Annotated in this window: 186 protein-coding genes, 5 tRNA genes and 2 pseudogenes (1 of these 193 only partly in view); 85 read left to right on the top strand and 108 right to left on the bottom strand. The window is 60.2% G+C overall.

The features are described from left to right. Positions 1-752: the 5' portion of a cytochrome ubiquinol oxidase subunit I gene (locus E8L03_RS11665; protein WP_171267449.1), read on the bottom strand. Its footprint begins 634 nt before the window's first position; only the first 752 of its 1,386 coding nucleotides appear in the window; the start codon lies at positions 750-752; its stop codon lies beyond the left edge, outside the window. 334 nt (positions 753-1,086) lie between these two features. On the opposite strand from E8L03_RS11665, the gene E8L03_RS11660 reads away from it, so the two are divergent. The 6 genes from E8L03_RS11660 to nuoH are packed head-to-tail and all read left to right on the top strand — an operon-like array spanning position 1,087 to position 9,355. Continuing rightward, positions 1,087-1,500, top strand: coding sequence for an NADH-quinone oxidoreductase subunit A (locus E8L03_RS11660; RefSeq protein WP_144305419.1), 414 nt, complete (start codon positions 1,087-1,089; stop codon positions 1,498-1,500). Beyond that, complete coding sequence (locus E8L03_RS11655; protein ID WP_216367898.1) at positions 1,476-3,923, top strand: NADH-quinone oxidoreductase subunit B/C/D; 2,448 nt, start codon at positions 1,476-1,478, stop codon at positions 3,921-3,923. The genes E8L03_RS11660 and E8L03_RS11655 overlap by 25 nt, the downstream gene beginning before the upstream one ends. A gap of 10 nt (positions 3,924-3,933) precedes the next feature. Then, the gene (gene nuoE, locus E8L03_RS11650) at positions 3,934-4,437 is read left to right on the top strand and encodes an NADH-quinone oxidoreductase subunit NuoE (RefSeq protein ID WP_144305418.1); all 504 of its coding nucleotides are present in this window, start codon (positions 3,934-3,936) and stop codon (positions 4,435-4,437) included. Between the two features lie 4 nt (positions 4,438-4,441). Continuing rightward, the gene (locus E8L03_RS11645; protein ID WP_144305417.1) at positions 4,442-5,761 is read left to right on the top strand and encodes a complex I 51 kDa subunit family protein; all 1,320 of its coding nucleotides are present in this window, start codon (positions 4,442-4,444) and stop codon (positions 5,759-5,761) included. Between the two features lie 49 nt (positions 5,762-5,810). Then, a complete protein-coding gene (gene nuoG / locus E8L03_RS11640; RefSeq protein WP_171267448.1) occupies positions 5,811-8,360 on the top strand; it encodes an NADH-quinone oxidoreductase subunit NuoG in 2,550 nt (849 codons plus the stop codon). Further along, complete coding sequence (gene nuoH, locus E8L03_RS11635) at positions 8,357-9,355, top strand: NADH-quinone oxidoreductase subunit NuoH (protein WP_328592848.1); 999 nt, start codon at positions 8,357-8,359, stop codon at positions 9,353-9,355. Before nuoG ends, nuoH begins: the two co-directional genes overlap by 4 nt. A 173-nt stretch (positions 9,356-9,528) precedes the next feature. Here the strand turns inward: nuoH and rsgA are convergent, their stop codons facing one another. Beyond that, positions 9,529-10,650 (bottom strand): ribosome small subunit-dependent GTPase A, encoded by a 1,122-nt coding sequence (gene rsgA / locus E8L03_RS11630; protein ID WP_171267447.1) that lies wholly within the window; start codon positions 10,648-10,650, stop codon positions 9,529-9,531. Between the two features lie 1,643 nt (positions 10,651-12,293). Here rsgA and E8L03_RS11625 point away from each other — a divergent pair. The 5 genes from E8L03_RS11625 to E8L03_RS11605 all read left to right on the top strand — a co-directional run bounded on the left by E8L03_RS11625 (position 12,294) and on the right by E8L03_RS11605 (position 20,188). Beyond that, positions 12,294-14,672, top strand: a complete 2,379-nt coding sequence (locus E8L03_RS11625; protein ID WP_171267446.1) for a fused MFS/spermidine synthase — start codon at positions 12,294-12,296, stop codon at positions 14,670-14,672. A gap of 101 nt (positions 14,673-14,773) precedes the next feature. Continuing rightward, complete coding sequence (locus tag E8L03_RS11620; RefSeq protein WP_171267445.1) at positions 14,774-17,185, top strand: HAMP domain-containing methyl-accepting chemotaxis protein; 2,412 nt, start codon at positions 14,774-14,776, stop codon at positions 17,183-17,185. A gap of 18 nt (positions 17,186-17,203) precedes the next feature. Beyond that, complete coding sequence (locus E8L03_RS11615; protein ID WP_171267444.1) at positions 17,204-17,716, top strand: chemotaxis protein CheW; 513 nt, start codon at positions 17,204-17,206, stop codon at positions 17,714-17,716. Between the two features lie 31 nt (positions 17,717-17,747). Further along, positions 17,748-18,023 (top strand): STAS domain-containing protein, encoded by a 276-nt coding sequence (locus tag E8L03_RS11610; RefSeq protein WP_144305411.1) that lies wholly within the window; start codon positions 17,748-17,750, stop codon positions 18,021-18,023. 71 nt (positions 18,024-18,094) lie between these two features. After that, the gene (locus E8L03_RS11605) at positions 18,095-20,188 is read left to right on the top strand and encodes a chemotaxis protein CheA (RefSeq protein WP_171267443.1); all 2,094 of its coding nucleotides are present in this window, start codon (positions 18,095-18,097) and stop codon (positions 20,186-20,188) included. 43 nt (positions 20,189-20,231) lie between these two features. Here E8L03_RS11605 and E8L03_RS11600 read toward each other — a convergent pair whose 3' ends face one another. The 20 genes and pseudogenes from E8L03_RS11600 to E8L03_RS11505 all read right to left on the bottom strand — a co-directional run bounded on the left by E8L03_RS11600 (position 20,232) and on the right by E8L03_RS11505 (position 42,502). Continuing rightward, positions 20,232-21,338 carry a DUF6765 family protein gene (locus E8L03_RS11600; RefSeq protein WP_171267442.1) on the bottom strand — a complete coding sequence of 369 codons (1,107 nt, stop codon included), beginning with the start codon at positions 21,336-21,338 and terminating at the stop codon, positions 20,232-20,234. A 70-nt stretch (positions 21,339-21,408) separates the two neighbouring features. Then, entirely contained in the window at positions 21,409-22,446 is a 1,038-nt protein-coding gene (locus E8L03_RS11595; RefSeq protein WP_171267441.1) for an amidohydrolase family protein, read from the bottom strand. 23 nt (positions 22,447-22,469) lie between these two features. Further along, entirely contained in the window at positions 22,470-23,894 is a 1,425-nt protein-coding gene (locus tag E8L03_RS11590; protein WP_171267440.1) for an amidohydrolase family protein, read from the bottom strand. A gap of 346 nt (positions 23,895-24,240) precedes the next feature. After that, positions 24,241-24,417, bottom strand: a pseudogene (locus E8L03_RS11585) (dihydropyrimidine dehydrogenase); the annotation flags it as partial. 161 nt (positions 24,418-24,578) lie between these two features. Then, complete coding sequence (locus tag E8L03_RS11580) at positions 24,579-26,054, bottom strand: aldehyde dehydrogenase family protein (protein ID WP_171267439.1); 1,476 nt, start codon at positions 26,052-26,054, stop codon at positions 24,579-24,581. Positions 26,055-26,786: 732 nt separating this feature from the next. Continuing rightward, positions 26,787-27,170 carry a winged helix-turn-helix domain-containing protein gene (locus E8L03_RS11575; protein WP_144305405.1) on the bottom strand — a complete coding sequence of 128 codons (384 nt, stop codon included), beginning with the start codon at positions 27,168-27,170 and terminating at the stop codon, positions 26,787-26,789. A 330-nt stretch (positions 27,171-27,500) separates the two neighbouring features. Continuing rightward, on the bottom strand, positions 27,501-27,980 hold the full coding sequence (locus tag E8L03_RS11570; RefSeq protein ID WP_171267438.1) for a pyridoxamine 5'-phosphate oxidase family protein: 480 nt from the start codon (positions 27,978-27,980) through the stop codon (positions 27,501-27,503). Continuing rightward, positions 27,980-28,681, bottom strand: coding sequence for a type 1 glutamine amidotransferase (locus E8L03_RS11565; RefSeq protein ID WP_171267437.1), 702 nt, complete (start codon positions 28,679-28,681; stop codon positions 27,980-27,982). Before E8L03_RS11565 ends, E8L03_RS11570 begins: the two co-directional genes overlap by 1 nt. 21 nt (positions 28,682-28,702) lie before the next feature. Then, positions 28,703-30,346 carry a sigma-54-dependent Fis family transcriptional regulator gene (locus E8L03_RS11560; RefSeq protein ID WP_144305402.1) on the bottom strand — a complete coding sequence of 548 codons (1,644 nt, stop codon included), beginning with the start codon at positions 30,344-30,346 and terminating at the stop codon, positions 28,703-28,705. A 431-nt stretch (positions 30,347-30,777) separates the two neighbouring features. Beyond that, positions 30,778-31,554, bottom strand: a complete 777-nt coding sequence (locus E8L03_RS11555; protein ID WP_144305401.1) for a DUF169 domain-containing protein — start codon at positions 31,552-31,554, stop codon at positions 30,778-30,780. Positions 31,555-32,028: 474 nt separating this feature from the next. Beyond that, on the bottom strand, positions 32,029-33,336 hold the full coding sequence (locus tag E8L03_RS11550; protein ID WP_171267436.1) for a (Fe-S)-binding protein: 1,308 nt from the start codon (positions 33,334-33,336) through the stop codon (positions 32,029-32,031). Positions 33,337-33,339: 3 nt separating this feature from the next. After that, positions 33,340-34,716, bottom strand: coding sequence for an FAD-binding oxidoreductase (locus tag E8L03_RS11545; protein WP_171267435.1), 1,377 nt, complete (start codon positions 34,714-34,716; stop codon positions 33,340-33,342). 38 nt (positions 34,717-34,754) lie between these two features. After that, the gene (locus E8L03_RS11540) at positions 34,755-35,099 is read right to left on the bottom strand and encodes a DMT family transporter (RefSeq protein WP_144305398.1); all 345 of its coding nucleotides are present in this window, start codon (positions 35,097-35,099) and stop codon (positions 34,755-34,757) included. Then, entirely contained in the window at positions 35,100-36,512 is a 1,413-nt protein-coding gene (locus E8L03_RS11535) for a sodium:solute symporter family protein (protein WP_171267434.1), read from the bottom strand. A 65-nt stretch (positions 36,513-36,577) separates the two neighbouring features. After that, complete coding sequence (locus E8L03_RS11530; RefSeq protein ID WP_144305396.1) at positions 36,578-37,825, bottom strand: MFS transporter; 1,248 nt, start codon at positions 37,823-37,825, stop codon at positions 36,578-36,580. Between the two features lie 51 nt (positions 37,826-37,876). After that, positions 37,877-39,970 (bottom strand): acetate--CoA ligase family protein, encoded by a 2,094-nt coding sequence (locus E8L03_RS11525; protein WP_171267433.1) that lies wholly within the window; start codon positions 39,968-39,970, stop codon positions 37,877-37,879. A gap of 11 nt (positions 39,971-39,981) precedes the next feature. After that, a complete protein-coding gene (locus E8L03_RS11520) occupies positions 39,982-40,518 on the bottom strand; it encodes a 2-oxoacid:ferredoxin oxidoreductase subunit gamma family protein (RefSeq protein WP_144305394.1) in 537 nt (178 codons plus the stop codon). Next, positions 40,511-41,254, bottom strand: a complete 744-nt coding sequence (locus tag E8L03_RS11515) for a thiamine pyrophosphate-dependent enzyme (protein ID WP_171267432.1) — start codon at positions 41,252-41,254, stop codon at positions 40,511-40,513. Before E8L03_RS11515 ends, E8L03_RS11520 begins: the two co-directional genes overlap by 8 nt. Before the next feature lie 4 nt (positions 41,255-41,258). After that, positions 41,259-42,305, bottom strand: a complete 1,047-nt coding sequence (gene vorB, locus E8L03_RS11510) for a 3-methyl-2-oxobutanoate dehydrogenase subunit VorB (protein WP_144305392.1) — start codon at positions 42,303-42,305, stop codon at positions 41,259-41,261. Positions 42,306-42,307: 2 nt separating this feature from the next. Continuing rightward, positions 42,308-42,502: a 4Fe-4S binding protein gene (locus tag E8L03_RS11505; RefSeq protein ID WP_144305391.1), complete on the bottom strand. Its 195-nt coding sequence runs from the start codon at positions 42,500-42,502 to the stop codon at positions 42,308-42,310. Between the two features lie 312 nt (positions 42,503-42,814). Here E8L03_RS11505 and E8L03_RS11500 point away from each other — a divergent pair, with 312 nt between their 5' ends. The 8 genes from E8L03_RS11500 to E8L03_RS11465 all read left to right on the top strand — a co-directional run bounded on the left by E8L03_RS11500 (position 42,815) and on the right by E8L03_RS11465 (position 50,663). Beyond that, positions 42,815-43,570 (top strand): IclR family transcriptional regulator, encoded by a 756-nt coding sequence (locus tag E8L03_RS11500; protein WP_171267431.1) that lies wholly within the window; start codon positions 42,815-42,817, stop codon positions 43,568-43,570. Between the two features lie 810 nt (positions 43,571-44,380). Beyond that, complete coding sequence (locus tag E8L03_RS11495) at positions 44,381-45,325, top strand: hypothetical protein (protein WP_171267430.1); 945 nt, start codon at positions 44,381-44,383, stop codon at positions 45,323-45,325. A 99-nt stretch (positions 45,326-45,424) separates the two neighbouring features. After that, positions 45,425-46,662, top strand: a protein-coding gene (locus tag E8L03_RS11490; protein WP_171266763.1) for an IS3 family transposase whose coding sequence is annotated in 2 segments (ribosomal slippage) — positions 45,425-45,770 and positions 45,770-46,662 — 1,239 coding nt in all. Because the reading frame shifts where the segments join, the coding sequence is not laid out codon by codon here. A gap of 51 nt (positions 46,663-46,713) precedes the next feature. After that, positions 46,714-47,001 (top strand): helix-turn-helix transcriptional regulator, encoded by a 288-nt coding sequence (locus tag E8L03_RS11485; RefSeq protein WP_171267429.1) that lies wholly within the window; start codon positions 46,714-46,716, stop codon positions 46,999-47,001. Next, entirely contained in the window at positions 46,998-48,380 is a 1,383-nt protein-coding gene (locus tag E8L03_RS11480) for a DUF3987 domain-containing protein (RefSeq protein WP_171267428.1), read from the top strand. The genes E8L03_RS11485 and E8L03_RS11480 overlap by 4 nt, the downstream gene beginning before the upstream one ends. Positions 48,381-48,564: 184 nt before the next feature. After that, positions 48,565-48,855, top strand: a complete 291-nt coding sequence (locus E8L03_RS11475; RefSeq protein ID WP_171267427.1) for a MobC family plasmid mobilization relaxosome protein — start codon at positions 48,565-48,567, stop codon at positions 48,853-48,855. A gap of 8 nt (positions 48,856-48,863) precedes the next feature. Beyond that, positions 48,864-50,405, top strand: a complete 1,542-nt coding sequence (locus tag E8L03_RS11470; protein ID WP_171267426.1) for a relaxase/mobilization nuclease domain-containing protein — start codon at positions 48,864-48,866, stop codon at positions 50,403-50,405. 27 nt (positions 50,406-50,432) lie between these two features. Beyond that, positions 50,433-50,663 carry a hypothetical protein gene (locus E8L03_RS11465; protein ID WP_171267425.1) on the top strand — a complete coding sequence of 77 codons (231 nt, stop codon included), beginning with the start codon at positions 50,433-50,435 and terminating at the stop codon, positions 50,661-50,663. Between the two features lie 170 nt (positions 50,664-50,833). Here E8L03_RS11465 and E8L03_RS11460 read toward each other — a convergent pair whose 3' ends face one another. After that, a complete protein-coding gene (locus E8L03_RS11460; RefSeq protein ID WP_171266993.1) occupies positions 50,834-51,877 on the bottom strand; it encodes an IS481 family transposase in 1,044 nt (347 codons plus the stop codon). A gap of 163 nt (positions 51,878-52,040) precedes the next feature. Here E8L03_RS11460 and E8L03_RS11455 point away from each other — a divergent pair. Further along, a pseudogene (locus E8L03_RS11455) lies at positions 52,041-53,206 on the top strand (IS3 family transposase). A 416-nt stretch (positions 53,207-53,622) separates the two neighbouring features. After that, positions 53,623-55,593: an ATP-binding protein gene (locus E8L03_RS11450; RefSeq protein WP_171267424.1), complete on the top strand. Its 1,971-nt coding sequence runs from the start codon at positions 53,623-53,625 to the stop codon at positions 55,591-55,593. Positions 55,594-55,652: 59 nt separating this feature from the next. On the opposite strand, the gene E8L03_RS21100 is transcribed toward E8L03_RS11450, so the two are convergent. Further along, positions 55,653-56,120, bottom strand: coding sequence for an IS5 family transposase (locus tag E8L03_RS21100; protein ID WP_280530789.1), 468 nt, complete (start codon positions 56,118-56,120; stop codon positions 55,653-55,655). A gap of 541 nt (positions 56,121-56,661) precedes the next feature. Here E8L03_RS21100 and E8L03_RS11440 point away from each other — a divergent pair. The 3 genes from E8L03_RS11440 to E8L03_RS11430 are packed head-to-tail and all read left to right on the top strand — an operon-like array spanning position 56,662 to position 59,887. Further along, positions 56,662-57,747, top strand: coding sequence for a PP2C family protein-serine/threonine phosphatase (locus E8L03_RS11440; protein ID WP_171267423.1), 1,086 nt, complete (start codon positions 56,662-56,664; stop codon positions 57,745-57,747). Positions 57,748-57,749: 2 nt separating this feature from the next. Beyond that, complete coding sequence (locus E8L03_RS11435; protein WP_171267422.1) at positions 57,750-58,802, top strand: serine/threonine-protein kinase; 1,053 nt, start codon at positions 57,750-57,752, stop codon at positions 58,800-58,802. Then, a complete protein-coding gene (locus tag E8L03_RS11430; RefSeq protein ID WP_171267421.1) occupies positions 58,799-59,887 on the top strand; it encodes a serine/threonine-protein kinase in 1,089 nt (362 codons plus the stop codon). The genes E8L03_RS11435 and E8L03_RS11430 overlap by 4 nt, the downstream gene beginning before the upstream one ends. Before the next feature lie 287 nt (positions 59,888-60,174). Here E8L03_RS11430 and E8L03_RS11425 read toward each other — a convergent pair whose 3' ends face one another. The 3 genes from E8L03_RS11425 to E8L03_RS11415 all read right to left on the bottom strand — a co-directional run bounded on the left by E8L03_RS11425 (position 60,175) and on the right by E8L03_RS11415 (position 62,306). Continuing rightward, a complete protein-coding gene (locus E8L03_RS11425) occupies positions 60,175-61,047 on the bottom strand; it encodes a site-specific integrase (RefSeq protein WP_342356071.1) in 873 nt (290 codons plus the stop codon). Positions 61,048-61,187: 140 nt separating this feature from the next. Then, entirely contained in the window at positions 61,188-62,120 is a 933-nt protein-coding gene (locus E8L03_RS11420; RefSeq protein WP_171267419.1) for an FRG domain-containing protein, read from the bottom strand. A 99-nt stretch (positions 62,121-62,219) separates the two neighbouring features. After that, positions 62,220-62,306: transfer RNA gene (locus E8L03_RS11415), tRNA-Leu, on the bottom strand. Positions 62,307-63,021: 715 nt separating this feature from the next. Here E8L03_RS11415 and E8L03_RS11410 point away from each other — a divergent pair. Continuing rightward, a complete protein-coding gene (locus E8L03_RS11410; RefSeq protein WP_171267418.1) occupies positions 63,022-64,734 on the top strand; it encodes a sensor domain-containing diguanylate cyclase in 1,713 nt (570 codons plus the stop codon). Positions 64,735-64,911: 177 nt separating this feature from the next. Here the strand turns inward: E8L03_RS11410 and E8L03_RS11405 are convergent, their stop codons facing one another. Further along, entirely contained in the window at positions 64,912-65,562 is a 651-nt protein-coding gene (locus tag E8L03_RS11405) for a flavodoxin family protein (protein ID WP_171267417.1), read from the bottom strand. A gap of 152 nt (positions 65,563-65,714) precedes the next feature. Between E8L03_RS11405 and E8L03_RS11400 the strand changes: the two genes are divergently transcribed. Continuing rightward, on the top strand, positions 65,715-66,107 hold the full coding sequence (locus E8L03_RS11400; RefSeq protein ID WP_144305387.1) for a winged helix-turn-helix transcriptional regulator: 393 nt from the start codon (positions 65,715-65,717) through the stop codon (positions 66,105-66,107). A gap of 168 nt (positions 66,108-66,275) precedes the next feature. Here the strand turns inward: E8L03_RS11400 and E8L03_RS11395 are convergent, their stop codons facing one another. From E8L03_RS11395 to E8L03_RS11355, 9 genes are all read right to left on the bottom strand, one after another. Then, entirely contained in the window at positions 66,276-67,001 is a 726-nt protein-coding gene (locus E8L03_RS11395; RefSeq protein ID WP_144305386.1) for a 4Fe-4S dicluster domain-containing protein, read from the bottom strand. 11 nt (positions 67,002-67,012) lie between these two features. Then, complete coding sequence (gene fdnG / locus E8L03_RS11390; protein ID WP_144305385.1) at positions 67,013-70,027, bottom strand: formate dehydrogenase-N subunit alpha; 3,015 nt, start codon at positions 70,025-70,027, stop codon at positions 67,013-67,015. A 37-nt stretch (positions 70,028-70,064) separates the two neighbouring features. Then, positions 70,065-70,262 carry a hypothetical protein gene (locus tag E8L03_RS11385; protein WP_144305384.1) on the bottom strand — a complete coding sequence of 66 codons (198 nt, stop codon included), beginning with the start codon at positions 70,260-70,262 and terminating at the stop codon, positions 70,065-70,067. Between the two features lie 105 nt (positions 70,263-70,367). Further along, positions 70,368-71,234, bottom strand: coding sequence for a transposase (locus tag E8L03_RS11380; RefSeq protein WP_144305383.1), 867 nt, complete (start codon positions 71,232-71,234; stop codon positions 70,368-70,370). Between the two features lie 70 nt (positions 71,235-71,304). Continuing rightward, positions 71,305-72,378, bottom strand: coding sequence for a GTP 3',8-cyclase MoaA (gene moaA / locus E8L03_RS11375; RefSeq protein ID WP_171267416.1), 1,074 nt, complete (start codon positions 72,376-72,378; stop codon positions 71,305-71,307). After that, positions 72,375-73,019 (bottom strand): molybdenum cofactor guanylyltransferase, encoded by a 645-nt coding sequence (gene mobA, locus E8L03_RS11370; protein WP_244963516.1) that lies wholly within the window; start codon positions 73,017-73,019, stop codon positions 72,375-72,377. The genes moaA and mobA overlap by 4 nt, the downstream gene beginning before the upstream one ends. After that, the gene (locus tag E8L03_RS11365; protein WP_171267415.1) at positions 73,016-73,804 is read right to left on the bottom strand and encodes a formate dehydrogenase accessory sulfurtransferase FdhD; all 789 of its coding nucleotides are present in this window, start codon (positions 73,802-73,804) and stop codon (positions 73,016-73,018) included. Before E8L03_RS11365 ends, mobA begins: the two co-directional genes overlap by 4 nt. Beyond that, positions 73,805-74,608 carry a formate dehydrogenase accessory protein FdhE gene (locus E8L03_RS11360; RefSeq protein ID WP_171267414.1) on the bottom strand — a complete coding sequence of 268 codons (804 nt, stop codon included), beginning with the start codon at positions 74,606-74,608 and terminating at the stop codon, positions 73,805-73,807. Between the two features lie 404 nt (positions 74,609-75,012). Then, the gene (locus tag E8L03_RS11355; RefSeq protein WP_171267413.1) at positions 75,013-75,417 is read right to left on the bottom strand and encodes a hypothetical protein; all 405 of its coding nucleotides are present in this window, start codon (positions 75,415-75,417) and stop codon (positions 75,013-75,015) included. Between the two features lie 230 nt (positions 75,418-75,647). On the opposite strand from E8L03_RS11355, the gene E8L03_RS11350 reads away from it, so the two are divergent. From E8L03_RS11350 to E8L03_RS11295, 12 genes are all read left to right on the top strand, one after another. Beyond that, positions 75,648-77,027: an alkaline phosphatase family protein gene (locus E8L03_RS11350; RefSeq protein WP_144305378.1), complete on the top strand. Its 1,380-nt coding sequence runs from the start codon at positions 75,648-75,650 to the stop codon at positions 77,025-77,027. 14 nt (positions 77,028-77,041) lie between these two features. Beyond that, positions 77,042-79,222 (top strand): ATP-dependent helicase, encoded by a 2,181-nt coding sequence (locus E8L03_RS11345; RefSeq protein WP_144305377.1) that lies wholly within the window; start codon positions 77,042-77,044, stop codon positions 79,220-79,222. 425 nt (positions 79,223-79,647) lie between these two features. Next, positions 79,648-80,046, top strand: a complete 399-nt coding sequence (locus E8L03_RS11340) for a hypothetical protein (protein ID WP_144305376.1) — start codon at positions 79,648-79,650, stop codon at positions 80,044-80,046. Between the two features lie 24 nt (positions 80,047-80,070). Continuing rightward, positions 80,071-81,102: a thiamine-phosphate kinase gene (gene thiL / locus E8L03_RS11335; protein WP_171267412.1), complete on the top strand. Its 1,032-nt coding sequence runs from the start codon at positions 80,071-80,073 to the stop codon at positions 81,100-81,102. A gap of 99 nt (positions 81,103-81,201) precedes the next feature. Next, positions 81,202-82,191 (top strand): biotin synthase BioB, encoded by a 990-nt coding sequence (gene bioB, locus E8L03_RS11330; protein WP_244963515.1) that lies wholly within the window; start codon positions 81,202-81,204, stop codon positions 82,189-82,191. Then, positions 82,188-82,748, top strand: a complete 561-nt coding sequence (locus E8L03_RS11325; protein ID WP_235896588.1) for a biotin transporter BioY — start codon at positions 82,188-82,190, stop codon at positions 82,746-82,748. Before bioB ends, E8L03_RS11325 begins: the two co-directional genes overlap by 4 nt. A 6-nt stretch (positions 82,749-82,754) precedes the next feature. Beyond that, positions 82,755-83,180 carry a tRNA (N6-threonylcarbamoyladenosine(37)-N6)-methyltransferase TrmO gene (gene tsaA, locus E8L03_RS11320; protein WP_144305374.1) on the top strand — a complete coding sequence of 142 codons (426 nt, stop codon included), beginning with the start codon at positions 82,755-82,757 and terminating at the stop codon, positions 83,178-83,180. Next, the gene (locus E8L03_RS11315) at positions 83,180-84,982 is read left to right on the top strand and encodes an aldehyde ferredoxin oxidoreductase family protein (RefSeq protein WP_171267411.1); all 1,803 of its coding nucleotides are present in this window, start codon (positions 83,180-83,182) and stop codon (positions 84,980-84,982) included. Before tsaA ends, E8L03_RS11315 begins: the two co-directional genes overlap by 1 nt. 38 nt (positions 84,983-85,020) lie before the next feature. Beyond that, the gene (locus E8L03_RS11310) at positions 85,021-86,214 is read left to right on the top strand and encodes a class II aldolase/adducin family protein (protein ID WP_171267410.1); all 1,194 of its coding nucleotides are present in this window, start codon (positions 85,021-85,023) and stop codon (positions 86,212-86,214) included. Positions 86,215-86,536: 322 nt separating this feature from the next. Then, positions 86,537-86,959, top strand: coding sequence for a putative signal transducing protein (locus E8L03_RS11305; protein WP_167512451.1), 423 nt, complete (start codon positions 86,537-86,539; stop codon positions 86,957-86,959). A 139-nt stretch (positions 86,960-87,098) separates the two neighbouring features. Then, positions 87,099-87,728, top strand: a complete 630-nt coding sequence (locus tag E8L03_RS11300) for an RDD family protein (RefSeq protein WP_144305370.1) — start codon at positions 87,099-87,101, stop codon at positions 87,726-87,728. Between the two features lie 332 nt (positions 87,729-88,060). Continuing rightward, positions 88,061-88,441, top strand: a complete 381-nt coding sequence (locus tag E8L03_RS11295; RefSeq protein ID WP_144305369.1) for a DUF3568 family protein — start codon at positions 88,061-88,063, stop codon at positions 88,439-88,441. 529 nt (positions 88,442-88,970) lie between these two features. On the opposite strand, the gene E8L03_RS11290 is transcribed toward E8L03_RS11295, so the two are convergent. From E8L03_RS11290 to E8L03_RS11260, 7 genes are all read right to left on the bottom strand, one after another. Next, positions 88,971-90,575, bottom strand: a complete 1,605-nt coding sequence (locus E8L03_RS11290; RefSeq protein WP_171267408.1) for a glycosyltransferase family 39 protein — start codon at positions 90,573-90,575, stop codon at positions 88,971-88,973. Between the two features lie 52 nt (positions 90,576-90,627). After that, complete coding sequence (locus tag E8L03_RS11285; protein WP_171267407.1) at positions 90,628-91,779, bottom strand: GtrA family protein; 1,152 nt, start codon at positions 91,777-91,779, stop codon at positions 90,628-90,630. 305 nt (positions 91,780-92,084) lie between these two features. Then, entirely contained in the window at positions 92,085-92,876 is a 792-nt protein-coding gene (locus E8L03_RS11280; RefSeq protein ID WP_144305365.1) for an SDR family NAD(P)-dependent oxidoreductase, read from the bottom strand. A 249-nt stretch (positions 92,877-93,125) separates the two neighbouring features. Further along, the gene (locus tag E8L03_RS11275; protein ID WP_171267406.1) at positions 93,126-93,917 is read right to left on the bottom strand and encodes an SDR family NAD(P)-dependent oxidoreductase; all 792 of its coding nucleotides are present in this window, start codon (positions 93,915-93,917) and stop codon (positions 93,126-93,128) included. 160 nt (positions 93,918-94,077) lie between these two features. Continuing rightward, the gene (locus tag E8L03_RS11270) at positions 94,078-95,427 is read right to left on the bottom strand and encodes an inner membrane CreD family protein (RefSeq protein ID WP_171267405.1); all 1,350 of its coding nucleotides are present in this window, start codon (positions 95,425-95,427) and stop codon (positions 94,078-94,080) included. A gap of 183 nt (positions 95,428-95,610) precedes the next feature. Next, complete coding sequence (locus tag E8L03_RS11265; RefSeq protein WP_171267404.1) at positions 95,611-97,242, bottom strand: phytoene desaturase family protein; 1,632 nt, start codon at positions 97,240-97,242, stop codon at positions 95,611-95,613. Positions 97,243-97,452: 210 nt separating this feature from the next. After that, the gene (locus tag E8L03_RS11260) at positions 97,453-98,139 is read right to left on the bottom strand and encodes a nuclease-related domain-containing protein (RefSeq protein WP_171267403.1); all 687 of its coding nucleotides are present in this window, start codon (positions 98,137-98,139) and stop codon (positions 97,453-97,455) included. Between the two features lie 320 nt (positions 98,140-98,459). Between E8L03_RS11260 and E8L03_RS11250 the strand changes: the two genes are divergently transcribed. After that, positions 98,460-99,737, top strand: a complete 1,278-nt coding sequence (locus tag E8L03_RS11250; protein ID WP_171267401.1) for an alpha/beta hydrolase family protein — start codon at positions 98,460-98,462, stop codon at positions 99,735-99,737. A 156-nt stretch (positions 99,738-99,893) separates the two neighbouring features. Here E8L03_RS11250 and E8L03_RS11245 read toward each other — a convergent pair whose 3' ends face one another. Further along, a complete protein-coding gene (locus E8L03_RS11245; protein WP_144305360.1) occupies positions 99,894-100,502 on the bottom strand; it encodes a TetR/AcrR family transcriptional regulator in 609 nt (202 codons plus the stop codon). 238 nt (positions 100,503-100,740) lie between these two features. On the opposite strand from E8L03_RS11245, the gene E8L03_RS11240 reads away from it, so the two are divergent. Both E8L03_RS11240 and E8L03_RS11235 read left to right on the top strand, forming a co-directional pair. Continuing rightward, complete coding sequence (locus E8L03_RS11240; protein ID WP_171267400.1) at positions 100,741-101,490, top strand: SDR family oxidoreductase; 750 nt, start codon at positions 100,741-100,743, stop codon at positions 101,488-101,490. Between the two features lie 246 nt (positions 101,491-101,736). After that, the gene (locus tag E8L03_RS11235; protein ID WP_171267399.1) at positions 101,737-102,585 is read left to right on the top strand and encodes an SDR family oxidoreductase; all 849 of its coding nucleotides are present in this window, start codon (positions 101,737-101,739) and stop codon (positions 102,583-102,585) included. A 173-nt stretch (positions 102,586-102,758) separates the two neighbouring features. Here the strand turns inward: E8L03_RS11235 and E8L03_RS11230 are convergent, their stop codons facing one another. Then, positions 102,759-103,346, bottom strand: coding sequence for an HD domain-containing protein (locus E8L03_RS11230; protein ID WP_144305357.1), 588 nt, complete (start codon positions 103,344-103,346; stop codon positions 102,759-102,761). A gap of 277 nt (positions 103,347-103,623) precedes the next feature. Between E8L03_RS11230 and E8L03_RS11225 the strand changes: the two genes are divergently transcribed. Together E8L03_RS11225 and E8L03_RS11220 are read left to right on the top strand one after the other, a co-directional pair. Then, positions 103,624-104,085: a MarR family winged helix-turn-helix transcriptional regulator gene (locus E8L03_RS11225; RefSeq protein ID WP_144305356.1), complete on the top strand. Its 462-nt coding sequence runs from the start codon at positions 103,624-103,626 to the stop codon at positions 104,083-104,085. Positions 104,086-104,230: 145 nt separating this feature from the next. After that, a complete protein-coding gene (locus E8L03_RS11220; protein ID WP_171267398.1) occupies positions 104,231-105,238 on the top strand; it encodes a methyltransferase in 1,008 nt (335 codons plus the stop codon). A 63-nt stretch (positions 105,239-105,301) separates the two neighbouring features. On the opposite strand, the gene E8L03_RS11215 is transcribed toward E8L03_RS11220, so the two are convergent. From E8L03_RS11215 to E8L03_RS11195, 5 genes are all read right to left on the bottom strand, one after another. After that, a complete protein-coding gene (locus E8L03_RS11215) occupies positions 105,302-106,285 on the bottom strand; it encodes a 4Fe-4S binding protein (protein ID WP_171267397.1) in 984 nt (327 codons plus the stop codon). Positions 106,286-106,504: 219 nt separating this feature from the next. Next, complete coding sequence (locus E8L03_RS11210) at positions 106,505-107,467, bottom strand: hydroxyacid dehydrogenase (RefSeq protein ID WP_171267396.1); 963 nt, start codon at positions 107,465-107,467, stop codon at positions 106,505-106,507. A gap of 375 nt (positions 107,468-107,842) precedes the next feature. Beyond that, positions 107,843-108,796 (bottom strand): hypothetical protein, encoded by a 954-nt coding sequence (locus E8L03_RS11205; RefSeq protein ID WP_171267395.1) that lies wholly within the window; start codon positions 108,794-108,796, stop codon positions 107,843-107,845. A 250-nt stretch (positions 108,797-109,046) separates the two neighbouring features. Next, positions 109,047-109,370 (bottom strand): type II toxin-antitoxin system PemK/MazF family toxin, encoded by a 324-nt coding sequence (locus tag E8L03_RS11200; RefSeq protein WP_171267394.1) that lies wholly within the window; start codon positions 109,368-109,370, stop codon positions 109,047-109,049. Further along, complete coding sequence (locus tag E8L03_RS11195) at positions 109,367-109,588, bottom strand: antitoxin MazE family protein (RefSeq protein WP_171267393.1); 222 nt, start codon at positions 109,586-109,588, stop codon at positions 109,367-109,369. Before E8L03_RS11195 ends, E8L03_RS11200 begins: the two co-directional genes overlap by 4 nt. Before the next feature lie 165 nt (positions 109,589-109,753). Between E8L03_RS11195 and E8L03_RS11190 the strand changes: the two genes are divergently transcribed. The 4 genes from E8L03_RS11190 to E8L03_RS11175 all read left to right on the top strand — a co-directional run bounded on the left by E8L03_RS11190 (position 109,754) and on the right by E8L03_RS11175 (position 114,452). Further along, on the top strand, positions 109,754-110,947 hold the full coding sequence (locus tag E8L03_RS11190) for a BaiN/RdsA family NAD(P)/FAD-dependent oxidoreductase (RefSeq protein ID WP_171267392.1): 1,194 nt from the start codon (positions 109,754-109,756) through the stop codon (positions 110,945-110,947). A gap of 158 nt (positions 110,948-111,105) precedes the next feature. After that, positions 111,106-111,951, top strand: a complete 846-nt coding sequence (locus E8L03_RS11185) for a YkgJ family cysteine cluster protein (RefSeq protein ID WP_171267391.1) — start codon at positions 111,106-111,108, stop codon at positions 111,949-111,951. A 597-nt stretch (positions 111,952-112,548) separates the two neighbouring features. Further along, positions 112,549-113,079: an AmiS/UreI family transporter gene (locus E8L03_RS11180; protein ID WP_171267390.1), complete on the top strand. Its 531-nt coding sequence runs from the start codon at positions 112,549-112,551 to the stop codon at positions 113,077-113,079. Between the two features lie 434 nt (positions 113,080-113,513). After that, positions 113,514-114,452, top strand: a complete 939-nt coding sequence (locus tag E8L03_RS11175; protein ID WP_216367897.1) for an ornithine cyclodeaminase family protein — start codon at positions 113,514-113,516, stop codon at positions 114,450-114,452. An 82-nt stretch (positions 114,453-114,534) separates the two neighbouring features. Here E8L03_RS11175 and E8L03_RS11170 read toward each other — a convergent pair whose 3' ends face one another. Further along, positions 114,535-116,664, bottom strand: coding sequence for an ATP-binding protein (locus E8L03_RS11170; RefSeq protein WP_171267388.1), 2,130 nt, complete (start codon positions 116,662-116,664; stop codon positions 114,535-114,537). Between the two features lie 473 nt (positions 116,665-117,137). Between E8L03_RS11170 and E8L03_RS11165 the strand changes: the two genes are divergently transcribed. Beyond that, the gene (locus E8L03_RS11165; RefSeq protein ID WP_244963514.1) at positions 117,138-119,282 is read left to right on the top strand and encodes a molybdopterin-containing oxidoreductase family protein; all 2,145 of its coding nucleotides are present in this window, start codon (positions 117,138-117,140) and stop codon (positions 119,280-119,282) included. A 298-nt stretch (positions 119,283-119,580) separates the two neighbouring features. Here E8L03_RS11165 and E8L03_RS11160 read toward each other — a convergent pair whose 3' ends face one another. Both E8L03_RS11160 and E8L03_RS11155 read right to left on the bottom strand, forming a co-directional pair. Next, positions 119,581-120,066, bottom strand: coding sequence for a hypothetical protein (locus tag E8L03_RS11160; protein WP_171267387.1), 486 nt, complete (start codon positions 120,064-120,066; stop codon positions 119,581-119,583). A 706-nt stretch (positions 120,067-120,772) separates the two neighbouring features. Further along, the gene (locus E8L03_RS11155; protein ID WP_171267386.1) at positions 120,773-121,648 is read right to left on the bottom strand and encodes an SDR family oxidoreductase; all 876 of its coding nucleotides are present in this window, start codon (positions 121,646-121,648) and stop codon (positions 120,773-120,775) included. A gap of 114 nt (positions 121,649-121,762) precedes the next feature. Between E8L03_RS11155 and E8L03_RS11150 the strand changes: the two genes are divergently transcribed. The 3 genes from E8L03_RS11150 to E8L03_RS11140 all read left to right on the top strand — a co-directional run bounded on the left by E8L03_RS11150 (position 121,763) and on the right by E8L03_RS11140 (position 123,739). Continuing rightward, entirely contained in the window at positions 121,763-122,590 is an 828-nt protein-coding gene (locus E8L03_RS11150) for a helix-turn-helix transcriptional regulator (RefSeq protein ID WP_171267385.1), read from the top strand. A 508-nt stretch (positions 122,591-123,098) separates the two neighbouring features. Then, complete coding sequence (locus E8L03_RS11145) at positions 123,099-123,551, top strand: hypothetical protein (protein WP_171267384.1); 453 nt, start codon at positions 123,099-123,101, stop codon at positions 123,549-123,551. After that, positions 123,548-123,739 (top strand): hypothetical protein, encoded by a 192-nt coding sequence (locus E8L03_RS11140; protein WP_171267383.1) that lies wholly within the window; start codon positions 123,548-123,550, stop codon positions 123,737-123,739. Before E8L03_RS11145 ends, E8L03_RS11140 begins: the two co-directional genes overlap by 4 nt. A 277-nt stretch (positions 123,740-124,016) precedes the next feature. On the opposite strand, the gene E8L03_RS11135 is transcribed toward E8L03_RS11140, so the two are convergent. Then, positions 124,017-124,092 (bottom strand) — tRNA-Ala (locus E8L03_RS11135). 93 nt (positions 124,093-124,185) lie between these two features. Beyond that, complete coding sequence (locus E8L03_RS11130; RefSeq protein ID WP_171267382.1) at positions 124,186-124,344, bottom strand: hypothetical protein; 159 nt, start codon at positions 124,342-124,344, stop codon at positions 124,186-124,188. A gap of 91 nt (positions 124,345-124,435) precedes the next feature. Between E8L03_RS11130 and thrC the strand changes: the two genes are divergently transcribed. Beyond that, entirely contained in the window at positions 124,436-125,884 is a 1,449-nt protein-coding gene (thrC, locus tag E8L03_RS11125; RefSeq protein ID WP_171267381.1) for a threonine synthase, read from the top strand. A 278-nt stretch (positions 125,885-126,162) separates the two neighbouring features. Here thrC and E8L03_RS11120 read toward each other — a convergent pair whose 3' ends face one another. Together E8L03_RS11120 and E8L03_RS11115 are read right to left on the bottom strand one after the other, a co-directional pair. Beyond that, entirely contained in the window at positions 126,163-126,714 is a 552-nt protein-coding gene (locus E8L03_RS11120) for a hypothetical protein (RefSeq protein WP_144305333.1), read from the bottom strand. Positions 126,715-126,827: 113 nt separating this feature from the next. Further along, positions 126,828-127,814 (bottom strand): zinc dependent phospholipase C family protein, encoded by a 987-nt coding sequence (locus E8L03_RS11115; protein WP_171267380.1) that lies wholly within the window; start codon positions 127,812-127,814, stop codon positions 126,828-126,830. Positions 127,815-128,105: 291 nt separating this feature from the next. On the opposite strand from E8L03_RS11115, the gene E8L03_RS11110 reads away from it, so the two are divergent. Then, on the top strand, positions 128,106-128,597 hold the full coding sequence (locus tag E8L03_RS11110) for a cytochrome c family protein (protein ID WP_144305331.1): 492 nt from the start codon (positions 128,106-128,108) through the stop codon (positions 128,595-128,597). 89 nt (positions 128,598-128,686) lie between these two features. Here the strand turns inward: E8L03_RS11110 and E8L03_RS11105 are convergent, their stop codons facing one another. Continuing rightward, positions 128,687-129,118 carry a cereblon family protein gene (locus E8L03_RS11105; RefSeq protein WP_144305330.1) on the bottom strand — a complete coding sequence of 144 codons (432 nt, stop codon included), beginning with the start codon at positions 129,116-129,118 and terminating at the stop codon, positions 128,687-128,689. A gap of 128 nt (positions 129,119-129,246) precedes the next feature. Here E8L03_RS11105 and E8L03_RS11100 point away from each other — a divergent pair, with 128 nt between their 5' ends. Further along, on the top strand, positions 129,247-129,822 hold the full coding sequence (locus E8L03_RS11100) for a GNAT family N-acetyltransferase (RefSeq protein WP_216367896.1): 576 nt from the start codon (positions 129,247-129,249) through the stop codon (positions 129,820-129,822). Positions 129,823-129,825: 3 nt separating this feature from the next. Here E8L03_RS11100 and E8L03_RS11095 read toward each other — a convergent pair whose 3' ends face one another. Beyond that, a complete protein-coding gene (locus tag E8L03_RS11095) occupies positions 129,826-130,554 on the bottom strand; it encodes a TVP38/TMEM64 family protein (RefSeq protein WP_144305329.1) in 729 nt (242 codons plus the stop codon). 180 nt (positions 130,555-130,734) lie between these two features. Continuing rightward, positions 130,735-132,204 (bottom strand): dihydrolipoyl dehydrogenase family protein, encoded by a 1,470-nt coding sequence (locus E8L03_RS11090; RefSeq protein WP_171267379.1) that lies wholly within the window; start codon positions 132,202-132,204, stop codon positions 130,735-130,737. Positions 132,205-132,485: 281 nt separating this feature from the next. Between E8L03_RS11090 and E8L03_RS11085 the strand changes: the two genes are divergently transcribed. Both E8L03_RS11085 and E8L03_RS11080 read left to right on the top strand, forming a co-directional pair. Further along, positions 132,486-133,343: a universal stress protein gene (locus E8L03_RS11085; RefSeq protein ID WP_144305327.1), complete on the top strand. Its 858-nt coding sequence runs from the start codon at positions 132,486-132,488 to the stop codon at positions 133,341-133,343. Between the two features lie 31 nt (positions 133,344-133,374). Next, the gene (locus E8L03_RS11080) at positions 133,375-135,240 is read left to right on the top strand and encodes a chloride channel protein (RefSeq protein WP_171267378.1); all 1,866 of its coding nucleotides are present in this window, start codon (positions 133,375-133,377) and stop codon (positions 135,238-135,240) included. Positions 135,241-135,294: 54 nt separating this feature from the next. On the opposite strand, the gene E8L03_RS11075 is transcribed toward E8L03_RS11080, so the two are convergent. Then, the gene (locus E8L03_RS11075; RefSeq protein WP_171267377.1) at positions 135,295-136,008 is read right to left on the bottom strand and encodes a hypothetical protein; all 714 of its coding nucleotides are present in this window, start codon (positions 136,006-136,008) and stop codon (positions 135,295-135,297) included. Beyond that, entirely contained in the window at positions 136,005-136,835 is an 831-nt protein-coding gene (locus E8L03_RS11070; RefSeq protein ID WP_144305324.1) for an acylneuraminate cytidylyltransferase family protein, read from the bottom strand. The genes E8L03_RS11075 and E8L03_RS11070 overlap by 4 nt, the downstream gene beginning before the upstream one ends. Before the next feature lie 147 nt (positions 136,836-136,982). Here E8L03_RS11070 and E8L03_RS11065 point away from each other — a divergent pair, with 147 nt between their 5' ends. Beyond that, positions 136,983-137,606 carry a sulfotransferase gene (locus E8L03_RS11065; RefSeq protein ID WP_144305323.1) on the top strand — a complete coding sequence of 208 codons (624 nt, stop codon included), beginning with the start codon at positions 136,983-136,985 and terminating at the stop codon, positions 137,604-137,606. A 71-nt stretch (positions 137,607-137,677) separates the two neighbouring features. Here E8L03_RS11065 and E8L03_RS11060 read toward each other — a convergent pair whose 3' ends face one another. Further along, positions 137,678-138,520, bottom strand: a complete 843-nt coding sequence (locus E8L03_RS11060) for a glycosyltransferase family 2 protein (protein WP_171267376.1) — start codon at positions 138,518-138,520, stop codon at positions 137,678-137,680. 265 nt (positions 138,521-138,785) lie between these two features. On the opposite strand from E8L03_RS11060, the gene E8L03_RS11055 reads away from it, so the two are divergent. Both E8L03_RS11055 and E8L03_RS11050 read left to right on the top strand, forming a co-directional pair. After that, positions 138,786-140,033 (top strand): metallophosphoesterase family protein, encoded by a 1,248-nt coding sequence (locus E8L03_RS11055; protein WP_216367895.1) that lies wholly within the window; start codon positions 138,786-138,788, stop codon positions 140,031-140,033. Then, positions 140,033-143,596 carry an ATP-binding protein gene (locus tag E8L03_RS11050; protein WP_171267375.1) on the top strand — a complete coding sequence of 1,188 codons (3,564 nt, stop codon included), beginning with the start codon at positions 140,033-140,035 and terminating at the stop codon, positions 143,594-143,596. Before E8L03_RS11055 ends, E8L03_RS11050 begins: the two co-directional genes overlap by 1 nt. Before the next feature lie 209 nt (positions 143,597-143,805). On the opposite strand, the gene ldhH is transcribed toward E8L03_RS11050, so the two are convergent. From ldhH to E8L03_RS10995, 11 genes are all read right to left on the bottom strand, one after another. Next, positions 143,806-145,974 carry an L-lactate dehydrogenase (quinone) large subunit LdhH gene (gene ldhH / locus E8L03_RS11045; protein ID WP_171267374.1) on the bottom strand — a complete coding sequence of 723 codons (2,169 nt, stop codon included), beginning with the start codon at positions 145,972-145,974 and terminating at the stop codon, positions 143,806-143,808. Positions 145,975-145,976: 2 nt separating this feature from the next. Next, complete coding sequence (locus tag E8L03_RS11040; protein ID WP_144305319.1) at positions 145,977-146,606, bottom strand: LutC/YkgG family protein; 630 nt, start codon at positions 146,604-146,606, stop codon at positions 145,977-145,979. A gap of 36 nt (positions 146,607-146,642) precedes the next feature. Further along, positions 146,643-147,857: an acetate/propionate family kinase gene (locus tag E8L03_RS11035; protein WP_144305318.1), complete on the bottom strand. Its 1,215-nt coding sequence runs from the start codon at positions 147,855-147,857 to the stop codon at positions 146,643-146,645. Beyond that, positions 147,854-149,968 (bottom strand): phosphate acetyltransferase, encoded by a 2,115-nt coding sequence (gene pta, locus E8L03_RS11030; RefSeq protein ID WP_171267373.1) that lies wholly within the window; start codon positions 149,966-149,968, stop codon positions 147,854-147,856. Before pta ends, E8L03_RS11035 begins: the two co-directional genes overlap by 4 nt. A gap of 48 nt (positions 149,969-150,016) precedes the next feature. After that, positions 150,017-151,300, bottom strand: a complete 1,284-nt coding sequence (locus tag E8L03_RS11025; RefSeq protein WP_144305316.1) for a (Fe-S)-binding protein — start codon at positions 151,298-151,300, stop codon at positions 150,017-150,019. A 9-nt stretch (positions 151,301-151,309) separates the two neighbouring features. Beyond that, positions 151,310-152,701: an FAD-binding oxidoreductase gene (locus E8L03_RS11020; protein WP_144305315.1), complete on the bottom strand. Its 1,392-nt coding sequence runs from the start codon at positions 152,699-152,701 to the stop codon at positions 151,310-151,312. Positions 152,702-152,774: 73 nt separating this feature from the next. Then, a complete protein-coding gene (locus E8L03_RS11015) occupies positions 152,775-154,487 on the bottom strand; it encodes an L-lactate permease (RefSeq protein WP_144305314.1) in 1,713 nt (570 codons plus the stop codon). Between the two features lie 422 nt (positions 154,488-154,909). Further along, positions 154,910-156,349 (bottom strand): sigma-54-dependent transcriptional regulator, encoded by a 1,440-nt coding sequence (locus E8L03_RS11010; protein WP_144305313.1) that lies wholly within the window; start codon positions 156,347-156,349, stop codon positions 154,910-154,912. 11 nt (positions 156,350-156,360) lie between these two features. Beyond that, a complete protein-coding gene (locus E8L03_RS11005; protein WP_171267372.1) occupies positions 156,361-159,018 on the bottom strand; it encodes a hybrid sensor histidine kinase/response regulator in 2,658 nt (885 codons plus the stop codon). A 50-nt stretch (positions 159,019-159,068) separates the two neighbouring features. Continuing rightward, positions 159,069-160,082: an alpha-hydroxy-acid oxidizing protein gene (locus E8L03_RS11000; protein WP_171267371.1), complete on the bottom strand. Its 1,014-nt coding sequence runs from the start codon at positions 160,080-160,082 to the stop codon at positions 159,069-159,071. Positions 160,083-160,476: 394 nt separating this feature from the next. Further along, positions 160,477-161,238 carry a class I SAM-dependent methyltransferase gene (locus E8L03_RS10995; RefSeq protein WP_171267370.1) on the bottom strand — a complete coding sequence of 254 codons (762 nt, stop codon included), beginning with the start codon at positions 161,236-161,238 and terminating at the stop codon, positions 160,477-160,479. Between the two features lie 230 nt (positions 161,239-161,468). On the opposite strand from E8L03_RS10995, the gene E8L03_RS10990 reads away from it, so the two are divergent. Next, entirely contained in the window at positions 161,469-161,861 is a 393-nt protein-coding gene (locus E8L03_RS10990) for a hypothetical protein (RefSeq protein ID WP_171267369.1), read from the top strand. A gap of 42 nt (positions 161,862-161,903) precedes the next feature. Here the strand turns inward: E8L03_RS10990 and E8L03_RS10985 are convergent, their stop codons facing one another. Both E8L03_RS10985 and E8L03_RS10980 read right to left on the bottom strand, forming a co-directional pair. Beyond that, a complete protein-coding gene (locus tag E8L03_RS10985) occupies positions 161,904-162,509 on the bottom strand; it encodes a hypothetical protein (RefSeq protein WP_171267368.1) in 606 nt (201 codons plus the stop codon). A gap of 51 nt (positions 162,510-162,560) precedes the next feature. Next, positions 162,561-164,051 carry a sensor domain-containing diguanylate cyclase gene (locus E8L03_RS10980; protein WP_144305307.1) on the bottom strand — a complete coding sequence of 497 codons (1,491 nt, stop codon included), beginning with the start codon at positions 164,049-164,051 and terminating at the stop codon, positions 162,561-162,563. Positions 164,052-164,496: 445 nt separating this feature from the next. Between E8L03_RS10980 and E8L03_RS10975 the strand changes: the two genes are divergently transcribed. The 3 genes from E8L03_RS10975 to E8L03_RS10965 all read left to right on the top strand — a co-directional run bounded on the left by E8L03_RS10975 (position 164,497) and on the right by E8L03_RS10965 (position 167,337). Beyond that, on the top strand, positions 164,497-165,813 hold the full coding sequence (locus E8L03_RS10975; protein WP_171267367.1) for a ferredoxin reductase family protein: 1,317 nt from the start codon (positions 164,497-164,499) through the stop codon (positions 165,811-165,813). Positions 165,814-165,976: 163 nt separating this feature from the next. Further along, positions 165,977-166,465: a cytochrome P460 family protein gene (locus tag E8L03_RS10970; protein ID WP_167512442.1), complete on the top strand. Its 489-nt coding sequence runs from the start codon at positions 165,977-165,979 to the stop codon at positions 166,463-166,465. 98 nt (positions 166,466-166,563) lie between these two features. After that, positions 166,564-167,337 carry a TraR/DksA family transcriptional regulator gene (locus E8L03_RS10965; RefSeq protein WP_171267366.1) on the top strand — a complete coding sequence of 258 codons (774 nt, stop codon included), beginning with the start codon at positions 166,564-166,566 and terminating at the stop codon, positions 167,335-167,337. Positions 167,338-167,676: 339 nt separating this feature from the next. Here the strand turns inward: E8L03_RS10965 and E8L03_RS10960 are convergent, their stop codons facing one another. Both E8L03_RS10960 and E8L03_RS10955 read right to left on the bottom strand, forming a co-directional pair. Next, a complete protein-coding gene (locus tag E8L03_RS10960) occupies positions 167,677-170,313 on the bottom strand; it encodes a DEAD/DEAH box helicase (protein WP_171267365.1) in 2,637 nt (878 codons plus the stop codon). A 3-nt stretch (positions 170,314-170,316) separates the two neighbouring features. Then, the gene (locus tag E8L03_RS10955) at positions 170,317-171,930 is read right to left on the bottom strand and encodes a site-specific DNA-methyltransferase (protein ID WP_171267364.1); all 1,614 of its coding nucleotides are present in this window, start codon (positions 171,928-171,930) and stop codon (positions 170,317-170,319) included. A 492-nt stretch (positions 171,931-172,422) separates the two neighbouring features. On the opposite strand from E8L03_RS10955, the gene E8L03_RS10950 reads away from it, so the two are divergent. After that, positions 172,423-173,625: a Fic family protein gene (locus E8L03_RS10950; protein WP_244963513.1), complete on the top strand. Its 1,203-nt coding sequence runs from the start codon at positions 172,423-172,425 to the stop codon at positions 173,623-173,625. A gap of 604 nt (positions 173,626-174,229) precedes the next feature. Here E8L03_RS10950 and E8L03_RS10945 read toward each other — a convergent pair. The 6 genes from E8L03_RS10945 to E8L03_RS10920 all read right to left on the bottom strand — a co-directional run bounded on the left by E8L03_RS10945 (position 174,230) and on the right by E8L03_RS10920 (position 179,819). After that, positions 174,230-174,535 (bottom strand): hypothetical protein, encoded by a 306-nt coding sequence (locus tag E8L03_RS10945; protein WP_171267363.1) that lies wholly within the window; start codon positions 174,533-174,535, stop codon positions 174,230-174,232. Next, positions 174,532-177,186 carry a DUF3987 domain-containing protein gene (locus E8L03_RS10940; RefSeq protein ID WP_171267362.1) on the bottom strand — a complete coding sequence of 885 codons (2,655 nt, stop codon included), beginning with the start codon at positions 177,184-177,186 and terminating at the stop codon, positions 174,532-174,534. The genes E8L03_RS10945 and E8L03_RS10940 overlap by 4 nt, the downstream gene beginning before the upstream one ends. A gap of 13 nt (positions 177,187-177,199) precedes the next feature. Beyond that, positions 177,200-177,406, bottom strand: coding sequence for a helix-turn-helix transcriptional regulator (locus E8L03_RS10935; RefSeq protein ID WP_171267361.1), 207 nt, complete (start codon positions 177,404-177,406; stop codon positions 177,200-177,202). Between the two features lie 135 nt (positions 177,407-177,541). Continuing rightward, positions 177,542-178,423, bottom strand: a complete 882-nt coding sequence (locus E8L03_RS10930) for a hypothetical protein (RefSeq protein ID WP_171267360.1) — start codon at positions 178,421-178,423, stop codon at positions 177,542-177,544. Next, complete coding sequence (locus E8L03_RS10925; protein WP_171267359.1) at positions 178,354-179,565, bottom strand: tyrosine-type recombinase/integrase; 1,212 nt, start codon at positions 179,563-179,565, stop codon at positions 178,354-178,356. The genes E8L03_RS10930 and E8L03_RS10925 overlap by 70 nt, the downstream gene beginning before the upstream one ends. A gap of 177 nt (positions 179,566-179,742) precedes the next feature. Next, positions 179,743-179,819, bottom strand: a tRNA-Arg gene (locus E8L03_RS10920). A 310-nt stretch (positions 179,820-180,129) separates the two neighbouring features. On the opposite strand from E8L03_RS10920, the gene E8L03_RS10915 reads away from it, so the two are divergent. From E8L03_RS10915 to selB, 5 genes are all read left to right on the top strand, one after another. After that, the gene (locus E8L03_RS10915) at positions 180,130-181,515 is read left to right on the top strand and encodes a bifunctional folylpolyglutamate synthase/dihydrofolate synthase (RefSeq protein ID WP_171267358.1); all 1,386 of its coding nucleotides are present in this window, start codon (positions 180,130-180,132) and stop codon (positions 181,513-181,515) included. Next, positions 181,512-182,924, top strand: coding sequence for an L-seryl-tRNA(Sec) selenium transferase (gene selA / locus E8L03_RS10910; protein WP_171267357.1), 1,413 nt, complete (start codon positions 181,512-181,514; stop codon positions 182,922-182,924). The genes E8L03_RS10915 and selA overlap by 4 nt, the downstream gene beginning before the upstream one ends. A 207-nt stretch (positions 182,925-183,131) precedes the next feature. Then, entirely contained in the window at positions 183,132-184,007 is an 876-nt protein-coding gene (locus tag E8L03_RS10905; RefSeq protein ID WP_216367894.1) for a phosphate/phosphite/phosphonate ABC transporter substrate-binding protein, read from the top strand. Positions 184,008-184,039: 32 nt separating this feature from the next. After that, positions 184,040-185,464 carry an aminopeptidase gene (locus E8L03_RS10900; RefSeq protein ID WP_171267355.1) on the top strand — a complete coding sequence of 475 codons (1,425 nt, stop codon included), beginning with the start codon at positions 184,040-184,042 and terminating at the stop codon, positions 185,462-185,464. A 2-nt stretch (positions 185,465-185,466) separates the two neighbouring features. Beyond that, positions 185,467-187,386, top strand: a complete 1,920-nt coding sequence (gene selB, locus E8L03_RS10895) for a selenocysteine-specific translation elongation factor (RefSeq protein ID WP_144305299.1) — start codon at positions 185,467-185,469, stop codon at positions 187,384-187,386. A gap of 67 nt (positions 187,387-187,453) precedes the next feature. Here the strand turns inward: selB and E8L03_RS10890 are convergent, their stop codons facing one another. Beyond that, a complete protein-coding gene (locus E8L03_RS10890; RefSeq protein WP_153307166.1) occupies positions 187,454-187,621 on the bottom strand; it encodes a hypothetical protein in 168 nt (55 codons plus the stop codon). Positions 187,622-187,991: 370 nt separating this feature from the next. On the opposite strand from E8L03_RS10890, the gene E8L03_RS10885 reads away from it, so the two are divergent. The 3 genes from E8L03_RS10885 to E8L03_RS10875 all read left to right on the top strand — a co-directional run bounded on the left by E8L03_RS10885 (position 187,992) and on the right by E8L03_RS10875 (position 188,949). Then, the gene (locus E8L03_RS10885; protein ID WP_144305298.1) at positions 187,992-188,504 is read left to right on the top strand and encodes a universal stress protein; all 513 of its coding nucleotides are present in this window, start codon (positions 187,992-187,994) and stop codon (positions 188,502-188,504) included. A gap of 279 nt (positions 188,505-188,783) precedes the next feature. Next, positions 188,784-188,859 (top strand) — tRNA-Val (locus E8L03_RS10880). 13 nt (positions 188,860-188,872) lie between these two features. Continuing rightward, a tRNA-Asp gene (locus E8L03_RS10875) sits at positions 188,873-188,949 on the top strand. 1,409 nt (positions 188,950-190,358) lie between these two features. Here the strand turns inward: E8L03_RS10875 and E8L03_RS10870 are convergent. From E8L03_RS10870 to E8L03_RS10845, 6 genes are all read right to left on the bottom strand, one after another. Continuing rightward, positions 190,359-190,733, bottom strand: a complete 375-nt coding sequence (locus E8L03_RS10870) for a cupin domain-containing protein (protein WP_144305296.1) — start codon at positions 190,731-190,733, stop codon at positions 190,359-190,361. A 26-nt stretch (positions 190,734-190,759) separates the two neighbouring features. Further along, positions 190,760-191,527, bottom strand: coding sequence for an ABC transporter ATP-binding protein (locus E8L03_RS10865; RefSeq protein ID WP_144305295.1), 768 nt, complete (start codon positions 191,525-191,527; stop codon positions 190,760-190,762). Positions 191,528-191,541: 14 nt separating this feature from the next. Further along, entirely contained in the window at positions 191,542-192,306 is a 765-nt protein-coding gene (locus E8L03_RS10860; protein WP_171267354.1) for an ABC transporter ATP-binding protein, read from the bottom strand. Beyond that, positions 192,285-193,022, bottom strand: a complete 738-nt coding sequence (locus E8L03_RS10855) for an ABC transporter permease (protein WP_244963512.1) — start codon at positions 193,020-193,022, stop codon at positions 192,285-192,287. The genes E8L03_RS10860 and E8L03_RS10855 overlap by 22 nt, the downstream gene beginning before the upstream one ends. Positions 193,023-193,083: 61 nt before the next feature. After that, complete coding sequence (locus E8L03_RS10850) at positions 193,084-193,884, bottom strand: ABC transporter permease (protein WP_144305292.1); 801 nt, start codon at positions 193,882-193,884, stop codon at positions 193,084-193,086. Between the two features lie 224 nt (positions 193,885-194,108). Next, entirely contained in the window at positions 194,109-195,164 is a 1,056-nt protein-coding gene (locus E8L03_RS10845) for an ABC transporter substrate-binding protein (RefSeq protein WP_144305291.1), read from the bottom strand. Between the two features lie 339 nt (positions 195,165-195,503). Here E8L03_RS10845 and E8L03_RS10840 point away from each other — a divergent pair, with 339 nt between their 5' ends. From E8L03_RS10840 to E8L03_RS10820, 5 genes are all read left to right on the top strand, one after another. After that, complete coding sequence (locus tag E8L03_RS10840) at positions 195,504-196,892, top strand: sigma-54 interaction domain-containing protein (protein ID WP_167512440.1); 1,389 nt, start codon at positions 195,504-195,506, stop codon at positions 196,890-196,892. 547 nt (positions 196,893-197,439) lie between these two features. After that, the gene (locus E8L03_RS10835) at positions 197,440-197,646 is read left to right on the top strand and encodes a hypothetical protein (RefSeq protein WP_144305289.1); all 207 of its coding nucleotides are present in this window, start codon (positions 197,440-197,442) and stop codon (positions 197,644-197,646) included. Positions 197,647-197,896: 250 nt separating this feature from the next. Continuing rightward, the gene (locus E8L03_RS10830) at positions 197,897-198,340 is read left to right on the top strand and encodes a flavodoxin (protein WP_144305288.1); all 444 of its coding nucleotides are present in this window, start codon (positions 197,897-197,899) and stop codon (positions 198,338-198,340) included. A 443-nt stretch (positions 198,341-198,783) separates the two neighbouring features. Beyond that, positions 198,784-200,019: an MFS transporter gene (locus tag E8L03_RS10825; RefSeq protein WP_144305287.1), complete on the top strand. Its 1,236-nt coding sequence runs from the start codon at positions 198,784-198,786 to the stop codon at positions 200,017-200,019. Positions 200,020-200,638: 619 nt separating this feature from the next. Beyond that, positions 200,639-202,324, top strand: a complete 1,686-nt coding sequence (locus tag E8L03_RS10820; protein ID WP_171267353.1) for a hypothetical protein — start codon at positions 200,639-200,641, stop codon at positions 202,322-202,324. A gap of 179 nt (positions 202,325-202,503) precedes the next feature. Here the strand turns inward: E8L03_RS10820 and E8L03_RS10815 are convergent, their stop codons facing one another. From E8L03_RS10815 to E8L03_RS10805, 3 genes are all read right to left on the bottom strand, one after another. After that, a complete protein-coding gene (locus E8L03_RS10815; RefSeq protein WP_144305285.1) occupies positions 202,504-204,072 on the bottom strand; it encodes a DHA2 family efflux MFS transporter permease subunit in 1,569 nt (522 codons plus the stop codon). Positions 204,073-204,074: 2 nt separating this feature from the next. Next, on the bottom strand, positions 204,075-205,295 hold the full coding sequence (locus tag E8L03_RS10810; protein ID WP_171267352.1) for an HlyD family secretion protein: 1,221 nt from the start codon (positions 205,293-205,295) through the stop codon (positions 204,075-204,077). Between the two features lie 134 nt (positions 205,296-205,429). Next, a complete protein-coding gene (locus E8L03_RS10805; protein ID WP_144305283.1) occupies positions 205,430-206,002 on the bottom strand; it encodes a TetR/AcrR family transcriptional regulator in 573 nt (190 codons plus the stop codon). 787 nt (positions 206,003-206,789) lie between these two features. Between E8L03_RS10805 and E8L03_RS10800 the strand changes: the two genes are divergently transcribed. The 4 genes from E8L03_RS10800 to E8L03_RS10785 all read left to right on the top strand — a co-directional run bounded on the left by E8L03_RS10800 (position 206,790) and on the right by E8L03_RS10785 (position 210,121). After that, positions 206,790-207,737, top strand: coding sequence for a DUF3089 domain-containing protein (locus E8L03_RS10800; RefSeq protein ID WP_171267351.1), 948 nt, complete (start codon positions 206,790-206,792; stop codon positions 207,735-207,737). Between the two features lie 191 nt (positions 207,738-207,928). Beyond that, positions 207,929-208,618, top strand: coding sequence for a methyltransferase domain-containing protein (locus E8L03_RS10795; RefSeq protein ID WP_144305281.1), 690 nt, complete (start codon positions 207,929-207,931; stop codon positions 208,616-208,618). A gap of 148 nt (positions 208,619-208,766) precedes the next feature. Then, on the top strand, positions 208,767-209,564 hold the full coding sequence (locus tag E8L03_RS10790) for a M48 family metallopeptidase (protein WP_171267350.1): 798 nt from the start codon (positions 208,767-208,769) through the stop codon (positions 209,562-209,564). A 137-nt stretch (positions 209,565-209,701) separates the two neighbouring features. Then, entirely contained in the window at positions 209,702-210,121 is a 420-nt protein-coding gene (locus tag E8L03_RS10785; protein WP_171267349.1) for a hypothetical protein, read from the top strand. A gap of 94 nt (positions 210,122-210,215) precedes the next feature. On the opposite strand, the gene E8L03_RS10780 is transcribed toward E8L03_RS10785, so the two are convergent. From E8L03_RS10780 to E8L03_RS10765, 4 genes are all read right to left on the bottom strand, one after another. Beyond that, positions 210,216-212,024, bottom strand: coding sequence for a methyl-accepting chemotaxis protein (locus E8L03_RS10780; protein ID WP_171267348.1), 1,809 nt, complete (start codon positions 212,022-212,024; stop codon positions 210,216-210,218). Positions 212,025-212,242: 218 nt separating this feature from the next. After that, entirely contained in the window at positions 212,243-212,845 is a 603-nt protein-coding gene (locus E8L03_RS10775) for a peroxiredoxin family protein (protein WP_144306057.1), read from the bottom strand. Then, positions 212,845-213,162 (bottom strand): carboxymuconolactone decarboxylase family protein, encoded by a 318-nt coding sequence (locus tag E8L03_RS10770; RefSeq protein ID WP_144306056.1) that lies wholly within the window; start codon positions 213,160-213,162, stop codon positions 212,845-212,847. The genes E8L03_RS10775 and E8L03_RS10770 overlap by 1 nt, the downstream gene beginning before the upstream one ends. Before the next feature lie 35 nt (positions 213,163-213,197). After that, the gene (locus E8L03_RS10765; protein WP_144306055.1) at positions 213,198-213,647 is read right to left on the bottom strand and encodes a universal stress protein; all 450 of its coding nucleotides are present in this window, start codon (positions 213,645-213,647) and stop codon (positions 213,198-213,200) included. Positions 213,648-214,169: 522 nt separating this feature from the next. Between E8L03_RS10765 and E8L03_RS10760 the strand changes: the two genes are divergently transcribed. Continuing rightward, on the top strand, positions 214,170-215,318 hold the full coding sequence (locus tag E8L03_RS10760) for an HDOD domain-containing protein (RefSeq protein WP_171267347.1): 1,149 nt from the start codon (positions 214,170-214,172) through the stop codon (positions 215,316-215,318). Position 215,319: 1 nt separating this feature from the next. Then, the gene (locus tag E8L03_RS10755; RefSeq protein ID WP_171267346.1) at positions 215,320-217,518 is read left to right on the top strand and encodes a hybrid sensor histidine kinase/response regulator; all 2,199 of its coding nucleotides are present in this window, start codon (positions 215,320-215,322) and stop codon (positions 217,516-217,518) included. A gap of 13 nt (positions 217,519-217,531) precedes the next feature. On the opposite strand, the gene E8L03_RS10750 is transcribed toward E8L03_RS10755, so the two are convergent. Continuing rightward, positions 217,532-219,709 carry a tetratricopeptide repeat protein gene (locus E8L03_RS10750; RefSeq protein ID WP_216367893.1) on the bottom strand — a complete coding sequence of 726 codons (2,178 nt, stop codon included), beginning with the start codon at positions 219,707-219,709 and terminating at the stop codon, positions 217,532-217,534. 244 nt (positions 219,710-219,953) lie between these two features. On the opposite strand from E8L03_RS10750, the gene E8L03_RS10745 reads away from it, so the two are divergent. Further along, positions 219,954-220,529 (top strand): hypothetical protein, encoded by a 576-nt coding sequence (locus tag E8L03_RS10745; protein WP_171267344.1) that lies wholly within the window; start codon positions 219,954-219,956, stop codon positions 220,527-220,529. A gap of 316 nt (positions 220,530-220,845) precedes the next feature. Here E8L03_RS10745 and E8L03_RS10740 read toward each other — a convergent pair whose 3' ends face one another. The 7 genes from E8L03_RS10740 to E8L03_RS10710 form a co-directional block, all read right to left on the bottom strand. Continuing rightward, positions 220,846-222,015, bottom strand: a complete 1,170-nt coding sequence (locus E8L03_RS10740; RefSeq protein ID WP_171267343.1) for an XdhC family protein — start codon at positions 222,013-222,015, stop codon at positions 220,846-220,848. A 13-nt stretch (positions 222,016-222,028) separates the two neighbouring features. Continuing rightward, positions 222,029-223,009, bottom strand: coding sequence for an FAD binding domain-containing protein (locus E8L03_RS10735; RefSeq protein ID WP_144306049.1), 981 nt, complete (start codon positions 223,007-223,009; stop codon positions 222,029-222,031). 18 nt (positions 223,010-223,027) lie between these two features. Continuing rightward, a complete protein-coding gene (locus tag E8L03_RS10730) occupies positions 223,028-225,346 on the bottom strand; it encodes a xanthine dehydrogenase family protein molybdopterin-binding subunit (RefSeq protein WP_171267342.1) in 2,319 nt (772 codons plus the stop codon). A gap of 18 nt (positions 225,347-225,364) precedes the next feature. Next, a complete protein-coding gene (locus E8L03_RS10725; RefSeq protein ID WP_171267341.1) occupies positions 225,365-226,036 on the bottom strand; it encodes a (2Fe-2S)-binding protein in 672 nt (223 codons plus the stop codon). A 270-nt stretch (positions 226,037-226,306) separates the two neighbouring features. After that, positions 226,307-226,951 (bottom strand): SagB/ThcOx family dehydrogenase, encoded by a 645-nt coding sequence (locus E8L03_RS10720; protein WP_171267340.1) that lies wholly within the window; start codon positions 226,949-226,951, stop codon positions 226,307-226,309. A gap of 442 nt (positions 226,952-227,393) precedes the next feature. Next, on the bottom strand, positions 227,394-227,612 hold the full coding sequence (gene infA, locus E8L03_RS10715) for a translation initiation factor IF-1 (RefSeq protein WP_144302795.1): 219 nt from the start codon (positions 227,610-227,612) through the stop codon (positions 227,394-227,396). A gap of 115 nt (positions 227,613-227,727) precedes the next feature. Beyond that, the gene (locus E8L03_RS10710; protein ID WP_144306071.1) at positions 227,728-227,991 is read right to left on the bottom strand and encodes an RNA recognition motif domain-containing protein; all 264 of its coding nucleotides are present in this window, start codon (positions 227,989-227,991) and stop codon (positions 227,728-227,730) included. Positions 227,992-228,448: 457 nt separating this feature from the next. Here E8L03_RS10710 and hcp point away from each other — a divergent pair, with 457 nt between their 5' ends. Continuing rightward, positions 228,449-230,104 carry a hydroxylamine reductase gene (gene hcp, locus E8L03_RS10705; protein WP_171267339.1) on the top strand — a complete coding sequence of 552 codons (1,656 nt, stop codon included), beginning with the start codon at positions 228,449-228,451 and terminating at the stop codon, positions 230,102-230,104. Between the two features lie 193 nt (positions 230,105-230,297). On the opposite strand, the gene E8L03_RS10700 is transcribed toward hcp, so the two are convergent. Next, positions 230,298-230,591 carry a hypothetical protein gene (locus tag E8L03_RS10700; RefSeq protein WP_144306044.1) on the bottom strand — a complete coding sequence of 98 codons (294 nt, stop codon included), beginning with the start codon at positions 230,589-230,591 and terminating at the stop codon, positions 230,298-230,300. Between the last annotated feature and the right edge of the window lie 95 nt (positions 230,592-230,686).

The following is a 230,686-nucleotide window of genomic DNA, read 5'->3' as shown; positions in this document are numbered from 1 at the left end:
TATCGGGCAACGGTTCTCCCCGAAAGATCACCAGTGAAGGCCTGCAGCAAAGAGAAGAACAACGCCGCGGCCACGCCGGCCTTGAAGGCGCGCAGATAGAACTCGGAGTGGCGGTGGCGCAGGATGTGCCAGGCGCTGACGCCGCAGATGATAAAGGCCGTGCTGGTCAGGCACGCCAGCCACATGTGCGGGAAGGAAGCGAAGATGTCGGGGTTGAAGATGGCGGCCAAACGGTCCGTCACCTGGTACACGCCGTCCACCATGCGCCCTCCTCCGGAGGGCGTCTGCATCCAGGAGTTGGCCACCATGATCCAGAACGCGGAAATTGACGCGCCAAGGGCCACCATGCCCGTGGAGAACAGGTGCATGCCAGGGGAGAGCCGCTTCCATCCGGCCACCATGAAGTAGAGGAAGATGGATTCCAGCATAAAGCCGGACATGGTCTCGACGGAGAGAATCTGGCCGAGGAAGTTGCCGCTTGCGACGGAAAAACGGGACCAGTTGGTGCCGAACTGGAACTCCAGGGGCACGCCGCTGATCACGCCCATGGCAAAGGCCAGCAGGAAGAACTTGGTCCAGAAACGGGCCTGGCGGCGCCATTCGACATTGCCCGTCTTGACCCAGGCGAGCTCGGCCGCGAAAATGAAAATTGACAGGCCTATGGTTAATGCTGGCCATATGATATGGAACATCGTGGTCAGCGCAAATTGTATGCGCGACAGGAGAATATGATCTGTTAGCAGATGTTCCATGAGTCGTTTTCCGTTTTGGTGCTGTGCGCACTCTTTTCGGGTGGCTTCGCTGTTCCGAGGCTGCGTGTTCCGTTCACCTGGCAGTCGGCCGCCGAGTGGCTCAGTAATTCGGCAACGCTGTATTTACAGAAGCAACCCTAATTATGTGCTGAAAATAAGGCTATCATGTCAAGTTCGTTCATGCCATCCTTTGGCGCGACATTCTGACCGGAGAGTACCCTACCACAACGGGCAGGGGGGTACGAAGGTTTTTACATAGACGAAAAGTCTGGTATAGCAAATTGGTTGGAATATGCTACGAATGAAATCTCCGGTCTAGAGAAGGATGCATACAATGCAGGCAACTCCGGAAATGGCAATCACTGGTTTCAGCTCCTGGGAGCCCGGCGCGCTGTCCCTCGGCGTGTTCTTTTTCCTGGCGGCAGGGCTTGTGGCGACCATTCTGGTGCTGACCGTCGTTATCACCAGGCGGAAGCCAGAAGGCCAGAAAGCGCTGCCCTACGAGTGCGGCATCATTCCCACCGGCACGGCCCGGCTGCGCTATCCGGCTCCGTTCTGGCTGGTGGCCGTCTTTTTCCTGCTGTTCGACGTGGAGGCGGTGTACGTGGTTTCGTGGGCCGTTTCCTTCACCTCGCTGAGCTGGGCAAGCTGGGCCCAGATAACATTTTTCATCGGCGTGCTGCTGCTCGGACTTTTTTGGGTCTGGCGAAAAGGAGGCCTCGAATGGGGTATGACGCCGAAGCGTTGACCAAAGCTGTCGAGGCCGCCGTGCTTGGGGATGCGGAGGCCGTGCGCATGCTGCCCGAGCGAGCCAGCCTGGGCGACGTCCTCGTGAACTGGTGCCAGATGAACAGCCTCTGGCCCCTGTTCTTCGGGCTGTCCTGCTGCTTTATCGAGCAGGCCACCGTGTTTACCGGCGTGTACGACATCGCGCGTTTCGGCGCCGAGGTGCTGCGCGGTTCGCCGCGCCAGGCCGATCTTCTGGTGGTGTCCGGAACGGTCTTCAAAAAGGTCGCGCCCATGGTCACGCGCATCTACGAGCAGATGTCCCGGCCCAAGTGGGTCATCTCCATGGGCTCCTGCGCCAACACCGGCGGCATGTACGACGTCTACAGCGTGGTGCAGGGCGTGGACCAGCTTATTCCCGTGGACGTGTACATCACGGGCTGCCCGCCGCGGCCGGAAGCCCTGATGTACGGTCTCATCACCCTGCAGGACATGATCAAGCGCAAGAACCGGCCGCTCAAGCCGGTGCTCGGCCTGTCCGGCGGCCAGCTGGGCGGACGCGACGATATTCTGGAAGTGGGCGTCAGCAAGGATCGCGATACGCGCGGGCCGGGCATGCAGGGCATTCCGGTGCGCGGCACCTCCGTCACCCCGCCGGGCTTCGCCGGCAGCCGCTCCGAGGAGATGTGGACACCGCCGCCGCCCGTGCTGGAGTTCTCGGCGCGGCAGACGGTGCTGCGCAAGGCCATCGAGGAACGCTTCGGTGAGCTGGCAACGTGGCGCGAGGACCCGGTGGACATGCCCACGGTGACCGTGTCGGCGGACCACGTCGTTGACGTGCTGAAGTGGCTCAAGCACGAGTCGCCCGTGAAGTATGAGCGCTTCGAGGACCTCACCGCGGTGGACGAGAGCACGAGAAAGGTTCCGGTGGAGCACGACTTCACCCTGGTCTACACCCTGACCTCCCTGAGCGCGGTGGAGCGCCTTCGCCTGCGCGTGCCCCTATCCGGGGCCGAGCCCGAAGCGCCTACGGCCACATCGGTCTGGGCCTGCGCCAACTGGTACGAGCGCGAGGTCTGGGACATGTTCGGCATCCGCTTCGTCGGCCACCCGGAGCTGCGCCGTCTGATCATGCCCCGGACGTGGCCGGGCCATCCCTTGCGCAAGAGCGAGCCCCACAGGGCCACGGAGATGGCGCCGTATCTGGAGGAGGACGTTCTGCGCATGCAGCCCGAGGACGCAGGCGAGCTGCTCCGTCGCCTGCACGCCACCTCGCCCACCAAACGCGAGTTCGTGCTCAACATCGGTCCGCACCACTACAGCACCCACGGCGTGGTGCGTTTCGTGCTGGAGCTGCACGGCGAGGAGATTGTGGACATGGCTTCGGACATCGGCTTCCACCACCGCGGGGCCGAGAAGATCGCCGAGCACCAGTCCTGGCACCAGTACATTCCCTACACGGACCGGCTCGACTATCTGAGCGGCGTTGCCAACAACCTCACCTATCTGCTGGCCATCGAGAAGCTGTGCGACATCACCGTGCCGGCGCGGGCGCAGTGCGTGCGGGTCATGCTCTCCGAGTTCTTCCGGCTCTCCAACCATCTGCTCTGGCTGGGAACCATGGTGCAGGACCTGGGCATGATGACGCCCGTGTTCCACACCTTCCGGGAGCGCGAGCAGGTTCTGGACATCATCGAGACCATCACCGGAGCCCGCCTGCATCCGGCCTGGCTGCGCATCGGCGGCCTGGCCATGGATCTGCCCGAAGGCTGGGACACGATGGTGCGGGACTTTGTCAGCGGTTTCCCCAAAAGAGTCCGCAGCTACCACCGCCTGATTTCCGGCAACCCCATCCTCAGAGCCAGGATACGGGGCATTGGCCCTATCACCCTGGAGGACGCCATCGACCATGGCTTGACCGGGCCGAACCTCCGCGCCTGCGGCAAGGAGTGGGACCTGCGCAAGGTGACGCCGTACTCCGGGTACGAGCAGTACGATTTCGACATCCCGACCCGGGAGGATGGCGACTGCCTGGCGCGCTATGAAGTGCGTTTCGAGGAGATGCTGCAGAGCAACCGGATCATCTCCCAGTGCCTGGAGGGGATGCCATCGGGACGGCACATCTCCGAGGATTACCGCTATTGCATACCGGACAAGAAGGACACGCTCGAAGACATCGAGAGCCTGATACACCATTTCATCAACGCCACGCGCGGGCCCAAGGTGCCGGCCGGCGAGGCGTATGCAGTGACCGAATCGCCCCGCGGTGAGCAGGGGTTCTACATCGTGAGCGACGGCGGGAACATGCCGTACCGGCTGCACATGCGCTCCGCCGGCTACCCCACCGTGCAGGCCCTGCCCCTCATGACCATCGGCCATCTTTTGCCGGACTTCATCGCCATCATCGGTTCGACGGATTACATCGCACCGGATCTGGATCGCTAGGGAGACGAGCATGCTGCTGCCGGAAGAGCTGGAAACAGAGATACAAACCATGGTCCGGGAGGCCGAGCATGTCGAAGAGAAGCTCATCGACATCATATATCTGCTGCAGAACCATTTCGGCTGCTTTTCCGACGTGGCCCTGGGCCATGCCTCGCGCCTGACCGGCAAGACCACCGTGGAGCTGGAGGAGCTGTGCACCTTCTACGACTTCATCTACCGCAGGCCGGTGGGCCGCTTCGTGATCCACGTCTGCGACGGCGTTGCCTGCTGGATGCACCACGAGAACAGCCTGTTCCAGTACCTCTGCGACAAGCTGGGCGTAGGCGTGGGCGAGGTTACGGAGGACGGGCTGTTCACGGTGCTGCCCACGGCCTGTCTGGGCAACTGCCACAATGCGCCGGCCATGCTCATCAACGGCAAGCATTACGGCAGGCTGACCCCGAAAAAGGTGGACGAGATCATCGACGAGCTGCGGGAGAACGCCGACAACATCATCCAATGCCTCTGCAGGTAGCGCCATGAGTGAACGTGTACTGCTGAAAAACATGCGCTCGGACTGCGGTCCGGTGGGCTTCGACGAGTACCGCCAGCTCGGCGGGTACGAGGCGCTGGAGCGCGCGGTCCGCACCATGACCCCGGATGAAGTCATTAATATGGTGACAGAGTCCGGCCTGCGGGGCCGCGGCGGCGCGGGTTTTCCCGCCGGCCGCAAGTGGGGCTTCGTGCGCAAGGACGCGCCCCATCCGCGCTATATCCAGTCCAACACCGACGAGATGGAGCCCGGCACCTTCAAGGACAGGGTCCTGGTCAACACGGACCCGCACCTGGTCATCGAAGGCATCACCATGGCCGCCTATGCCGTGCAGGCCGACGTCGCGGTGTTCTTCATCCGGCCGTCGTACAACGACGATGCAGAGCTCATCGAGCGCGAGCTGTCCGCGGCGCGTGAGGCCGGCATGCTGGGCAAGAACATACTGGGCAGCGATTTTTCCTTCGACATCGAGGTGCACCGCAGCGCTGGGCGCTACATCTGCGGCGAGAGCTCGGCCCAGGCCAACGCCATCATGGGCAAACGGCCCAACCCGGACAAGACCGGCCATATGACCAGCTCCGGCCTGTGGGGCATGCCCACCGTGGTCAACAACGTGGAGACGCTGGCCCACGTCCCGCACATCATCCGCAACGGGGTGGAGTGGTTCAAGGGCCTCGCGGCCACGCCCACAGGCGACGGCACCAAGCTGTACTGCGTGAGCGGCGAGGTGGTCGATCCCGGTTGCTACGAGCTGCCCATGGGCACCCGCCTGGGCGACATAATTTTCGAGCATGCAGGCGGCATGCTGCCCGGCGCGGAGTTCAAGACATGCATTCCGGGCGGCGCGTCCACGAGTTTCGTCACCCAGGCCCAGCTCGCAACGCCCATGGACTTCGACTCCATGAAAGCCGCCGGCCTCTCCCTTGGCACCGGCTCCATCGTGGTCTTCGACAAGAACACCTGCCTCGTACAGGCTACCATCAATATCCTGACCTATTTTGCGCGGGAGTCGTGCGGCTGGTGCACGCCGTGCCGCGACGGAATCCCGTACATGCTCAGCCTCCTGCAGGACATCGAAGCCGGCGACGGGACCGAGGCGGACGTCAAGCGGCTGGAGACGGTGGCCGCGGGCATGGCCCACGCGTACTGCGGCTTTGCGCCGGGAGCCGCCTCCACGGTCAAGGGGCTTCTGCGCAGCTTCCGCGACGAGGTGCGCGAGCACCTGGACGGCCGCGGCTGCCCCTTCGGCGACATGGAAAAACCAAAACCCGGGGACTGGAAGGTTCTCGACAGGGATGCGTCCTGACCGGATCGCCGCGCGCTGATCCGGAAGACCTGAACGTTGGAGAGATATCGTGCCCAAGCTGACCATCGACGGACGTGAAGTGGAGGTCGAGGCCGGAACCAAGGTCATCGACGCCGCCGAACGCCTGGGCATCAAGATCCCGCGCTTCTGCTACCACAAGTCGCTGGGCGCGGTCGGCGCCTGCCGCATGTGCGCCGTCAAGTTTATCGAAGGCCATAAGAAGGGGCTGGACATGAGCTGCATGGTGGATGCGCGCGACGGCATGGTCGTCTCCACCAACCATCCGGAAGCCATGGCCTTCCGCGCCCAGGTCATCGAGTGGCTCATGCTCGACCATCCGCACGACTGCCCCATCTGCGACGAGGGCGGCCACTGCCTGCTGCAGGACATGACCGTGTCCGGCGGCCACGGACTCCGCCATTACCGCGGCAAGAAGCGCACCTACGAGAATCAGTATCTGGGCCCGCTCATCCAGCACGAGATGAATCGCTGCATCCACTGCTACCGCTGCGTGCGGTTCTACCGCGAGTACGCCGGGGGCACGGACTACGGCACCTTCGGCATCGCCGGGCGCGTCTACTACGGCCGGTTCGAGCCGGGCCGGCTGGAGAGCCCGTTCTCCGGCAACATCGCCGAGATATGCCCGACCGGCACGCTTACGGACAAACCTTCGCGCTACCGGGCGCGGCGCTGGGACCTGGAGCGAGCGCCGAGCGTGTGCCTGCACTGCTCCCTGGGCTGCAACACCACGGCCGGGGTCCGCTACCGCGAGGTGCTGCGCGTCGAGGCGCGCGAGAACATGGACGTCAACGACGCCTTCCTCTGCGACAGGGGCCGGTACGGTTTCGGCTACGCCTCGCAGCCGGAGCGTCCTCGGCAGGCCCTGGTGGACGGTGCGCCCGTGGATGTCGAAAACGCAGCGACCGAGGCGGCGCGCAGGATTCGCGCGGCGATGGATGCGCACGGCCCGGACGCCGTAGCCGTGTACGCCTCCCCCCGCTGCAGCCTGGAGGATTTCGCCTCCCTCCGCGGCCTGACGGATGCGCTGGGCATTGCCCCGCCAGCGTACTTCCCTACCATTTCAGAGCGCTCCGCCTGCCATGAGGCCGCATCCCATCTGGATCGCGAGATAGCCTGGGACCTCGGCCAGGTACGACAGGCCGACTTCGTGCTCGTGCTCGGCGCGGACCCGTTGCACGATGCGCCCCTTTCCGCGCTGGCCATCCGCCAGGCCCAGCGCGCCGGCGCCAAGGTCGCCGTGCTCGATCCGCGTCCGGTGGACACGCTCTGCGACGCCACGGCAATTCCTGTTGCCAGGCATTTCCTGCCGGCCACGGCGGCGTGGCTGCTCGCATTGACCTTCCCGGACGGCGAGTCCGGCTTCGACGGCGAGTGCCGGGACTTCTGGCGGGAGCTGCAGGCCCTGGACGACGGCATGAACGAGGACATCGCCAAATTGGAGGCCGTTGTCGTCTCCGTGGCCCAGGATCTGGCCAGGGCCAAGCGGCCCGTGGTGGTCTGCGCCGGGGAGACCATGCCCGCCGGATGGATCACTCTGGCCGCCGGCATGGTGCGGCTGCTGCGGCACGCCGGTGCGGACGCCGGGCTCTGCTGCCTGCTGCCGGAGGCGAACTCCCTGGGCGCTGCCCTTGCCGACTCGCCGGACGGCCGCAGCCTGGAAGACATTCTGATCGCGGTCGAGGGTGGCTCGGTCAAGGCGCTGCTCTGCGTGGGCGATGACCCCTTGCAGGAGTTCCCGCGCACCCAGTGGGCGCAGAGCTGCATGGACAAGCTGGAGCTCTTGGTGTGCATGGACTGCCTGCCTTCCGACACCTGGAACAAGGCGGACGTATCCCTGCCGCTGACCACCATTTTCGAGTCCGGCGGCTGCTACGTGAACAGCCTGGGCATGATGCAGCGCGCGGCTCCGGTGTTTAAGGGCGGCACGCCGGTGAAGCAGACCGGCGGCGGCAGCCATCCGCCGCGCGAATTCACGACGGAAATTCCAGGCAGCGATCCGCGCTCGGCCTCTCAGTGGGCAGAGCTGATGCGCCGGAAGCTGAACCTGACGATGCAGAAGACGCCTTCGGCCGTGGAGACAGGGCCGGCTTTTTCCCTGATGCATGAGGCCAGACCCGATCACGCCGTGCACGTGCTGCCGCAGCGGGCCGAGAAGCCGTTCGGCATGCTCGCGCCCCTTGCCGAGTACGTGGTGGAGGGGCCGGAAGAAGTCATCGTGGGGCGGCGAATCTTCGGGTCGGACCCGCTGGCCAACCAGGGCGTGCTGGGCAGGGAACTGATGCCCGAGTCGGAAATATTTCTCCACACGGCGAGCGCCGAAGCCATGGATCTGGCCGACGGCGATATAATACTGCTGCCGCTTGTGGGCGGCCTTGCCAGGGGCGTGCTGCGGACCAGCGAGCGCATGGCCCGGAACACCGTGGTGCTGCCGCGCATCCCGGATTCCGGCTGGAAGTTCGTGGGCGGCGTGACCGCGCCGTTCCCTCTGCAACGGATATGGAAGGAGCAGGGCGAAACAAGCGCCGAGGAGCGCTCGGATAAGGTCCTTGGCGCAAGCTGTCCGGGAGATGACGTATGATGGGCGCAGATTTCCTGCTCGGCCTGATTGTGTTGGTCATTAAGTGCGGGGTGGTGATGATGGTGGTAATGACCATCGCCGCCTATCTGGTCCTGTTCGAGCGCAAGCTGCTCGGCCGCATACAGCTGCGCTACGGACCGAACAGGGTGGGACCGTACGGGTTGCTGCAGTCCCTGGCCGACGGCGTCAAGCTGCTGCTCAAGGAGGACCTCATCCCGGAAGGCGCGGACACGATTCTCTTCCTCATTGCGCCGGGCCTCCTGACCTTCACTACCCTGGCGGTCTTCGCGCTGGTTCCATTCGGCGGGAACATCCACCTTTTCGGCCATACGGTACCGCTGGTGATCAGTGACATGGACATCGGCGTGCTCGTCTTCCTGGCGCTCTCCTCCATAGGCGTCTACAGCGTGGCGCTGGGCGGCTGGGCCTCCAACAGTAAGTTCTCGCTCATCGGCGCCGTGCGCGGTGTGGCGCAGATGATCAGCTACGAGCTGCCCCTGTCCCTGTCCCTGGTGCCCGTGTTCATGATGGCCGGCTCCCTGAGCCTGACCGACATCGTCAACGCGCAGTCCAGCTACCCGTTCATCGTGGTGCAGCCCGTGTCGGCCGCCATCTTCTTCATCTGCAGCCTGGCCGAGTCCAAGCGGATTCCCTTCGACATTCCCGAGGGCGAGAACGAGCTGCAGGCCGGCTTCCACACCGAGTACAGCGGCATGCGCTTCGCGCTGTTCTTCCTTGGCGAGTACGTGAACATGATCCTTTTCGGGGCGCTGATGGCCGTCTTCTTCCTGGGCGGCTGGCGGGGGCCGCTCCTGCCCGGACCAATCTGGCTGCTCATCAAGATCGCTATCGTCCCATTCCTGCTGGTCTGGACGCGGGGAACCATGCCGCGGATGCGCTACGACCACCTTATGCACTTCTGCTGGAAGGTGCTGATGCCTATCGCGCTGGCCAACATCGTGGTCACCGGGGCTGTGATGGCCGCGCTGGGCTAGATTCTCATCCGGTTGGGGCTCAGCTGTTATGATAGCTCCGGCCAGTCATCGCGGCATTCAACAGACAGCCTTCCGCAGACGCACGCGTCGCCCGAGTCTCGCAAAAAGTAATCGCCCGGAGCCGATACATGGGTACGGCTCCGGGCGATTGTTTTATTGAGGGATGTGACTGCTTAGCCCTTGGGGTTGATCCGCGCGTACCGTTTCAGCAGCTTGCCCAGCTCTTTATCCCTGCGTTTCGCTTCCAGGTCAGTGGGGGATGCCTGGCGGCGTTCGATGCGTTCGGCCTCACTGCGCAGCTTCAGGAATGAGGCGTAGCGCTCGGGCGTGAGTTCGCCGCGATCCATCGCCTGCTTGACGCCGCAGCCGGGCTCGGCCTCGTGGCGGCAGTCCCGGAAGCGGCAGGACGCGGCAAAGCGCTCCACATCCGCAAAGAGATCGCCCACGCCGTCCTCGCCCGTCAGACCGAAGGCGCGCAGACCGGGCGTATCGATGAGCAACCCGCCGCCGGGCAGCGGGAACAGCTCGCGGTGCGTGGTGGCGTGCCGGCCGCGGGAGTCTGCTTCCCGCACGGCGGCAGTGCGCTGCTGTTGGCTGCCGAGCAATCGGTTGACGAGGGTGGACTTGCCCGCGCCGGATGAGCCGAGCAGCACGGCGGTGACGCCCGGCGTGAGGAGTCCGCGCAGCTCGTCGACGCCCTGACCTGTGCGCGCGCTGAGCGCAAAGGCGTATGCGCCGGGCACTGCCGACATGACCTGCGACAGCTCGCGGCGGCAGTCCGGGCGCAGGTCCGCCTTGGTCAGCACCACCACGGGCTCGGCGCCGGCCCCGCGAGCCAGCGCGGCCCCACGTTCCAGGCGCCGCGGGTTGAAGTCGTGATCCAGCCCTGCGGCGAGAAGCACGAGGTCTACATTGGCGGCCAGAGGTTGCTGCGCGCCGCCGGAAGGATCGAGCCGGGACAACAGGGTGCGCCGTGGCAGGATCGCCTCGATGCGCGCCGCGCCGAACTGTGCTTCGGAATGCGTGTCGGCCTCGACGCAACCGTTGTGGGGGAGGTCTTCGAGCCGCGCTACGATCCAGTCGCCCACCACGGGCAGGCCGCCGGGGCCGAGGGACTCGTGCCGCAGCCTTCCGGCCAGCACGGCGCAGGCATAGCCGCCGGCATGCATGAGGAGGTAGCGCTCCCGCTCGGCGCGCGCCACACGCGCAGGCGCAAGGCCGCTAAGGTTCAGGGAATCGAAAGGCGTTGAGAAAAAGGACGACCAGCCAAGGTCGATGAGGTCGTAAAACGACATGGTGTAGCTCCATGGAAAAAGGCCGCAAGAAAACGCCCACCGCAAAAGCTTGCGGCGGCAGTGGCCAGGGGACATCGGGGTCCGGGTATGGAGCTAGGCAAGATCCAACATAAGTCAGGAATGCTACTACGATTTCGTGCACCCCTTCGTCAAGCGCCGGGATCTGAACGCGGGGGGCTCAGGCCCGCTTTTGCCCGCCGGCCCGGCGAGGGGGAGTGGCGGTACGCCTGATTGGTTCATCCCTGGCAGTGCTTCCAGGTCTCCGTGAAAGCTCCTGCCCTGGCGTTGCAGGAAGCCATAGTTGAAGGAACTGCAACGCATGCACTGAGTGCGAAAGTAGGAAAGGTAATCAATTGTAGTAGCATCCGTACATTGGCTATATTGGCGGAGGAGTTGTGTTGTCGGAGGTTAAGAGCTTGGTCGAATTTGCACATATATTGAGAAATTGAACAAAAAATATTCAAGCCATCAATACAAGATGTAATCATAAAAAGGGGCACGAGAACTTATAAATAAATTTGTTTGGACAATTATATACGACAACATACCTTGCGTGTAGAGTACACATCGCATACTTTGTGAGTCTGCTAAATTATGGAAGTTCTTCTAGTTCTTCTTAGTGCTTTTGAGTGGCTATATGCATGATGGTTTTTTGATAACACAGGCTGTCATTGCATTATTCTCCGGTTTGCCGGACTCAATTCAATAATCCAAATACTCCATTCACCATATCCAGCAGATTTTCCTGCACGGCCAGCGCGGATGTAGCTGTCCGGGTAGTGATGCACGGTGCGAAGTAATCGATTGAATTTATAAGGATTCCACAATTAACGACACGTTTTTCAGGTTTTTCATGATAACAAATTTCTTCTCAACATCCTATGCGCGGATGATCGTTTTGGTCGCGCTCGTTCATTTTTTTCTGAAAAAAATGGGGGCAGAGGCGTTAATATGCATATGATATTTTATGAATTTATATAAATCATTTATATAAGTATAGTTGTTGAATTGAAACAACACTCAATAAATAGACAAATATGAATGGAGCGAAGTAATAAAAAAAATGATTGAAGCAATTATTGAGCAGTAACTTGATGGCAGGCATGACTAAATTTACTCTCACTGTAACAAGTCATATTAATTGGGCAATTGACTGCTAAAGCTAGTATCAATTAGCAATAAAAGCCTAACAGTTAGAAGAAAAATGTTTTTATGTAATATTCACTAACTTATTATATTCGTGTAATAATTTTAATCGCAAAAAATAATCCTGCCCAGCGCTTCTAAATGAATCAGGGGGATATGCAAAAAGAAGGGTGAAGCGATAAAATTTGACTATATAACAAGTTGCGATAGTAACAGACAGCAATTCACACGCCAAAGCCAGTTGACCTAAATGTTGGCATCGATCTACTGTGCCCTTGTTTGTAAGGGCTATTATGGTAATGAATGCTTAGATACAGTGGGATGCTTAATTGGCTGTTTGTTCTTCGCGTGTCTTCCTGAGAAATGGTGTCTCATTCCTTTCCCGCCGTTTCTTGTTGATGCTCTTCATGTTGTCCGGATCAGCCGGACTTGCTTATCAGGTTCTTTGGGTTCGCCAGTTCACCCTTGTTCTCGGGGCGTCGAGCTATGCCGTAGCCATGGTGCTGACAGCATTCATGTTCGGTCTCGGCTTCGGTTCGTGGGGGCTGGGAAAGCTGGCGGATCGATGGGGGGAACGCACGCTCCTGCGCTGCTACGTGGCGGTCGAGCTGGGCGTGGCCGCGTGGGCATTGCTTCTGCCGGTTTTCCTGGGCTGGACCGAAAGTGCGTATATCCTGTTCAATCAGGTCGCCAGCCCCGGTCCGGTACTGCTTAATGCCGTCCGGCTGTTCCTCGCATTTCTTCTGCTTCTCGTGCCAACTACATTTATAGGCGGAACATTACCATTGCTGTCGCGTCTTGTTGTGCGCAACTCGCAAACAATTTCCGTACCTGTTGCAGCGCTGTATACGGCAAATACATTCGGAGCCATTCTTGGGGTTCTTGTTACGGGCTACGTACTGCTGCCGCATGCAGGGGTTCACTATACCACGCTGACCGCGGTGGGGTGCAACGTGTGCGTAGCCGCCGGGTTCTGGTTGCTGAGCCGGCGCGATCGCAGGGCGGAGGGAGCAGCCGTCCTGGTGGAAAGCGCCGCCAGGCGCGAACCGGCTGACGTGCAGCAGCTCGCGATTCTCATCGGTTTCTGCGTTTCCGGTGCGGCCACCATACTGTACGAGGTGGCCTGGAGCCGGACCCTGGTGATGATTCTGGGGACCACCACCTACGCCTTCACCACCATGCTCGCGGTCATCCTGGTGGGGATAACCTTGGGCAGCGCGCTGTACCGGTACATCCCAGCCGCGGTGAGCCGGACGTGGCTCTATGTCGTCCTGCAGATGCTCGTGGGGTTTTCGGTGCTCGCCACTATACCGGCCTTCGAGAAGCTGCCGTTCGTGTTTCTGAGTCTGTACGAGGAGACGGCCGGGTCGTGGCTTCTGCTGCAGGTTGTTCGTTTCAGTCTCTGCGGCCTGGTCATGCTGATCCCCACCGTGGCCATGGGAATGCTCTTTCCCGTGGTCAGCGCGCTCTTTGTGAAGCGGCCCGGCCACGTGGGCTCGCGCATCGGCCAGGCGTATGCGGTCAATACCTTTGGCGCCGCCGCCGGCGCGTGCCTTGCCGGCCTCGTGCTTGTGCCGGGCATCGGCATGGAGCGGACCATCCTTGCGGGCTCGCTCCTGAATCTGCTTGCCGCGCTTGGCCTTGTGCTGGTCATTCCGGTGCGTGTCCTGTTCCGCGGTGGTGTGATCGCCGGCACGCTGGCCCTTCTGCTGTTCCAGTTCGCATTCATCGGCGCGTGGTCGCCGCACATCCTCAACAGCGGCGTGTACGTTTACGCCTCCCGATACGAGTCCATGCGCGACCGGGTCGGCGAGGCATCCGGCGTGAAGTCCGCCATCCACGACCTTTCGGATTGGGATGTCTGGGAGCTGGCCATGAAGCAGTACAAGCTGCTGTTCTACGATACCGGGCCGGCGGTGACCGTGGCGGTGATGGAACGGCCCGACGGGCTGCGGTTTTTGACCATCGACGGCAAGACCGACGCCTCCACGAGCACCACGACGGACATGCGCACGCAGGTGATGATCGGCCAGCTGCCGATGCTGTTCCATGACAATCCGGAGGACGTCCTGGTGGTGGGGCTCGGCAGTGGCGTCACGGTGGGTTCCGTGCTCACGCATCCGGTGCGCTCCGTGGACTGCGCCGAGATATCGCCCGCCGTTATCAAGGCCGCCACGCTCTTTGCAGAAGAGAACCACGATGCACTGGACGACCCCAGGCTGCACATCGTGCGCAGGGATGCGCGCAACTACCTGCTGACCGCGGCGCACGACTATGACGCGATCGTTTCGCAACCGTCCAACCCGTGGGTCCGCGGGGAATCCAGCCTGTTCACCAAGGAGTACTACGAGCTGTGCCACAGCCGGCTGCGCGACGACGGCGTGTTCGTGCAGTGGGTGCCGGCCTACCACATGGCCGAGAATGACCTGAAGCTCATTCTGCGCACCCTGGCCTCCGTGTTCGACGATCTCACCCTCTGGTCCAGCGGCTCGGCCGGCGATCTCGTCATCGTCGCCAAGAAGGGTGGCCCGTGTCTGGTGGATCACTCCCGCTTTCTCAACCGCGTCTCCCGGCCGTCCGTGTGGGACGATATCGCGCGGCTGGATCTGAATCCGGCGCTGCTGCCGTCGCTGCTGTTCGTCATGAACGGGAGTGAAGTCTCCGCACTACTGGACGATCCCGGGCGTCATCCGCTGTTGAACACGGACGATCATCTGGTGACGGAGTTTCTCACGCCAAAGCGGATGGTTGCCGGAACAGACGCGCGCACCTTCCTGGACCCGCACGAACTGCACGGGGATATGAATTCGCTCAATACACTGTTCTTCGACTGGAACACCCGAGCCCTGCAACGTCTGATCGACAGCAACGGCTGATGCGCCCGACCAACGATAGAGGAATACCTCATCGTGCTGTCGGGTACGCCGGAGGGCATGGGCGGCTTCTGCAACCTTCTAACAGGTGAGGGTTTTTTGGGATGCGATTGACTATCAAGTTGAAACTATTTGCGGGGTTTGGCCTCTTGCTCGTGCTGCTGGCCATTACCGCGTTCATAGGCATCAACAAGCTGGCCGGGATGAACGAGCGGCTCAACTCCATGGCCGATGTCTCAGCGGAGAAGGTCAGGCTCGGCGCGCGTATGAATCAGAACCTGCTGGAGATCAGCCGGGCTGAGAAAAACATCATTCTCTCCGACACGCAGGAGAAGGTTGATGAATACACCGCGTACATCGAGAACGAGCGTGAAGCCCTGCTGGAACGCGAAAAGCGGTTCGACGCATTGACAGATGCGGAGGGCAAGGTAGCTCTGAAAGAGTTTCAGGACGCCTTCGACGAGTACTACACGGTGCATAAGGAGGTGCGCACCCTGGGACGCCTCAACTCGAACGTGAGGGCTCTGGCCTTGTCCCAGAGCGAGGCCAAGGAGCCTTTTGACCGGGCGGCCCAAGCCATCCAGACCGTGATCGACGATCTGCTGGCCAAGCTCGGCCAGTCCGCGGACTACCAGCTCCAGCGCAGTATCCACAGTCTTGATCTGGCCATTGACATCAGCAACAGCCTCGGGGCGGTCCGGCGCGCGGAGAAGAATATTATCCTGGTTCCCACTGTCGAGGAGATGAAGTCCTACTCCGATGATATCAGTGCGAAGGCGCAGGAAATCGCGACCATGGTGTCGTCTCTGAAACCCCTGGTGGACGGCGATGCGGCAGCCTCGCTCTCGGTGTTCGAAAAGGCGTCTGCAAGCTACCTGGACGTGTGCGACCAGGTTCGCGATACCGCCCTGGAAAATGGCAACAACAGGGCCAAGGCGCTTGCCTGGGGCAAGGGCAGGGAGCTGCTCGACGCGGCCCAGAAACAAATGACCGACATCGTGACCGACAACGATGCCGACATGGAAAGGGACCAGACACTCAGCGACCAGAACTACGCGACGGCGCGGAACCTGATGCTCGCCCTGGCCGCCGGCGCGGTGCTCATCGGCATCGTCGTCTCTCTGTGGATCGCCATCGGCATCGGCCGCGGGCTGACCAAGGCCATCAACGTCACCAAGGCGGTGGCCATCGGCGATGTGGAGCAGGATGTGGAGGTGACCTCCCACGACGAGATAGGCGAGCTCTTGACGTCCATGCGCACGCTGGTCGAGGCGGAGCGGGAGGCGGCGTCCATCGCGGAGAGCATCTCTGTGGGCGAGCTGGATGTGGATCTTACGGAGCGCTCGGAAAAGGATAAGCTGCTGCTTGCCATGAAGGATCTGCTGAACGCGGAGCGTTCGGTGAAGGACGTGGCCGAGTCGCTGGCCGAAGGCGACCTGGACGTGCACGTAACGCAGCGTTCCGCCAACGATGCGTTGATCAAGGCCATCACGAGGCTCATCGACGCCGAGAAGGAGATTGCCTCGGTGACAGAGCGCCTGGCCGACGGCGACCTGCGGGTGCATGTGACGCCGCGTTCCGACAAGGACTCGCTCATGCGCGCCCTTGGCAGCATGATCGCCAAGCTGCAGACCGTTATCAGCGAGGTGCAGTCCGGCGCGGAGAACGTGGCCAGTGGCAGCGAGGAGATGAGCGCCTCCAGTGAGCAGCTCTCCCAGGGCGCAACGGAGCAGGCCGCCGCCGTGGAGGAATGCTCTTCCTCCATGGAGGAGATGGGCGCTTCCATAGCCCAGAACGCGGACAACGCGCGGCAGACCGAGTCCATTGCGGCCAAGGCGGCCGACGACGCCAGGGGCTCCGGCGAGGCCGTGGCGGAAACGGTCAAGGCCATGAAGGATATTGCCAGCAAGATCTCGATCATCGAGGAGATTGCCCGGCAGACCGATCTGCTCGCCCTGAACGCGGCTGTGGAAGCGGCTCGCGCCGGCGATCACGGCAAGGGATTCGCCGTGGTGGCCGCAGAGGTCCGCAAGCTGGCGGAGCGGAGCCAGACCGCCGCTGCGGAGATCAACGAGCTGTCCGCCAACTCCACGGCCGTGGCCGAGAAGGCCGGAACTCTGCTGGAGAAGCTGGTGCCGGACATTCAGAAGACCTCGGAGCTCGTGCAGGAGATCTCCGCCTCGTCCACTGAGCAGAACGCCGGCGCCGAAGAGGTGAACAAGGCGCTGCAGCAGCTCGACCAGATCATCCAGATGAACGCAAGCTCCAGCGAGGAGCTGGCTTCCACGTCCGAGGAGCTGTCGGCGCAGGCCGAGCAGCTGCACGCCAGCATCGCCTTCTTCAGGCTGGACGGCTCAGCGTCGGAGGCCGGCGCCAAGGATCTTGGTAAGCTCGCCGGCGGCGGCAACGGAAAGGCGAAGTCCCGGCTGGCCCTGCCGCGTCAAGGCAAGAATTCCGCCCCGCCTGTCGACCTCGGCGACGAGGAAGGCGAAGACAAAGAGTTCGAGCGCTACTAGCCGGACGAGGAGCGGAGTATGAGCAATGATAACGGTAATACCCAGACGGTCCTGACGGTCACATTGGGTCAGGAGCAGTATGCCTTGGACATCTACGCTGTCCGGGAGATCCTGGACATGGCCGAGGTGACGCGCATACCCAAGATGCCCGCGTACATGCGCGGGATGGTCAATGTGCGGGGAACAGCCGTGCCCGTGGTGGACCTGAAGATGAAGTTCGGCATGGAGCCCATCGAGCAGACGCTGAACACCCGCATCGTGATCCTGGAGATCGAAAAGGACGGCAAGGTCACTCCCATGGGAGCCATGACCGACTCTGTCCGCGATGTGCTCGTGCTGCACGAGGAGCAGATCGACCCGCCGCCGGAGCTCGGCTCCTCGGTGGACATCGACTTCATCAAGGGCATTGCGAGAAAAGACGATGCGTTCATCATCCTTCTGGATGTGGACAAGGTGTTCGCCAGAGAGGAGATCACCATGCTTCGTCAGGTGCGCGAGGAACAGGAAAACACAAACAAGACGGCAGCCTAGGCAGCCGTCAGGATAGGAGAAAGGGGGGACTATGCTTGTCCAACTCGAAGGCGGTTACAGGGTGGAAAGAGTCGCCGAGCTGAAGGCGGAGCTGTTGGCCTGCCTGTGCAGGGAAGAGCCGGTGGAGCTCAGCCTGTCCGTAGTGGACGACGTGGACCCCTCTTTCTTTCTGCTTCTGCAGTCGGCCGTGCGAACCTACGAGCAGTACGGCAAGAGCCTTGTCCTGCGGCATGATCTCCCGGCGCGGTTCCGGCGCGAAGCCGCCTGGGCCGGATTTCCGGAGCTGGTCCCGCAGGATGCGGCGTAAAAGCCGCATGGTCGCCGGCAGGTATGTTTGATGATTCGTAACAACGCATTCTCATCCCCAGAGGAAGCCGAATGAACGGTCTGGAAGTCGCAGTCAAAGCATTTCTGGATGAAGCCAAGGAGCTGCTCGACGATATCGAGGAGACCCTGCTTGAGCTGGAGTCGAACCCCGAAGACCAGGCCCTTGTGGCGCGCGCCTTTCGGGCCATGCACACCATCAAGGGTTCGGGCGCGATGTTCGGGTACGAGGAGATCGCGCGATTCACCCACGACCTGGAAACAACGTACGATCGCGTCCGCGAGGGGTGTCTGTCCATCAGCAAGGAGCTCTTGTCCCTGACGTTTGAGGCCAAGGACCACATCGGCCTGCTGCTTGCGGCGCCACCGGAAGGCGACGCCGAAACGAGAGCTGCGTCGGATGAGATCCTTGCCCGGTTTCGCGCCTTTGTCGCGGGCGAGAGTGCTGGAAAGAGCGACACTCCGGCATGCAGCCTGCCGGTGGATGCGTGCGGGGGCGAGCCCGAGGCGGATAGCCCCAGCACATTCTGGATCCGCTTCAAGCCCGGCGTGGGCATCTACCGCACCGGGACCAATCCGTTCGCGCTCTTTGACGAGCTCGAAGCGCTGGGAACGTGCGCCGTTGTGTTCCACGGCGAAGCCATTCCATATCTGGAGGACTACGTTCCCGACGACCACTACGGCTATTGGGACATCCTCATCACCACGGACAAGGGCGAGGCTAGCCTGCTCGACGTGTTCATCTTCCAGGAAGAGGAGGAGTACCACGTGGCTCTGGTCTATCCCGGCTCTGTCCGCGCCTCGGATCTGGAGGACCTGGCCGGCCTTGTTCAATCCCATGCGGAGGAAGAACCCGAGGCCATACTACGGGTGCTCGAAGACGAGATCCTGGGCAGGCTGAACAAACGGATAGAGCCCTGCCAGGAGACGGCGGTCGAGGCTCCGGCGGCGACGCACGCGCCCAGCAAGTCCTCCATCCGGGTGGACTCCGAACGCCTCGATGCGCTGGTGGACATGGTGGGCGAGATGGTCATTATCCAGTCCCGCCTGGCGCAGGCCGTGCAGGGCAATGAGGTGCCGTCCATCTTCCACCAGGTGTCCGAGGAGCTGGAGCGCCTGACCGACGAGATGCGCGACAACGCCCTGGGACTGCGGATGCTGCCCGTGGGCACGATGTTCAACTCGCTGCGCCGGCTGGTCCGCGATCTTTCCGGTTCCCTGGGCAAGGACGTGAACTTCATCACCGAAGGCGCCGAGACCGAGCTGGACAAGACGGTCATCGATCAGCTCAAGGACCCGCTGGTGCATATTCTGCGCAACAGCATGGATCACGGCATCGAGTCTCCGGAAACAAGGACGGCGGCCGGCAAGCCGGCCCAGGGCGTCGTGCGCCTCTCGGCCAGGCATTCGAGCGGCAACGTGGTGATCACCATAGAGGACGACGGCAAAGGGCTGGACCCCGAGAAGATCCGGGAAAAAGCCGTGTCGCGGGGATTGATCTCCGCCGACGCCGAGCTCGGGCACAAGGAAACCCTGGAGCTCATCTTCGAGCCCGGCTTTTCCACGGCCGAGAAGGTTACGGACGTCTCTGGCCGGGGCGTGGGCATGGACGTTGTCCGCCGCAGCATCGAGGGCCTGCGCGGCATCATAGAAATCAGCAGCACGGCGGGGCAGGGGACCAGGCTGAACATTTCGCTCCCGTTGACGCTGGCCATCATCGACGGCTTCAACGTGCTGATAGAAGACGAGTCGTACATCGTACCGTTGAACACGCTGCGCGGTTTCCAGGAGCGACAGGTGGAAGGCGAGGTCCGCACGCTGGAGACCATGGTGCACATGGAGCACATGATACCGTGCGTGAGTCTGCGCAAGCTGCTGGACGTGCCCGGCAATCAGCCCGAGTACGAGCGTGTGGTGATTATCGAGGTGGATGGACGCGTGGTCGGCCTCAGCGTGGACCAGGTGGTGGGCCGGCAACAGGCCGTGATCAAGAGCCTGGGCGACATGAGCAGCAACGTGCAGTGGATCTCCGGCACCACGGTCAACGGCGACGGCACCATCTCCGTCATCCTGGACATCCCCCAGCTTGTCCGATTTGCCAGCGACCAGAAAAACGTCGTCGCAGCCAGGGAAGTGACGCTGCATTAAGCTTCCGCCTGGCGAAATCGCAGGCGCATTGCTGCATTGCAGATTACGCCACGACAAGGCCGTGCCGCGGCAGCAGGTCCCGCAGCACATAGTTGCGGTGCATGCTCGCGGCCTGCAGGAAGAGATAGGCCGGGTGGTCGAGGCACTTTGTGGAGTCCTGCGTACCGTGGAAAGCGCGGAGGTCATCGTTCCACTGCTCACCCGAATAGGGCGGTATCTTTTCTTTCGGACCGAGGTCGCCCTCCTGCATGGCCTGTTGCCATAGTGCTATGCGGTCTTCCCGCTCGAACTCCTGCGTTCCAATGATCGTTCTGATATTGCTCCGTATAGTGTCGAACCCGACGCCTATATTTGCATCCTTTGGCCGTGCCTGCGCAACCTTCACGAACAGGTTGTAGAGCGCCTCGCAGCCGTCGAGGAATGTTGCCGTGTTGTCCCGGTGCATGGGCTCTCCGTTGCTGCCTGGCAGATACTCATACTCCATGCTCCATTGCAGGAAAGGAAGATCCGGATACGTTATCGCGGCGCCATGGCCAAGCGCACCTGAAAAGGTTTCTGCAAAAAAGCTTATCAGACGCTTCCAAAGATTAGCACCACAGGACTCTTTATAATTCTTTTTGAAGTATATTTCGTAGTTATTGAATCGCTTTATCATGTCGAGACCGACATTTTGGAACTGCATATTCGTGATACAGTTATATTGCGAGCTGATGCCTGAAAAGCCATAGTGCGAAAACGTATCCGCAAGGACATGCGCCGTAACGCCGGCCAGGAGCAATCCGTTTTCTCGGTCGAAGAGCTCGCAGTGGTGCGCGATCATGTCCTGCACTATCCGGCTGTGCATCTGGCACTGCAGGCGGGACTCGAAATCATTCCCCTTGTTTCCTGGAAGAAAGTGGAATGGCACCCAGACATGGCGCTGGTCGTCTTTGTTGATATTCCTGATGTCCTGAAAGTGATGCGCCGTCGGCCTGGAGACTATTCTTCCACTATCCTCGAAGCAGATTGAGACTGTTATCTTGTCAAACATGTGTCCGGCCATGTCGTCCACGAACTGGGCGGCGGTTGCCGCGATCTCTGCGGGCACAGGGTTCAGCCCGGCGGCGCGGGCCAATGCGTACGTGCCGTAGTAGTGCATGTCGATCTGCATGGGGACCGTCCTTGGTGTAGTGCCGGCGCCGGCATGGAACGGATGGGGATCAACGCTGTGGCGCGCTCCTTCAGAACGTTGGGAAGTGGTAGATGTAGCGGGGATTGCCGAGCATGGGCGGTGTCCTGGCGATCTTGAAGATCTGCTCCGCGTTGGTCATCACCGTGTCGGAAAAACCGAGAAACTTCAGGTACTCCGCGTTGCGGTCCAGAACGTTGTCGATGCCCTTGATCCGATCGTACTCCCTGCGATTTCCCTTGGTCCGGAAGTCATCGTCAAGGTTTGGAGCGTTGGGCCAGTCGCTGCCCATGACCAGGCGGTCGTGCGGCAACCGCAGGGCCATCTGCTTGGCCATGAACGACCGCCTCCATTTGCCCACCAGGGCCGAGACGTCGGCGAACAAGCGCCAGCCGCGATCCTCGGCCTGGAGCATCATCCGCATGAACGCTTCCGAGAAATCATTGTCATCCTCGTCGATGGGCAGGCAGCAGTGCGCCATGATTACGGTGACGCCTTCCTCCAGCGCCGGGATGAGCAGCTCGGGGTGGTTGTATGCCCTCAGGCTTTTGTCGCCGCCGGCCTCGGAGATGGTGTGCTCGTCCCCCACGTGGCAGAGCAGCGGGAGCCCGTACTCGATCAACTTCTGGTAGAAGGCGCGGCATTTCTCATGGTTTGGAAGGATGTTCTGCGACGACGGAATCCATTTGACCAGGACCGCGCCGTCATCTTTGGCTTTTTGCAGCTCTTTGAGCGCATCCGTATTGTAAGGATGGACCGACGCACCGAAGAGGGCGAGGTCCGGATTTTTCCGGCATATCTCGGCCACCCAGGAGTTGGGGGTGTACAGAATCGGCTTCATGGGGGTGCCGGCGTTGTCGTGCGGCTTGTCGAATGCGAGCAGGACGCCCTTGTTCACATGCAGCGAGCCCTGGATTTCGTGCAGGATCGCGTCGCGGATGTCGTCGTCATCACGGCTGGTGGGGACATCCGCTAGGAAGCCGCCCAGCTCAGCAAGGTGACTTCCAAGCCCAAGCAAAGACGACATGTGGCAGGTGCCATCCTTGTTCCAGTCCCCGAACACATGGATGTGGATGTCGATGACGGACATGGCTGACCTCCTGTGCGGTTACATTAGAAGCCTTTTGCGTTCCGGAGCCAGTTTGCGGGCTTGGCGTCTGTTGCCCAGAGTCCTTCATCACGTTTCCTGCGGAGCCAATCGATGTGTTGTGTGATGTTCTCGGTGGAGTTGTCCGGATGCTGTGGGTCGAGGCCAAGAAATGCCGCGGGATTTGTGCTGGTGATCTGGTCGAACTGCGCTGGTGACAGATGATCCGCGAAGTATGGCCAGTACTCGTCCTCCCGCAGGTTGAGCATGGAGAGGAAGTAGTCCGTGCCGAAGAGGATTTGCGTGGAGTAGCACCCGTCCAGGGGGGTGAGCATGCTTTCTAGCATGTGGAAGTAGTCCGACTTATCGAACCAGTTCAGTCCCATGCCAACAGTATGGTAGGAGACGTCCGCGTAGATTTTTCCGGGTCGTTTCGACATCATATTCTTAATCTCAGATAGCCACTTGGATCGGTCTTTTGCTCGCGGAAGAAACTTGTTGTCCCCGCCGCAATGGCCGAAGCAGAGCCGCAGGTTGTCGAGCTTGTGCGCATCGAGGACGCGTTCCCATTCACAAGGCATGCAGAGCTTTTCATAGCCGGCATCGTTTTTGAATCCGCCATCATTACAGTGGGTCATTACCGGGATGCCGTGCGTGTTGCAGTAGTCGAGGGCCTCGGCGATGTCGCCAACGAGGTAGCCGAGCGAGGGGTACGCCTTCAGGCCCACAAAGCCGCCATGCTCTATGGCCTTGACGAAATCGGTGAACCAACCGGGCCGCCATGGATTGACTGCATAAAAAGGCAGCACCCGGCCCGGATAACGGAGGCATTGTCGTGTGGTGCCCTGGCGTTGGGTTTCGAAAACCGCGAGCTCCTTCTCCGCAGTGTCTCGCCTGTCGTCAGGGATATCTTCCACTTCTCCGCCGTAATCGCTCCAGTTTCCCGAAAGAATGTCCATCATCAACGGGACGATGATGAGCTCGTCGTCATGGATGCCGGCACTCTCCAAGCCCTTGGCCATTGCATGGAACAAGTTGTCGGTCACTTCGTCCATGTTCGGGGAGAAGCCAACGCTGATAAACCCTGCAATGTCGAGGAGTGTGACGCTGGCAGGAGCACTGAACAGATCTTCAAGAAAACCGGCAATGGAAAAACGCCTGCGATGGTCCAGCCGTGCGATGGTCTCTTGAAGGGCGGTGCGCAGCTCGTCGACCTCTGGCCTGCGGTATCTGTCGAGGGTTTCAGAAAAGAGTCGGGCCGGGTCGTCTGGTGTGCTGAGCGTTGCCGCGCGACTGTTGACGATGATTACCTCCACGAAGTCCAGCACGGGTTGGAGCAGGATCGCAAAGTCCTTGAGCAACGCCCTGAGGCGGTTCTCGAGAATCTTCTTGGTGCCGGGCGTGAATACGGACTGGAGGTTGAAGACGTGGCAGTGGGCATTGATGCGCATGCGAAGCTCCTGGAATTTATGTTCAGGACCTGGGCATTGAACCACATCGAAAAAGGCGATGGACCACATAGAGAGTGTACAAGTGTTGCGGAAGCACGACAAGATATTTTATATTTTCGTCCCCAAAAAATTGATTAATTCGGTATATAATATAATCATATATATAAACAGATTCCATCAAAACTCCGCCTCCATGGCGTCTCCGTCCAGAAGTCACGGCGCGCCACGCTCCATTCTCTTCCGGGACTGGAGAGGCCAGGGTGGGGTTGGAAGTCATAAAAGAGAAGGGCCGCGGAACATTCCACGGCCCTTGAGGCGCGCAGGGGCGCGGACAATGTTTCCCAGGTTATGAGTCGCCCAGAAGGCGCTGGGCGATCTCTTTGGCCGCGCGACGTCCTGCGCCCATGGCTGAAATCGCCGTGGCGGCGCCGGTGACGATGTCCTCTCCGGCAAACACGCCGGGGATGGATGTCTCGCCGGTTTCTTCGTTCACCACGGTGTAGCCCCACTTGTTGAGATCAAGCCCTGATCCGTCCCGGAATGAGGCTTTTTGCCACGGGAGAAAATCCTCCTTGACGTGATGGGAGGCGCCGCGCAAACCGCTACGTTGTTCCGGCGCCGGCCCGGGAAGAGAGAGCACGGATCGGGCGACGGCCGACTGAGCCGCCGCCCGATTGCAGGACGCTAGTACAGGCCGAGCTTCTGCTCGGAGAGGCTGATGAAGATGTTTTTGCACTGCGTGTAGTGGTCCAGCATCATGCGATGGTTCTCGCGGCCGATGCCGGACTTCTTGTACCCGCCGAAGGGCGCATGGGCGGGGAGGACGTTGTAGGTGTTCACCCACATACGCCCGGTCTCCACGCTACGGGCCACGTTCAGGGCGCGGTTGATGTCCCTGGTCCAGACCGCGCCGCCAAGGCCGTACTCGTTGTCGTTGGCCATGGCGATCACCTCGTCCTCGGTCTTGAACTTGATGAAGCAGACCACAGGACCGAAGATCTCTTCTCTGGCCACGCGCATGTCGTTGGTGACGTCCGCCAGGATGGTGGGCTGCATGAAGCTGCCCTTGCCGAGCTGATCCCCGGCGGCGCGGCTGCCGCCGACAGCCACTCTGGCGCCTTCCTTCTTCCCTATCTCGATGTAGTTCAGGATCTGGTCCAGCTGGTGCTGGTTGATCTGCGTTCCCATCTGGGTGTCCGGCAGCCAGGGGAGATCCACCTTGATCTCGGAGAAGGCTTTTACGGCTTCCTCAAGAAACCTGTCGTATATGTCCTCATGAATGAAGGCCCTGGAGCCGGCGCAGCAGACCTGACCCTGGTTGAGCAGGATGCCGAGCTGTATGCCCTCCAGGGCCTTGTCCCATGGTGCGTCCGGGAAGATGATGTTGGCTGATTTGCCGCCGAGCTCCAGGGTGCTGGGGACAAGCCGTTTGGCAGCGAAGTCCGCCACGGTGTAGCCGACATCGGTCGAGCCGGTGAAGGCGAGCTTGGCGAAACCTTCGTGCTGGAGCATGGCATTGCCGGCCTGCGATCCCTTGCCGGTGATGACGTTGACCACGCCGGCAGGAAGGACCTCGGCCATGAGCTTGGCCAACTCCAGAAGAGATAGCGAGGTTTCGATGGACGGCTTGATGACCACGCAGTTCCCTGCGGCCAGGGCGGGCGAAATCTTCCAGGCGGCCATGAGCAGCGGGAAGTTCCAGGGAATGATTTGCCCGACCACGCCGATGGGCTCCCGCAGGATGATGCTCATGGTCTGGTCGTCGATCATCGTGGCCTGGCCTTCATCGGTACGGGCGACCGAGGCGAAGTAACGGAAATGGTCCGAGGAGAGCGGGACGTCGACACCGGATGTCTCGCGGATGGGCTTGCCGTTGTCGAGTGTTTCCACCATGGCCAGCCGACCGGCGTTTGCATCGATCAGGTCGGCGATCTGGTTGAGCATTTTGGCGCGCTCTTGCGGGCTCGTTTTTTTCCAGGTCTTGAAGGCGTTGTTGGCGGCGTCTACAGCTCTGTTCACGTCCTCGGGGCAGGCGCTGGCGCAGGTGCTCAACGCCTCTCCATTGGAAGGGTTGGTGGCGGTGAAGGTTTTGCCTTCGCAGCTGTCGACCCACTCTCCATTAATGAACAGCTTGTAGTTTGCATCGAGGTACGATTTCATGGAAACACTCCTTGGACCTTTTGGTTGCTTGACGCAATAATCCACAGAGCACATCGTGTGCGGAGCACAACACAGCAATGTGTTTACACAAGACGCAGGAAGAATGATTGGTGTGAAATTGATGCCAGAGAAGGCATCACTGTTTGTTTATGCAGGAGGATCTGAGTCTGCCGAGCAATGGACCTTGCAATGTTGTACGGCTGAATTCTCAATCATGAAGACCTCCTCAAACCGGAATTGGTAGAGTACTAAAAATTATGTTTGGGTGCTACTCCGTGTTTATAGAATTTGTACTGACAGAATTGTATCCAAATTTGGTATACGAAAGTGTTTTCAAGCGCGAAAATGGTAGTAGATAGCTGGCGAGTCTCGCTTTTCACTGTTGTCGCCAAGGGCTCTTGAAAAACTAAATCTAGTTATTTCAAGCTAATAACCGATGTTAGCTCGCTCCACTGAGAATCCGTGACTATTTGTTATGCTAGATTTAGCATAAAAACAAGAATGGGCGAGTCATATCACGGAGATACCTGCAAGGCGTGATGGTCGCATGCCCGTCAGCGCAGCGGGAAGGCGATTGGAGTGGAGGAGCTGTTCGCGGCCACTCCGGGTCAAGAAGGGCGGCGGCTCCCGGGGAGGGAGACGAAGAAGGCGCATGGCCGTCGGGAGGGCGTCCCGGGCTGAATGGTCCAGCTTTGGCTTGAGGCAGCATGGCCGAGTGCTGGCGCACTCAGGTTAGGAGTCTGCTTCGCCGGTTTGGGAGTCCTCGAAGGACCGGACCGGCCAGGGAAACATTTCTTCCGCCTTTTTCAAGGCATAAGCCTCGACATCGAGAAACCATTCTTTGAAGGTCTGGGCCAGTTGCTGGCCCTGCGGGGTGAGCGCGAATCCTTTCTGGCCCCCGAACTTTTCCAGCAGGGGCTCCCCGGCTGCGGCCTCGCTGGCCTTGAGACGGCCCCAGGCAGCCCGATAGGATATGCCCATGGTTTTCGCTGCCTTGTTGAGCGATCCAAGCTCGTGAATGAGCAGGAGCAGTTCGGCGCGGCCGAGGCCCAGAAGCATTCCATTCGGTGTTTCCAGCCAGAGGTGTAGCCGAAGGGTCGGTTCGACCGGGTCCATGGCGTTTCCTTTCCCTGTTTGTGGTAGAGGCGGGAGGGCCCGTTCTCCCGGCAACGCACAGCGCCCGATGTGAGGTGGCGGGGCTTCAGGTTGCGAGAGTGGCGACCGGAGTTGCTATGCTATTTTTAGCAGAATCACTTTCCGCTCACAACCCGTGATGTTGCCTCCCTTCAAACAGGTTCAGGGTGTTCGACTGCGTGCTACGCCGCGCTATCGCAGTCGTCGCAGGTGGATGTGGCGAGGAGTCCCCTGTCGAACAGGGGCGTGCGGGGGCTGAAAAAACTCAGTTCTCCAGCCGCTACAGGCAATACACCAGCGTATATCTTGAAACTATATTTGCGGATCTCCGGGAAAGGCAGGGTTGACCTTGCCCACCATTGATTCAACATCAATCCGCACTACGGCCGTGCGCGCCAGGACCTTGTCGTCATATGCACCCGTGGGGCCGCCGTAATGCGACATGACTGCGTCCAGCCCCTTGGCCTTCTCCTGGGGATCGCTCAGCAGCTCGGCGCGGCCGAAACCGCTCACCGACTTGTAGTACGTGCTGAACCCGCAGGCCTTGTCCGCGCGGATGAGCTCGTGTTCCGCCACGGCCACGAAGCTTGCCAGCCCGTTCTTTTCGATGCATTCGAGCTTCCGGCCTTCTCCGGCGCTGTGGAAGTATATGGCGCCGTCCGCATAGCCGAAGTTCACCGTCACCACATATGGCTGCTCCCCGTCCCAAAGCCCGAGCTGCAGGGCCTCGCAACGCAGAAGCAGCTTTTCTATCAGGGCCTTGTCTTCAATCGCCCGCTTTTTCTTACGCATTATCGCGTCTCCTTGGGTTCCATGTTGTCGAAAAGAGTTTCCAACAGCCTATGCGTTGTCTCCACTTGGCCGATCCCGCGGCGCATCTGCTCGGGCGTCTGAATCCACTGTCCGGGACCGAGCTCGTCGGCGCAGTTCTCGATGAGCAGCTCCATGCTCTGCTGCGTCGTCTCCAGATGAAATTGCAGTCCGACCAGCGAGGCCCCCAAGGAGAACGCCTGGTTGCAACAAGCCTCGCTGGTCGCCAGATGGACTGCTCCATCAGGCATGGAGAATGTATCGCCATGCCAGTGGAAAGCCGGGAACCGCGCCGGAAACCCTGCAACAGCGGGAGAATTGCCGGCTTCCGGCGTCAGTTCCACGGAATACCATCCTATTTCCCGTTCGGATTGCTTGACGACCTCTGCTCCGAGCGCTTCGGCAAGAAGCTGCGCCCCGAGGCACACGCCAAGAATGCGTTTCCCGACGTCCAGAGCAGTGTTGAGGAATCGTTTTTCTTCCATGAGCCAGGGAAACGCCGCCGTATCGTGCACGCTCATGGGGCCGCCCATGACCGCCAGGAAGTCAAAATCTTCCATGCCGGGCAGCGGCTCTCCGGCGAATATCCTGGTACGCGTCAGCGTGTGTCCGTGTTTCGACGCGACTTCGGCAATGGCGGCCGGTCCCTCGAAATCCACATGTTCTATCGTGTGTATCCGCATGGTTTTGTTTCCTGGCGGTTATTATTCCAGCGTCAGGCTCTCGCCAGAACGATCCGTCGCGCCGGGCTCCGGAGCCGAAGAGTCGGACCGGCGGAACTGCTTGTAGCTCAGGTCGTACTTGCGCATGCGCAGCCCCATGGTCCGCCGGGTCAGGCCCAGAGCGCGTGCCGCTTCCGTGGTGTTGCCCTGATGCAGGCGCAGGGCCTCCACCAGCATCTCATACTCGACCGCCGCGAGACGCGTCTCCAGTATCCCGCATTTGCTCCCGGCCTCGGGAAACGCCGGCGACTGCAATGAAAGCGGCAGGTTGTATCCATGGATGGCGTCGTCCTCGGTCAGAATCACGGCGCGTTGGATCACGTTTTCAAGCTCCCGTACGTTGCCGGGCCAGTGGTAGCTCATGAGCATGTTCAGGGCCGGTGTGGCGATGCGGTTGATGGTCTTGCCGTTCTCCTCGGCAAACCCGGCGGCAAAATGCTCGGCAATGGTGATGATGTCGCTGCCCCGTTCGCGGAGCGGCGGCACCAGCACCGGAAATACGTTGAGCCGGTAATAGAGATCCTCGCGGAACGTGCCGGCCGCAACCATGGCGGCAAGGTCCTTGTTCGTGGCGGCCACGATGCGGATGTCGACCGCGATGGACTCGTTGCCGCCCACGCGCTCGAAGGTGCGTTCCTGCAGTACGCGCAGCAGCTTTGCCTGCACGCCCAGAGGCAGCTCCCCCACCTCGTCCAGGAAGATGGTGCCCCCGTCCGCCTCTTCGAACCGGCCCTTGCGCAGCTGCGTGGCTCCGGTGAAGGAGCCTTTCTCGTGGCCGAACAGCTCGCTCTCCAGAATGCTCTCCGGCAGGGCGGCGCAGTTGAACTTTACCACGGGCCCGTCCGGCCTGGCTCCATAATAATGGATGGCGTTGGCCAGCAGCTCCTTGCCCACGCCGCTCTCGCCGAGCAGAAGAACCGTGGTCCTGGTGCCGGCCACCTTACGCAACAACGCGTAGACTTCCATCATGGCCTTGGAGGTGCCGATCATGTTCGAGGGCCTGAAGCGCGTCTTCAGCTCGTCCATCAGTTCCAGCGCCTGGCGCTTCCAGAGCACCTTGTCCACCTTCTCCACCAGGTAGAGCTCCACGGCCTGGGCCAGCATGTACGAGATGACCATGAGTGCGTCGCGATGCTTGTCCAGCATCAGCTCGTTGTCGTAGCCCCGCTCGGCGCTGATGGTGCCCATCACCTTCTTCCCGCGAAGAATGGGCACGCACAGAAAGGACATGTCGTCGGCTGAGTCCTTGACCAGGCTGCCGGTCCTGTTGAGGAAGTCCGGCTCGTCCCTGATGCTCGGCACCACGATGGGCGCGGCCGTGGCCACGACCCGTCCTGTAATTCCCTCGCCCGGGAAGTATATCCCCAGGGCCTGCTCCTGCTTGGTCAGTCCGTCGCTCTTGTGGATAAAGATACGCCCGGTCTCGCGATGGTACAGGTTGATCATGATGCGCTGCATGCCCATCTGCTCTTTGAGATAGCGCAGCAAATGCTCCAGGGCCATGTCCAGGTCCTCTTCTTCAGAGAGGGCCCGGCCCATGTCATGCAACAACGGAACGATCTTGCCCCGGCATACGCCGGTCGAGCATTCCTTGAGTTTTTCTTCTTCCGAGCACCTGTCAGGCATCACGTCATGCTCCGCCAATCCTTCCCGCTTTATTTTGGACCGCAGTCACCCCGATCTGAGGTCAGGCTCAACTCATCGTCAGCATTCAGCAACCCGTATGCCAGAAGAGCTGTTCTGTTGTTGTCTGCAAAAGTTTATGTATGTAAAATCAGCGCGCTATACGCCATTCGTGCATCCTGCCGGGGGTTGTGGACGAGCTTTGAAAACGTCCAATGTGCACAGCTATGTACATACTCTGGGAACGCTGTACAGTTTTGGCGGCGCATGCTCCTTTCTGTTCGTAATCAGGACTTGTGTTGCTGAATGGGAGCCTGTGACCTGAAAAAAAGACCGGCAGCGGACCAGACATCTGGCGCGCGCTGCCGGTGCAGAATCCAAGCCTTTCGACGTGCCGGGCTTCAAGCCGAATCGGCCGGAACTCTTTCGAAGCGTTACTGCTCCTTCTTGAAGATGATCAGCGGACAGTTCTTGCAGACATCCGCGCCCGGGAAGCCGTCGCCGGGCCGGGTGATGGAGCTGCTGCCTGCATTGATGCGTTCCTGAAGTCTGTCGAACACCGCCTTGAACTGCTTGCCGGGGATGATCACGTTAATCTCGCCACGCTCGGTCTTGCCGGCGTTGTAGCTGCCGGAGCAGGCCGGGAGCATGTTGAACTCCTGCTCCAGATACGTGTAGACGTTGCCGCCGCAGGCCGAGGAGTTCATGGTGATGCTGGGGCGCAGCGGGTGCGTATCCGTAGCCGCCATGTAGTCCACGGCGAGGTGGTAGGCCTGCATGTTGTCGCAGTAGAAGTGCACGGTGTCCGGCTCGTACAGGCCGTCTATAGCGCCGAGCGGCGCCACGGCAATGCCCAGCAGGCCCTCGGGCAGCCGGGACTTGGAGCGCACGAACCGCTCGGCCTGCTCCAGGTCGCGGGTGTACTTGGCGTGTCCCTTGATCTCGCCGTCGTCGATATCCTTCCAACCAAAACTGTACTTGGCGTTGTTGCAACCCAGGCCCCCCAGGTCCGAGTAGACGATCTGGCCTTTCATGCGCGCCCCGATCTCCCACTGGCAGAACGTCATGGCCTTGAGTGGGGTGTGGATCTCCGGCGCCTTTTCCTGAAAATGATCCAGCTCGGCCCGGTCATAGAAGAACTTGACCGCAATGGGGTAATGGTAAAGCCGAAGCTCCTTCATCAGCACGTCCTGCATTTCCTTGTACGTCATGGGGTCTCTTCCTTTTTTTCAGGTTGCACGGGAACCACGCGTACGGTGGCTGGCGCGCCGTCCACGTGGAAAGAAGCCTTGGAACCAAATGCGACACACAGCCATTTCTTTAAAAACAAAGGGAGATTGGTCGTGCGCCAAAAACATTCAATGATCGTAGACGTTAGGTATGGCGCTCGGATTTATTATGCTAGATTAGGCATAATAACGAGGAGAAAAGTATATTGTGAAGAAAATAACGATTCGTGAAAATAAATTCACAAAAAGGGTCTGAGATTGGTTGCGCCCGACTGGCCAGTAGCCCCGTCTTTCTTTCCCGCTGGCATCGTCCAGGCTGGAGGCAGCTGGCATCGGGCTGAGGTCGTGGGAAGGGCGTGCGTATTTGGCCCCAATATTATTATGCCGAACAGCAAAAATCCCCTGACGATCGAAAGCCGCCAGGGGATTCTCTTTGCTCGCACTCGGGCCTGGGGGCTATGCGTCGATGGCCTCGGCGAGGAGCTGGATAATGTGCTCCACCGGCATGTCGGCGCCCTCGCGTCTGCGCATGCCGTCCCTCAGCTGGAGGATGCAGCCGGGACAGGCGGTGGCGACGACGTCGGCGCTCGTCGAGACAGCGTCCTCGATCTTCTTGGCCTGGATTTGCTTGGAGCGCTCCATGTTGGCAAGGCAGTAGGTCCCGCCCAGGCCGCAGCAGGCCTCCGGGTGGCTCATCTCGTTGATTTCGTCCCCGGTCGCCATTTTCAGTATGCGCCGGGGTTCCTCGATCAACTTCTGCGCTTTCCGCAGGTGGCAGGGGTCGTGATAGGTGGCGCTACGCCGCGTGGCCTGGGCGGTCAGGGCGGCCACCCGGTCCTGGTTGGCGTCGGAGGCCAGGAACTCGGTGATGTCCATAGTGCGCTCCGCGATGTTGGCCAGGCCCGGCGCGAGTTCGGGGTCGTCGCCAAACCGGTCCAGATAGCCGTGCTTGAGCATGTGACCGCAGGAGGCGCAGGCTGTGACGATGGGCACGTCCGAGCCGCCGTGGGTCAGGGCCCCGATATTCCGCTTCGCCTGCTTGCGTACGATCTCGTGCTCGCCCGAGGCAAGCATGGGCATGCCGCAGCAGGCCTGCTCCGACGGCACCTCCACGGCGACATTGAGGGCATTGAGGACCTTGACCAGACTATGGCCGATTTCGGTCATGAAGTAGTTGGTCATACAGCCGGTGAAGAAGACCACTTTCGGTTGGTCCTGCTTCCCCCAGAACCGGGCCTCGCTTCTGAAGGGTGTGGCGGCCAGCTGCGGCACATACTGGTCCTTGTCGACCAGGGGCATGGCGAAGCGCCGGTAGAGGCCGCTGGTTTCCGGCACGTGCTTGAAGGCGAGCTTTTGCGCCATGGAGCCGATCCTGGCACCCGCTCCGAGCGCGCCTCCGGGCAGGGAAAGGGCCTGGGCCACGGCCTTCTTGACGAAAGGGATGCCCTGCTTGTCGGCAAAGGCCTCGCGTACGGCGATAACCACTTTGTCCGCGCGGGCGCCGCTGGAGCACTGGTTCACGCAGCCGGTGCACAGCAGGCAGTTGTCAAAGAGCTCCCGGGTGTGCGCGGTGAACTCCAGCTCGCCGCGCGCCAGGCTCTCGGCAATGGCGATCTTGCCCCTGGCCGTGTAGCGTTCCGAGGGGGTTACGGCGAACACCGGACAGACAGTCCGGCATTCGCCGCAGCGGATGCACTTGTCGACTTCGGTTTTGACCAGCGTCTGGAGCGCGGCCATTTTTTCAGCGTGTTTTTGTTTCGCCATGGCTTATCCCTTGGGCATGACTTTGCCCGGATTGAGCAACCCCTTGGGGTCGAGCAGCGTCTTGAAGCGGCGCATCAGGTTCATGGTCGGTTCATCTATGTTCCAGTGCAGGTTCTCCACCTTGACGCAGCCGATGCCGTGCTCCGCGGCGATGCGGCCTTCGAGCTCCACCACCGCCGCGACCACTTCCTGTTTGGCCTTCATGGGGAAGGGACCGCCGTTTTTCCCGGTGGTCATGCCGATGTGTATGTTGCCGTCGCCATAATGGCCGAAGTTGGCGATGATGATGTGGTGCCGTTCGGCGATCTGGTCGAGCTTGCGGATCATTGCCGGAATGCGGGCGATGGGGACCGAGATATCGTCATCCTCCCATTCCGTGGCTATCTCGCACAGGGCGAAGGAGAGGGCCCGCCTCGCCTTCCAGAGGTCTTCGCGGTCCTCGTCCGATTGCGCTTTCCTGAAGGTGATGACGCCGCACTGCTCGCAGGCGGTCTGGATTTTCTCCACCTCGGCGTCGAGAGCGTGGTCCGAGCCGTCGACCTCGATGAGCAGCAGCGCGCCTTCCTCGGGCTTTGCGCCGAAGGCGATGGCCTTTTCCACGGCTTCCAGCGAGATGCGGTCCAGGAACTCGAGGGTGGCGGGGCGGACGCCGGTGGCATAGATGGCGCTGACGGCCTCGGCGGCCTTTTCCAGAGTGGAGAATGTGGCGGTCATGGTCCGGCGGGCTTCCGGCTTGGGCACGACCTTGAGCACGGCTTTGGTGATAATGCCGAGGGTGCCTTCGGAGCCGACGAAGAGTTCGGTCAGGTTGTAGCCAGCCACGTCCTTGACGCATTTGGAGCCCGTCCTGACGATCTCGCCCGTGGGCAGGACCACTTCCAGCCCCATGACGTAGTGTTTGGTCACGCCGTACTTGGCGGCGCGGATGCCGCCCGCGTTTTCCGCGATGTTGCCGCCGATGGTGGCGAAGGCGACGGAGGCGGGGTCCGGCGGGTACATCTGGCCGATGCGGTCCACCTCTGCCTGGAGATCCTGGACGACCACGCCGGGCTCTACAATGACGATGAAGTTGTCCCGGTCGATTTCAAGAATCCTGTTGAAGCGGTCCATGGCCATGACGATGCCGCCCTGGACCGGGACGCAGCCGCCGGTGTAGCCGCTGCCGCCGCCGCGGGGCGTGACAGGGACGTCGTACGCATACGCGAGCTTCATGATTTCAGCCACTTCTTCCTTGTTTTTGGGCGAAACCATGCCTTCGGGCTGGGCGCGTTTTTCCGGGTTGGCGTCATAGGAGTAGGCGACCATGTCCTCCGGGGAGAAGGTGCAGCGGTCCTTGCCAAGGAGGTCTTCGAGTTTATGGATGAATTCTTGGTGCAGCATACATGCTCCAACATGAAGTTGTGGGTTGATAGACGTTGCTACTCCGTTGTCGCCAGGTTGAGCGAGACGACGCCGATCAGGATGACTGCGATGCTGATGAATTTTCTGAGAGTGATGCTTTCGTGGAACAGGAGTACGCCGAGCACGGAGGTCGCGACGATGCCGACGCCAGACCAGACGGCATAGGCGACGCCGAGTTCGATTTTTTTTACGGCCTGGCTCATGAAGTAGAACGAGGCGGAATAGAGCCCGATCACGCAGATTGAGGGGATGAGCCTGGAGAACCCCTGGGAATACTTGATGGCCATGGTTCCGCCGAGCTCCAGCATGATGGCGGAGTAGAGCTGCACCCAGCAGTTCTTCAACAGTGCGACGCCGAGCATTTATTCCGCCTCCTGCAGCCGGGAGGCCGCGAGGCTGGGAGTGAAGAAAAACAGGGCGGAAGCCAGCAGGCCGGGCCAGACTGGGTCGATGGAAAAGAGCGGAGACTCGGGAAACGCTCCCCTGGCCAGATACCAGCCGATGACCGTCACGAGGGAAACGCTGATGCTCCAGAAGGCGGCTTTTGAGGTGGCTCGTTTCCAGAACAGGACGCCGATGGTCGGGAGGAACAGGCCGGCCGAATTGATGGTGAAGGCCATGATCAACAAGTCTATGATGCTCTTGGAATACCAGCCCACCAGTGCGCCGACCACGCCCACCAGGATGGAGCTGGCGATGCTCAGCCGCATGACCTTTGCCTGCTGCGCCTTGGGGTTGATGAATCGCTGGTAGACGTCGCGGGTCAGGTTGGCGGAGGCGGACAGGATGCAGGTGTCCGCCGTGGACATGATCGCCGAGAGGATGGCCACCAGCATCACCCCTTTCACGCCGGCGGGGAAGACGTGAATGATGAGCCGGATCAACGTGGACGTGCCGTCCTCTCCGGTTGGGATGATGAGCTTGGCGCTTATGCCGAGAAAGCTGATGGAGACGGATATGCACAGGACGATGAGGGCGGCGAGCAGCGTGCCGTTACGTGCGGCTCGCTCCGTCTTGGCGGCATAGCAGCGCGTGTAGCTGTCCATGGACGTGAAGAACGTGAGCACCATGCTGATGAACATGGCGAGAATGCTTCCCCAGCCCCAGGCGCCGAATTGGAAGAAGTCGGCAGGCAGCTCGGTGGAGAGGCGGGAGACGCCTCCGAGCGAATGCCACGTCAGGGGAACCGCCACGCCCGAGACGCCTATGATGACGAGCAGCGTCTGGAAGCGGTCGGTTTTTTCTATGGCGAAGAAACCACCTATGGAGGTGTAGGAGATGGTGACGGTCGTGGCGACAAGGAAAGAGTAGGTGAGGCTGATTCCGGTGATGGAGGTTATGATCTGGGCTGCGCTCAGGAGCTGGCTGGCGGTATAGCCTATGTAGGCCAGGATTGTGGTGACTGTGCTGACGAGGCGGACCTTGGTGTCGTACCGTTGCTCGATGAGGTCCGGATAGGTGATGTGGCGATGCGTGTCGCCCAGCTCCTTGATCCGGCCGGCAAAGATGAGCGCGAAAAAGATGAAACCGCTGAACATGCTGAACGGGTACCAGAGAGAGGAGATGCCGATCTGGTAGGACTTCTCCGCCGTTCCCATGATGGCGGCGCCGCCCACCCACGACGACATCCAGAGGGCCGCCAGCGACAGGGTGCCCACGCCGCGCCCGCCGACGTAGTAGTCTTCCGTGGTCTTCTGCTTTCTGTTCGCGTGGACGGCTATGGCGAGCAACGTGCAGAAGTAGAGCACAAGCACTGTGTAGTCGATCGCTTCCATGCCACCTTCTCTTGTTGCATAAGGCCGGACAGGGCGGGCCTGCCCGGCCGATGCTTGTTACGCGGTTACGCTGCCTGGGCAGCCGCCCGTACGGCGGAGACGCTGTGGCGCCGGATGAGCAGGGCCGAAACGAGGCCGATGACGCCGGACGCGGCAAGGAAGCTGAAGATGTACAGGTAGCCGGTGTTGCCGAACTTATCGAGCCAGATGCCGAAGAGCGGGTTGTAAATCATGTCAGGCAGATAGCCGATCATGGAAGCCACCGCCACGGTCGTGCCTGTGAACCGTCGGGGAATGCCGACCTCCTCGATGCAGGAGTAGAGGATCGAGTAGCAGGTGAAGGTCACGGCGGCGAGCAGGAGCTGGAGGCCGATGACCACGGTGGCGCTGGTGCCGACGGGCAGCAGCATGAAGATCACCAGGATGGAGGTCATCAGCGCGAAACAGCTGATGATGACCAGTGCCGGAGACTTCAGCTTGTCCGCAAAGATGCCCCCGAGCGGGCCGCAGGTCAGGCGGAGCACATGGGTGCGCACGATGGCGAGCATGCCCGAAAAAGTCATGGTCACGCCGATGACCTGGGTCATGTATGGGTTGAAGTAGGAGGTGCTGGTGTAGATGCCGTGACCGCAGAAGATCAGGATGGAGATGGCCCAGGTCATGGGGTTCTTCAGCACGATGAGGATGTCGCTGGTCTTGAACTTGTCGTCATTCGATTCCGTGGCGGCATCTTTGGCTTCCTGGAAGAAGAAAAACACGATGATCGAGGAGAGAATACAGGTCGCCCCCTGCACGTAGATGACGCCCTTGAGGCCGGCCACGGCGTTGGCGGCAAAAAGGCCGTAGACATAAAGGGCGACGGAGGAGGTGATAGCCGAAAACGCCCCTACGCCGGAGCTGAAGAATCCGTAAAGCTTGCCCTGCTCAGTCGCGTTGCCAAGCAGGCGGATGGCCTTGATGATGCCCGACCAGAACGCGAAGGCGGTGCTGAATGCCAGAAGGACCCAGACGATCAGGGCGAACGAGTAGTTCATGTTGAGGGCAAAGGCAAAGTTGAGAATACCCGTGGCGAACAGGGAGATCACGAGAACGTATTTGGCCTTGAACTTGTCGGCGACCCAGCCGCCGGGAATGTACAAGATCAGCGCGGTGATGGTGTACACGGTAAGCAGGAAGCCCGCCTGCTCGTTGTTGCAGCCGACCCCTTCCAGCAGCTGGTCGTAGAAGACGTATTTGATGTACGGCAACATGTAACTGGCGGCATACCCGAGCGAAAGCGCGAACAACACGAAGTATTTCCTGAACAGATTCATGCCAACCTCCTGAAAACCTATGTTTGGCGGCGCACCAGGGGCGCCGGGGTTTTAATCCTTCACCACGACAAGAGCGTCCGCAGCGCAGATTCCTTTGCCTTTGCCGTAGACAAACACGGGGTTGATATCGAGCTCGACGATTTCGTTGCGCCGTTCGGCGGCGAGTCGGGCCACGCCCGCGATCGTTTCTGCCAGCGCCTCAACGTCCAGTGCCTCCTGGCCCCGGTATCCGTTGAAGAGCGGGAAGGCCTTCAGCCGCTTGAGCATGCGCCTGGCCTCGTCCTTTCCGAAGGGGGCGGGGCGCAGCGACGTATCGCGGAAGATCTCCACGAAGATGCCGCCGAGGCCCACCAGCACGGCCGGGCCGAACTGGGGGTCGCTGTTCACGCCGATGATGACCTCCACGCCTGGGGGGAGCATCTTCTGGATGTAGACGCCATCCACCCGGGCGTCCGGCGCATACGTGCGGGCGTTGCCCATGATGCGCTCGAAGGCTTCGCGTGCTTCGTCTGCGCTTTTGATGTTCAGGGCCACGCCACCCATGTCCGACTTGTGCGCGATGTCGGCGGAGGCGATCTTCATGACCACGGGGTAGCCGAGGGAATCCGCCGTCTTGGCCGCGGCCTCCGGGGTGTCGACAACGCTGCCCTCCGGGGTGCGCACGCCGTACTCGCGCAGGATGGACGCGCTCTCGAATTCGGAAAGCGTCCGGCGGCCCGTGGCCTCCGTCTTCTCGGGAATGGCCAGCTCCAGGGTGTTTTCATCAGGGTCGTAGCCGATGAAGTCGACGAGGTGGCGCAGGGCGGCGAACCCGTAGGTGGGCGGCGGCAGAACCGGGACGCCCAGGCCGTTCAATTTGTCGAGGTACTCCGGGTTCCGGGAGTTCTCGAAGAACGGAAGCATGACCATGGGCTTGGCCCGGCCGTTTTTGACGACGCTCTCGATGCCCTTGGCCATGTGATGGATGCACGGGTCCGCGATCTCGTGGAGCAGGGTGTAGCCGATCACCACAAGGCCTACGTTGGGATCGTCCATGACGGTCTGCAGAACCGATGCGTACACTTCGGCGTCATAGGAGATCGTCGCCGTGGTATCCAACGGGTTGGCCGGGCTCGCATAGGAGGGCAGCAAAGCGCGCAACTTTTCGAGCGTCTCTTCCTCGAAATCGGGGTATTCGATTCCCGCCATCTCTCCCATGTCGGCGCAGATGCCGGTTTCGCCTCCCGAAAGGTTGATGGAGGCGAGGCCGGCCTGCCGGGGCAGGGTTGGCAAGGTTGCAAACAATTGGGTGGTGGCCAGCAGTTCTTCCGCGTCGTTGACGCGGATTACGCCGAACTTTTGGAAAAGGGCGTCATAGATGACGTCGGCGCCGGAGAGGGAGCCGGTGTGGGACGCCGCGACCTTGCTGCCCTTTTCGCTCCGCCCGGCCTTGAGGACCACGACGGGTTTGCGCATTTGGGCCGCCTTGCGCAACGCCTTCTCAAACTTTTCGGGCTGGGTGACGCCTTCCAGGTAGAGGCCCACGACCTTGGTGTGCGCATCGTCGATCAGGTAGTCCAGATAGTCCTCCATGGTTACCACCGAGCTGTTGCCCGAGGATATGGAGTAGGAGAACCGCATGGACTTGTTGTCCATGAACGAGAGGCAGAGCTGGCCGCTTTGGGAAACGAACCCCACGGAGCCGGTGCGGTCGCGCTCGTCCGAGATGAAGGCGAAGCCGACGACCCGATCTATGTAGTTGATGAATCCTGCGCAGTTGGGTCCCATAAGGGAGATGTCGAGCTCAGCGCAGAGGGCTTTCAGACTTTCTTCGGCCGCGACGCCCTCCGGGGTGCCGACCTCGGAGTAGCCGCTGGCGTAAACCACGGCGCCGCCCGCTCCCTTGGCTGCCGCTTCCCGCAGCAGCGGCTCGATGGTCTTCTGCGGGGTGCAGAGCACCACGAGGTCGATGTCGACCGGAATGTCCGCTATGCTGTGGCAGCACGGCCTACCAAACACCTCGTCCCGTTTGGGGTTGACGAAGTACACGTTGTCGGGGTTCGCGTAGGAAAGGACGTTGCGGCAAGTGTCGCCGCCAAAACCTTCCTTTTCACTCGCGCCGACAATGGCGACGGTTTTCGGGGACAGGAGTTTTTCCATGCTCATGGCGTGATCTCCTAGGCGCTGGCGGCGGCCAGCACGCCGCGCATGAAGCATTCCCGGTTGAGTGGGTTGTTGCGCCCCTTCTTGTAGAAGTAGGCGTCGATGCCGTCCGCAAATTCGTTGGAATCAACCATGCCGGTGGCTCCAATGACAGCGCCGAGCATGACGAGGTTGGCCCCGCGCGGGTTCTTCAGCTCGCCGGCGATCTCGGTGGCCGGGAGCTCGATGACGCGGATGTCGTCGCGGAACGCCCCGCCCTGGACCATGCTGGAGTTGGCGATGAGAAGCCCGCCAGGCGCGATGGCGTCCTGAAAGGTGTCCACGGAGTCCTGGTTCATGCCGATGAGGGCGTCGATGGTGCTGAAGTAGGGGTTCAGGATGGGCTCGTCGCCGATCCGCAGCCGGCAGCTGGCCGTGCCACCGCGCATCTCGGAGCCGTAGGACGGAACCCAGGTGATCTCCTTGCCGGACTCCATGGAGACATGGGCCAGCAACAAACCAGCGGTGAGCACGCCCTGTCCGCCAAAGCCTGCGCAAGTGATACTAAGCATCAGTTCTTTCTCCGTTTTTAACGAATTCACCCACGGGGAAGATGTTTTTGACCGTGTTCTGAACGTGGGCAACGCTCTTTTCCATGCTCATCTTCCAGTTGGTGGGGCAGAAGGAGAGCACTTCCACCATGGAGTATCCGCCGCCGTTCATCTGGGTCTCGATGGCGGCCTTGATGTATTTCTTCAGTTTGTTGATGTCCTTGGCGGAGGCAACGGAACCGCGCGCCAGATAGCCGATGGGCAGGTGCTTCATCTGGTCGACCATGTTCAGCGGCTGCCCGGTGGTGCCGGCGTCTCGGCCCTTGGGCGAGGTGGTGGTGCGCTGGCCGGGCAGGGAGGTCGGGGCCATCTGGCCGCCGGTCATGCCGAAGATGCCGTTGTTCACGAGGATGGCCGTGATGTTTTCGTTGCGGATGGCGGCATAGAGGGTTTCGGAGAAGCCGATGGCCATGGAGTCGCCGTCGCCCTGGTAGGTGAAGATGCAGCAGTCGGGCCGCATCCGCTTGAGGCCGACGGCCACGGCCGCGGCCCGGCCATGGGGGGCCTGCACCCAGTCCGTGCCAAAGGTGTCCATCATCAGGCAGGAGCAACCGACGGCGAGGGAGCCGACGGCGTAATCCGCGAGGCCGGATTCTTCCAGCACTTCGGCCAGGACACGGTTGATGATGCCGTGGCCGCAACCGGGACAGAACTTGTTCGGCTCGACGAGGAGGTTGGGGGTACGTTTTTCCGTCATTTGACTACCTCTGTGCGTTGAGAATGGCCACCGCGCGTTCGACGATGGCGGAGGATTCAGGGATATGCGCGCCGCCGAGGAAGATCTCCACCGGGGCTTTCATTTCGCTGGCGAGCCTGACGTCCTCCACCATTTTCGGAAGGGCGCACAGTTCCACGGACAGGTATGCCTTTACGTCCGGGTTGACCTCGGCAAAGGCCTTGGCCGGGAAGGGCCACAGGGTGATGGGACGGAGCAGGCCCAGGCGGATGCCCTGGCTGCGGGCGATCTCGACGGCTTCCTGGCAGATGCGGGAGCTGATGCCGTAGGCCACGAGGACCAACTCCGCGTCGTCGACCTTGATGGATTCCCAGCGCTGCTCGGCATCAGCCATCTCGTCGTATTTATTCTTGATGTAGGCGTCGAAGTCCTCGATGTAGTACATGGTCGAGGTCACGCGCTTGAAGGGCTTGCCGTGCTTGCCGCGTACGGCCCAATCCGCGTTCGGGTCATGCTCCTTCATTTCGGGAAGCGTAACCGGCTCCATCATCTGGGCAATGGAGGCGTCGGAAAGGATGAGGGTCGGGTTGCGGTACTGGTCCGCCTTGTCGAACGCCACGGACACGAGATCCACGCTCTCCTGCACGGAGGCCGGGGCGTAGACCAGCATGCGGTAGTCGCCGTGGCCGCCGCCGCGCGTGGCCTGCCAGTAGTCGCCCTGGGCCTGGAAAATGTCGCCGAGGCCCGAGCCGTAGCGCTGGACGTCGATAAATACGGCTGGGAGCTCGGCGGAGGCGATGTAGGAGATGCCCTCTTGCAACAGGCTGAAGCCGGGGCCGGAGGAGCTGGTCATGGCCCGGAAGCCCGCGGCGGCCGCGCCGTAGACCATATTGACGCCGGAGAGCTCGGATTCGGCCTGGATGAAGGTGCCGCCGACTTCCGGCATGCGCCAGGAGAGGTACTCGGGAATTTCGCTCTGGGGGGTGATGGGGTAGCCGCCAAAGAAGCGGCAACCGGCGCGAACTGCGGCCTCGGAGAGGGCGTCGTTGCCCTTCATGAGTTGTCTGGGCATGATTAGGCCTCCACTCGTTCAAATACGGAATCAGGGCAGACCGTGTAGCAGATCGCACACAGGATGCATTTTTCCTGGTCAAGATCGACGACGTTGTAGCCCTTGCGGTTTACTGTGCTGGACAAGGAAAGGGCGTCCTTGGGACACTGCAGGATGCAGTACCCGCATCCTTTGCATAACTCGTGATTCTGCGTCATGCGGACGCTTGATTTATCAGATCCGCTCACTTCGACCTCCACTCGGTTGCAACTCCGGCCATCCCTGCAAAGCACGATTGAGCAGGCGGCCGGGGCGTGGTTTTCCGGAACTCCTTGCCGTCGATTCGGCAGGTCTGCACGGTCCCGGCTGGCTGTAATCCCCGTCTACTGCCGATCCAAATATGTTGTCAAAAATATTTTTAAATACGAAAAAAAATTCGTATATACGAAAAACATTGCAAGACGAATCAGGAACAGATATACGGGAGGTACGCGGGGAAGCGATCACAATTCCCGCTAATAATTAGGAGAATGAAGATGAAAGTGAACAGGACGGCTCTCAGGGTGACGGAGATACTGCGGCTGTTGGCCGAGAGCCCAGAGGGGCTGACGCTGACCGAGATCGGGGCCGAGCTCGGGCTACCCAAGGCCAGCACGTTCGATATCGTGCAGACACTGAAAAAGGCGCACTTCCTGCGGGAGTCCAACCGGCGGTATGCCGTCGGCTTCATGGCGCACGAGGTGGGGGAGTCCTATTCCAAGGGGAAGGATCTGTATGGCGCCACGCAGCCGCATCTGGCAGATCTGGCGGATGCCCTGAATATGGCAGGATCGCTCGTCATCTATGAGCGGGGCACGCTCAATTACGTGATCGAGCACCGCCCGATCGGCTCCATCGTCTCCCCGGTGACTTCGAACGGCATGGATTTCGTCCATGCCTCGGCTTCGGGAAAGTCGCTGATTGCGTTCATGCCGGAGCAGCGGCAGCGCAAGGCGCTGTCTCTGCTGACCTTCAAGCAGTTCACGGACCGAACAATCCAGAACATGATCGACTTCATGGAAGAGTTGGAGCGGATCAGAAGCCAAGGGTACGCGATTGACAACCGGGAATTCAATAAACTCATGACCTGCGTATCCACCCCGATATTCAGGCGGCAACAGGCCGTGGCGACACTGACCCTGTCAGATCTTCAGGTTGACCCAGGCGACGTGCCGGGTATCGCCGAGCGACTGATGAGCACTGCACGGGTGATCTCAGACGCTTTGGCAAGGGAAGATGAAAAATGAGCTGCAACAGACTGTCGACCTTGCTCGGGCTGGAAAGGCGCTCCATTCCCCCAATCCATGGGCGCAATTTCGAACAGTTCTGACAGCAATGCCAAGCCTCACCAAATAGTATTGAAACCTGCCTCTTCCTCCTGCTGCTCTTGCCAAACGCGGCAATATCTTTGCCTTTGATGGCGGCCGCCGTTTTTGAGTCGAGCAATATCGGGGCAAAACCAGAAAAAGAAAAAGCTGGCCATCGTCTACAACGATAACCAGCTGAAATATTTGGTGCCCGGGGCGGGAATCGAACCCGCACAGTGTTGCCACCGAGGGATTTTAAGTCTCGAAAATGGTTCAATATTTCTCAGGGGTTATCACGGTTAATTAAATATTATCAGGTAGATGAATACCCATGAATTTTTATGAAAATGCAGGTCTTTTCAGAGCGAGTGGAGCAAAATTGGAGCAAATATTCGAACGTCCTTTGACTTTTCTTCCCCCTGGCGTCTCATGTAAAAACAGCGGAGCTTCTGGGGGCAACAACTCAGGTTAACCCTGAAAACTCATAAGTATCCGCCACCCCTTAGCCGTATTTCCGAGTGTTGCCGTTTCCCAGCTAGCGTTGTTTTTACTTGGCTGAAGTGGTGCACTTGTTTCTGGGTATCTTGGTCCCTGGAGTCGGCCCGAGCATGTCTTTCTCGCACGCCGGCCAAACAATAAGCAGCGACTCTGAGCGGTAGAATATTGCACCGTATGCCACCGCAGTGTTTTTATCGATTAGGCTGGTAAAAAAGTTCGTTTGTATGATGTGCAACATGTGTCGATAGCGATATGAAAAAAATAAATGATGTGTTTATTGCAACTCCTAAGGATGGGTCTCTCGAAGAAACTATATCCAAGTTGCCAGGAGATATTGAGGATTATTCAGTTGTGTTCACAAATGCAGATATAAAATTTATTGAAAAGGTTGTTAGAAGTATTAATGGGTCTGATGAAGGTGCACAACCTTCGATGCTGATTCCATTATCATTCATATTCAGCATGCCACCTTTTGAGTCAACTGGAGCCTTACTAGAGACTCAAGATGATAAGTGTGTATTAGGACGAATCATTGATGACTTTTTAGAAAATAGTACTGAGTGGCTTTATGCTAATAGACAGCTTCTTTTGGATCTTTGTGGTGTTTGCTCAGATGCTGTGTCTAAATCGGTTAGCATAGAGCAAATTCTAGCTGGTCAGACTAAGATTACACCGGATATTGAGCGTGTATACCTTGAACTTGCATTGAATAGACAAGATTCCTTTAAGCGGATGAAAGTTCTTGCGGCAATACACGCCCGCCTTACATATGACGACCTGGTCCTAGCTATGGCCAAAGGAGACGTTCAAGCAACGGCTACTATAATGTTTCTATTCGCCCGTTCAATGGCTCAATATGCTAGCAACCGTGCTGTCGAGGACGGCCTGGAGCGTCAGGACTCCAGGAGAAGGGGCGGAGAAAAGCCAGTGGATAGGGCGGGATTACTGAAGCTAATTCAGAAATATCACAACCAATTCCCCAATGACACTGACAAAGAGCTATGGCTACGTATAAAGGCTGACTTGGTCTCTAAAAAGATGATGCGCCCGTGCAAGGGGTATTCTGTGCGCTTTGAGTTTGAGCCTACGGATGACAGCGATATCGGCGGGCGGTTAATTCAAAAAAAATCTAAAGGGAAGGAGCATCCTATGGGATTTGAGGCCTTTAGAAATGCACGCAGCGAGGTACGCAAGTAAGCTACATACCGCGCGCTAGTGGCAACCTCCGCATATTCACTGGAGTAGCCCCCGTTTCGACCGGACACCTCGGCATACCGAAGAGGTAGGTCTGGAGGCATGTCTAGACATAGTGCTAACGAGTATCCGACGGTAGAGGTGGTGCACAGTGTCCAGCGCCGGCGCTGGGCACTGACCGAGAAGTTGCGGATCGTCGAGGAGTCGTCGCAGCCAGGCATGAGCGTCTCCTACGTGGCCCGCAAGCACGGCATCGCCCCCAATCTCCTTTTCCGCTGGAGGAAGCTCATGAGCGAGGGCGGCAGGAAAGCCATCGAGGCCAACGACACGGTTGTTTCGGCAGCCGAAGCGCGGGCCATGAAGAAGCGCATCCGCGATCTCGAGCGCCTTCTGGGCAAGAAGACGATGGAAGTGGAGATCCTCAAGGAGGCCATCGAGATTGCGCGCGAAAAAAAACTGATCTCGCGCACGCCATTGCCCTTCGAGGACGATACCCCATGACGCGCGTTGCAGACGCCATGGGCGTTTCCCGGTCCAGGCTTGTGGAGCGCGTCGGCGCCCAGCCAAAGGTGAGGCCGCCTCGCTATTCCAAGGCAGAAGATGAAGCGCTGCTGCCGCTCATTCGCGACATCATCGACGATCGTCTCACGTACGGCTACAGGCGGGTTTGCGCCGTGCTCAATCGACGCCTGGTTGAGTTGGGCCAGCCTCGCGTGAATCACAAACGCGTTTACCGCATCATGCGCCTTCATGGACTTCTGCTGACGCGGCATTCCGGCAAGCGGCCGACGCGCGCCCATGACGGCAAGGTAATTACGCTGCGCAGCAACCTGCGCTGGAGTTCCGACGTCTTCGAAGTGTCCTGCGCCAATGGCGAGGCGGTCAGGGTGGCGTTCGCCATTGATTGCTGCGACAGGGAAGTCATCGGCCATATGGCGTCGAGCCGGGGCATTTCCAGCTCGATGATCCAGGACCTGATGCTGGAGTGCGTCGAGAAGCGGTTCGGGACAAATCGAACTCCCCGCCCGGTGCAATGGCTTTCGGACAACGGCTCATGCTACACGGCGAAAGACACGGTGGAGTTCGCCTCGTGGCTGGGCCTGGAGAGCCGGTTCACGCCCGTCAGGAGCCCGGAGAGCAACGGCATTGCCGAAGCGTTCGTGAACACGTTCAAGCGTGATTACGTGCGCATAAGCGACAGGCCGGATGCCGTGACGGTGTTCGGACAGCTGGCGGACTGGATCGAAGATTACAACGAGAGGCATCCCCACAAGGGGTTGCGGATGAAATCTCCTCGCGAGTTCATCCGCTCTATGGCAACAGCCGAGTGTCCGATTTAGCGGGGGCAACACCATTCACACGCCCTTTGAACAATTGCGGAGGTCACAAGCATGGTACGTAAGCGTTTCTACAACATCGAAGAATTATCCATCATTCTGGGCAAAAGCATTGCGGCTGTACACGGCCACCTCGCACGCAAACAGTATGACGCCGTTCCACCACCCATCAAGTTAGGTCGCCGGTTGGCTTGGTTGGTGGAGTCCGTTGATGCATGGATTGACGACAAAGCCGCCCAGGCTGAGGCAACGGCAGCAACTAACGCAGAGCACTCAAATGCTCCCAGAAGGCGGCGCGGCAGACCAACGAAAGCCGAACAGAAAGCCAGGAGCGGGAAATGAGTGGCAACCCTCCTGAACCGACATTCGCTCGCTCTCCACGGAAAGAGCCACCAAACGACTGCGATGAACTTGACCTTAAGACGTGGCCTCAGTTCTCGAGTGGCGCTTGTCCTGGTTTCCTGGGCGAGTTTGTGCGGCTGGCAACACGTGACAGCGAAGCTGATCCTGCCGCGGTATGTATCACTGCGCTGATACGCTTTGGAGCGGAGGTATACGGCCACGCAGCCAACCAAGGTCCCCATATCTATGTGGGCGAGACCATCCATCCTCCGCGACTATTTGCCGTGATCTGCGGCAATTCAAGTAAAGCCCGGAAAGGGACCTCTCGTCATCCTGTGACAAAGCTCTTTGGGCGGGAACATTGCCAGCCCGCCGACCTGAGAGCATGGGGCGTTCCTTTGCCCGCCAAGGAAAGCGGCGGCCCGTTATCCACAGGCGAAGGACTGGCCCATCATGTGCGCGACGAAAGTGATGAGGAGCGAGAACGGAGGCAGCGACAGAACCCTGCTGAGCCACTTCGGGAAAAGGGAGACAAAAGGCTTGTCATAATCGACGAGGAATTTGCCAGCGGACTCGCCTGCACTAAACGCGAAGGCAACACTCTATCTATGGGTATCCGGAGCTTCTGGGACTCCGGCGATTACGCCCCACTAACAAAGAATAACCCTGTGGTTGTACGCGGCGCGCACATTAGCATCATAACCCATATCACAACGCAAGAACTCGCCGTGTGTTTGGGCGAAGTCCAGGCAGTCAATGGTTTCGGAAACCGTTTCCTATGGATTTGCGCACGGCGCTCCAAACTGGTGGCACTGCCTTCCCGGATGCCAGATGAGGAGATTGCCCCTTTGCAACGTGAGCTCTGGCGGTGTGTGGGGCTGGCACAGCAACGTGGTGTTATGACCATGACCCCAAACGCCTTGGAGTTGTGGAAGAACGTCTACCCAGAACTCTCCCAAGAATACACAGGACTTGCCGGTAGTATCATCAATCGGGCAGAAGCCCAGACTCTTCGCTTGGCCCTTGTCTATGCACTTCTAGATGCTCAGGGGGAAATCGAGGAACCGCATCTGCATGCGGCCCTTGTCATGTGGCGTTATGCCCAGGATTCCGCTTTATATATCTTTGGTGACCGTTCCGTAGATCCGCTGGAAGAGAAAGTTCTGGAGGCCCTAAAGGGCGGCCCATTATCATCTACAGAACTAAGCTCGGTACTGAGCAGGCACGTTCCCAAAACGCGGCTGAAACCGCTCCTGCAACAATTGGAAGCGCAACAGCGTATTAGCGTTACCAAAGAGAAAGGCGCAGGTCGCCCTCGAATCGTCTTCACGCTGCGCGAATTATGCGAAAAAAGCGAAGAAAGGAGAGACAGGACATGAACCTTCTTTCGCATTTTTCGCTTGTTTCGCCAGACTACGCTAGCCTCGTTGTGTTTGTTCCTATGGGTGGTATCGCTGGAAGCCAGCCTACCCACTGTGGGCACGCCCACACGTGGGAGCTGGCCGAGGGCTCCGCCCCCTGGACCCCCTGGAAGGAAGCAGAACCCACGGATGGAGATGCCTCGTGAGCCGCGATCAGTGGATTAAGATCCGCGTCTCCGAGGAGGAAAAAGCGCAGTTTGAAGCCAAAGCGGCGGCCGCCGGGATGACGCTTGCCGACCTGGTTCGCCATCGGCTGGCCTCCTTTCGTCTGCGGAAGACATCGACAGAGCGTGAAGCTTTGCTCCAGCTGGCGCGCATCGGCAACAACCTGAATCAAATCGCCCGGTGGGTGAACACCTACAAAGGCGGCCTCGACACCATAGAAGTAGTCAGTCGTCTTGATGCGATTCTCCGTGAATTGCGATTGCGTTAGGGCACGCCATGTACATGAAAGTTTTTCCGCATGGCAAAGGAGCTGGCGTAGGTCCGGTGCATTATTTGCTTCGCCGCGATTATCCTGGCCGAGATGATGCTCCACCGGCTGTTCTCCGTGGTGATCCTGAGTTGACTGTGCAGCTGATAGATTCCCAACCGCGAACATGGAAATTCACCGCTGGTGTGCTGAGCTGGGCTCCAGGTGAAGAAATTTCAGACGAAAAAGAGCGTAGAGTAATGGATGACTTTGAGCGCGTCGCTTTCGCTGGTCTGGAGCCCGACCAATACAACATTCTGTGGGTGCGACATGTCCACGCTGAGCACCACGAACTCCATTTCGTCATTCCGCGCATGGAGCTTTCTACAGGTAAAGCGCTCAACCCGTGTCCGCCAGGCTGGCAAAAGGACTTCGACGTCTTCCGCGATCTTTACAACTGGCGGGAAGGTTGGGCCAGACCGGACGATCCGACGCGCGCTCGCGCCTATAAACCATCGCATACGGACTTGAATCGCGCGCGGCGCATACGTTGGGGACAAGCCACACAGGATGACAAACAGGATGATCCGCGCAAGCTCATTAATGAATTTATTTCACAGCGAATTGAATCTGGCCTTGTCACCAATAGGGAGGAACTTGTGCAGGCCCTGCACGAGGTTGGTCTAAAAACGCCGCGTATGGGCAAGAACTACCTTACGGTTTTGGAGCCTGACTCAGGGACGCGATTCCGCATGAAGGGAGGCATTTACTGTGAGCATTGGCGAGTTGAGCAGCAAGCTCAAGGACAGGATTCAGCAAGACCGGGAGGAGCTGGAGTCGATAGCACGGCACGAGTTCGAGAACTTGCAACAGAGCTTGAGCAGGTCATCGCAAGACGCGCTGAATACAATCGAAGCCGATATCGCAGCCAAAACAGAGAGTCTGGGCAAAGCCATTGCCACACAGCTTCAAGGGCTGAGCGACCAAACGACAACTTTGCGCAAGTCTCTAGCCAAGACCTGGCTGCGAACCACGGTGCTAGGATTTTGCCTGCTAATGGGCTTGATTCTGGGAACATGGGGACTGAGTTCGATTATGAGCGCACATATCATCAATCAGTGGCAACAGATCAAAGCACTCCAAGTAAAAAAGAGGCAGTTGAAGGAGACAATTTCGAACTTGGAGAAACAGACATGGGGCATTCAGCTCGTGCAAAACGGCGACAACCGCTTCATCGTCCTGCCTCCAAAGGCGATAATTCACGAAGGATGGAGTTTCAAAAACCGCAAAGCTCTCAAACTGGAGTAAGCAATGAGCATGACAGAGCTGGAACGCCACCTTTTGGATGGGCTGAAGAAGCTAGAGCAAGAGAATCAAGAGAACAGAGATATGTACGACAAACGACTGACAACGATGGGCGAGGAACTACAGTCACAGGCACAGCACATACGGCAGCTCAGCGAGTTCTACAAAAACTTGGAGCCGCTGTTAGAGCAGTTGAGCGGGTTGTTGCACAACGTGAAGTAGTTAAACAATCGCGAGATGCTAGAGGTCAAGACCTTGGGATGTAACTTAACTTAAACGAATGGAGCGTTTTTATGAGCACCGGCGACGTCGATCCCATCAGCTACTATAATAAGGTGTTTGGTATCCATACTCAAAATGCAGAGAGCTATCCTGAAAGTACAACTTTCGTTTATCAATTATCGGAGGCTTTCGATATGCTGGGTAGATATGGTTATCTAGATGCTGGAATTGTGAAACGTATTCAGGCTCAGCTTCATGTGATACGCGAAAAGTTAGGGGAGGTTCGTGTTGATTTGATCTAGCAAACGTCACCCATTCTATGCAGATAAGAATAACCGCTCATGCCCTGCCAAAGTGCATATTTATGGCATCCATGAGCGGTTAATACATTAGAGAGAAGTGAGTGCGGTTTTTTGGGATAGGTGTACAGAGATAGTATTCACCTGACACTCCGCCCCTGGCGGGGTGATGGCTACGCTGCTTCTTCTTTTTCTACCTCTGCTTCGTCGATTACGATGCCGTCCAGGAACGCTTGGTAGGGCACTCGGCCGTCCATGCCGCGGCCCTGATGGGTGCGTTCCCGGTTGTAGTGGTTCAGGTAACTGTCCAGATCCTCTTGCATTTCCTCCACCGATTCGTACCACTTCTCGCGGCCCTTGATGCGGAAATGCTCGTCGAGCAATGTCCGATGCAACCGCTCCACAAAGCCGTTGCTCTGCGGCCGGCGAACCTGCGTTGTCCGGTGCTCAATCCCTTCTAATTGCAAGAACAATTCGTACGGATGCTTGTCCGGGCGACCGCAGAACTCGCGACCGTTGTCCGAGAGAATCGTCGAAATGCGCGCGATGTGCTCCTCGAAGAACGGCAGCACGTCCTCATTGAGCACGTGAACCGCGGTAACCGGCAACTTGGTGGTGTAGAGTCGGCCCCAGGCATAGCGGCTGTGGCAGTCGATAACCGACTGCAAATACACGCGTCCAACGCCCTTGAGCGTGCCCACGAAGAAGGTGTCCACGGCCACGAGGTCGCCGGTGTGACGCGTCTCGATGTGCCGGTCGCGAAACTCGGGACTGAAGCGCTCCAGGACGCGGATTTGTTCGTCCGAGAGCTCCAAACGCTGCTCTCGCACGCTCTTCTCCAGCCGCAGCAACCGCTCGTGGCGTGTGAGCAAGCCGTGCCGGCTCCAGACGCCGCGGACACCGCCGGAGCTGACCTGGACGCCTTGCAGGACAAGCTGTTGGGCGACGCGGAGCGGCCCGTGCGTGGGGTGAGCCAAGCAGTAGTCGAGGATGGCCTGCTCGACAGCCTCGTCGACGCGGTTGGGGTGCGGGCCTCGCGGCCCGGGCAGGCGGTCCAATAGACCTTCGGCGCCGAAGGTCTGGTAGTTGCGCCGGATCTCGTAGAACTGCTGCCTGGAATAGCCCATGATTTTGCACGCTTTGCTGACGTTGCCCAATTCAGTGGCCAGCTCTAGCAGACTCATCTTCCTTCGTGCTACTTTGCGTTTCGTGGTCATGGCGTTCTCCTCGAAAGGGTTCGTGAAGCTTCGCAACTCCATCGATACCCAGCCAGGGACGGCATGACCACAACCTTTTGGTGGCCCAGGTGTCAGGTTATATCCATCTCAGTTCAGGATAGGTCGTTAAGGTGGAGTTCACTGACAAGGAGGACGACCTGGGATGGCCAAGAGAAGACGTTTTTCTCCTGAGTTCAAAGCCAAGGTAGCTCTTGAGGCGTTGTCCGGCGAGATGACGCTGGCCGAACTGTCTAGCAAGTACGACGTGCATTCGAACATGATCGCCGCCTGGAAGCGTCAGGCGATCGATGGTATGGCCGATACGTTTGGCAAGGGCAAGACGAAGGCCAAAAATAGCGAGACGGAAATCAAGGAACTGCACGTCAAGACCGGGCAGCTCACGGTGGAAAACGATTTTTAGAGCGGCCCTTCGCTCGGAAGAGAGCTGTGAGCGGAGGCATCGGATGGTCGAAGCCGGCTATCCGCGGCTCAGTATCAGCCGCCAGTGTGTACTGCTCGGGCTACGCCGGTCGACCTACTACTACCGGCCCAAAGGCGAGAGCGCTTTCAACCTGGCGCTGATGCGGCAGATCACGATATCTTCCTCCAGGCCCGTTTTTCGGCTCCAGACAGATGACAAGGCATCTCGTCAATTGTGGCCACGCGGTCGGACGTCGGGGGTTCAGGCGGTTGATGCAAAAGATGGGGTTGCAGGCCGTGTTCTGCAAGCCCAAGACGTCGCAGCCGCATCCGGTGCATGCGGTGTTTCCGTACTTGTTGCGGAACGTGTCCGTGGCTGACCCCGACCATGTCTAGTGTGCGGATATAACGTATATCCCCATGAAACGCGGCTGCTTGTATCTAGTCGCAATCATGTATTGGCACAGCCCCGCGGTATTGTCGTGGCGGCTTTCGAACACTTTGGACGCTGATTTCTGTGTGACAGCGTTGGACGATGCCCTGAATCGCTACGGCGCGCCGCAGATCTTCAACACGGACCAGAACGCACAGTTCACAAGCTATGCGTTCACCCGTAAGCTTCGCGAGGCTGGCGTGCGCATCTCGATGGATGGCCAAAAAGGACGCTGGATGGATAACGTCTTCATCGAACGACTGTGGCGTTCACTGAAGTGGGAATGCGTCTATCTGCGCGAGTTCGAGACCGGAAGCCAAACCAGAAAAGCCTTGAGCGATTGGTTTCATTTCTGCAACTGGCGTCGGCCGCATTCGACTTTTGACGGACAGCAGCCGATGGACATATATCGGGCTGAACGCGCAGAGGGAGGGAGGCGTGCTTCCTCCCTCTGCTGGCCCTCAACGCGGGCATGACCGAATCACAGGACTCCACCTTAGCAAGGCCGCGAACCTGTCCAGCCAACCGGGACCACTTCTTAGTCACGGCCCTAAGGTTGGATTGGGACAAAGTTGGCGCTATAAGTCATTGGATGTGTCTAGCAATGTACAGTGAAAGCTATCGGGGCTCCCTGGCTTGTTTGATCGCATCGATCAGAACTCCATATTTATTTGCTTGTTTGCGTGGATATGGGTAAGTTAAACTAAAGCCTCTAAAACTCATTTGGATCTTCTTATGTACTCAATTTCTGATAATAATTAAAGATGTTTTGGGACTGAATGGTTAGTGCGGGCAGCTGGATTGTTGAGAGCTGAACAGGACGGCCAGTCTTCAGGGCGCATAAATTTATGTTGTATGTTGAACCATTCGAGGGAGCGTAACAGGTAGCGTTATGTTAGCATCCGAATCACAGCTGTTAAATTTCAGGAATGCAGTTGCTCAACTAGCAGGACCGGAAGTTCAAAAGAAACCGTTGTTACCTGTATATGAGGCTATTCACAATTCAATTCAGGCGATTCAGTTGGCTGGGCGAGATCATGGTATAATCAGTGTCGAATTCATCCGAGATGAAAATGAGATGGCCCCTAAGCGCATTGTTGGCGTTAGGATCATTGACAATGGTATAGGCTTTACGAAAGAGAATATGGGTTCATTCGGACAACTTTTTTCAGAATATAAGAAGAGGGAGTTTAATTGCAAAGGGATAGGGAGGCTGGCATTCTTTGCGGCCTTTTCACGTGTTGCGATTAAAAGCACCTATCAAGAGAGCGGTAAAACCTTTTTAATCGATAAGGTTGTCACAGAAGACAATTTCTATGACCTCCAAAATGTGGAAGCTGAAGAGACTGAAGACGGAGAAGTTAAAACTTCAATAACTCTTGAAGGGGTAATTCCTCTGAGTAACAGCTTTTTAAAAATTCCTCATGATACAATAAAGAACGACATTACACAGCATTTTATCCCTTCGTTGTTGTCAGTGAAAAATATAAGAATTAAAATAGTAGATGATGGCGATTATTATTTGGATGAAAGTGTCAAAGATGTATCCCGTGATGAGCCTATACTTGTTGGTGCAAGTAAGTTTGATATATACCATTTAAAGAATCGGACGCCTCACCGATCTACCCACAAAGTCATTTTATCAGCAGATGGCAGAAGTGTGAAAGAACAGGTATTGAGCTTTTTGCCAGGAGGTAAGATCGGTGAACATGACGACAAATTTTATCTGAATACAGTTGTTATTTCTGATTATCTCGACGAAAAGCTTAATCATCAGAGAACAGACTTCAATATCCCTAGAACTAAGTCACTTGCCGAAGGGGAGCCAGACCTGGAAAGCATTTATGAAGGCGTGGTAGAAAAAGCCAGATCATATTCACATGCAAGCATAGAGCGCCTGGAAAGTATTCAGGAGAACCTCATCCAGAAAGTCTTTGAGGACCTTCCACATTTAGCATTTCTGGAGGAGGATGTTCAGGTCAAAAAAGAGTTAAAGCTTGGGGATGATGTAAAAGTCGTGAAGGAGGCCTATGTCAAGCGGTTTGCAGAGAAGCAGGTCGAAAGTTTTAACTACGTTAAGATTATCACCAAAAAGTACGAATCTAACGAAATCCCAAATTTTGAGGAGTTTCGGGAGGAATCTCTAGTAAAGCTTGAAGAAGGGATGAAACTTAATCATGCTCCGCTTGTCTCGTATGTTAAGTATCGAGACTTTGTCCTAGGATTGTACGATAAGCTTCTTCAGAAAAGGGATGACGAGAAATACCAGCCAGAAAAGATTCTTCATGATCTCCTTTTTCCGTCTAAGACAAGTAGCGAAGACCACTCGGGCGGTTACTTTAACCACAATCTTTGGCTTATTGACGATAGATACGCGGTGTATGATTACGTTGCGTCTGATATGAAAGAGTATCAGATTGCATGTAATAAATATGAAGCGCAAGACAAGCGATATGATATTTTTGCCGCCTACAAGGATCCAATTGGTGCTGAGCATAATGTCCTTATTATTGAATTGAAAAGGACAAGCGAACCTCTTTCTGAGGAGAATGACCCCGTTAGACAATTAGTGCAGTATGTCGAAAGGATTATGGATGGGAAATTGACCCATAGCGATGGAAAACGAATCAACGTATCAGATAATACTCAATATTTTGGACTTGTTTTGTGTGATGTGCATAATAACTATTTTAAAAATACCATGATACGTAGGCATAGCTTGAAAAAGCGCCCAGATTCGAGGTCGTATCATGCAGTATTTCTCGAGAGCAGGTTGTTTCTAGAGGTAATGAACTATGAAAACCTACTCGAAATGGCCCATGCCCGGAACAGAGTTTTTATCAATAAACTCAATTATAAATAACCTCTTGGTGAGGATGGTTCGCAGGGCTTGTGCTTGATGCGCTGGGTATAGAAGCCATCTCAAAATTGCCTCACCAGAATGACGATGCACCTGAGTTGAACGAAGGCCAGGAAGTTTTCAGCATGGAATTCGTAGCGAACAGCCAGACGCCTGAAGTTCTGCAGCCAGGCGAAGAGACGCTCGACCTTCCATCGTCTCCGGTAACGGCGAAGCGGTCTGCCGTCCTGCGTCTTGGTCCTTTTCCTCCCCCGTCTGTGTGGGGCGATCATCTCGGTTCCCCAACCTTCACGCAACCACTCATCAAGCCCGTCGCTGCCGTACTCATTGTCACTAAGCAGGCGGGCAGGCACTTCGTTGGTAAATCCGGCATCGAGGGTCTGGTCGACCAGCGTCACTTCATGCGGCGAAGCGCTGACCACGTGCACGGAGACAGGAAGACCAGAAGCGTCTGCCACTGCCATGATCTTGCTGCCTTTGCCCCGCTTGGTTTTGCCCACGGCAGCGTCCCCTTTTTTGCCGGAGCGAATGTCCCGTCAATGAAGGCCTCGCGCAGATCGATGCCGCCTCGGTCGCGTAGATTTTCGGCCAGAACAGCCAGGATGCGCTCGAAAACCCCGTCCTTGCGCCAACGCTGGAACCGGCGATGGCAGGACTGGTATGGTGGATACCGATCCGGTAAGTCCTTTCAATGCGCGCCGGTTCTGAGTATCCAGAGGATGCCGTCGAGCACCTCGCGCGGAGGGGCTCGGCGGCAGGCATTTGCCGCCTTGCCCACCTTTGGCCGGCGGGATCAAGGGCGCGGTGCGTTCCCACTGCTTGTTTGTCAGGTCCATGTGGACCGGATCGGATAAAACGGACGCAAAAACAAGAGAATTTTTAGAGAACTAGCTGGTCTGATTTTTGAGATGTCATCTATTATGAATTATAGTCACCGAGGGGCCAGCGATGGTTCCTAGGAGCGGGTAGCTTGGGTAATTCCTGTTAACCACCGACTCTTTAAGTGTTTTTGTGCAGACAAATAGCTGTCTATTTACTTCAATAATTTTTATCTAGTTAGTGAGATTTTCTATGGATACTTATCGTGCAGCGGTTCAAAGCTCTATATATTATTGGATGCTAAGAACTTGCAAAGAAAAGGGGTCTGTAACAGCCCCAGGACAAATAGCCTTAGGGACAACCAAAGGAAGTGTTAGGAATGACAATCAGGATAGAGCTGCTGTGCTTACTTTCTTTCCTAATGAGCGTTTATCCGACGTCGTCCAAGTTGCGGTGTTATGCGATGGTATTGGGGGACTGAAGGACGGAGCCAATGTTGCGGCCTTGGCGATAAGTTCGTTTACAGCTCGAGTGATAGAATTATCAGATAGTAATATGACGGATTGTCTGAAAAAAGCTGCCAATCATGCCAATAAAATAGTTTTTGATAAGTATGAAGGAAAAGGAGGATGTACACTGTCCGCTGTGAGTATCAATAGGAGCGGCTTAATAGAAATCGTAAACTACGGTGACAGCCGGGTGTATTTGCAAAGTGAGAAATCGTTAACTCAACTAAGCTCTGATGATACTCTCGATGGTCAATTAGCCAAAATGGATCGCAAAATTGATGCGCCTCTGCCAGAATTCAAGCATTTGGTCCAGTTTATTGGAATGGAGGGGGAGTTAGATACCTCACCAATTGATATAACGAAAGTAAAGGATGGTGATCGGATTCTTCTTGCTTCCGACGGGGCATATAATGTCGATTTTTCAACCATGGAAAGTCTATTGTTGAATTCTACTTCAACAGAAGATGGTATAAAAAAATTGCTGCTCCTTTCTGAATGGATTGGGGGGAAAGATAACGCAACTGCAATCTATGCGCCTGCCTTTTCGAATACAGAGGGTTATAAATCAATGAGTATGACAACTTTCGAAATATGCACTTGGAATTCAAGCTACATTTTTTCTGTAGATACCATTCTGAATGATACGACAACTAAAGAAAAAGAAGTTCAGTCGGAGAAGTCTTCCAAGGATAAAAATAAGAAGAAGACGTCTAAGAAGAAGAAAATCCAAAATTCCGCTGAGAATAGAAACAATGTGGCAGATAATAATGATAATGATGATGAAGTGATTCAAATACAAATCGAGTTCGACGAAGGCGAGGCCGGTTAATTATGAATCTCCCTGATAGATACGAATCCCAAGGACAGGTTCTTTCGGGCGGTATGGGGGACGTGCACGTTTTTCGTGACCGTAATTTGAATCGTAATGTCGCTATAAAAATAATACAGGACGATTTTTTCGCTGATAGACTGTTAGATGAAGTTCGCGCTTTTAAGCGCGTCTTGTCGAAGCATGTCGTTGAAATATATGACATAATACAGGCTGATGACGGTGTGGCTATAATCGAAGAATACTTGCCTGGAGAGGAGTTGCGACATCCTGAAGAAGGTTTGTGTAGAGAGCATTTCTTGCGAACAATATACCAAATTGCATCAGGGCTATGTGAGATACACGATTCAGGGCTTATCCATCGTGATATTAAACCGTTTAATATGAAGTTTGATGGTGAAGGGGTTCTAAAAATATTTGATTTTGGTCTTGCAAGACAATTTGGTGTTGATTCCTCAACTCGAGGATTTAGGGGAACTCCAGGTTTTGCTGCGCCCGAATTGTACCAAGATGCGACTTTTGATTTTACTCCAGCGATCGATGTTTACGCTTTTGGAGTAACCTGTCTGTATTACGCTTTGGGGGATTTGCCTGAAGAGCTTACTCGCTTTAGATCTCGGGATTTCCAGTTAACTCTATTTTCTAACTTAACATCCAACTTGTTGCCCCGTGACCTGCAATCCATTCTGGATAGAACTTTAGAATTTTACCCATCTTCACGACCATCTATGCTTGAAGTAAAAAATCTAATAGAAAGGCACTTGCTGTTCAACAAACATAGAGCTTTGTTAATTCTTAATGGAGGATCTCACTTTCTTGGTGAAGATAGACCTAGGGTCACTGTTAGGGCCGGTAGTAAAGGGAAGATTGGGATCCATTATGATGGACTGTATTTTAAGATACAAAGCTTTGAAGGTGATGTAATGATAAACAATACCGATGCCGAAGAGGGCATGATTCTGCCTGGAGCATGCGTGATATCATTTGGTCGACCTGAAACTGAAGGACGGGTGCACGTGACTTTTGATATTTCTCATCCGGGGGTCGTTCTATGACTATAGAACTGAATGCCGGTGATGTGCTATGCAGTCGCTATCAGGTAAATGCTTTAATTGGAGAAGGGGGTATGCAATTTGTTTATAAAGCGCACGATCGTACAATGGATAGGTTTGTTGCACTTAAAACACCTAAAAATAACTCAAGTGAAAAAAGATTTCAGCGAAGTGCGACGCTGAGTGCTAAGGTTACACATCCTTGTGTCGCAAAGACACTTGATTATTTTGAAGAAAATGGTTCTCAGTTTTTAGTTGAAGAATTAATAGAAGGTGCAGACCTTCAAACCGCAATTATGCGAAGACTTCGCTATGTTGACCCCTTTTTAGCTGCTAAAATTATCCACAGCTTGGCGAAGGGGTTTGCAGCATCCCATCATGTGGGTGTTGTGCATCGTGACATTAAGCCGAGCAACATAATGGTAGCTGGATCATATTGTATCACAGCTCTTAAGGTTACAGACTTCGGAATTGCAAAAATGGCTGAAGAAGAGTTGGCTGATGCAGTAGTCGGTGGTGAGGAGACGATTACTGGCTCAAAGACAATGATCGGTGCTTTACCATATATGGCACCAGAAATGGTTGAAAATCCTCGTGCGGCAGGAGCTCCATCGGACGTGTGGGCAATTGGGGCTTTGTTGTTTGAACTACTAAGTGGTGAAAAACCATACGGTACGGGATTAAGAGCTGTCCCAAATATTTTAGCAGCAGACCCCCCGCAGAAACCAGATTTTCTATCAAAGAATCCTCAGTTTTCACCTTTGGCCAATGAACTGTTTGATATTGTTCTTGCCTGTCTTGCTAAGGAACCTGATGAAAGGCTCACTGCTGATGGTCTGGTCCAACGTTGCAATCAACTGTGTTATTATGATGCTAGAAGGCGCGTAGGTTATGTAAATAACACATTTTATTCGCATGGTTTTATTACCGAGGATTCTACTGATGAGCGCGTCTTTTATCACTTTAATAATGTTTATGGCGATCTTCCGGAGATGTATGACCGTGTTTGTTTTAGCGCTTTTACCGGTGGTGGAAGTGATAGGGCATACCCTGTGGTTCTAATGACTGAAGATGAGGATGCGTTTTGAGTTCTGCATCCTGGACATACAGTCTACACTATTCCGAAGAATCTAACAGGAAGTATATGTTTGTTGTGTCGAATCAAATTTATATTCATCTCAGCTCCTTCATATCTCAGCGGTACACTCACCTGAATTGGTCTTGCTCACTATGGCAGACTGAGTTAAATCCATGATGTGAAATTGGAAGTCAACGCATAATTCGTATGTCGAGCGCTTTAGCAAGACGTACCATGAAGGAATACTGGATTATTTTTCTTTTTACGCCCTGGTTAAGGTCGGAGAAAAGATTCACATTATGATCCAGTATCCCCCCGCTTCATTCCCGCTAACCGATCCGCCAGTCTCCCTGTCCGCAAATGGCTATAGCGCGCCAACATTTGCATAGATTTATGGCCTGATATGGCCCGGATTTCCATGACGTCCAAGTTTGTGTTCTCGAAGAATCGGCTTACCGCCTCGTGACGGAGGTCATGGAATCGAAAGTCGGGAACTCCAGCTTTGTCGGCAGCGGCTTTCATAGCGCGGGTGATTTTGTCCTTATTCATGCCAAAGACAGGGCCAGAAATGGTGCGGGGGAGTGATTTAAGAATGTTGAGAGCGGCGGGGGAGAGGGGGACCGTTCTCGACTCGCCGTTTTTCGTGCGAGGCAGAAGGACTGAGCGATTTTTCAGGTCAACCTGGGACCAGACCATAGTTGCGATTTCTTCTCGTCGCATAGCGGTTTCCAGGGCAAACTTGACCACGCACGCAAAGCGTTCGTCGCACGCAGCTAAGAGGCGTTCTTCTTCGTCATCTTGGAAACGTCTGGATCGTCCTGCCGGGACTTTCGGTTTATTCGCTCGTTTGACCGGGTTGGAAAGGCTCTCCATGCCCCAATCTGTGGCCGCTATCTCGAACAGTTTTGACAGCAGTGCCAAGTCTAGCCGGATTGTATTTGGGCCGGCTCCTTCCTCCTGGCGCTCTTTGACAAACGCGGCAATATCCTTGCCCTTGATAGTGGCCATGAACCGTGAAGCGAAAGGGCGACGTTGGATAGCCCTCGCTCGGTTCTTTTCTCGCCTGGGGTCAGAGAGATTCGGCGCATATTCGTCAATATAACGATCAAGAGCTTCGGATAAGGTGGTTGATTCGGCTTCTACGCGAGAAACAAAAATGCCCCGGTCCATTTCAGACTCGATCTCTCGCGCCCACCTGGTTGCGTCATACTTAGTCTCGAACGTTTTACAGGTCACAGGCCAGCCGCGTTTTCGTATACGCACTTCCCACTGTGCAGGCCCGCGTTTACGTATTGTTGCCATGGTACCCTTCAATAGCTAACATTCTTTATGCTTCCAAACACTTCGCGCATCTTTTTCGCGGATTTATAATAGTGCAGTTTCTCTTCGATCAGTTTTTCATAAAATGTAAGCTCGTCATAGCTCATAAGCACAGCATACCCGGAATCAAAGAAAGCCGATGGATACATACTCCCAGGCATTAGCAACTCGCCAGACCCAATCCATTTTAAAGCATTTTCAGTGTCAACTTTGATTGTTAGTCCGACGCATTCCATAAAATCAGATTTGGAATACATCTGCCTGTTAATCCTTTTGGCAACAAGGCCATGTTGAGCATGCGGTCGCAGGTACAGTGAAGGAGCAGCAATTCGTAAGTCAACAATCTCTACATTGCTATATGTCTCGTATACCCCGGCATTTAGTTTTTTAATTTTTCCAAGCGCAAGCAAGTAAACATAAGAATAAGGCTTATTACTTCTAACGATATGCATTAGGTTGCTCGAATGAGTACTGATTTTCATGGAGTGGCACGAAAACCAAAGAGCAGACCATAAGTTGTCGACTATATCAATATATCTAGTATTAAGTCCATAATGCTGGAGTATCCCTTCAGTTACAAATTCTGGTGTGTTTTCCAAAAAAGCACCAGAATTTTGTAGTTTAAGAATGATTGCGTCCAACACATCTGAACGTTTTCTTTTTCCGCTGTCAGTAATGACTTTGCTTATTATTTTCCTATTCTTGTCTCTTCCCTTTTGTCTGTATAGGGATGGATACATTGTTGCATAATTACTCTGTTGGCCACGATAAAAAACCATGCCTTTGCGACCAAGTATGTGTTTGGCATACCCCGCTGCCTGTATCAAACCTTGGGGGCTTTTCGCATAGACAACTCTCTCAGGTTCAAGCCATTCGGTCTCGCCATCCATGGCTTTCCAGCCAGAGCGAAATTTAAGATCCATGATAGCTCCTTTTGAGGAGGGAGTGGAGCAATATTGGAGCAAAAAATCAAGAAAAGAAAAAGCTGGTTATCGACATATTCGATAACCAGCTGAAATATTTGGTGCCCGGGGCGGGAATCGAACCCGCACAGTGTTGCCACCGAGGGATTTTAAGTCCCTTGCGTCTACCAGTTCCGCCACCCGGGCGCCGCGGTTGCTAGGAGGTATATTGCAGGCGGGTTCAGGTCAAGGCAAGGCTTTCTGGTTGGCCGCACGCGATGGTGCTCCGAGCCAAGGCTCCACCATGCAGTCTGCGGCGGTTCGCCGGTCTGCGCAACGCGACGGGGCAACCTGGAGCCGATCCTGACACGTGGCCGAGGCTGTCTTTCCCGGTGCAGTGCACACGATGAAGCCCCATTGGCAGAGAGAACCGTCCATGTGCAGGCAAACGCGCCGGAAACTGTTGTTCTTCTTGATGTACCGGCTCCACAACGCTGAGCCCGATGCCGCGGCGCCCCGGCGGCGGAACGATCTGCCGTTGCCTTCCGTCCCCTGTTCTACTATTAGTTGTCTGTATAGTTGCCAGCATTGGCAAATGACGTACATGACGATGGGGAATACGAGCGCACTCAGTACAGCTGTGCGCTATATGCAATGTGTAAGTTCCTTATGAGCTGCTGGGTAATCTCCAGTTGGATACAATTCTTGCGGGAATAGTTGAGGGATACATCAAGGCATGGACGTAATACAGCGACCGCAGCAATTGAGCAGGCAGATTCTCATGAAGGTTCTGCTCCTTGGCGTCATCATTGTATCCATTGCAACAATTGTATGCTATTTTATAATCTACGATCAGAGTAAGCAAAGGTCGCTTGCATCGCTTCGGCAGTACATGTTGGAGCGGAAACAACTTGAAGATCGTGTGTTCATCGATGCCCACAACGATTTGTCGCTATTCAGGGACGAGTTCCTCAAGCTGTATCGTTCGGATATGGACTTCACGGATGACGATTTCTGGACGATGTACTTTGTCGACGCCGACAAAGCCACGCGCATGAAGGAGAGGTTCTTCAGCGGCTTCATCAACAAGCATCTCGGACGATCGTGGGGCGTGACAAGCTTCATTGGCAACAACCAGCCGGTGGAGGACCGCGATTTCATGCGCCGGCTGCTCATCGCGTACATCCTGGTCAACAGGTACGGGCCGGCCTGGGCTTCCACAGGCATGCTGCACGCCTCCTATCCTGAAAACGGCATCACCATCTTTTCTCCGGACGCCCCTTGGGGCCTGCAGGCCGAGCCAGACCTGCCCATGAATGAGCTCGGGACCATCAAGGCCACACTGCAATCCGTCAATCCCGAGAGGAAGCCGGTCTGGACCGGGCTGTACTACGATGAAACCGTGGACCGGTGGACCATAACCTTCGAAATGCCGGTGGATTACGAAGGACGCCACCTGGTGAACCCGAGCCTCGACGTGCACCTTGCGTCCATCATGCGCCGGCTGGACAGCGATTCCCTTGAAGGAACGAACTCGTACATTATCAGCAAGAACGGCTTCCTCGTCGCCCATCCGGGAAAGCTGCGGGACGAGCTGAAACGGCAGGGCACGCTCTCCCTGGACAAGATCGGTGATCCCGACCTGACGCGCATGTATCAGGAGCTTTCGCACGCCACACCCGATGCGGACGGCATCTCCATTGTAGAAGACGACGACGGCGGCAACTACCTCATAGCTGCGGAGCTTTCCGGGCCGGAGTGGTGGCTGGTCATGGCGCTTCCGGAGACACTGCTTGTGAAGGAAGCGCACCAGGCCGCGCGGATCGTGCTGCTCTTTGGATTCCTGCTCTTCGTCGCATACTACGTGGCGGTGTGCGTCGTGATCACTCGGCATGTGAAGGCGCCGCTGAGAAGCCTGCAGGAGGCGACGTCCCTGGTCGCAAAAGGAGAGTACAACACGGTCATCCAATCGCCGCAGCTGCTCCCCCTGCAACAGAAGAACGAGATCGGCCAGCTCGCCGGGATGTTCCTGAACATGTGCCAGGAGATAAACGACGCACAATCCAATCTGCAGGGGCTCGTGGATAGCCGCACGCAGGAGCTGGAGGCGGCCAACATCCAGCTCAGGCGGCTGAGCCTGCTGGACGGACTGACCGGCATCCACAACCGCCGCTCATTCGACAGGGACATTGGCGCGGTGTTCAGACAGGTGCAGAACGGCGTGGAGTCATTCTTCCTGATGCTGATCGACGTCGACCACTTCAAGGCGTTCAACGACATCCACGGCCACGCGGCCGGCGATGTGGCCCTGCGCACCGTGGCGCAGCTTGTTGCGGGTAATATCCGCAAGGAAGACCGCGCCTACCGGTATGGCGGCGAGGAGATCGCCGTGATCTTCAACACCGGCGACGAGGACGCGGCCTACGCCTGCGGTGAACGCATCGTCGAGGCGGTCCGCGGCGCAGCCATCGAGCACAGGGGCAGCCCGCACGGCCTGGTCACCATCAGCGCGGGGATGGTGCGCTACTCCGACCGCTTCCAGACCGTGACCGACATGGTCAACGTGGCGGACGCCTGCCTGTACGAGGCAAAGTCGTCCGGCAGGAATTGTCTGGTCACCGACGCTGTGGAGTAGCGCAGCGGCGGGGCCGCGATCATTCGCCACGGGAGGTGCTGAAACCGGGCCGGGCAGAGGTGAGTCGTGCGGGTGCCGCGTTCTTAATGCCCCCGGCCCACACAACGCGGACCGGGGCTGCATCGTCGGGCTCATGCGCCCAGAGCTCCCGGGCTGGACCCGCTGCCCTGTGTCTCGTCACTTGACCATTGAAGCACCGATGGCGTGGGCTTTTTCGAGATCCAGTGGAAACTGCGCCTCTCTATACGCTGCCTTCTCAGGCTCGGAGAAGGATTCTATCTTGTATTTTGAGTAATCCTTCACCTGGTATGTATTGCAGGCATGCAAGACCTGAGGCTTTGTAAAAATCCTCTCGATAAATGACTCCATGTGCCTAAAAATGTCTGGATATCCTTGGGCGACCATTTGTTGCTCAGTTACATTCATGGTGTAGATGAATGCAGTGGGCATCTTTTTGGGAGCCAATGAGCTGTAATTGGCATCGTATGCGGCTTTCGGGAACAGAAAGCGCTCCAGGAAGGAGTGCAGCTTGCCTGTTATCCCGTGGAAGTAGACAGGGCTTCCGAAAATGATGCCATCTGCCTCGGTCAGGCGCTCCAGGACAGGGGCCAGGCTGTCTTTGACAGCGCACTTCGCGTAGCTCGCGCCCCCGAGGCGCTTGCACTCCATGCAGCTGATGCATCCTTTGTGGTCGTAATCGTAGACGTGGATGATTTCTGTTTCCACCGGGCCCTGGCCAGCCGCACGCGCGCCTTCCAGTGCAGACTCCAGGAGAGCCGCCGTGTTCATTTTCTTTCTGGGGCTTCCGTTCACCGCATAAATTTTCATGAGAATCTCCTTGAGATGTGTTTGCAGGCGATGGTCACCGGATCATTGACGTTGCAGTCTAGCAGGGCTAATAAGAAAATGAAATATACGCATATTTTTCTTCCCTAGATTTCCAAAAAAATACACTCCATTCAGAGCGTTAGGAGAACAGCATGAGCAGGAAAACAGCATATGACGTCAGCCTGCCCAAAGGCGAATCCCTGTATGAAAGGGATGAGATATGCCCGATCATCTATGCCCTGGATATCATCGGGGGAAAGTGGAAACTGCCGATTCTCTGGCACCTGGCTGACCAGGAAGCGGTCCGCTACAACGAGCTGAAGCGGGGTGTGACGGGCATCACCAACATGATGCTCACAAAATGCCTGCGGGAGCTTGAGGAGAACGGGCTCGTTGTACGTGTGCAGTACCCGGAAGTGCCACCACGCGTTGAGTACTCTTTGACGGAGAGGGGCCGAGAGCTGCTTCCTGCGCTCAACAAGCTCAACGTATGGGGCAAGGAACAGATCAAATATATCCGCGCCCGCGGGGAAGAGTCGAACTGAAAGTCTTTGGCTTGGCGGGAGCTGATGTAGGACTGCCCGGCTTCCTTTGGCGCTCTGCCTTGGTGGGCCATGACTGCCAGGACTCTCTCAGATCCACCCAAATAAAAATCCCCCGGCCCGCACAACGCGGACCGGGGGGCTGGCATGAGCGTGCCGCTCTTGTGGACCCTAGGTGAACAGGACCTTGAACGGACGCGACACGTTCGCGAGCATCGAGCGCCGGTCGTGGGGACCGGGCACATCGGCGCTTGCAACTGCATATTCGTAGTACAGGCCGGGGTCGTACTCCATGAGGTAGAAGCAGCGGTGGTAGTCGGGATCGCCGACAACAGCCGCCGGCCTGGTCTTCTTGACCTCGGCCAGCCGCTTCTGCGCCAGCTCCTTCATCTCCTCGTAGTCGCCGAAGTTCATGGTGCCGGTGGGGCAGACCTGCACGCAGGCGGGCTTCATGCCGTTTTGCACGCGGTCCAGGCACATGTCGCACTTGGCGAGACGGTTGGAGTTCGGGTCCTTGCGCGGGATGTTGTACGGGCAGGCCATGATGGGACCTTCGGGGTCGGAGAGCTCGGCGGTCTTCTCGGTGTAGTAGACGCAGCCGGTTTCCTCGTCGATGATAATGGCCCCTTCCACATCCATGTCCGCGACTTCCTTGCACGGTGGTACGATGCAGTGCCGGCACTGATCTGCGAAGAAGAGCCAGTGCAGCTTGTTGTCCACTTCCTTTTCGGAAAAGCGGACAAGCTTGTAGGTCGAGTAGTTGAGATCCTGCGGGTTCTGGTGGGTGCCCACCTGCTTCGTCTCGGTCGCAGGATTGTTATGCCATTCCTTGCAGGCCACCTGGCAACCGCGGCAGGCCGTGCACTTTGTCGTGTCTATGAAAAAGGCTTTCGGCATGATTCTCCCCCTTACGCCTTCTTGACGTTGACCATGAAGGCCTTGGTTTCCGGAATGCCGGTGTTGGGATCACCGACGGACGGCGTGAGGAGGTTGGCCGAATCGCCGCCATCCTTGGGGTGCACCCAGCCGAAGTGCCACGGAATACCGACCTGGTGGATTGTCTGGCCCATGACCGTGTAGGGCTTGAGCCGCTTGGTGACGATTGCGATGGCCCACAGGGAGCCGCGCAGGCTTTCCACGATGCACTTCTCGCCGTTGGCGATGCCGCGCAGCTTGGCCAGCTCCTCGCTCATCTCCACGAACATCTGCGGTTCCGCTTCCAGGAGCCACGGGGTCCAGCGCGTCATAACGCCGGACTGCCAGTGCTCGGTAACGCGGTAGGTGGAGCAGATGAAGGGGAAGCGCGGATCGCAGACCGCCTTCTTCTCCTTGGAGAACTGCAGGGCCGTGGGGTTGTGCAGCTGCGCGGAGAAGGGCTGCTCGTTGATGGGGCACTCCAGCGGCTCGTAGTACTCGGGGAACGGACCGTCGTTGCGGCCGGGGCCGAAGACGTGGGCGTGTCCCGAAGGCTTCATGATGAAGGGGTACTTGGTGCCGGGAGCCCAGCCGCCATCGGGCACGTCGCCCACCCACTTCTCGCCGTTCCACTCGATAACCGGCTTTTCCGGGGCGTAGGGCTTGCCCTCCTGGTTCACGGAGGCGCGGTTGTAGATGATCCGGCGGTTGACCGGCCAGCACCACGACCAGCTCGGATACAGGCCGATGTTGGACTGCATGTCGGTCTGGGTCTTGTCGCGGCGGGCGGCCATGTTGCCTTTCTCCGTGTAGGAGTTGCAATACAGCCAGTTGCCGGAGCTGGTGGAGCCGTCGTCCTGCAGGAAGGCGAAGGAGGGAACCAGAGAGCCCTTCTTGTAGACCTTGCCTTTGATCTCCACATCCTTGAGGAAGTAGCCGTTGATGAGCTTGGCCACGCCGTGGGCGTCGAACTCGCCGTCCTTCTCCCACAGGGAGGTGTCGAGGTTGACGATGGGATCCGGGAAGGCGCCGCCTTCCTTCTTGTAGAGCTCCTGGATGGCCCTGGTGAGCTCCACGATCATGTCGCCGTCGGCGCGGGTGTCGCCCATCTTTTCCGGACCGGCGTAACGCCATTGCATCCAGCGGCCGGAGTTGGTGATGGAGCCTTCTTTCTCGATGGAGACCGCGCAGGGCAGGAAGAAGACCTCGGTGTCGATCTCCTTGGGGTTCATTTCCGGGCCCTTCCAGAAGGAGCCGGTCTCGTTGTCGAAGATGTTGACGTTGACCATCCACTTGAGGGTGGCCATGGCCCGGCGGTTCTTGTTGGCGTTGGCGCCGCCGCAGGCAGGGTTCTGGCCCCAGGCGAAGAAGCCGGAGAACTCGCCCGCGCTCATGGCGTCGAACATGTACAGCCAGGTGTAGTTCTTGCCGTCCTCAAGCTTGGGCAGATAGGAGTACCCGGTTTCGAGGTCCTGGTTGGGCCACATGGCCTTGAGCAGGCTCGCGGAGTACTTGGGGAAGTTGCCCCACCAGTTGGCGCTCTTGGGGTCCTTGGTGGTGGGGGTGTGCTTCTCGTTGTACACGGCAAAGCTCTGCTGGGAGGCCGGAGGCGTGCCCAGGTAGCCGGGCAGGATGTGCACCAGCAGGCAGTGGTCCGTGGAGCCCTGCACGTTGGACTCGCCACGCAGCGCGTTGATGCCGCCGCCGGCCACGCCGATGTTGCCCAGCAGGAGCTGGATCATGGCCAGGGCGCGGATGTTCTGCACGCCCGTGGTGTGCTGGGTCTGGCCCATGGCGTACATGATGGTGCCGGACTTGTTCGGTTTGCCCGTGGCCGCGTAGGTCTTGTAGATCTCTTCCAGGGCGGTTTTGTCCGCGCCGGAGACCTTGCACACGGTGTCCAGATCGTAGCGGGAGTAGTGCTTCTTCAGATGCTGGAAGACCGTGGCCGGATCCTTGAGCGTAAGGTCCTGCTTGGGAATGCCCTCATCGTCCTTCTGGAACGCCCAGGTGGACTTGTCGTACTTATGGGTCTTGGGATTGTACCCGGAGAACAGGCCGTCGTTGAAGGAGTAGCCGTCTGCCAGCAGGAACGATGCGTTCGTGTAGTTGGCCAGGTATTCCTTGAAGTAGAGGTCGTTCTCCAGGATGTAGTTCATCATGCCGCCGAGGATGGCGATGTCCGAACCGGACCGCATGGAACCGTAGAGGTCGGCCTTGGCCGAGGTCCTGGTGAACCGCGGGTCCATATGGATCAGGGTCGCACCCTTTTCCTGAGCCCGGGTCACCCACTTGAAGGAGATGGGGTGGTTTTCTGCAGCGTTGCTGCCGATTATCCAGATGCAATCACTGTTCTTGATGTCGATCCAGTGATTGGTCATCGCGCCGCGTCCGAACGACTCTGCCAGAGCCGCAACAGTGGCGCTGTGTCAAATACGTGCCTGATGTTCTATGTACACCAGGCCAAGGGATCGCAGGAACGACTGGTAAACCCAGCACTCCTCGTTGTCGAGAGCGGCGGAGCCCACAGAGGCGATGCCGTTGGTGCGGTTGACCACCTCACCCTTGTCGTTTTTCACGGAGAAGGATTCATCGCGGGACTGCTTCACGCGCTTGGCGATCTCGGTGATCATCCAGTCCCAGGACTTCTCTTCCCACTTGTCGGACTTGGGCGCCCGGTACATGGGCTTGGTGATGCGGTCCTTGTTTTCGCCCAGCTGATAGATGGAGGCGCCTTTGGCGCACAGGGACCCTTCGTTGATCGGGTGGTCCGGGTCGCCTTCCACGTTGACGGCGCGTTTTGTCTTGGTGTCCGTGTGGACGATGAGGCCGCAGCCCACCGCGCAGTAGCAGCAGACCGACGTGGTCTCTTTGGCTTCGCGGGTTTTGAGCTTGAGCTGCTCGGCCCGCGCAGTGGCAGGCGTCAGGCTGAAGCCCAGCCCCCCGAAGGCTCCCACGGCCGCGGTCGCTGCCGAGAGCTGGAGGAACTTCCTGCGGTTGAATTCCATAATCTGTCGCCTCCGAAGTTGAGTGAGTGTGGCGTGTTCAGCCAGCTCGGATTTCCCGCGAGAGCGCGATCATGAGCGAGTAGCCCCAGGGGGCCGGCGTCTCTGCCGGCTGCGGGGCGACGCATACGTGGACCGGTTCCGTCCTGCGCACGGTCGTGGCCATGGCCCTGGCAACAGCCGGGCGCATGTCGAAACCGAGTCCGAAGAAGGGAACGTTTGTGTAGGTGGCACTCATGGATCGTTGCTCCACATGGGTTCCAGGCGTGACACGCTCCGGAACATGTTAATGTAAGCATAATCCTGAAGAGAGCCGAATGTCGCAATCGGGGGCGGGATGTACTCACCCAAGGTCAGGCACAAATGTACACAATAGCTTGGCGACCTCTTCGAAAATGTCTGTTCCCCGCCGATTGTAGCGGAATTCCAGCTCCTTGAGGTAGAGCGGAAAGCGCTCGGGAGCGATGCCGCGGTAGCGGCGCAGCCGTTCCTTGGCGAATCGCCAGAACTGCTGGGTCGCGTCCACGGTCAGGCCCTTGTCCCGGTGCGTGACGGGGTTGCCCTGCCAGTCGCGCCAGATCTCCTGCGGCCCGCTCACCAGCAGGGAGAGGTACGGGGAGAAGCGGTCGGTGTAGACCACCGAACCGAGGGAGGCGGTGCGCAGACGGAAGTTGCGCTTGAAGTGGATGATCGATTCGACGTTGAGGTCGGGCAGGATGTCCAGGAAGGCCATGCCCCCTTGCTCCACCAGGCCGAAGACAGGGGGCCATCCCGGTCCCTTGTGCTCCGGAGGCGTTTGGGCATGGGATTTGAGCAGCGCGGTGCCCAAGCCGACCTCGTAGAGTTGGGTGGCGTCCAGGGCCTGGGCCGCGATGGCCAGGCGGATGGTGTTCAGCGCCTTGGCCACGGTATTAGGCGCCAGACCGGTCTGCGAGGCGATGACCGCCTGGGGCACCTCCAGCTCGAAGAGCTTGATCACCCGCAGCCACTCCTGGGGGGAGAGGTTGCCGATGTTCAGAAAGCGGCGGGTGAAATCATGGAAGGTGTACTTGCACCGGGCGCAGCGTCGGCGGCCCGAGGACAGGGGGTACAGCTTGCGGTGGCGGCAGCGGGGACAGAAGCGTTGATGGTTTTTCCAGCAAAAACCCAACAGGTATTTGCGAGCCGAGTTATCGGTGTGGATTAAGCGCTCGTAAGTAACCAGGTCCATATCTCTGCCACTTTGTCAGTGTCAGAACAGATATTTGAGATTTTTTGTTGTGTCAACGCTGTCATAGTTGTCACCCGCCGATGGATGACATCCTCTTGTCGCACACGGCGCGGCGCTCCCTGGTGAGCTGTTTCAGGATCTCGTGGCCGATAGGCTTGATGGCTCCGCACTGGGTGATGATCTTCTTCACCGACTCCCGTCCGAGCTTGGGATGGCGCAGGGCAGGGCGCAGCTTGTACTCCTTGTCCGAAAACAGGCAGGTGCGCAGACGGCCGTCCGAGGATATCCGCAGCCGGTTGCAGGCGTCGCAGAAGTGGTTGGTCAGCGCGGAGATGACGCCAAGGGCGCCCTGGCCGCCTTCGATGCGGTACATGCGCGCCGGGCCGCTGGTGTACGGCTTGGAGGGGCGGCTGTTGCCGGCCTCTTCGTCAAAGTTGCTGTTTCTGGGCGGGCCGGGCATGGGGATGAGTTCGGCGTACTTGCCTGCCTCTTTCAGTACGTCCTCCGACGACCAGAAGCGGTCCGTCTCCCAGGTGGTGCCGCCGCCCACGGGCATGAACTCGATGAAGCGCACGTGCACGGGGTTGTTGCGCGCCAGCTCGATGAATCCGGGCAGGTCCGCCTCGTTGACGCCGCGCATGGCCACAGCGTTCAGCTTGACCTGGATGCCGGCGTCCATGCACGCTTGAATGCCCTCCCACACGGCGCCGAATGCGTCCAGGCCGGTGATCTCCTTGAAACGGCCGGGATCGAGCGTGTCCAGGGAGATGTTCACGGCGCGCAGGCCGAGCTCCTTGAGCCGCGGGGCGATCGGCGCGAGCAGCACGCCGTTGGTGGTCATCCGGAAATCCATCTTGGGATACGCGGTCACGGCGCGTTCGAAAAAGTCCATGAAATCGCGGCGCACCAGGGGCTCGCCCCCGGTGAGGCGTACCTTGCGCACGCCCATCTCCTCGGCAATGCCGATCAGCTCCAGCAGCTCTTCGTAGCGCAGGATCTCGTCGTGAGACATGAAGGGCGTGTCTTTTCCGGCGCGGCAGTAGAAGCAGCGCAGGTTGCAACGGTCGGTGATGGAAAGGCGGATGTAGTTCACGGTCCTGCCGTGACTGTCCGTGAGGGCGCGGGGATGGTGCGATGTAGTCATGGTTCTGTTTCTTCCACGAGGCCGAGCCGCCGGAGCACTGCGAGGTCCGACGGGTAGTTGACGTTGAAGAAGACCTGCGAATCGTTCAGCGAGTACGGGATGTGACAGCGCAGATGCTCAGGTATGGCGGCGGATATCTTGCACCGACCACGCTCCAGAGCATTGGCCAGGAGCGGTTCGGCGGCCGGATCGTATATGGCCACCAGGGACTCGATGAATCCGGTCTCCTGTTGCAGATAAGTCGTCATCACCAGATTGTCAGGTTTGTTTCGCCATGCGGCCACAAGTTTTTCCAGGGTCGCGAGGTCGAGCAGGGGGAGATCGCAGGCCACGGCCAGCACCGGACCGCGCGCCTTGCGCAGGCCCGTGAGGATTCCGGCAAGGGGCCCTTTGCCCGTCACCTCGTCCGGCACCCACTCCAGGTGCAGCGGCGCCCCCAGCCCTACGCTCCCGGCGTCCCGTCCGGAAACCCAGACACGGTCGCATACGGGCCCTAAAAGGTCCACCATGTGTTCGAGCATGCAGCGGCCGGAAACCGGCAGGACCACCTTGTCCCGCCCCAGTCGCCGGCTGCGTCCGCCGGCAAGCACCAGGCCTGTCAGGCCCGGGCTTTTCGTCGGCGTGCTCGAATCGTGCATCATGGCGTGCTCTGCTCGAAGCGGCTGTTGGGGTCCGTGAAGATGGTGACGCGGTTGTCGCGGGCAAACCCGGCCAGGGAGAACGGCGTGGACCGCGCCGTGGCGATTGCGGCCTCGGTCACGGCGGAGCGGCTGACCACGCAGCCGAAGCCGGCGCGGGCGATCTTGGCCGCCAGAGAGCCGGTGACACGCGCCGAGACGAAGAGCGCCAGGGACTTGCGCGCCGGGCAGTTGAGCCCGTTCTGCACGCACCAGCCGGCTAGCCGGTCAATGCAGTTGTGGCGGCCGATGTCTTCCTCGATGTCCAGGAAGGTGCCGTCCGTGATGTTGAAAAGGCCGGCGCGATGGAAACAGCCGGTCCAGTTCCAACGACCCTCGCTGCCCATGAACTCCTGCATCCGACTGACCATTTCGTCGCCGTGCAGGTGCCGGATTGTGAGCGGGTATTTTTGGGGGATGTCGGTGCCGTTGCCGGATTGCCCTTTGGCGCTGGAGGAAGGCGCCAGGGTGAATCGGCGCTCCTCCTCGCGTTCGATGGCGGGGATCTCGCCAGGGGCGCAAAGCTCCAGGAAGGCGTGGCCCAGGGCCAGCCGCGAAAGATCCCGCGGGTATGCCCACAGCGTGCGGACCGGCGCGCCGGGCCAGACCAGCTCCACCTGCACTTCAGGGCTGGTGACGTCATCGATAGTCCGCCACTCCCCATCCTTATATTGACGGTAGGTGTTGGTGCGCAGGCCGCGTGGCGCGTCCTGCGTGTTCACCGGTCCGGCGTGTTGCGGCTGCGCCATCTAGAACCCCCAGCCCGAGAATGTTGCGCGCCGCCATTGGTCCTTGGCGGCAAGGATGTCCAGGGCCATGGAGTCCAGATCGTCCACCAGGGGCAACGCCCGCCGGTCGAGCTCGCGGAAGTCCAGGGTCTTCAGGTAGGTCTTGCACGAGTGGCAGAGGTCCAGCCGGAAGCCCGGCTCCTCTTTGGTGGTCAGGAAGGTGAGCTGCTTGTGGTCGGTCTCGCCGCAGAACAGGCAGCCCAGCCGCGGCACCCGGTAGTCGGTGCGGCAGAAGGAGCATGTGCAGTGCTTGTGGCCAGCGCGGTCGCGAAGCTCCGCCACCAGAGGCAGGCTGCCGCACACCGGGCAGTGGCCGTGCAGCCACGTGCGCGAGCTGTCCAGATGTTCGGACAGAACCTCGCCGAGCGCGATGGCGCTGGGCGTGGTGGCCGCCTGGGCCAGAAAGGAGAGGGTGCGCGGCGCATCGCCCAGCTTGGGCTCCCACTCGGCGAAAAATTCGATGTCCTGCGCCAGATACGCTTCGATGGCGTCCAGCGGGGCCAGTGCGCCGTCGTCCACGGCCTGGCGGATTACAGCGGCGGCTTCGCCCAGAGGTCCTTCGGCTGCGCAGGCCAGCTCCAGCAGCTCCTCGAACAGCGCGCCGGCGTTCTCCTTGTCCACCCGGAACATCTCGCGCGGCAGAATCGGTGCGCCCTGGCTACGGCGAACCGGCTCGGCCAGCTCGGCCTCGTGGGGCTTTGGCACCTGAACTGTCTCGCGGGCATCCAGCTGCAGATTTGCGACCTTCTCAAGAAGGTCGAGCATTGCTGCGGGGAGGTAGTCCTTTTTGTGCAGCGCCTTAAATTTGTCTAGGGTAAGTCGGCGTTCTTTCTCGATATCCATAGGTGATCCCGGTTGTTGCTCCTTTTTTGCCCTGGGGAACGAGCCTGCGCGAAACGCCCTGATGGAAGGGCGTACTGGTTGCGCTGTTTTATTGTATTACGTTCGTTGCAAAGAGTAGGTCAACGAGGTGTGGTGGGTCACTGCCTCACGTTTCCGCAGTAAACGACAAAAAGAAAAAATCGCGTAAAAATAGGATGCTACGACACTAAACAGAATGGCATGAAGTGTCAGTTCGTGAGTGAGGGCCTCGTGGCCGGTGCAGTGGGCTCCGGGCTCATGTCCGTCTGGGCGATATAGCGTCTAGGGAGCAGTCGTGCGGGAGGGGATCAGTTGGGGCGTGCGTGGGGTGAGCGTGGGGGGAAGAGACCGTCCAGCGGGATGTCGGCGATGTTCAGGATGGAGCCGCGGGCCTCGCCAGGTGTAAGGTTGAAGACGCCCAGGCGGCGCAACGCCTTGTCCACGCCAACCAGGCGGCCTGAGACGTCGGCAGGCAGCAGGCCGGCTATTTCCTGAGCCATCTCCTTCAGGGCCTCTTTTTCGAAACGCTCCATGGAAAAGTCGAACTGAAGCGAGTCGCCGTATCCCCAGAAATCGAGATGCACGGCGCCGCAGGCAATAAGCGTGTCCTGCAGGACGACGATGAGCTCCTGCTCCACCTCGTGCAGCTCGTGATAGGAGATTTCCTGGCTGTACTGGAGCGCCACATAGACACGGCAATCATTTCTGGCCATGATGAAAAACCACGCTGGTGAAGGGTTGCCGGATTTCACCCGATATCTACATAAATTCTATACAAGCGTGCGGTGAGAGCGTCAACGCGGGGGCCGGGTCTATTGCCATCAGGCCTTTTCGCGATGTGATGCGCGGTGGATGCGCGCCTGCGTGTCCCTGGTCCCCGCGGCTGTACTCCGGACCTGCCCCTTCCGTCCGGGCCCCACTCCTGATACCCATGCGGACACAGATGAACGCGACGAACATTATATCGCCCGGCTCCAGGGGCTGCGGGCGGCCGCGGTGCGCGGTCCTTGGCCTGGACGGCCTGGCCTTGGGCATGGCGCAGCATCTTTCTGCGCTGCCCGGCTTCGACAATATCGCCCGACTCACGAGCGAGGCGCGGGCCATGGACGCCGAGCTGCCCGAGCTCTCGCCGGTGAACTGGACCTCCTTCGCCACGGCCGCCGGTCCCGGGACCCATGGCGTGTACGGCTTCACCCGCATCGACGCTTCGAGCTACGAGATTTCCATCGGCGACGCGAGTCAGGTGGACGCGCCCACCATCTTCGACCGCCTCGGCGCCCGCGGGCTGGTCTCGCGGGTCATCAACCTGCCGCACATGTGGCCGGTGCGGCCTATACACGGCACGCTGGTGTCCGGCTTCGTATCGCCGGATTTGGAACGCGCCGTATACCCGCCGTCGCTGGTCCCCATCCTGGCGGACGAGGGCTACGTGATCGAGGCCGACACCACGCGCGGCGCCGACGATCCCGAGTATCTGCTGGCCGGGCTGCGCGCCACCCTGGCCTGCCGCACGCGTCTGCTGGAGCGATTGTGGAGCGGGCTGGACTGGGATCTTTTCGTCTTCGTGCTCACGGAGACGGATCGGCTCTTCCACTTCCTCCACCCGGCCGTGGAGGAGCCCGACCACCCGCTGCACGCCGCGTGCATCGAGCTGCTGCGCGAGTGGGACCGGGCCATCGGCCTGTTTCTGCAGCGGTATGATGCGCTGTCCGAGCCCAAGCGGCTCCTGGTGCTGGCCGACCACGGTTTCGCCACGCTGGACGTGGAGTGCGACCTCAACAGCTGGCTGCGCGAGCAGGGCTGGCTGGTTACGGGCCAGGCCGCGCCCGGCCACGAGCTGGACGCAACTGCCATCCTGCCCGAGACCAGGGCCTTTGCCCTGGATCCCGGCCGCATCTACATCCACCGCGCCAGCCGCTTTGCCCGCGGCAGGGTTCGCGACGCCGAGGCGGATAGCCTGGCCGCGGAGATAAGCGCTGCGCTGGAGCACTTGACCTGGCGCGGCGAGCCGGTCATGGAACGGGTGTACCGCGGCGCGGAGCTGTACCAGGGACCGGCGGCGGAGCGCGCCCCGGACCTGGTCTGCCTGCCGCGCGTGGGCGTGGACCTGAAGGCCAAGTTCGACAGGCCGCGGATATTTTCCCGCCTGGGCCGCACCGGCATGCACACGGCGCACGGCGCCTTTTTTTACGATAGCCACGGCGCAACCCCGCAGCGGGTGCGCGACGTGGGCCGGGAGGTGCTGGCCTGGTGGTCCATCCCGGCGGACGCCGCAGACGACGCCGGCAGCGCAACCCACGACGCCATCTCTCCAATCCTATAGCTCAACCATACGCAATGCCTAGAGATTATAGCTCATCGCTCAATCCCAGCCAGCTGGAGGCCGTGTACGCCACCGAAGGCCCTGTGCTGGTCATCGCCGGCGCCGGCTCCGGCAAGACGCGCACCATTGTCTACCGCCTGGCGCATCTGGTGGAGGAGGGTGTGGACCCGTCCTCCATCCTGTTGCTCACCTTCACTCGCAAGGCCAGCCAGGAGATGCTCCAGCGCGCCTCGGACCTGCTCGGCGAAGGCCGCGGCCTGGGCCGTGTGCAGGGCGGTACCTTCCATGCCTTTGCCTATGGCATGCTGCGACGGTACACGCCGCCGGGCTGGCCGGAGCGTCTCACGGTCATCGACCGCTCGGACGCCGAGTCGCTCATCCGCGAGGCCAAGGGCGAGCTCGGTTTTGGCAAGGGCGACCGTTCCTTCCCCAAGGCGTCTACAATTCTGGACAACGTGAGCAAGTCCCGCAACAAGGAGCAGCAGCTCCGGGACATCGTCTCCAACGAATCGTTCCACCTCCTGCCGTACGTTGACGAGATCGAGACGATGTCTGTCGAGTATGAGAAGAAAAAGAAGCAGTGCGGGATGTTGGATTACGATGATCTGCTCTTCGCCCTGGAGACGCTGCTGCGATCGGACGAGGCGCTGCTGTCCAATATTCGAGACAGATTCAAGCACGTGATGGTGGATGAGTACCAGGACACGAACCTGGTCCAGGCGCGGTTGGTGGAGCTCATTGCCGGCAAGCACGGCAATGTGATGGCCGTGGGCGACGACGCGCAGTCCATCTACTCCTTCCGCGGCGCCAACGTGCAGAACATCCTCAGCTTTCCGCAGGTTTTTCCGGGTACCAAGACCATCCGGCTGGAGCGCAACTACCGCTCCACCCAGCCCATCCTCAGTTTTACCAACCAGATTCTCGCCCAGTCCTCGATCCTGTACGAGAAAAAGCTCTGGACAGAGGACTCCGGCGGCGCGGTGCCGCAGATCGTGCGGCCGCTTTCCGACCTGTCCCAGGCGCGGCTCGTGGCCGGCAAGGTAGTGGAGCTGATGAAAGAGCACTCCCCGGGCGAGGTGGCCGTGCTCTTTCGCGCCGGCTACCAGTCATACCACCTGGAGGTGGAGCTCAATAAACTGGGCATCCGCTTCGCCAAGTTCGGCGGGCTCAAGTACACGGAAGCCGCGCATATCAAGGACGTGCTCAGCTTCGTGCGCATCCTGCGCAACCCCTCGGACACCCCGTCGTGGCACCGTGTACTCGCGCCCATCAAGGGCGTGGGGCCCAAGACTTCGCAAAAGCTCGTGACCTCGCTGCTCTCCGGTGATCGCGACTTCGTGGATTCCTGGCGCAAAAAGCGGCCGGATCTGGATGCGCTGCTGGGCTTTCTGGACGAGCTGCGCTCCCGCGAGATGTCGCCCGGCACGCTGCTCGAACGCATCGTGGAGTTCTACACGCCGCAGTTGGAGGAGCGCTACCCCGACGACTATCCCCGCCGCGAGGCCGGGCTGGAGGAGCTGTTGCAGATAGCCGCCGGGTACTCGGAGCTCGACCTTTTCCTGGCCGACCTGAGCCTGGAGAACCCGGAGCCCCGCGGGTCCGAGCGCGAGGACGTGGTCACCCTCTCCACCATCCACTCGTCAAAAGGGCTGGAGTGGAATGCGGTCTGCATCATCGACCTCATCGAGGACCGCTTCCCCTCGCGCCACGCCATGAACCGCGTGGAGGAGTTCGAGGAGGAGCGGCGCTTGCTGTACGTGGCCTGCACGCGTGCCCGGCAGTATCTGGCGCTGTTCGTGCCCAAGGCCGTGTACCGACGCGGCAAGGAGATCACCGAGCCGGCCACGGCCTCGCCGTTTGTGCGGGAAATTGCCGGCGAGTTCTACGAGGAGTGGCAGGAGAACTACACGGGCGGGCTTTCCATGGCCAAGGGCGCGCCGGAGTACCGCCGCCCGCCGTCCGCATTGACGCCGCCGTCTGGTGCGCCATCCGCCGGCAGTCGCTCTTCTTCCTCGTCGCCGAAACCGGCCCCGGCTCCGGCGCCGGACCCCAGCAAAATGGGCTTCTGCAACCACAAGGTCTTTGGCCGCGGCAAGATCGTGGCTGTGATCCCGCCGGACAAGTACCGGGTCAACTTCCCTGGCTTCGGCCTCAAGGTCATTCTGGCGCAGTACCTGGAGCTGGAAAACACGTGATGGATCACTCCAGGAGCATGTGCGCCCGATTGCATTGCATTGCCCTTTTGTGGGTATGAGAACGTAAGAAGGGACGCAAATGGGATGCAATGCATGCAATCTATTCGAGCATGGCCTGTTTGGATGCTGTAACGCAGAGTGCTTTGGCGATTGTGAGATAGATGGTGCGGCTTGCTTGAGAGCCGTGCTTCTCTGTGTGTAGTCGGATAATCGCCAGGAATGCAGGGCGCCTCGGCGGGTTGCGTAGGCGGGACCGATGCATCGCCACATCCGATGATGGTCTGCTCGGTTCTTTGCCGGAGAAGATGACGGATATTATTAGCAGGTTATGCGCCGGTCCGGTCCGCAGGCGGGCGCTTGCCATCGCCGTGGCCGTGGGCTAGATTCCATCGGTTTCCGGGCATGTATAAACGGGAGAGAGCGGAATGTCTGTCGTCATTACACTGATATACGTCGTTTTGGGCTTCATCTACTCGGCAGTCTATTTCAGCTTGTACACGCTCATCATTCGCTATTTCGACACGACGCAGCCCGTGGGCACGGAAAACTGGATCACCTGGGGCATATTCATCGGCGTGGCCGCCCTGGTGGCCTCTGTTATAGAAAAGCTGCTGACGATCTTCGACCTGCGCGAGCACGAGAGCCTGCTGGACACCGATCCCGTGACCGGCGTCATCGAGATTCTCACCCAGGCCGTGCCGGCTTTTTTCCGCGGAACGCTGTGGGCTGGCGGCATCCTGATCATCAACGGCATTGCCGGCGCGCTGCTGCCCGACCTGAACATTGTGCGCGACATCGCCTCCGGCCTCGGCCTGCCCCTGTAACCCGGAGCTACGCGCTCGACAACAATGTCCGATTCCAGCGATAGCAACCTACGCCGAAGAAAAGGCCGCGCCCCAGGCGCCTGCGAGACCGAGGACGATTTCTTCCACTACCTGGACACGTTTTTCGACCGCGAGCACCCAAGCCTGGAGCTGGGCCGCGGCGACGACTGCGCCGTGCTGAACCTGCCCGGCAAGAGCTGCTTCACCACCGATCTTTTTCTCGAAGACGTCCACTTTCGCACCCGCTACTTCACGCCCGGCGAGATCGGGCACAAGGGCCTGGCCGTGAACTTGAGCGATCTTGCGGGCATGGGCGTCAAGCCGACCGGATTTCTGCTCAATCTCATCGTGCCCGGCGACGACAGGCTGGACGCCGCGTTCTGGGACGAGTTCTTTGCGGCCATGGCCAAACTGGCCAATGACGCCGGCGCGGTGCTGGCCGGTGGCGACCTGAGCGCCGGACCCAACCTGGGCATGGCGATCACGGCCTGGGGCGTTCCGGAACAGGGCAGCGCCATCCTTACGCGAGGGCCTGTTTCCCCCGGCGATATCATTTTTACGGTGGGCGAGTACGGCCTGGCACGCACCGGCCTCATGTGTATGGAGGCCGAAGGCCGCGACGCCGAAGCGGATTTTCCTGCGGCCGTGGCCGCGCACTGCACGCCGCAGCCCAAGCTGGCGGCCGGCCTCGTTCTGGGGCGCATCGCCGGGGAATCCGGCGGCGTCACCGGGCTTATGGATCTCTCCGACGGCATCGCGCGGGACCTGCCCCGGCTGCTGGGGTTCGAGCACGGCGCGGCGCTGGATATCCCGAGCGACTCCCTGCACGAGGAGATACGCCGCCACGCGCAGGAGACGGGTGAGGACCCCGTGGAGTTCGCCGTTGTGGGCGGCGAGGACTACGCCTTGCTCGGCGCGGCCAGCCCGTCCACAATCACGCGGCTGGAGCAGGAGGTGGAAGGCCTGCGGCCCATTGGCGAGGTCGTACCCGGCAAAGGCTTGACCGTGAATGGCAAGCATTTTACCAGGACTGGATTCGACCACTTTGGTAGGTAATTCCCCGAAACCCTGGCGCGCTCCATCTGTGGGATCGGGCAATGTTTGGGAGCGAGACGGCGTGCGCGCTCGCTGGAAAAACAATAGAGATCAGAAACCGTGCCGTACGAAACCATATTCAGAAAAGCAATCGCGTCGCAGTACTACACAGACACCGAGTTCCGTATCCTGATGGACCCGGACCCGGAAAGATTGCACGAGTTTTTCGGATACGCCATGCGCCTGCGCGAGCGGGCCTTTGGCCGCCGCATCGGACTTTGCGCCATCGCCTCGGCCAAGAGTGGCTGCTGCTCCGAGGATTGTTCGTTCTGCGCCCAGTCCATGTATTATGATACCGGCGCGCCCGAGTTCGACGTCGTGGAGCCTGGCGCCATCGCCGAGCAGGCGAAACAGGCCGCCGAATCCGGCGCTTCGCGGTTCGGCATTGTGGCCAGCGGCTTCTCGCCGGAGTCCAAAGAACTGGACGCACTGGTCGCCGCCGTCCGCGCGGCGCGGGAGACCGGCCTTTCCGTGGATGTCTCCGTGGGCTGCCTGGATGCGCGCAAGATCCGCGAGCTCAAGGCTGCCGGCGCGACCGGCGTGCACCACAACCTGGAGACAGGACCGAACTTCTTCCCCTCCATCTGCACCACGCATGACTACGAGGACGACATAGCCGCGGTGCGCACGGCCAAGCAGTCCGGCGTGTACGTCTGCAGCGGCGGCATCTTCGGTTTGGGCGAACGCTGGGAGGACAGGCTGGAGCTCGCGCTCACGCTGCGCGCCCTGGACGTGGACTCCGTGCCGATCAACTTCCTCATGCCGGTGCCCGGCACGCCGCTGGAGAACCAGCCCATGCTGTCGCAGGAAGAGGCCCTGCGCATCGTCGCGCTCTTCCGCTTTGTGCTGCCCAAGGCCCACCTGCGCATTGCCGGCGGCAGGCACGCCATCTTCCCCGGCGCGGACCGCCGGAGACTCTACGCAGCCGGAGCCAGCGGCGTGATGGTGGGCGACTACCTGACGCGGGCCGGCGCCCCGGCCGCAGAGGACGCCGAAGACCTCACCGCAATGGGGCTGGAACCCGAAAAGGTGACGGTGGAGGCGGCGTGAGCTCCATACCTTCTTTGGAGCGCCAAGTCTGGACCGCGCTCATGGCCGCCACCATTGCCCTGGGGGCTTTTCTTCATTTTCCGTTGGGGCCGGTGCCCTTTTCCATGCAGCCGTTCTTCATCATGCTCGCCGGGTTGGTGCTCGGACCGGCCGGCGGGGCCGCAAGCATGCTGCTCTACCTTTTGGCCGGGTGTCTGGGGCTGCCAGTATTCGCTGGCGGGGCCTCGGGGTTCGCGCGGCTGCTGGGTCCCACGGGCGGCTACCTGATTGGTTTCATCGGCCAGGCGGCCATTGCCGGTCTGGCAACCCGCGGCCGGGGCGAGGATCTCTCCTGGGTGCGGGGCATCGGCATTCTCCTGTTGTCCCTGGTTCCCGCCTACGTGCTCGGCGTGATAGTGCTGAAGTTTGTCATGCATATCGGCTGGGCCAAGGTCGGAACGGTGGGCGTGTTGCCCTTCCTGCCGGGCGATGTGATCAAGACTGCCCTTGTCGTGGCGGTGTACAAAATGTTGCGCCGTCGCGGCGCGCTGCCCACGCCGCCCAAATCAGCGAGGTAAACGTACATGGATATGTCGCTTCGTATCATCGGACGCGTCGAGTCGTCCGTGAAATCCCGGGCCGACGCCCCCAAAATGGAGGACGAAGGCGCGCCGCAGGCCGTGGTGCGCATTGATCCAGCCTACCGGGAAGCCTTGCTGGGCATGGAGCCCGGCAAGGAGGCGGTCCTGCTCACATGGCTGCACCAGTCGGATCGCTCTTACCTGCAGGTCCATCCGCGCGGTGACAAAACCCGCGAAAAGCGCGGTGTGTTCGCTACGCGCTCCCCGGACCGGCCCAACCCCATCGGGCTGCATCGCGTGCGGCTGCTGGCCGTGGATGACGGTCCCGAGCCCTCCATAACCGTAGATCGGCTGGAAGCGCTGGACGGCACGCCTGTTATCGACATCAAGGCCATTGGCCGGACGTACCGATCCGACGAGGAACGCTGATGCGGGGCGGTGCGCTCGGGCGGCTGCTCCATGTGGATCTCGGTTCCCGCACGGCGCGGGTCGAGGAACCGTCTGACGCGCTGTACCGTAATTTCCTTGGCGGCCGTGGACTGGCCGGTGCATTGCTGCGGCCGCATCTGTCCTGCCCCTGGGATGATCCCGATCTTCCCCTCGTCATTCTGACCGGTCCGTTGGCCGGGACAATGGCTCCGGCGTCTGGCCGCGCCATTATCGCCTCCAAGTCGCCCCTCACGTCTACTTTTTTGGACAGCGCGGCAGGCGGCAGCCTTGCTGCATCCGTCAAGCGCGCCGGTTTTGACGGCATCGTGATCCGCGGCGCGGCCGATGGCCTGGTGGGCCTGCGTCTGGAGGACGGGAATGCGGTGTTCGAGGATGCGCGCCACCTGGCCGGCAGCACCATTGGTGAGACGTATATTGCGGTGCTCGGCGAGAATCCCGCGGAGCACCCGGCCTTCGCCGCCGTTGGGTCGGCCGGGGAGCAGGGCGCTGCCTTTGCGAGCATTGGTGTGGACCGCCACCATATGGCCGGGCGCGGCGGTCTGGGCGCCGTCATGGGCGCGAAAAATCTCAAATGGCTCACTGTTCGCGGCACGGGCACCGTGCCAGTGGCGGACGAGGAGGCGCTGCTCAAGGCGCGCGAGGCGATTCTCCGGCTCACGGCTGCATCCCCGGTGCTGCGCGGCCAGTTCGGCTTTTCCAACTACGGCACGGCCGCGCTTTTCGACCTCACGCACAGCCGGCGGATGACGCCCACGGACAACTTCAGGCGCACGTGGTTTGATCGCGGGGAGGGCCTCTCGGCCCCGGCGCTGAAGAAGCGGTATGCTTCGCATTCGGCCGGGTGCGAGGGCTGCCCGGTCGAGTGTCTCCAGATCGCCGCCACGCCCCTGGACGGCGAGACGGACTGGGCCCTGCCGGAGTTCGAGTCCCTATCGCATTTCACCGCCCTGGTGGGCAATCATGACCCGGACGAAGCCGCTCGCGCCAACCGGCGCTGCGTCGCACTGGGGCTCGATCCTGTCTCGGCCGCCGTCACGCTGGCGACGCGACGGGAGATTGCCGGCCGCGACTTTGCGCCGGGTGAGATGGTTGTGCTGCTCGACGATATCGTTACCGGCCGGGGCGAGGGCGAGCTGCTGCGGCTCGGCGCATACCGATGCGCCGAGGCCATGGGCCAGCCGGAGGCGGCCATGACCGTGAAGGGGCTGGAGCTGCCGGCCTATGATCCGCGCGGCGCGTATGGTTTGGCGCTGGGCTCGGCCGTTGCCACGCGCGGCGGCTGCCACCTGCGCGCCAACACCATCAGCCATGAGATTCTGCGCAAGCCCGTGGCCACGGACCGCTTCAGCTTTGCGGGCAAGGCGCGGATGGTCAAGCTCGCCGAGGACGCCATAGCCGCGGCGGATTGCCTGGGCGTGTGCACGTACATGTTCCTCACCGCCGGGCTGGAGGAATACGCCGCAGCGCTGGCCGCCGTGTCCGGCGAGCCGTGGGGGCAAGGCGAGCTCTTGCGCGTGGGCGAGCGCGTCGTCTACCAGGAGCGGTGCATGCTGCTGGAGGCGAGCTGCGGCCCGGAGCAGGACGACCTGCCGGAGCGGTTTTTCATCGAGCCGGGCAGCGAAACCGAGACACAACCCATGCCGGCCATTGATCGGGAAGCATTTCTGGAAGCCCGGTCGGCGTACTATGCCGTGCGCGGACTGGATGGGCGTGGGAACCCTATACCGGATCGCGCTGCGGCGTTGGGTCTGGAATGTTCCACATCCACTCCCCTGGTCTAGTTTTTTAGACGAATGCCGTACAATTTTGTGGACAAGTAATGAAGACGCTCGTGGACAAGTACGCCGGCAAGATTTCGGCCTCGGGTCTGGCCCCGGCAACGGGCGAGGGCGCGCCGCTGGTGGGTGGGCTGGACGCCGCGCTGGCCTGGAGCCGCGAGTCCGAGCACATTCCGGAGCTTGCGCCGCTCTTCGATTTTCTGGCCATCAACTCCCTGGCGTGGTGTCGCCCTGCCGGGAGCTATGCCCATGCCGTGGGCTATCTTGCGGCCGAGGCGCTACGTACCGGCACGGCAAGCATCTCGCCGCGTGACAGCGAGACGCGGACCTTCCTGCACGACATCCCGGTGGTCCCGGCCGGGGACACGGCGCAGCTTGCTGCCGCCCTGGGCCAGCGCAAGGGCGTTATCCTGCACGATCCGGAGCGCGGCCCGGCCCTGGCCGCCGTGGGCTCGGTGAGCCCGGAGCAGTGTTTTGTCACGGTCAGCTCCATCGCCTTTGCCTGCTTCGTCGCTTTCTTCGGCCGCGCTCTGGAGCTGACGCGCGACGGCGGCATGGACGATGCTTTCCGCCGCTCCTTTGATGCGGCCGTGGCCGCGCTGCCGCCCATGGAGGCTGCGCCGCCGGAGCTCATGGCTGGGCCGTTCACCGACGAGGAGACCGTACGCCGCGCCATGGATCAGGCCGGCAAGGCCCTGGTGGAGCGCCGTCTCGTGGACTCTTTTTTCGGCAATATTTCCTGCCGCCTCGGCAACACGCTCTTTATCAGCCAGACCGGTGCGCCCCTGGACGAGCTTCCTGGCCTCATCGACCCCGTGCCTCTGGACGGCTCCACCTGCGCCGGGCTCACCGCCTCCAGCGAATGCACGGCCCATACCGCGGCCATCGAGGCGAGCGGGGCGCAAACCCTGCTGCATGGGCACCCGCGGTTCGCCGTCATTCTCTCCCTTTTTTGCGATGAGCGCGCCACCTGCCCGGAGGCCGACCGTTGCCACGTGGCCTGCCGCGTGAAACGCGATATTGGCGGTGCGCCCGTAGTCCCTGGCGAGGTAGGCACCGGCCCCACCGGACTCTCGCGCACCCTGCCGCCCGCCCTGGTCCAGGCCGGCGCCGCCGTGGCCCTGGGACACGGCGTGTTCACCCTTGGGCAGACCGACTTCCGCCAGGCTTTTGCCCGGCTGGAGTACGTTGAACGCACCGCGCGGGCTAATTTTTTCGATATATTAGGCGTGTAAGGCGTTGTCCTCAGGCGTTTCGCGGTGGACGCTGTCCCCCGCGCCCCCTGCCGGGGACCACTGGTCCCCGGACCCCTAACTTAGGGTCCAGGGAGCATTGCTCCCTGGCGGGGAGTGTGAGGGGCGGAGCCCCTCTGAAAGAGCATGGTGGAGCCCCTCGACCAAGCCGTCCCGAACACTCGCGCGAAACGGTTTGTTTTGGTATGTCCTGTGGAGCGTGAGGCGATGAAAAGATTCAATAAATTCGTCCACGAGAGGAGGCCGCCATGGCCAGATGTCAGTACGAACTCGGCTTCATGAACGGGAAAAACGGGTAGGGCCTGTGGAACCGGATGCACTGGTCACGGTGTTCGCCAGCACGCAGTCGTGGGAATCGCGGCTTGCGCAGGCGGCGCTTGAGGCCGCCGGCATCGAGGCGTTTATCGCGGACGAGAATCTCGCCCACGCGAACTGGCTCTATGCGGGCGCTGTCGGCGGCGTGAAAGTGCAGGTCCGTGCGGCTGAGAAGGAACGCGCCGAGGCAGCGCTGACCGAGGCTGGCGTCACCCGGACAGCCCGCCGGCGTTGCCCGAAGTGCGGCAGCGAGGATACCCGTTCCAGCCGCCTTCCGGCCTACGTGATCCTGGGATCGTGGCTGCTTCTGGGGATTCCTTTTCTGTTCCACACGCCGCGCTACCACTGCCGCCAGTGCGGGCACGAGTGGAAGGCGGGCGAGGGAGTGAAGAATGGAACAGCCGGGGAGTGAGCGGTTCCTGAATAGGAACTATCAAGGTATATTCAGAATTGCGAATGGTATAATCGGATAGTTGATCCAAATAGCGTATCCCGTTACGTTCCTCTCCGAGGGCGCATGATCGGCGTGAATCTGCGACACGGGAGGGGCTGTGAGCGAAACGGAAGGAGCGACCACAGTAGAAGAGTTCGGGTTTGGGAGTGTGGCGGCGGAAGAAGCGGAAATATTGCCCACGGCCGTGGGCTGGCCACGCATTCTGGCGCGCGGTGTGGACATGCTTTTTGTCTATCTCCTGTTCACCTTTGCTTTTTTTGCACTGTTCGGCTTTGTCTTGGGGATAATCGGCCGCATGGACCTGGCGCAGGCGATCCTCGGCACGCACTGGCTTGTTCTGGTCATTGTCCCGCTGGTCATCTGGGGGCTGGGGGAGAGCCTTCTTGTATCCACGATCGGCGCCACGCCCGGCAAGCTGCTGCTGGGGCTGCGCGTGGTGGATGGGGAAGAGGGCGCCTACCCCGGCCTGGGTAAATCCCTGGGGCGCACGTTCTGGCTGCTGGTGCGGGGCCTGCTGCTTGGGATTCCTGTGCTCACGAAACTTGCCATGTTCTACTGGTGCAGTGCGCTCATGCCGCCGTACAAGGCGCCGCCGTGGGACAAACGGGCTGGAACGCGCGTGGCCGTGAGGCGCAAGGCCGGTAAACCGGCCGTGGCGCTGGCCGCGGTGCTGATAGCTGCTGGCACGGCCTGGACAGTGTTCGCACTGCTGTCCCGACTTGGATAACGGTTTCAATCTCCCAGAATCATATGTGAAATGCTGAAGGACTATTGCAACGCGGGAATGAATCCATGTTGCAGCGGCTTGCTTGAACAATTCCGAATGCACTGCCAAAGCCTGAAAACGGCGTGCTGCGGTTGCGGGGGCGGGTATTTTTGGGTACTTACAAAGAAGCTTTGTAAAGTACGAACCGGAGTGCGCCCTGGCGGTGGTGTGCGCATGCAACATTGCGCCGCATACGATATTGTAAATCGTGCTACCGGGTGTCTTTCCCACTTTTCGGAGGCTAGGCAGGCGTGGAGCTCATCGGAACACTATCAGACGAGGAGGACTCTCACATGGCCGTCACCAACCGTCTTACCGTATTTTGCGCCCTTGTATCCATGGTGCTGCTGTTCGGCTGCGCCGGCATGAAATCGTCCGGCATGGACTATGACTACAGCGATGGATGGCTCTCGTACGAGTACAACGTGCCCATGCAGCAGGCGTACGTCGCTTCCATGCACGGCGCGTACAGCGAGCAAGTGGCTTTCAACGACGACGTGACGTGGGATCCTGCTCCCGAGATCGCCGGCACTCTGAACGGCCAGCCTGTGATGATGAAGTTTGCGGAAACCGCTCCCGGCATGACCACCGTGTCTGTGAAGGTGACGGAAGCGGGCGACCAGGCCGCCGCCACGCAGATTCAGGAAGGCATCCAGCGCTACATCATCATGTAGCTGCTGTTTGATACGCCTCGTGCATTAAGCCCCGGCCGGGATCCGAAAGAGGATACGGTCGGGGTTTTCTATTTGTGTCGGCAGGCGAATACGCGAGAAATGGTTTTTTATGATCGATGGCAAGAGGGGCAACAATAATAACAGCCATCTACTTGGGAATAATACTTTTTTGCTTCCGCTAGCGCGCCGTGGCAGTCGGTAAATGATCCTAGGTATTGAAGGTTTCCCGGTTGCGGCATGTAGCTGCAGCCGTCCTTGTGAACTTCATGGTCCCCGTTGGTCTGGGGGTTCTTGTTAACATAGTACCTAGGCATATTGGCCTCCTTTTTTGGAGAACAATATAGGAGCATGTGGTAAAACAATGCAACGGTAATTGATTAATCGTAAATAAATAGACCAATATTTAGTTTGGGTGGTGATCCCCCTCGCCCCCGAAACGTGAAGCACACTGCACCCAGCAGGCACAGCCCGGCGTGGAGGTGGCCCAAGGGGCCGGCTGCGGCAGGATCACCCAGACGATTGGAATCCCTCAGTACGCGGACAGGGCCAGGGCCGGATCATCCGCACGGGTGCGCAGGTCCGGGCCGGCGTCCCTGGAGAAGAGCTGTACGGTGATGATGCCGTAGCGCCAGATTTTGCGCACGCGCATGTGGCGGGTGATGAGCTGCTGGAGGATCTTCTGATGCGGCTCGGTCCTGCCGGCGCGGGTGATCAGCCATACCCGCCGGAGAGAGCTCAGCTCGCGGTCGAGTCTCGCGAGGTCCTTGGCCGAGAGCACCGGGACGCCGAGAATGCCCAGGGGGTACTCGTTGGGCAGGCCGGGCGCGGGATACGATTGCGGCAGGGCGCGCGTCCGCTCCGGATGATCGAAGTAGTAGTCGAAGGGGAGCTCGTTGTGGTTCACGTAGAGCCAGATGGCGTCGCCGGGCAGGCTCTCTGCCGAGACCCGTGCGGCCACGGCGTCCCAGGGCTCCTTGCCGCGGTCCCCCAGGTAGAAGGCGTTGGTCACAGCGGCGAAGAACACGCCGCATATGGCTCCCAGGAGGAGGGCCCGCCAAGTGCGGTTCTCCATGCCGACCAGGCCCAGCGTCACCAGGACGCAGAAGGGCACGGACGCGGCCATCAGGATTCTGGGCAGCATGATTGGCCGGATCAGCAAGCTGATGACCACCACGGCGGCGAACGGCGCGAAGGCCGCAGTCAGCAGCATCACGGTCGCGGGCCAGCGCCCCTCGCGCTTGATGCGCAGGGCTCCGCACACGGCCAGGGCGACGAGGGGAATGCCGACGGCGAGCTTGAGGTAATCGCCCGGACCGAACCACGGCAGTGTGATATCCGGCAGGCCATCCGCCGAAAATACGCTGAAGAATGTGGCCACGACGTGGCGTATCGAGAGAGGCTTGATCCAGAAGTTGGCGGTCACGGCTTCGCTCTGCACGATGAACCACGGCAGGTACGGCAGCCAGAAAACAATCATGACCACGCCGGCCGCAGCCACCTTCCACAGGGGGACCCGGGATCGCTCCAGCAGCATGAGCACTACGGCCAGGGCGACGCCCACCAGCCCGATGGAGATGACGGATGTGTTGTGCAGCCACAGGGCGACGGCGCCCGAGAGGATAAAGACCAGCCAGGCGGCGCGCCTGCCGCGTGGGGAATCCACAGAAGACGGCTCCCGTGCGAGGGCCACGGCCGCGGCGCAGTACAGGGCCATGGCCAGGGTCATCATGGCGTAGGGCCGCGCATCCACGGCGTGATGCACCTGGATGGGCCACAGGGCGAAGAGCACGGCGGCTACCAGGGCCGCGCCGCCCTGCCTTCCCCGCGGTGCGCAAATCCAGCCCAGGGCGAAGACCACCGGCACAGTGGCCACGCTGCACAGCAGCGAGAGCATGCGCAGCGCCGGCTCGCTGCTGCCGAAGAGCCCTTTCCAGAAATGCAGCACCGTATAGTAGAGCGGCGGATGCGTCTCGTAGGAGGGCATCTCGATCCACAGGTCATGTAGGGAGAGGCTGGCGAACCAGTTGCTGTACGCTTCGTCCAGCCAGAGGGGCCTGGCGTCGATGGCGGCGTAGCGCACGGCAAAGGCCACGAGCACGGCAAAGCCGAGCGAGATCCAGGACCGTGTGCTCATGCCGGGCTGGTCCAATGGCGATTGCCAGAGAAGTGCAGTGTGCGCAGGGATGTCATGGGGATTGGGGTGGGAGCTGCCCGGCACGGTCGCCGCAGGATGGGATGCACGACTCCCGCCATGTCCAGCGGGAGTTCAGGAAGTAGTTGACCAGCACGCCGAAGCCGATGCCCACGAGGTTGGAGCCGATGTCCCACAGGCCCAGGCCGCGCGCAAGCAGCAGCAGGATAGCGTAGTTTACCACGCCGGCTATGCCGGCCACCACGTGGAAGCGGATGAACCGCGTCCGAAAGCTCGCCTCGGAGGCGCGTTTGCGAAAGGTGAGCACGTTGTTCAGCAGGAAGTTCCAGATAATGGAGAGCTCGATGGCCACGGGCGAGGCAATCTCCAGAGGCGCACCCACGCTCCGGGTCAGCAGGGTGTAGATGCCCAGATTGACCACCACGCCGCTGGCCCCAACCGCGGAGAAGGTGAGGAACTCCTCGGACTTGCGGAAGCGGATCTTGAAGATATTGAGCAGGAACTCGCTCTGGTCGGCAAAGCTCAGCTTGGACTTGCCCGAGATGCGGTCTGGAAAGACGATAGGCACCTCGATGACGCGCGCCTGGTTGCGGATGAGCTCGAACAGCAGCGAGGACTGGAACGAGTAGCCCTTGGTGGAGAGGAACGAGAGGTCGCACTTGCGGATGAGGTCTGCCTTGATGCAGCGAAAGCCGGAGGTGCAGTCGCGGATGGGAGGCAGGCCGCCCATGAAGCGCAGCATCCAGTTGCCCAGCAGGCTGATGGCGCGGCGGCGCAGGGAAAAGTTGGGGGTGCTGCCGCCCAGGGCGAAGCGCGAGCCGATGACCAGGGAGAAGCCGTGCCTGGCGAGGTCGATGAACACGGGCAGCATGGCCGGGTCGTGCTGCAGGTCGGCGTCCATCTCCAGGATGAGGTCGGGGTCCAGCGTGTCCAGCGCATGCCTGAAGCCGCGCTTGTACGCCTCGCCCAGCCCTTTTTTCCTGCCGCTGATGAGATGGATGTGGGGGTTGTCGGCCATCATCGCGCGGACTACGTCGGCCGTGCCGTCGGGTGAGCTGTCGTCCACCACCAACACGTGCAGCTCGTGGCTGGGTATCTCCTCCTGCCGGGCGAATATCCGCGGCAGCAGCACGGCGACGTTCTCCGCCTCGTTGTAAGTGGGCAGGACGATGACGGCTCGTTGCATGCACGTTCTCCCGATGTGCGGCAGTTCCCGATAGACACAGTGTCCGGCCTTGCCGGCGTGGACGCCCATTGATCCGCTAGAGGTCAAGCTCCGTGTATCATTATTCGCTTCGCGGTGGAAGTGCGGCAGAGGCAATGGCCCGTCAACGTTGGGAAAGCGCTCTGCCATACGGCAGGAAGGCCGGCAGAAAAACGATATGGCATCCGCGTGGCGCCAAGCGCAGGCTCTTCCCCAAAGAAAGCCCCGGCCACCGCGTTCACGCCACGGCGCCGGGGGCAAGAGGTTGCTGGCTGCGCGGAGGCTCGTCAGGCAATGGTGTCCACTATGCCACCTTCCACGCGCAATGCGGCTCCGGTGGTGGCGGATGCCTGGGGCGAGCATGCGTAGACGATCATGTTCGCCACCTCCTCCACGGAGGCCGGCCGCTGGATGATGGACGAGGGCCGTGCGTTTTTCACGAACTCCATGCCCGCCTCCTCGATGGTTTGTCCCTCGGATCTCTGGTCTTCGAGCATGGCGCGCACGCCCTTGCTCAGCGTTGGGCCGGGCAGGACGGAGTTCACCGTGACGCCTGTGCCGGCCAGACGCTTGGCCAGGCCGCGCGCGATGGCCATGTACCCTGTCTTGGTGAAGCCGTAGTGGATCATGTCGGCCGGGATGTTCAGGGCGGACTCCGAGGCCAGGAAGACGATGCGGCCCCAGCCTTTGTTCACCATGCCCTGGCCGTACGCGCGGGCAAGGCGCACTCCGGACATGACGTTGATCTGGAAGAAGCGCTCCCACTCACTGTCCGGCGTCTCGAAGAAGTCCTGCAGCTGGTAGATGCCCAGGTTGTTGACGAGGATGTCGCACGCGGGATGCGCCTGCACCATGGCGTCGCAGCCGGACGCCGTGCCCAGGTCGCCGGCAAAGCCGTCTGCGTCGGCTCCCGGAACATCGGCGCGAATCTGCTGCAAGGCCTCGTCCACGGCGGATTGGGTGCGGCCGTTGACGATAACGCGGGCACCGGCCCGCGCCAGGCCGGTTGCGGTAGCAAGCCCGATACCGGCGGTGGAGCCGGTGACGATAGCGGTTTTACCTGTAAGATCGATCTGCATGGTCTGTCCTTTGCTCGGTACGTTAAAAAGATGGCTCCGTGGCCGGAGCACCAACCTCCAAGCATCGGCCAGGATGCGGAGTATGGGAAGGGTAGAGTTCGGGAAAACTCCGCTCATCTCCCCCTGGCCGTTTGCGCCGGGCAATCTGCCTGGGTCGGAACAATAGCCTGGCCGTTAAGGGACGCGCAGCATGGATACAAGCGCCCGGCAGGTCTGGATGCCTCATCCCAATAGAGGATGGAATGCGCCTCAGGCGATGGTGTCCACCACGCCGCCGTCCACGCGAAGGGCCGCGCCCGTGGTGGCGGAAGCTTCCTTGGAACAGGCGTAGACGATCATGTTTGCCACTTCCTCCACTGTGGCTAGCCGCTGGATGATGGATGTGGGCCGTTCTTGCATTACGAAATTTTTGCCTGCCTCCTCCATGGTTTGCCCCTCGGCGCGTTGCTCTTCGATCAGGACGCTCAGGCCTTTGCTCATGGTGGGACCGGGCAAAACAGAGTTCACCGTCACGCCTGTGCCGGCCAAGCGCTTGGCCAGGCCGCGGGCAATGGACATGACCGCGGTTTTAGTGAAGCCGTAGTGGATTGTGTCGGCCGGGATATTCAGGCCGGATTCCGAAGAGAGAAAGACGATACGGCCCCAGCCATTGTCCGCCATCTTCTGCGCATAAGCGCGGGAGAGCCGTACGCCGGTCATGATGTTGATCTGGAAGATGCGCTCCCATTCACTGTCCGGCGTTTCGAAGAAGTCCAACAGTGTGATGACGCCCAGGTTGTTGACGAGGATGTCGCACGTGGGATGCGCCTGCACCAGGGCGTCGCAGCCGGCGGCCGTGCCCAGGTCGCCGGGGAAACCTTCCGCATCGGCGGCTGGTACTTCCGTGCGAATTTGTTGCAAGGCCTTGTCCACGGCGGATTGCGTTCGGCCGGTGACGATAACGCGCGCTCCGGCCCGTGCCAAGCCGGTTGCGGTAGCAAGCCCGATACCGGCGGTGGAGCCGGTGACGATAGCGGTTTTACCTGTAAGATCGATCTGCATGGTCTGTCCTTTGCTCAGTAGAGTGCGGAATAGCCCCGGCCAGACCGGAGCACTAATCTCCAAGCATCGGACAGGTTGCGGAGTATGGGAAGGGTAGAGTTCGGTTGGGAGATACTGCCCCGGCAAGGCTGGGAGGTTATGATGGGCCGCCCTCGCTTCTTCAATCAAGCGAGAGAATCTCGTCGTCCGGATAGTAGGAGCGGGCCTCGTCCTGCCATGCGCCAGTGCCGTACGCGGGCGTTGCCTTGTTCAAAGATGATGCGCCAGGGCTAGTTGGGGATGGACCGTCCTGGGGCGGGCCGTTGTGGGAGGAGTCGCTGCGCGGTGTTTCGCCGCCGTCCGGGTTCAGGGCCTGCGCCCAGTCCAGCCGACCGGTGAGCTGCATGACGATGAACAGGGTGATGATGCCGAGCACCGTGATGGCCAGGCCGGTGAGCCCTTCGAAAAAGAAGGTGTAGGAGAAGAGCACCAGGTAGATGAACTGGGTGGCGCCGACCTCCACAAGGGCGAAGCGCAGGTTGGCCACGAGCCGCATGTAGCTGATGGCCAGGGCGATGGACACGGCCGCCGAGAGCAGGAACGCCATGTGGATGGAGAGATGATCCGCCGTGTAGGCCAGCAGCAAATGGAAGCTGAAGAAGGCCGCGGCGATGAAGAAGTAGTTCATCGGGTGGAGTTCGATGCGCCGTAGCGTGGTGATGATGAACAGGATGAAGAAGAACAGGAACAGGGAGATGGGCGCGGCTTTGGTGACCTGCTCCACCCAGGGGCCGGGGTTGAGCTTGCGCGGCATGACGAGGCCGATGCGCACGGAGGTGAACAGGCTGCCGTAGCTCCAGGCTAGGCGCCAGCCGTCCTTGGTCCGGGTCTTGACCTTGGGGGCGATGCCGGCGTCCGGGAAGTCGATGTCCGCAAAGTTGCAGTCCATCACCAGCTTGAAGTTCCTGACATTCTCCACGTTCTGGCCAAAGGAGTACCACCACTGGCCCATGCCCTGGACATCGTAGGAGACCTGGACCGTGGTGGCGGCGCCCGGCTTGGGTGGGAGCGCGCACTCCACATAGCCGTCCTTCATGCTGAACGAATCCAGTGGCTTGCCGTCCACACGCACGCTGAAGTTCTCGAACACGGCGTCTGTTTTGGGCAGCGGCATGACGAACGTGTACTGCCGGACGCCGGTTGGTTGAGAGACATTGTACGTGCCGGAAAAGGACGACTGGTAGGTGGGGTACCAGAGCAGACCCTTGCGGCGGTGCTCCAGATCGATTTTTACGGCGATGTCGCTCGCGTCGATGCTGCCGGCCTGGGGCATTCCCCAGGAGGATGCGTCCGCGGCAACGTAATGCGTCGTGGGCGCAGGCTGTACGATGGGTCCGCCCCAGAGCTGGCCGACGTCGCGCTGGAGCTTGATGCTTTGCGTTGTGGTCCGCTGGCTGACCGTGGCGCTGAGGTAGATCCACGCAGCCGAGGTGGCGACGAAGATAAGGACTATGGGGATGATGCGGCGCATGGGCACACTCCTTGTTCAAGAGGGCAGGCCCGGCGCGCAGGCATTGCGCTCGGGCTGCCATGAACAGAGCATGCCGCGTCGCTGTGCAGCACGTATGCGTGGAATGTGGAAATTCGGGCGGAAGGCTGTGCAGGGCGCGTGCAGGCGCCGGCGGATATGGACGACGCCTGCCCCTGGTTTTCCCTACGCCGTGTGGATCAAGGCCTTGGCCAGGTCCCGGAAGGCGGACTTGCCGCCCAGCATGGCCCCGGCGTAGCCGCCGCCGGGGTTGCCCCAGGCGCTGGCCAGGTACAGGCCCGGCACGCCGGTTTTGTTGGAGATGCGGCTCATGAAGGAGTTGTCCACGGTCTGGTTGTAGCCGTAGATCGCGCCGGCCGGGTTGCGAGTGTAGCGCAGGTTGGTCAGGGGCGTGGCGCTTTCCTTCATGACGATCATTTTGGAAAGCCCGGGAATGGCGTGCTGCTCCACCTGGCTGATGAGCAGATCCGTAAGCCGCGCCTTTTCCGCGTGGTAGGCGTCATTGCGGCCGGCCAGGTAGTCGGCCTCGAACTGCTGCCAGTGGCTTGCGTCGCACAGCGTGATGATGGAGATGCTTGTGCAGCCGCGAGGGGAAAAGCCAGGCACCAGGCTGTCGTAGACCATGAGCGAGAAGCCGGCGTGCTCGAAATCGCAGGCCATGGCGTACTTGTAGCCGGCCTCCATATCCGTGCTCCGGTAGAAGCTGAGCTCGCCATCCGGGAAACGCGGGGCGATGTCCTGGCCCAGGCCCAGCCAGACGATGAAGCTGCCAGGGCTGTACGTGTAGGTGTCGATCTTCTGCTGCGCCTCGCCGGGCAGGGTGCCGGCCGGCAGCATGGAGCCGAACAGCTGGGGGGCGCTGGCGTTGCAGACAACCGCGCTGGCCCGGTACTCCGCGCTGTCCGCCGTCTTTACGCCCACGGCGCGGCCCTTTTCCACAAGAATGGAGTCTACGCGGGCCCCATACTTGATCACGCCGCCGGCGTTGATGATGGCGTTGGCCAGCGCCTCGGATAGGGTGCGCGACGTACCCTTGAGATAGGCCCCGCCGTAGCGCAGGTACTGCGCCGTGGGCTCCAGATAGAAGAACGCCGACAGGCGGGACGGCGGCAGGCCATAGTAGCCGCAGCTCTGGGTGAGCACGGCCTTGAGCGCAGGGTCGTCGATATGGTCGTCCACCACCTGACCGATGCTCTTGTCGTGAATGTACCAGAGGTTTTTGAACACTTTCGGGAACCTGGATTTGTCCATGCCGGGTAGCTCCGCATCCAGGCGGGCGGTCTCCTCCTGTACGCCGCGCCAGACGGCGAAGTATCTGGCAAGGCCGGCGGCCTGATCCGGGAACAGCGCCGTGAGCTGGCGTTCGAACCCGTCCAGACCGGCCTTGGCCGGCACGCTCAGGGAGAAGTCCGGGAAGCGCGATGACCAGGCGCTGGGATGCTCGGCCATGTCCAGTTTGTCCCACAGATCGAGGTCGGTCAGCATGGCGGCCATGGACGGCGCGTGGAACGAGGAGGAGTGCAGGGACACTTCGCAGGTGAAGTCGCCCTTGTCGGATGGCCGCGTGAAGGACGAGGCGTAACCGCCGGGCATGTGGTACTGCTCCAGCAGCAGGGGCTTGAAGCCGTTGCGCGCCAGATAGGCCGCGCAGGTCAGGCCGCCCAGACCGGCCCCGACCACGATAACGTCGAGCTCGCCGGCGCTCTTACCGGCCAGGGCGGCGACGGGAAACTGCCAGCGGGCAAGACTCGTTGCGGCGGCCATTGCGGACAGACGGAGGAAGAATCGGCGGTCCATGGAGCATCTCCCAGGATAATCAGTTGGATCGGGCTGACGGCCGGTCATGGCAAGGCGCATAAACGCGGGCAGCCATGGTAGGAGCGTAACACCTTATCCCGCCGTGGCCTGGTCTTGGCAAGCGTCAATGCTGTTCAGAGGCGGAAATATTTCAGGATGCTACAGCGGAGTATCGGGCCATGGCAGACCGGTGGAATGGCGTCCGCGTCATCACAGCTCCCGCGTGAACCGGCACTTGGGGTAGCCGGAGCATCCCAGAAACTTCGCGCCCTGGCGCGGGCCGTTGCGCACAGTGCGTTCCACCAGGGCCTGGCCGCACTTGGGGCAGGTGTCTGTGCTTTCGTAGCGCTCTTTCACGCTGCGGATGTGCTTGCGCCGTGTGGCCAGCGTCCTGGCCATCCGTTCCGACGAGAGCCGCTCGATAATGTCATCCACCTCGCCATCCGTGAAGAGCGCCGTCTTGAACTGCTTGATGTACCTGGTGAAGCCGCGGTTCATGACGTTGGCGGGCATCTCGGTCTTGAAGGTGCTCTCGCCCGAGAAGAAGACGATGGAGTGGAAGCACTCCTTATCGATCCCTGTGGCGTCGGACAATGCTTTGATATGTTTGTAGTTCTGGTGCAGCGGATTCTGGAAGCGGAACTTCTTGCGGCCGAATGTCTGCGTCCACTGGCGGTCCTTCTCCGATCCGAAGATCCAGCCGTCGTAGTGCTTGGTTTCGATGACGAAGATGCCGTAGCGCGAGACGATGACGTGGTCGATCTGCGTGGTGCCGTTGTCCGTCTGCAAGGTGATGTTGTGCAGCCGGCGATACCCGCGGCTGTCGAGCTTGGCCCAACATCCGAACCGGACGGTCTGCTTGCCCACGAACCCTTTGATGATCGACTTCAACGCCATAGAAGCGCTCCCGTTCCAAAGTGGTGTCCGATATGATGTATTGCGGTGCGATTCATTCCATTCTGCAATTATCATGGCATGTAATGGTGCAAGAAAGCTTGAGCAAGGCTCGTGCGACCATCCTCGATGCGCAGCAGGATAGGTTGAACGAAAAGGCTAGTACAGCTTTGGTAATTCGAAGCGCCGGAAACATTGTTTTGGAGCATGAGCGCGCAGGCATGAAAAAGTTCAACCAGCGTACAACAGGCTGAGATCCTTGATCCATACGACCAACTGCGGTACGAGGGCGGCTCAGGACCTTCAATAGAGGAGGACAGGATATGATTTCGTTCAGATTCGCTGCCTTCCCTCTGGCAGCCGTGCTGCTCGTCGCATTGAGCCTGCGGCCCGACGTGGTGCGGGCTGCAGAAGAAACCGCCTTCGACGCCCACGCCAACACGTTCAGCTACTTCTTTGAGGACGGGGACATGGATTTCCACTTCGGAAACCTGATCCTTGGCTCTGCCGGCAATGGCGGGGTGGAAACCGGCGAGGCATATTACGTCGCCTCGCAGATTCAGGACGGCGACGCAGCGAGCTGGCAGCAGCAGTGGTTCGAGCTGGCCCGGCGCGTCCAGGCCCGGGGCGAGCAATCCCTGGCTGGCGGCCACACTGTCAGCGCGTGCACGCAATTCCTGCGTGCCGCCTACTACTACCGCCTTTCCGTGATTTCCATGCTGCCGGACGACCCGCAGCTCAAGGAGCGCGCCGCCGCGGCGCGGGAGCTGATGCGAAAGGCCGGCGCGCTGATGGACCCGCCCCTGGAGTACATCGAGATTCCCTTCGAGGATACCGTGCTGCCGGGCTTCTTCCGCAAGGCAGCGAACGGCTATGCGCCCACAAAGACGCTCATCATGATCGGCGGCGGCGAGACGTTCGCCGAGGACCTCTACTTCTACATCGCGCCGCAGGCCTTCGCGCGCGGCTACAACTTCATGACCGTGGATCTGCCCGGGCAGGGCGTGCTGCCGTCCGAAGGGCTCGTGTTCCGGCCGGACATGTACGTGCCCATGCAGGCCGTTGTGGACTACGCCGTGGGCATGCCGGAAGTGGATACGGAGCGGCTGGCCATGTTCGGCTACAGCGGCGGGGGCGGGTTTGCGCCGCAGGCCGCGGAGCACGATCCGCGCATCAAGGCCGTGGTCATGAGCGCCGCCGTGGTGGACGCCTACCCGCTGTTCTCTGACATGCCGGCAGTGGTGGCGACTCCGGAGGAGATGGCCGCCTGGAGCAGCTTCCACGCCAATGTGGTCCAGGTCATCTGCTGGCGCTGGGGCGTGCCCATGGATACGCCCTCCGCCCTGGCCGAGGCCAACAAGGGCTTTACCTTCGACCCGACCGGCATCGACGTCCCGGCGCTCATCGTGGTGGGCGAGGGCGAGATGAAGAGCGACGAGGTCAGGCGGCAGCAGAAGCTCGCCTTGGGCGGCTTCAGCAACCCGGACTCGAAGATGGTGGTCACCCCATCCAACGAAGGCGCCTCCAACCACTGCATCATGGAGAACAGGAGCATCGTGGGCCAGGTGGTCTTTGACTGGCTGGACGACATTTTCGAGTAGCTTCCAGAGCGTCGCGTGCACAGTGAGGGCTGGCTCCGTCGGGGTCGGCCCTTTTTGGTGATAAGACTTCAGAAAAAGTGCATCGGGACAGCGGCAGCAGAGTAGGTTGGCGAAGGGCAACCATGTCAGAGCGGTTGAGAATCAGAAGCTCAAAAACTATCGAACGTTACCTTTGTTGGCCAGCCCGGCGAAGACCACCGAAACGATCTGCTGCAGCAGGTCCTCCCGGTCTTCGTCTTTGTGCTCCAGAACCATGCTGGGGTGGTGGAAGGAAGACGTCGCCTCCAGAAGCACCACCACGGCATTGTCCTGGCCCTCGGCAGGAAAGGCGCCGGCGTCCACGGCCTTGCGCAGGACGTCGCCAAGCAGACGGCGTACATTCGCCTGGTGCTGCCGGACGAACGGTTTGTCCAGCTCGACCGCCATGTTGAACGTCTTGTAAAGCTCCGGGTCGGTCCGGATCTTCTCCAGCTTCATCCTGTGAAGCGTCAAGAACCAGCGGATGAGGCGAGTGCGCGGCTCAAGATCCGCCTGGCTGGCCGATTCCAGAGCAGCGTCTATCTGGTTGAGCCAGCGCTCGGAGATAGCGTCGGTCACGGCCGCTTTGTCCGGGAAGTGGTTGTACAACGCCGCATGGCTCACCTTGAGCTTTTTGGCGACATCGGTAAGCCGGAATTTGTCGAGGCCGAACTGGCGGATATTGCGGGTCGCGATGTCGATGGCCTTTTCCACCAACTCCGCAGACGTCAATCCTGTTCTAGGCATGGGCTCCTACCATGTTTTCCTCCGCCTTGTCGCATCAAGCGCTATAATAGGTTACTTTTTCTGAAGAAATAATGGGCAATGGGCTCCAAGTCAAACTGGCAGCGCTGTGTGCAGAACGGCGCGAGCCTGACAGGCGCTGGAACCACGAAAATGTTTTGACAGGTGCAAAGTTACAAATTATATTTTTCGAAACTTGTAATATATAGTTTGCAACAAGCCAAGAACAAAGGAGAGATGCGTGAGTAACTCATATGGTTCAGGAAAAACAGCCATCGTTACAGGTGGTTCGCGCGGCATCGGTAAGGCCGTGGCCCTGCGCCTGGCCGATGATGGCTTTGCCGTGGTGGTCAGCTTCCACGGCAACGAAAAGAAGGCTCAGGAGACAGTCGCAGCGATCGAGGCCAAAGGCGGGCGCGCTGTGGCTGTGCAAGGCGACGTGGGAAATACCGATGACGTGGCTGCATTGTTCGCCTCGGCAAAGGAAGCTTTCGGCAGCGTGGACGTGGTGGTGAATTGCGCCGGCATCATGGCGCTGACCCCCATTGCCGAGCTGGACATGGACACGTTCGACAAGGTCATCCACACGAACCTGCGGGGGACGTACAACGTTCTTGGCCACGCGGCGAAGAACGTGGCCAGGGGCGGACGGATCATCGCGTTTTCGTCCAGCGTTCTCGGCATGTCGTTCCCGGCCTACGGTCCGTATATCGCGTCCAAGGCGGGGGTCGAAGGTCTGGTCCGGGTGCTGGCCAATGAACTGCGCGGCAAGGGCATCGCCGTCAACGCCATCGCCCCCGGGCCTGTGGACACGGAGCTGTTTCGGGCCGGCAAGACCGAGGAGCAGATCGAACGGATCAGCAAGCTGCCGTCGCTGGAGCAGCGCATTGCAACGCCCGAGGACATCGTTGGCGTGGTTTCCTTCCTCACAGGGCCGGACGGCGCGTGGGTCAACGCCCAGGTCCTGCGCGTCAGTGGCGGGTTTGCCTGATGTAATTGGATGACCCGCCGTCCCAAATTGATGAACAAGCCGGAGTCGTACGATTCCGGCTTTTCCTTTTTATGGATTATATTCCGACAACTACCTGAAACAAAAGGATTTATGCATCGTAGAAAGGAGGCGCGGGAGGTCGTTCGCCTTGCGGGGATTTCATCATCTGTCTGCAAAAGGCACTTACACCAGGGAACCGCCGGTGGTATCATGTGCGGAAAAACAGTCTCATAAGGAGATATCCCCATGATCATTATTACCGGAGCCTCTGGCCAGCTTGGCCATCTCGTCGTCAGTTCGCTTCTCGAAACCGTCCCCGCCTCCGCAGTCATCGGCTTGGCGCGCAACACGGACAAGGCGCAGGATCTTGCAGACCGAGGCGTCCAGGTCCGCCACGTCGACTACGACAAGCCCGAGACCCTGGGCCCTGCCCTGGAAGGCGGCGAAAAGCTGCTGCTGATCTCGGCTAACGAGGTGGGCCGGCGGGTACCGCAGCACCAGGCCGTGATCGACGCGGCAAAACAAGCCGGCGTCTCGCTGATGGCCTACACCAGCATCCTGCACGCGGACACCACGCCCATCGGCCTGGCCGAGGAGCACAAGGCGACCGAGGCGTACCTGAAAGCGTCTGGAATCCCACACGTTCTACTGCGTAATGGCTGGTATACGGAGAACTACACCGCGCAGATTCCCGGCGCTCTGGAGCGCGGCGTGCTCCTCGGGTGCGCGGGCAACGGCAGGATCGCCTCGGCGGCGCGGGCCGATTACGCCGCGGCCGCAGCCGCCGCGCTGACCCACGAGAATCAGGCCGGCAGCGTGTACGAGTTGGCCGGGGACGAGGCCTACACCCTGGCCGATCTGGCCGCGGAGGTCGCGCGCCAGAGCGGCAAGCCCTTTGTCTACAAGGACATGCCCTGTGAGGCGTTCCAGGCCGCGCTCAAAGAGGCGGGCCTGCCGGATGGGATAGCCACCATGCTGGCCGACTCGGACGCCGCGGTGGCCAAGAACGCGCTCTTTGATGACGGCAGGGCGCTCAGCCGGCTCATCGGACGGCCGACCACGCCGCTGGCGGATATGGTCAAGGCCGTTCTGTAACGAGCGGCTCGTCTTGAGAGGGCCCCTGATCGAAAAGGATCGCACAGCCGGGGTCTTCGGCTTCCGGCTGTGTGCGTTTTTCAGAATGAGACCGCGCGGGATACGCCGGAAGAGCTGCCGGAAGAGCTGTCGTGGGGGCGACTAGCAGTGTGACGTGTCCTTATCACGAACCATTATTCATGGGTACAGGATCGCGCCAGCAGACATGATTCCGTCTCGGCATCGATCGGTTCGCGCAGCTCGCGCATGAACTGATCCAGGAGAGTGTATCTCTTTCCATAGTCGAGGTTGAAGGCGTAATCGACGAAGCCGTCGGGGTTTGCGCCCTGCACGTGCTGGAGCAGTGTTTCAAGCTTGTCCAGGGCCTTGACCACACGCGCTTCCGGGCTTTTGGCAAACTCGTACTCCTCCCACAGCTCCAGCAGCTCCTGCTGCATATCCGGGGGCAGCGGCCGCACGAGGTCGAGCATGTCGTCCCGTTCCTGGCCGCTCTTGGAGCCGTTTTGCTTGGTGGCCGGGATATCGCCGTGAATCGCTTCGCCAAGATCGTGTATGATGCAGAGCTGGAGTATTCGCAAGCCATCCAGGTCGGGATAGCGTCGGCTCACCAGCATGGCGAACAGGCAGAGCCGCCAGCTGTGCTCGGCCGTGCTTTCCTGCCGGCCTGTCTGCGTCCAGGTATAGCGCAGCGTACTCTTCAGCCGTTCGGCCCTGCGCAGGAAGTCCAGCATGGGGTAGATTGAATCGTCACCAAAAGCCATCGTAGCAATCCTTTGAAATAGCAGCATGTTCGAATGACAGGAGCAGTCCGGAAAGAGCGCTCGCCTCATCAGAACAGATTTTTTGGGTGCTTCATAGCCATATTCCACGGTTGCTCGCAAAGGCCACCAATCGCGCCGGTATCCGTGAAAATTTCAGATAAACAGATTCGATTTTGGGCGTCGCGCGAGACGCGTGGGATCATGTCGAGGCGTCTGGCAATCACAAACAAAAGTTTAGCACCTTGACCTTTTTGTTTAGCACCTATATGATTCTTGTATGCGATCATTCCATGAGATGGAGCAGGAGCTGGCGGCTCTGCCCAAGGTGCTGGACAAGTACGCCCGGATAAGCAGGATGCCCTTTGATTTCGGGATGGAGAAGCCGCTGTACCCAACAGAGGTGCACATGGTCAGCGAGGTGGCCGCTCGCGGGCCAGTATCGGTGACGGAGCTGGGCCGCCGTTTCGGCGTGACCAAAGGTGCGGCCTCGCAGATGGTGGGCAAGCTGGTGCAGAAAGGCCTGCTCAGTAAACGGCAGGACCCGGAAAAGGGCTCCAGGTGGTTGGTCGAACCTACGGAAAAAGGGCGCTACGTCCACAATCACCACACGGCGTTTCACAGGGAGCACGACAAGGAGTTCATGGAGTACCTGGGGCGTCTCTCCGAGGCCGAGTTCACAACCGTAGCGAGCTTGTTCCATAGAATGGAGCGCTGGCTGGATTCCTATCTCGATGGCTGATTGGCCATCGGGCTAGTTTTGCTCGGGCTGGTCTGTACTGGCAGCGTGAAAGACGCTGGGATCAGAGGCCCTGAGTGCGGTTTGATTCGTAAAAAGTGTTTGCATAATGAGAATGAATTTCATTATCATAAAAAAGGAATAAATTATGCTCCGACCAACATGCGACTTTCAACCCCTTGAGCAGTTCATGACGCGGGATGTCACATTCCACGCTGTGCTGCAAAGCCTCCGCCTGGGGCTCTTCGATACGCTGGAGAAGGGCCCGTACACAGCGGAGCAGATAGCACTGATGTATGGATTTCTGCCGGAGCCTACCGAGGCGCTCCTCGATCTGTTGGCAACCCACAACCTGCTGGCGCGCAATGGCGATGGCTACAAGAACGCTCCACTGGTCTCGGAGTATCTGGTCTCCGGCTCCACATTTTTTCAGGGCACGGCCATGGAGCTCAACAATCGCTTCAACCAGTACATCGTCAGCGAGTTCATGCCGCTGCTCAAGGGAGAGTCTCAGGCCAGGGGGCGCACGGACGATGATTGGGGCAACGCCGACACCATGCGCGGCACGCTGCAGTATGCGATCCTCGGGGCCTTGCAGGATACCGTGGCGTTTATCGCCGATCTGCCCGGCTTCCAGAGCTTCCGCGCCATGGCGGACATCGGCGGCAACCACGGCGAGTACAGCATGGCGCTTCTGGAGCTAAATCCCAACCTGCGCAGCACGGTGTGGGACCTGCCCGGTGTGGTCGAGACGGCGGAGGAGCATATTGCGGAACGCGGATTCTCGGACCGGGTGACGGTCAGGCCCTGCGACTTGCGCACAGAGCGGCTCCCTGCCGGAGAGTACGACCTGGTGCTCGCCTCCCACGTGCTGTACGGCTTCATGGACGACCTGCCGGGGTTCCTGGGAACAATCCACGCTGCGCTCAAAAGCGGAGGATGGTTCGTTGCCCAGCACATGAACCCAGCGTCGGATATGCCGCCGAAGCAGAAATGCTCGCTGGAGTTCGTCACCCGCATGGTCGGATATCGCACGCATTTCATCTCCCGTGACCAACTGGAATCGGCCATGGACGCAGCAGGCTTCCAGAACTTCAGAACCGGCGCGGCCGGGCGGAATCAATGCGGCCTGATCGTGGCTGGGCAGCGGACATAGCCCGCCACCAGTTGGGAAAGGATGAAGCCGGGGTCATGCGATCCCGGCTTTTCTATGTATGGGCTACATGCCGCCGAGCGCCTGGGCGTACAGCGACTTGAGCATCATCGGCGGCAGGCTGGAGTGCCAGTGCCCGGTCAGCTGTGCCACCAGCCAGAACGCGAGGAACAGGCCGACGGTGGCCACGGCCAGAAACGCCCAGTGTACGGGCCGGCCCAGCACCGTGACGTGGAGCGCATGCTGCCTGGAGCACGAGCCCACGCAGCGGGCGCAGCCGATGCACTCGGGCGTGCGGATGGTCGTCTTCTCGTGGATCGGGATATTCGCCGGACACACGCGCTGGCAGCTCTGGCAGCCCGTGCAGGCATCCGCCGTGCGTCTGATATTCGTGATCCCCACCCAGGAGAGCAGCCCCAACAACGCGCCGTACGGGCACAGCCAGCGGCACCAGGCGTTGCGGAAGAGCAGGCTGATTGCCACCAGGGAGCCGAGCACCACAAGCGCGGTGTGCGACGGGCTCATGAAGAAGCGCAGCAGATGCGCATCCGCCGTGAGGTTGTAGCGACCCATGAGGAAGGCTTGCAGGGCCGCGCCGCTCATGACCACCACTACGGTGAACAGGAAGAAGGCCAGCAGCGGGTACTTGAGCGTTTTGACCGCAATGTCCAACATGCGCGGAACCCGGCGCTCCAGCCCGAGCCTGCGGCCGGCCGCGGCCAGAAGATTTGAGATGAGCCCCACCGGGCAGATGTACGCGCAGAAGCCCCGACGCAGCAGCACGCCGGTGCACAGGGCAAAGAGCAGGATGGTCAGCCCGGCCGGGTGTGCGGGATCGTACGAACCGGTCAGGATAAAGTGCTTGAGCCCGAGCAGGGCGCTGATGGGCAGAAAGCCTTCCACACCGGCCGGCCTGGACACGGCGTCGCCCGCGCCGGTCTGGGCCCAGACACAGAACTGGTAGAAGCGCCAGCCGATGAAGATGCACACGAGGGCGAAAACTATTTGGACGACGCGCTGAAGAAGAGCGGGAGTGAGTTTCGATAGCATGGCCGCCCGTGTACACCCGTTGTGGGCCTCCGGGTGTCGCCAGGGCGACATTTTACAGAATGTTAATGGAGACGACCGACGGGGGGTGTGTGACGCGCTGCTTCAATATTCTTGCAATAGGAACAGCATGATAGGGCTCACGAGCCCCCCCGGGACAAATCGCAGCAAGGACAGGCTGCGGCGTGGCATCCGGAGGGACTCGTACGCCCTATGGAACTCCTACTTTGAGAGAGCCTGCCGGTTGACCAGCATGGTCTCGTCAAAGCGGCCTTCGAGCCCGTTGATGATGTTCTGGGCCGAGAGGGTGCTCATGTTGACCAGGCTCTGGTGCGTGATGGCGGCGTCGTGCGGCGTGTAGAACGAGCGCGGATGCTTGAACAGCGGCGAGTCCGGGTCGGGCGGCTCCTGCTCGAACACATCGAGCCCGACCCCGCCGAGAGTCCCGTTGTCCAGCGCCTCCAGGAGCAGCGATTCGTCCAGGACCTCGCCGCGGCCCGTGTTGATCAGGAACGTTCCCTTTTTCATGCTGGCAAAGTCCTCGGCCGTGAAAATGTGGTGCGTCTCCGGCGCGTGGGGCAGGTGCAGGGAGATGAAGTCCGCGCGGGGCAGGACGCTGCGGAAGTCCTGCGTCATCTCCACGCCGGGGATGGGACTCTGGGTGATGGACCGGCTGTAGGCCACCACGCGCATGGAAAACGCCGTGCACAGGCCGGCCACCACACGGCCGATGTGGCCAAAGCCGAGGATGAGCATGGTCCTGCCACTCAGGTCGCTGGTCTCGTGCTGGTGCCGCCAGCGCCAGTCGCCATTCTCCAGCGAGGCCTGGGCCGTGCGGAGGTTCTTGGCCATGGCCAGCATCAGCGCCATGGTGTGCTCGGCCACGGCCTGGGAGTTCGCGCCAGTGGAGATGAGCAGGGGAATGCCCCGCGCCGTGAGGGCGTCCACGTCGATGAGGTCCGTGCCCACGCCGAACCAGGCGGCGACCTTGAGATTCGGCGCCTGGTCGATGATCTCGCGCGGCAACGCAGGGTGGCGCAGAAGCAGGCCGTGCACGTCCTGCAAATACTTCGGGGCGGTCTCCGGCGACCAGTCCCTGGCCACGCTCATGTTGATATCGGGGTGGTCGCGCAGAAGGTCGAGGCCCTCCGGCTCGATGGGGGCGGTAACGAGAACATTGTACATGGGGTTGTCTCCTGGTGTGCGGCGGCTCGCAGGGCTGTCGGAAAAGTAAGGCGGTCGGGGCGGGCCGTTCCAATGCATCACGCGTATCCACTGAGCATACCATTGTGTGCGGGAAATGATCCAGGGGGGACTGGTCGGAATTGGAGCGCTGGCGGTAAGACAACCGATTATTAGCTTACGTTTGTGCTGTGGGGGGAAGATTACGCACATTAGCGTCCCGGGCGGCGAGTGCTTGCTGGATTGGGAGTGATAGGAGGGGAGCAAGAATGTTTTAAGGCATGATCCGAGAGATATGGCTAGCCAGATTGATGTTTGGGATTGGCGACAGGTTAGAAGTACAATACACATTTTGTCCCAAAACAGTCGTTGGAATTGCTATCCACCATGCAAATGGGTATTGAGATATATAATCTCTATTATTGATTTGGTTGTTACATAGCAATTAGCAGCCTGAGTGAATTCTATAGAATCTGCATGCGCGTACTTGCTGGCATATTGTAAGGATTTTTTTATCATAATCCTTTCTTCTTTTAATGATTTGCCCTGCAGAGTTGAAACTACCAACAGCTCAAGTTTGTCTAGTGCATTAGAGTATGTTGAACGTTTGGGTTCGAATTTGCCATGCTTTTTCTCGTCATAAGTCTCATTTGCTAGAGAGACTATCGCCTCTCTGCACGAATGAGCACAATTTTTATACTTAGCAACGTTGTCGCCAGAAGTTAAGTTGTAATAAGCCTCGTCCAAGTATTGATTAACCGTAGGCCATTTGCTGTCGGAATGCTTGGAGATAATTTTATTTAGCTCATCAAGGTAGGCCCTTCCGTCAATAGTAATTTTTACAGAGTAGGCAAAATTGTTCCCAAGGTCTCCATCGTCAGCGTATTCAATCCATTTTTTATCTCTTAAGTGCTGAAGATAGGCGCGTAATTCAATTTCATTTTCTCCCCAGATGACAGGGTAGTCAAAGTGCTCAACGATTAGTACATCTTGGCCAATATGTTTTGTGTGGCTGTTGATATACCGCAGTAGTCTCCTAATATTGGAATTGTCTGTTCTGTCAGGTTCTAGCTCAGAAAAGCTTCTGAGTACTTCAGATGTGACCTCAGGTAGAATGTCCTGGTATTCGTTACATTCTCGAGACCAAGCAGAAATGTATGGGAGCGTACTATTTTTGTTCCTCATCATGGATTCTGCAGTTCGTGTGATTCGGTATTTTTTGCAGCGCTCGCAATTGTAAATACTGGAATCTGATTCATTCGTTTCTTTAAGAACATCAGGAAATTGGAGGGCGCATATCGGGCAAATGACAGTAGTCTGAGATTCAGGCATCGTGGGATCTCCATGGGGCTTAAGTTTGGTATGTCGCCAACTAATATATATCCCATCAGGGTTTATGCCTATTGACACAAGCTGTCCTGGGGCCCCAGCTTTTTGCGATCCCCCCAGCTGTTTTGCCGGAGTCAGCTAGCCGGGAAGAAATCTAATAAATTTAGTCCCCACCGTCATCATCCTCAGCGTTAAGCCGACCAGCAAAGGGCTGGTTCGAGAGAGTGCAGAAATCATGAAGTAACAACGAGCCCTACAGCCCAAGCCACAGCGCAATGGTGCGGTTCACTTGCACCATTGTCTCGTCGTCGAGGGAGCCGACAACATCGCGGACTCGCTCGCGCTTCACGGCAGAGACCTTATCGACCATGATCTGCGAGTCTGTGGATAAGCCGTTGGATTCGGTAGGCGCGACCGGGATGCGGAAGAGCGGCGCGTCGATGCAGTGCGAGGTGAGTGGACAGACGACGATGCTGGCGTGCGTCTCAAGGGTCACGTCGTTCTGGACGATCAGCGCGGGACGCACCTTGCCGTAATCCCCGGACATGGCGACGATCACGATATCGCCCCGTTTCATGCGTCGTCATCCCAGGCCGAAACATCTTCCAGAAAATCGAGCACATCCTGTTCGTCGGCAGACTGGCTGGCGAGAAGCGACTGCCGCCGCAAGGCGTTGTGGATCTCGGAAGAGCGGGTATCCGGCACCCAGATCTGGATGGCCCGCAGGCCCCGTTCCTTCATCCTGGCGCGGTACTGCTTCATCTTCTGCTTCGATGTGAGGGTGTTCGTGGGCATATGGCCTCCCTTGCTGGTAACATAGTTACCATGCCGGAGTGGTCAAGTCCATACACCTGTGGAGCACAGCTCGTAGAGATGCGCTGTTTTCCATTCAGGATATTGCGCCCTGCACCCCCTGGCTCTTCCCCTCATCCCATGCTAGCTATTGCCCCGGAGTGACACATGCCGGGAAGTTCATCCAACAATACCAATACATTCGACGTCCTGATCCTCGGCGCCGGGGCGGCCGGGCTGACCTGTGCCAGGGAGTGTGCGGCGCGGGGGCGGCGGACGCTGGTCATCGACCACGGCGACGCGCCGGGCAACAAGATCCGCATCTCCGGCGGCGGCAAGTGCAACTGCACCAACACCGGGGCCTCGGCCAGCGATTATCACTGCGCCAACCCGCACTTTGTAAAATCCGCGCTGGCGCAGTACACGCCGTACGATTTCATCGACTTCATGCAGCGCCACTCGCTGCCGGTGCGCGATATGGGCCAGGGCATGCTCTTCAGCGACAGGGCCAAGGACGTGGCCGAGGCGCTTCATCGCGAGGCGCTGTCCATGGGTGCGGAGTTTTCCCTGGGGACAGAAATCCGCGCCGCCGCAAAGGATGGCGATGGCTTCCGCGTGGACACGGACCGCGGCGTTTTTTCCGGCGCATCGCTGGTGCTGGCCCTTGGGGGGCCGTCGTGGCCGCAGGTCGGGGCGACGGGTCTGGGGTACGCGTTGGCCGAGCGGTTCGGGCTGCGCTCCACCGGGCGGCGGCCAGGGCTGGTGCCGCTGCTGGCCGGGCCTGATTTGGCCCCGCTGTGCAAAGAAATGACCGGGGCCTCGCTGCCCGTGCGCATCGCCCCGGACACCGGACACTACGCCAGTGAAGGCTCGATGCTGTTCACGCACCGCGGCGTGTCCGGGCCGGCCGTCCTGAACGCTTCGCTTTTCTGGCGGGAAGGGCAGACGCTGTCCATCGACCTCTTGCCCGGCGTGGACGTGGCCCAGGCGCTGGAAGCATCGCCGCGCATGGAGCTGAAAAACGTGCTGGGGACGCTGCTGCCCAAGCGGCTCGCCGGGTGGCTCTGCGCGCGGTACCGCTGGGACGGACCGGCGGCCAACCTCTCCAAAAAGCGGCTGGTCGGGATGGAGGCCGCGCTGCACGGCTTCGAGTTCACCCCCAGCGGCACGGCCGGGTACGCCAAGGCCGAGGTCACGCTCGGCGGCGTGGATACGGACCGCGTTTCCTCCAAGACCATGGAAGCCAAGAAAGTTCCGGGGCTGTTTTGCGTCGGCGAGCTGCTGGACGTGACGGGCAAGCTGGGCGGCTACAACCTGCAGTGGGCGTGGTCGTCCGGATTTGCCGCCGGGCAATGGGCCTAGGGCCGTAGCATCCGGCAGATCACACGAGGTGCGCTGCGGAGCCCGCAGAGCGCGCCCGGCCACCGTATGAAATCCATTGACACCGCGGGCCGCTTGCATGAAGGGCTTGAGTGTGGGGAGTACCGCCCGCAATCAACCGTCAGCAGCAGAGGTGGCCAATGGTCTCTCGTTCCCGCGCCCGCGGTTCCCGCTCCAGGTCGGGCAGGTCGAAACGCGCTTCGCAACGCAGCGCGGTCCGCGGCGTACACGTTGGGCCGGCAATCCAGGCGCCGGACATTGCTTCCCAGCATGAAGCGCTCGCCACGCGCATCATCCAGGAGCGCATGGAAGCAATGGCGGACGCGCTGGGGGCCAAAGAAGCTGACGGTTCCGACCAGGACTTCCGGACGCTGTACGAGCTCATGCGGGAGTCGTACGAGGTCTGCGATTCCCTGATGGCGGAGCTGGAGCTGGACCCTCCGCTCGCCTGCAAACGGGGCTGCGTCTACTGTTGCTATAACCAGGTCTCCCTGACAGCGCCGGAAGCATTGTTCCTGGGCTTCTATCTGCTGGAGACGCGCGGCCCGCAACAGCTCCAGGAGCTCGAGCTCAGGGCGCGCGCCCTGGTGGAACGCATGCGCGGCAAGAGCCGGCAGGAGATTGGCATGGAGCGCCATCTCTACCCGTGCCTGTTTCTGGAGCAGGGGAACTGCTCGATATATCCGGCCCGCCCGCTGGTGTGCCGCGGCTGGAACTCGGTGAGCGAGGCGATGTGCCTTGAGAGCAACCAGTCCGGGGACGCCCTGACCCCCATCGAAAACCACGCGATCATGAGGCTGCTGGCCGAGAGCGTCCAGCTTGGTCTGCTGCACGGGGCCAGCGCCCTCGGTCTCGAAGCCGGCTACCTGCTCCTGGCGCGGGCCATGGCGCTTCTTTTGGACGGTGGGTTGGAAAAGAACGTGCTCTCATGCGCGGAGGACTGGTTGAGCGGCGGCGCCTTTTTCGCGCGCAAGAAGGCGTGGTGACGCCGGCCGCCGGTATTGAAAGTTCCTGGAAGGGGGCAGACACTGCCCCGGCCAGGCTGCCACATAAGATGACTGCCGCACCATAGTCGTAACCCACATCTCTCCCCGCTGCTTCGTTCCCATCAATAAAAGAGCTCAGCCTCTCTGCAGGCGCTTTGCTCAGTTCTAACCCAAGAGCAAAGGCGCAGATGGCATGGTGTATTGTCACGTTTGCAGCACATTCCGTGTGGCACTTTGACCCATGTAAAGCCAAAAATGACACACGAAGCAGTATCGTATTGTTTTTACGGAACTACTTGGAGGAAATGGAAATTAATTATTGAGTATTATGATCCAAAATGCCCCGTCAAAATATTAACATTTTTGAATATGGCATGTAATTTCACAATTCTCTGCATTTGGCCTGCATATTGCTTTTCAGTGCAGTACACATCGCCGCAATCAGATAGTATATCATGTACTATGGTATACTGGCTACCCCTAAGAATGCATATTTGTGTTCGAGTGGGTTCTTGTTCATTAAAATCACGATGATAAAGTGTTGTGTCTCTGGCGTTCGTTATATCTATTGAACCCCTGCAGAGAAAGGAGTGTTCCGTGACAACAGCTTTACTCATTTTGATTTCCGTCATGTGGTTGCCCGTTGCATTGTTGAACCTGGGCAAGGGCGAGGCCAAGGGCACCGGTGTGGCCACTGGTTTTGTCGGGTTGCTTGTGGTTATAGGCGCACTGATCCAGGGTACATTCTACCACGACCCCTTCATCGCAGGGCTGCTTTTCGCGCACGGCGTGTTGTACCTGTGCGTTTCGTACGCGCTGCTCGTCGGTCTCGAAGATCTGCGCTCCGTGGGCAACGTCAGCCTGACGGTCTGCTTCATCTCCGCAATCTACATGCTGCTTTTCTACTTCGGCAGCCCGATCATGGCCGACGGCACGCAGCTCATCGGCAAGTCCAACTACCTGGCCATGGCCTGTCTGGGCTACGCCGTGCTCACCCTCGAAGTCTTCCTCGCCTTTTACGGCAAGCTCAGCCCCAAGCTCCTTGCCATGTCGCTGATCATCTGGGTCCCTGTGGGCCTCTGGGTTCCCGCGTTCTGGCTGATGGGCACCGGGACTCTACCTTTCTAGCCGTTCCTGTGACGACGCGATGCCGCGGAGCCTGGCGCAGGGCGAACGCAACATGTCTCATGGTTGGCTCGCTTCCATTTTGTCCGAGCCTTGCGCAGATTCCCGGCTATGGTCGTCTCTTGGAAATGAATGTTGATCGGTCCCCGCATGCTCCAAAGCATGATCACACACGCCGGCGCTACTCCGAATCAGATTGACGAAGCCGTGGGTGACGACGTCCCCACACGTACAATGTAGACTCCGTTCACCGGCATTTCACCACAGCAACAAAGCCCGGTCTGGCGATTCGCCGGCCGGGCTTTTCGTTGGGAAGTCATGGCGAGCCGAGGCGGCGAGTTCCTACGATGACTTGAATGCCAGGCCAGCGTATGTCACCAGATTTGAACGAGTGGCAGGCGACGTTTTACGCTTCAAGATATTGCTGGAGAGATACTGTGAATGTTTCCATCATTACCTACGATGCGACTGTGGACAAGCTGACGTGGCCGGGCGCGGTGGAGGCGTTGCGCTCTGGCCATCTGCTGCCCAGGGCGCAGGTGGACGACATATTCCTGGGGCCGGCGGAGGGCACGTTGCTCAGCCGCGGCGCGTACATCGAGGGCCTTGGCTATGGCGTGAAATCCACCACCATCTTTGCTGGGAACGCGCAGGCGGGCCTGCCCTCCGTGCAGGGGGCCATGCTCATGTTTGAGCCGGAGCACGGCCGACTGACCGCGATCATCGAAAGCCGGCTCATCACCGAGTTCAAGACAGCCGCGGACTCCGTGCTGGGTGCATCGCTGCTGGCACGGCCCGAGAGCGCAACCCTGCTGATCGTCGGCGCCGGGACCGTGGCGCGGAGCCTGATCAAGGCGTACAGTGCCGTGTTCCCGACGCTGGAGCGTATTGCCATCTGGGCGCGGCGTACGGAGCAGGCCGCGGCGCTGGCTCGTGAGTTCGAAGATTACGGCGTGGAGGTCGACGCCGTTCCGGAGCTCGCCGCAGCGGCAAGGGAGGCGGACATCATCGCCACGGCGACCATGGCGCGCGAGCCGGTTCTGCATGGCGCGTGGGTGCGGCCGGGAACGCATGTGGACCTGATCGGCGCGTACAAGGCGGATATGCGCGAGGCGGACGACAGCCTGATCGCTGGCGGGGCGCTCTTTGTGGACAGCCGCGAAACCACCATCGGCCATATCGGCGAGCTGGCCATTCCCATTGCCAACGGCGTGATCACCGCCGACGCCGTGCAAGGGGACTTCTACGACATGATCCAGAATCCCTCGTGCGGCCGGCAGTCGGACACAGAGATCACCGTCTTTAAAAACGGTGGCGGCGCGCACCTCGATCTGATGATGGCGCGGTATATTGCGGAGCGGGCAGAGGGAAGCTGAAGTGGCGTACTCCGTAATATTCAGAAACCACCGCGAAATGTTGCTGAATTCGGGGTCAACGCCGGTGTTGCGGGATTTGCGCTTACAGGGGAGAATTCGTGTTCTGGAGAGTCCTTGAAATCGTTTCCGCCAGGGTGCCTGCCTCCAGGGGCTTGGCAAGATAGGCGTTCATGCCTGACCGGAGAAACTTCTCCTTGTCACGCTCCATGGCGTAGGCAGTGATGGCGATGATCGGGATGTTCTTCTTGTCCACGCCCACTGCGCCGTCGCGGATTCGGCGCGTGGCCTCGATGCCGTTTATCTCCGGCATCTGAACGTCCATGAGAATTACGTCGTAAATTTCTTTTTCTATTTCCTGCAGCACTTGCGCGCCGTCATTTGCCACAACCACTTTGTGCCCCTGCTTTTCCAATAATTTTGCAGTGGCTACCTGTGTCGCCTGGTCGTCTTCTGCAAGAAGAATGTGGAGCTGCCTGGTCGCAGTCTCTTCGGCAGCCGTTTCATCCGGTTCCATGTGCGTCATATCGGATTGAAAGGTGAGGCTCACGTTGACAGTGGTTCCTTCTCCCACTTTGCTGTCGATGGAGATCTCGCCATCAAGAAGAGATACAAGCCGTTTGACAATGGCCAGCCCCAGTCCTGCGCCTTGATGGTTCCTGGTGTACCCCTCGATGGCCTGCGTAAAGGGCTCGAAGAGTGTTTCGATCTGCGTCTCATCTATCCCCGGGCCAGTGTCAGAGATGGAAAAGAATATTCTGTAGTCGCCCTGCTTCTGGACAGGAAGAGGATGTGCTTCAACAACGACTTCTCCCTGTTCGGTGAACTTGATTGCATTCCCGACGAGGTTGTTCAGAATTTGCTGCAATCGGATTGTATCGCCACGCAACATCATAGGCAGCGAATCATCGATTTTGAATTGCAATGCCAGCCCTTTCTTTTGGGCGGCAGATGAGAAAAGAGTCTCGACCGACCTGATGGCATCCCGGAGGTCAAAGGGGGCGGAAGCTATTGTCATCTTTCCCGCTTCCACCCGGGAGAGGTCGAGAATGTCTGAAAGCAGGCGGGTCAGGCGCTTACAGGATTCCATGGTCAATTTAGCATATTGGATTTGTTCGGAATCCGTGGCCGTGGCCTCGATAAGCTGCAGCATGCCGTAAATGCCGTTGAGGGGTGTCCGTATTTCATGGCTCATGTTGGCAAGGAACTCGCTCTTGGCCCGGTTGGCTGCTTCTGCGGTGTTTTTGGCGTCTTTGAGTCTCTGCTCGTTTTGTTTGAGCTCCTTTGTGCGGACAGCAACCTGTCTTTGTAATGAACGATTGAAAACTACCACGCCGGCAAGCAGGAGCAGGACAAGCACAAAGAACGCTGTAATGACTTTGAAATTGCGCTCAAGGAAGCCATGCGTGTGGTCCAATTTGATGCGTACCCATTTATTGTAAATAGCTTGCCGTTCAGCGTCACTTATTGTGCTGAGCACTTTGTCCAGAATCGCACGGAGCGGCGCCTTGTGTTTGTTAATGGCGAATCTCAGGTCCCAATGATAATTGAACTCCGTGTCGTATTTGAGGTTTGTGATGCCGTATTTATCGATCAGATAGCTGGCCATCATGTAATCTACCACTGCAGCATCGGCAGCGCCCGCGGAAACCTTCAGTAAAACAGTCAGGTCGTCGTCACACGCAACAATCTTGGCTCCAGGATATCCATTCCTTACATAGTCCAGACTGGAGTATCCTTCGATTCCGGCGACAGTCATGGAGTTCAGCTCATCCAGAGACTTCAGGCGCGGGCTATTCGTCCTGGTGATAATGGCAAGTCGCGTCGTCAGAAAGGGTTCGGTAAATACGAGAACCTTCTGGCGCTCTTCTGTTTTCTGGCACGCACCAATGAGATCATACTCGCCAGTCATCAGGCCATGGTAGAGAGTTTCCCAATCGTTGTAATAGATGCGCTTGAAGTGAACGCCGAGCTTTTTTTCGAATATCTTTATGTAATCGGCGACGATCCCTTTATGCTCTCCATTCTCCATATAGTCGCCCGGAGGCCAGTTGGGATTGGGCGCGTACCGGATGGAGTCCCTGTTTTCATTGAGCCAGGCTATCTCTGCCGGCGTGAGGTTGAGGCTCGGGTCAGGGGCGGCGGCCATTGCTGGTGCCAGAGCCGCCATCAGAAAAAAGCAGGAAAGAAGTACGGGCATTCCTATGAATCGCATTGGCTGTCTCGTCTGAACTGAGAGGCGTATTGGTCTGGTGTCGAACAGATTCTGGTATATCTCTTCAAGGTATTTACGATCATAGTAAAAACAAGGCGCAATGCGTTTGTTGCTATTGATTGCCTATATAGGATATTTCCGAGCAAAAGCATCAGAACAAACTTCATAAACGTTGTCCAGCAGGGCCGCAATGGAACGGCTTGTATCCGGCGCAGTGGCAAGTTCACCTCACGGAAAGCGAGTTAAGTTTCACTTTCGAGGCGACAGGGTCTATGCTACCGTTTTCAAACCTATCCGTGAGATCTCTCTTTCGGATAGTGTAGGCCTGATTCTTTATGGCACCAGGCCGCATGCGGGTAGAATCAGGCTTGAAGCCGTTCAGGAAGACGTCCGATATATGAACGCGGCCCGGGCAAGGCAAGTGCCAGTAATCGGCGGATGGCGCTGCAATGCCGCCAGGGAAGGAGACACGCATGACGAAGACAACGATTACCCGATCCTCTTGCAGAGGCTGCCACGGCGTATGCCAGCTTCTCGTCCATCAGGACGAGACCGGGAAGATAGTCCGCATCACCGGCGACAAGGACAGCCCGACCAGCAAGGGCTACATCTGCCCCAAAGGCGCCCGGGCCGCCGATACTCTCTACCATCCGGACAGGATCACCCGTCCGTTGCTGCGCGAAAAGGGGCGGGGCGAGGGCGCCTGGCGCGCCATCGAGTGGGACGAGGCGCTTGACCTGATGGAAAGCCATTTTAAGCGCATTATCAATGAGCATGGCCCCGAGTACATCGCCATCGCCCAGGGAACCGGACGGCCCTATACGGAGTTCACTCCCCGTTTCTGCAATGCGCTCGGCTCGCCAAACCACGTTTCTCCCGCGCACAACTGCTATGTTCCCAGGAACATCTGCGCCGGAATCACCATGGGCTGGTTCCCCCAGCCGGATATCTATGGCCGTTCCGGGGTCATGCCGCGCTGCGTCATGGTCTTTGGCAGCAACATCATGGAATCCGGAGGCGAGGGCGGTTATTGCGGGAAGATGGTCATCCAGGCCCTGAAAGAGGCGGAAAAGACCATTATTATCGACCCTCGGCGCATCAAGGCGTGCGAGGGCAGCGATTATCACTTGGCACTGCGCCCCGGCTCGGAGTGCGCGCTCATGCTCGGCATGATCCACGTGGTCATTGCCCACGAGGCCTACGACAAGGACTTTGTGGAGAACTACTGCTCCGGCTTCAAGGAGTTGCAGGCCCATGTTCAGCAGTTCACGCCCCAATGGGCGCAGGAGATAACGGGCGTACCTGCCGAGATGATCGAGCAGGCGGCGCTGACCTTTGCGCGGACCGGACCGTCTACGCTTATCTGGGGCAACGGCATCGACGAGAGCGTCTGCGCGTTTCAGACCGCCAGGGCCGTGTACCTGCTGCTCGCCTTGTGCGGGTCCATCGACGTGCCCGGTGGTATGGTCCGCTGGGTGCCGCCGGCGAATCTCAGGCCGAAGTCCGGCATGGTGGACCACGCCGTGCAGGGCGCACAGTTCCTCCCCCCGGAGCAGCGGGAGAAATGCATCAGCCCCTTCCCGCTTTGCCCCGGGGCGCATCCGCCGTCCTTCTGGCAGGCGTGCGTGGATGGGAAGCCCTACAAACCGAAGGCCATCTGGCTGATAGGCACGAACCCGATACTCACGCACACGCGGGGCGATATTGTCCGCAGCGCATTGCGCGACCATATGGAGTTCACGGTGACGTCCGACTTCTTTATGACTCCTACCGCCGCGGTGTCGGACCTGGTGCTGCCGACGGCCCACTGGCTTGAGCAGGACGATATCGTCTACTTCCACAAGATATGGTGCGTGCTTTCGCGCAAGAAATTGGCCCAGATAGGCGAAACGCGCGACGACCGGGCCGTGATGCTCGAAATGGCGCATAGGCTGGGGCTGGACGAGGCATTCCCCTGGAAGGACTGGGACGACTATATGGCGTGGATTCTCGAACCCTCGGGCATGACGTTCAGCGAGTTCGCGGAAAAGGACATCTTGTTCGGCGATATGCAGTACAGAAAGTACGAGGAGCAGGGATTCCAGACCCCGAGCGGCAAGCTGGAGCTTTACTCCAACGTCATGGCCAAAATGGGACTGGAGCCCATGCCCGTGTACACGGAGCCGCCCATTTCTCCTGTGTCCACGCCCGAGCTCCTGGAAGAATTCCCCTTCATCCTCATGACCGGCTGCAAGCTCAAGCCGTTCTTCCATACGGAGGGGCGCAACATCCCGGCGTTGCGCAAGCTCCATCCCAATCCGATGGTGGACATGAACCCCGAAGATGCCGAGGCGCTCGGCCTGGAGGAAGGACAGCTCGTCCAGGTGCGCACGCCGTATGGGACGCAGCGCTTTCTGTTGCACCCGGATGAGCGCCTGCAAAAGGGCGTGGTGCACGCCGAGCACGCGTGGTGGTTCCCGGAGCAGGAGGAGCCCGAGTTCGGCTGCTTTACCAGCAACGCCAACATGCTGTTCGGGCATGAGCACTTCGACACTATCTCGGGAGCGCAACCCCTGAAGAGCGGGCTGTGCGCGGTGCAGGCCGTGTCTGAGGCCGACGCGACTGCCCCTGTGTCGTGACGGCACCTCTCTGACGTTTGAAAGCAACAAGGCCCGGCCAGCTTCGTCGCTGACCGGGCCTTTTCTTTTGGGGAATTTGGGTGAAGCAGGGGAATCGAATCCGCGACCTTTTGGAGGCTGTGCCAGAATGGTGGCTGCATCCGCTGAAATCATGTAGCTCTTGAATTTGCGGTCAACAGGCAATCTGGGATGTCGGATAGATTTTAGATGGCTTGATTCTCCGGATGGTTGACCAAGTTTACATGCTTTGAACTGGACTTTGGAACTTAAAACTCGGCTGAATCGGTGAAGCGCGGATTCAAAGGGCAACCGCAGATTTGCCTCTTTTCTTTGTCAGTTGTTTAATCACATGCTTTTTGAGCTGGGAGATTGTACTGTACAAGTCCTTCTCAACGAAGAGAACGGATGCTGAGACATCCAGGTCTGGATGCCCACGCAACAGATATGAACGAAAATGGTCCAAAAGTAGCTCGACAGAGAAAATTATCTGCCTATCAAGGTACGCATAGTGCTTCCTCACCTTTTCAAATTCAGGGAGGTACACAGCTTTGACCTCTTGATAGCTCACACTATCTGTAGGATCAATGAGCTTGATACACCGATCGCATGCGAGAAGGACAGAAGTATGTGCTTCAATCTCCTTAATATGGGTGAGTTTTTTGATTTCGAGTTTGCTGTTGAAGTGGTGAGTTAAAGCTGTTTGAACAAGGGCTAAAACGTAGCCCCCAAGGGTTCCTGCCAGCACAAACCAGGGTGAAATGTTGCTTGCTGCTTGTTCGGACAAGTGACCTCCTCTAACTATAGGTGCTTGTCGAATAATATCACCTAGATGGTCTAAAACAAACCGAGCTAAAAATAAGACAGAACCGTGTTCTCATCGGTACAATAGAACACTACGAGCTGATAGATGCCAGATTGGTCAAGATTCAATCTTAACAAGCTCTCCATCCATGAAGGAAGATAGTTATCTCGAGAAAGCCATTCGATGAGACTCTGAGCACTTTGCCCTGGAAACGAATTTGCTCGTTCCTCTCGGTGTGGAAAAAAGATGTCGCCAACGTTCTGAATTTCGGGAATTATTTACCATGGTTAGGAATAGGCATGCCTCAATGGATAGCGCCGTCTACGATCTGAGCCATTACACTACAACCTGCATCAGTAATATCCTGCATCCAGAACTCTACCTAGAATCATATATACCATGCCATCAACTTGACCCGCAACAAACCGCACTTCCCATTCCTCGCCCGGTTCACCAACAGGAACAACGCAACGAACAAGGCCCGGTCAGCGACGAAGCTGGCCGGGCCTTTTCTATTGGGCAAGTTTGGGTGGAGGGGGGGCATGACCTCTGAAATGTCATTTCCAAACAACAACTCAGAAACTCCGAATGCTTGATCGTATTTGCCTCTTTCCGGCGATGTGAGCACTTGTGTCGGAAACCTCCAGGAATCCTACGGAATTCAGGTCCACCGGCAACAAGCGTCGCCTCAGTAATCCATCTGCTCAAGGTCGGAGATCAGCCCCGGCCCGCTTGGAGCCCAACCGAGCTTTTTTCTGGTTATGGCGCTGGAGGCCATCATGCTATGGGAAGCAAAGGTGGCGAACCAGCCGAAGTGGTCCTGGGCTTCATGTGACGGAATGGACTTCACGGGCACGTTGAGACCCAGTCCGATGGCCGTGGCGATAACTCGCATCGGTATGCCTTCTTCGGCCACGGCATGGTATATTGCTCCCTTTTCATGCTGCTCGAGTACAAGTCTGAAGAGGCGCGCAACATCACGGACGTGCACCGCGGCCCAGCGATTCATTCCATCTTCAACATACGCGGACATGCCTTTTTCCCGTGCGATCGCGATGGCATTGGTGACAAGCCCTTGTCTGACCGTGTTGTGCACCTGTGCGAGACGCACCACCACCGCATCAACTCCTTGCAATGATTGGGCAGTCTGCTCCGACACACGAGGAAGTGGCGAAACCTCTGGCCGGACCATGTCCTCGGTCGCTACTTGTCCCGGGCTCGTCAATCCTCCCATGACAGAGGGGACAATGAGCGTCCGGTCCGAGTTGGCGAGGGCTGCCCCCAAGGCCTCGATGGCCTGTTGGTCAATCTTGCAGCTTTCCGCGAACTTTGCGAAATTATGGTTAAAGCCCAGGTGAATGACCGCATCCGCGCTGTCCGCGCCTTTGCGCAGGCCCTCCACATCTTCAAGCGTGGCGCGGTGGATGTCAGCCCCCATGGCCGCGAGAGTTTTTTCACCCTCTGCTGAACGCGTCATGCCCAAGACGTCATAGCCGGCGTCGATCAATTCCTTGACGACATGAGAACCAATGAAGCCTGTGGCTCCAGTAACAAAAATACGCATGGTGAGCGCTCCTAATGGTAAAGATTCTGTCAGCAGCGCCTGTTTATGACCCCACCATGCACGGCCGTGAAGTAGTGACGTTATACTAGTATGCAAAGTACCAGGATAATCCGCATGGACGACAGAAGTAGGATGTTAGGAGAATATTTGAAGGACCGCCGCGCACGGCTCGATCCCGCCGCCTTGGGCCTACCCCTTGTACGCAGACGGACACCAGGGTTGAGGCGGGAGGAAGTGGCCCAAGGGGCGAATATCAGTGCCACGTGGTACACTTGGCTGGAGCAGGGGCGGGGTGGAACGCCATCGGCAGAGGTGCTGGAGCGCATAGCCCAGGCGCTGATGCTTTCCGATTCGGAGCGGGAGCATCTGTTTCTCCTGGCTTTTGGCAGTCCGCCCGCTGCGCGCTATGAAAGGGTCGATACGATTTCGCCGCGTTTGCAGCGTATCCTGGATAAGCTCGGCACGAGTCCCGCCATTATCCGAAACGCCACTTGGGACATCATAGCCTGGAACAAAGCGGCCCTGGCGACCCTGACCGATTATGAAAAGCTGCAGCCCCGCGAGCGCAATATCTTGCGGCTCGTCTTTGCCAACCCCCGTGTCCGTTCCGCCCAGTCTCAATGGGAAAGCGTGGCCCGGTTTGTCGTCGCAACATTCAGGGCGGAGACGGCGCGCACAGGGGCCACGCAGGAAGTGGCGGCACTGGTGGACGAGCTGCGCCAGTCCAGTGCTGATTTTGCGCGAATATGGGATGAGAATGAGGTGCGCACACACGGCGACGGCGTCAAGCAATTGCTTCATCCGGATGTCGGACCCATCACTATGGAGTATATGGCCTTTACCGTTGATGGAAGCCCAGACCTCGGCCTCGTGGTGTATAGCCCGGTCAGTGAACGTGATGAAGAACGAGTTCGTTCACTGCTTGAAGCCCTCCCGGAATAAGCACGGGAAAGGATCGCGCGTGCCCTTATTCCAGGGGGCGTAGCCAGACAACTTTCCGTCTGCGTTTTGTCGTTGAATGGTCCGATGAAGTGAGGCCATCTCCTGGTATTGCTGGCGTTCAGTTGCTGCGCGCGATGCATGATCTTGAATGCCATTCAGGCCGTGCACTGCTACCCGGTGAAATCATTGGCCACCTCGCGTCTGCACCACTTTTTAAAGCGATTCTCAGAGGTTTGGGGCGCATATTTGTGCTGCAACCTGTCGCGAGCGTGAGAGGGCGATGGCTGGCAAGCACATATGCTATGTATCGGCATATTATATTAACGATTTGTTTCTTTCACTTCGTCTATTTACAGGGTTCCCAAGGCCCTTTACACATAGATTCATCCTTGTACGCGCCAGAAGCCCACATATTCCTGCGCCAATCAGCTACGTCGCCATAGGCCGCAATAGCCATAGATCAGGGTTCCAGGGGATCAGTGATCCCTTGACCACCGGAGGCACAACCATGACCGACTGGACCGACCCAAGCAACTACGACCCGGATGACCTGCCGCCATGGGAGCGCGCGGCCATGCGCCGGGCCAGCCTGGCCGGGCTGATCACGCCGCGCCGCATTTTCTGGGCCGTGGCCATTGTGGGCCTGGTCATCTATCTTGCCGCCAACTGGCAATACGCCCTCGTGGCTGCGGGCATCACGGGGGATACCACGCCGGACCAGACCGCAACCGCGCCGGACCAAGCCACAACCGGCGCCGCCATGGACCGGCTTATGGCCATAGCCGAGATGGACGGCAACCCCATGCGGGCCACCTACAACCCGGGACGATTGAAAAAAACCTCGACACAACCGACCAGGCGCAGCGGCTGTATCTGCTTTTGCAGAAATACCCTGGTAAAATGGCATACCTGCTTGGCTATGTCTGTGGGGACGAGTTCACAACGCTGGGCTACCTTGTGAAAACGCGCGAACTTGTCCGCGTCCGCATCAATCTGGACGGCCACGTGACCGGGGAGCTCTGGCAGGAGCACGCCGTGGACCGTTTGAAAAATGCGGCTAACGGCGGCAGCCTCGACGACACGCCAAAGGGCAAACGCCCCGGCGGATTCGTAAGCCTCCGGGCCAACCCAGAGGGCCGGGCAAAATAATTTCCCCCGGCCGCCGGAGGTGCCCCGCGTTTTTCTCGGCTTGGCGCTGTCGCTACCTTTGGATAACCACCATGCTCAACCAGGGCATGGTGCCAAGCACTATGGCCTATGCCGCCGGGACAAATTTCGGAATGATTGTGGGGTGACAGGGAAGAAGAGAAAAAGGAAGCACGCCGCAGCCATCAAAAAATGTGGACAACATGGCGGATGGTGCAATGGCGTGGCGCCCCAAAGAAAAAGGGCCTAGCGGATTAACGCTAAGCCCTTGAAATTCTTTTGGTGGAGCTGGAGGGAATCGAACCCACGACCTCTTGAATGCCATTCAAGCGCTCTCCCAACTGAGCTACAGCCCCTCAAGAAGCGACCTTTTTACGCGAATCACTGACGTTGTCAAGCAAGGTCTCGCATTTTTTAGAAAAAATATTTTCATGTGCTATTTTAAAGTATTATAAGAGCCCATAGACGCTCTTGGACGGCCTGGCGTGGTGCGTACCGCTCGTGCGGAAGTGCTTCTTCATCATCTCCCGGCACTTGCCCTCCAGGGCAACGGTCGATATGACGAGACTCCGCAGGGAGTGACGCGTCGGGGTCGGGGAAGATCGCACAGCAGCTCCACACGGCATTCCTGCAATGGTATTGCCGACGACACAACCTCGCCAATTCATTCCACCCAAAGATTTTTTCGAGGACACCCCAATGACTCATGCCTTTCCTCCGTACCGCGGCTCCATGCAATATCGATGTCTTGGCTGCCAGGCAGTCTATTCCATCGACGAGCTTCACTACACCTGCCCGGAATGCGGCGGCGTTTTTCTGCTAGAGGACACGAACTTCGACAGACTGACCGAAACCCCCGGCGAGACGTGGCGCGACGTGTTCGACGCCCGCGCCGCGGCCAAGCGCGCCTCCCTCCGGGGTATCTTCCGGTTCTACGAGCTCATGGCCCCGGTTCTCGAAGAAGAGGACATCGTCTATCTCGGCGAGGGCCAGACCCCCGTTATCGAGGCCAACGACACCCTGGCCCAGCGCATCGGACGCCGCTTCGCCTACAAGAACGACGGCCAGAACCCCTCGGCATCCTTCAAGGACCGCGGCATGGCCTGCGCCTTCAGCTACCTCAAGCGCTTGGTGCGCGAGAACGACTGGGACCAGGTCCTGACCGTCTGCGCCTCCACAGGCGACACCTCGGCCGCCGCTGCGCTCTACGCCGCTTATGTGGGCGCCCCCCTCACCTCGGTGGTCATCCTGCCGCAGGGCAAGGTCACGCCGCAGCAGCTTGCCCAGCCTCTGGGCAGCGGCGCCACCGTGCTGGAGGTGCCCGGCGTGTTCGACGACTGCATGAAGGTGGTTGAGCATCTGGCCGAAAACTATCGCGTGGCGCTGCTCAACTCCAAGAACGCCTGGCGCATCCTGGGCCAGGAGTCCTACGCCTTTGAGGTGGCCCAGTGGTATGACTGGAATGTGGCCAACTTGGCGATCTTTGTGCCCATTGGCAACGCCGGCAACATCACCGCGATCATGAGCGGCTTTCTCAAGCTGCACAAGCTCGGCATTATCGACGAGCTGCCGCGTTTCGTGGGCGTGCAGTCCCACCACGCCGACCCGGTCTACCGCTACTATGAGGAAAAGGACCCGGCCGCGCGCAAGTATGCGCCGGTGGCCGTGACGCCGTCTGTGGCCCAGGCCGCGATGATCGGCAACCCGGTCTCGTTCCCGCGGGTCAAGCACTACGCCGACCAGGTCGTGGCCATCGGCGGCGAGGAGAAGTTCGCCGTGGTCCAGGTCACGGAGCAGGAGATCATCGAGTCCATGCTGCTGGCCAACCGCCACGGCCACATTGCCGACACCCAGGGCGGTGAGTGTCTGGCCGGTCTGCAGAAAGCCATCGCAGCCGGCATCGTGGGCAAGGACGAGGTCGCCGTGCTGGACGCCACGGCCCACGCCCTCAAGTTTATCGGGTTCCAGGCCATGTACTTCGAAAACGCCTTCCCGGCCGAGTACGGCATCACCCCCAAGGCCGAGCTGGCCAACGCGCCCCGACTGCTCATTGAACCTGCGCGCAAGGACGCCCTGGAGCCGCAGGCCTACTACCTCGAAGCCGCAACCGCGGCCGCCGATCTGCTGGGGCTGGAAGCCAAGAAGTAGAACGGTCTTATGTGTGGGGGACGCCGTCCCCCACGCCCCCTGCAAGGGGACCACTGGTCCCCTTGACCCCATTAATAGGGGCGGGTGGCCGAGGGGCAAAGCCCCTCGGATGTTACGTTGAGTCTGAAAGACTATAAAAATAACAAAGGGCATGAGTGACGCCGTCACTCATGCCCTTTGTTATTTTTGGTTTCCGGAAAAAGCTGTTTTAAACCCTGCAAAGAGTCCAGGGAGCAGTGCTCCCTGGCAGGGCGTCTGAGGGACGGCGTCCCTCAGTATTAACCGAAGGAGCGCTGGAACAGCGCTTCGATGGCTTTCTTGCCGTTGTCTTCCAGGAAGCGGGTGCCGGTGCCGGTAAAGTGGGAGCTGGTGATGACGGGATTCTGGACTTCGATCCAGGCGTCGGCGTCCCACTTGAACCAGGCGTTGCGCTTTTGGCCGAAGACGTAGAGCGGCTTGTTGCAGATCTTGGCGAACTCGGCGCCCCAGCCGGTGCCGCCTTTGACGGTATAGTCGTCCTGGATGGTGCCCACCACGAAGATCTCGTAGCCGGAATCCACCATGTACATGATGGTTTGCAGGACCTTGCGCATGAGCGGCGCGTTGGTGAAGCGCCGGTTCAGGAGCTTGGAAACGTAGGTCAGGCTCACGTCTTTGCGTTCCAGCTCCTCCGGGGTGAGGATGCGCTCGCCGCGCGAGCGGGCCACTTGGTGGCCTTCGAAGGAGAAGTTCACTTCGTTCACGCCGAATTTTTCGGCGATCTCGCCGAAGCATGCCTCGGCGCCGCCGGCGCCGCCGGAGAAGAGCGTGAAGTCCTTGGGATCGGCCATGGAAGCTCCTTGTCGGATTAAGACGGTTCGTTCAGAAACACGCACGCAATAAGCCGATTGGATAGCGCGTTTCCAGGAGGAGCGCAACGCCGGGCGTCCTGGTCGGTCGGTTGTCAGGCGGCGTCCGCGCTGAAGGCGGGCAGGCAGACCAGTCGTTCGTCCAGGGGGAAGCGCGGTGCCTCCAGGGGGTCCACCAGCATGCGCGAGCGGCTGTCGAGCATATCGGGCAGCTCTTTGCGCAGGGTACCGAGGTTGATCCTCGCGCCGGGCTGGAAGCGGCGCACGGCCATCTGGTTGCGCGCGCCGATAGGGTCGATGTGCAGCACCTGGGAGTCTTCGGGCTGGCGGAGCACGTCGGCCGCGGCGGCGCGGGAGCGCTCCAGCATGACGTCGCAGAAGGGGGCGAGCCGCGGGGGCAGGGCGGCGCGGCGCACCGAGGTGATGACCGAGTTACCCACAGGCGGGCTCTGCAGCACCACGCCGCTGCGCATGAGCCCCTTGCGGAGCAGGAAGGGCAGCTTGCGCCGGCCCGTGGCGCGCAGCAGAGAGGCGTCCGCGCCGGCAGGCGGCGCCGCGAGGATGGAGTTGGTCTCCCGCGGGCACCACGTCACCCGGCGGTCGGCTTCCCACTCCAGCATGGTGTGGGAGAGGGTGCCGCGCATGGGCATGATGGCCAGCAGGTTGGGGACGAAAAAGTTGTGGGCCACGGTATCCGCGGCCAGGTGGGCCAGGTAGCCCAGGGCGTAGGCGCGCAGAGCCGGGTCGGCGCCTTGTTTGATTTCGCGGAGCATGGCGTGGCCGGTGGCCCAGTTGTGGCTGTGTCCTTCCACATAGCGGACACCCTTGCCCACAAAGAAGTCGGCGGCCAGGCAGCCGTACAGGAACGGGCCGGGAAACTGCGCGAGCAGGGCGGCCGTGGCCGAAGACAGGTTGCCCGCGCCGGCAATGAGCGCGTGGCCGATGGCCATATGCACGCCAGGTCCCCAGGCCAGAGCCTCGCGGACGTCGAGGAGCACGAAGAGCAGTCCGGCGAGCAGGATGGAAACCAGCGGAACAACGGTGCGTGCGGATGTGGCGATGAAACGTGTGGTGCGTGTCATGGAGTCCTGGTTGGATGCGCGGGCGTGAATCGGCGGAGTAACATCTCCCGGAAACGTGCCAGCTCCGAATATAACAACGCTCTGTCCAAGTGGGAAGATGCAGCGGGCATGGTGATGCAAATTTAACAATCGGAGCGGGGGAATCATGCGCCACGTATTGATTCTCAACGTATTTGGATCGTGGAAGATGTGTCACATTCGTGTCACATCATTGACGTGACTGCCACCAAATATTACGACCGTCTTGAGACGAAGCTCTTGCCACCGGGATGCAAAAGAGAGGAGCGGACAATGCGGAAAAGCTATGCCTTCATCGCGGTTCTCTTGGGGATGTTCGCCGGATTTCTCTGCGTTAGCCTGCTCGCTGTTCCCGGGGCCGTGGCGGAAACCCCGCCCGATGCGCGATACATCGGGTCCAAGGCGTGCGGGGACTGCCATGCCGAGCAGTTCGACCGCTTCATGGAGTACTCGAAGAAGGCCCACTCCTGGCACTCTGTGGAGATCATGAGCTCCAACCTTACCGATGCCGATTTAAAGACGTGTTACGAATGCCATACGACCGGCTACGGCAAGCCCGGCGGTTTCGTATCCAAGGAAGAGACGCCGGAGATGGCGCACGTAGGCTGCGAGACTTGCCACGGCCCGGGCAGCGTGCATGCGGAGTACGGCGATCCCGCGGACATCACGCTGGAGCCTACCATGGACAGGTGTCTGTCCTGCCATAATGAAGAGCGCGTCGAGGCATTCAACTTCAAACCGCTGATCTACAGTGGCGCGCATTAGCGCGCATTGTCGCCCTGGAACATTGCCGCTTGGCCGTTGCGTTGCGCGGCTCTTTGCATGCGTTCAGGCGGATGCCATGCGCGCCGTGTCTATGAGTCTTCCACGAGCATGTTGAGTACCAGGCCGTAGAACATGCCGGCCGGACCGCTCCAGATCCACCCGAGGTGCACCAGGCATGAGCCGCACACGGCGATGCGCCAGGAGTGCTCCGGGAACCAGGTGAACTCGGAGCTGGGCTGGCCCGTGAGCGCGGCCCCGGGCGCGGCCGAGAAGATGCCGATCTCGAAGACGATGCCCGAGGGATTGCAGAACACGTGGCAGTGCCGGCCGCCCTTTTGCGTGCGGAAGCTGGCCTTGGTGATGGCGTGGCCGCAGGAACGGCAGCGCAGTATATTGCCGCCGCTGTCCGAGGTCTCGGTCTCGTCCTCGTAGTCCACGTCATCCAAGGGCGGAGCCGTGGGCGTGTCGGCGTCTTCGAGAAGCTGGCGCAAATGCGCACACGGTTGGTCATCGAAAGTCACGGCGAATCCTCGGGAAAAAAGGCGGGCGTATGCGCCGGGGCTGAAACGGTCTGGTAAAATACACCGAGGCGAAGCTTTTTGTCCAACATGCGATATGAGACCCGCAAAACAGCGCGGGAGAAAGCGCCGTGAGCGTTGTGGAGCTGCCCATACAGACCGAACGCCTTGTGCTGCGTTCCTGGAAGGAGGCGGATCTGGAGCCGTTCGCGGCCATGAATCGCGACAGCCGTGTGATGGAGTTCCTGCCCAGGCGTCTGACACGGGCTGAAAGCGATCAGCTTGCAGGTCGAATCTGCGCGGCAATGCGCGAATCCGGATTCGGCTTATGGGCTGTCGAGACCAGACGCTCCGGCGAGTTCATCGGCTACGTCGGTCTCTTGGCAGCCAATTTTGAAGCGCATTTCACGCCGTGCGTGGAGGTGGGGTGGCGGCTCGCGCACCGGTTCTGGGGCTGCGGATACGCAACAGAAGCCGCGCGGAAGGCCCTGTCAATCGGGTTCACGGCTTTCGGTCTCGACGCAATCGTCTCCTTCACCGTTCCCCGGAACGTTCGGTCCCGAAAGGTCATGGAGCGGCTCGGCATGACGCATGACCCTGCCGATGATTTCAACCACCCGAAGCTGGAAAGCGGACACCCTCTGGAGCGGCATGTGCTCTACCGATTGTCGAAGGACGATTGGATGCGGTCCAACGCGCCCCGATGAGACTCAGTTTTTTACGCTGGGCTCCTGCACAGGCGCGGCCTGCAACCCCTTCTTGGCGCGGTACCAGCCCAGCACCTTCTTGGCGACCAGGGGGAAGATGCCCAGCAGGGCGAACGAGGCGATGATCTGCCAGCTCAGGATGCCGGACAGGGAGTCGAGTTCGCCGAGCTGCGTGCCCGCGTTCACGTACACGGCCGTGCCGGGCAGCATGCCCAGCTGCGAAACCCAGTAGAAGGTGACGAGCGGCATCCTGGTCAGGCCCATGACCAGGTTGATGACGAAGAACGGAAAGACCGGGATAAGGCGCAGGGTGAAGAGGTAGAACGCGCCCTCGCGCTCGATGCCGGCGTTGAACCGGCCCAGCTTGTCGCCGAAACGTCGCTGCACATAACCCCCGGCCACGTACCGGGAGATGGCGCAGGCCAGAAGCGCGCCGATGGATGAGGCAAAGGAGACCGTGATCAGGCCGGTCCAGAAGCCGAGAATGGCGCTGCCGGCCAGGGTCATCACCGCGGCTCCCGGTAGGCTGAGCGCGGCGATGGCTACATAGGCGGCAAAGTACGCGGCCACAAAGAGCACCGTGTGCTCCTGGTACAGGCGCAACAGCGCATCCCGCGAGCCCTTGAGCTGGGACAGGGTCAGGTACTTGTGCAGGCCCAGGGCGAAAAACAACACGACCGCCACTGCGATGGCGCCGAGAATGGCTAGCTTTTTCCAGGTCTTGGTCTGCATTTTCGCTCCTTACGAGTGGGGGGACGTTGTCCCAACCGTTGTGATTCCGAGGGTTTCGCCCTCGGGCTCCCACCAGGGAGCTTAGCTCCCTGGACCCATATTTGGGGTCCAGGGGAACAATGTTCCCCTGGCAGGGGGCGTGGGGGACAGAGTCCACCACACCACTGGTCGCGATGAAGTTTACTCCTCATCCATACCAAGGGTCCACTCGCAGGCCTGGCCGCGGTAGTTGAAGAAGAAGCCCACGCCTTTTTTGACCAGCCCGCCGAAGATCTTGGGCGCCATGATGTCCGAGGCGACCTTTTTGTTGATCTCGGCCAGGGTGGGGTAGGCGTGGACCATGGAGGCCAGGCTGGAGAGTTTGATACCGCCGTTGAGCACGGCAGTCCATTCGGCCAGCAGCTCGCCGGCGTTGGGTCCGAATATCTGCACGCCCAGTGGGCGTTCCTTGGCGTCCAGGATGAGCTTGAGGCGACCTGCCGTGTAGCCCTCGGCAAGGCTGCGGTCGTTCTCGCGGAACGCCTCGGTCCATACCGTGTAGTCCAGGCCGGCGTCCTTGCACTGGACCTCGGTCATGCCCACGGCGGCGAGCTCCGGATCGGTGTATGTGGCGCGCGGCATCCAGGTGTACTCCGCAGCGCGTGGGAAGCGGAACAGGGCGTTGGAGATGACGATGCCGCCTTCGTAGCCGGCGGCGTGGGTGAATTGCCAGCGGCCGGTGATGTCGCCGCAGGCAAAGATGTGCGACTGGCTGGTGCGCATTTTGGCGTCCACGCCCACACCGCGTGGGGTGAAGTCCACGCCGGCGTTCTCCAGGGCCATGGTGTCCACGTTGGGGTGGCGGCCCAGGGCCACAAACAGGGCCTCGCCCGCGGCAACGAGCTCCTGGCCGTCCTTCTCGTAGACCACCTCCACACCACCTGCGGTCTTGCGCGCCAGCTTGGCCTGGACCCCGGTGATGATGGTCACGCCTTCGTCTTCGAGGGCGGCCTGCACCAGAGCGGCCATGTCCGCGTCCTCGTTGGAGAGAATCTGCCCGCTCCGCTGGATCACGGTCACGGCGCAGCCCAGACGGTTCAGGGCCTGGGCCATCTCGATAGCCACCGGTCCGGCCCCCAGGATGAGCATGGAGCCGGGCAGCCGGTCCATGGAAAAAAGCGTCTCGTTGGTCAGGTACGGCACGTCGGACAAGCCCTCGATGGGCGGAATCGAGGGGCTGGAGCCGGCGGCGATGACCCACTTGGCCGCGCTGATGCTTGCGCCGTGCAGGCGGATGGTATGCTCGTCCGTGAACTCGGCCGTGCCGAACTTGACCTGCGCGCCCAGGGAGCAGAAGCGTTCCACCGAGTCGTGCTCCTGGATGGTGCCGATGACCGAGCGGATGCGCGCCCGGATTGTGGCGAAATCCACAGGCGGCACCTCGGCTTGCGGCAGACCGTACTGTGGCCCGGAGCGCATGAGGTGGTAGACGTGGGCGGAGCGGATGAGCGTCTTGGAGGGCACGCAGCCGTAGTGCAGGCAGTCGCCGCCCAGGAACGCGCGCTTCTCCACCAGCAGCGTCTTGGCCCCGATCTGCGCTGCGCCGGAAGCCACGGTGAGGCCGGCCGAGCCGGCGCCGATAATGCCGATGTCGTAATCGTACGTCGCCATGAGACGGCTCCTTGAGTGCTCGCGTGTATGAAGCCTCCGGCGGCCAGGGGAACTTAGTTCCCCTGGACCCCTAATATAGGGTCCAGGGAGCGATGCTCCCTGGTGGGAGTTCGAGGGCGAAGCCCTCGCATTCTATTTCTAAAAATGTCTATCCAGTCTATTACGAATACACAAAGGGCGGGGGCATGACAAACAGTTGCGCAGGAGGAGCCGGAATTTCAGCATCCACTTGCGCTCGTTTTAAAATCGTCTACACTTCCAACACTGGGAAAAGAGAGACCATGCCAAGCCTGCTGCACATATTCCGCAATACCCCCTTTGGTCGGGAGACGCTGCTCAACTCGCTGTACTTCTGTGAAACTCTTGGGCTGGACCTCAAGGTTTACATCCCCCGGATGCCCAAGTTTCTGATGTACTTCGAGTACGAGGCTGTGCAGGTGGACCTGGACGGCTCCTACCTGAACGATCCCGACACGGCCGTGGAGCACCTGAACGGCCTGACCAAGGGTCGGAATCTGGTGGTGGATCTGTTGGAGACCAAGGAGTTCACGGCTTCCACGCTGCCGGACGTGCCCACGAACGTGGAGTTCATGACCAGCCCGCGCATCATTGCGGACAAGTCCACATCCATCGCCCTCGGCATTATCGGCTCCAAGGTGCGCACCATCCTCAAGACGGCGCGGTTCCCCGTGCTCATTCCCCCGCCCGTGTACAAACCGTGGCAGAGCGTCGCGGTATTTTTCGGCGGATCGGTCAACGCCGTGAAGTCGTTCTACCTGGGCTTGCGCATTGCGCGCGACAGCGGCCTGCCCCTGGACGTGTTCACCGTGGCCAAGGAGGATGAGCGCGAAAAGTACGAGGAGATCCTCGCCAAAAACGAGCTGTCGGATGCAATGGCCCGGGAGGTCCGCATCTGGGATTACCGGGACGTGGATTTTGCAAAGCTGCTTTACGACGTGCCCCACGACGCCCTGGTGGTGCTTGGAGCATATGGGCATGGAATCATAAAGGAAATGTTGTTCGGATCAAAGATGGAGCTCGTGCAGTCCGTGCTCCCCAACCCGCTGCTCGTGGCCGGGCCGAACTTCAAGACACATCCATGGTACCAGACGGAAACAGCACGCCTGCTCGATGGATGAGACCGCCGGCGGAACAGGAGCGAAACGGCAGATGACGGCCTTTTCAGAAGGCTTGCGCCGGTTCTTCAATCTGCGGGGCCGGCCGCACTCCTTGCAAGCAACCTTTCGCTGGCTGTTTCTCTTCATGCTCATCGGCTTCATCGCCGGGCTGGGAGCCATCCTTTTCCAGACGCTGTGCGAGCTGGGCATGCATTACTTCCTGGACGGCATGGCCGGCTACCGGCCGACCTCCGTGCCCGGCGAGAAGGCGATTCTTCCCCACACGGATACCCAGTTCAACCGCTGGATTCTGCTGGCGCTGCCTGCCATCGGCGGTCTGGTCAGCGGTTTTATCGTGTACACCTGGGCCCCGGAAGCAGAGGGCCACGGCACGGACGGCGCCATTGACGCCTACCACAACAAGGGCGGCATCATTCGCGGCCGCGTGCCCATCATCAAGACCATCGCCTCGACCATTACCCTGACCACGGGCGGCTCCGGCGGACGGGAGGGCCCCATTGCGCAGATCGGGGCCGGCTTCGGCTCCTTTCTGGCCACGCGGCTCAAGCTCTCGGAGCGCGAGCGCCGCATCATGCTCGCGGCCGGCATGGGCGCCGGCGTGGGCGCCATCTTCCGCGCCCCTCTGGCTGGCGCGCTCTTCGCCTCCGAGGTGCTCTACAGCGACGCCGACTTCGAGTCAGACGTGCTCATCCCGGCCGGCATCGCCTCGGTTGTGGCCTACTGCGTGTACTGCCTTGTCTACGGCTGGGGCTCGCTCTTCCAGGCCCCGGACTTCAGGTTCGACAACCCGCTGGAGCTCGGGCCGTACCTGGTGCTGGCGCTGGTCCTGGTGGGCGGCGGGTTCCTCTACGTCAAATGCTTCTACGGGGTGCGTGACCTCTTCAAGATCATCCCCATCAAGAACCATTACAAGCCGGCCATTGGTGGCCTGCTCACGGGTGTTGTCGGCTTCTATCTTCCGGAATCATTGGCCTTCGGCTACGGCATTGTCCAGACAGGGCTGGTCGGCAACGCGCCGTTGCTGCTTCTGCTGGGCGTGGCCGCGGGCAAGATCGTCACCACATCCTTCACCATCGGCTCGGGCGGCTCGGGCGGCGTGTTCGGCCCCTCGGTGGTCATAGGCGGAGCCCTGGGCGGCGCCGTGGGCACGCTGTTCCACGACTTCTTCCCCAACCTGGTAACGCATCCCGGCGCCTTCGTGCTGGTGGGCATGGCCGGCTTCTTCACCGCCGTGTCCTCCACGCCGGTCTCCACCATCATCTTCGTCTCGGAGATGACCAACTCCTACCATCTGTTGCTGCCCAGCCTCATGGTCTGCTTCCTCTGCCACATGCTCTCCAAGAACTTCTCCATTTACGAGGAGCAGGTGCCGGACAAGTTCTCGAGCCCGGCCCATGCCGGCGAGCTGTTCGTGGACGTGCTGCAGCAGTACAAGGTGCGAGACCTGCTGGACCAGATGCGCTCCGTGCGCACCGTGCCGGAGGACATGGCCTTCAAGCGGTTCAAGGAGCTTATCTCCACCACAGAGCAGCACTACTTCCCGGTGGTGGACGAGAGCAGCAGGCTCACGGGCATCTTCTCGCTCAACGACGTGCGCTGCATCCTGTTCGAGCCGCAGCTGGAGGAGCTCGTCCGCGTCAAGGACATTGCCAACCCGGACATCATCGCCACCACACCGCTTGAGGACCTGAACACGGTGCTCAAGAAGTTCACTATCAAGAATATCGACAGGATACCGGTGGTGCAGGACAACGACAGCAGCAAGCTGCTGGGCATGCTCGGTCGGCGGGAGGTCATCGCCTTCTACAACAAGAAGGTGGCCGAGCATTGGGGCGACAAGGCAATGGAGGTGGCGGACAACGATACCTGCGCCATCGAAAGCTTGCCGCCGCATTAACGCCAGCAGAAACACTCGTCCGCTACGTATGATGAAAGACGCGCCCCCCGTGCTTCAGCACGTTTCGTAGAGCAATCCTTCCAATCCGACGCCCTGGTTCGGGCCGATCTCCACGTAGCAATGCTGCGCGGCGTCCTTGTAGCGGCGCGATGCGATAAGCGCGGCCGGTACCAGCACAAGCGCGCCGTCCGCATACGGCAGCCGCGGCAGACAATGGCTGCCGCAACCGTCCAGCTCCGGCGTAAGCGGCAGGAGCGAGGCCGCGTCTGCATCCAAACCGCCGGCTGCGATGACCTGCGGCCACGGCTTGAGCCGCGCATGTGTTATCAGCGCCCCGTCCCGCATGGCCTCTTCCGGCAATGGCTGCAGGAACACCAGATGCTCGCGGGCAGGCAGCCGCCGTACGCGGATGATGACCTGCGCAGACGGCGCATCGGCGTGCAGGGACACCGCCTCCTGCACGGTCTGCGCCCGCAGCGGCCCGGCCAGCGGGGAAAGGTACAGAATGTCCTCGTACACCTCGCGCCCGGCAACCTCACGGCTGGCAAGAAAGCTGTCTAAAATGGTGGACCACTCCGTGCCCGTTCCGGCAGGCGGGGCATAGGCCTCGGCAGAGTCCGGCGGCGTGATCGGTGACGCCTCGTTCACCATCCAGACCTTGCGTGAGGGCGCGGCCGCGTGCACGGCCTCCCGCAAATACTCCGCCGCGGCGGCCAGCAGTTCCACATCCCGTTGGGACCATGCCCGCGCATCCACCAGCACGATCATCGGCCGCACTCCTCGGGGCGCGCGATATTAAAGCCGAAATCGAACCGCGCCAGCGCCTCCTCGGCCAGGGCGAAGTCCTCGTCCGTGTCGATGTCGATGCGTTCCAGCGGGTGCTCGATCTCGAAGTAGCAGGCATCGCCGTCTTCCGGGGATTCGTCGTGGAAGCCGATGCCGATGAAGTGCCCGGTGCGCTTGATGTGCGCGAGCCTGCCGGCGGCCAGATGCTCGCTGCCCGGAAAACGTTGCGCCAGAAAGGTGCGGTACGCCTCGGTCATGGCGGCGTCCAGGTCTCCGCTGTGTTGTGCCGCCTGGGCGATGGGCTCCAGCATTCCGTCGCCGCGCTCGCGGCACACGCGGCCCCACTGGAACGGCACGCGCACCATGGTGCCCACCAGTGTTCGCCGCCGCACCTCGTCCAACATGGCCTGCGTTCGCGCGAGGGAGCGAAACGGGCTGGTGGGGTAGAGGGTCACGAAGCCGGCCAGGGTCGCACCGCACGACTCCAGCCAGTCCATGGCGTAGCGTTGGGCGTCCTGGAGCAGGGCGGTCTCGTGGGATATCTCGGCCGGCCGCAGAAACGGCGTCTCGGCCCCGTATGCCCGCGCCACCTCGGCTATCTCCTCGGAGTCCGTATTCACAATCACCCTGTCCACGCCACGCAGAGAGCGGGCCACGCAAATGGAGTAGGCGATGAGTGGCGCGCCGCCCAACAGGTGGATATTCTTGCGGGGCACACGCGTGGACCCGCCGCGCGCCGGGATGTGCACAACGGTGATCGCGCCGTCTGGGTTGGCGAGATAGCGTTGTTTGCGGGCTGCGATATTCATGGGTAATCTGTCGTTGTTCCAAGAAAAATTTCAGTCGAGCCACGGCGTATGCTTGCCTGCGCCGGCTGCCCGGCGTATCCACAGAGCAGGCGAACCACCGCGCGCATCCACACCGTGTTGCCACGTTCGCCGCCGCAAGGAAAGCCCATGCTGCTTATCGCCACGCCCAAAAGCGCCTCCACCTCGCTCCTGCGCACCCTAGCCGACCGCCTCGGCCTGCCGGGATACATGGGCGCGGAAGGACTGAGCCGCGACGTGATCCAGGCCCTGGAGCCCAGCCCCGGCTACACCCATCTCCACACCTTCCACGGCTCGGACTTCAAGGAGCTGTCCGCGGAGTGCGCGCAGCTCATGACCTCGCGCCAGTGCATCTACAAGGTTCATGCGGCGCCCACGCCGCACAACCGGCGCATGCTCGCCGCGACGCCCAAGGTCCTGCTCCACCGCGATCCCCGCGAGATTGTGGCGGCATGGCGACGGGCGGTCCGTCTGGGCATCCATCACCGGCTGCAGCCCTTTGATGGCCTGGAGACCGAGGACGAATGGCTTGCCCGCGCCGAGGAAATCGGCGTCATCGGTGACGGCGGCGAGCTGGAACGATTCCGCGCCGGCTGGCTGGAGCAAGGCGTTCTGGAGGTTCGTTTCCGCGATCTTCTGGACAACCCGGACCAGACGGTCCGCACCATCGAGCGCTTCTGGGGCTTTGAGTCGGCATCCGCTGTCGTGGAGCTGGCGCAGGAGAAGTACACGCGGGATTCAAAAAACGTTTAAAAGATACGCCTCCGGCGGCGAGGGGAACATGGTTCCCCTTGCGAGAAGCCCGAGGGGCAGCGCCCCTCGACTCATTCAGCGTCCCTGAGAAACTGTCGTGCTTTCTGTACAAGCGCGCTCGACTCGCGCATCAGGTGTGTCCAACTTTCTGGACTGTGGACATCCGCCTCCCGGCCGTCGTGGCTGCGCACGGAGTAGAGCACACGCGGCAGATGGCGGAACCGTGCTCCGGCCATGGCGAAGCGCAGGTAGCACTCGTGGTCGTTGGCCGTGTACGACTCGTCGAAGTAGCCGTACTGCTCGTGTAGCGCCCGGCGGTAGAGCTTGGCCACGCCCACCAGGTACCAGTCCCCGAAACTGCGCGCGAAGCTGTACTCCGGCAACGAGAACCGGCGCAGGATGCGGCCGTCGTCGTCAATGATGTGCATGTCCGCGTAGCAGAAGTCGGCCTCGTCCGCTTCCAGCGGCGCGGCAAGCTCGGCGATCATTGACGGGTGCGGCATGTCGTCCGACGCCACGTACGTTACGTACTCGCCGCGGGCGCGGCGCATGCCCTGGTTGTATGAGCCGCCGTGGCCGGCGCGCGTCTCGTTCAGAATAATCGTCAGCTCGCGGCCGGCCGGGTAGCGCGGGTGCACGGTGCGGCGTACCGTGTCTGCCTCGGCATCGTACTGTGAAGCAAAGGAGGCCGTGTCGCCCAACCCGGCTGCATACTCCTCCAGCACGCTGAACGTCTCGTCCGGCGAGGGATCGGCAATCACGATGACCTCCAGCCGCGGGTATTCCTGGAACAGAATCGCGTCCAGGCAGGCCGGCAAATAGCGCGCCTGGTTGTATGTGGGCACGACAATGGACACGAGGGGCCGCGGGTCATGCTCCGGCGCCGGGCCGGTGGAGGCGTGTATCTCGGGCATGGGTCTGTCCTGCCCCGGCCGGCCCGGAATGTCCAGATGCTGTGGGGGACGCTGGGCTGCCTACGAGGGGCGCTGCCTCTCGCGCTCCCCGCCAGGGAGCACCGCTCCCTGGACGCCGGAGGCGAAAGAACAAAACGCGTGCTTCTCGACATTGCATTGCCGGGAATCTACAAATAAAAGTCTTTGGAAAGGGAAGTTGGGGAAGAATCGTTCTGAAAGGTTTTCCCCCAAAGATAATTTAGTCTCAGAGTCGTTAAGGAACAGCATGATCCGTTTTGTCCACGCCGCCGACATCCACCTGGACAGCCCGCTTGTGGGGCTGTCGCGCTATGAGGGCGCGCCGGTGGAGCGTCTGCGCGGCGCCACCCGCCAGGCCCTGGCCAAGCTCGTGGAGTTCGTCATCGCCGAGGAGGTCCCGCTGCTGCTCATCGCGGGCGACGTGTACGACGGCGACTGGCAGGACTTCAACACGGGCCTGCACTTCAACAGCCAGATGATTCGCCTGGGCAGGCACGGCGTTACCGTGGTCATGATCCACGGCAACCACGACGCCGACAACGTGATGACGCGGCGTCTGCCGCTGCCCGAAAACGTGCGGGTGCTGGACCACCGCAAGCCGCAGACCCTGGTGTTCGAAGAGCTCGGCGTGGCCGTGCACGGGCAGAGCTTCGCTACCAAGGCGGTGTCCGAGAATCTGGCCGCCGGGTATCCGCAGGCCCGGCCGGACCTCTTCAATATCGGTCTTTTGCACACGGCGCTGGGCACGCCGGGGTACGATCCCTACGCGCCGTGCTCCATGGATGACCTGCTGGCGAAACAGTATGAGTACTGGGCGCTTGGCCACGTGCACGAGCACGCCGTGCTGCACACGGACCCGCACGTGGTCTTTGCCGGATGTCTGCAGGGGCGGCACGTGCGCGAGCCCGGCGCCAAGGGCTGCGTACTGGTGGAGGCCGAGGGCCGCCGCGTGTCCACGCGGTTCGAGCCCATGGATGTGGTGCGCTGGGATACGGCCTGTGCCGATGTGGCCGGCGCAACCGGGCCCGAGGAGGCGGTGTCCATCTGGCGCGGAGCGTTCGAGCAGGCGCTGGAGCGCGCCGGGTGCCTTGCCCTGGCCTGCCGGGCTGTGCTCACCGGGAACTGCGCGGCGCATGCGGCGTTGCAGAAGGATGCGGAAGGGGCCGCGGCCCTGGTGCAGAACACGGCGGCCGAGGCATCGCGCGGCAGCGCCTGGATCGAGAAGGTTCTTGTGGAGACCGGGCCGGAGATCGACTTCGAGGAGCTGGCGCGCAGCGACACGCCGCAGGGCGATCTGCTGCGATTCGTGGAGCAATGCGCGGACGACGCCGAGGCCTTTGCGCAGCTCGAAGCGGACCTGACCCCGCTCACCTCCAAGATTGCGCGGACCGGCGCGGCTCTCCCGGACCTGGACGACCCGGAGGAGCGACGGCGCATCATGCGCGAGGTGCGGGACATCGTGCTGCCGCGGCTGACCGAGCAGGGGGAGGGCTGATGCACATCCGCACGCTCGACCTGCGCGCTTTCGGCCCGTTCACGGACAAGGTCCTCCAGTTCGGGGAGACCGGCACGGGGCTGCACCTTCTGTACGGACCCAACGAGGCGGGCAAGAGCTCGGCGCTCCAGGCGCTCGGGGATTTCTTTTTCGGCATTCATCCGCAAACGCCGTACAATTTTCTGCACGATTACAAGAAGCTGGCCATCAATGCGGAACTCGGCATCAATGGCCGGGTCGTCACGGCCACGCGTTATAAGCGGACCAAGAACGATCTGGTGGACGCGGCGAACCAGCCCATTGACGAGGAGTGGTGGCGTCGTGCGGTGCTGGGCGGGTTCGAGCGCACCTTCTTCGGCCAGATGTTCGCCATCGGCCACGAGACCCTGCGCGAGGGGACCAGGGGCCTGCTCGAAGGCGGCGGCGCTCTAGGCGAGACGCTCTTTGCCGCGGCGTCCGGCATTGCGAACCTGCGCACCGTGCTGGAGGAGCTGGACAAGGAGCGCGATGCGATATTCAAGAAAAACGGTCAGGTGCAACCAGTCGCCGTGCTCACCAACGCCATCCACGCATTGCAGAAAGAGCAACAGGAAGTGATTGCGAGCGCGGACGAGTACGCCGAGCGGCAGGCATCACTCAAGGCGCTTCAACGCAAGCGCGACGAGGCTGCGGAGCAGCTGGAGGAGTTCGGCATGGAGGTTGCGCGGCTGCAGCGCAGGCTCAGCGCGATGGAGCTTTCCGTGCGCCGCCGCCGTCTTCTGGAGGAGCTTGCCGCGTTTGCAGAGGTCCGGACCCTGCCGGAGGACTTTCGCGAGCGCCGCGTGGTGGCGGAGAATGCGCTGCAAACCGCTGCGGACCGGATGCTTGAAGCGCAGGAACGCCGGGAGCGGATCGAGGAATCGCTGGGCGCAATTATTGTCGATGCTGGCGTGCAGGACGAGGCGGCCGCCATCGAAGCGTTGCGGATGGAGCTTGCCCAGCACGTCAAGGCCATGGCGGACACCAAGGCACTGGAGCAGGAGCGCGACCGCATTGCCTACTCCGTGCGCGAGCTGCTGGACTCCCTGGGGGGCGGGCTCTCGCCCGAGGACGCCGCGGCGCGGCGGCTCCCACGCGCGGAGCGCAACCGCATCACCACTCTGGCCGAGCAGCGCCAGGCCCTGATTGCGACCGAGGAGAGCGCCAACGAGGCGCGGACCGAGGCACGCACAGCCCTTTCTCGGGCCGAGGACGCCCTGACCGCCGCGGCCATGCCGTGCGATACCACCGAGCTCGTCGCCGGACTGGATCTGGCGGCCAACCACGGAGACATCGAGTCCCGCATCGCCGAGCTGAGCCGGCGGATCAAGGACGAGCGCCGGCGCATCGCCGAAAATTTTGCTCGCCTTGCCCTGCGCGGGCTAGGTGGCACCGTTGCGCCGACCGTGGATGACCTGCCGGCCATGCCGCTGCCTGCCGCGGACACGGTGCAGCAGTTCGATACCGCGTTGACCGAGGCCGAGAACGCTCTGCGCCGCGAGGAAGACGAGGTCGCCCGCGTCACGAACGAACTGGATGGCAAGCGCCGGGAGCTGGAGCGCGTCCGCCGCGGCGGGGACCTGCCCTCGCACGAGGACCTGGAGGCCGCGCGGCGGCTTCGGGATGCGAGCTGGGACCTGATCCGCCGGCGGTGGGTCGACAATGATCGCAAGGAAGCAGATGTGTGGCGGCTGCTGGACGAGCTGCGCGAGGTCGGCATCGACGCGCCCAGGCCGGACAGCATTTCCAGGGCCCTTGCCGATGGCTTCAAGGAGGCCATGGAGCGCGCGGACAGCGTGGCCGACGCGCTGTGGCAGGGCGCGCGGCAGCTCGCCGTGGTGCTGGAGCTGGAGGCCGAGGCCGAGCGTCTGGGCGATGAGCTATGCGCGGCGCAATCCAGGCGTGACGATGTAGCGGAAGCGCTTGAGCAATTGCGCGTGCAGTGGACCGATGTGTGGCAGCCGGCCGGAATAGCGGCCGGGCGTCCGCGGGAAATGGCAAGCGTGCTGCAACGGGCTGTGTCTCTGCGGGATCGGCTGGCTGCGTTGCGCGACGAGGAGCTGGCTTTTTCCGGACTGACGGAGGAGCGCGACCGCATCCGAACGCTGCTGGAGCGGGGGCTGGAGCAGGCCGGTGTGGCAGGCGCGCCGGATCATACGATAACTGCCCTCGTTGCCAGGGCCAGGCACGTCGTGGATGAGGCGGCCGAGCTGGGCCGCACCCGCCGGACGTTCGAGGAAACGATCTCCACCAACAAGGCCGCCCTAACAGCCAGCGAGGGCAAGGCCAAATGCGCCAGCGAGGACATGGCCGCATGGCGGCGGGAGTGGGCCGCGGCTGTGGCTCCGCTGGGGCTCGGCGCGGATGCCTCCACGGACGAGGTGCGCGCGTATGTGGAGGCCATCGAGAGCGCGTGCGTCAAGCTTGCCGATGCGGCGGACAAAACGCGCCGTATCGACTCCATGCGCGAGGATTTCGAGGACTACGCCGCGCGGGTCCGTGCGGTGGCGGAACGCGTCGCGCCAGATTTCGCCAGGGAAACCGCGGTGGAAACCATGATTCTGGAGCTCTCGCGCCGGCGCAAGGAATCCGCCGAGGCTGCGGCCGAGCGCAAGCGTCTGGAAGAGCAGCGCGGCGACGCGGCGGCCGAGTATGAGTCCGCATCACGCGCCAGGGAAACGGCCGAGAAGCAGCTTGCCGTTCTGGTCGGCGAGGCCGGATGCAACGAGGTGCGCGAACTGCCCAATCTGGAGGAGCAGTCGCGCAGGAAGCTGGAGCTTGAGCGTGAGCTCGCCGCCCTGGAACGCGAGCTTGCCGTCCATGCCGGCGGGGAGGCTCTGGAACGGTTCATCGAGGACACGCTGGCCCTGGACCGGGACCAGCTCGCAGGGCGTCTGGAACAGGCCCGGTCGGAGCAGAGCGCGCTCAACGACAGCCGGGACGAGTATCTCAGAAAAATTACCCTGGCCGAGGGGGAGCTCGCCGCCATGCAGGGCGAGTCCAAGGCTGCCGAGATACGGCAGCAGATCGCGGCTGAGGCCGCCAGGCTGCAGGACGTGGTGGACCGCTACGTGCGGCTCACCATCGCCGCCCAGGCCCTGCGCAAGGAGATGGAGCGCTACCGCCGCGACAACCAGGGCCCCGTGCTCCAGGCCGCCGGCGCGTACTTCCAGACCATGACTCGTGGCAGCTTCCGCGGGTTGGAGGCCGACTACGACGAGAAGGGCGACCCGGTGCTCACTGGCGTGCGGCCCGACGGCGAGAAGATCGGCGTGCCGGCCATGAGCGACGGCTCCCGCGACCAGCTTTACCTGGCGCTCCGGCTCGGCGCCCTGGACGGCTTCCTTGGCCGGAACGAACCGCTGCCGTTCATCGTGGACGACGTGCTCGTGCACTTCGACGACGCCCGCTCCGAATCCACCCTGGCTGTGCTGGCCGAGCTCGCCCGCCGTACCCAGGTCATCTTCTTCACCCACCACGAGCACCTCGTGGGGCTGGCCCGGAACGCCGTCCCGGCCGAGCTGCTCTCTGTACAAGAGCTTTAAGCGTGCGGGGGACGCTGTCCCCCAAGCCCCCAGCCAGGGGAATTCAATTCCCCTGGACCCCAGAAATGGGTCCAGGGAGCCATGCTCCCTGGCGGGGAGTATGAGGGGCGGAGCCCCTCAACAACTAATATCGCGCCCCGTAAAAAAAGAAGCGGCCTCCGGGTTCCCGTCCGGAGGCCGCTTTCGTATGCGGAGGTTGGAGGCGCGCGTTACTTCTTGCGTCGTTCGGCGAGCACTTCCGTCATGTGGCGGACAACGACATTGCTGCCGCGTTTGGCCATACCGCCGCGGATCTGCATGACGCAGCCGGGGCAGTCGGTGATGATCATCTCGGCGCCGGTGGCCTCGATGTTGTCGAGCTTGTTTCTCAGGATCTGCTGCGAGATCTCCGGGAACTTCACGGAGTAGGAGCCGCCGAAGCCGCAGCAGACTTCCTCTTCTTTGCAGGGCACGTACTCAAGACCGGACTTGGTCATGATCTCGCGCGGGGCGTCGTGCACATCCAGGCCGCGGCACAGGTGGCACGGCGCGTGGTAGGTGGCCTTGGGGCCGCCAGTCTCGAAGTCGTCCTCGGTCATCTCCAGGACGTCGTTGAGGAAGCTGGAGATGTCGATGATCTTGTCGGCAAAGCGGTCGGCCAGCAGACCATCGCTGTCGCCGCTGCCGAAGATCTCGGGGTAGTGCTTGAGATGCGATGCGCAGGACGGGCAGGAGCAGACGATGTAGTCGTACTTGGCCGGGTCGATGGCGTGGATGTTCTGCGATGCCACTTCCTTCTCGGTCTTGCGTTCTCCCATCATCATCAGCGGCAGGCCGCAGCAGGTCTGCTGCATGGGGAAGTCCACGGCAACGCCCTTGTCGGCAAAGGCGTTGACCATGCCCTCCAGCTGCTCGGGGTAGAGGAAGTCCTGGGCGCAGCCGCCGAAGATGGCGACGGTGTAGCGCGGGTTCTCCACCTTGGGCTGGATCTTGGGGAAGATGTCGCGGAAGGGCTTGTCGGCCACTGCCGGCAGCTCGCGGAAGGCGTGCTGCTTGGAGAACATCATGGGCAGGTGACGGATGAATTGGCCTTTCTGTTTTTCTCCCTTTTTGACGCCGAAGGGCTTCTGGGCGAAGCGGCCGGCGCGGAGCAGGCCGTGGAAGAGCTTGCGGTTGCGCATGACCATGGACAGCAGGGTGGAGTCGAGGTCATGGCCGGTCTCGTCCACAATGCGGGCGTAGACGCGCTTGATGAGCGAGGGGAGGTCGATGCCCGCGGCGCAGACCGCCTTGCACGCCTGGCAGTTGATGCAGTTGAGCACCAGGTGCTTGGCCTTGTCCCGGCCGTGGAAGAAGTAGGTCAGGATGAGGCCGATGGCGCCGATGTAGATGTGGCCGTACTCGTGGCCACCCACCATGCGGTACACCGGGCAGACGTTGGCGCAGGCACCGCAACGGATGCAGCGCAGAACCTGGCGGAAGTCGGGGTCTTCGGCCAGGGCCGTGCGGCCGTTGTCCAGGAAGACGATGTGCATTTCCTTCTTGCCGCCGGGCGCCGCATTGTCCTCGTTGGGCCCGTGGATCCAGGTGCCGTAGGAGGTCATGATCTGGCCGGTGGCGTTGCGCGGCAGGGCGCGCAGCACGCGCAGGGCGTCGTGCAGGGTGGGGACAAGCTTGTCCAGGCCGCAGAGGGCGACGTGCACGCGAGGCAGGGTGGTGACCAGGCGGGCGTTGCCTTCGTTGGTGACCAGGCCGATGGATGCGGACTCGGCAATGGCGAAGTTGGCGCCGGAGATGCCCATGTCCGCTTCCACGAACTTCTGGCGCAGCTCGCGCCGGGCCACCTTGACCAGCTTTTCGATGTCGTTGGTCTGGTCCTTGCCGGTGACCTGGGAGAAGAGCCCGGCCACCTGGTCGCGGGAAAGGTGGATGGCGGGCATGACCATGTGGCTGGGGCCTTCATGGCGCATCTGGATGATCCACTCGCCGAGGTCGGTCTCGGTGACCTCCAGGCCTTCGCCTTCCAGGTGGTGGTTGAGGAGGGTTTCCTCCGCGGTCATGGACTTGGACTTGACGATCTTCTTGCAGCCGGTCTTCTTGGCGATGTTGGCGATCATCTCGTTGGCCTCGCCGGCGTTCTTGGCGAGGTGCACGTGGATGCCGGCCTTTTCGGCCTCGCGCTTGAACTGCTCGTAGAGCTCGCCCATGCGGCTGATGGCTTCGTCTTTGGCCGCGGCGATCTCGGCGACCAGCTCCCGCACGTCCATGCCGTCGAATGCCTTGGCCCGGCCCACGGGGTAGGCCTGGGCGAACTTGTCGATGGCCGAACGCTGGAATTCGTTGTCCAGGGCCTCGTGTATATGGTCCTTGTATTCGCCTATGTTCTTAACATTTTGCATGGCTACACCTCGTCCAGAAGCAGGACGTGCAGTTCGAGAGGTCCATGGACGCCGAGGGCGAGAACGCGCTCGATGTCCGCGGTACGGCTCGCGCCGGTGATAAAGGCCGTGTAGGAAGGAGTCTTCCCGCCGATCAGCTTGGCGAGCAGCTCCTCCTCGGCGTAGTAGTCTTGCACAATGGCGTCGACAGGCACGGCGGCCACGTGGATCTCAGCGATCATCGTGGCCAGCCGTGTATCTTCCTTGTCCGAGTCGAGCACGATGGAGCCGGTTTCGGCGATGGCGCCCTGACAAACGGTGAATCCGATGTCGATGCCTGCCAGGTTCTCACGCAACCCTTCACTCTTGCAGACAAAGCCGTTCTGTTCGCAGGCCTTGGCCAGGGCGTTGTAGTGCTTCTTGGACAGATTGGGCCCTGCGACGATTTTGTCCTGCTTGACTTCACAAAGGTCTTCCGCCTTTTCGGAGAGCGGCTCGCCACATCCGGAGATGAGCAGCTGGCACGCTTCCTTCTCGCCACACAGGTTTATGACGTAGTCAGTCGCTTCCTTCATGGAGGGCATGCGTTTGACCACGGCGGATACAGCTTCGGCCCTTGCCGTGAATAGTTCAATGAGTGTGTTGTCGCTCATGGCTCCCTCGGGGCTATCGCGGCGGTGTCCTGACTATCAGGACAGCACCTCATAGGTTTCTCGTGCGATCTCGTATTCCTCGTCGGTAGGCACGACCCAGACCTGGATGGTGCTGGAGTCGGCGCTGATGAGGGTGGGTTCGGAGCAGCGGCCGTCGTTCCGTTCCAGGTCAATAACGACGCCCAGGTGCTCCATGTCGGCCAGGCTCTGGGCGCGGACCCAGCTGTCGTTTTCGCCCACGCCGGCGGTGAAGGCGATGGCGTCCACCCGGCCCAGGGCTGCGATGTACGCGCCGAAGAACTTCTTGTTGCGATACGCAAGCATGGAGAGGGCGAGCTTGGCGCGCTCCTCGCCTTCCTCGGCAGCGGTGTGCACGTCGCGCAGGTCGTTGTGGCCGCAGATGCCCTTGAGGCCGCTCTGCTTGTTCACCAGGTTGTCCAGCTCTTCCAGGCTCAGGCCGAGCTGCTTGCCCAGGTAGAAAATGATGGCTGGGTCGATGTCGCCGGTGCGCGTGCCCATGATCAGACCGGGCAGAGGGGTCAGACCCATGGAGGTGTCGACGCAGCGGCCGTTCCTGACGGCGGCCATGGACGAGCCGTTGCCCAGGTGGGCGGTGATGATGTTGGACTGGTCCTGGGGCACGCCGGCGAGCTTGGCCGTGACGCGCGCCACGTACTTGTGCGAGGTGCCGTGGAAGCCGTACCGGCGCACGCCTTGCTCCTTGTAGAGCTCGTAAGGCAGGGCGTAGAGGTATGCTTCGGGCGGCATGGTCTGGTGGAAGGCCGTATCGAAGACGGCGACCTGCGAGGCTCCCTGCATGATCTGGCTGGCCACGAGGATGCCGTCGAGGTTGGCCGGGTTGTGCAGCGGACCAAGCGGGATGCACTTCTTGATGGCGTCGATCACCGCGTCGTTGACCTTGGTGGGGGCGCTGAACGCCTCACCGGCGTGGAGAACGCGGTGGCCGGCAGCGGCGATTTCATCGGGCGAGGAGATGACGCCCTTTTCAGGGTCGGAGAGCGCCTTGATGATCCGCTTGAGGCCGGTTTCGTGGTTGGGCAGGGGATCGTTCCAGGTTTGCTTGGTTTCCGAACCGTCCTTTTCATGCCGCTTGTAGGTGAGCGTGGATGTATCTTCACCGATGCGCTCGGCAAGGCCGGAGGCGAGTACCTCCCCCTCCTCGGCCGAGCTCATCTCATAGAGCTTGAATTTAATTGAAGAGCTTCCGGAGTTAATGACAAGTATCTTCATCGAATTCCCTTTTCTGCTTGCGCCTGAATGGCCGTGATGGCCACGGTATTGACGATATCCTCCACGAGGCAGCCCCGCGAGAGGTCATTGACAGGTTTATTGAGGCCCTGGAGCACAGGACCGATGGCCACGGCGCCGGAGGAGCGCTGCACGGCCTTGTACGTGTTGTTACCGGTGTTGAGGTCCGGGAAGATGAAGACCGTGGCGCGGCCGGCGACGTCGCTGTTCGGCGCTTTGGTCTTGGCGACCTCGGGGTCGATGGCCGCGTCGTACTGCAGCGGGCCTTCGAGCAGCAGCTCGGGAGCGCGCTCCTTGGCCAGGCGCGTGGCCTCGATGACCTTCTCCACATCCTCGCCCTTGCCGGAAGCGCCGGTGGAGTAGGAGAGCATGGCCACCCGGGGCTCGATGCCGAAGATCTTCGCCGTCTCGGCGGAGTTCAGGGCGATCTGGGCGAGCTGGTCGGCGTCGGGGTTGGGGTTCACAGCGCAGTCGCCGTATACGAGCACGCGGTCGCGCAGGCACATGAAGAAGACCGACGAGACGATGGAGAAGTCGGGCTTGGTCTTCACGAACTCGAAGGCCGGGCGGATGGTCTGCGCCGTGGTGGTGATGGAGCCGGAGACCATGCCGTCGGCATCGCCCAGGTGGACCATCATGGTGGCGAAGTAGGTCGGGTCGGCCATGCGGTCGCGGGCGTCCTCGATGCGCACGCCCTTGTGCTGGCGCGCTTCAAAGTAGGTCTCGCTGTAATCATCGAACTTTTCGTAGAGCATGGGGTCGATGATTTGCGCGTTGGAGATGTCGAGCCCGAGCTGGGACGCCCTGGCGTGGACCTTTTCGTCCTCGCCGACAATGGTGATCTCGGCGACGTTGCGGCGGATGAGAATATCCGCGGCCTGGAGAATGCGGTCGGAGTTCCCCTCCGGCAGGACGATGCGCTGGGGATGCGCCGAGGCCCGCTGGATGAGGTTGTACTCGAACATCTTGGGCGTCACGCGGGAGGAACGTCGCTCCAGGCAGCGTTCGCCCAGGGCCACCACGTCCACATGGGATTCGAAGGTGCCGAGGGCCGTGGCGATTTTCTTGCTGTCGTCCGGCTCGATACGGCCGTACAGGTCGTTGAGCTTCTGGCTGGTCATGTGGGTGTGCTCCTTGACCAGCAGGATGGGCACGGGCACGCCTGTCCATCCTTCAATGAGGCGATGGACGTTGGGGTTGGGCTCGATGCCGCCCGTGAGGACGATGCCGGAGATGTCCGGGTACTGGGAAGAAAGCCTGGAAGCAAGGCAGCTGAGGATGATGTCCTCGCGGTCACCGGGAGTGATGACCAAGCTGCCTTGCCGGATATATTCCAGGAAGTTGCCGATGTGCATCGCGGCGATAAGGAACTCGCCCACCAGTGTTTCAAGCTGGCCGTGGCCGTAGATCACCTTGGCGTCGAGCCAGTTGACCACGTCACGGATGGTGGGGTTGCCCAGCGACGGCACTTCGGGAATAGCGAAGGTAAGCAGTGGCTGCTCGCAGCGCGTCTTGCACTGCAGGGTCTTGGCAAGGGCGAAGCAGTCATCGCACTGGAGCCGGTTGACGATGGCGGCGATGATGTCCACGCCCTTTTCTTCAAGTGTTTCAATGGTGGACTGGGCCGAGGCGATGACTTCCTCGGGAGTCTTGCTCTTGCCGTTGGCCACGAAGAGCAGCGGGGTGCCCATGTTCGCGGCGAGCTCGGCGTTGAGCTCGAACTCGAAAGCCGGATCGCGTCCCATGAAGTCTGTACCCTCGCAGAGCACGAAGTCGTACTCTTTTTCGAGGTTGCCCATTTTTTCGAGCACGGTGTCGATGAGCAGGTCGCGGCGCCCGGAGTTGATGAGGTTTCTGGCTTCGCGCAGTGTAAAGCCGTATGCGTCCTCATACTTCTGGTCCAGGCGGAACTGCTTGAGGATCAGGTTGATATCGTGATCCTTCTGGCCATCAGGATGCGCACCTACGGTGATGATGGGCCGAAAAAACGCCGGCCGTCCCACCTTGCGCATGATCTCCTGCATTATGCCGAGCACAATGGCAGACTTACCGCTTCTGCTTTCATTTGCTGTGACGTACAAACTCTTGGACATGAGTCCGATCCTTTGTTTTCGAGATTGCTTGGGTCTTTCGTGGAAATCCTAACCCAGGCTATCGGCGTAGACTTCCACGACGTGTTTCACAGGAACCGAATGCCCTCTCTGGGACAACCGGTCGGATATCTGCATCATACACGCCGGGCAAGAAGTTGCCAGTGTTTCTGCACCGCTATCTTCTACGGATTTTGCCTTAAGATCGCCTATTTTTTTCGATATGTCATAATGTTGCAGGCTGAAGCTGCCGCCGCAACCGCAACAAGTTGCCGCATTGGGCAATTCCACGAAGCTGGCGTTGCCGGTGGCCTTGATCACGGTGCGGGGCTGCGCCGTCACATGCAGGGAGTTCCGCAGGTGGCAAGGATCGTGGTAGGTTACCTTCTTGCCCGAGGCGCCTTCCAGCGCGGTGACGCCCAGAACATCCACGAGGAACTCGCTGATGTCCAGGACCTTGGCCGAGACAGGGGCGATGCGGGCCTTGAGCCCTTCGTCGTCCACCATGGTCGGCCAGATGTCCTTGAGGGTGGCAGAGCAGGTGGCGCATGGCGTGATGATGTAATCGAAATCCGCGTTGGCGAAAAGCTCGGCGTTGGTTCCCACCATCTTTTCGAAGCTGTCGCGGTCGCCCGAGGAAAGCGCGGGAATACCGCAGCATGCCTGGCCGTGCGGCATGAAGACGCCTACGCCGTGATGGGCCAGGACCTTGAGCACGGCTTGGCCCACCTTGGGGTAGACCTTGTCCACCATGCAACCGGGGAAGAAAGCCACCCGCTTGCCGGAGGAGCCGGCCGGCTGGTCCATTGCCGGGGCGATCTTGTGGAACGCCTTGTCCGCAAGCCGCGGGAAGTGGCGATCTGCGATGACTGGGGCCTGGAAACGCGCGCAGGATGTGCCCAACACGTCGTTGACAGGTTTGGCGAAGAGGCCCTGGAACTTGGAGCCGAACGACGTGAGCTTGTTGAAGAGCTCGGGTCGTGTGAGCAACTGCCTGAAGATGGCGCGTTTGGCCGGGGAAAGGCCGAAGTATCCGGTCAGGATGGCGCGTGCCTTCAGGAAGATGTCCAGGACGTGGACGCCGCTGGGGCAGTTGGCCTGGCAGGTGCCGCATAGCAGGCAACGGTCCAGCTTGTCCTTTACGCCTTTGGGATCCTTGAGGATCTCGTGGGCCAGGCCGTCGAGCAGAGATATTTTGCCTCGGGCCACGTCGGCCTCGCGGCCGGTCTCGGTGAAGACCGGACATACCGCCTGGCACATGCCGCAGCGCATACAGTTAACGAGTTGATCATCCAGCTCATTGAGCATGGTGACCAATTTTTGGATATCGGCCATGAAATCCTCCTAGTCGAGCAGGGCGCTGATGATCTTGCCGGGATTGAGGATGCCCTTGGGGTCCAGGGACTTCTTCATGCGCCGGGAGAATTCGATGGTAGCGCGGCTGGTTTCCTGCTCCATGTACTTGGCCTTGGCCATGCCGATGCCATGCTCGCCGGACAGGGTGCCGCCCATGGCCAGCGCTTCGTCGAAGATGGCGTCAATGGCTTTCTCCACGCGGACCCACTCGTCGTGATTGCGCTTGTCCGTGAGAATGGTGGGGTGGAGGTTGCCGTCGCCGGCGTGCCCGAAGGTTCCGATGGTGAGCTTGAACTCCTTGGAGATGCGGTCGAGCGCCTGCATCATGGCAGGGATCTTGGAGCGCGGCACAGTGGCGTCCTCGAGCACGCAGGTGGGCTTGAGGTTGGCCAGCGCAGGCAGAGCGTCGCGGCGGGCCTGCCAGACCTTGGCGCGGTGATCGGCGTCCCTGGCCACGTCCACGCTGCGGGCGCCGTGCTCGCTGCAGATCTTCTCCACCTTTTCCGCTTCCTCGGCTACCTGAGCCGGGTGGCCGTCCACCTCGATGAGCAGCAGGGCCGCGGCGTCGGTGGGCAGTCCGGCTTTCCGGAAGTTGTCCACGGTGCGGATGGTGAAGTTGTCCATGAACTCGAGGGTGGCCGGCAGGATCTTGGCGGCGATGATCGCGGAGACCGTCTTGGAAGCGGCCTGCACGTCGTCGAACACGGCCATCATGGACTGCGCAGCCTGTGGCGGCGGAATCAGCTTGAGGGTGAGCTCGTTGAAGACGCCCAGGGTCCCCTCGGAAGCGGTCATCAGACCGGGCAGGTTGTAGCCGGTGACGCATTTCACGGTGCGGGAGCCGGACTTCACCAGGTTGCCGTCCACGTCGAAGAAAGAGATGCCCATGAGATAGTCTTTGGTGACGCCGTACTTGAGGCCGCGCAGGCCGCCGGCGTTCTCGGCAACGTTGCCGCCCAGGGTGGAAACGGCCTGGGAGCCCGGATCGGGCGGGTAGAAGAGGCCCTTGGCGGCGACATCGGCGGCGAACTTCGCCGTCACCACGCCGGGCTGTACGATGGCGTAGAGGTCGTCGGTGTTCAGCTCAATCACCTTGTTGAGCGCGCCGGTCAGAACCACCACGCCGCCCTTGGAGGGGATGGTGCCGCCGGAAAGGTTGGTGCCGGCGCCCCGGACGGTGAGGGGCAGGCCGTGCTTGTTGCACAAAGCGGTGATCTGTCCCAGCTGCTCGGTCTCCGTGGGGCGGACCACGACAGCAGGGGCAACAGAATCCAACACAGCCGCGTCGTAAGAGTACGCATGGGTATCGGACTCGGCGGACATGACATTGTCCGCGCCGACGACGGCTTCGAATTCCTTAAGCAAGGCTTGGTCGGCCATGTGTGACATCTCCTTGATGCAATACGGGCGGCTCCCTTCGGGAATAGAAGGAGGCCGCCCGCAGTTGTGTGGTTTAGTAAAGGCCAGGCAGGAACACGAAGCTCATGAGCGTGACCACAATGCCGGCCACGAGACCATAGAACAGGAAGGGCCAGAAGGTCCGGCGGATGATCGGGCCTTCCATACCGGAGAGGCCGACAACCGCGCACACAGCCACGATGTTGTGGATGCAGACCATGTTGCCCATTGCGCCGCCGACAACCTGCGCCGCCACGATGATCTGGTGCGGCAGAGCGAGCTGCGAGGCCATGCCCCACTGGAACTCGGCGAACAGGAGGTCGGAAACGGTGTTCGAGCCGGTGATGAACGATCCCAGACCGCCGACAAAGGAGGCGAACATGGGCCAGGCTTGACCGGCGATCGCCGCCACTGCCTTGGCCATGGCCAGCGGCATGGACGGGTAGTTGTTCGGGTTCAGAGCTGCGTCGGCGATGCCGGAACCGCGGAAGATGGAGACCAGGGCCACCGCGAAGAACAAGGCGATGGTGGGGTTCTTCATCTTGGCGAAGGACTCTTTCCAGGCCAGACCGACCTTGCCGCCGGGCATGCCGTGGATCAGCACGGTGAGCAGAGCGACGAGAATGAAGGGAATGGTGCCCGGCAGGTAGAGGATCGCGATGGAGTTGCTGACGCTCTCGTAGCCGAGGATGCTGTTGAACGGAATCTTAACGCCGGCCAGCCAGCCCTTGAGGCCGAGCTCGGGGATACGGGTGATGACGAGGATGATGCCGATGAGGATGTAGGGCAGCCATGCCTTGAACTGGCTCATCTTCGCCTCGAACACGCAGTCCTCGGCCACGGACACGGAACCGGTCCAGTCAGCAGCCCAGCCGCTCTGCGGGCCGAAGGTGAAGGAGTCCTTGGGAATCGCAATGCCCTTCTTGGCGCCCCAGACAACAATGCCGAGACCAACGAGGCCGCCGATGAGGGACGGGAACTCGGGGCCGACGAACCAGGCGAAGAACATGTAGGGAACGCCGAACGCGATGGCGGCGAAAACGCAGAACTTCCAGGCGCGGAAGCCGGGCTTCCAGGACTTTTCCGGGCCGAAGAAACGGGTCATGAAGCCGAGCATGAAGATCGGCAGGAGGAAGATCAGCGGGAGGTGGATGAGCGAGGCCCACTTGCCCACGAGCATGTTGAAGGACTCAAGGGAGGTGAAGTTCACGTCCAGGGTGCCGGTCTGGACGGCCTGCTGCACGAGGTCCTTGAGGAACTTCAGACCCAGGACGATGGGCGTGCCCACCGCGCCGAAACTGACTGGGAATGAGTTGAATGTTAGACACATGACCGCGGCAGCCAGGGGCGGGAATCCCAGAGAAAGGAGCAACGGAGCGGCCAGAGCAGCCGGCGTACCGAAGCCCGCGGCGCCCTCGATGAAGGCGGCGAACAGGTAGCCGATGATGATCACCTGCACCCGCGGGTCGGGCGAGATGTTCTGGAAGCCGCATTGGATGGTCTCCATGCCACCGGAATGGTGCAATGTATACAGAATGAGAATTGCACCAAAGACGATGATCAAGACACTGATAGCCGTGATGACGCCCTGCAGGGAGAGCGCAGCGATATAGCCTGCCGGAAGTTTCCAGGCGAGGACGCCGCCGAGCACGGCCGTCAACCAGGCCACAGGCATGGCTTTCGTGGCAGGCCAACGCAGGCCGACCATGAGCACGAGAGCCACGGCGATGGGAATGAAGGCGATGATTGCCAGCACCGGGATGGACATGGGGTGTCGCTCCTTTGGGTCTTTTGAAGGTTAAATACCTACCGCATACCAATGCGATGAAATTTCGGCCACGAGCCGCACGTTGGATGAATCGCTGCCGCTCCCGGAGGGGCACGGGTTGCAGGCGGTATAGGGGATTTATTGACGAAAATCCGGGAAGCCGCCGGCCCATTCGGGAAATGATTGATCCAGGCCGAATTTCACCAGAATGACTATTACCAAGAATCGTGCCGAGCTAAAAAGCGCGGGCACTTCCGAGCGGGGAGAGATTGGGGAGGGCAGTATGGAAGGAGCGTCGTCCGGTATTCCGGACAAATGGAGCATAATGTCTATGCGTATTGCCCGGGGAATGGGCCGAGCGAAGAGCGACGGATGTAAAACTTGTGTAATTGATATGTCTTGCAGCTGTCCGAAAAAAAAGACTACACGGAAATCGAGTACTTCTTCAGCAGGGCGTACAGGTGCGAGCGGGAGAGCCCGGAGCGGTCCAGCATCAGCGGCACGTCGCCGTCGGTCTCCTCGGCAAGACGATCCAGATAGGCGGCCTCGGCCTCGGCCTTGAAGTCCTTGAACGAGGGCAGTGGGCCGTCCGGCAAAGGCGCGGCGGCCGGCGCGGTAGTCGGGACGGGGCTGCTGGCCGCCACCTCCGGTTCGGGCGCTTGTTCCTCCCCGGTTCGCGAAGTCATGATCTGCGCCTTGGTGACGGCAATGCGCAGGGCCGGGGGCAGGTGCATGGCGTACAGGGTCTTGTCCCGGTCCGCGGTCACAAAGGCCTGCTCCAGGATGTTGGCCAGCTCGCGCACGTTGCCCGGCCAGGCATACGCGTTGAGCACGTCGAAGAAGTCCGCGCCCACGCCCTTGAGCGGCGTGCCGTAACGCTCGCACAGACGGTTCACGAAGTGCATGGCCAGCGGCTTGATATCTTCCTTGCGTTCGCGCAGCGGCGGGATGTGCAGGGGGATGGTCTTGAGCCGGTAGAACAGGTCGTTGCGGAACTCGCCGGCATGCACCATGGCCTCGAGGTCGCGGTTGGTGGCCGAGATCAGGCGGAAGTCGCTGGTCACCTCGCGCGTAGCGCCCACGGGCCGAAACCGCCGCTCCTGCAGCACGCGCAGCAGCGCCTTCTGGATAGTGAGGGGCAGCTCGCCCACCTCGTCCAGAAAGAGCACGCCCGTGTCGGCGAGTTCCACCAGGCCGGTTCTGTCCGCCACCGCGCCGGTGAAGGAGCCCTTCTTGTGGCCGAAGAGGGTGGACTCCACCAGGGTATCGGTGAGGGACGCGCAGTCCACCACGACAAAGGGCTTGTCGGCCCGGCGGCTGTTGGCGTGCACGGTGCGCGCAAAGAGCTCCTTGCCGGCGCCGGTCTCGCCGGTGATGAGCAGGCTGGAGTCGGTGCTCGCGGCCTGGGCCACAGTGTCGAAGCAGGCGCGGATGGCCGCGCCCTGGCCCACCACGCCGGAGAGGTCCAGCGCCTTGAGGTCGCCGCCTTTCTCCTTTTGCGAGTGGTACTTGAGCGCGCGGTTCAGGGAGAGGCTGATCTGTTTGATGGAGCAGGGCTTGACCAGGTAGTCCCATACGCCGCCCTGGATGGCGAGCTCGGCGCCGTCCGGGTCGCCCCTGCCGGTAAGGATGACGACCTCCGGCGCGTTGGGCAGCTGCTTGATCTCGGGCAGCAGATCGAGGCCGTTGCCGTCCGGCAGGCGCACGTCCAGCAGCACCACGTCGTAGGTTTCGTCCTGTATCTGCCGGCGCGTGTCGGCCACGTCGGAGACGGCGTCGTACTCCATCTTCTGGCGGCGGATGAGGCTCGCCATGGTTTCGCGGATTTCCGGATCGTCGTCGACTATGAGGATGCGGGGCATGGTCTGGTCACTCACTCATGGGTACCGAGGGTGTAGCTGACAGCTTCGGCCAGCTCGTCACGGCCGAATGGCTTGTCCACGATACGCCGGATGTTCGGGGTGTTCTTCGCCTTTTTCTTGGCCTGGTTGCGGCCGGAAATCAGGATCACGGGGAGCTGGGGCAGGTACCTGCCGATGCGCTTGGCCAGCTCCACACCGTCCACGCCAGGCATGTCGAAGTCGGTGATCACGAGGTCGAACGCGGGGTTGGCGGAGAGGATGTCCAGGGCCTGGGAGCCCGCCGCAACAGGCGTGACCTCGAAGCCAAGGGACTCCAGCACCCGCGGCGTGGTGAGCAGCTGGTCCGGATCGTCCTCCACAAAGAGGATGCGCGCGTGGGAAAGCTCGGGCCATCTGCCTTTCAGCTCGCAGCGGTCGTTCAGCGCCGGACGGGCGGGCAGGTAGATCTCGAAGGTGGCGCCCTCGTCCGGCCGGCTCTTCACGCGCACGGCGCCGGCGTGGTTCTTCACGATGCCGAGCACCACGGAAAGGCCCAGGCCGGTTCCCTCCTTCTTGCCCTTGGTGGTGAAGAAGGGGTCGAAGACCTTGTCCAGGATTTCGGGGGCTATGCCGGGGCCGGTGTCCGCCACCACCAGACGCAGTGCCCGGCCAGGCTCCATGTCCAGCTCCCGGGCGTGGTCCATGTCCAGCTCCACGTCCTCCAGACGGACGTCGAGCTCGCCGCCGGTGTTGCGCATGGCCTGGAAGGCGTTGGTGCAGAGGTTCATGAGCACCTGGTAGATTTGCGTGGGGTCCACCATGACGCAGGCCGGCTCGGCCGTGACTGTGGCGTTCACAGTGATGTTACGTGGCAGCGAGGGCTGGAGCAGGTTCACGGTGTCGCGTACGTGCTCGGCTAGGTCCGTGGGCTGGAACCCTTCCTGCGACGGCCGGCTGAAGGCCATGATCTGCTGCACGAGGCGCTTGCCGCGGCTGGCCGCGCGGATTACGCGTTCCAGGTCCTTGCCTGCGTCCGTATCCGGCTCCACGTCCATCAGCGCGAGCTCGGCAGAGTTCATGATGGATGTGAGGATGTTGTTGAAATCGTGGGCAATGCCACCGGCCAATGCGCCGATGGCCTCCATTTTTTGCGACTGCAGCAGCTGCCGCTCCAGGTTGATCTCACGGGTCATGTTCTCGGCCGTGGAGAGGGTGCCCACCACCTTGTTGTTGGCGTCGTAGAGCGGCACCTTGTTCATTTCCAGCCAGAGGGTCTCTCCGCCCGGGCCGCTCAGGCTGATGCGCACGCGGAAGCGCGGCTTTTCCGAGAGGAGCACCTCGCGGTCCAGGGCCGCCACCCATTCCGTGAATCGGCCTTCCTTCATGATGTGATAGTCGGTCTTGCCCATCACGTAGTCCGGACCCTGGATACCGAAGAACTCGGTGAAGGAGCGGTTCGCGCCCAGGTAGCGGCCGTCGAGATCTTTCCAGCAGACCAGCTGCGGTATGGAGTCCATCAGAATTTCCTGGAAGGACAGCTGATTGATGATCTTTCGTTCGATACGGCGGCGCCGCAGGATGTTGATGGCCAGCATGACAAGGGCAAAGGTTAGCAGCACGAAGGAGACGAGCAGGGACCAGAAGAGATCCTTGCTGACCTCGTAGAACGCCTTGGGGGCGTCCACGATGATGGAGTCCGGCGGCAGCAGGTCCTGCGGGATATGGAACTGCATCAGGCGAGGGTAGCTGAATATATACTGATTTTCTGTTTTTTCGATTATGGGCAGCGAGGAGATGGGCACTCCCCGCAGCAGCTCGGCTACGTACTTGCCGGCCTCATACCCCTGGGTGTGGCCGGAAATGAGCTTTCCGCCAACGCTGCCGTGGCCCAAAAGAAAATTCCAGTTGGAGTACACGGGCCGATCCGTGGCTTGGCTGACGATCTCCAGGACCTCGCTCGCATCGTACACGGAGCCCTTCACCTTATAATAGGATGGGATGAGGTAGAGAATCGCGTCCGGCGGCAACTCCTTGATGCCGTTCAGAATCGGGTCGAGGGAGGATGAGGTGATGTAGTCGAAGGAAAAGATGTCTCCCAGCTCTTTGGACGCGCTGATCACCTGATTGCGGATGGCCAGCCCGGTGATGGAGGAGTCGCCGACCACCACAACGCGTTTGGCCCAGGGATGGAACCGCTTGGCCAGGCGCAGCGTCTCCACGATGTCCACGTTCTCCAGCACGCCCGTGACGTTTTCGCCGATCAGGGCTTCGCGCTCCACGTCGTTGACGCCGCAGAACACAATAGGCACGCCGGGGAAGAGCGAGTCCCGCCAAGACAGCGCCAGGCGCACGGCCAGGTTGTCCGTCGCCACGATGACCTCGAAATTCTGGTCGGCGTACTTGGAGCGGAGTAGCTCGCGGTAGCGCTCGTGCACAAGCGGCGTTCTGGCCCGTTTGCCGTCGAGATACTCGATGTGCAGATCCACATGGACCTTCTCATCGTGCAAGGCGTCCCGCACGCCGTCCAGGATGTTGTCCGACCAGCTGTAGCCGTTGTGATAGGAGTTGAGGAGCAGGACGGAGTGCTTGGGGGGCGCGGTTATCTCCACGCACCAGGCCGGAGCGGCTGCAAGGACCAAGAGGGCGCACAGGGCGGCCAGGAGTATATGGGGGGATGCGGCTTTTTTCATATGGTGGTTTGTTCCGGAAGGCCCGGCGCGGTTCACGCCGGGCCGGTTTTTCAGGCGATTATGGAGCCGTCCGCATCGACGGTTCTGGCCACGCCGGTCAGGAGCATGGCCTGCACCAGCTCTATGCGCATCTTCTCCAGCAGTGCGGAAACGCCTTCCTGGCCGCCGCCGAATGCACCGGTGATGATGGGCCGGCCCACGAGCACGGAGTCCGCGCCCAGGGCCAGGAGCTTGAGCACGTCCGCGCCGGAGCGCACCGCGCCGTCGGCGAAGATGGTGATCTTGCCGGCCACGGCCTTGGCGATGTCGGGCAGCACCTCGGCCACGCCCGGCGTGTGGTCGAGCACGCGGCCGCCGTGGTTGGAGACCACAATGGCGGCGCAACCGGCCTGCGCCGCGGCCTCGGCCTCGTTGGCGGTCATGATGCCCTTGAGGATGAACGGCAGGGAGGTGGAGGCCACGAGCTCCCTGATTTCCTCGACACTCTTGGGGCCCACGGGCTGGCCGAACTGGGCCATGGTCACCAGGCCGGCTCCGTCCACATCCACGCCCACGGCCACTGCGCCAGCCTCTTCCGCCCGGCGGATGCGCGCGATGATCTCGTCCTGGGCGCGGGGCTTGATGATGGGCACGCCGCGGCCGCCGTTCTTGACCATGGCCTGGAGGCCACTGTCGAACATCTGGGGATCGGCGCCGTCGCCGGTCCAGGCCAGGGTGCCGGCCTTGGCTGCGCCGGCGAGCACGATATCGCAGAATTCCTCCTCGCTCATGCCGCCGCCTATGTTATAGCTGACGCCGGTCATGGGCGCGATGTGCACAGGGGAGGCCAGGTCCAGGCCAAAGCAGGAGACGCCCGTGTCCACCTCGGTAACGCCGTGCAGGGTGCGCATGGCCAGCCGGACCGCCTCAAGGGCGCGGTAGTTGGCCTTGAAGGAGTTGCCGGTGCCGGCGCCGCCCATGCCGGGCACTTCGCCGGCGCAGACGCGGCCGTCGCACACGGCGCAGACGCGGCAGTATCCTTTGAGTCGTTCACGGGCGGTGGCGCGCATTGCCTTGAAATCCATGGAGAGCCTCCTTTCGGAAAATTCGTGACGCGGCGCGAGGGCAACGCGGCCGCGGGAGTAGGTACGCGTATGGCGTTATCCGCCATACCCATAGCAAGTATCGGTCCCGCGCGACGCCCGATCAAGAAAGATAAGGCGGAATCCGCCCGAGACAAGGGTTGCCGGGTAGAGCCGACTCGGCCTTGAAGGTGGGTGTCCGAAAAAAAGGACCGTCGGAACGCGGGAACGGAGTCAGCCTGTCCGAAAAATCGGACGGCGTCAATCCGCCGGGGAGGAGGCCGAAGCTGAACGCGGGAATGCTGTCAAAAGGCAGGGAGAATTATTGTGCACCGCAGCCCGGACGATGTGGGCAAGCGCTGCGAAGATTCGCAGCTGGGAGGATTATGCGCTGGAATCAGCCCTTGTGCGCGACCACGATGTCCTGGAAGTGCGGGCTGCCGATGGCGCGCCAGTTGCCTGCCGAGAAGCGGGTGATCGTGAGGCCGTTGACCGCATAGATGTTCCGGATGAAGCGTTCCTCGTAGGCCACGGCGTCTTCCTTGCTTGTCGGGTCCTCCACGTAGAAGGAGCCGTAGGCGTGGGAAAAGGCCGGGGTGGTGTGGCCTTGGCGGGCCGGACCGCGGGACTCGTCGTCCATGAGGAAGTAGGTGATGAAGGCGCGGCCGCCCGGAGCGAGCACGCGGCTGATCTCCGCCGTATAGTTGGCCAGGTCGGCCGGCAGCATGTGGGTGAAGACCGAGTTGAGCACCACCACGTCGAACGAGGCATCGTCGTACGGGAAGACGAAGTCCGCGGCGCGGGTGGGGACAAAGGGATTGTAGACCGAGTTGTATACGTCCACCGTGCGGAAGTGGAAGTTCGGGTGCCGCGGCGTCACGTTCTCCTGGCACCACTCCACGCCAAAGGGAAAGATGTCGAACCCTTCGTAGGAGCCCTCGGCGCTCAGGTAGCCGGTCAGCGCGGCGGCGATGCGGCCGGCGCCGCAGCCCACGTCGAGCACGCGATCGGACGGCAGCAGGCCGGCCCAGTTTCTGAGCTGCATGACGATGCTCGCGCCGATCTTCTCGAAGTCGCCTCCGCCAAAGCAGATGCGTAAATCTTCCGGTGGGATAAGGGCAGGATCGAGTGTGGGCAGGGCGGTGTTGCTGGCTTCCATGACAGGTTCTCCTGGGGAAATTTATGTACCAATGGAAGGGATAAGCAAGGAGAATGCCAGGAAGAAAATACCGCCCCGGAGTGAAGGCCGGCGCGTTCTTGTCGGCAGGAATCCTGGACGCGCAGGACCGAGGGGCCGCCGTATCGACATTCAAGGGGAACACGCTACAATCGGTCATGGCCTCGCGCGTTCCCCGAACATCACATATCCTTCTCTGCCTGCTGGTTCTTATGGCTGTACCGACACACGGCGTTGTGTTGGCCGCGGAGGCGGTCGGCGACTCACCCTGTCTGCGCATGGCCAGGGAGCGCATGGACGGCCTTGCCGGGAAACGGGCCGACCGGGTGGCGTGGTACGCCGCGTCGAGCTGCGCCAGATCACGCGCCGTGCTGGCCGGGAGCCAAGGCGCTTCGCCTGAGCTGCGGGAGCAGATTTGCCGGCGCGAGGTGTTGGCCGGTTCCTTTACCAAGACCTGCGTCTACTTCAGGGACGTGCTTTGCCCGGAGGTGTACGAGCCGTGCGCGGACTGGGTGCGGGAGCAGTATGCACGCTGCGTGGCCGGAGACCTGGAGTGGTTCCAACCGGTTGGGCAGACAGGTGAGGGCGACACCTCGCAGCAGTGAGCCCCGACCGGACGCGCCATGGGCGAGGCAGCGCCGGCCGCCTCAGGGCAGGATGTGCGTGAGGATGTCTCCCGTGCGCCAGCCATGCGCCAAGGCTATGCATCCCACAATGAACAGGGCTGTGCCGACGAGTGTGAGAAGCACGGCGATGAGCTTCTCTACGAGCATGTTGAAGACATTGACGGCGCGGCTGGCGGCATTGCCATCCGGCGCGTCCAATGTGGAGAGGGCTGCGCCGGCGACGGTGCCAGCCTGGGCCGAGGCCAGCCACACCCCGCCCACTGCCGCAATCGAGCCCGGATGGCTCCCGATCCACGCGGTAAGCGCCTCCGAAAATCCGAACATCCAGGCCCCCAGGGCGGCAAGCGCCACGCAGCAGAGCAGGGCGGCTGAGAAACCGCGCGACACGGCCTGAAAGCCGTACACGTAGACGTGGGTTCCGTAGTTGCTGGTGCGGACGTTGTCGCGGCGTTCCAGAATGGACTCGACGGAGAAACAGAGGCCGGCCACGCACAAGGCGAACAACGACACGACAAGCACACCGTCGCTTTGTTGCCGGGTGAACAGGGCCAGCCCCAGCAGGCCGCACACGGCGGCCAGGATACCGAGCCTGGAAAGAAGCGTGGGCAGTTGGGTGAACTGTTGCATCCGGCGCTCCTCTGGCCTGCGCCTGCACCCGACAGGCCCGGGTCCAGCCGGCTAGCCCCGTATCGGGCTGTGGATGCGCACGGAATCGCCGCCGTGGGTCTTGCCGGCGTACAGGGCTTTGTCCGCGCGCTGCACCAGGTGGTCCAGGTTCTCGCCCTTGATGAGCTGGGCCACGCCGCAGCAGATGGTGACGGCCCGTCTGGGGTCGTCCGGTTGGGCGTCTGCCCCGGCGAAATCCATCTCCTTGATGGCGCGGCGGATGCGCTCCGCCACCATGACCGCATCCTGGGATGTGCCCTCGGCCAGCACGATGAACTCGTCGCCACCCCAGCGGCCCAGCATGTCCGTGGGCCGGATGTTCGACGAAATCTTCTCCACAACCTGCTCCAGTACTTGGTCGCCTACCTTGTGGCCAAGCTCGTCGTTCACGGGCTTGAAGGAGTCGAGGTCCATAAGAATGACGCTGCACGGCCTGTTGTAGCGTTCCAGGGCGTACGCGGACTTGCTGAACTCCTTCTCGAAGCCGCGGCGGTTCGACGCGCCGGTGAGCTCGTCGGTCAGCGCCAGGGACTCCACCCGCAGCTGGTAGCTGTTTATCATATAGATAGTGAGCAGAATGATGACGATGGACGCGGCAACGCCGATTACTATGGTGCGCATGAAGTTCATCCGCGCGATCTGCATGGCCGACGCCTCGTCCTGCTCCACGAACAGCAGCCATTCCAGCTCTGGAATGTAGCGGACGGTGAGCAAGATGTTCTTGCCGTCGCGTTTGAACTGGAAGTTGCGCGGCTCGTTCCGTGTTTTCAGGATGTCGTCGGCGATGGCGGCCATGTCCGAATGGTGGATATCCAGCTGTTCTATCAGCTTTTTCTGCAGATGGACCTGCACCATGCCGTTGGGGGCCACCAGATAGATGGAGCGGTGGTACTTGTGCTGGTACTCGGCGATGAGGTTGCGGATCTCGTCGATCTTGAGGCCCACGCCGGTCACGCCCAGCAGACGTCCATCCTTGTCCGAGACGCGGAAGTTGAGAAACACCGTGAGGATGTTGTCCGAGGCTTCGTCGGTGTCCACGTCGAGGTCGTGCTCTTTTCCGGACGCGATGAAGTCGTAGTACCACTGGTCGTGGGCGTTATCCGGTTTGATGTACTTATGAACGCCCATGTAGTGATAGTAGGTCAGCGTTTTCGCGGACACGAAGAACGTGGAAAAGTAGCCGAACTTGTTACGAATCTGGCGAAGATAGTTGGTGATCTGGGAGAGATCTTTTTCGCCTTCTTTGGTCCAGTCCTTGAGAAAGCTGTCGTTGGCCATGCTGGAGGCCACCATGATGGGCCGCATCAGCTCGGAGGTGATGTCCGAGTATATGTTGTCGCGGGTCAGCGGCAGGTCGTTCTGAATGATCTCCTGACGGATGGATGAACGGGTGATGGAGTAGTTCAGTGCGCTGATGCCCAGGAACGAGAACAGAAGCACCAGGGTGATGATGATAAGAAATGCATTGCGGTGTGAAACGAGCCAGGAAAACGGGAAGCGCACAGTGCCACTCCATAGAAAGGGTGAAAGACGGATTAGGGTACGTTCTGTACCACCAAAAAAAGTGAGCGAGAAGTACCGAAAAAAGGCTCGGAATTCCGGGGGGAAACTGAACCAATCGGGAATGGAATCAAATACGGTGCAAATAGTGCTGAATGTTCCACCCGGAGCAGGAACGGCGCGGCAGGTGCGCACCGCGAGGGCGACGTCACTACCCGAGCGAAATTACGATGGCGCAGGCGTCGCCCCGGAGAACACCAGCCCACCGCCCGAAAGATGCACCCCGTGGAGGCGTGGAAGAACCGGCCGGAATACCCGAACGGCATGCTCCGGCAGGCATGGAAATGGCAGCGTCTGCGCCCGTGCCGTGCCTGATAACCCCCTGCTTTCTGCCCTTCATCATGGCATGCGGCGGGCGCTATTTTTATAAGGAAGTATGGAGATTTCAATGAGAAATAGTGTGCTGCCGGTCATTGCCTACGCCGCGCTCGCCCTTGTCCCGCTTGCCGTGGTCACGGTGTTTGGATCTCTGGGCGGCTATGCCGACTACATCTACGAGCTTGGCCGGTCCTTCGCGCTCATCGTCTTCGCCGTGCTCTTGCTCCAGCCTGTCCTTGCCGGCCGGTTCCGGGAGATAACAGAGCCGTACGGCCTGGATATGGTTGTGAATTTCCACAAGTATATGGGCGTGACGGCTCTCTGTCTGATCATCGCCCACCCCCTGCTCCTGGCCTTGGGCGGGCGCGGGCTCAAGCTGCTCACGTCCCTCAGCGTGCCGTGGGAGATCTGGCTGGGCAAGGCAGCGCTCCTGCTGCTCCTGATCCAGGCCGGGGCCTCGCTCTTCCGCAAGCGTCTTGGCCTCGATTTCGAGCGCTGGCGACGCCTGCACGACATCCTGGCTCCCACGATCCTGGTGCTCGCCGCGGTGCACAGCTACTTCATCGGCGGCGACCTCAAGTATGTGCCGGGCATGCGCGAGCTGTGGGTGGTGGCGCTGCTGGGCTCGGCCGGGGTGTTCGTTTACCACCGGTTCATCAGGCCCAAAAGGCTGCCGCGCTACACTGTGCGCTCCGTGGAGCCGGCGGCGCAGAATGTCTGGACCGTGACTCTGGCGCCGCCGGATGGTCGCTCGCCCCGCTACGAACCGGGCCAGTTCCATTTTCTTACCTTCCGCAGCGACCACGTTCCCGAAGAGGAGCACCACTTCACCATCTCCTCCAGCCCCACGGAGGCGGCGATCATCGCCTCCACCATCAAGGAGTCCGGGGACTTCACCCGCCATGTGGGCTCCATCGCCCCCGGCGATACCGCCCGCGTGCATGGGCCCTTCGGCAGGTACTCCTACGTGTTTGAGGACGCGGAGGTTCCCCTGGTGTTCATAGCCGGCGGCATCGGTATCACGCCGCTGCGCGCCATGCTCCGCCATATGGCCGATACAGGCGCGGACCGCCGGGTGGCGTTGCTCTACGCCTGCAAGACCGAGGCGGACATCGTGTTCCGCGCGGAGCTGGACGCCCTGGTCGAGGGCGACAGGCCGCGGCTGGACGTGACCTACGTGCTGAGCAGGCCGGACGAGGGCTGGAGCGGCTCCCGCGGACACATAGACACGGCGCTTATCCGCGAGTGTTGCGCCGGCATGCTGGATGAGGCGGTGTTTTTCGTCTGCGGTCCGGAGGGCATGGCCAAGGCAGTGCTCGGTTCGCTGACCGAGCTCGGCGTGCCCATGAGCCGCATCCGCCGCGAAGAGTTTCTGCTGCTGGATTGAGAAGGAAGACGCCATGAGAAAGAAACGCATGCAACGGGCCTGGGCCATTGTCGTCGCAGTGCTGGTGGTCTGCGCCGTGGTGATGACGTGGCTGCGCATAGCGTAGGCCAGAGCTTTCGGGGTCATAACGAACCAATATTGCAAGAGTATGAAAGGAGTGACAATGCGTACGTTTTATTCCGCACTCGCCGCCATCGTGTTCGGCCTGGTGTTCTGGCTGGGCCCGGCTGGGCTGGACGCATCCGACATGCCACCGGCGGATGGGCCCGCTCTTTACAACTATCTGACCAAGCAGGACCCCTACGAACAGTGGGAGCTGTGGCCGGGAACGCACGCCATGCAGGAAGGCTCCCGCGCCCATGGCGAGTTCGTGAACATCTACGTGAACAAGCTGGCCCTGGAGTCCATCCAGGCCGGGCAGATGCCAGTCCAGGAAGGCTCCATCGTGCTCAAAGAGAACTTCGACCCGTCCAAAACCCTGACGGCGGTGACCCTGATGTACAAAAAGGCGGGCTTTGATCCGGACAACGGTGACTGGTTCTACCTGTCCTACGCGCCGGATGGAACTATCCAGGCCGAGGGCAAGGTAGGCGACTGCATGGACTGTCACGCTCGGGTTGCGAACAAGGACTGGCTGTTCAGCTGGAAGTAACCTCCCGGCTTCACGCCACTGCGGCAGGCCTCCTCCTGGCGAGGAGGCCGTCTTTTTGCCGCATAGGCCGATGAACCGGGAAAGGGAGACGACATACGATGACTTTGAACGCAAGTGATTTGAAAGAGTTGCAGGATGATCTGGAAGAGCGGCGCACCATGCTCCTGAACCAGAGGCAGACGCTGGCGGAACGCCGGCAGGAACTCCACGTCGAGCAGGCCGAGCCCGAGGAGATGGCCCGCAACGAAGACGAACGCCGCGCCCTTTCTTCCATGCAGGACCGCATGGACGACGAGTTCGTGCTGGTGGACGAAGCCCTGCAGCGCATTGCCAACGGCAGCTATGGACATTGCCTGGACTGCGGCAAAGAGATTTCCCAGGATCGCCTGCGCGCCAAGCCCTGGGCGCAGTACTGCCGCAGGCATGTCGAAGCACACGAGGGGGAGCCCGGAACCGAGGCCGAGGAAGGCGAAGGCGTGACCCTTCCGGACGAGTTCGTCGGGCTGGACGACGCGGCCATAGCTCTGCGGGTGGTGGATGCGCTTAACTACGACGGACGCGTGTCCATGGACTCATTGGACGTGGAGTTCACCGGCGGCCGTCTCCGGCTCAGCGGCATGCTGCCCGGCCACGATGCGCACGAGGCCCTGCGCAACGTGGTGCGCGAGGAGCTCGGGTTCGAGGACTATGTGGACGACACCCGCGTGGAACGTCCGCTCAATCCGCCGAGAAGAACGAACCGTACAATCCCGGAGCGCGAGACCGAGGAGGAAGAGCTGTTCCAGGGTGAGGAGATAGAGACCGATCCGGACGCGGCCGACGAAGAGGGCGAGGTCCTCGACCCGTCGGATACGTTCCACTCCGAGGAGTGAGCAGGGCAGACGCCATCTATCTGGGTGGCGTCAGCGCATGTGCTGTCTTTGTGGAAAGAGAATTGGCGCGCCAGGGATGCGCCGAATTATGAGTCTATCCCACGGAAATAGATGGCATAGTATTTCTGTTATGTTGGATTGTACTCACAAAAGTACTCACAATTTTTTCTGCTCGGTATCGGACGTCATCGGACTAAGTAGCCCTGATTGTCTCCGGCATAGTAGGTCAACGTTTTGTGTTTCGAGGACCATGAAATATAACTCCATGAAGGTTTGACATCCATCTCCATGGGGTTATTTCCCAAAACAGGGAGACAGCTCGAATATGAACTTGGTTTTTCAACTCAACTTCGCTTGAATCTGAGCGAAAATATCTCGCCCCGCTTCATCTTCATTCACCCCAAGCAGGAAAAGGCATCGTCCGCCGCTCTTGGCTTCCCAGAGCTTGCCGATGTTGTCCTTTTCGCGAGTGTCGGCAGTGTCCTGGATATGCCTGCCTTTGTACTCCACCGCTAAGAGCCGTCCGTCTTCAAGCTCGGCAACAAAGTCCGGATAGAAAAAATCTGTTGAGGTCGGCAGCCTGAAAGAAAACTCTTTGCCCCAAGGCAGGTTCCGGACCCAATGCTTGACCTCTTTTGCGGCGTCGATGGCTTGGGCACAGTGGAATTCCTCAGAGCCGTCCTTCAGGTCCCGGATACGATCATTCCCGTAATAATGCTTCTTGAATCTGTATGCCCCTCGATAGGACTCGCCAGCAGAAGGATAGGGGCTATTCCTGAAATCAAAGCTGAATGAAAAGCTCGTTTCGACCGTTGCCCCACCCTCAAGCAAGGTGGCCTGAAATCCCCTCGCGTATGCCTGTTGCCGATACCGGCGAATCTTCTCGAAGAGAGCTTTTGCAAGAAGGAACTTCGCCCGGACCAGCGCAAGAATATCAAAGTCGCCTGAGTTTAGTAGAGAAGCCACGCAACGGCGTATGAATTCGAGCATGACTTCCTGGCGGAACTCGGCTCCCTCGCCCATTTTGTGAAGCTCTTTGTCCAGCCAACGCACAAGGCGCGGTTCGTCCCACCTGTCGCTCAGGTAGCCGCGTTGATAAATCGGTGTTTCATCCGCAAGCGAATACTCGACCTTGTTGCCCTTGATATCGAATTCAAACGTCCTGGATTCTTCGTTGTAAACGAACTCATTGCCTTCGAATTGGGCAGGATAGTCGAGCAAATCCCAGCCGTGCAGTTCCAAACACAAATCCGGGCTTGCTAGCTCCAGATCGCCTTCGACCATGACGCCCAAAAGCGGCACGGCGAATCCCACCCCTTGTTCATACGGGGGCAGTTCCCGTTGAAACTTGTAACGATGGATTTCGATGGTTCTGCGGGTCTTTGGTTGCTCCGATTCGGGAAACGCGCTTACGAGTTCTTCAACCTGGTCTTGGGAGATATCCCCGGCAATTCGTATTTGATACTTGCCATCAACTTCTTGGATGTGGAGCCGATCCCCGTCAAAACTGTTCACCCTGCTCAGGTCGGGCATTGCTTCCGCTTCAAGCACCAAGGCCGGCGGCTCCTGCAAGACCCTTCCAAGAGGGGTGTCTTCAAAACCCTCAAAGGTTCCTTGCATCGGATAGATGTTGTCGAGCGCTTCTTCGTCTTCAAAGCCCATGTTGATGAGCTTGTCATGCATTTCCTGAGCAGCTTCGGCAAATCCGGGTGAAATGACATGGGCATACGCCTTGTTCAATTCCTCGATCTGCCGTCTCTTGGCGTAGGGCATGCGCATGACCCGGCCAAGCAACTGTTCGATGTCCACGGCGGAGCGGACACGCTGCGCTGAACAGAAGACATACGCAAAAGGACAATCCCAACCTTCTTTTAGGGCCTGGATGGTGATGACGTATTTGATCGGACAACGCTTGTCGTACAGGTTGATGCCGTCCAACTCGCGTTGGTTGCCTGTGGCGATAGCGATTGAGGATTCTGCGACATTCTCATTTTCCATGAGGTGCGCTTTAATGACTTCGACGGTTGCTTCACCGTCTTTGGGCTCCGCCTGTATCAGGGCAATGGGCCGGATATAGTTGGCATCTCCTGTGGCGAGTGCTTCCAGCTCCCGGCGCTCAGTCACCGCCCTGTTCACGGCGTTGCGCCAGTTCTCATGCTCGGTCAGCATGAAGGGCAGCTTGACCATTTCTTCCGCTTTCAACTCGGTAGGCGTCACTCGGTACAATACATTGCCCGTAATGGGCGTAGCCGTGAACTCGATAACGCAGGATGGGTTGATGCGTTCAACAGTCTCTGCGGAAAGGGAGGTGGTGGCTTTGTGCGCCTCATCCATGATGATGAGCGGGCGATGATAGTGCAGAATATTGGCGAAGGAAAACTTTATGGTGCCGTCTTCCGCTTTCTCCAGTCCTGGCATACCCGAAGGAATTTTGGCGAAATGTGGCTCGAAGTTTTCGTTGTGGGCGTAGATTCGCCTCTCTTCAGTCTTTTTAACACGAAGAGTCTGGAGTGTTCCGACGATGACGCTTACTTTGTCTTCCAGGTCCTTGGGTCTGATCTGCGTTACTTCATCAATATCGAAGACAGAGACGCGACCATCAAAAGCATTGTCTATCGCTTCACGGTAGGGGTGGTCATTCTGCTTGAGCGCTTCGATAGTCTGTTCGCGAATCGTGTTCGTGGGGACCAGCCACAGCACCACCGGGTATTCCTGCTCAAGATATGCCCTGGCAGCGACCTCGATAGAATGCGAGGCAAGTACGGTCTTGCCGCCACCCGTGGGCAAACGCAGACACACATACGGCACGCCGTCCATGCCACGCCGAATAAGGTAGCTCTGTTGTCCCGTGTCTGTTGGATGGGCCGCTATGAATTCTTCAAACGCCTTTTTCGGATCGCCGGAAAGGCGGGCGTTTTCTAAGTACGTCTCCAGGGCCTTCAATGCTTCGTGCTGGTACGTCTTGAGCTGGAACATGGGCTACCGGGCCTTGATGTCGTATGGAATATGCTTGAACGTAATGCGCTCTTTCTTGAGCCGTGCTTCGCCAAACCGGCAGCCTTCGCCGTAGATGACTTTCGGGCCATCGTGTTCCGGCAAGTTCTTCAAAATGGGCGTGGTCAGCACGTTGCCGCCGTCAATTGTCTTGTCTCCGAGGATGCCATTGAACAGTAGGTAATAGGCTACGCCGTCATGGATGCCCAGAAGCGGAGAATCCGGCGTGCCAGTGTAAGGGCTTCTGACCTCGCAGAACCAGATATGAGCAGCCAGGGCAGGGAAACGGATTGCGGGATTGATTCGCCCGGCTTCGTCAAAGACCGGCTCGCCCAAGCGGTAGAAGCGGAACGATCCCCCGCCTTGCCAGTTGACGGCCTTCGAAATACCCCCCTGTTCGCCTTCAATTACACGTTGCAAACGAGGAATGCATAAACTCGCAGCATGTTCACCGTTTTCAATACCAATGTACTTTCGATTCATTTTGTGGGCAACAGCAGCAGTCGTTCCAGAACCAAGAAACGAATCTAGAACTACTTCTCCTGGCTCAGTAAAAAGACTTAAGACTCTCTGTATTAAGGATTCAGGCTTTTTCCCTTTGGGAAACTTGACTCCGCCTTCATTGTGCAAATTGTTTGATAGTAGATCGTCCCATAAGTTTGTTAATGGTTCTCCTGACACTAATTCCCCATCAATCTCTTTTAATTTGCTTTTATAAAAAAGCCATCTTTTCCCATCCTTAAGGTAAATGTCCGAATAACCTTCACGGGATTGGAGGAAAAGTGTTTCAGGATGCTGTTTTGATAAATCTATTATATTGCGTGTCCCTTGACCGACGCTGTTATAAGCTGGAGAAACAGACTGAACAACGCGATGTGCATTTTTCATAACAAAATTGTTTGTTACTTCTTCATAGTTATCACCAAGCTCTTTTTTTAAGTTAGATTTTTTGATGCCAAGCTCTTTCGCTAAAGCCTGAGAAAGGGGAATTAGCTTCCAATCCTTATAGTTAGCATCATAGTTTTCTATGTAGGATGAATAGCGCTTGTCTCTATCCCTTTTGGTGTAAACCTTGTTAGGAACCCAGGAGCTTAATTTGTCCTTGGCATATATAAGTAGATAGTTGGTTACAGTCACGACCCCAGGGTTGATGGATTTATGGCCGACGGCAGCTCCCTGCCTAAAAGTACAAAGGTTGATTCTGTTTACTCTGCCAAATATTTCGTCTAATATAATAGTACAATATGCTAATTCTTCATCATCTAGGTGGACTACTAATGTTCCAGACACGGAGAGTAAGTCCCTGATTAGCTCAAATCTTGCGTACATCATTCCTAGCCAAATTGAGTGCTCTATGTTGTCGTCATAGTGTTCAAATGCCTGGCCAGTATTAAATGGGGGGTCAACATATACGCACTTCACCTTACCTGCATAAAAGGGCAAGAGCGCTTTCAAGCCGTCCAGGTTATCCCCCTGGATCAACATGTTCTCGGTATGCGGATCATCGCCGTATGTCTCGACCGCCTCAAGTAGCCGGTAGGGCGCTTGGGCGGAAGCAGCCAGGTCCTTTTCGCGTGTCAACCAATGGAGCGTGGGCATGTATCAATCAAGCCTTGCGGCGGTTAGGGGTGTGCAGTCGGCAGTCTGGACAGGTCAGGCACGAAGCAGCCCAGGGATTAGCCGTGCCGAATTCAGCAAGGGAATCCAAGCATGAAATATTGGGGCAAACCGCCACAGATTGATAGATGACGCGATGATTCAGGTCAATGGAGAGGGCGCGGCGGGTAATCTCATGCTTTGAACGCCAACCACGGCGAGGTCGATATGCTACAGCGGGAATATCTTTCTGGTGGCACTTTGGGGTAGAAGGGCGCTTACGAGTTGGCAAGGCATCTGTTCTTTCCTGCTTAATGCGTGGCAGGAGCCGGGGAACGAGAGCAGGTAATCGAAAAATTAGTCGTATTCATGCTTAGCGTGTTGCCACTCGCGAAATCATACGCCATTCTGCTCTAAAGGGTTTGATTTGCCAGAGGGCTCAAAACATTATGCGATGTTCATTTGTCGTATGGCATGAACCAAAGCAAGTTCTTCATGAAGACTCATTCTTCTGGGGATTGCCAGGAAAATCTAAATATTGCGCTGGACTCAACTGGAGAAGCAGCACTGATGACAATGCCACCAGTTTATTATCATCTTGGCGAATTCCCTCCAAAAGAAATTGATTGGCGCAGGCTTACACCTCTGATTGGGCCTGCCAATGCAAGCTTAGCCCGCTATGATGGGTTGTTGTCTGCAATTCCCAATGCCCATATATTGCTCTCTCCTCTCACTACCCAGGAAGCGGTACTCTCTTCTAAGATTGAGGGAACACATGTTACAATTGGAGAAGTTCTAGAGATTGAAGCAGGTAGGCAGTCAGAATCTATAACCCAGCCGCGTCGTGATGACGCTGAGGAGGTGTTGAACTACCGCAAGGCCATGATGGCTTGTACGCATGAATTGAGAGAACGACCTCTTTCACAACAGATTTTAAGGGCAGCTCACCATATACTTATGCAAGGAGTGAGGGGGAGAGATAAATCTCCTGGAAATTATAGAACTGACCAAAATTGGATTGGTCCCAAAGGCTGCTCAATTGAAGAAGCCAGCTTTATTCCTGTTGCTCCTGAACACCTTCAGTCCAGCATGGATGAGTGGGAGCGTTATTTGAGCAGTACTGATGAGCTGGATATTCTGGTTCAGTTAGCTATTCTTCATGTGGAGTTTGAGGCGATTCATCCATTTAAAGATGGAAATGGCCGTTTGGGGCGGATGCTGATTCCGTTGTTCCTTTATCAACGTAAGCTTCTCGCGAGCCCTGATTTTTATATGAGTGCCTATCTGGAGGCAAACCGCGAAGATTATCAAGAAAAACTCAGAGCAGTCTCTCGGGAAAACGACTGGACGGAGTGGTGCATTTTTTTCCTGCGTGGAATTCGTGAACAAGCCGGTGAGAACGAACGAAAAGCCCGTGAAGTCCTCGCTCTCTATGAACGTGTAAAGCACCAGGTAGTCGATCTAACACACTCCCAGCATTCTATTCGGGCTGTGGATTTCATATTTGATAGCCCCATTTTTTCAACGACATCATTCATTCAAAGCTCAGGTATTCCAAAGCCGACGGCCAACCGTATTTTGACCCTTCTTCGAGGTGAAAACATTCTGCTTCAGATTCAAGCAGGGAGCGGGCGGCGTCCGGCTATCTATGCCTTTCGAGACCTACTGAACGTTGCGGAAGGGCATAATGTCTTCTGAGTCTCACCCGTAAGACATAACGGCACTTTTGTCTCACGTTCTAATCTATTTGAGACAAAAGTGTTTTGGTGGGTATTTGGTGAGACAAAAACTTCCTGCCTGCTTCAAGCCGGCCAAAGGTATTCCACTTCTTGCCCGCTACCGCGTTTTGCCGAGTGACTCGCGAAAAGGCATGGCGGTTACGGTATCTAGCGCGGCTAAGATATTTCCCAATAATTTTAGTATGTTCGCTGTGTTGTGACCGGACGCAGAGCGCTCTCAGAATTACAGTTAATACACACCGAAAAGGCTCAAAGCGCGTAATTACCCCCCCCACCCCTCATTTTGGCAGAGCGAAAAATTGAGAGTGGCACCGGTTTTTGAAGGAAGAGCCCTAGACTTTTGATACCCCCCAGGGGAGAGGGGCATGTCAAAGTTCACAGCTCTTGCCCCAAGGACCGGTTGCAAAGTCTCGTGTGCAGTTTCTCGAAAAAACAGGGGTGGTTTTTCGAGGTCTGTTTTGTCTCGCATTGTCCCGGTTCGCGAACAATATTTCACGTCGAATCAGCTATGTAGGACGCGGTCTTCTCGCGCGTATATGCTCAAAAATACGGAAAGTGTCCCGCTATGTTCCGGTTTGCAGCCGGGCCGGCCATGCTCGGCACGTATCAACCTTCCCGCACCTCTCCGTACACCAGGAGCGATAGAGCCAAGCGCCGCCGTAGTCCGGACAGGGGGCTAGGTGGGGATACTCACGCATGAGGGCGTTTTCCTGGAGTTCTTCCACCAGGGCGTGCTTGTTCGCCTTGGCAAGGACAAGCACGGCTTCGGCCTCAGACTTCTTCACCCTGTCCAAGCCGGTAAGGCGTAACCGCCCACCTTTGAGGTGGACGGCAACGCCGTGTTTGTGGAGGTCATCCACGAGGCTCATATCTCCACCTCTGCGGGGCCATCCCAAAGTGCTGCGTCCTCCGTTTCCATAAGGCGGCTCAAGACATCATGCTTGTGTTCTAAATCGCGTGGAGAAACGTCCGACACGTCCGATATGTCCGTATCCCTTGCGCCATGGGTGTTTTTGGTCTGGACGTCTTCATGCTCACATGTCCGAAACGTCCGGGGGCCGTCTTTGGGCTGGACATGTTGGACGTCCGTTAATCCACATGTCCCGGTTGAGGTGCCGCGCTGTTGCTGGCTCTGGGACATGTGGGACGTTTCGGACGTCTGCTTAGGGAGTAATCCTTCAAGGCGCTCGATGTCGTCCGGGGTGAGAACCACACCACGGCCTTTCTTGTCGGGTAGATGCTGCGAGTGAAGCCCTAGCTTTGAGTACGCCTTGCCCACTGCACGCGGGTCTACTTGGTAGCGTTTGTCCATGCCGTCATTCACCGCCTCAGTGATTCGAGCCGTAGGCAGCATTCCGCCGGCCACTTCAGCCTTGAGCGTGATGATTGCAGCGGCAACTCGCTTATCTAAAGGCGAGGCAGTTGTTACACCTTGTGATTGTCGAATAATCGCCCATACGCTGGCCAACTCGCCCTTGAACCATTCCGCCAAGGTAAGAGCCCGATTCATTGTGTCGAGTTGCACAGGCTCCAATTCGTTGCCATCTTCGGCAGCAGCCCATAGGCAGTGGAGGTTGAGAGCCAATCGAAGGGCCTGCCCTCTGAGCTTTGGCAATGCCTCCTTGTGGTCAGCATCGCTAAGCCATTGTTCATAGGCGAGCTTGTCATGCCAAGCAATGAAGGCTTTTTTTGCATCGCCAGCCACGCCAATAATTCGGGCTTTCTCGCTTGGCTCGTCTGTCATTTCATAGGACAACAGCCGCTCGGTAATCTGGTCTATGGTTTGGCGGTGGATGTCTTCAAAGCCTTCTTCCGTCCATAGCGGCGGTGCATCCTGTTCAGCGCGGACAAAGAGAATGCGCGGCAGGAAGCCGGAAACGGCGTCCAGGTCGGTGAAGATATGCGGCAACACACCGTCCTGAATCCCACCAAACAAGCTCACCGTGGCTTGTGGTATGTAGATCGTCTGCTTGTTTGTCTTTCTGGTGAGCTTCCAGGAGCTTGAATCGTATGCGGATAGCAGCCGGGTCATTGTGCCGCCTTTGTCGCCAGTACCGTACTTGTCGAAGTCCTTGAGCATTCCGGCCAACTCATCACGATACCACAACACGCCACGGCTACCGCTCATCAGAAGGGCATCGGCAACGGCCTCGATGGTCGCATCATCAACATACAGGTGTTTGCGCTGCGGTTCTTCAGGGGGTTGACCGCGTTCTTTCTTTGGGGCTTGGTCATACGCCGTCTTATCGGCCCAATATTGCGCCATGGCTTCATCGTATTCGGCCTGTAGCCGCTTTTCCACCCGGTGGATGGATCGGAAGAAGGCATTGACGCATGGCGATTTGCCCATGCCGGAGCGAGCCACAAGAGCCATGAACAGGTTTGCGTACTCGCACCAGCTTTGCTTGATGAGAATTCCCCGTGTGCGACCAATACAGGCCGCAGATAGCATAAGCATTGCCGCACTCGGGATGCTTGAGGGTACACCAAAGGCGCGTTCAGCTTGTTCGATGACGGCGCGAATCGCAGGCGGGAATACTTCAACAGGGAAAGGGGCAGGCGGGGGGACTATACGCTTGTGTTGGTAGCCCTGGTCATCTGTTTTGTCGTCTACTCCAACGGTTGGACTTGGCTTGTAAGGCGTTCCACCTGCCGGCGCAGTTCGTGGTTCGCGCATCCCACATTCAAAAGGCGAGTCTCCGCCGGGGCGGGTGAACTTGTTCCGTACTTCGCGTTCAGAGAGTCCACACCGGAGCCCGGCGCGGGTGAGTTCGTCTTCTGCCTCCTGTTGGTCTATTTCGTTTCCGGCCACAAGCTGCCCGATGCGGAATGCGGCAGTGTTCAACACGTTATCGCGTTCACCTTCCACGGCGCGAGCCACCTTGCCCGCTTCGGCTTCGAGCGCCTGCTTGCCGTATGGCGTGGTCTCGTCCGTTGCGCTCGAATCCATGACCACGATTCCGTGCTTGCTGCGTGGCGGGTCAATAATGTCGAGCAACCAAGCCGGAGCGCTAGCGGGTCCTCCTTGAGAGAGCCATTCGTACCGGCCACCGGAGGGATGTCCGGAAGGTGGAAGGATGACGTATCCGCCATCCCCTCGCACATCGATTCCGGCAGGAAGGTTGCCCCGCGAATTGCGGATTGGTCGTGATGCATCCCAGGCGAAGAAGAGTTGCCGGCCACCGCCGCCGGTACGCTGTTCGAGTCCGGTTTGTAAGGGGGCGTTCTCTTTTTCGAGCCATGCCAGGGCGGCTAGGCCATCCGCCTTGTGGCCGTTGCCGAGTGCATCCACATCCAAGACCCAGCACCCCATGACCTCGCCGGTTGGAGCACCTATCAAGGCATTCGGCCACCGCTGCCACCATGTGCGGATCGTATCCGGGTCCGTTGTCGCACCCTTGAAGCCGTTAGATGTGAATGGCCTCTTGTTCTGCGGATTGGCCGGAAATACCGGCCAATCCTTGGAAGCATATGTGAGGGTGGCACGCATCAAGCCATTTCCGATGCGTTCCTTCTGCATTGCCGCCTGCATACTATTTCACTTCAGCGCCGTTTTGGGTGAGCGCTAGCAAATCCTCACCGCGCCATGCCGTGGTACGTGAGCCAAGCTTGACCGGCTTGGGGAAGCGTCCGTCCTTGACGCCGGCCCACCATGAGCTCTTGCTGATTCCCAGGCCATCGAGCACTGCCGGCAGTCTGTAGAGCTTCCCCGCCACAAAGAATGTTTCAAAAGCCGTCATCTCTATTCCTCCATCGCCGCCTCCGTGGGCGGGTAGAAATATGAAAGGCCGCGCACGGACAACAGCGTCCGAACACGGCCATTCAGTAACTTTGGAGGAAAAATTATTCTAAGTGACAAAGAGTTACATCAACTGTCACTTGGAAACATCAGGCCATCTAGGGGGGAGCATTCCTGTGTGACCATGTTTTTTCTGAGCTCGGGCTATCCGCTGGTATATGGCATCGTAAGACGGTATCTCGTATTTATTCATAAGGAATGAAAGGCTCTCCTGTCTTACGTCATGTTCAGATGTTGTTTCATAAGCAAAGCAGTACATCTCATGTTCTAGGAGCAGCAAGAGGTCGCTTGGAGATTTAATGCCATGAAGTCCTAATGCTTTAGTAACATCTCTTGACGCTTTACTTTTATTTTTTTCTTCTAGGTATGCCCTCGCAGCAGAAAGTAATAATTCTTCAATATTTTTCCCTGAAATATTCTGTTGATAAGATTCAATTTTGCTCTCTGGGCAATCGTTTAATGTAAGTGAATTTTTATTATCTTCATCCACATATCGCCCGTATGTTGGAATGAAAGTTGGTCGATGTTTTAAGTGCAATGTAATCTTTATGTGCTCTGCAATTGCGAGGGAGGCTAGTCTGAATAAATCTTTGCAATAGGGTGGTTCCTTGAAGGAAATAGAGTCGATATGCTTTAAACGTGGTTGTATGGAATCGAAAGCTGTCTGATCTCGTGGCCCGGATATCCAGGTTTTGGCAGTTTCCAAGTCAGCTTCAAGTACATGCCAACCCTCTGTTGGTTTCTTGCCAGGTAGCCAGGATTCAAGCTCCCAGCTCCACGCGGCAACTTCCGGATTATCATCCTGTGAAAGTCCTTTGATGTTGTGCGTGGAATCTTCGATGCCAAAAAAGAATCTCAAAAAACATCCTCCAATAAACGCGTTTTTTACTACCCGCTCTTTGAGCGGAGGGGCGTCACCCTCGCGCCAGCTTTCAGGCCATCCAGATAATCCGCCCATGACTGCATCATGCGCCGGCGCTCGGGTAGGTGCTCGGCATAGTTGTATGCCGCCTTGACCGAATTGCCTTCAATGTGGGCAAGTTGACGCTCGACCACATCCGATGGCCAGCCCTGTTCGTGTAGGATCGTACTTGCCATGGAGCGGAAGCCGTGGCCGGTCATCTCGGACTTGTCGAAGCCCATACGACGCAAGGCGGCATTGATAGTGTTCTCGCTGATGGGGCGTGATGTCGTGCGTAAGGATGGGAACAGGTATTTGCCTTCGCCGGTCAGGTGATGGAGTTCTTGCAGGATATCGAGTGCCTGGCGGGAGAGCGGCACGATATGGGGCCGGCGCTTTTTCATCTTCTCTGCCGGTATGCGCCACTCGGCAGCGTCAAAGTCGATCTCCAACCATTCCGCATGGCGAAGCTCACCGGGCCGGGCGAAAACGAGAGGGGCAAGGCGCAGTGCGCACTTGGTGACGAGTTGGCCTGAATAGCCGTCAATCGAACGGAGTAAGGGGGCTACATTTCGTGGGTCCGTGATGCTGGCGAAATGCGTCACGTCGGGTGGGGTGAGCGCCCCTTTCAGGTCGGTTGCTGAATTGCGGGTGCAATATCCACTGGCAACGCCATACCCAAGAATGGAGCCGGCAAGCTGGTGGGCGCGCTTGGCAGACTCATGGATGCCGCGCGACTCCATCTTGCGCAGAGCGGTCAGGAGTTCCGGCGGCTCGATATCCGCAATGGGAGTATCGCCGATCTCAGGGTAGAGGTACCGAGTGAGTATGCCGCTATTGCGCTCTATGGTGAGCGCCGTCCATTTCTGTGATTTCTTGGCAACCCACTCTTCGCCCACATCCTTGAAGGTTCGGGCTTGGCGCTCGCGTTCCTTCTTCTCGGCTTTTCGCTCTTGGGATGGGTCTATGCCATCGCTCAGGAGTTCTCGCGCCTCATCGCACTTTTTGCGGGCTTTGGCGAGCGAGACAAGGGGATACTCGCCAAGACTGAGCATGTTTGCCTTGCCCTGGAAGCGATAGCGGTATCGCCAGTGCTTGGAGCCTGACGGCTTTATCTCAAGGCAGAGGCCATGCGAATCGGCTAGGCGGTAAACCTTGGCCTTGGGTTTGGCGTTCTTTGCGGCGGCGTCCGTGAGCAAGGCGTGCCTCCGTGTGTGAGTATGGATTGCTGCGCATGGGGAGCGTACTCACAGCCGTACTCACAAAGAGGGAGTATGTCAAAGGGCGAGGCTGGACATGACAGGACGAATGATGACGCTTAACATGCTGTATTTCCGTCTGTTTTGTCCGTAGTGGGGTGTGGCTGGATGGGGCTTTGGCGCGCCAGGGAGGATTCGAACCCCCGGCCGGCGGCTTAGAAGGCCGCTGCTCTATCCTACTGAGCTACTGGCGCGCGCGGAGGGAAAGATTGCCTACAGGAGCAAGCCTCCTGCGGTCAAGTCCCCGATCTATAGTAGGGTGGTTCCTCAACGCTGACAATGGTTAGTTGCCCGTGATGCGGCCACACGCCGCGGCGCGTCCGGCGGGGTCCTGAGGCGGGCAGCGTCCCGGCGGCCGCAAGGTCCGGCCCCATAGTATAAGGTTGGGCATCTTCCGCCGCGCTGGCCTGTTCACGGCCCGGAGTGTGATCGTTGCTTGACTTCACCGGCACGGCAGCGCATCCAGAAGGGCAGTCCTTATAAACCAGCAGCGCATAGCCTCCCATGCCCGACCATTCTCCAAAGTTCGCCTTAACCGGCGAGTTCGACGACTACCTCGACAGCCTCGGCCTCTTTCATATGGACCTCACCCTCGGCCGGATCGAGTCGTGTCTGTCGCGGCTTGGCCTCGCCGAGCTTCCATACCCGGCCGTGCAGGTTGTGGGCACAAACGGCAAGGGCACCACGTCCGCGCTCATCGCCCGCATCGCCGCGGCGCACGGGCTACGAGCCGGGCTCTACACATCACCGCACTTCCTCCATCCACGCGAGCGCATCCGCATTTTCGAGCCCGGTTTGCCGGATGAGCATGGCGACGATTCCCTACTGACGCCGAATCAGCAACAAAGCGATTGCATTTCCGCGAAGGTCTGGCTGGACGCGGCCAACGCCGTGTACCGCGAGCAAGAGGACGCGCCGCTCACCTACTTCGAGTACCTCACGGCCATGGCCGTGCTGATTTTCCGCGAGGCCGGGGTGGACCTCGCCGTGTTCGAGGCCGGGCTGGGCGGCCGGAACGACGCCACCACGGCGCTGCGTTGCCCCATGGTCTGTTTCGCGCGTATTGGCCTCGACCACACCCAGATTCTCGGCGATTCGCTGGAGGCGGTGGCGGCGGACAAGACCGCGGCAATGCCGGAGCGGGGCACGGCCCTGACCATCCGGCAGGACGAGGCGGCGCGGTTTATCCTGGATCGCGAGGCCATACGCAAGCGCGCGCGGCTCCTGGAGGTTCGCTCGCCGGAGGGCATGGCTCCCGTGCACGTACCCGGTGCGCCGGGCGACGCCGTCTATCCGGAGGACGCGCTCAAGGCGCTGCCCCCAATGCTCCGCGAGAACGGCCGGCTGGCAATCGCGGCGTGGGCGCATCTTGCCTCGGTTCACGGCTGGGGGTTCGAGCCCGAAGTCGTGCGCAAGGCCGTGGGCCGCCACGTGCTGCCGGGCCGGTTCCAGCACGTGTTCGACCAGGGCGACTGGCTGCTGCTGGACGCCGCGCACAACCCCCAGGCCATGCAGGCGTTGTCCCGGAGCATGCGCGAGCGTGAGATATCGCCCCGCGCCATGGTGTTCGCCTGTCTGGCGGACAAGGACCTCCGGACAATGGCCGCGGAGCTGGCCTCGGTCACGCGCGGGCCAGTCCACGTGCCGGAGCTGCCGGGCGTGAGCCGGGCCATGCCGGCCAGGGAAATTTGCAACGTGCTCCAGGTCGCCGGTATCCACGCTGTGGCGCACGAGGACACGGCAGCCGCCCTGGCCGCGGCCTGCGCAGAACCCGGCTCCAGGGAAGACGCCAGCCGTCCCGTGCTCGTCTGCGGCTCCTTGTATTTGCTGGCGGCCTTCTTTACACTGCGCCCAAATCTATTGGGATCCGTGCATTGCGGGGAATCATGAGCGAGAAAACGAACTTATACAGGTTGTTGCCGTCCGTGGACGGCGTTCTGGAGCGCCTTTTCGAGGAACCGGACCTGGCGGCGCGGCCCCGGCCGTTGCTCAAGGACCTGGTCACCGAGGCGCTGGACCATGTGCGCGCCGCCATCCGCGCCGGCGAAGTGGAGCAGGGCGACCTGGACGAGGCTGCGCTTCTGTCTAAAATAATAGACACGGTGCGCCGGCGTTCCCGACCCCATTTCCGGCGTGTTGTCAACGCCACTGGCGTGGTCATCCACACCAATCTCGGCCGTTCCCTGCTGGCGGACGAGGCCGTGCAGGCCGTGACCGAGGCGTGCGCCCGCTACTCCAACCTGGAGTTCGATCTGCACACGGGCAAGCGCGGCAGCCGCTACAGCCACGTGGAAGAGATCCTGCGCCGCGTTACAGGCGCGGAGGCCGGCCTGGTGGTCAACAACAACGCCGCCGCCGTGCTGCTGGTGCTGGATACGCTGTGCAAGGGCGGCGAGGTGGTCGTCTCCCGCGGCGAGCTAGTGGAGATCGGCGGCAGCTTCCGCATTCCGGAGGTCATGGAGAAATCCGGCGCATTACTGCGCGAGGTCGGGGCCACCAACCGCACCCACCTGCGCGATTACGAGAACGCCATCACCGACGAGACCGTGGCGCTGCTCAAGGTCCACGCCTCCAACTACCGTATCATCGGCTTCACCAAGGAGGTCTCCATCCCAGAGCTCCAGGAGATCGCCAGGCCGCGCGGCCTGCCGGTCATCGAGGATCTGGGCAGCGGCAACCTCTTCGATTTCGCACCTTTCGCCTTTGGCTACGAGCCCACTGCGCAGGAGAAGGTGGCGCAAGGCGCGGACGTCATCACCTTCAGCGGCGACAAGGTGCTGGGCGGTCCGCAGGCCGGCATCATCGTGGGCCGGGCGGAGTACATCGAGCGCATCAAGCGCAACCCGTTGAACCGCGCGCTGCGCATTGACAAGATGACCCTGGCTGCCTTGGAGGCTACGCTGCAGCTCTATATGGACCCGGAGCTGGCGCGCAAAAAGGTGCCGACCATCGCCATGATGACCGTGCCGCCCGAGGAGCTGCGGAAAAAGGCGGACCGGCTGGCGCGTCGTCTGCGGCGCGAAGTTGGCGAGAGCGCGGCCATATCCCTGGCGCCGGGCGCTTCCCGCGTGGGGGGCGGCTCCTTCCCGGAGCGTGACCTGGAGACTACGCTGGTCCGCGTGGAGCCGGCAGGGGGCCTCAGCCTGGAAGCCCTGCGCGACAGGCTGCTGGCAGGGGACCCGCCGCTGGTGGGCCGTATAGAGGATGAGGCGTTCTGCCTTGATCCGCGGACCCTGGCCGAGGACGAGCTTTCCCTGGCGGCCGGTCTGGTGGCAGCCGCGTTCAGCGGCGCGGCGTAGCAGGCTGTTCCAAAACCACGCTGGCTGCGTTGCGCCGAGGCTTTCGAAGAGCCAGCCGTACACAGTATTTTGCCAGGGGCGGAACAGATAGCGCCGCGTCCGGCTCCTTGCGGCTGGTCGCGTCTCGACTCGCGCTGCCTTCTTTGATAGGAATCCGCCGATCGTCATACGCCTGTTTTCGACGCAACCATTACCCTGATGAAGCTCATGCTCCGACGCATTCTTTTTTTCGTCTTTGTATTGATTCTGTGCACAGCCGGTATGGCCCGCGCCGACCTCCGCTTCGGCGTGCTGGCGCCGCGCGATTCGCTGGACGCCGTGGAGGTCTGGCGGCCTCTGGCGCAGAGCCTCTCCAAATCCGTCGGCCAGCGCGTCTCCGTGGTGGCGCTTGGCCTGCGCAATGTGGACACGGCCGCCCAGAACGAGCGCGTGGACATCGCCCTGGTCAATGCCCCGCACGCCGTTTCCCTGATGGACCGCCAGGGCTACGTACCGCTGGCATCGCGGCTGAACGCCACGGGCGGCAGCTACGGCGGAGTCATCGTGGCATCGGCCTCCAGCGGCATCCGCACCTCAAACGATCTGCGCGGCAAGCGCGTGGCCGCCCTTGGGGCGGAGTCGGCCGGCGCGTTCATCTTCCAGGTGCGGCATCTCATGGACCGCGGTATTGATCCGCGCATGGATTTCGCCGAGTTCAAGCGCTGCTCCGGCCAGGCGGCCTGCGTCATGGCCGTGAAAAATGGGGAGGCGGACGCGTGCTTCGTGCGTACCGGCGTTCTGGAAGCGCTGGCCCAGCAGGGGGCGATTTCCCTGGATGATTTTGTTATAGTGGATGCGCGTTGCGAACCCGGGTTCCCGCTGGCGCACTCCACGGATCTGTACCCGGAATGGTATCTGCTGGTGTCCAATAATGTGGACACTTCGACGCGGGAACGCTTGCGTGACGCGGCGTTTTCCATAACACAGGATGATCCGGCAGCCGCGCCGTCCAGGACCCGTGGGTTCGAGACGCCGCGCGATATCGAGCCGGTGCGTAGCGCGCTGCAAAGCGTCTTTGCCGCCGGATTTGCCGATCTGCCCTGATATTGCGCACAACAAACTGTAAGGATTACGATATGTCCGATACGCCTCTGTTTTCTTCCACCAAAAGCTGCTGGGAGACCTACACTTCCGACGAGCACCGCGCGGCCATGGACGACACTGCCGTGCGCTACCTGGATTTCCTGACCCGCTGCAAGACCGAGCGCGAGGTGGTGGCCTACGTGAGCGAGAAGGCCGCGGCTGCCGGCTTTTCCGACGATCCGGCGTCCGGCAAGTACATGCGCGTGTTCCACGACAAGACCATCCTGCTGGCGCGGCGCGGCTCCAAGGACCCGAGCCACGGCTTTCGCCTGGTGGGCGCGCATGGGGACTGCCCGCGCATCGATCTCAAGCAGCACCCGCTGTACGAAGAGGTGGGCGTGGGCCTGGCCAAGACCCACTACTACGGCGGCGTCCGCAAGTATCAGTGGCTTTCGCGGCCGCTGGCCATCCACGGCGTTATCGTGAAGACCGATGGCGAGGTGGTGCGCGTCGTTCTGGGCGAGGCCGACGACGAGCCGTGCTTCTGCATTGCCGACCTCCTGCCCCACCTGGCGCAGAAGCAGTCCGAGCAGAAGCTCTCCGAGGCCTTCGACGCGGAAAAGCTTTCGGTCATTATGGGTCACGAACCCCTGCCCAAGCCGGCAGATGGTGAGGAAAAGAAGAGCGATACGCCCGAGGACAAGGACGCCAAGAGCCGCGAAGCTAACCCGGTGAAGGCGCACATCCTGGAGATTCTGCGCGACAAGTACGGCATTGCCGAAGAGGACCTGTACTCCGCGGAGCTGCAGGCCGTGCCGGCCGGGCCGGCGCGTTTCGTAGGCCTGGACCGCGCTCTGCTGGGCGGCTACGGCCACGATGACCGCATCAACGTATTCGCCGGGCTGGAGGCCATGCTCTCCCTGGAGGACGAGCCGGAGCACTGCCAGATCGCCATCTTCTGGGATAAGGAGGAGATCGGCTCCGACGGCTCCACCGGCGCGAAATCGCGTTTCATGGAGTACTGTGTGCAGGACCTCATCGACGCCTGGAGCCCTGGCGCATCCTTTGGCCGCGTGATGGAGAACACCAAGGCCATCTCCGCCGACACCCACGCCGCCATCGACCCGGACTACCAGGAGCTGCACGAGAAGCTGAACGCCGCGCTCATCGGCCACGGCCCCACGTTCTGCAAGTTCACCGGCCACCGCGGCAAGTACATGGCCAACGACGCCCACCCCGAGTATGTGGCCTGGCTGCGCAGGATCGTCAACGAGGCCGGCATCCCCTGGCAGATGGCCGAGCTGGGCAAGGTGGATCAGGGCGGTGGCGGCACCGTGGCCAAGCACCTGGCCGAGTACGGCATGGACATCATCGACATGGGCCCGCCCGTGCTCTCCATGCACGGGCCCTTCGAGCTGGCGAGCAAGGCCGATCTGTACGCAACGGTGCTTGTTCTCAAGACCTTCTTTGCGAGCTGAGCATGGCAGCACACTCCGCGCCTCTGGTCATGGGGACTGCCGGGCATATTGACCACGGCAAGACCGCACTCGTGCGGGCGCTCACCGGGATAGACACGGACCGGCTGCGCGAAGAGAAGAAGCGCGGAATTACTATCGAGCTTGGCTTCGCCCACCTGGACCTGGCGCCGGACCTGCGCGTGAGCGTGGTGGATGTGCCGGGCCACGAGAAGTTCGTCAAAAACATGGTGGCCGGGGCATCGGGCATCGACTTCGTGCTCCTGGTGGTGGCGGCGGACGAGGGTGTGATGCCGCAGACGCGGGAGCACCTGGAGATCTGCCAGCTTTTGGGGGTTGGAGCCGGGCTGGTGGCCATCACCAAGGCCGACCTGGTGGATGAGGAACTGCTGGAGCTGGCCATGGACGACGTGCGCGGCGCTCTGGCCGGCACGTTCCTGGAAGATTCCGTCATGATCCCGGTTTCTTCGCACACCGGGCAGGGGCTGGACGAGCTGCGCGGCGCCATCGCCGACCTCATCAAGGATTACATCCCGGAACGGCGCTCCGACCTGGCGCGGCTGCCCGTGGACCGCGTCTTCACCATGAAGGGCCACGGCACCGTGGTCACCGGCACGCTGGTCTCGGGCGAGTTCGTCCTGGGCGACGAAGTGGTGCTCTTCCCCACGGGGACGCGCACGAAAATACGCGGGCTGCAGTCCCACAGCGAGTCCGTGGAGCGCGCACCGGCAGGCCGGCGCACGGCCGTGAACCTGGCCGGCCTGGAGGTGGAGGACATCGAGCGCGGTGAGATTCTGGCCAGACCGGGCACGCTGTTCCCGTCCAACGCGTGGGACCTGGAGATCACCTGCCTGTCGTCATCGCCGCGGCCGCTGCGGCATCGTGCGGAGGTCCATTTTCACCATGGCTCGTCCGAGCGCATGGCGCGGCTCTACTTCTTCGACCGCGATGTTCTGGAGCCCGGCGACACCGCGCTCTGCCAGGTGCGCTTTCCGGAGCCCGAATCCGCCGTGTTCGCTGACAGATTTGTGGTCCGCAGCTTTGCGCCGTTGCGCACTGTGGCCGGCGGCCGGGTGGTGAACCCGTTCGGCAAGCGGGTGCGCCGCCGCGAGGAGGACCTGGAGGCGGTGCGCAAGCTGGCCGGGGCCACGGGGGAAGAGCTTGTGGAGGCGCAACTCGACCGTTCCGGCGCGAGCGGCCTGTCATTCGCAGAGTTGATGGCCGCCACCAACATGGAGTCCAGAAATTTAGACAAGGCGCTGCAGGCGCTCTCCGGCAGGCGCAAGGCACTGCTCTTTGACAAGGAGGAGCGCCGCTACGCCTCGCAGCACACGACCGAGACGTTGTGGGAAAAGGCCGCGGCGTTTCTCGCCGCGTTCCACAAGAAGGAGCCGGCTGCTGCCGGCGTGTCCCGCGGGGCGCTGACCCAAGCCATGGGCTCCAAGGTGCCGGCCAAGCTCGCGCATGTCATTGTGGAGCGCGCGCTCAAGGACGGGCTGGTGGAGCAGGAGCAGGACCGGTTGCGGCTGCCAGGACACACGGCCACCCTGGCCGCGGACCTGGAGGCCGTGCGCGAGGGCATGGCGCAACGATTTGCCGCGGCCGGGCTCACGCCGCCGAACCTCAAGGACGTGCTCGACGAGCTGGGTGTGCCGGCCAAGGAGGCCAATACCGTACTGGGCATGCTCACCGACGGCGGCACGCTGGTGAAGGTCAAGGAAGACATGTACTTCGACGCGCAGGCCATCGCGGCGCTCATCGGGTCCGTGCGCGAGTACTTTGATACCCACGACGAGCTCGGCCTGGCCGAGTTCAAGGACCTCACCAACCTGACGCGCAAATATCTGATCCCGCTCCTGGAGTACCTGGACAAGGAGAAGGTGACGGTGCGCGTGGGCGACAAGCGTCAGCTCAGACGGCGCTGAGCTTCCGGAGCTCGGGGGGAGGGCTCTGGGAAGAGGCCGGCCAGGTCGCAGGCCGGCCGGAAATGCATCAGACGGTGCTTTGCATGCTGCGCTGTAGCATGGTCTTCAGCCGGGTGAGGGAACGGTCCCAGCGGACCACCTCGCTCTTGCGCTTTCTTGCCGCTTCACGGCGTTCTTTTTCAAGCTTGGCCATAGACCGCTGGTGCTTCACCTGGATATGATCGATACCGTACATGACGCCACCATCCTGATCAGTTCTGGCCGTATCACGACCGGCTCCGTGCTCGACAAGGGAACGCCGCGACTGACATTCATAATACGTCAACTCATTGTATACGCAGCGTGCTTTTGCGGCGCAAATTGATTGTTTTGATAGGAGTGCAAAAACCTAACTGGGCGTGATCACGGCGTAATAGGCTGGTGTGCGTTTTCGAACAGCGTGAAAGCGTATTCTTTTCAAATAGCTCTGCGCCATTTCCTATTTTTTGAAAACTCATAGACGAGGTCAATGGATCAGGGGTGGCCTTCAGTCACTTTCCGGGGAGTGAAAAATCCCGCTCCTCACTATTGACATCGCCACCGCCTTGCCGCAACGGTTGCGACATATGAAAACGACACGCTTGCCGTCTATCGGCTCCATTCTGTACGCTACCGATCTGTCGGAGAATGCCATCAACGCCTTGGGCTATGCGGTTTCTCTCGCGCAGGGCTACAAGGCGAAGCTGACCGTGCTCTACGTCGTGCCGGACATGTGGGAGGAGCTGGCCCAGCAGGCCGGGCTGAACCTGCCGGGATATGACGGATTGTCCGAGTGGGAGGAGCTTTCCGAAGGCCAGCGCTCCGGCGCCGAGCAGGCGCTGAAGGAGCGAATCGCCGAGTTTTGCGAGCATGTGGAGCACTGCCCGGTGGAGAGTTCTGACGTGCAGGTGAAGAGCGGCCGCCCGGCCACAGCCATTCTCGAACAGATCGAGGAGGGCGACTACTCCATGGTGGTGCTGGGGTCGCACGGCCAGGACATGATTACCGACCTGCTGCTGGGCAGCGTGGCCTCGGAAGTGGTGCGCAAGTCGCCCATACCGGTGCTGCTGGTGCCACTGGAGGAGGACGAGCTCAGCTAGGGCCGGTTTTGCCACACGATTTTCCTGCCAGGAAACATGGAACGCCTCGCTCCGGAGTTTTGGAACGGGGCGTTTCTATGTCGATAATGGAGCGGGCGCGTTTCACCGCCATGCGTGGCGGGGTAGGCTTTGGGGGAATCTTCCGAGTTGCGCGGGTGCTGTCCCACAGAACCTGGAGCGCGGGAAGTGAGGCGCAGCGCCAGCTCCCGGATGTTCAAAAAAATATGACAAAGTGTGTTGACATCACCGGCCTAGGTCTATAAATATGCTGCTTCTTCGGGGCGGATAGCTCAGCTGGGAGAGCATCGGCCTTACAAGCCGAGGGCCACAGGTTCGAGCCCTGTTCCGCCCACCACGAAGACAAGAGCGGAGCCGTAGTTAAGCTGGTTATAACGCCGGCCTGTCACGCCGGAGGCCGCGGGTTCGAGTCCCGTCGGCTCCGCCATCAAGAAAATCAAGGGTTGCACCGAAAGGTGCGACCCTTTTTTCGTTTATGGTCGCGACCGGCCGCGGTGATCGTCGCCGCCTTCTGCGCCGCCCCTGCGGGCGGGTTCGCGTTGTTCGCCCGTCCAAATTCGCTGTCCTGCTGGTTTGTCGAGTCTCGTCGGCTCCGCCATCAAGGAAAGCAAGGGTTGCGCCGAAGGGTGTGGCCCTTTTTCTATCTGTGTTATTGTACTGATATTGGAACTGTTTCGACTCCAATAGCGTGCTCCACGTGCATTACGGTTGGCGCTTTATCGTGACACAGGGCCCGGATGGTCCCGAAAGCGCCTGTTCGTGTACGCTTTATGAGAATTACGCTTTCTTCGCTGAAGCCGTCGTAAAGGGGCGCATCGCTTATCAAACGCGTCCCATTCGCCCGGATCTGAACGTACCTTCTCGATATGTTTGCATCTTCCCCCAACCATTGCACAGGTGAAGATCCGATAAAACGCATGAAGCGTTTTCCAACATTTTTCTCGAATGTAATGACCACGAGATAATAGTACCCGTCTCCCGAATCATCGCGCCAGATCCTGTCCTTCTGCTTGAAGACTTCGATCGAAGCGATGTCATCGCATGACAGTGGAAATGCAGGGCCATTTATGGATTCAGGGGGGTGACAGGCAGGGGTGGCTTAGCAGACGGTAGGGGCGACTCTGCCAACAGTTCTGGGCACATACTACGTGCTGCTTGTTCAGCGGCGTCTCTGCTGGGGAAGTGAATACTGGGGATGCTCTCTGTAGGAGAATACACGCGGTCTTCTAGCAGGACATTGTTGTCAAAGGTGATGGCGACATTCTGATGCGTGTGCGCAGAGGTGAAACGCCAGAAGTCCTCTTTTCCCTTGCTGGTTTCTACGAAGTTCAACTTCGTTTGTCCCCGAAGCTCGTAGACATACATTTTTTTCAGATGAGAGCACGATACATCGAATTGAGCTTGAGCGTGGGCATATTTGAAGCCTATTGCTATGGCCACAGCTACAATGATCAATACAGGGATGCTAAAACGTAATTTCATAGTACGCACGGCCCTCATCGGTGCACAACTCTGGCATGTCTATCGAGATGCATAATAGTTGAGGAAAGATAGGTCGCTATTCATTTAACCCATTGTGGACAATTGTAAGAATCGTATATCGTTTTGCCTTTTTAAGTCAACGCGGCTTCTTTTGGAAATCCGGGTATGGCTTCATCATTCTCGATACAATACAGGCTGAGTCTGCCACATCCTGCGCCGTCCCTCCGCACCACCCACTCGCACCACCACATCCCCCCAAAAAAAAGTATAGCCCCACAGGGAGAGAGTTGACCGTGGGGCTATTATCTGCAGATCAGAGCGTGTCAGATCATACAGAATATGTCCGGCGCCGTGTTAGGAAACTTCCTCCCACGCGCGGATGTTGTCGAAGTTCACCATGGGGCCGAAAATTGCGTAGAACTCGAAGTTTCCATCGCCGATGTTCCTGGTTTCATGAAACATTCTGGGCGGGATGTAGAGTAGTGTATCGGGCGTGAGCACATGTGGCTCGTCTTCGATGAGGACCATGCCCTTGCCCTTTGTGCACAGGTAGACCTCCACTTCGGACTGGTGCACGTGGCGGGGGCCAATCTGGCCGGGCTTGAACGTGAAGTATGCCATGCTCAACGGGGCCTCTTTGATAACCCTGTTGTCGAAGATGAGCTTTGCGAACCTCTCTTCAGAGGCCGGAGCCTTGAGCTGGGTCAGTTTCGAGATATCGAAAAACATGCGAGTTCTCCTTTATGGTTGGGGTGTTACCACCACTTGATGCTTTCCGTGACGTGTTCCCTGATCTCGACGAATGCGGGGTCGTCAAACTGGCGGGGCCGCGGCAGATCCACAATAATCTCTTCCTTGATCTTCGCGGGCTTCTGGGAGAGCACCAGAATGCGTTCGGCCATATACACTGCCTCTTCGATGTTGTGGGTGATGAAAAGTACGGTGCTTTGGAGCTTTTTCCAGATGCGGATCAGCTCGTCTTCAAGGTAGTAGCGCAGCTTGATGTCCAGTTGTCCGTAGGGTTCGTCCATGAGCAACAGATCGGGTTGCAGAGCGAAGTTGCGCGCGATGACCACGCGCTGCTCCATGCTGGATGACAGCTGCTTGGGCATGAACTTGCGCACGGCCTGCAGACCCACCAGGGCGAGGATCGATTCCACCCGTTTTTCGATCTCATCAGCGGGCAGCTTCTTGATTTTGAGCCCGAAGCGGATGTTGTCCTCGACACTGAGCCAGGGGATGGTTGAAATCTCCTGGAACACGAACGCCATGTCGTGCCTCTGGGGATCGGCCGAGGCGCCGTCCACCAGAATGTCGCCTCTGGTCATGGGAATGAACCTCGAAAGACAGTTGAGGAAGGTTGTCTTTCCGCACCCCGTGGGGCCGACAATGCACAGGAGCTCGCCCTTGTAGATATCAAACGAGATGTCATCGAGTACGAGCAAGTCGCCGTACTTCTTGGTCAGGTTGTCCACCTGGACTTTGGCATCACGCCTGGAGTGATAATCAGTTTTGCTTTCCATGGTTCATCCTTGGGCTACAGAGCGAAGTCCGTGTACTCGGAGATTTCCTTGCGCATGCTCAGGAAGAAGTGGTCCGTATAGTTGCGTGGTCGCGGCTCTTCGATCACGAACTCCTTCTTGATGGTGCCGGGCAGCTTGGACATGACAATGACGCGATCGCCCAGATAGATGGCCTCTTCGATGTTGTTGGTCACGAAGATGACCGTCCGCTTCTCCTGGTCCCAGATGTTGATGACCTCTTCCTCCATGGCGTACCGGGTCTGGGCGTCCAGCGCACCGAACGGCTCGTCCATGAGCAGCACCTTGGGGTTGTTGGTGTAGGCGCGGGCAATGCCCACGCGCTGCTTCATGCCGCCGGACAGCTGGTGCGGGTAGGCGTTCTCGAAGCCGTTGAGGCCCACGAGATCGATGTACTTCCTGGCGGCCGCCTCGCGTTCGCTCCGTCCAACACCCTGGATATACAAACCAAACGCCACGTTGTTCAGAACGGTTTTCCAGGGGAACAGCACGTACTTCTGGAAGACCATTCCCCTGTCCGGGCCGGGATCGCTCACGGCTTTTCCGTCGACCTGGATGGTGCCGGAGTTGGGCCGGTTGATCCCCGCGATGGTGTTCAGGAGGGTTGTCTTGCCGCATTGCCCGGGGCCCAGCAACACGACGAATTCCTTATCCGCAACCTGCATCGAGATGTCGTCCAAGACCTTGACGCGTCCTTCGACCCCATCGAAGCTCTTGGAGACGTGCTCGAGCTGGATCTTTACTGAAGTTCTCTTCTCCACGGGCACAATATCCTTTCCAGCCACCGAAGGCTGACTGCGAGTAATATTCCAATGATACCGATGGTGATCATGCCGACGACGATCATGGGCGGGTTGTCCAGGTTCATGCCTTGGATGATGATGAACCCGACGCCTTCACGGGCGCCCACCAGCTCTGCAGCCAGCACGCACATCCAGGCCATGCTGAGGGCGTTCTGCATGCCCGCGAAAACCGAGGGCAGGCTGGCCGGTATGGCCACGTGGAAGAGCTGCTCCCGGCGGCTGGCGCCGTATGTCCGGGCCGCATCGATGAGCTGGGTGTCCGTGTAGCGCATGCCCGTGTAGGAGTTCAGGACGAAGATGACGAATGCGCCCACGTAGCAGATAAAGATCTTGGGGCCTTCGCCGATGCCCAGCCAGAGGATGGCGATGGGTATCCACGCGATGGGCGGGATGGGACGCAGCAGCTCGAAGATCGGGCTGACGACCTTGTCGAAAGTCTTGTTCCAGCCCATCATGATGCCCAGGGGCAGGCCGGTGGCCGCGGCCAGAAGGAACGCGATGATAACGCGCCGCATGGAGTAGTAGGCGTGCGCCCACATGGTGTTGCCGCCGATCTTGCCCGAGAACATGACGACGCCCTCGCGGAACACGGCGGCGGGGGAGGGGATGGCCTCGCTGTTCGCGATGGCGGCGATGACGCCCCAGAGCAGCACAAAGACTCCGAGCGCGAGCACACTCGCCCCAAACGATCGTATATTTTCTTTGCTGAGAATACTCATGAACATTTCCTCGTTCCTAGTCTGACAGGCTTCTCGACGAGGCGAAGCGCTGTTCGGCCTTGGAGAGCAGATACGACATGAGCGCTCCTGTCAGGCCGATGGTCAGCATGCCGACAATGATGATGTCCGGCCTGGCAAGGCGGCGGCCCATCTGGATCATGTAGCCAAGCCCCTGGCTCGCAGCGAGCAGCTCCGCAGCAACAAGGGTCGTCCAGGCGGCGTTCAGGGAAAGCTTGATGCCGGTAAAAACCATGGGAATGGCCGAGGGCACCCCTATTTTCCAGAACGTCTCCACATTGGATGCGCCGTATATCTGCGCGACCCGGATGAGCACCGGGTTGGTCAGCCGGATGCCGGTATAGGAGTTGATGACGCAGGGGACGAATGCGGCCAGCCAGATGATGAAGGCCTTGGCCTCTATGTCGATGCCCAGCCAGAGGATGGCGATGGGAATCCAGGCAATGGGCGGGATGGGGCGGATGGCGTCGAATATGGGCCGGACGAGCAGGTTGACCGACTTCCACCAGCCCATGACCAGCCCGAGAGGCGTGCCGATGAGCACGGCGGCGCCAAAGCCCGTTAAAGCGAGGGTCAAACTGGTCTTGATGTGGTCGAACAAGAGGGCCCCATCCGGGGACTTTGTGTACCACTTCTTGATGAACACGATGAAAACTTTGCTGGGCGGAACCAGCTGGTGCCGGCTCATCAGGCCTGTTCGGCATACCAGCTCCCACACGAGGAGGAAGACGAACAGGCTGAGCACCGAGATCCAGTACTCCTTCCACCAGGCGGATACTTTTGTTGACGGATTCTTCATATCGATCTCCGGGTAAGGCGATCCTGGTCCAGGCAGTCGGCGGGCGCAGGGCGCACCGCTCCTGTCGCGCTGTGATTTTTCTGATGCCACAGACGTCTTTGCACGGATCACACGGCGCCGATTTCAACGGCAAGGGTGTGACCTGGATCGCAACGAGCAGATGATGCGTATCGATTTGCAATAAAGAGCAGGGCCTCCGGGTGCGACGCCGGAGGCCCCTTCCATTACTTGCGCGCAGCCCTGAGCTTGGCGACCTCGCGCATAAAGCTGGAGTCGATGTAGCAGTTGGCTTCCAGGTACTCTTCCTGTTCAGACTTATCGATGCGGTCCTGGTCCACAAAAAACTGGGAGATGGCTTTCATCCACGCAGGGAGCTTGTCCGGGGACTCCAGGATGTCGATCTGTTCGTCCACGGTGTAGATGGGGCGCAGGTTGAACTCGTTCTTGAGGGCGTCGGCAGGCAGCTTCAGACCGCAGTAATCGGTGAAGTACTTGTCCAGCTCCTTCTCTGCGGCCGCTTTTTCGGTGCGCATCTTGTCGAGGCCCGCCATGTAGGTGTCGAGCCAAGCGACGACCAGGTCGGGATGCTCTTCGGCAAACTCCTTGCGCACAACGACGCCGCCGGGGATCTTGATGCCGGCGCGCTTGCCCGAGGAAACCTTTTTCCAGCCCTTGGACTCGGCGATGTAGCTGAAGGGAGCCCAGAGCTGCACGATGTCGCCCTCGCCGGAGGAGAATGCCGTGATGGCCTGGCCCTGCTCGATATGAACGATGTCGACGTCTTCGTCAGAGAGGCCGAGGGCCTTGAGCGTGGCGCTCAGGGCGAAGTGGCCGGTGGACACGGTGGTGGCGAGTATCTTCTTGCCTTTCCAATCTTCCTTGGTGCCGTAGATGTCCGGATACTTGGGGTTCGCGCCTTTGGTCTTCAGCAGTGGAGAGTCGGGCCGCACCCACAGGTCGTTGGTCTCGCCTTCCTCGTTGGAAACGGCGATGAGCTTGGCGCCGTATCGCAGGCTCGCCATGAGGGTGGGGACGGTGCCCATGGCGCCGCAGTCCCATTCGCCGGCGGCCATGGCCTCCACCTGGGGAGCGCCGGAGGGGAACAGGGTGAAGGTGAAGTCAACAGGAGTATCCCATCCTTCATCAAGGGCCATCCAAATGGGCAGACCGTGCAGACAGGGCTGGCCACTGGTGCGGATTGAGTCTTTTGCCATTGCAATGGGGCTGGCAACAACGATCAAGGCGACGACGAGGGCGAAAATCTGGATCAGCCGTTTCATACTCACTCCTCTCTCATTTAATATTGATCTTTCCGCACGAAATCTCTCAGCCTCCCGGCCCCATATGTGCAACCGCCCTGCCAAAGCGGACGCATGTGCTGCTTTGTAGATATATGTAATTATTTTAATATGTTATAAAGAACAAACCGAGAAATTGTGTTTTTGACGGATTTATGTCGAAGCGCTATTATGTCGCATAAATGCGACTAAAAAGGCTCTGGCGAAATAAATACAATCATTTACACGGCGACGCAGAATGGCGACTGTCGTATGTTTGCGACGGACCCGGCTGCGTTGCGAACCATTCGGGATACCGGAAAAATGCACCAACGACAGAAAATGGATTATTTCGCCGTCCTGTCCGAGAACCTCGAGGTCATCCTGAATCACATCGATGACGGCATCTATATCTCCGACAAGTTTGGAAATACTGTCTGGGTCAACGATGTGTACGAGGAAGTGACCGGCCTTACGCGCAGCGAGGTCATGCACAAGAATCTTTACGACTTGCAGCGCGAGGGGCTGTTCAGCGTCGTGCTCAATCCCGAGGTGGTGCGCACCAAGAAACGGGTGCAGGCGGCCGTGCAGCTCAAAAACGGCAACCACGTCGTCATCAATGCCAAGCCCATTCTGGACAAGAACGGCGATGTGGAGCTGGTCATCGCCTTCAACCGCGACGCAACGCACATCAACAAGCTCAACACGCTGATACAGGACCAGGAAGAGCTCATCAGCAGCGTCACCCAGCATATCGCCACCATCCAGGGGGCTCTGACTCCGGAAACGCAGCCTATTGTGGGCGATGCCCGCTCCAAGGAGGCCATTGAGCTATTGCGGCGCATCAGCAAGAGCGGTGCGAACTTTTTGCTGCTCGGCGAGACCGGCGTGGGCAAGGACGTCTTTGCCCGTGCAGCGCACAAGTACAGCCCCCGGCACGAGGCCATTTTCCTCAAGGTGAACTGCGGCGGCATAGCCGACCAACTCGTGGAGTCCGAGCTCTTCGGTTATGCGCCGGGCTCTTTTTCCGGAGCCGACCCCCGCGGAAAGATGGGCTACTTCGAGGCGGCCAATGGCGGGACCATTTTCCTCGACGAGATCGGCGAGCTGCCGCTCAATCTGCAAAGCCGGCTGCTGTGGGTCCTGCAGGACAAGGAGATCGTCCGGGTGGGAGCCAACGACCCGATCAAGGTGGACGTGCGCATCATCGCCGCCACCAACAAGGATCTGGAAGAAGAGGTTCGGCAGGGAAGGTTCCGAGAGGACCTCTTCTACCGCCTCAATGTCGCCAGCATAACGGTTCCTCCCTTGCGCAAACGGCCCACGGACATCGTCCTGCTGCTGGACCATTACATCGGGTACTACAACAAACAGTACGGCAAGCAGATTGCCCTGTCCGAGGATGTGCTGGACCAACTGCAACTATATGCATGGCCGGGCAATGTCCGGGAGCTCAAGAACTTCATCGAAAACGCAATTATCACGAGCAAGTATCACACCATATCCATGCGTGAAATTCCGGACCACATGAAGGCCAACGCCCCCGCAGACATCGGCGACGTCGATGTCCCTATTAAGGGAAACTACAAGGAGATGGTTGCCAACTTCGAGTACGCGCTGCTCACCAAAGCCATACGCGAGCATGGCACGGTAGACCGGGCGGCCAAGGCGCTGAAGATGGATCGCAGCACTATTTTTCGGAAGCTGGGCAAGGTGAAGAAACAGTCTTGAAAGCTGTCTCACCAATGCCCTTTTGCTCTGCGGCTGCGTCAGACTTCTTTCGTGCGGTGATCGCATATTATTGGATATACTTCCTCCGCCCGAAGCGCGCCTTTCTTGCCACAAAGCAAAATTACTATTGCTGAGGCAGCTTCTGGGCAGTCGAAAAGACCGTGGACTTGTCGGGCGTGTCGGCTCCGCCGCTACGAGAATCAAGGGTTGCACCGAAAGGTGTGGCCCTTTTTCATTTTCTGCGCAGCCAGGCCATTGCCGGTTCCAGCAGATTGTCCCTCACGGGCCTCGGCCAGCTCCCACTCCCCGGGTAAGCCGCGATTCTCCTTGACAGCCAGAAGCGGGGAGCATAAAAGCCTCAAGAATGAAATTGATTATCATAATCAATAACGATCCATTTTGTTCAGTCTTTGATCACCAGAGGGTTCCCACGCGCATCAATGGTTGGCTGTGGTTAGATGGTTGGTGCGGTTGTTCCTTCGCCTGGTGCGCGTCAGAAACGGTGTGACATTGTCCGGTAACCAGTGATTGCGACGGAGGTCCTGGAATGACACCCAAACGAGCTGAAGCCTGGTTGAATGAAGTCGAGGCCATGGTGGAGCAGCACCATCTCTTGCCGCTCTGCCAGAAGACTGAGCTCCAGGCGACTTATGAGGCGGCCACCGCCCTGGTGGTTCGGGCCAAGCTGGAGGCTAGGCGGTTGCTCATCGTTGATGGGCGCGTGGTGTGCAAGCATGACGGCGCTGTTGCCTAGTTGGATGAGAAAGAAGGCATGGAGGAGTCCCCGAGGTGGGCTTGCCGAGCCGGACTCGCGAGGTCGGAGCCCGCAGCACATTGCAATTGCCGCGAATGATTTCAAAAAGCTGTTGCGACCCAAACAAATGAGGACAGGCGACATGTGTACGATCCGCCGGAACGTGGCTGCATTCCTGCCCCGGCAAGGCGGACTTGTGTAACCTATATACGGCTTGCCGGGCGCAGGCCGTCAGACTGTGAGGAGTATCATGAGCAAAGCGCTTATCGTCTTTGGATCAACCACCGGCAACACGGAAAACGTTTCGGAAACTGTAGAGAAAGTTCTGAAGGATGGCGGCGTGGACGTGACTCTCAAGAACGCCGCCGATGTTTCAGCACAAGGGCTGGCCGAGGGGTATGACGCGGTCTTGTTCGGATGTTCGACCTGGGGCGACGACGAGGTTGAGCTGCAGGAAGACTTCATCCCCCTGTACGAAGATTTGGACAAGGCCGGGCTGAGCGGGAAGAAGGTCGCGGTCTATGGCTGTGGAGATTCCAGCTACACGCACTTTTGCGGCGCAGTGGACGCTATTGAAGAGAAATCCAGCGAGCTCGGCGCCAAAATCGTGGGCGCGCCGCTGAAGATCGATGGCGATCCTGACGACGGCGAAGTCGGCGATTGGGCCAAGCTGATCCTGGCGGATATCGCCTAGCGGCGTTTCGAGCCGGGCGCGAAAACGCAGTCCAGTCGACAACCAGCGTGGCCGCCGCCCCGGATCTGTTGGTCCCTGGGGGCTCGGCTGTTGAGAAAACCAGGCGGTTGGGAGAACATCTCAGCCGCTTTTTTCTTTTGATGGCTGAGATTCGGTTGGGGAGGGACGCGTTCTGCGGTCCGCCTTGCCGAAGGGAAATGGTCCCTCTGATCCGACGCTACCCAGACACCATCCGTCCCAGCCATGCTTTCCCCCGCATCCACATGAGTGGGGAAGCGCACTCGCAAGATTCCCTTTACAGCCGGTAGATAGTATACGGTACGTTTCGTTCAGTTGATATTGAATACCGCGGTATCGCCTCAGGCGGCGTTCGGCAGCACAAGACCGTGGCACTCTTCGTCACATCCGCGCCGAGAGGCCGCATCATCTCACATCAGGCAACAATGACCGACCAACAAGAACAGATCGATACAGCAGGGCCGAGCCAGGAACAGGGCACGGAGGCTGCGCCCGCGGACAAAGGGCCATCCGCCGCACTTGTCGTTGTCTTCGCCATCGCCATCGGATCGCTGGTGGCAAACCTCTACATAGCCCAGCCTATCATCTCCTCCATCGCCCCGGCGCTGGGCATCACGCCGGACATGGCAGGCCTGGTGGTCAGCGTGACCCAGGTGGGATACGGCCTCGGGCTGTTTCTGCTCGTCTCCCTGGCCGACCTTGTGGAGAACAGGGCGCTGGTCTTCATCACTCTGGGCGGGGCCGTCGCTGGGCTGTTCGTGGCCGCCACGGCGACCTCGGCTCCGTTGTTTTTCGCCGCTTCGTTTCTGGTAGGCATCTCCTCCACCGGGGCCCAGGTGCTGCTGCCATACATTGTCCAGCTTGCGCCCATGGAGCGGCGGGGCCGCGTTGTGGGCAACGTGATGGCCGGCCTGCTCTCGGGCGTCATGCTCGCCCGGCCTGCTTCCCTGTTCGTGGCAGGAGCCTTTGGCTGGAGGGCGGTCTTCTGGGGATCGGGCGGTCTGATGCTGGTGGTCGGGCTGGTGCTCACCCGGGCCATGCCGCGGTACATGCCCCAGGGCGGCGTGAGCTATGGCAGGATTCTGCTGACCATGCTCCGGCTGGTGCGGGACAATGCGTCTCTGCGGCGGCGTTCGGTCTACCAGGGGTTGCTGTTCTGCGCCTTCAACATTTTCTGGACAACGGTGCCGATCCTGCTGGGCGAGCAGTTCGGCATGGGCGAATACGGCATCGGCCTGTTCGCCCTGGCAGGCGCCGGTGGGGCGCTGGCAGCGCCCATGGCTGGCCGGCTGGCCGACAAGGGCTACAGCCGTTCCGCCACGTTCTGGTCCCTGCTGCTGCTCGGGCTGGCCTTCCTCGGTATGGGCTGGGCCGGCGCGGCCAGGATCATGCTGGTCATGGTCCTGCTGACCGTATTGCTCGACGCCGCCGTGCAGACCAACCAGATCGTCAGCCAGCGCATCATCTTCTCGGTCCCGGCGGAAATTCGCGGCCGGGCCAACGCCATCTACATGACGATGTTCTTTGCCGGGGGCGCGTTGGGCTCCGTGCTGGGCACCATTTTCTATCACCACTACGGTTGGGCCGGCGTGACCTGGGCCGGATGCGGCATCAGCGCGCTCACGTTGCTGCTGTTTGCAACAGAAAGGCGTAGCGGGTAGGGCGCCCGGGCGCGATCCGGCCAGGCGTAATCCGGCAGGACGCTGTGCCTGGTTATCCAGCTTCAGAACTCAGCTGAAATTTCGAGCCGTGGGGCCTTAGAGTCCAGAGAATCAAAGGGTTGCACCGAGGGGCGCAGCCCTTTTTCGTTTGGGCGGCACGGCCCTGCTGCGGGCGGACCGAATCGATCCATGCGGACCGTACAAGGGGAGGGCCTCTGCGTACCCGTCCAGATTTGCTATCCCATGGATTCGCGCTGGAGCCCACTCCGGGCCGGCTCCCCCGCATCGTGTCAAATAGAACTAGTCAGGGTCTAACCAAACTTACAAATAAATGCAGTCTGAAGCGCGTGGGCAATGTGGGAAACACGGTGTCCATAAGGTGTAATATGGTGAAACTCAAAGAGGTTCAAGTGATGGAGTGTTCGTTGCATCCGCTGGTATGGGCGGCCGGGTTCATTCCATCGAATGAGGGTGAATACAACACGACGCAGGATGCATACAGCGAGTCGAAACAGACCGCACAACAACAGTTGTTTTGTTCTGGTCTGGAAGGTGGGATCGACAGCTTGTCGATCGGGCATTACCGCCGTTGGAAAAACCAATACCAAGTGAGAAGCACATGCCGGATATACTTATTTGCGCCTATAAGAATCAGGCTGAAAATGTGGAGCCACTTCTCGCTGAGGTAGCCCGGAAGATTGGGCCGGATAATATCGCAACAAACCATACACTATACCGTGACGGGATGGCCTATCTCGTAAAGATCGATCTGAACGGAGCATCGGATAAAGAAAATGAAGCAACATTGGGACATAAATTCGGCAATGACTCTTCTTTCGACGGTGGTTTTGCATATGCAAAAGTGGATGGCGGGTCAGTAGAGCTGGAGACTGACTGCGTAGCATCGAAAACATTGTGGTACTATTGGGATGATAATAAATTCTTTGCATCAACATCCCAGCGAGCCATTATCATGGCAAAGGGGTCGTATATTCAGAATAGGAATTCTGTCTATTCTTTCTTGAACTCGGGAATAATCATTCAGGGGCAATCCTGGGATTCTGAAATTAAACCTCTCGAAAAGAACAGCAGCTTTGTATTCAACACGGAAACGTGGACCTCGCGCATCTCTTCCCGTGCAGAAAAACAGTACTATCAGGATATCATTCCCAAAGCCAAACAGATGGATGCATTGAGAGGCGCCATCTCGGATGCCCTCGACAACTTTGACACAGATTATGACAGGGCCGTACTTCCTCTCTCCGGCGGCTACGACAGTCGGTTTCTCCTGCTATCGCTTCTGGACCGCGGCAGAAGACCGCAGGCCGTAACATGGGGGCGTGCAGAAAGCCTGCAGGACCCTGACAATGATGCGGTTATTGCACGAAGATTGGCAAACCACTTCAATCTGTCGCATAGTTACTGCGAAACATTTACCACCGATGAGAGCCTGGAAAAGCGGGTCATCCGTTTTATACGGATGGGAGAAGGGCGAATCGAGAACCTGAACGCATACATGGACGGCTTTGCGCTTTGGAAGAACCTGCGGGACTCGGGTAAGACCGGTATCATACGGGGCGATCAGTTTTTTGGATGGTCCCCTGTTGCAACAATGCGCGATGTCCTCAACTCATGTGCGATGTTGTCCGGTGATCTGTATGACAACGCGGAGCTGGTTGATGAGCTGAGCTCATATCGTGGATCAGCACCAGAGGGATGCGCACGGCGCAAAGGCGAATCTCTTCCGCAATGGCGAGACAGGCTGTATCAGGACTACATGGTCCCGAGCTTCTATGCCGCGCTGAATTACATAAAACAGAAGTACGTGACCGTGTACACGCCGTTCTATTCCAAAGGTGTACAAAACGTCGTCCGAAGCCTGCCGGACAAACAGAGAACGTCGAAGCGTCTTTTCAAACAGATCGTCAACGCAAGATTCTCCGAGATACCGATTGCAAAGCGTCCGGCAAACATCCAGTTTTCCGGATTATTCTCCGATACGGAATTTATCGACCTCGTAGCGTCGAACATTGCGCTGCTCAAGGACACGAAGTTTTTCACGCCAGCAGGGATCGATGCAATCATACAACATCTGCGGCAGTCGTCTTCCGGGACATCGAACGACTCTACCAATAAAAAGAGTATCGGCAGCCTGCTGCCGCCCTCTGTGAAATCTTTGATCAAGCGATCGGGGTTGTACAAGCAGCATTACTACTTGGACCCGAAGCAGGTTGCTCTCAGATTGCTCATAATCCAGCTTGTCGATGATACCTTCAACAATGACGCCCGGCTGAAGGCGCGGTAGATACGAGTTTCCTGGTCCGGTTCTTCAGCCGCCAGGGTTCTCCTGTCCGCGCGGGCAGGCGCCGGTGGGCCTTGAGCCCCGCGCTGCACATCCCTCCACAGATCAAAAAAGGGTCACACCAAGTGGCATGACCCTATCATCATTGGCGGAATTCTCCGCATCGTGAGTAAACCGGCGGCTTACTTCCTGGCAGCGATGGCCAGAATTTTTTTTCTGCTGGGGAGGAAGAAGACCAGCGGGATGAGCACGAGGAACATGGCCCCGCAGATAAAGGAAATGTCGTTGTAGGCGAGCATGGTCGTCTGCCGGCGCAGGATGTTCTCCAGCATGCCGATGGACAGGTGCGAGGCGTCGAGTGGGTCGATGCCCAGGGAGCGCAAGGCGTTGATCAGCGTGTTGCGGAAGGCTTCCGTAGCCGCGTTGAACGAGTTGATGTGCTCGCCCATGTAGACCCGGTGGACCTGAATCCGCGAGTCCAGCAGCGTGGCGACCAGGGCGTAGCCTATGTTGCCGCCCACCCGTCGCGAGAGCGTGTAGATGCTCGACGCATCGGTGACGTCGCTTCTGGAAATGCTGCTGAGCGATACCGTGCTCAGAGGCACGAACATGAAGGGCATGCCCACGCCCATGATCAGCAGGGGAAGGATCAGGTCGGCGATCCCGGCGTTCAGGTTGAGCTGCATCAGGTCGTAGTAGGACCAGACAATGAAGAAGATGCCCCCCAGGACCAGGGGCTTGGCCCCGATGCGCTGGTACAGCCATCCGGCAATGGGCATCATCAAAAGCAGCGTGATGGCGCGCGGCGCCAGGGCCATGCCCGACTCGAAGGCCGGGTAGCCCAGAAGTTGCTGCGTGAACTGCGGCAGGATGAACGTGGTCCCGAAGAGCGAGATGCCGAAGATCAGACCCATGGTTGAGCCGAGGGTCAGGTTCCTGTCCTTCAGCACGCGCAGGTTCACCACCGGCGCGGGGTGTCGCAGCTCCCAGACGATGAGGCCCACAAAGGAAGCAACCGTGATGATCGTGCCGACGATGATCTGGTTGGACTCGAACCAGTTCTCCTCCTGACCGCGCTCCAGTATGATCTGCATGCCGGTCAGGCAGACAGTGAGGAAGATGATGCCGAGCCAGTCGATGGACTGCACGCCACGGCGGAGGTACGGCGGGTCGTGCACGAAGCGGCTGGTGAGCATCATGGCCAGGATGCAGACAGGTACGTTGATGAAGAAGACCCACGGCCAGCCGTACACGTCGGTGAGCCAGCCCCCGAGGGTGGGGCCCAGGGCCGGGGCCAGCACCACGCCCATACCATAGATGGCCATGGCCATGCCCTGCTGCTGCGGGGGGAAGGTCTCGCGCAGGATGGCCTGGGATACGGGAATGAGCGCGCCGCCGCCTATGCCCTGGAGAATGCGGTAGCAGATCATCTGCTCGAAGGTGGTGGCCGTGCCGCAGAGGATGGAGCCGATGGTGAAGATGGCGAAGGACGCAAGGTAGAGCGTCTTGCGCCCGATGAGCGAGCTCCACCAGCCTGACATGGTCACCATGATGATCTCGGCGATGCTGTAGCTGGTGGCGACCCAGGTGATGGAGGAGAGGTCCGCACCGAAGCTGCCCATCATGTGGGCCATGGACACGTTGACCACGCTGGTGTCCATAACCGCCATGAACGCGCCGAACATGACAGTGACGGCGATGGTCCAGCGCTCACCGGGTGATAAGGACTCGGGGTCCCGATATGCGTTCATGGTTACGGCCTCAGGGACACCACGGAGGAGTTGCCCGTGTTCCCGGCCACGGCGCCGGGCTGTCTGGAGATGTCCACGCTGGGGATGACGGACATTCCGGGGGCGAGCACGTACTGCTGCAACGTCTTGTTATCGTCAAAGACGATCTTCACCGGGATGCGCTGGACAACCTTGATGAAGTTGCCTGCTGCGTTTTCGGGCGGCAGCAGGCTGAAGCGAGAGCCGGTGCCGCGCTGGATGCTGTCCACATGGCCGGTGAAGGTCACGTCCGGGTAGGTGTCCACGCTGATCTCGACCTGCTGTCCGGGCCGGATGTGGGTGATCTGCGTTTCCTTGTAGTTGGCCACCACCCACAGCTCCGGGCTGACGATGGAGAAGAGGTTCTGCCCGGCCTGGATGTACGCGCCCTGTTCCACGGACTTTTTGGTGATGTAGCCGCTGCACGGCGCAACGATGCGGGTATAGGAGAGGTCCAGCTTGGCCTGCTCCACCTGCGCCTCGGCCTCCTGCAGCTGGGCGGCGCGGGCGTTCATCTGGGCCTGGGCCTGGTGCAGCTCGTCTTCAGCGGTGAACACGGCGGCCTTGGCCTCGGCGATCTTGGCGGCCTGAGTCTGCACAAGCTGCTCGGAGGAGTTCAGCTTGGCACGGGCCATGGCTTCCTGGGCCCTGGCGTGGTCATACTCCTGCCGGCTCACCGCGCCTGCCTGGACAATCTGGCGCATGCGGTCCAGGTCGTTGCTGTCGCGCTCGTGCCCGGCCTTCATCTCCGCCACCTCGGCCCGGACCTGCTCCAGTCCGGCCAGCTCGGACTCGAAGTTGGCTTTTTTTTCCTGCAGAATGTTTCTCGCGGCGGAGGCCACGGCCTTTACCTCGGAAACGGCCGCCTTGGCCGACTCCAGCTTGGCCTGGGCAACATCCAGCGCAACCTCGTAGTCACGGGAGTCGAGCTCGGCCAGCACGTCGCCCTCTTTTACCTGCTGGTTGTCCTCCACATGCACGGCCGAGATATGGCCGGGCACCCGGGGGCTGATGTTCGTGATGTGCGCCTCCAGAAAGGCGTCGTCCGTGGATTCGTGCGAAATGGCGTGGAGGTAGAAGGGCACTCCCACGGCGCCGATCAAGACCGCGGCCGCCGCGATGATGGACAGCAGAAGGATGCGCTTCCGGGCAGGGCGTCTCCGCTCTTCTGTCACTTCCGGCGGTGTTGTTTGCGTCTCGCTCATGTATGCCTCGATTTGGAAAATTCGTGTTGATCTGCGGTCTCGCTACGGCAAGCGTCGAAATCGGCGGGAGGAGCGAAGATCCAGAGTGCGAAAAAGTTGCGATAGGGCCGCGTGGCCAGCCGGGGCGGGCTGGATCAGGCCGCGCGCAATGCCTTCAGAACAAAATCCCTTGCGTGCTCGAAGATGCTCTCCATTGCCGTGCCCGTGGGCCTGTTCAAGCATGCGGAGCGGATGAGCCCCGCGATGTAGCTCGCCGTGAGCGCGGGATCGGGATCGCTGAAAACGCCTTTCTCAATGCCGTTGTTGATGACGCTCATGATGAGCGTGCGCATCTCAGCGCGTTTGTTGGCCCATTCGTCGCTGTTGGGGCAGTTGACGATGGCGCCGCGCGAGAGCTCGAAAAAAACAGTCTTGCTGTAGAGATGCTGGGTGAGCTCGTGGATGAGACCGGACATCTGCGCGGCCGGATCGTCCTCGTTGGCTCTAATGTTCTCCTCCAGGCGCTCGACCAGGGCGGCGAAGTCCTGGAACAGGACGGAGAGAAAGAGCTCGTCCTTGCTCTCGAAGTAGAGATAAAGCGTTCCCTTGCCCACGCCGGCTGCGCGGGCCACGTCGTCCAGGAGGACCTTGTGGAACGGGCGCTCGGCAAACTGCGCGGCGGCGGCGTTGAGGATGCGGGTTTTCTTGTCCTTGCTAAATGTAGTCATTGTCGGCCTTCGGTGCGTTGAACGACAGGCGATTGTTTTTGTGAACGGCTTGTGGGGAGAGTCGGACCAGTACAAAACTGACTAAAACTGACTGGTCAGTCTTGTAATAACCAGCGAGGATTTGTCAAAAACTGACTCCCAGTTTTAGGAAAGGATGTTGGTAGAGCTGTTTATCCTGATATTTTAGCAGAGTGACAGGAAAAGAGTGGGTAGAATCAGCCCAGACTCGAAGCCAGGCCGCTTTCTCAACCTTTCCGCGTGCGATGTGTAACGCATTGAAAAAGTAACTGAACCTAGTGGGGAGGTACGGCGCGGGTAAAAAAGTGACAATTGTTACACTTTGTTTATCTCAGAGTCCGGAATCAACCAGCAACAGGCAAGCGCAGCACGGTTGCGTGGAGCAATTCCCCTGGCACACGGTTGCGAGCGCGTGCAACGCCCCGGGATGCATTGCGAACACCTTGACCCGGCCAGTGATGCCGACTAACACTCATTTCGTGTCGATGAGCTCTGTGCGTATGGACGCAGTGCCTGCCTTGCAACATCTGCAACGCAAAATGTTGAAGAACGTGTATTGCCAGGAATGGGACACGAAAAAAACGTATCGATGTGTGCACTGCACGGCAATGGAAGTCGCTATCCTGGAATAAGTACGGTGTTGCAATTTGCCGAAACGCCTTGAGGGGGTATGATGCGAGTTACTGAATGCAGGTGGGTTGCCGTATTGATGCTGGTAGGAATTATACTTCTGCCGGCATATGCTTTTGCCAAAGGGGAAGATGCGGATATGAAGAGCGGTGCCCTGGATTATACGGACTCCTTCAACTGGGTCACGCAGCCTTCAAAGATCGATAAGCCCGTAGACGTATTCTATGTACATCCCACCATATTCAGCGGCAAGGACTCCACCAACATGGATGTCGCGGACAAGAAGCTCCGCGCATTTGCCAAAGGCCTGACCGTTGCCCAGGCTGGCGTCTATTCCGGTTCGGCCAACCTGTTCGCACCATTCTACCGCCAGCAGTCCGGCGCCGTGCAGGACGAGTTCACGGCGCGCGGCGGCACCGATATGTTCGCCGACCCGTCGTTCCAGCTCGGCGCGCGGGATGTGGAAGCCGCCTTCGATTACTACCTGGAGCACCTGAACAAGGACCGCCCGTTCATCATTGCCGGCCACAGCCAGGGCACCATGACCCTGATCAACCTGATGCGGAAGCGGTTCGACGATCCCGCGCTGCAGAAGCGACTCGTGGCCGCATACCTCATCGGGTACTCGGTAACCACGCACGATCTTGAGCAATACCCCTGGATGAAGCGGGCCATGGGCGCAGACGACACCGGCGTCATCATCACCTACAACACCGAAGGTCCCGATGCGAAAGGCTCGCCTGTTCTGCTGGAAGGCGCCATCGCCATCAACCCGGTGAACTGGAAAAACGATTCCACCCTTGCCACCCGCGAGGAGCACGCCGGCGCCGTGTTCTTCAACGACGCCACGGGCGAGCTGATCGAAAAAATCGACCACTTTGCCGACGCGCATGTGGACCCGGAAAAGGGCGTGCTGGTCATCACCAACATGAAGCAGCCCGAGTCGCCGAAGATAGACCTGGAGCACCTGGGCAGGTTCCCGGCCGGGGTCTACCACAAGTTCGATTACGCCTTCTGGTTCAACAACCTCAAGGAAAACGTGGCCACGCGCATCCAGTCGTACCTTGCGCAGCACGGCGGTCAGTAGCGCTGCGCTTTTCTGAGTTCCCACAACAGCATTCTCCCGGAATCGGCATGGTTCCGGGAGTTTTTTGTGGCGCGCCGGCGACCAGGATATTGCGGGCCGTGCTTGTTCCCTTCCGTTGCCCCATCCTGTACAGGTGTGGCTACTGATCATCCGCAGCAACGTACGGCGGCGCTGTCCAAAGGGGGGACGCCATGGGGATTGTCGAACGCTTTGCCCGGTATGAGGACGCGAACAGCTTTGTATCGCGTATCCGCGCCCGCCGCGCCGTCCATCTGCAGCGGTTGATCGATTCCATACGTTCAGAAAAAGGCTCGGTGCGCATACTTGATGTGGGCGGCACGGAGAAATTCTGGAACTGTATCGACCTGACACAATTCAATGGAAGCGTGCAGATTGTCCTTGCGAATGTGGATGCGCTGGATGCAGTGCGCCAGCCCGCGATATTCTCGCATGCGCAACAGGATGGCCGGCGCCTGGAGTACGAGGACAATGCATTCGATCTCGTCCACTCCAACTCGGTCATAGAGCACGTGGGGACGTGGGCGGACATGTGCGCGTTCGCCAAAGAGACGCAGCGCGTGGGGCAGTACTACTTTGTGCAGACGCCGAGCTACTGGTTCCCTGTGGAGCCGCATTGCCTGTTTCCGTTCTTCCAGTATCTGCCGCGGCCGGCGCGGTTGTTCCTGGTGCGCCGGTTCCGGCTGGGCCACTGGCCCAAGGCGGCGTCCGTGGACGAGGGAATGCGCATCATCGAAAGCGCCTCGCTGCTGACGAGATCCATGCTCGGCAGCCTCTTCCCGGAAGCGGCGATTCTTGTGGAGAAGTTCTGCCTGCTCAACAAATCATTCATGGCCACGAATCATCCCGCCCCAGGCCAATAGTGGGGCCCGCCAAGCGTTATCCGTCCTGCCGGCGGGAGCAAGTCTCCTGACCCATACGGGCCGAGCAGGGGCGCTCCCACTGCACATTTCTTCGCAGTCGTGGTACTGTGTGGGTTCCACCATGACACATCCTATTGAGGAGTCCGACATGCCGCACCGCCGAATCATCCACATATATTGGGTCGCGTTCCTTTTTGCCGCGCTGCTTGCCGCGCAGGGCTGCGCCGTGGCTCCGTACACGGGCCGCAACCAGCTCATGCTCGTCTCGCCGCAGCAGGAGCTCACCCTGGGCAACCAGGCCGCGGAGCAGGTGCTTCACGAAGAAAAGGTGGTGCGCTCCGGAGCGCAGGTGAATGAGGTGCAGGCCATCGGCCGGCGCATCGCCATGGTCGCGGACCAGCAGGGCTACCAGTGGCAGTTCTATGTGGTGGACGACCCCGAGACGATCAACGCCTTTGCGTTGCCCGGCGGTAAGGTCTTTGTCTACACCGGGCTGCTCAGGGTGGCCAAAAGCCCGGACGAGGTAGCCGCGGTCATCGCCCACGAGATAGGCCACGTGCTGGCGCGCCACGGCGGCGAGCGCCTCTCCAATACGCTGCTTGCCCAGGTGGGGCAGGAGGCGGCCATGATCGCGCTGGGGGACATGTCGCCCACGGCCACCAAGGCCGCCAACGTCGCTTTCGGCCTGGGCGCGCAGTACGGCTACATCCTGCCCTTCAGCCGGCAGCAGGAGTACGAGGCCGACTACATCGGGCTGATGATTATGGCCCAGGCCGGATACGACCCGCGCGCCGCCATCAGCTTCTGGCAGACCATGATGCAGCAGGACAAGGCCAAGCCGCCGGAGTATCTCTCCACCCATCCCTCGGACCGGAACCGCATCGCCGAGCTGGAGCGCGCCATGCCCAGGGCCATGCAGTACTATCAAAACTCGCGCCGCATGTGACACAGCGGTCGGCCCGGGACTCGCGGCGAATACGCCTGTGAGGCGTCGGCTCCAATTGGCCAAAACACTCGCCAGGGGCACCTGCCTTTGCTATGTTCCTGCAAAATCAATCAAATCGACGACACGAGGAGTACGGCATGAAACGGTTGACGGTGTTTCTGATAGCGGCGGCCTTCGTGGTGAGCATGGCCGGCGCGGCTGCCGCAGGCGGCGATTTGGTGGGCGAGTGGAAGTCGACCGGCGAGATCGGCGGCGCCGTCAGCGGCGAGGGCAGCCACGGTCTTGGCTCCGGAGATGCGCGTTTCGCCAAGCAGGGCGTCGCCTGGACGCTGAAGGTCACGAAGCAGGACTCCGGCGGCGGGTTCTATGGGCAGTGGTGCAGCGCCAATAACTGCGAGGATGTCGTGGGCGTGGTGCGCCGGGACGACTCGCTGCTCATGTCCGACGAGGACAGCTACTTCATCGGGTCCATGTACGCCGGCCGTATGGAGCTGTGCGTGATGGAGGCGGGCAAGAAGTTTCGCGCGGCTGTCTGCCAGATGATGGAAAAGCAGTAACCGGCAATTTCGAGAGATACAAAAAGGCCGCCTTCCTGTTGAGGAGGGCGGCCTTTGTTTTTTTCGGAATAGATGGTGTGGATTATCTGAAGTCCTACCTTCCCGCATCCGTTTTCAGCTCCTCGATGAGATTCTGCAGTGCGGCGGCCTGGGAGGCTAGCTGCGACAAGGCGTCGGTGGTCTCGGCCACACCGCGCGCCGTCTCCGCGGCGATGTTGCTGATCTCCTCGATGGACTGGTTGATCTCGTCGGATGCGGCGGACTGTTGCTCGGCGGCCGTGGCAATGGATCGGATCTGCTCGGCGCTGTGCTCGGTGCCGGACACGATCTGCTCCAGCGCCTCGCCGGAGCGGTGGGAGTGCTCGGTGGCCGTTTCCAGCTCGGACACAGCCGTGTCCATGGCCTGAACGTTCTCGTCCGCTACGCGCTGGATGGCGGCTATGGAGTCGCCCACCTCCTTGGTGGCGGTCATGGTCTTTTCGGCCAGCTTGCGCACCTCGTCCGCGACCACGGCGAACCCCCGACCGGCCTCGCCGGCGCGCGCCGCTTCGATGGCCGCGTTCAGAGCCAGCAGGTTTGTCTGATCGGCTATGTCGGTGATGACATTCATGATCTGGCCGATTGACGCGGCCTGATCCTCCAGGGCCTTCATGGACTCCTGCAGGCTTCCGGCCTGGGTGCGGGTGGCGTCCATGGCGCGGATGGAGCCGCGCACCACGTCGGCGCCCTCCTGGGCCTGGGACTTTACGGTCTCGCCCTGCATCGCGGCGTCGGAGGCGTTGCGCGCCACCTCCAGCACGGTAGCGTTCATCTCTTCCATGGCCGTGGTCTCGATGCGTTCGCGTTGGTGCTGGGTTCCGCTGTTGATCTCGTCGGCGTGGGCGGAGATCTCCTCGCTGGCGGCCGAGATGTTGCGCACGACCTCGTCCAGCCGCTGCGCCGCCTGGAGCATGCCTTCGGACATGGCGGACTCCGCTCGCAGTCGCGCCTCCTCGGCCTCGGCCTTGGCGACCTCGGCGGCGCGGGCTTTTTCCTCGGCCTCGGCCGACTTGGCCTCGATCTCGGTGATGTTGGTGCGCAGGGTGGCGCCCATGGTGCTCAGGGCCTGCTCCAGCCGGGTCACCTCGTCATGGCCGGTGGCGGTCAGCGTGACGTCGAAGTTGCCGCCGGCTATCTCACCGGCAGCCGCCGTGGCCGCGCCCAGGGGCTTGCTGATGCTGCGGGAGATGAGCAGGGCCAGCGGCAGCACGATAAGTACGAAGATCGCAGCGATCACGGCGACGATCCACGTCACGTTCGAGGACACGACTTCGTTGATGCGGTTGGCCACCTGGGTCTGGGCCGCCTGGATGTTGTCGATGTACACACCGGTGCCCACCCACAGGTCTGTGCCGGGAATCATCTCGGAGTAGGCGAGCTTGGGCTGCTCGCCCGCGCCTGGCTTCTGAAAAATGTACTGGATGAAACCGCCGCCCTGGTGTGCCTTCTCGGCCAGCCCCTTGACGTAGAAGACGCCGTTGACGTCCTTGGCGCCGCTGATGTCCGTGCCCTCCACAGAGGTCTTGGCCGGGACGGACAGGGCCGTGGTGCCCTTGTAGACGAAGTAGTAGCCGGACTCGTCGGCTTCGAAGCGTATATCGGCCGTGAGATCCTTGATGATATCGATGCGGCTCTCGGGAGGAACGTTTTTGAGCGCCTGGCCCAACATTACAGCAACGGTGTGTGTGGCTATCTGAAGCTTATCCCTCTGCGCGTTCAGCATCAGATCGTTCACCTCCTCCAAGCTTATCTCGCGTATCGTGCGCGAGTTGGAAAGGAAGGCGAGAGTGACGCCAAGAACAAAGATGACCATCAGGCTGATGACGAACAGGATACGGAGATGAATGGAGAAGCGTCTGAGCATGGGGGAACCTGCGCTTTGCTGAAGTAATGCGATTTCAAATAGCTACCAATATGTACAACAGAAGGCCCCCTGGTGAGGAGGGACTTCAAAGTGATTATTCAATATAAAAGTGGAAGACAAGAATTGCGTTTCGGGGGAGTAATGCGGAAAAAAACAAGGCTGCCCGTGCAATCGCAATAGGCAGCCTTGTATATATGTAACGGGAAAAAGTGAAGGGCTTATTTCAGGTCGGATTTCTCCAGCAGCAGGGAGTAAAAGGCGGTAACATCCTCGAAGGTGCCTTCCTGCGTGAAAAGAACCTGGTGCCCGCCGTTCTTGCTCAGCTTGACGAGCACGTAGAACGGCGTACCCACGACGCCCACGTAATCGTAGGCCCTGTAGTCCGGGTCCGGGAACAGCGGAAAGTCCAGCGCGTACTGGTCCTTGAAGAACCCAACCTCGTAATCGGAGTTGCCCACGCCCAGACCGATGATCTTGAGCGTGTCCGCCTTGCCGGACGCCTTGATCTTGTCAAAGAGCTCCTTCATCAGCGGCGCTTCGCGCTGGCAGTGCGGGCAGTACATGGAAAAGACCTGGAGAAGCAGGTAGTCGGTCTTGATGTCCGAGAGCGCGAACGGTTCCCCGGCGGGCACGCCGAGGTAGCGCGCATCTGCATCCAAAGCCGGAGGCAGCTGAACGTCCTGGAGCTTCATGCCCTCGCTGATGACTTTATCCTGATCGCCGAGCGACTCGGCCAAGGCCGGCACCGCGGCGAGCACGGCGAAAACAAGGACTGCGGGCAGAACCCGGGCGCAGCAAGAAAGGAGCTGGCGAAAACGCATCAGTCTTCCTCCTCGGAAGGATGGCCGACCCAGGAGAGCGCGGCGCTGACGGCCGGAAAGCCGACAGTGGACGTGCAGGCCAGGATGGCGTGGCAGATGGCCTCCTCGGAGACGCCCAGGCCACGGGCCCGGCGGGTGTGGCTGTGCACGGCGCCTTCGCTGCCGGCGGCGACCGCCGCGGCGAGCTGGACAAGGTTCAGGGTGACCTCGTCCAGGGGACCGGACTCCTTCACGGCCTTGCCCAGGTCTTCGTGGGCTTTCATGTAACGAGGATACTTTTCCATCATGCGCGTGAAGTGGCTGGGCTTCTTGTCCATGGTCTCTTCTCCTTGGCCATCTCCCTGGCCGTTTGTCATGCCTCGGCGGGGCGCACGGTAAGGACGGGCACCGGCGAGGAGCGCACGACCTTTTCCGCCACGGAACCCAGTAAGAGGCGCTGGATGCCGGTGTGGCCGTGCGTGCCCATGACGATGATGTCGGCGTTCTCCTGATGCGCGATATCAAGAATGGTGTCGGCCGGGTATCCGCCCACGACGCGGGCAGTCGCCACGCGGTCGGACTTGAGGTTCGCGTCGACGAACTCGGCCATGGTGCGCTGCGCGCCTTCGATGACGGACTGGGCGAAGCGGTTGGTTTCGTTCTCGTCCACCTGGAGAATGTGATAGCGCTCGTACGACGGAGCCACGAACAGGGGAATGAGCCTGGCGTTGAACGCCTCGGCCATGGTCAGTGCTGCGGCGGCCACGGGCACGGATGCCGGGGAGAGGTCGATGGGACAGAGAATGGTCTTGATGTCGCTCACAGTAGCGGCTCCTTGGATCGTAGATTACTTGAATAGTATAGCCCGGAAAGCCCCTTGATGCGCAAGCCCTTTTTCCACCGGGCTTCCGGCCCGCGTCCCGGGCGGCCGTAGGGATACCACCCGTTGCCCCGGCAGTCGATGCCTGGAGGATGGAGCAAGGTAAAGCGTATGCATCTTCACTGCCGCTGCCCGGCAAGTAGTAATGAAAATTACTTTTCTTTGTTGCAAAAATAGAGTAGTGCCACCACTATGGGCGATGTAACCCGACTGATGAAAGGATGGTTTCATCTACGTCGCACATGCAGTGAAGGTCACGTCTATGTGGTGTCCGGATGGTGTACGCAATCCGGTATAGGCATATCAGGAGAACCGTTGCGGTTAATGTGAAGAGGGCGTCTCGTGGGAGTCATCAATATACAGGACGTCAAACCGAAGATGGTCCTTGGGGCTGATCTATATGCTCCGAATGGACGATTTCTTCTTCCCAAGGGGACGCAGCTCACCGGCAAGCATGTCCGGATCATGACCATCTGGGGTGTTCCGGAAGCTGACATAGATGGCTGCGACCGGGAGCAGACCATGGGCGAGGCCATCGCCCAGCTTTCCCCCCAGACATTGGAAGCCTGCGAGGCCCATGCCTCCGAGCTTTTCAGCCGCGCGAACCTCGGGCACGAGGCCATGCGCGAGCTGTACCAGATAACGCTGCTGCGTTGCGCCGAGCGGACCATACACGGCCTGGACCCGACCCGGCACGAGATAGATGCCGGCGCGACCAAGGCGATGCTGAACCAGTGCAGCGGCGGCATGGACGACATCCCCACGGCTCCGGAGCTGGTGCAGCGCCACCTGAGCCTCGCCTCGCTCCCCGACATCTACTACCGCATCGTGGAGGTGCTGGGCGATCCCAACAGCACGGCCACGACCATATCCGACGTCATCTCCAAGGACGTGAGCCTGTCCGCCAAGCTGCTCAAGCTGGTCAACAGCCCGTTCTACGGCTTCCCATCCAAGATAGATTCCATCACCCGCGCCGTGGCCTTGCTCGGGTTCAACGAGCTCGCCATGCTCGCCCACGGCATATCGGTCATTCGCCATTTCCAGGACATGCCCATAACCTGCCTGGATATGCAAAGCTTCTGGAAGCACTCCGTTGCTTGCGGGCTTCTCGCCAGGGCCCTGGCTGGACGCAGGCCCGGCCTGTCCGAGGAGCGGTTCTTCGTGGCCGGGCTGCTGCACGACATCGGCCGGCTGATCATGCTCAAGGAGATGCCGCACATCATGGGCAAGGTGCTGCTCCACGCCACCGAGAACAATCTGGACACCTGGCGGGCGGAGCGGGACATCCTGGGCTACGACCACGCCGCCGTGGCCGGCCATCTGATGGGGGAGTGGTGCATGCCTGTGGACCTCAGGAACATGGTGGCCAGGCATCACCATCCGGACCTTGCAGACAATGTTTTCGAAGCCGGGTTTATCCACCTGGCGGATATAATGACCATTGCCATGGACATGGGGTGCAGCGGATCATACCGGGTGCCCCCGCTTTCCGCCGGCGCATGGGACGTGCTCGATCTGCCGCAGGGGCTGCTCGTCACTTCCGTCCGGCAAACAGACCGGCAGCTCGATGAGATAGTTTCGATGTTCTTCTCCGGGCAAGGTAATGAAAGATAGCATGGCCCCCTTCAATCCGGACCCATACGAGGATCGGATTCGTTGTCTTGACGAGGAGCGCCGTCGTGCGCTCACTGCTCTGGAGCTCGCGGGCTCCATGGGCACATTCGCCTCGGCGTTGAACCATCTTGAAAGCCCGGACCCTATTCTTTACGAGACTATCCGGAAGGTTCGGGCGCTCATCCGCTTCAAGACCGCGGCCATCTACCTGGTGAACGAGCAGGACGCGGACTTCTATCTGGCCGCGTGCTCGCCCTCTGACGGACGACAGTACATCGAGAACGAGGTGGACGCGCTCATCGCAACCTTCATGTTTTCCTGGTCGCTGGGCCGGAGCAAACCGCTCATCGTGCCGGACAGCGCCCAGCGCGAAACCCTGGTGATCCACTCGCTGACCACGCCTTCCCGCGTTCGGGGCATGTTCGTGGGCGTGCTCGATGAGTCCAAGACCTCCATCCTCGACTCCTACCTCTCCCTGCTCACCGTTATCCTCACCGGCGCGGCCCAGGCTCTGGAAAGCTACGAGCTTTATGGCCGCATCGCCGAGATGAACAGGCGGCTGGAGCGGCAGGTGGAGGACCGCAGCCGGGAGCTTTCCGAGACGAGCTCAAGGCTTGCCAGGGAGCGGATCAGGAGCGAGGCCGCAGACCGCGCCCTGGAAGAGAAAAGCGATACCATCCGCGCATTTTTCGAGACGAGCCAGGACGGCATGGTCATCATCGACCGGCGCGGCGTCGTGCTTGAAATCAACAACCGCGCGGCCTCCATGTTCGACCATGAGATGAAGGAGGTGCTGGGGCAGCCGCTGAGGGATCTGCTCTCGGACGACTTTTTTGAAGAGCGCAAGGACCGTTACCTGGGTATCATGCGTCGCGGCGAGCCGGTGCGCACCGAGGAGTCCCTGATGGGCAAGCGCTTCGAGCTGAGCCTCTCGCCATTGAAAGACGGCCGCGGCGAGGTCGTCCGCGTGGCTTGCCTTATCCGCGATGTGACCGAGGACCGCGAGTTGAGCGACGCCCTGACCACGGCGCGTGACGAGGCCCGCGCCGCCAGCAAGGCCAAGACCGAGTTTCTGGCCAACATGAGCCACGAGCTGCGCACGCCGATCAACGGCATCATGGGCATGACCCAGCTCCTGCTGGCAGCGGAGCTCCAGGAAGACCAGCAGGAGTGCTGCCGGGACATTATGTTTTCAGCTGGCCGTGTGCTGCGGATCGTTAATGATCTCTTGGACCTCTCCAGTCTGGAGAACGGCAGGATGGCCCTGAACGAGGTCTCCTTCTCCACCCGGCGCGTCTTCGACTTCATTTGCAAGACATTTGCGGAGGAAGCCAGGCGCAAGGGGCTGGAGTTCCACTGCGAGTTCGCCCCGGACCTGGCGGAGGACCTTGTCGGCGATCCGGACCGGCTCCGCCAGCTCCTGATCAACATTGTGCACAATGCGGTCACCTTCACCCGCACCGGCCGTGTGGATGTGTGGGTGGGCGAGGCGCCGGAGTTGCTCGATGCACCGTGCCCGGAGAGCTGCGCGGCCTTCGCCTTCACTGTTTCGGATACAGGCCCCGGCATTCCGGAGCAGCACCGGCAGACCATCTTCGACAGCTTCACCCTGGCTGAGGAGTTCATCACAAAGCGCAGCGGCGGCTCCGGGCTTGGGCTCGCCATCTCCAGGCAGCTTGCCGAGCGCATGAACGGCGTCATCACCGTGGAAAGTGAGGAAGGCCGCGGCAGCGTATTCAAGGTTGCCGTGCCACTGCCGCGTTCAACGCCGGAGGTCGGCGCGAAGTTGGCCTCCGTCCACGCTCCATGCACGCCGCAATGCGGACGCGTTCTGACCGTGGAGAAGGGCGCTTCAAACAATGGCTCGCCGGCTAGGCTTCTGCGCGGCAGCGGGCTGGCCGTGGAGAAGGCCACGGATTGCTCGGACGCCCTGAAGCGGATCGGGGACGGCGGATGCGAGCTCGTGGTGTTGTCCGTGCCCCTGATCGGCGGCGGTGGGCTCGAGCTCACCCGCACCATCCGCGGCGGCGAGATCAACGGTGTGGACCGGAATCTGCCCGTGCTCATGCTGGCGGAGGACGTCTCGGAAGATGAGATGCGGCGGTGCCTGAACGCGGGCGTCAATGCGGTCATCAGCGGTCCGCTCGACGCCGAGGCCTTTGTGCGCACCGTCCAGGGAATGATACCCCCACGGCGCTGACCGCCAGCCCTGTCTATCGCGAGAAATCCGGCTCGTTGCCCAACAACCCCACGATGGCCGGCTGATCGGCCGTACGCATTGCGTCCAGCAGCGCGTCTCGGTCCAGCCTTTTCAGCGATGTGGCTACGCCCAGCGGTCTGCCCTCAGGCGTGGGCAGCGATTCAAATGGCAGGTTCGCCAGGCCGCGGCTGGGCGGATCGCCCGGGCCGATCCAGATGGTGGCGAGGTGCGGCGCGGCCCTGCGGATCGGTGTCCACAGCCTGGAGTACAGCTCCACCTCGGCCAGGCCGCTGGCCACGGCGTCGGTGCCCTGGGGCTGGGAATCTTCCCCGCCTGCACTCCGCCAGACACGCAGAACTTTCTCGACCGAACCCACCGGACCGATATCGATGATGTCTATCCGGCTGTCCGCGCCGTCCTGCGCAGGCCGTGTCAGCAGGAATGCCACGATATGCGGCTCCTCGGACTTGGCGTGCCCGGCTCCGGGCGGCGTTTTGATGCGGGCGAAGAAGAGCAGGCCGCCGTCACGGGGCAGCGTTGCGGCCAGGGATGCAACGGCAGAGGTATAGCCGTCGTACCGTCCCAGCATCCATTGCAGCAGGGGCCGCCAGGCCTCGTGGCGCTCGGCGATGGCTTGCGACAGGGCCTCCAGCCGTGTTCGTGCCTCGTCGGAAAAGCTCGCCGGCTGGATGGCGGGCCGCGCTGCGACCGGATTGAGCCCATGGACATTGGCGTCTGGCCGCGCGCTGGCCATGGCCGCGGTGAGTCGGACGAACTCGTCCACGGCTGCCGAGTCGTCCGCCTGGCTTGAAAGCGGCAGTGCGGGCATGCCGGTGGGCGGAAAGAGCACGCGCCGGGAAAGCCAGGAGCCGAAGGCCAGGGTCGCTATCTTTTGCGACGGCGCTTCCGCGGCCGCGAGCCGGGCGAGGAGCTGCATCAGCCTGTCGTCGCGGTCCATGAGCGAGTCGAAGCCGTTGCCGGCGCGGTCCAGGCTTATGGGCGGCGTCTGCGCGGCCAGCAGCCGGGCGTTGACGGCCAGCGAGCGTTTCGGATTGCCTGAGAGGGAATCCAGGTCGGCCAGCAGCTTCAGCGTGTGGATGCGCAAGGGATGGTTCGCGGGCAGCACGTCGCCGAAGAAGGTGTCCAGCCGCTCCAGAAAACCCAGTGCCGAACGGGCTCCGGCGGGTTGCGCCGCGCAAAGATTCATGGCTTCCAGGAGATCGGGCCCGGCGTTTCGCGCAAAGCGTTGCTGCAGGTCGGCGGGCAGCGTGCCGGCCACGCCCAGGGTTGCGTGGGCTAGCTCCACGGCGTTGGCGGAGTGGTTTTCCGCCGCCAGCATCCGCGCCTCCAGCGCCGAGGCATGCAGCCCGGCAAGTATCGCCTCCGGGCTCTGGTCGCCGTCCAGGTCGGCACGAACGCGATGGAGGAGAGCGCGGACCTGCTCGCCGTCTTTGGACAGGATTGCGGCGCGGGCCGCATCCAGCCGCAGCGACGCCCTGTCGGGCAGGGTGTTGTGCGGGAGCTTCTCGGCCAGGGCCAGGGCTTGCTGGAACGCCCGCAGGGATATTTCGGACCGGTCCGCATTGGCCAACGTTGCGCCGAGCAGGGAAAGGGCCCGGATGCGCAGGTCAGGATCGCCGACCTTGGCCGCGATGTCCGCGGCGTGTGCGGCCGCTTTTTCGGCCCGGGAGAGCTCACCTGTTTCGAGGTACACGGCCGCGAGATCCAGATAGCAGAGCGCGGCCTCCTGCGGCGAGGCTTGCGCCAGGCGATCCGCAATGAGGCCGGCTTGGTCCAGCAGGTCCAGAGCCTGCGCGCGGTCCCCCGAGGACTCCTGCAACTGCGCCAAGGCGATGTATGCCGAGCCGGACTCCGGGCTGATCTGGCCATGCTCTTCCACGGCGTCCTGCACACGCCGCGCGCCGCGGGCCAGGCTTTCGCCGATGCGGCCGCGCCGGAACAGCGTCTCCGGGCTCTCGGACCCGCCACTGGTTCCAAAGGCGTGGGTCGTGACGATGACGCCGTAAAAGACCAGGACGATTGCGGCGAGAATCAGCATGAGAACGGCGGCAGCCACCGGGGCCTCGATACCTGCGGGCAGCAGGCGCAGAAGAGCCGCCGGGACGCCTGGTATGCGCCTGGTCGGAGTCACGGACGCGCCGTTGGTGCTATGGGGGCTGTCGGTGTTCACAATCGTTTTACATAGTCTCCCGGCCGGAAGCGGCCAAAAAGACTTCCGTCAGGGAGCAAGATGCGGCACTATCCGGCTTCAGTGGACCGGTTGAACGCATGGCGGGCAGCGGCAGCGCACGATGTGCCGCGGGCCGGTTGCCGGCTCCAAGACGCTGTACTATGAAGCGCCCTAAATTTCTAGAATATTTCTATACAATGACAGATGCCTATAGGGCAAGACATTGAGAGGTGGTGGAGCTGCAATGGACAAGAAAACGAGGCGACGGATAGAGGACTTTATCGAAGCGCTCCATACACGGGTCAGCGCGCTGGAGTCCATTGCGGCGGAGCCGCCGGCGCAGCAGGCCGTGCAACAGGAGGCGTCCGCCCTCGGCATCGTGGCGCTGGACATGGAGGAGTGGCTGGACGAGGACAGGCTGCGCCAGAAGCGGGCCATGAAGATGGCGTTGCTGCGTGGGGTGCTGGCGTTTCTGCTGCTGGCCGGCCTGCTGGCGGCCACGGTCTATGTGTTCCGGGAGAACAGCCTGGCCGAGGACGGCGATTACCTCAAGGCCATACGCCAGTTCTTTCCGGATATCGGGGACCCGGCCACCTGGGCCGGCTACCTCAAGCTCGCCGTGGCTGGGTGCCTGGGGCTGATGACGTTCCTCTGCGCGATGATCGTGGCCATGTTCCTGGAGGTGCTCGTCAAGGCGGTCCGGCTGCCCATGAACTCCCTGGTGTTTACGGCGCTTACAGCTGTCGTCACGGCGGTGGCGTTATACTATTACCTGGAATATTTTGATATTCTCAGGCAAACGCTCTACCGTTTCGTGTAGCGCCGGCAGTCTGCCCCCTGGAGCTGTATCGGGCTGTCAATCAATTGCCAAAAAATGCTTGGCAAAGTAATGGGGAGTACTCTATACTCACAAAAAAAGGTGAGTTCTCGAATCGGCGGGGGGAACGGCGCATAGTGCGCCGGCGTGCGGTTTGGAACTCGCCTTTTTTATTTACTCTTTTCGTGAATCCACACACCAGACGCGCGACGCCGCGTCAGCGCCCGAAACATGGCCTACAGGCGGACGGCCGCACAGGTTCTTTTGCGGATGCGTGCATGGCGCTTCGGCCCGACTGAACGGGCAGGGGCGGGGCTGTCTAGGCGGTCGCCTGTGCGCGGCGGGCGATGAGCTCCGCGACAATGGCCACGGCGATTTCCTGGGGCGTGTCGGCGTTGATCGGCAGGCCGATGGGGCTGGAGACATCTGCGAGGATATCGTCGGGAATACCGCGCTGCGCAAGGGCGTCGTAAACCAGCTCGCGCTTTCGCGCCGACCCTATCATGCCGATGTACGCCGCGTTCGCCCGGAGCGACCAGTCCAGCGCAGCCTCGTCGTTGCGGTAACCCCGCGTGACGATGACCATATAGCTGTGCTCCGGCGGCATCAGACAGCTCAGCGCGCCGTCCCAGTTGCCGATAAGATGGGTGACAGCGCGTTCAGCGCCGGGCGCCTCGGCCAGCCAGCTGTCCGTGAGAAATTCGGGGCGGTCGTCCACCAGGTGGGGCTCGAAATCGCAGCGGCCGGCCAGGGCCGCCACCTCCCGGCCCACGTGGCCGGCTCCGAAGATGTAGACATGCTTGCGGCGCACCAGGGGCGTAATGCAAAGCAGCACATCGCCGTCGTCCCCAATGGCCGCGAGCCGGGGCTCCTGTGCGGCCGCGCTTTCCTCCATGGCCGCGGCAAGGGGGTCCAGATGAAGCTTTGCATCGCCAAGCGGCTGGGCAAGCAGGCCGGCGGCCTCTGCGGCGTCACGGGCCAAGACCCCGCCCAAGCGGCTGTAGACCCGCACCTGGGAGAGCTTTCCGCCAACCTGCTCCGTTGCCAGATGGAGTCTGCCGAGCCGGGAGCGAGACTGGCCCATGGCGCGGTACGCGCTGACCAGAAACGGGGCGGCGCAGCCATTTCCATTGCAGAGGGAGTTGGTGGCGTTTTCGAACAGGGCCGACTCATTGGGGTGCGGCCGGACGGACTCCACAAAGAGTCTCGCGCAACCACCGCAGACCATGCCGTTCTTGGCGGCGTCGGAGCCGTCGAGGTCGTAATCGAGCAGGGCCGAGGCGTCGTCGGCCAGACATTGCCGGGCTGTACGCACGACGGCGGCCTCCAGCAGGCCACCGCCCACCGAGCCGGCGGTCTCGCCGGTTCTGGTTACGGCGAGCCTCGCACCGGCCTTGCGTGGTCCGGCGCCGTTGTTGGACACAACCGAGGCCAGCGCCGTGGGCCGGCCCTCGGTCAGCCATGCCACCATCGTCCTGTACGTTTTCATGTCCGCGCAGGGATCAGGCCGCGGCCTTGGCCAGCTCTTCGCGCACCATCCCCTTGAAAAGCGGTATCTTGTACGCGTTCTTGCTCATCGGTTCGGCGTCGGCCATGGCCGCCTCGGCAGCCTTGTCGATGACGTCGGGCGTGAGCTCCTTGCCCATGATGGCCTGCTCCAGCTCGTGCGAGCGCCACGGCACCGGCGCTGCACCGGAGAGCACGGCGCGCCCGGCAATCACGCGCTTGCCGTCCATGGCCAGGGCCAGAGCCAGGCCGGAGAGGGCGAAGTCCCAGGAGCGGCGTGCGCGGACCTTGCGGTACGTGTTGTGGAAGCGTGGCCCCTTGGGCTGTGCGGGCACGTCCACGGCCGTGATGAACTCGTCCCGTTCGATGGAGGTTTCGCGCATGGGGTCGTCTTCCGGCAGGATGAAGATGTCCTCGATCTTGTCGGTGCGCGTGCCGCCGGGGCCCATGATGGTCAGTTTGGCGTCCAGGGCCAGCAGGGCGGGCGAGGTGTCCGAGGGATGGACAATGTAGCAGTTGGCCCCACCCAGGATGCAGTGGAACTGGTTCTCACCGCCCACGGCGTAGCAGATGGGCCCGCCCTTGCGGATGCAGTTGAACTCCCCGCGGTAGTACCAGCAGCGCGGCTTCTGGCAGATGTTGCCGGCGATGGTGCCCTGGTTGCGGAGCTGCGGACTGCCGACCTCGTGGGCGGCCTGGGCCAGGCCCGGACAGCGGGCGTTCACGTCCGGGTTGTCCACGATGTGGGTCAGCGTGGTGAGCGCGCCGATACGCAGGCCGCCGTTGGCCGCCGTCACGCCGGAAAGCTCGGAAGCGAGGCCGGAGAGGGAGACGAGCTTGGTGGCGTTGATGATGTGTTCGCGCAGGCAGGTTATCAGGTCGGAACCTCCGCCGTGGACCACGGCGCCCTCGGATTTGAGGGCTTCCACGGCATCGGAGACCGTTTTCGGTTGGGCGTACTCGAATGGTGCGAACATGGGCATTGCTCCTTGCGGCTAGGCCTTCCCGGCGATCTTCGCCGCCAAGGTCGTTGGATTGATGGGCGTATCCAGCATGCGCACGCCGACGGCGTCGAACACGGCGTTTGCTATGGCCGAGGCGGTCGGTACGGTAACGGGTTCGCCAAGCCCCTTGGCGCCGGTGATGTTGGCCTGGTCGTCGGGCATCTCGATGGGCTCGGAGATGATTTCCGGCGGCATGTCCAAGGCTGTGGGCAGCTTGTAGTCGTGCCAGTTCTTGTTGCAGAGCTTGCCGGTGTTGTTACGGTCCAGCACGCGCATCTCCGTGGTGCCCAGGCCGATGCCCATGGCCACGCCACCCACCACCTGGCAGTCGTAGGTCAGGCGGTCCATGATCCGGCCGGACTCGTGCGCGGCCACGAAGCGCAGGAGCTTGAGCTCACCGGTGAGGGTGTTCACCTCCACCTCGCAGAACTGCGCGCCGAAGGGGACGATGGCTTTGTCCTGCGGAACGGACGTCTTGTGGCCCACGCCGATGACCACCTGCTGGCCAGAGAGGCGCTTGAGTGCGGTGACGTCCACGGACTTGGACGAATCGCCGTCCGCGTGGATGCTCTTGCCGGCAAAGACCAGCTTGTCCGGCGTGGTCTCCAGCTCCTCGGCAGCCATCTCCATGAGCTGCTCCTTCACCTTGATGCAGGCCATGCGCACGGTCGGTGACTCGATGGGCACGGTCTTGGAACCGCCGGAGGGCCGCGTGAACTGGGTGGTGCCGGTATCCGCGTTTTCGATCTGCACCAGATCGTAGTCCACGCCCAGCTCCTCTGCCACCACCAGGGCCATGATGGTCTTGGTGCCGGTGCCGATGTCCGAAGCCCCCATGTTCAAGTTCACGGAGCCGTCGGCAAAGAGCTTGACCACCACGGTGGCCGGTGGAAAGCCGCCGCCGATGAACCAGTTGCAGGCGGCCATGCCCACGCCGCGGCGCAGATGTCCTTCCTTGGGCTGGCTGGCGGTGCGCTTTCTGGCCTCCTGCCAGCCAAAGACCTCGGCGCCCTTGGTGATGCACTCCTTCAGGCCGGTGGTGGTGTACTCGGGCTGATTCTCCCGGGCCTGGGAGACGAGCGGAATGTTTTTGAGCCGCAGATCCACGGGGTCCATGTCGATCTCGCGGGACAGAGCGTCCATCATCTGCTCCATGGCCCAGTTGCCCTGGGGGTAGCCGGGTGCGCGGAAGGGCCGCGCCGGACCGGCGTTGACGTATGTATCGGTGAGCTTGGTCTTGACGTTGGGGCAGGTGTAGAGATCCTTGACCTGCCAATCCAGCAGGCTCGCGCCGCCGGCCGGGTAGGCGCCGGACTCGCCGATGCCGGAGAATTCCAGGGCGGTGAGGGTTCCGTCCTTTTTCACGCCGGCCTTGATGTGCATGTACGAGGCCGGGCGGGTGCCCATGTCCAGGAAGGTGTGCTCCCGCGTGTGGAAGAACTTGACCGGCCGGTTGGCCCGCTTGGCCAGCAGGGCGGCGAGGATGGCGTACTTGGAGGTGCGCAGCTTGGAGCCGAAGCCGCCGCCCACGTAGTGGCCGATGACCCGCACCCGGGAGAGCGGCATGCCCAGGACCTTGGCCACGGTGGACTGCACCTCGAAGACGCCCTGGGTGGACTCCCAGATGGTGAGCTCGTCGCCGTCCCAGCGCGCCACGCAGCCGTGCAGCTCCACGGGCGTCTGCAGCTCGGTCTGGGTCATCAGGTCGAGCTCCAGAACCGTATCGGCCTGGGAAAAGCCGGCGGCTATGTCGCCGCGTTCGTAGGTTTCCTCCTGGACCACGTTGCCGTCCGGGTGGACCTTGGGCGCGCCAGCCTTGAGGGCGTCCGGGCCGTCCGAGACAAAGGGCAGCACCTCCCACTCCGCCTTGGAAGCGCGCACCGCGTCAAAGGCTTTGTACGGCGTATCGGCGGCTACGGCGCCTACGATCCAGCCCTCGTAGCGGGCCTTGCGGTCCAGCAGGGGCACTTCCATGTCGTTGAAGGCCCACTGGATATCCGCCTCCGGAGAGGTTGGGGTGATGATCGCGTAGACGCCGTCCATTGTCTCGGCCTCGGAGACGTCCAGGCTCTTGAGCACGGCGTTGGGATGCGGGCTGGCCAGCGGCGCGGCGTACAGCATGTCTGGCAGGGTAATGTCCGAAGGATAGATGGCGGCGCCGCTGATACGCTCGTAACCGTCCACGCGCGGTTTGCGCTTGCCCACGACATTGGTCTTGGTCCAGGGAGCCGGGGCCTGGCCCGGAGGCGGCGCCTGGGGAAACGGCTCGGTGGCCTTGTAGTATAGTGGAGTAGCCTTCTTGGCGCTCATGGAGCCCTCCAAAGCGGGTTACGCTTTTTTCTTCGCGGCCTTCTGCACCGCGTTGAAGATATGGTTGTAGGTGCCGCAGCGGCAGAGGTTGCCGCTCATGCCGATGCGGATCTCTTCAAGGCTTGGCTGGGGATTCTTGCGCAGCAGTCCTTCGGCCGCCACGACCTGGCCCGGCGTGCAGTATCCGCACTGGTAGGCGTCCTCCTCCAGAAACGCCTCCTGCACCGGGCCGAGCTCTTCGTTGGGACCAAGCAAACCCTCGGTGCTTTCCACCCGTTTGCCGGAAGCCTCCACCGCAAGGGTCAGGCAGGAGTAGCGGGGCACGTCGTCAATGAGCACGGAGCACGCGCCGCACTCGCCGCGGCCGCAGCCCTCCTTGGGACCGGTAATGCCCAACTGTTCGCGCATCACGTAGAGCAGGGTCCAGCGCGGCTCCACCAGCAGGCGGTAGACACGGCCGTTGATGGTGATGGAGACGGGAACCATCCCCTGGATGTCGGCCGGCGGATCTTCGTCCTTTTCCTGGGCTCTCGCGTGGCGCACCGCCGCGCCGGTGGCGGCAACGGCCATGGCGCCGGCACTCATGGATTTGATGAAGTTGCGGCGGGAGAAACCGCCGGAATTTTCTCCTGAATGCTTGGAGCCGCATTGGCAGCTGTGCTTCTTGCGCGGACTGTTTGATTGGGACATGGGGCCTCCTGGCGCGTGCATTTTTCGTAAGCGGACCGGCCTGCGTATCAGCCGGAAAGTAGTCATTACCGACAAAAACGATACTACCGGAAAAGAGTTTCGCGTTGCCAAATATTCTGGCTGGAGTGTCGGGGGAATATTGGGGAGCGTGGTCCAATGTATAGAGGATCGTGATGCGGTGTGAACGCGTTGAGGCAAAAGAAAAGCCCCCGCACTCCATTGAATACGGGGGCTTTCAATCCGGTTCCGAAACCGGGGATAGAATGGGAATTATCCTGCTACATGGCCAACAGTCTGGGCGAGCATGATGTTCTGCCCGTCAGACAGGCCCATTTCCTTGCGCAGGGTCTCGCGGTCTATCCAGTCGCGCACCACGCAGCCGAGGCCGCTGGCCGCACAGAAGAGCGAGACGTTCTGGCAGATGCAGCCTACGGCGAAAGCGGCGATAAGCTCCCTGCGCGCAGGCTCAACGCCGGCCATGCGGTCGAAGTCCGCAACGTAGACGAGGTTGACGGCCGCCATGTCTACAAAGGGCTGGCTGCCGGTGTACACGCGGATATCACGGTCATGTATGGCTTCCAGGGTGTGGGCGCTGGCATTGTAGCGGAAGAGGCCGCCGGCCTTGGCGATGTAGATGTCGGTTTCCTGGTTGTCGTAGACAGAAGGCGCGGTCCGCTTGCCGGTGTCTGTGCGGTTGACCCCGTACCCGGCCCACAGCAGCCCGGCCAGGGTTCCGTCGTCCAGTTCGCCATCAATATAGTCGCGTGTGGAACGGCGGTTTTCCAGCGCATGCTGCAAGGTGCCCTGCACGGCAGGTAGGGGCAAGGCGCCCTGTGCGGCCTGCGCGGTGCCGATCCCGGTAAGAAGCGCCGGGCCTGCAAGGGCAGTGGTGCGGATGAAGCGTCTTCTGTTCATGCAGTCTCCTGGTGCAACGCCGGCAAGATTTCAGTGCAGCGCATGTAAGAAAAATACCGCCGGCAGGATACTTATGTACCGGGACGCTGCAAAAATTCGTCAACACGAACTTATGGTTTGTGTTGCGTGTGTATCATCAAGTGGCATGACAGGAAAGCCTCTTGCATGAGCGCGGGTTGGCCGCAATCATCAAAGTTTGGAGATATGCGCAATCAGAGTCGCCGCGGGAAAACCGGACGAGGGGCGGGCAGGCCGGACGAGCGCGCAACAAAGGGAGCGGCGCGGAAACAGGACGCGCCGGAAGGCGCGAGCAGAGCATGCGAAGCCGACGGTGGGGGTGCGGAAGCGAGAGGCGGTTGGAACGTGCGGGAATACGCGGCATGCGAGGGGAGCCGGATAGGGTGATGTCGGCCGGCTCCTCCCGCCGCGCGCACGGTACCCGCTAACGCGGACGGTAGGTGATGCGTCCCCGGGTCAGATCGTAGGGGCTCACCTCGATGACGACGTTGTCGCCGGGCATGACGCGGATACGGTACTTACGCATCTTGCCGGAGACGTGCGCAAGCACTTCGTGACCGTTTTCGAGGGTGCAGCGGAACATGGCGTTGGGCAACGCCTCTTCAACAACTCCGTTCAGGGATATTCCTTCTTCTTTAGCCATAGGCTACCTCCAAATAGGCTTGGTTATGCAAAAGCCCGCCCCACATAAAAAAGCGGGGCGGGCTTTTTGATGTGAAGAATCGAGTCGGCGTCTCGACCAGATACAGCGAACAGCGCTACCAGCGCTTGGGGCGCGGCGCTCTGGGCCGGGCCTCGTTGACCTTGAGGGTGCGTCCGCCAAAATCGCTGCCGTCGAGCGCCGTAATGGCCTCGTCGCCGCCGCTGTCCATTTCCACGAAGCCGAACCCGCGGAACCGGCCGGTTTCATGGTCGTTGATCAGGCTGACACGAGTCACTTCGCCAAACTGCGCAAACGCATCACGCACGTCGTCTTCGGTCGTGCTCCAGGGCAGGTTGCCCACATAGATGTTCTTGGACATTCCGGTGATTCCTTCTGAAAAGCTGAAAAATGAAAGAACGCGAGTCGGGGCGGAGCCACCCGAAATACCGTGAGCACCGTCAAAACCCAACCGAAGCCCTAACGCCGCTTTCCGTCGTGCGGTGAGCGGGATGATGCGTAAACGATACAAGACATGCCGATCATATCGTAACAATTCATCCAATTTTTCAAATAAACCATAAATACAGTCTTGTCCAGGTGCCAGCCCCCGGACTCCGGCGGCTGACAGGGTCAGCGCCACGCGCCTCGTGCTGCAGGAGCGCGTGGAGGGTCACCAGAAAAGCGTCACTCTTCTCACCGATATCCCACTGGTCACAGAATTGTTGGATGCGATACAATTCTTGACCTACGTCAAGGTAGTTCTGGGGGCGGGTGGATAGAACAGACTCAACGATTGGGACTTTCACTCCGCAACTTCAAGCCAAGGAGCTCATCACATGTTTTGTTATCAGTGCGAACAGGCGGCAAAAGGCGAAGGCTGCACCAAGATCGGCGTCTGCGGGAAGCAGCCCGAAGTGGCCGACCTCCAGGACCTCACTGCCTACGCCATGCGCGGGCTCGCGCTCGTGGCCAAGCGCGGTCGCGAGACCGGCAACACCAGCGAGAACGTGGACGCCTATATGGCGGAGAGCCTCTTCTCCACGCTGACCAACGTCAACTTCGACGACAAGTACTTCGTCGCCATGATCAACCAGATCGTCCGCTACCGCGACGAGCTCCGCGCCCAGATCGAGAACACCGGCAACACCCTCGACCTGCCCGAAGGCCCGGCCACCTGGGTTCCGGCCTCGGACGAAGCCGGGCTCCTGGCCCAGGCCGAGGACAAGGGGCTGCTCAACTATCCCACGGACAACCCGGATATCGCCTCCCTGATGCATACGCTGCTGTTCGGCCTCAAGGGCATCGCCGCCTACGCCGACCACGCACAGATCCTGGGCAAGCGCGATCCCGAAATCTACGCCTTCTTCGAAAAAGCCCTCAGCGCCGGGTACGACGGTGTGGAGCGCTCCCTGGAAGACTGGGTCGGCCTGGTCCTGGAGTGCGGCAAGATCAACCTGCGCACCATGGAGCTGCTGGACGAGGCCAACACCTCAACCTACGGCAACCCCACGCCCACCGAGGTGCCCCTGGGTCATCGCAAGGGCAAGTGCATCCTCGTCTCCGGCCACGACCTCAAGGACCTCGACATGCTCCTGCAGCAGACCGAGGGCAAGGGCATCGACATCTACACCCATGGCGAGATGATCCCCTGCCACGGTTACCCCGAGCTCAAGAAGTACCCCCACTTCTACGGCCACTTCGGCACGGCCTGGCAGAACCAGCAGAAGGAGTTCAAGAACTTCCCCGGCCCCATCCTCATGACCACCAACTGCTTGCAGCGGCCGCAGGACGTCTATCGCGACAGCATCTACACCACCGGCCTCGTGGGCTGGCCCGACGTCCCGCACATCGACCACGACGCCAAGGGCTGGAAGGACTTCTCCCCGGTCATCAACAAGGCCCTGGAAATGGACGGCTGGACCGATGACGAGGACAAGGGCACGGTCCTGGTGGGTTTCGGCCACAACGCCGTCATGGGCGTGGCTGACAAGGTCGTCGAAGCCGTCAAGTCCGGCGCCATCCGCCACTTCTTCCTCGTGGGCGGCTGCGACGGCGCCAAGCCCGGCCGCAACTACTACACCGAGTTCGTCGAAAAAACGCCCAAGGACACCGTGGTTCTCACCCTGGCCTGCGGCAAGTTTCGCTTCTTCGACAAGCAGCTCGGCGATATCGGCGGCATTCCGCGCCTGCTCGATGTCGGCCAGTGCAACGACGCCTACTCCGCCATCCAGATCGCCCTGGCCCTGTCCAAGGCCTTCGATACCCCGGTCAACGAGCTGCCCCTGTCCATGGTCCTGTCCTGGTACGAGCAGAAAGCCGTGGCCATCCTGCTCACGCTGCTCTACCTGGGCATCAAGGATATCCGCCTCGGACCGACCCTGCCGGCGTTCATCACCCCCAACGTGCTGAACTTCCTCGTGGAAAACTACGACATCAAACCCATCACCACGCCGGACGAAGACCTCAAGGCCATCCTCGGCTCCGCCGCCTAGCACGGCATCGCAGTCCATACGCATACCAAAGGCCCCCGTTCCGATATCGGAGCGGGGGCCTTTACTTTGGCGGCCAGGTATGGGGGACGCTGTCCCCCACGTCCCCTGCCAGGGAGCATGGCTCCCTGGACCCAGAAAGGGGTCAAGGGGCCAATGGCCCCTTGCGGGGAGTTTGAGGGGTGGTGCCCCTCAATCACGTCATCGATTGCATGGATTCGAAAAATTTATCCGCATCCCAGTCGTCGCCGAGCAGGGGGCCGATCTCGGAGAAGAAGGCGTCCCAGCCGTTGATCTCGCCGAGTTTTTTACCGTTCTTGAAGACTTTGAAGATGGTGCCGGCCGGGCATTTGGTGAGGTTGATCATGACCTCGGCGCCGGTGTCCATGTACTCGGTCCAATGCGCCGACCAGGAGGTCCGGTCGCCCTCGGTTTTCTTGTACTTCTCGAAGAAGTTTTCGAACGTCTGCTGCATGGTCTGCTGATCCATGGGAGCTCCTTGTCGTGTTTGCGATGGTGCGCCAAGCATACCACAACCGCGGCCACGTGCCGAGCACGGCGTGAATTATGCTCGGGGGACGCTGT

This window comes from Oceanidesulfovibrio marinus, from assembly GCF_013085545.1.
Taxonomy (GTDB): domain Bacteria; phylum Desulfobacterota; class Desulfovibrionia; order Desulfovibrionales; family Desulfovibrionaceae; genus Oceanidesulfovibrio; species Oceanidesulfovibrio marinus.
This window is presented reverse-complemented; position numbering and strand designations above follow the sequence as displayed.

Coding starts and splice junctions, on each gene's coding strand:
- E8L03_RS10890 (WP_153307166.1), bottom strand. CDS start 187,621: ATGTACGGTATCGATCATATCCAGGTGAAGCACCAGCGGTCTATGGCC.
- E8L03_RS10935 (WP_171267361.1), bottom strand. CDS start 177,406: ATGACGGCTTTTGAAACATTCTTTGTGGCGGGGAAGCTCTACAGACTG.
- E8L03_RS11625 (WP_171267446.1), top strand. CDS start 12,294: ATGGTGCTGACAGCATTCATGTTCGGTCTCGGCTTCGGTTCGTGGGGG.
- E8L03_RS11195 (WP_171267393.1), bottom strand. CDS start 109,588: ATGCCCACGAACACCCTCACATCGAAGCAGAAGATGAAGCAGTACCGC.
- E8L03_RS11220 (WP_171267398.1), top strand. CDS start 104,231: ATGCTCCGACCAACATGCGACTTTCAACCCCTTGAGCAGTTCATGACG.
- E8L03_RS11060 (WP_171267376.1), bottom strand. CDS start 138,520: ATGCCCGAGATACACGCCTCCACCGGCCCGGCGCCGGAGCATGACCCG.
- E8L03_RS11005 (WP_171267372.1), bottom strand. CDS start 159,018: ATGAAAAAAGCCGCATCCCCCCATATACTCCTGGCCGCCCTGTGCGCC.
- E8L03_RS11120 (WP_144305333.1), bottom strand. CDS start 126,714: ATGGCCGATCCCAAGGACTTCACGCTCTTCTCCGGCGGCGCCGGCGGC.
- E8L03_RS11275 (WP_171267406.1), bottom strand. CDS start 93,917: ATGCAGATCGATCTTACAGGTAAAACCGCTATCGTCACCGGCTCCACC.
- nuoH (WP_328592848.1), top strand. CDS start 8,357: ATGATGGGCGCAGATTTCCTGCTCGGCCTGATTGTGTTGGTCATTAAG.
- E8L03_RS10730 (WP_171267342.1), bottom strand. CDS start 225,346: ATGAGCGCCAAGAAGGCTACTCCACTATACTACAAGGCCACCGAGCCG.
- E8L03_RS11590 (WP_171267440.1), bottom strand. CDS start 23,894: ATGCGCATCAATGCCCACTGCCACGTCTTCAACCTCCAGTCCGTATTC.
- E8L03_RS11245 (WP_144305360.1), bottom strand. CDS start 100,502: ATGCCTAGAACAGGATTGACGTCTGCGGAGTTGGTGGAAAAGGCCATC.
- pta (WP_171267373.1), bottom strand. CDS start 149,968: ATGTCCAAGAGTTTGTACGTCACAGCAAATGAAAGCAGAAGCGGTAAG.
- E8L03_RS11555 (WP_144305401.1), bottom strand. CDS start 31,554: ATGACGTACAAGGAAATGCAGGACGTGCTGATGAAGGAGCTTCGGCTT.
- E8L03_RS11090 (WP_171267379.1), bottom strand. CDS start 132,204: ATGGCGACGTACGATTACGACATCGGCATTATCGGCGCCGGCTCGGCC.
- E8L03_RS11355 (WP_171267413.1), bottom strand. CDS start 75,417: ATGGCCAGAAATGATTGCCGTGTCTATGTGGCGCTCCAGTACAGCCAG.
- E8L03_RS11450 (WP_171267424.1), top strand. CDS start 53,623: ATGTTAGCATCCGAATCACAGCTGTTAAATTTCAGGAATGCAGTTGCT.
- E8L03_RS10930 (WP_171267360.1), bottom strand. CDS start 178,423: ATGGGCGGATTATCTGGATGGCCTGAAAGCTGGCGCGAGGGTGACGCC.
- E8L03_RS10865 (WP_144305295.1), bottom strand. CDS start 191,527: ATGGAAAGCAAAACTGATTATCACTCCAGGCGTGATGCCAAAGTCCAG.
- E8L03_RS11115 (WP_171267380.1), bottom strand. CDS start 127,814: ATGACACGCACCACACGTTTCATCGCCACATCCGCACGCACCGTTGTT.
- E8L03_RS11190 (WP_171267392.1), top strand. CDS start 109,754: ATGCCGGGAAGTTCATCCAACAATACCAATACATTCGACGTCCTGATC.
- E8L03_RS11155 (WP_171267386.1), bottom strand. CDS start 121,648: ATGCGTATTTTTGTTACTGGAGCCACAGGCTTCATTGGTTCTCATGTC.
- E8L03_RS11270 (WP_171267405.1), bottom strand. CDS start 95,427: ATGCGCCGCATCATCCCCATAGTCCTTATCTTCGTCGCCACCTCGGCT.
- E8L03_RS10820 (WP_171267353.1), top strand. CDS start 200,639: ATGCCGGATATACTTATTTGCGCCTATAAGAATCAGGCTGAAAATGTG.
- ldhH (WP_171267374.1), bottom strand. CDS start 145,974: ATGCAAAATGTTAAGAACATAGGCGAATACAAGGACCATATACACGAG.
- E8L03_RS11200 (WP_171267394.1), bottom strand. CDS start 109,370: ATGAAACGGGGCGATATCGTGATCGTCGCCATGTCCGGGGATTACGGC.
- nuoE (WP_144305418.1), top strand. CDS start 3,934: ATGCTGCTGCCGGAAGAGCTGGAAACAGAGATACAAACCATGGTCCGG.
- E8L03_RS10835 (WP_144305289.1), top strand. CDS start 197,440: ATGACACCCAAACGAGCTGAAGCCTGGTTGAATGAAGTCGAGGCCATG.
- E8L03_RS11380 (WP_144305383.1), bottom strand. CDS start 71,234: ATGGACCTGGTTACTTACGAGCGCTTAATCCACACCGATAACTCGGCT.
- E8L03_RS11235 (WP_171267399.1), top strand. CDS start 101,737: ATGATCATTATTACCGGAGCCTCTGGCCAGCTTGGCCATCTCGTCGTC.
- E8L03_RS11010 (WP_144305313.1), bottom strand. CDS start 156,349: ATGCCCCGCATCCTCATAGTCGACGACGATCCGGAAATCCGCGAAACC.
- E8L03_RS10785 (WP_171267349.1), top strand. CDS start 209,702: ATGAAACGGTTGACGGTGTTTCTGATAGCGGCGGCCTTCGTGGTGAGC.
- E8L03_RS11095 (WP_144305329.1), bottom strand. CDS start 130,554: ATGCAGACCAAGACCTGGAAAAAGCTAGCCATTCTCGGCGCCATCGCA.
- rsgA (WP_171267447.1), bottom strand. CDS start 10,650: ATGTCGTTTTACGACCTCATCGACCTTGGCTGGTCGTCCTTTTTCTCA.
- E8L03_RS11035 (WP_144305318.1), bottom strand. CDS start 147,857: ATGAAGATACTTGTCATTAACTCCGGAAGCTCTTCAATTAAATTCAAG.
- vorB (WP_144305392.1), bottom strand. CDS start 42,305: ATGCCCAGACAACTCATGAAGGGCAACGACGCCCTCTCCGAGGCCGCA.
- E8L03_RS11365 (WP_171267415.1), bottom strand. CDS start 73,804: ATGGCGCAGCCGCAACACGCCGGACCGGTGAACACGCAGGACGCGCCA.
- E8L03_RS11385 (WP_144305384.1), bottom strand. CDS start 70,262: ATGAGTGCCACCTACACAAACGTTCCCTTCTTCGGACTCGGTTTCGAC.
- E8L03_RS11470 (WP_171267426.1), top strand. CDS start 48,864: ATGTACATGAAAGTTTTTCCGCATGGCAAAGGAGCTGGCGTAGGTCCG.
- E8L03_RS11055 (WP_216367895.1), top strand. CDS start 138,786: ATGATCCGTTTTGTCCACGCCGCCGACATCCACCTGGACAGCCCGCTT.
- E8L03_RS11020 (WP_144305315.1), bottom strand. CDS start 152,701: ATGGCCGACCAAGCCTTGCTTAAGGAATTCGAAGCCGTCGTCGGCGCG.
- E8L03_RS11645 (WP_144305417.1), top strand. CDS start 4,442: ATGAGTGAACGTGTACTGCTGAAAAACATGCGCTCGGACTGCGGTCCG.
- E8L03_RS11425 (WP_342356071.1), bottom strand. CDS start 61,047: ATGGACCGGGGCATTTTTGTTTCTCGCGTAGAAGCCGAATCAACCACC.
- E8L03_RS11515 (WP_171267432.1), bottom strand. CDS start 41,254: ATGACGGAAAAACGTACCCCCAACCTCCTCGTCGAGCCGAACAAGTTC.
- E8L03_RS11460 (WP_171266993.1), bottom strand. CDS start 51,877: ATGACCACGAAACGCAAAGTAGCACGAAGGAAGATGAGTCTGCTAGAG.
- E8L03_RS11485 (WP_171267429.1), top strand. CDS start 46,714: ATGGTACGTAAGCGTTTCTACAACATCGAAGAATTATCCATCATTCTG.
- E8L03_RS11210 (WP_171267396.1), bottom strand. CDS start 107,467: ATGTACAATGTTCTCGTTACCGCCCCCATCGAGCCGGAGGGCCTCGAC.
- E8L03_RS11065 (WP_144305323.1), top strand. CDS start 136,983: ATGCTGCTTATCGCCACGCCCAAAAGCGCCTCCACCTCGCTCCTGCGC.
- E8L03_RS11080 (WP_171267378.1), top strand. CDS start 133,375: ATGACGGCCTTTTCAGAAGGCTTGCGCCGGTTCTTCAATCTGCGGGGC.
- E8L03_RS11615 (WP_171267444.1), top strand. CDS start 17,204: ATGAGCAATGATAACGGTAATACCCAGACGGTCCTGACGGTCACATTG.
- E8L03_RS11575 (WP_144305405.1), bottom strand. CDS start 27,170: ATGGACCCGGTCGAACCGACCCTTCGGCTACACCTCTGGCTGGAAACA.
- E8L03_RS10790 (WP_171267350.1), top strand. CDS start 208,767: ATGCCGCACCGCCGAATCATCCACATATATTGGGTCGCGTTCCTTTTT.
- E8L03_RS11480 (WP_171267428.1), top strand. CDS start 46,998: ATGAGTGGCAACCCTCCTGAACCGACATTCGCTCGCTCTCCACGGAAA.
- E8L03_RS11145 (WP_171267384.1), top strand. CDS start 123,099: ATGACCGACTGGACCGACCCAAGCAACTACGACCCGGATGACCTGCCG.
- thrC (WP_171267381.1), top strand. CDS start 124,436: ATGACTCATGCCTTTCCTCCGTACCGCGGCTCCATGCAATATCGATGT.
- E8L03_RS11560 (WP_144305402.1), bottom strand. CDS start 30,346: ATGCCTGACAGGTGCTCGGAAGAAGAAAAACTCAAGGAATGCTCGACC.
- E8L03_RS11505 (WP_144305391.1), bottom strand. CDS start 42,502: ATGACGCAGAATCACGAGTTATGCAAAGGATGCGGGTACTGCATCCTG.
- E8L03_RS11440 (WP_171267423.1), top strand. CDS start 56,662: ATGGATACTTATCGTGCAGCGGTTCAAAGCTCTATATATTATTGGATG.
- E8L03_RS10760 (WP_171267347.1), top strand. CDS start 214,170: ATGACCATCTGGGGTGTTCCGGAAGCTGACATAGATGGCTGCGACCGG.
- E8L03_RS10990 (WP_171267369.1), top strand. CDS start 161,469: ATGGCTGTACCGACACACGGCGTTGTGTTGGCCGCGGAGGCGGTCGGC.
- E8L03_RS11600 (WP_171267442.1), bottom strand. CDS start 21,338: ATGCAGATCGACATGCACTACTACGGCACGTACGCATTGGCCCGCGCC.
- E8L03_RS10725 (WP_171267341.1), bottom strand. CDS start 226,036: ATGTCCCAATCAAACAGTCCGCGCAAGAAGCACAGCTGCCAATGCGGC.
- E8L03_RS11205 (WP_171267395.1), bottom strand. CDS start 108,796: ATGCCTGAATCTCAGACTACTGTCATTTGCCCGATATGCGCCCTCCAA.
- E8L03_RS11040 (WP_144305319.1), bottom strand. CDS start 146,606: ATGAGCGACAACACACTCATTGAACTATTCACGGCAAGGGCCGAAGCT.
- E8L03_RS11170 (WP_171267388.1), bottom strand. CDS start 116,664: ATGCGATTCATAGGAATGCCCGTACTTCTTTCCTGCTTTTTTCTGATG.
- E8L03_RS11610 (WP_144305411.1), top strand. CDS start 17,748: ATGCTTGTCCAACTCGAAGGCGGTTACAGGGTGGAAAGAGTCGCCGAG.
- E8L03_RS10795 (WP_144305281.1), top strand. CDS start 207,929: ATGGGGATTGTCGAACGCTTTGCCCGGTATGAGGACGCGAACAGCTTT.
- E8L03_RS11350 (WP_144305378.1), top strand. CDS start 75,648: ATGAACGCGACGAACATTATATCGCCCGGCTCCAGGGGCTGCGGGCGG.
- E8L03_RS10915 (WP_171267358.1), top strand. CDS start 180,130: ATGCCCGACCATTCTCCAAAGTTCGCCTTAACCGGCGAGTTCGACGAC.
- E8L03_RS11315 (WP_171267411.1), top strand. CDS start 83,180: ATGCGGGGCGGTGCGCTCGGGCGGCTGCTCCATGTGGATCTCGGTTCC.
- E8L03_RS11250 (WP_171267401.1), top strand. CDS start 98,460: ATGATTTCGTTCAGATTCGCTGCCTTCCCTCTGGCAGCCGTGCTGCTC.
- E8L03_RS11430 (WP_171267421.1), top strand. CDS start 58,799: ATGACTATAGAACTGAATGCCGGTGATGTGCTATGCAGTCGCTATCAG.
- E8L03_RS11290 (WP_171267408.1), bottom strand. CDS start 90,575: ATGAGCACACGGTCCTGGATCTCGCTCGGCTTTGCCGTGCTCGTGGCC.
- E8L03_RS11185 (WP_171267391.1), top strand. CDS start 111,106: ATGGTCTCTCGTTCCCGCGCCCGCGGTTCCCGCTCCAGGTCGGGCAGG.
- hcp (WP_171267339.1), top strand. CDS start 228,449: ATGTTTTGTTATCAGTGCGAACAGGCGGCAAAAGGCGAAGGCTGCACC.
- E8L03_RS10950 (WP_244963513.1), top strand. CDS start 172,423: ATGAAGACTCATTCTTCTGGGGATTGCCAGGAAAATCTAAATATTGCG.
- E8L03_RS11340 (WP_144305376.1), top strand. CDS start 79,648: ATGTCTGTCGTCATTACACTGATATACGTCGTTTTGGGCTTCATCTAC.
- E8L03_RS10970 (WP_167512442.1), top strand. CDS start 165,977: ATGCGTACGTTTTATTCCGCACTCGCCGCCATCGTGTTCGGCCTGGTG.
- E8L03_RS10735 (WP_144306049.1), bottom strand. CDS start 223,009: ATGTTCGCACCATTCGAGTACGCCCAACCGAAAACGGTCTCCGATGCC.
- E8L03_RS11085 (WP_144305327.1), top strand. CDS start 132,486: ATGCCAAGCCTGCTGCACATATTCCGCAATACCCCCTTTGGTCGGGAG.
- E8L03_RS10745 (WP_171267344.1), top strand. CDS start 219,954: ATGGACAAGAAAACGAGGCGACGGATAGAGGACTTTATCGAAGCGCTC.
- E8L03_RS10955 (WP_171267364.1), bottom strand. CDS start 171,930: ATGCCCACGCTCCATTGGTTGACACGCGAAAAGGACCTGGCTGCTTCC.
- mobA (WP_244963516.1), bottom strand. CDS start 73,019: ATGATGCACGATTCGAGCACGCCGACGAAAAGCCCGGGCCTGACAGGC.
- E8L03_RS10960 (WP_171267365.1), bottom strand. CDS start 170,313: ATGTTCCAGCTCAAGACGTACCAGCACGAAGCATTGAAGGCCCTGGAG.
- E8L03_RS11655 (WP_216367898.1), top strand. CDS start 1,476: ATGGGGTATGACGCCGAAGCGTTGACCAAAGCTGTCGAGGCCGCCGTG.
- E8L03_RS10995 (WP_171267370.1), bottom strand. CDS start 161,238: ATGGAAGCCAGCAACACCGCCCTGCCCACACTCGATCCTGCCCTTATC.
- E8L03_RS10830 (WP_144305288.1), top strand. CDS start 197,897: ATGAGCAAAGCGCTTATCGTCTTTGGATCAACCACCGGCAACACGGAA.
- E8L03_RS11500 (WP_171267431.1), top strand. CDS start 42,815: ATGAAGATGAAAGTGAACAGGACGGCTCTCAGGGTGACGGAGATACTG.
- E8L03_RS10905 (WP_216367894.1), top strand. CDS start 183,132: ATGCTCCGACGCATTCTTTTTTTCGTCTTTGTATTGATTCTGTGCACA.
- E8L03_RS11230 (WP_144305357.1), bottom strand. CDS start 103,346: ATGGCTTTTGGTGACGATTCAATCTACCCCATGCTGGACTTCCTGCGC.
- E8L03_RS10775 (WP_144306057.1), bottom strand. CDS start 212,845: ATGCGTTTTCGCCAGCTCCTTTCTTGCTGCGCCCGGGTTCTGCCCGCA.
- E8L03_RS11605 (WP_171267443.1), top strand. CDS start 18,095: ATGAACGGTCTGGAAGTCGCAGTCAAAGCATTTCTGGATGAAGCCAAG.
- E8L03_RS10840 (WP_167512440.1), top strand. CDS start 195,504: ATGGATTATTTCGCCGTCCTGTCCGAGAACCTCGAGGTCATCCTGAAT.
- E8L03_RS11405 (WP_171267417.1), bottom strand. CDS start 65,562: ATGAAAATTTATGCGGTGAACGGAAGCCCCAGAAAGAAAATGAACACG.
- E8L03_RS11295 (WP_144305369.1), top strand. CDS start 88,061: ATGGCCGTCACCAACCGTCTTACCGTATTTTGCGCCCTTGTATCCATG.
- E8L03_RS11395 (WP_144305386.1), bottom strand. CDS start 67,001: ATGCCGAAAGCCTTTTTCATAGACACGACAAAGTGCACGGCCTGCCGC.
- E8L03_RS10845 (WP_144305291.1), bottom strand. CDS start 195,164: ATGAAACGGCTGATCCAGATTTTCGCCCTCGTCGTCGCCTTGATCGTT.
- E8L03_RS10770 (WP_144306056.1), bottom strand. CDS start 213,162: ATGGACAAGAAGCCCAGCCACTTCACGCGCATGATGGAAAAGTATCCT.
- E8L03_RS10940 (WP_171267362.1), bottom strand. CDS start 177,186: ATGCAGAAGGAACGCATCGGAAATGGCTTGATGCGTGCCACCCTCACA.
- E8L03_RS10900 (WP_171267355.1), top strand. CDS start 184,040: ATGTCCGATACGCCTCTGTTTTCTTCCACCAAAAGCTGCTGGGAGACC.
- E8L03_RS11580 (WP_171267439.1), bottom strand. CDS start 26,054: ATGAAATCGTACCTCGATGCAAACTACAAGCTGTTCATTAATGGAGAG.
- E8L03_RS11225 (WP_144305356.1), top strand. CDS start 103,624: ATGCGATCATTCCATGAGATGGAGCAGGAGCTGGCGGCTCTGCCCAAG.
- E8L03_RS10780 (WP_171267348.1), bottom strand. CDS start 212,024: ATGCTCAGACGCTTCTCCATTCATCTCCGTATCCTGTTCGTCATCAGC.
- E8L03_RS11465 (WP_171267425.1), top strand. CDS start 50,433: ATGAGCACCGGCGACGTCGATCCCATCAGCTACTATAATAAGGTGTTT.
- E8L03_RS11215 (WP_171267397.1), bottom strand. CDS start 106,285: ATGCTATCGAAACTCACTCCCGCTCTTCTTCAGCGCGTCGTCCAAATA.
- E8L03_RS11660 (WP_144305419.1), top strand. CDS start 1,087: ATGCAGGCAACTCCGGAAATGGCAATCACTGGTTTCAGCTCCTGGGAG.
- E8L03_RS11345 (WP_144305377.1), top strand. CDS start 77,042: ATGCCTAGAGATTATAGCTCATCGCTCAATCCCAGCCAGCTGGAGGCC.
- E8L03_RS10825 (WP_144305287.1), top strand. CDS start 198,784: ATGACCGACCAACAAGAACAGATCGATACAGCAGGGCCGAGCCAGGAA.
- E8L03_RS11260 (WP_171267403.1), bottom strand. CDS start 98,139: ATGGCGTTGAAGTCGATCATCAAAGGGTTCGTGGGCAAGCAGACCGTC.
- E8L03_RS10965 (WP_171267366.1), top strand. CDS start 166,564: ATGACTTTGAACGCAAGTGATTTGAAAGAGTTGCAGGATGATCTGGAA.
- E8L03_RS10810 (WP_171267352.1), bottom strand. CDS start 205,295: ATGAGCGAGACGCAAACAACACCGCCGGAAGTGACAGAAGAGCGGAGA.
- E8L03_RS10805 (WP_144305283.1), bottom strand. CDS start 206,002: ATGACTACATTTAGCAAGGACAAGAAAACCCGCATCCTCAACGCCGCC.
- E8L03_RS11015 (WP_144305314.1), bottom strand. CDS start 154,487: ATGTCCATCCCGGTGCTGGCAATCATCGCCTTCATTCCCATCGCCGTG.
- E8L03_RS11110 (WP_144305331.1), top strand. CDS start 128,106: ATGCGGAAAAGCTATGCCTTCATCGCGGTTCTCTTGGGGATGTTCGCC.
- E8L03_RS11070 (WP_144305324.1), bottom strand. CDS start 136,835: ATGAATATCGCAGCCCGCAAACAACGCTATCTCGCCAACCCAGACGGC.
- E8L03_RS10975 (WP_171267367.1), top strand. CDS start 164,497: ATGAGAAATAGTGTGCTGCCGGTCATTGCCTACGCCGCGCTCGCCCTT.
- E8L03_RS10740 (WP_171267343.1), bottom strand. CDS start 222,015: ATGAAAACGTACAGGACGATGGTGGCATGGCTGACCGAGGGCCGGCCC.
- E8L03_RS11530 (WP_144305396.1), bottom strand. CDS start 37,825: ATGAATCTGTTCAGGAAATACTTCGTGTTGTTCGCGCTTTCGCTCGGG.
- E8L03_RS11435 (WP_171267422.1), top strand. CDS start 57,750: ATGAATCTCCCTGATAGATACGAATCCCAAGGACAGGTTCTTTCGGGC.
- E8L03_RS11360 (WP_171267414.1), bottom strand. CDS start 74,608: ATGCTCGACCTTCTTGAGAAGGTCGCAAATCTGCAGCTGGATGCCCGC.
- E8L03_RS11025 (WP_144305316.1), bottom strand. CDS start 151,300: ATGGCCGATATCCAAAAATTGGTCACCATGCTCAATGAGCTGGATGAT.
- E8L03_RS10700 (WP_144306044.1), bottom strand. CDS start 230,591: ATGGATCAGCAGACCATGCAGCAGACGTTCGAAAACTTCTTCGAGAAG.
- E8L03_RS10800 (WP_171267351.1), top strand. CDS start 206,790: ATGAAGAGCGGTGCCCTGGATTATACGGACTCCTTCAACTGGGTCACG.
- E8L03_RS11540 (WP_144305398.1), bottom strand. CDS start 35,099: ATGCTCGGCGTCGCACTGTTGAAGAACTGCTGGGTGCAGCTCTACTCC.
- E8L03_RS11285 (WP_171267407.1), bottom strand. CDS start 91,779: ATGCAACGAGCCGTCATCGTCCTGCCCACTTACAACGAGGCGGAGAAC.
- tsaA (WP_144305374.1), top strand. CDS start 82,755: ATGGATATGTCGCTTCGTATCATCGGACGCGTCGAGTCGTCCGTGAAA.
- E8L03_RS11400 (WP_144305387.1), top strand. CDS start 65,715: ATGAGCAGGAAAACAGCATATGACGTCAGCCTGCCCAAAGGCGAATCC.
- thiL (WP_171267412.1), top strand. CDS start 80,071: ATGTCCGATTCCAGCGATAGCAACCTACGCCGAAGAAAAGGCCGCGCC.
- E8L03_RS10720 (WP_171267340.1), bottom strand. CDS start 226,951: ATGAACAGAAGACGCTTCATCCGCACCACTGCCCTTGCAGGCCCGGCG.
- E8L03_RS11595 (WP_171267441.1), bottom strand. CDS start 22,446: ATGTCCGTCATCGACATCCACATCCATGTGTTCGGGGACTGGAACAAG.
- E8L03_RS11545 (WP_171267435.1), bottom strand. CDS start 34,716: ATGCTGCACCAAGAATTCATCCATAAACTCGAAGACCTCCTTGGCAAG.
- E8L03_RS11495 (WP_171267430.1), top strand. CDS start 44,381: ATGAAAAAAATAAATGATGTGTTTATTGCAACTCCTAAGGATGGGTCT.
- E8L03_RS11550 (WP_171267436.1), bottom strand. CDS start 33,336: ATGGCGAAACAAAAACACGCTGAAAAAATGGCCGCGCTCCAGACGCTG.
- E8L03_RS11075 (WP_171267377.1), bottom strand. CDS start 136,008: ATGATCGTGCTGGTGGATGCGCGGGCATGGTCCCAACGGGATGTGGAA.
- E8L03_RS10870 (WP_144305296.1), bottom strand. CDS start 190,733: ATGTTTTTCGATATCTCGAAACTGACCCAGCTCAAGGCTCCGGCCTCT.
- E8L03_RS10985 (WP_171267368.1), bottom strand. CDS start 162,509: ATGCAACAGTTCACCCAACTGCCCACGCTTCTTTCCAGGCTCGGTATC.
- E8L03_RS11310 (WP_171267410.1), top strand. CDS start 85,021: ATGAAGACGCTCGTGGACAAGTACGCCGGCAAGATTTCGGCCTCGGGT.
- E8L03_RS10885 (WP_144305298.1), top strand. CDS start 187,992: ATGAAAACGACACGCTTGCCGTCTATCGGCTCCATTCTGTACGCTACC.
- E8L03_RS11280 (WP_144305365.1), bottom strand. CDS start 92,876: ATGCAGATCGATCTTACAGGTAAAACCGCTATCGTCACCGGCTCCACC.
- E8L03_RS11620 (WP_171267445.1), top strand. CDS start 14,774: ATGCGATTGACTATCAAGTTGAAACTATTTGCGGGGTTTGGCCTCTTG.
- E8L03_RS11570 (WP_171267438.1), bottom strand. CDS start 27,980: ATGCGTAAGAAAAAGCGGGCGATTGAAGACAAGGCCCTGATAGAAAAG.
- E8L03_RS10755 (WP_171267346.1), top strand. CDS start 215,320: ATGGCCCCCTTCAATCCGGACCCATACGAGGATCGGATTCGTTGTCTT.
- E8L03_RS10710 (WP_144306071.1), bottom strand. CDS start 227,991: ATGTCCAAGAACATCTATGTGGGCAACCTGCCCTGGAGCACGACCGAA.
- E8L03_RS10850 (WP_144305292.1), bottom strand. CDS start 193,884: ATGAAGAATCCGTCAACAAAAGTATCCGCCTGGTGGAAGGAGTACTGG.
- E8L03_RS11535 (WP_171267434.1), bottom strand. CDS start 36,512: ATGGAAGCGATCGACTACACAGTGCTTGTGCTCTACTTCTGCACGTTG.
- E8L03_RS11420 (WP_171267419.1), bottom strand. CDS start 62,120: ATGGATCTTAAATTTCGCTCTGGCTGGAAAGCCATGGATGGCGAGACC.
- E8L03_RS11150 (WP_171267385.1), top strand. CDS start 121,763: ATGGACGACAGAAGTAGGATGTTAGGAGAATATTTGAAGGACCGCCGC.
- E8L03_RS10815 (WP_144305285.1), bottom strand. CDS start 204,072: ATGAACGCATATCGGGACCCCGAGTCCTTATCACCCGGTGAGCGCTGG.
- moaA (WP_171267416.1), bottom strand. CDS start 72,378: ATGACTACATCGCACCATCCCCGCGCCCTCACGGACAGTCACGGCAGG.
- E8L03_RS11520 (WP_144305394.1), bottom strand. CDS start 40,518: ATGCTTAGTATCACTTGCGCAGGCTTTGGCGGACAGGGCGTGCTCACC.
- E8L03_RS11265 (WP_171267404.1), bottom strand. CDS start 97,242: ATGGACCGCCGATTCTTCCTCCGTCTGTCCGCAATGGCCGCCGCAACG.
- E8L03_RS11525 (WP_171267433.1), bottom strand. CDS start 39,970: ATGAGCATGGAAAAACTCCTGTCCCCGAAAACCGTCGCCATTGTCGGC.
- E8L03_RS11050 (WP_171267375.1), top strand. CDS start 140,033: ATGCACATCCGCACGCTCGACCTGCGCGCTTTCGGCCCGTTCACGGAC.
- infA (WP_144302795.1), bottom strand. CDS start 227,612: ATGGCTAAAGAAGAAGGAATATCCCTGAACGGAGTTGTTGAAGAGGCG.
- E8L03_RS11565 (WP_171267437.1), bottom strand. CDS start 28,681: ATGCGGATACACACGATAGAACATGTGGATTTCGAGGGACCGGCCGCC.
- E8L03_RS11000 (WP_171267371.1), bottom strand. CDS start 160,082: ATGGATTTCAAGGCAATGCGCGCCACCGCCCGTGAACGACTCAAAGGA.
- selA (WP_171267357.1), top strand. CDS start 181,512: ATGAGCGAGAAAACGAACTTATACAGGTTGTTGCCGTCCGTGGACGGC.
- E8L03_RS11165 (WP_244963514.1), top strand. CDS start 117,138: ATGACGAAGACAACGATTACCCGATCCTCTTGCAGAGGCTGCCACGGC.
- selB (WP_144305299.1), top strand. CDS start 185,467: ATGGCAGCACACTCCGCGCCTCTGGTCATGGGGACTGCCGGGCATATT.
- E8L03_RS10945 (WP_171267363.1), bottom strand. CDS start 174,535: ATGAGCCTCGTGGATGACCTCCACAAACACGGCGTTGCCGTCCACCTC.